184 protein-coding genes and 2 pseudogenes (2 of these 186 running past the window's edge) are annotated in these 230,686 nt (G+C 64.1%); 97 read left to right on the top strand and 89 right to left on the bottom strand.

Going from position 1 to position 230,686, the window contains the following annotated elements; all coding sequences use genetic code 11:
• The 3 genes in view from NX775_RS01915 to NX775_RS01905 are tightly spaced (at most 13 nt apart) and all read right to left on the bottom strand, a layout consistent with a single transcriptional unit that may run on beyond the window.
• A protein-coding gene (locus NX775_RS01915) for an exo-rhamnogalacturonan lyase family protein (RefSeq protein WP_258834457.1) crosses the window boundary here: on the bottom strand, window positions 1-615 show its start. 2,076 nt of this gene lie to the left of the window's left edge; only the first 615 of its 2,691 coding nucleotides appear in the window; its start codon is at window positions 613-615; its stop codon lies off the left edge, out of view.
• A 2-nt stretch (window positions 616-617) separates the two neighbouring features.
• Window positions 618-1,838, bottom strand: coding sequence for a DUF4861 family protein (locus NX775_RS01910; RefSeq protein ID WP_258834456.1), 1,221 nt, complete (start codon window positions 1,836-1,838; stop codon window positions 618-620).
• A 13-nt stretch (window positions 1,839-1,851) separates the two neighbouring features.
• The gene (locus NX775_RS01905) at window positions 1,852-3,720 is read right to left on the bottom strand and encodes a rhamnogalacturonan lyase (protein WP_258834455.1); all 1,869 of its coding nucleotides are present in this window, start codon (window positions 3,718-3,720) and stop codon (window positions 1,852-1,854) included.
• A 211-nt stretch (window positions 3,721-3,931) separates the two neighbouring features.
• Here NX775_RS01905 and lldD point away from each other — a divergent pair, with 211 nt between their 5' ends.
• Window positions 3,932-5,077 (top strand): FMN-dependent L-lactate dehydrogenase LldD, encoded by a 1,146-nt coding sequence (gene lldD / locus NX775_RS01900; RefSeq protein ID WP_258834454.1) that lies wholly within the window; start codon window positions 3,932-3,934, stop codon window positions 5,075-5,077.
• Window positions 5,078-5,097: 20 nt separating this feature from the next.
• Here lldD and ppsR read toward each other — a convergent pair whose 3' ends face one another.
• Complete coding sequence (gene ppsR / locus NX775_RS01895) at window positions 5,098-5,955, bottom strand: posphoenolpyruvate synthetase regulatory kinase/phosphorylase PpsR (RefSeq protein WP_183552950.1); 858 nt, start codon at window positions 5,953-5,955, stop codon at window positions 5,098-5,100.
• Between the two features lie 197 nt (window positions 5,956-6,152).
• Between ppsR and ppsA the strand changes: the two genes are divergently transcribed.
• From ppsA to NX775_RS01880, 3 genes and pseudogenes are all read left to right on the top strand, one after another.
• Window positions 6,153-8,585 carry a phosphoenolpyruvate synthase gene (ppsA, locus tag NX775_RS01890; RefSeq protein ID WP_258834453.1) on the top strand — a complete coding sequence of 811 codons (2,433 nt, stop codon included), beginning with the start codon at window positions 6,153-6,155 and terminating at the stop codon, window positions 8,583-8,585.
• A gap of 90 nt (window positions 8,586-8,675) precedes the next feature.
• Window positions 8,676-9,098, top strand: a complete 423-nt coding sequence (locus NX775_RS01885) for an NfeD family protein (RefSeq protein ID WP_258834452.1) — start codon at window positions 8,676-8,678, stop codon at window positions 9,096-9,098.
• Window positions 9,099-9,150: 52 nt separating this feature from the next.
• Window positions 9,151-10,070, top strand: a pseudogene (locus NX775_RS01880) (SPFH domain-containing protein).
• Window positions 10,071-10,083: 13 nt separating this feature from the next.
• Here NX775_RS01880 and NX775_RS01875 read toward each other — a convergent pair.
• Window positions 10,084-12,273, bottom strand: a complete 2,190-nt coding sequence (locus NX775_RS01875; RefSeq protein ID WP_258834451.1) for a TonB-dependent receptor — start codon at window positions 12,271-12,273, stop codon at window positions 10,084-10,086.
• A gap of 120 nt (window positions 12,274-12,393) precedes the next feature.
• Here NX775_RS01875 and NX775_RS01870 point away from each other — a divergent pair, with 120 nt between their 5' ends.
• From NX775_RS01870 to NX775_RS01860, 3 genes are all read left to right on the top strand, one after another.
• The gene (locus tag NX775_RS01870) at window positions 12,394-13,560 is read left to right on the top strand and encodes a PepSY-associated TM helix domain-containing protein (RefSeq protein ID WP_258834450.1); all 1,167 of its coding nucleotides are present in this window, start codon (window positions 12,394-12,396) and stop codon (window positions 13,558-13,560) included.
• The gene (locus tag NX775_RS01865) at window positions 13,557-13,748 is read left to right on the top strand and encodes a hypothetical protein (protein ID WP_183552938.1); all 192 of its coding nucleotides are present in this window, start codon (window positions 13,557-13,559) and stop codon (window positions 13,746-13,748) included. Before NX775_RS01870 ends, NX775_RS01865 begins: the two co-directional genes overlap by 4 nt.
• Window positions 13,749-13,842: 94 nt before the next feature.
• Window positions 13,843-15,297: a Ppx/GppA phosphatase family protein gene (locus NX775_RS01860; protein ID WP_258834449.1), complete on the top strand. Its 1,455-nt coding sequence runs from the start codon at window positions 13,843-13,845 to the stop codon at window positions 15,295-15,297.
• On the opposite strand, the gene NX775_RS01855 is transcribed toward NX775_RS01860, so the two are convergent.
• Both NX775_RS01855 and ppk1 read right to left on the bottom strand, forming a co-directional pair.
• The gene (locus NX775_RS01855; protein WP_258834448.1) at window positions 15,294-15,761 is read right to left on the bottom strand and encodes a SixA phosphatase family protein; all 468 of its coding nucleotides are present in this window, start codon (window positions 15,759-15,761) and stop codon (window positions 15,294-15,296) included. The genes NX775_RS01860 and NX775_RS01855 overlap by 4 nt on opposite strands.
• Entirely contained in the window at window positions 15,733-17,883 is a 2,151-nt protein-coding gene (gene ppk1 / locus NX775_RS01850; protein WP_258834447.1) for a polyphosphate kinase 1, read from the bottom strand. The genes NX775_RS01855 and ppk1 overlap by 29 nt, the downstream gene beginning before the upstream one ends.
• A gap of 156 nt (window positions 17,884-18,039) precedes the next feature.
• Between ppk1 and lepB the strand changes: the two genes are divergently transcribed.
• From lepB to NX775_RS01835, 3 genes are all read left to right on the top strand, one after another.
• Window positions 18,040-18,711: a signal peptidase I gene (lepB, locus tag NX775_RS01845; RefSeq protein WP_258834446.1), complete on the top strand. Its 672-nt coding sequence runs from the start codon at window positions 18,040-18,042 to the stop codon at window positions 18,709-18,711.
• A gap of 124 nt (window positions 18,712-18,835) precedes the next feature.
• A complete protein-coding gene (locus NX775_RS01840; protein ID WP_258834445.1) occupies window positions 18,836-20,029 on the top strand; it encodes a multidrug effflux MFS transporter in 1,194 nt (397 codons plus the stop codon).
• A 108-nt stretch (window positions 20,030-20,137) separates the two neighbouring features.
• Window positions 20,138-20,266, top strand: a complete 129-nt coding sequence (locus NX775_RS01835) for a hypothetical protein (protein ID WP_258834444.1) — start codon at window positions 20,138-20,140, stop codon at window positions 20,264-20,266.
• Window positions 20,267-20,272: 6 nt separating this feature from the next.
• Here the strand turns inward: NX775_RS01835 and smpB are convergent, their stop codons facing one another.
• Complete coding sequence (smpB, locus tag NX775_RS01830; RefSeq protein ID WP_258834443.1) at window positions 20,273-20,722, bottom strand: SsrA-binding protein SmpB; 450 nt, start codon at window positions 20,720-20,722, stop codon at window positions 20,273-20,275.
• 96 nt (window positions 20,723-20,818) lie between these two features.
• On the opposite strand from smpB, the gene NX775_RS01825 reads away from it, so the two are divergent.
• On the top strand, window positions 20,819-21,250 hold the full coding sequence (locus NX775_RS01825; protein WP_258834442.1) for a type II toxin-antitoxin system RatA family toxin: 432 nt from the start codon (window positions 20,819-20,821) through the stop codon (window positions 21,248-21,250).
• A complete protein-coding gene (locus tag NX775_RS01820; protein WP_258834441.1) occupies window positions 21,243-21,575 on the top strand; it encodes an RnfH family protein in 333 nt (110 codons plus the stop codon). Before NX775_RS01825 ends, NX775_RS01820 begins: the two co-directional genes overlap by 8 nt.
• Here the strand turns inward: NX775_RS01820 and NX775_RS01815 are convergent.
• Window positions 21,547-22,071, bottom strand: coding sequence for a DUF4124 domain-containing protein (locus NX775_RS01815; RefSeq protein ID WP_258834440.1), 525 nt, complete (start codon window positions 22,069-22,071; stop codon window positions 21,547-21,549). The two genes, NX775_RS01820 and NX775_RS01815, sit on opposite strands and share 29 nt — an antisense overlap.
• 149 nt (window positions 22,072-22,220) lie before the next feature.
• Here NX775_RS01815 and guaB point away from each other — a divergent pair, with 149 nt between their 5' ends.
• Both guaB and guaA read left to right on the top strand, forming a co-directional pair.
• Entirely contained in the window at window positions 22,221-23,681 is a 1,461-nt protein-coding gene (gene guaB / locus NX775_RS01810; protein WP_183552919.1) for an IMP dehydrogenase, read from the top strand.
• A gap of 171 nt (window positions 23,682-23,852) precedes the next feature.
• Window positions 23,853-25,463 (top strand): glutamine-hydrolyzing GMP synthase, encoded by a 1,611-nt coding sequence (gene guaA / locus NX775_RS01805; protein ID WP_258834439.1) that lies wholly within the window; start codon window positions 23,853-23,855, stop codon window positions 25,461-25,463.
• A 136-nt stretch (window positions 25,464-25,599) separates the two neighbouring features.
• Here guaA and NX775_RS01800 read toward each other — a convergent pair whose 3' ends face one another.
• From NX775_RS01800 to NX775_RS01730, 15 genes are all read right to left on the bottom strand, one after another.
• Window positions 25,600-25,866: a PAAR domain-containing protein gene (locus NX775_RS01800; RefSeq protein WP_258834438.1), complete on the bottom strand. Its 267-nt coding sequence runs from the start codon at window positions 25,864-25,866 to the stop codon at window positions 25,600-25,602.
• 49 nt (window positions 25,867-25,915) lie between these two features.
• Complete coding sequence (locus NX775_RS01795; RefSeq protein ID WP_258834437.1) at window positions 25,916-27,292, bottom strand: T6SS immunity protein Tli4 family protein; 1,377 nt, start codon at window positions 27,290-27,292, stop codon at window positions 25,916-25,918.
• On the bottom strand, window positions 27,289-27,867 hold the full coding sequence (locus NX775_RS01790) for an MDR/zinc-dependent alcohol dehydrogenase-like family protein (RefSeq protein ID WP_258834436.1): 579 nt from the start codon (window positions 27,865-27,867) through the stop codon (window positions 27,289-27,291). Before NX775_RS01790 ends, NX775_RS01795 begins: the two co-directional genes overlap by 4 nt.
• A gap of 107 nt (window positions 27,868-27,974) precedes the next feature.
• A complete protein-coding gene (locus NX775_RS01785; RefSeq protein WP_258834435.1) occupies window positions 27,975-28,253 on the bottom strand; it encodes a PAAR domain-containing protein in 279 nt (92 codons plus the stop codon).
• Between the two features lie 46 nt (window positions 28,254-28,299).
• Entirely contained in the window at window positions 28,300-30,120 is a 1,821-nt protein-coding gene (locus tag NX775_RS01780) for a type VI lipase adapter Tla3 domain-containing protein (RefSeq protein WP_258834434.1), read from the bottom strand.
• The gene (locus NX775_RS01775; protein WP_258834433.1) at window positions 30,117-32,456 is read right to left on the bottom strand and encodes a T6SS effector phospholipase Tle3 domain-containing protein; all 2,340 of its coding nucleotides are present in this window, start codon (window positions 32,454-32,456) and stop codon (window positions 30,117-30,119) included. Before NX775_RS01775 ends, NX775_RS01780 begins: the two co-directional genes overlap by 4 nt.
• Window positions 32,457-32,466: 10 nt before the next feature.
• The gene (locus NX775_RS01770; protein WP_258834432.1) at window positions 32,467-35,295 is read right to left on the bottom strand and encodes a type VI secretion system Vgr family protein; all 2,829 of its coding nucleotides are present in this window, start codon (window positions 35,293-35,295) and stop codon (window positions 32,467-32,469) included.
• A gap of 23 nt (window positions 35,296-35,318) precedes the next feature.
• Entirely contained in the window at window positions 35,319-36,392 is a 1,074-nt protein-coding gene (tssG, locus tag NX775_RS01765) for a type VI secretion system baseplate subunit TssG (RefSeq protein ID WP_258834431.1), read from the bottom strand.
• Entirely contained in the window at window positions 36,356-38,200 is a 1,845-nt protein-coding gene (tssF, locus tag NX775_RS01760; protein WP_258834430.1) for a type VI secretion system baseplate subunit TssF, read from the bottom strand. The genes tssG and tssF overlap by 37 nt, the downstream gene beginning before the upstream one ends.
• A gap of 15 nt (window positions 38,201-38,215) precedes the next feature.
• On the bottom strand, window positions 38,216-38,677 hold the full coding sequence (gene tssE / locus NX775_RS01755; RefSeq protein WP_258834429.1) for a type VI secretion system baseplate subunit TssE: 462 nt from the start codon (window positions 38,675-38,677) through the stop codon (window positions 38,216-38,218).
• 1,020 nt (window positions 38,678-39,697) lie between these two features.
• Window positions 39,698-40,702, bottom strand: coding sequence for a glycine betaine/L-proline ABC transporter substrate-binding protein ProX (gene proX, locus NX775_RS01750; protein WP_370660559.1), 1,005 nt, complete (start codon window positions 40,700-40,702; stop codon window positions 39,698-39,700).
• Window positions 40,703-40,759: 57 nt separating this feature from the next.
• Window positions 40,760-41,818, bottom strand: a complete 1,059-nt coding sequence (gene proW / locus NX775_RS01745) for a glycine betaine/L-proline ABC transporter permease ProW (RefSeq protein WP_258834427.1) — start codon at window positions 41,816-41,818, stop codon at window positions 40,760-40,762.
• Window positions 41,815-43,050 (bottom strand): glycine betaine/L-proline ABC transporter ATP-binding protein ProV, encoded by a 1,236-nt coding sequence (gene proV / locus NX775_RS01740; protein ID WP_258834426.1) that lies wholly within the window; start codon window positions 43,048-43,050, stop codon window positions 41,815-41,817. The genes proW and proV overlap by 4 nt, the downstream gene beginning before the upstream one ends.
• 510 nt (window positions 43,051-43,560) lie before the next feature.
• Window positions 43,561-45,231 carry a sodium:solute symporter family transporter gene (locus NX775_RS01735; RefSeq protein ID WP_258834425.1) on the bottom strand — a complete coding sequence of 557 codons (1,671 nt, stop codon included), beginning with the start codon at window positions 45,229-45,231 and terminating at the stop codon, window positions 43,561-43,563.
• Between the two features lie 18 nt (window positions 45,232-45,249).
• On the bottom strand, window positions 45,250-47,250 hold the full coding sequence (locus tag NX775_RS01730; protein ID WP_258834424.1) for an NPCBM/NEW2 domain-containing protein: 2,001 nt from the start codon (window positions 47,248-47,250) through the stop codon (window positions 45,250-45,252).
• Between the two features lie 301 nt (window positions 47,251-47,551).
• Between NX775_RS01730 and NX775_RS01725 the strand changes: the two genes are divergently transcribed.
• The 5 genes from NX775_RS01725 (at window position 47,552) to agaR (ending at window position 52,804) form a co-directional block, all read left to right on the top strand.
• On the top strand, window positions 47,552-48,514 hold the full coding sequence (locus NX775_RS01725) for an EamA family transporter (RefSeq protein WP_258834423.1): 963 nt from the start codon (window positions 47,552-47,554) through the stop codon (window positions 48,512-48,514).
• Window positions 48,515-48,517: 3 nt separating this feature from the next.
• The gene (locus tag NX775_RS01720; RefSeq protein WP_258834422.1) at window positions 48,518-49,828 is read left to right on the top strand and encodes a D-tagatose-bisphosphate aldolase, class II, non-catalytic subunit; all 1,311 of its coding nucleotides are present in this window, start codon (window positions 48,518-48,520) and stop codon (window positions 49,826-49,828) included.
• Complete coding sequence (locus NX775_RS01715) at window positions 49,822-51,006, top strand: SIS domain-containing protein (protein ID WP_258834421.1); 1,185 nt, start codon at window positions 49,822-49,824, stop codon at window positions 51,004-51,006. The genes NX775_RS01720 and NX775_RS01715 overlap by 7 nt, the downstream gene beginning before the upstream one ends.
• Window positions 50,990-51,958: an N-acetylglucosamine kinase gene (locus NX775_RS01710; RefSeq protein ID WP_258834420.1), complete on the top strand. Its 969-nt coding sequence runs from the start codon at window positions 50,990-50,992 to the stop codon at window positions 51,956-51,958. The genes NX775_RS01715 and NX775_RS01710 overlap by 17 nt, the downstream gene beginning before the upstream one ends.
• A 78-nt stretch (window positions 51,959-52,036) precedes the next feature.
• Window positions 52,037-52,804: a transcriptional repressor AgaR gene (agaR, locus tag NX775_RS01705; protein WP_183552891.1), complete on the top strand. Its 768-nt coding sequence runs from the start codon at window positions 52,037-52,039 to the stop codon at window positions 52,802-52,804.
• Between the two features lie 31 nt (window positions 52,805-52,835).
• Here the strand turns inward: agaR and NX775_RS01700 are convergent, their stop codons facing one another.
• The 5 genes from NX775_RS01700 to NX775_RS01680 all read right to left on the bottom strand — a co-directional run bounded on the left by NX775_RS01700 (window position 52,836) and on the right by NX775_RS01680 (window position 62,144).
• Complete coding sequence (locus tag NX775_RS01700; RefSeq protein ID WP_258834419.1) at window positions 52,836-54,245, bottom strand: DUF4832 domain-containing protein; 1,410 nt, start codon at window positions 54,243-54,245, stop codon at window positions 52,836-52,838.
• Entirely contained in the window at window positions 54,242-56,947 is a 2,706-nt protein-coding gene (locus NX775_RS01695) for an alpha-galactosidase (RefSeq protein WP_258834418.1), read from the bottom strand. Before NX775_RS01695 ends, NX775_RS01700 begins: the two co-directional genes overlap by 4 nt.
• The gene (locus NX775_RS01690; RefSeq protein WP_258834417.1) at window positions 56,944-58,041 is read right to left on the bottom strand and encodes an amidohydrolase family protein; all 1,098 of its coding nucleotides are present in this window, start codon (window positions 58,039-58,041) and stop codon (window positions 56,944-56,946) included. Before NX775_RS01690 ends, NX775_RS01695 begins: the two co-directional genes overlap by 4 nt.
• A gap of 101 nt (window positions 58,042-58,142) precedes the next feature.
• Window positions 58,143-60,986: a TonB-dependent receptor gene (locus NX775_RS01685; RefSeq protein WP_258834416.1), complete on the bottom strand. Its 2,844-nt coding sequence runs from the start codon at window positions 60,984-60,986 to the stop codon at window positions 58,143-58,145.
• Between the two features lie 609 nt (window positions 60,987-61,595).
• Entirely contained in the window at window positions 61,596-62,144 is a 549-nt protein-coding gene (locus tag NX775_RS01680) for a cysteine hydrolase family protein (RefSeq protein WP_258834415.1), read from the bottom strand.
• Between the two features lie 137 nt (window positions 62,145-62,281).
• Between NX775_RS01680 and NX775_RS01675 the strand changes: the two genes are divergently transcribed.
• Both NX775_RS01675 and NX775_RS01670 read left to right on the top strand, forming a co-directional pair.
• The gene (locus tag NX775_RS01675) at window positions 62,282-63,280 is read left to right on the top strand and encodes a GlxA family transcriptional regulator (protein WP_258834414.1); all 999 of its coding nucleotides are present in this window, start codon (window positions 62,282-62,284) and stop codon (window positions 63,278-63,280) included.
• A gap of 335 nt (window positions 63,281-63,615) precedes the next feature.
• Entirely contained in the window at window positions 63,616-65,814 is a 2,199-nt protein-coding gene (locus NX775_RS01670; protein WP_258834413.1) for an OsmC domain/YcaO domain-containing protein, read from the top strand.
• 378 nt (window positions 65,815-66,192) lie between these two features.
• On the opposite strand, the gene NX775_RS01665 is transcribed toward NX775_RS01670, so the two are convergent.
• The 4 genes from NX775_RS01665 to NX775_RS01650 form a co-directional block, all read right to left on the bottom strand.
• Window positions 66,193-67,257 (bottom strand): OmpA family protein, encoded by a 1,065-nt coding sequence (locus tag NX775_RS01665; protein ID WP_258834412.1) that lies wholly within the window; start codon window positions 67,255-67,257, stop codon window positions 66,193-66,195.
• A gap of 896 nt (window positions 67,258-68,153) precedes the next feature.
• A complete protein-coding gene (locus NX775_RS01660) occupies window positions 68,154-68,666 on the bottom strand; it encodes a hypothetical protein (protein WP_258834411.1) in 513 nt (170 codons plus the stop codon).
• 1,010 nt (window positions 68,667-69,676) lie between these two features.
• On the bottom strand, window positions 69,677-70,492 hold the full coding sequence (gene eutC, locus NX775_RS01655) for an ethanolamine ammonia-lyase subunit EutC (RefSeq protein WP_258834410.1): 816 nt from the start codon (window positions 70,490-70,492) through the stop codon (window positions 69,677-69,679).
• Between the two features lie 10 nt (window positions 70,493-70,502).
• On the bottom strand, window positions 70,503-71,894 hold the full coding sequence (locus NX775_RS01650; RefSeq protein ID WP_258834409.1) for an ethanolamine ammonia-lyase subunit EutB: 1,392 nt from the start codon (window positions 71,892-71,894) through the stop codon (window positions 70,503-70,505).
• Window positions 71,895-72,128: 234 nt separating this feature from the next.
• Here NX775_RS01650 and NX775_RS01645 point away from each other — a divergent pair, with 234 nt between their 5' ends.
• Both NX775_RS01645 and NX775_RS01640 read left to right on the top strand, forming a co-directional pair.
• Window positions 72,129-73,472, top strand: coding sequence for a TonB C-terminal domain-containing protein (locus NX775_RS01645; protein ID WP_258834408.1), 1,344 nt, complete (start codon window positions 72,129-72,131; stop codon window positions 73,470-73,472).
• A gap of 54 nt (window positions 73,473-73,526) precedes the next feature.
• Window positions 73,527-73,886 carry an H-NS histone family protein gene (locus NX775_RS01640; RefSeq protein WP_258834407.1) on the top strand — a complete coding sequence of 120 codons (360 nt, stop codon included), beginning with the start codon at window positions 73,527-73,529 and terminating at the stop codon, window positions 73,884-73,886.
• A gap of 18 nt (window positions 73,887-73,904) precedes the next feature.
• Here the strand turns inward: NX775_RS01640 and NX775_RS01635 are convergent, their stop codons facing one another.
• Window positions 73,905-74,585 (bottom strand): hypothetical protein, encoded by a 681-nt coding sequence (locus NX775_RS01635; RefSeq protein WP_258834406.1) that lies wholly within the window; start codon window positions 74,583-74,585, stop codon window positions 73,905-73,907.
• Between the two features lie 236 nt (window positions 74,586-74,821).
• On the opposite strand from NX775_RS01635, the gene NX775_RS01630 reads away from it, so the two are divergent.
• The 9 genes from NX775_RS01630 (at window position 74,822) to NX775_RS01590 (ending at window position 85,209) form a co-directional block, all read left to right on the top strand.
• The gene (locus NX775_RS01630) at window positions 74,822-77,623 is read left to right on the top strand and encodes a TonB-dependent receptor (RefSeq protein WP_258834405.1); all 2,802 of its coding nucleotides are present in this window, start codon (window positions 74,822-74,824) and stop codon (window positions 77,621-77,623) included.
• A gap of 84 nt (window positions 77,624-77,707) precedes the next feature.
• Complete coding sequence (locus NX775_RS01625) at window positions 77,708-78,817, top strand: esterase-like activity of phytase family protein (protein WP_258834404.1); 1,110 nt, start codon at window positions 77,708-77,710, stop codon at window positions 78,815-78,817.
• Window positions 78,818-78,927: 110 nt separating this feature from the next.
• Complete coding sequence (locus NX775_RS01620) at window positions 78,928-79,548, top strand: thermostable hemolysin (protein WP_258834403.1); 621 nt, start codon at window positions 78,928-78,930, stop codon at window positions 79,546-79,548.
• Window positions 79,529-80,995: an AMP-binding protein gene (locus NX775_RS01615; protein ID WP_258834402.1), complete on the top strand. Its 1,467-nt coding sequence runs from the start codon at window positions 79,529-79,531 to the stop codon at window positions 80,993-80,995. The genes NX775_RS01620 and NX775_RS01615 overlap by 20 nt, the downstream gene beginning before the upstream one ends.
• 11 nt (window positions 80,996-81,006) lie before the next feature.
• Window positions 81,007-81,678 (top strand): iron-containing redox enzyme family protein, encoded by a 672-nt coding sequence (locus NX775_RS01610; RefSeq protein ID WP_258834401.1) that lies wholly within the window; start codon window positions 81,007-81,009, stop codon window positions 81,676-81,678.
• Window position 81,679: 1 nt separating this feature from the next.
• Complete coding sequence (locus NX775_RS01605; RefSeq protein WP_258834400.1) at window positions 81,680-82,498, top strand: SDR family oxidoreductase; 819 nt, start codon at window positions 81,680-81,682, stop codon at window positions 82,496-82,498.
• A complete protein-coding gene (locus NX775_RS01600) occupies window positions 82,495-83,145 on the top strand; it encodes a tetratricopeptide repeat protein (RefSeq protein WP_258834399.1) in 651 nt (216 codons plus the stop codon). The genes NX775_RS01605 and NX775_RS01600 overlap by 4 nt, the downstream gene beginning before the upstream one ends.
• Before the next feature lie 22 nt (window positions 83,146-83,167).
• Window positions 83,168-83,833 (top strand): response regulator, encoded by a 666-nt coding sequence (locus NX775_RS01595; RefSeq protein ID WP_258834398.1) that lies wholly within the window; start codon window positions 83,168-83,170, stop codon window positions 83,831-83,833.
• Complete coding sequence (locus NX775_RS01590; protein ID WP_258834397.1) at window positions 83,830-85,209, top strand: sensor histidine kinase; 1,380 nt, start codon at window positions 83,830-83,832, stop codon at window positions 85,207-85,209. Before NX775_RS01595 ends, NX775_RS01590 begins: the two co-directional genes overlap by 4 nt.
• A 5-nt stretch (window positions 85,210-85,214) precedes the next feature.
• On the opposite strand, the gene NX775_RS01585 is transcribed toward NX775_RS01590, so the two are convergent.
• Genes NX775_RS01585 through NX775_RS01560 form a run of 6 tightly spaced genes read right to left on the bottom strand, consistent with a single transcriptional unit; the run spans window position 85,215 to window position 92,544 of the window.
• On the bottom strand, window positions 85,215-85,946 hold the full coding sequence (locus tag NX775_RS01585; protein ID WP_258834396.1) for a transporter substrate-binding domain-containing protein: 732 nt from the start codon (window positions 85,944-85,946) through the stop codon (window positions 85,215-85,217).
• A gap of 9 nt (window positions 85,947-85,955) precedes the next feature.
• Window positions 85,956-86,879, bottom strand: coding sequence for a GntR family transcriptional regulator (locus NX775_RS01580; RefSeq protein WP_258834395.1), 924 nt, complete (start codon window positions 86,877-86,879; stop codon window positions 85,956-85,958).
• A gap of 40 nt (window positions 86,880-86,919) precedes the next feature.
• Window positions 86,920-89,559 carry an aconitate hydratase AcnA gene (gene acnA / locus NX775_RS01575; RefSeq protein ID WP_258834394.1) on the bottom strand — a complete coding sequence of 880 codons (2,640 nt, stop codon included), beginning with the start codon at window positions 89,557-89,559 and terminating at the stop codon, window positions 86,920-86,922.
• 4 nt (window positions 89,560-89,563) lie between these two features.
• The gene (locus tag NX775_RS01570) at window positions 89,564-91,063 is read right to left on the bottom strand and encodes a tripartite tricarboxylate transporter permease (protein WP_258834393.1); all 1,500 of its coding nucleotides are present in this window, start codon (window positions 91,061-91,063) and stop codon (window positions 89,564-89,566) included.
• A gap of 6 nt (window positions 91,064-91,069) precedes the next feature.
• Complete coding sequence (locus tag NX775_RS01565; RefSeq protein WP_258834392.1) at window positions 91,070-91,567, bottom strand: tripartite tricarboxylate transporter TctB family protein; 498 nt, start codon at window positions 91,565-91,567, stop codon at window positions 91,070-91,072.
• Window positions 91,564-92,544, bottom strand: coding sequence for a Bug family tripartite tricarboxylate transporter substrate binding protein (locus tag NX775_RS01560; RefSeq protein WP_258834391.1), 981 nt, complete (start codon window positions 92,542-92,544; stop codon window positions 91,564-91,566). Before NX775_RS01560 ends, NX775_RS01565 begins: the two co-directional genes overlap by 4 nt.
• A gap of 282 nt (window positions 92,545-92,826) precedes the next feature.
• Here NX775_RS01560 and NX775_RS01555 point away from each other — a divergent pair, with 282 nt between their 5' ends.
• Complete coding sequence (locus NX775_RS01555; protein WP_258834390.1) at window positions 92,827-93,903, top strand: porin; 1,077 nt, start codon at window positions 92,827-92,829, stop codon at window positions 93,901-93,903.
• On the opposite strand, the gene NX775_RS01550 is transcribed toward NX775_RS01555, so the two are convergent.
• Entirely contained in the window at window positions 93,875-98,410 is a 4,536-nt protein-coding gene (locus tag NX775_RS01550; protein ID WP_258834389.1) for a PDDEXK-like endonuclease domain-containing protein, read from the bottom strand. The genes NX775_RS01555 and NX775_RS01550 overlap by 29 nt on opposite strands.
• A gap of 132 nt (window positions 98,411-98,542) precedes the next feature.
• On the opposite strand from NX775_RS01550, the gene NX775_RS01545 reads away from it, so the two are divergent.
• Together NX775_RS01545 and NX775_RS01540 are read left to right on the top strand one after the other, a co-directional pair.
• Complete coding sequence (locus NX775_RS01545) at window positions 98,543-98,908, top strand: hypothetical protein (RefSeq protein ID WP_258834388.1); 366 nt, start codon at window positions 98,543-98,545, stop codon at window positions 98,906-98,908.
• A gap of 96 nt (window positions 98,909-99,004) precedes the next feature.
• Window positions 99,005-100,576 (top strand): TerC family protein, encoded by a 1,572-nt coding sequence (locus NX775_RS01540; RefSeq protein WP_258834387.1) that lies wholly within the window; start codon window positions 99,005-99,007, stop codon window positions 100,574-100,576.
• Window positions 100,577-100,579: 3 nt separating this feature from the next.
• On the opposite strand, the gene NX775_RS01535 is transcribed toward NX775_RS01540, so the two are convergent.
• From NX775_RS01535 to NX775_RS01520, 4 genes are all read right to left on the bottom strand, one after another.
• Entirely contained in the window at window positions 100,580-101,164 is a 585-nt protein-coding gene (locus NX775_RS01535; protein WP_258834386.1) for a TadE/TadG family type IV pilus assembly protein, read from the bottom strand.
• Between the two features lie 14 nt (window positions 101,165-101,178).
• Window positions 101,179-102,666, bottom strand: a complete 1,488-nt coding sequence (locus tag NX775_RS01530; RefSeq protein WP_258834385.1) for a Tad domain-containing protein — start codon at window positions 102,664-102,666, stop codon at window positions 101,179-101,181.
• Entirely contained in the window at window positions 102,653-103,156 is a 504-nt protein-coding gene (locus tag NX775_RS01525) for a TadE/TadG family type IV pilus assembly protein (protein ID WP_258834384.1), read from the bottom strand. Before NX775_RS01525 ends, NX775_RS01530 begins: the two co-directional genes overlap by 14 nt.
• Window positions 103,157-103,229: 73 nt before the next feature.
• A complete protein-coding gene (locus NX775_RS01520) occupies window positions 103,230-104,237 on the bottom strand; it encodes an Lnb N-terminal periplasmic domain-containing protein (protein ID WP_370660555.1) in 1,008 nt (335 codons plus the stop codon).
• 108 nt (window positions 104,238-104,345) lie between these two features.
• Here NX775_RS01520 and NX775_RS01515 point away from each other — a divergent pair, with 108 nt between their 5' ends.
• Window positions 104,346-105,695 carry an MBL fold metallo-hydrolase gene (locus tag NX775_RS01515; RefSeq protein WP_258834382.1) on the top strand — a complete coding sequence of 450 codons (1,350 nt, stop codon included), beginning with the start codon at window positions 104,346-104,348 and terminating at the stop codon, window positions 105,693-105,695.
• Window positions 105,696-105,701: 6 nt separating this feature from the next.
• On the opposite strand, the gene NX775_RS01510 is transcribed toward NX775_RS01515, so the two are convergent.
• The 5 genes from NX775_RS01510 to NX775_RS01490 all read right to left on the bottom strand — a co-directional run bounded on the left by NX775_RS01510 (window position 105,702) and on the right by NX775_RS01490 (window position 109,771).
• Complete coding sequence (locus NX775_RS01510) at window positions 105,702-106,433, bottom strand: hypothetical protein (protein ID WP_258834381.1); 732 nt, start codon at window positions 106,431-106,433, stop codon at window positions 105,702-105,704.
• Window positions 106,434-106,494: 61 nt separating this feature from the next.
• On the bottom strand, window positions 106,495-107,181 hold the full coding sequence (locus NX775_RS01505; RefSeq protein ID WP_258834380.1) for a trimeric intracellular cation channel family protein: 687 nt from the start codon (window positions 107,179-107,181) through the stop codon (window positions 106,495-106,497).
• Between the two features lie 103 nt (window positions 107,182-107,284).
• Window positions 107,285-108,673, bottom strand: coding sequence for a TadE/TadG family type IV pilus assembly protein (locus tag NX775_RS01500; RefSeq protein ID WP_258834379.1), 1,389 nt, complete (start codon window positions 108,671-108,673; stop codon window positions 107,285-107,287).
• A 1-nt stretch (window position 108,674) separates the two neighbouring features.
• Window positions 108,675-109,307 (bottom strand): TadE/TadG family type IV pilus assembly protein, encoded by a 633-nt coding sequence (locus tag NX775_RS01495; protein ID WP_258834378.1) that lies wholly within the window; start codon window positions 109,305-109,307, stop codon window positions 108,675-108,677.
• Entirely contained in the window at window positions 109,307-109,771 is a 465-nt protein-coding gene (locus tag NX775_RS01490; RefSeq protein ID WP_258834377.1) for a TadE/TadG family type IV pilus assembly protein, read from the bottom strand. The genes NX775_RS01495 and NX775_RS01490 overlap by 1 nt, the downstream gene beginning before the upstream one ends.
• 124 nt (window positions 109,772-109,895) lie before the next feature.
• Here NX775_RS01490 and NX775_RS01485 point away from each other — a divergent pair, with 124 nt between their 5' ends.
• The 16 genes from NX775_RS01485 (at window position 109,896) to NX775_RS01410 (ending at window position 125,616) form a co-directional block, all read left to right on the top strand.
• The gene (locus tag NX775_RS01485) at window positions 109,896-111,605 is read left to right on the top strand and encodes a sensor histidine kinase (RefSeq protein WP_258834376.1); all 1,710 of its coding nucleotides are present in this window, start codon (window positions 109,896-109,898) and stop codon (window positions 111,603-111,605) included.
• Window positions 111,606-111,634: 29 nt separating this feature from the next.
• Entirely contained in the window at window positions 111,635-112,288 is a 654-nt protein-coding gene (locus tag NX775_RS01480) for a response regulator (RefSeq protein ID WP_258834375.1), read from the top strand.
• Between the two features lie 195 nt (window positions 112,289-112,483).
• Window positions 112,484-112,618: a hypothetical protein gene (locus NX775_RS01475; RefSeq protein ID WP_258834374.1), complete on the top strand. Its 135-nt coding sequence runs from the start codon at window positions 112,484-112,486 to the stop codon at window positions 112,616-112,618.
• A gap of 46 nt (window positions 112,619-112,664) precedes the next feature.
• Window positions 112,665-112,835, top strand: coding sequence for a Flp family type IVb pilin (locus tag NX775_RS01470; RefSeq protein ID WP_258834373.1), 171 nt, complete (start codon window positions 112,665-112,667; stop codon window positions 112,833-112,835).
• An 82-nt stretch (window positions 112,836-112,917) separates the two neighbouring features.
• Window positions 112,918-113,493, top strand: coding sequence for an A24 family peptidase (locus NX775_RS01465; protein WP_258834372.1), 576 nt, complete (start codon window positions 112,918-112,920; stop codon window positions 113,491-113,493).
• On the top strand, window positions 113,490-114,857 hold the full coding sequence (locus NX775_RS01460; protein ID WP_258834371.1) for a DUF8689 domain-containing protein: 1,368 nt from the start codon (window positions 113,490-113,492) through the stop codon (window positions 114,855-114,857). The genes NX775_RS01465 and NX775_RS01460 overlap by 4 nt, the downstream gene beginning before the upstream one ends.
• Window positions 114,850-115,692, top strand: coding sequence for a Flp pilus assembly protein CpaB (cpaB, locus tag NX775_RS01455; RefSeq protein WP_258834370.1), 843 nt, complete (start codon window positions 114,850-114,852; stop codon window positions 115,690-115,692). Before NX775_RS01460 ends, cpaB begins: the two co-directional genes overlap by 8 nt.
• 14 nt (window positions 115,693-115,706) lie before the next feature.
• Window positions 115,707-117,182: a type II and III secretion system protein family protein gene (locus NX775_RS01450; RefSeq protein WP_258834369.1), complete on the top strand. Its 1,476-nt coding sequence runs from the start codon at window positions 115,707-115,709 to the stop codon at window positions 117,180-117,182.
• Window positions 117,183-117,184: 2 nt separating this feature from the next.
• Window positions 117,185-117,439, top strand: a complete 255-nt coding sequence (locus NX775_RS01445; RefSeq protein WP_258834368.1) for a YgdI/YgdR family lipoprotein — start codon at window positions 117,185-117,187, stop codon at window positions 117,437-117,439.
• Window positions 117,440-117,448: 9 nt separating this feature from the next.
• Window positions 117,449-118,627 (top strand): CpaE/TadZ family protein, encoded by a 1,179-nt coding sequence (locus NX775_RS01440; protein WP_258834367.1) that lies wholly within the window; start codon window positions 117,449-117,451, stop codon window positions 118,625-118,627.
• A gap of 29 nt (window positions 118,628-118,656) precedes the next feature.
• A complete protein-coding gene (locus NX775_RS01435; RefSeq protein WP_258834366.1) occupies window positions 118,657-120,069 on the top strand; it encodes a TadA family conjugal transfer-associated ATPase in 1,413 nt (470 codons plus the stop codon).
• A 10-nt stretch (window positions 120,070-120,079) separates the two neighbouring features.
• On the top strand, window positions 120,080-121,054 hold the full coding sequence (locus NX775_RS01430) for a type II secretion system F family protein (protein WP_258834365.1): 975 nt from the start codon (window positions 120,080-120,082) through the stop codon (window positions 121,052-121,054).
• 15 nt (window positions 121,055-121,069) lie between these two features.
• Window positions 121,070-122,002, top strand: a complete 933-nt coding sequence (locus NX775_RS01425; RefSeq protein ID WP_258834364.1) for a type II secretion system F family protein — start codon at window positions 121,070-121,072, stop codon at window positions 122,000-122,002.
• A gap of 239 nt (window positions 122,003-122,241) precedes the next feature.
• Window positions 122,242-123,870, top strand: coding sequence for a methyl-accepting chemotaxis protein (locus NX775_RS01420; RefSeq protein ID WP_258834363.1), 1,629 nt, complete (start codon window positions 122,242-122,244; stop codon window positions 123,868-123,870).
• A 192-nt stretch (window positions 123,871-124,062) separates the two neighbouring features.
• Window positions 124,063-124,281, top strand: coding sequence for a hypothetical protein (locus NX775_RS01415; protein WP_258834362.1), 219 nt, complete (start codon window positions 124,063-124,065; stop codon window positions 124,279-124,281).
• Window positions 124,282-124,470: 189 nt separating this feature from the next.
• A complete protein-coding gene (locus NX775_RS01410) occupies window positions 124,471-125,616 on the top strand; it encodes a PAS domain-containing sensor histidine kinase (RefSeq protein WP_258834361.1) in 1,146 nt (381 codons plus the stop codon).
• 51 nt (window positions 125,617-125,667) lie between these two features.
• Here the strand turns inward: NX775_RS01410 and NX775_RS01405 are convergent, their stop codons facing one another.
• Both NX775_RS01405 and NX775_RS01400 read right to left on the bottom strand, forming a co-directional pair.
• A complete protein-coding gene (locus NX775_RS01405; protein WP_258834360.1) occupies window positions 125,668-126,321 on the bottom strand; it encodes a VTT domain-containing protein in 654 nt (217 codons plus the stop codon).
• 96 nt (window positions 126,322-126,417) lie between these two features.
• On the bottom strand, window positions 126,418-127,476 hold the full coding sequence (locus tag NX775_RS01400) for an AI-2E family transporter (RefSeq protein ID WP_258834359.1): 1,059 nt from the start codon (window positions 127,474-127,476) through the stop codon (window positions 126,418-126,420).
• A gap of 256 nt (window positions 127,477-127,732) precedes the next feature.
• On the opposite strand from NX775_RS01400, the gene NX775_RS01395 reads away from it, so the two are divergent.
• From NX775_RS01395 to NX775_RS01380, 4 genes are all read left to right on the top strand, one after another.
• A complete protein-coding gene (locus NX775_RS01395) occupies window positions 127,733-128,590 on the top strand; it encodes a hypothetical protein (RefSeq protein ID WP_258834358.1) in 858 nt (285 codons plus the stop codon).
• An 85-nt stretch (window positions 128,591-128,675) separates the two neighbouring features.
• The gene (locus tag NX775_RS01390; RefSeq protein ID WP_258834357.1) at window positions 128,676-129,959 is read left to right on the top strand and encodes a paraquat-inducible protein A; all 1,284 of its coding nucleotides are present in this window, start codon (window positions 128,676-128,678) and stop codon (window positions 129,957-129,959) included.
• The gene (locus NX775_RS01385; protein ID WP_370660554.1) at window positions 129,952-131,610 is read left to right on the top strand and encodes a PqiB family protein; all 1,659 of its coding nucleotides are present in this window, start codon (window positions 129,952-129,954) and stop codon (window positions 131,608-131,610) included. The genes NX775_RS01390 and NX775_RS01385 overlap by 8 nt, the downstream gene beginning before the upstream one ends.
• Complete coding sequence (locus NX775_RS01380; RefSeq protein ID WP_258834355.1) at window positions 131,607-132,239, top strand: PqiC family protein; 633 nt, start codon at window positions 131,607-131,609, stop codon at window positions 132,237-132,239. Before NX775_RS01385 ends, NX775_RS01380 begins: the two co-directional genes overlap by 4 nt.
• A 43-nt stretch (window positions 132,240-132,282) precedes the next feature.
• Here NX775_RS01380 and NX775_RS01375 read toward each other — a convergent pair whose 3' ends face one another.
• A complete protein-coding gene (locus NX775_RS01375) occupies window positions 132,283-133,416 on the bottom strand; it encodes a PQQ-dependent sugar dehydrogenase (protein WP_258834354.1) in 1,134 nt (377 codons plus the stop codon).
• 351 nt (window positions 133,417-133,767) lie between these two features.
• Entirely contained in the window at window positions 133,768-134,814 is a 1,047-nt protein-coding gene (locus NX775_RS01370) for an SDR family oxidoreductase (protein WP_258834353.1), read from the bottom strand.
• A 348-nt stretch (window positions 134,815-135,162) separates the two neighbouring features.
• Between NX775_RS01370 and NX775_RS01365 the strand changes: the two genes are divergently transcribed.
• A complete protein-coding gene (locus tag NX775_RS01365) occupies window positions 135,163-136,083 on the top strand; it encodes an isoaspartyl peptidase/L-asparaginase (protein WP_258834352.1) in 921 nt (306 codons plus the stop codon).
• Between the two features lie 123 nt (window positions 136,084-136,206).
• Here the strand turns inward: NX775_RS01365 and NX775_RS01360 are convergent, their stop codons facing one another.
• Window positions 136,207-138,528, bottom strand: coding sequence for a putative bifunctional diguanylate cyclase/phosphodiesterase (locus NX775_RS01360; RefSeq protein WP_258834351.1), 2,322 nt, complete (start codon window positions 138,526-138,528; stop codon window positions 136,207-136,209).
• 216 nt (window positions 138,529-138,744) lie between these two features.
• Here NX775_RS01360 and NX775_RS01355 point away from each other — a divergent pair, with 216 nt between their 5' ends.
• Window positions 138,745-140,448, top strand: a complete 1,704-nt coding sequence (locus NX775_RS01355) for a methyl-accepting chemotaxis protein (protein WP_307732031.1) — start codon at window positions 138,745-138,747, stop codon at window positions 140,446-140,448.
• Between the two features lie 54 nt (window positions 140,449-140,502).
• Here NX775_RS01355 and NX775_RS01350 read toward each other — a convergent pair whose 3' ends face one another.
• A complete protein-coding gene (locus tag NX775_RS01350; protein ID WP_258834350.1) occupies window positions 140,503-141,570 on the bottom strand; it encodes an SDR family oxidoreductase in 1,068 nt (355 codons plus the stop codon).
• Window positions 141,571-141,689: 119 nt separating this feature from the next.
• Here NX775_RS01350 and NX775_RS01345 point away from each other — a divergent pair, with 119 nt between their 5' ends.
• Window positions 141,690-142,232, top strand: a complete 543-nt coding sequence (locus NX775_RS01345; RefSeq protein ID WP_258834349.1) for a hypothetical protein — start codon at window positions 141,690-141,692, stop codon at window positions 142,230-142,232.
• Window positions 142,233-142,303: 71 nt separating this feature from the next.
• Here NX775_RS01345 and NX775_RS01340 read toward each other — a convergent pair whose 3' ends face one another.
• The 3 genes from NX775_RS01340 to NX775_RS01330 form a co-directional block, all read right to left on the bottom strand.
• A complete protein-coding gene (locus NX775_RS01340; protein WP_258834348.1) occupies window positions 142,304-144,463 on the bottom strand; it encodes a TonB-dependent siderophore receptor in 2,160 nt (719 codons plus the stop codon).
• Between the two features lie 302 nt (window positions 144,464-144,765).
• Window positions 144,766-145,860, bottom strand: a complete 1,095-nt coding sequence (locus NX775_RS01335; RefSeq protein ID WP_258834347.1) for an alpha/beta fold hydrolase — start codon at window positions 145,858-145,860, stop codon at window positions 144,766-144,768.
• 147 nt (window positions 145,861-146,007) lie between these two features.
• A complete protein-coding gene (locus tag NX775_RS01330) occupies window positions 146,008-147,153 on the bottom strand; it encodes an acetyltransferase domain-containing protein (protein ID WP_258834346.1) in 1,146 nt (381 codons plus the stop codon).
• A 114-nt stretch (window positions 147,154-147,267) separates the two neighbouring features.
• Here NX775_RS01330 and NX775_RS01325 point away from each other — a divergent pair, with 114 nt between their 5' ends.
• Both NX775_RS01325 and NX775_RS01320 read left to right on the top strand, forming a co-directional pair.
• A complete protein-coding gene (locus tag NX775_RS01325; protein WP_258834345.1) occupies window positions 147,268-148,218 on the top strand; it encodes a 2-hydroxyacid dehydrogenase in 951 nt (316 codons plus the stop codon).
• Between the two features lie 70 nt (window positions 148,219-148,288).
• Window positions 148,289-148,924, top strand: coding sequence for a class I SAM-dependent rRNA methyltransferase (locus NX775_RS01320; protein ID WP_258834344.1), 636 nt, complete (start codon window positions 148,289-148,291; stop codon window positions 148,922-148,924).
• A 12-nt stretch (window positions 148,925-148,936) separates the two neighbouring features.
• On the opposite strand, the gene NX775_RS01315 is transcribed toward NX775_RS01320, so the two are convergent.
• Window positions 148,937-149,665 (bottom strand): siderophore-interacting protein, encoded by a 729-nt coding sequence (locus tag NX775_RS01315; protein WP_258834343.1) that lies wholly within the window; start codon window positions 149,663-149,665, stop codon window positions 148,937-148,939.
• 37 nt (window positions 149,666-149,702) lie between these two features.
• On the opposite strand from NX775_RS01315, the gene NX775_RS01310 reads away from it, so the two are divergent.
• Window positions 149,703-150,179 carry a MarR family winged helix-turn-helix transcriptional regulator gene (locus NX775_RS01310; RefSeq protein ID WP_258834342.1) on the top strand — a complete coding sequence of 159 codons (477 nt, stop codon included), beginning with the start codon at window positions 149,703-149,705 and terminating at the stop codon, window positions 150,177-150,179.
• A gap of 27 nt (window positions 150,180-150,206) precedes the next feature.
• On the opposite strand, the gene zwf is transcribed toward NX775_RS01310, so the two are convergent.
• The 5 genes from zwf to NX775_RS01285 form a co-directional block, all read right to left on the bottom strand.
• Window positions 150,207-151,673 carry a glucose-6-phosphate dehydrogenase gene (zwf, locus tag NX775_RS01305; protein WP_258834341.1) on the bottom strand — a complete coding sequence of 489 codons (1,467 nt, stop codon included), beginning with the start codon at window positions 151,671-151,673 and terminating at the stop codon, window positions 150,207-150,209.
• Window positions 151,674-151,982: 309 nt separating this feature from the next.
• The gene (locus NX775_RS01300; protein WP_258834340.1) at window positions 151,983-154,928 is read right to left on the bottom strand and encodes a TonB-dependent receptor; all 2,946 of its coding nucleotides are present in this window, start codon (window positions 154,926-154,928) and stop codon (window positions 151,983-151,985) included.
• 156 nt (window positions 154,929-155,084) lie between these two features.
• Window positions 155,085-156,926, bottom strand: coding sequence for a glycoside hydrolase family 28 protein (locus NX775_RS01295; RefSeq protein ID WP_258834339.1), 1,842 nt, complete (start codon window positions 156,924-156,926; stop codon window positions 155,085-155,087).
• A 2-nt stretch (window positions 156,927-156,928) separates the two neighbouring features.
• A complete protein-coding gene (locus tag NX775_RS01290) occupies window positions 156,929-158,149 on the bottom strand; it encodes a DUF4861 family protein (RefSeq protein WP_258834338.1) in 1,221 nt (406 codons plus the stop codon).
• A gap of 15 nt (window positions 158,150-158,164) precedes the next feature.
• Window positions 158,165-159,562 carry a glycoside hydrolase family 88/105 protein gene (locus NX775_RS01285; RefSeq protein WP_258834337.1) on the bottom strand — a complete coding sequence of 466 codons (1,398 nt, stop codon included), beginning with the start codon at window positions 159,560-159,562 and terminating at the stop codon, window positions 158,165-158,167.
• A 199-nt stretch (window positions 159,563-159,761) separates the two neighbouring features.
• Between NX775_RS01285 and NX775_RS01280 the strand changes: the two genes are divergently transcribed.
• From NX775_RS01280 to NX775_RS01270, 3 genes are all read left to right on the top strand, one after another.
• Entirely contained in the window at window positions 159,762-160,586 is an 825-nt protein-coding gene (locus NX775_RS01280; RefSeq protein ID WP_258834336.1) for an NAD-dependent epimerase/dehydratase family protein, read from the top strand.
• A gap of 17 nt (window positions 160,587-160,603) precedes the next feature.
• On the top strand, window positions 160,604-161,479 hold the full coding sequence (locus NX775_RS01275) for an aldose 1-epimerase (protein ID WP_258834335.1): 876 nt from the start codon (window positions 160,604-160,606) through the stop codon (window positions 161,477-161,479).
• A gap of 526 nt (window positions 161,480-162,005) precedes the next feature.
• Entirely contained in the window at window positions 162,006-162,578 is a 573-nt protein-coding gene (locus NX775_RS01270) for a porin family protein (protein WP_258834334.1), read from the top strand.
• A gap of 342 nt (window positions 162,579-162,920) precedes the next feature.
• On the opposite strand, the pseudogene NX775_RS01265 reads toward NX775_RS01270, so the two are convergent.
• Window positions 162,921-163,226, bottom strand: a pseudogene (locus NX775_RS01265) (IS66 family transposase); the annotation flags it as partial.
• 162 nt (window positions 163,227-163,388) lie between these two features.
• Between NX775_RS01265 and NX775_RS01260 the strand changes: the two are divergent.
• The 4 genes from NX775_RS01260 (at window position 163,389) to NX775_RS01245 (ending at window position 165,507) form a co-directional block, all read left to right on the top strand.
• On the top strand, window positions 163,389-163,922 hold the full coding sequence (locus tag NX775_RS01260) for a hypothetical protein (protein ID WP_258834333.1): 534 nt from the start codon (window positions 163,389-163,391) through the stop codon (window positions 163,920-163,922).
• Window positions 163,923-164,118: 196 nt separating this feature from the next.
• Window positions 164,119-164,703, top strand: a complete 585-nt coding sequence (locus NX775_RS01255) for a CDP-alcohol phosphatidyltransferase family protein (protein WP_258834332.1) — start codon at window positions 164,119-164,121, stop codon at window positions 164,701-164,703.
• A gap of 115 nt (window positions 164,704-164,818) precedes the next feature.
• The gene (locus NX775_RS01250) at window positions 164,819-165,085 is read left to right on the top strand and encodes a hypothetical protein (RefSeq protein WP_258834331.1); all 267 of its coding nucleotides are present in this window, start codon (window positions 164,819-164,821) and stop codon (window positions 165,083-165,085) included.
• 203 nt (window positions 165,086-165,288) lie between these two features.
• Window positions 165,289-165,507: a DUF7684 family protein gene (locus NX775_RS01245; RefSeq protein ID WP_258834330.1), complete on the top strand. Its 219-nt coding sequence runs from the start codon at window positions 165,289-165,291 to the stop codon at window positions 165,505-165,507.
• Between the two features lie 245 nt (window positions 165,508-165,752).
• On the opposite strand, the gene NX775_RS01240 is transcribed toward NX775_RS01245, so the two are convergent.
• Window positions 165,753-166,895, bottom strand: coding sequence for a GGDEF domain-containing protein (locus NX775_RS01240; RefSeq protein WP_258834329.1), 1,143 nt, complete (start codon window positions 166,893-166,895; stop codon window positions 165,753-165,755).
• Between the two features lie 234 nt (window positions 166,896-167,129).
• Between NX775_RS01240 and NX775_RS01235 the strand changes: the two genes are divergently transcribed.
• The 7 genes from NX775_RS01235 (at window position 167,130) to NX775_RS01205 (ending at window position 177,562) form a co-directional block, all read left to right on the top strand.
• A complete protein-coding gene (locus tag NX775_RS01235) occupies window positions 167,130-167,459 on the top strand; it encodes a hypothetical protein (RefSeq protein WP_258834328.1) in 330 nt (109 codons plus the stop codon).
• A gap of 81 nt (window positions 167,460-167,540) precedes the next feature.
• A complete protein-coding gene (locus tag NX775_RS01230; protein WP_258834327.1) occupies window positions 167,541-169,529 on the top strand; it encodes a TonB-dependent receptor in 1,989 nt (662 codons plus the stop codon).
• 368 nt (window positions 169,530-169,897) lie between these two features.
• On the top strand, window positions 169,898-171,136 hold the full coding sequence (locus NX775_RS01225; protein WP_258834326.1) for a porin: 1,239 nt from the start codon (window positions 169,898-169,900) through the stop codon (window positions 171,134-171,136).
• 10 nt (window positions 171,137-171,146) lie between these two features.
• Window positions 171,147-171,554 (top strand): type 2 periplasmic-binding domain-containing protein, encoded by a 408-nt coding sequence (locus NX775_RS01220; RefSeq protein ID WP_258834325.1) that lies wholly within the window; start codon window positions 171,147-171,149, stop codon window positions 171,552-171,554.
• 57 nt (window positions 171,555-171,611) lie between these two features.
• Window positions 171,612-173,189 (top strand): methyl-accepting chemotaxis protein, encoded by a 1,578-nt coding sequence (locus tag NX775_RS24010; RefSeq protein ID WP_307732029.1) that lies wholly within the window; start codon window positions 171,612-171,614, stop codon window positions 173,187-173,189.
• 359 nt (window positions 173,190-173,548) lie between these two features.
• A complete protein-coding gene (gene garD / locus NX775_RS01210) occupies window positions 173,549-175,090 on the top strand; it encodes a galactarate dehydratase (protein WP_258834324.1) in 1,542 nt (513 codons plus the stop codon).
• Between the two features lie 3 nt (window positions 175,091-175,093).
• Complete coding sequence (locus NX775_RS01205; RefSeq protein WP_258834323.1) at window positions 175,094-177,562, top strand: family 43 glycosylhydrolase; 2,469 nt, start codon at window positions 175,094-175,096, stop codon at window positions 177,560-177,562.
• Window positions 177,563-177,785: 223 nt separating this feature from the next.
• On the opposite strand, the gene NX775_RS01200 is transcribed toward NX775_RS01205, so the two are convergent.
• The 6 genes from NX775_RS01200 to NX775_RS01175 form a co-directional block, all read right to left on the bottom strand.
• Window positions 177,786-179,780: a hypothetical protein gene (locus NX775_RS01200; protein ID WP_258834322.1), complete on the bottom strand. Its 1,995-nt coding sequence runs from the start codon at window positions 179,778-179,780 to the stop codon at window positions 177,786-177,788.
• A gap of 419 nt (window positions 179,781-180,199) precedes the next feature.
• Window positions 180,200-180,835 carry a hypothetical protein gene (locus tag NX775_RS01195; protein ID WP_258834321.1) on the bottom strand — a complete coding sequence of 212 codons (636 nt, stop codon included), beginning with the start codon at window positions 180,833-180,835 and terminating at the stop codon, window positions 180,200-180,202.
• Window positions 180,835-183,645 carry a TonB-dependent receptor plug domain-containing protein gene (locus NX775_RS01190; protein ID WP_258834320.1) on the bottom strand — a complete coding sequence of 937 codons (2,811 nt, stop codon included), beginning with the start codon at window positions 183,643-183,645 and terminating at the stop codon, window positions 180,835-180,837. Before NX775_RS01190 ends, NX775_RS01195 begins: the two co-directional genes overlap by 1 nt.
• Before the next feature lie 306 nt (window positions 183,646-183,951).
• Window positions 183,952-184,650, bottom strand: a complete 699-nt coding sequence (locus tag NX775_RS01185; RefSeq protein ID WP_183552730.1) for a FadR/GntR family transcriptional regulator — start codon at window positions 184,648-184,650, stop codon at window positions 183,952-183,954.
• 113 nt (window positions 184,651-184,763) lie between these two features.
• The gene (locus NX775_RS01180; protein ID WP_258834319.1) at window positions 184,764-187,913 is read right to left on the bottom strand and encodes a pectinesterase family protein; all 3,150 of its coding nucleotides are present in this window, start codon (window positions 187,911-187,913) and stop codon (window positions 184,764-184,766) included.
• Window positions 187,910-188,653: a rhamnogalacturonan acetylesterase gene (locus NX775_RS01175; RefSeq protein WP_258834318.1), complete on the bottom strand. Its 744-nt coding sequence runs from the start codon at window positions 188,651-188,653 to the stop codon at window positions 187,910-187,912. Before NX775_RS01175 ends, NX775_RS01180 begins: the two co-directional genes overlap by 4 nt.
• 164 nt (window positions 188,654-188,817) lie before the next feature.
• Here NX775_RS01175 and NX775_RS01170 point away from each other — a divergent pair, with 164 nt between their 5' ends.
• From NX775_RS01170 to NX775_RS01150, 5 genes are all read left to right on the top strand, one after another.
• Window positions 188,818-189,546, top strand: coding sequence for a FadR/GntR family transcriptional regulator (locus NX775_RS01170; protein ID WP_258834317.1), 729 nt, complete (start codon window positions 188,818-188,820; stop codon window positions 189,544-189,546).
• Window positions 189,547-189,653: 107 nt separating this feature from the next.
• Window positions 189,654-190,565: a 5-dehydro-4-deoxyglucarate dehydratase gene (gene kdgD, locus NX775_RS01165; RefSeq protein WP_258834316.1), complete on the top strand. Its 912-nt coding sequence runs from the start codon at window positions 189,654-189,656 to the stop codon at window positions 190,563-190,565.
• Between the two features lie 2 nt (window positions 190,566-190,567).
• Window positions 190,568-192,154, top strand: a complete 1,587-nt coding sequence (locus tag NX775_RS01160; RefSeq protein WP_258834315.1) for an aldehyde dehydrogenase (NADP(+)) — start codon at window positions 190,568-190,570, stop codon at window positions 192,152-192,154.
• A 73-nt stretch (window positions 192,155-192,227) separates the two neighbouring features.
• Window positions 192,228-193,616 (top strand): MFS transporter, encoded by a 1,389-nt coding sequence (locus NX775_RS01155; protein ID WP_183552719.1) that lies wholly within the window; start codon window positions 192,228-192,230, stop codon window positions 193,614-193,616.
• A 3-nt stretch (window positions 193,617-193,619) separates the two neighbouring features.
• Window positions 193,620-194,516 (top strand): SMP-30/gluconolactonase/LRE family protein, encoded by an 897-nt coding sequence (locus tag NX775_RS01150; protein ID WP_258834314.1) that lies wholly within the window; start codon window positions 193,620-193,622, stop codon window positions 194,514-194,516.
• A gap of 111 nt (window positions 194,517-194,627) precedes the next feature.
• On the opposite strand, the gene NX775_RS01145 is transcribed toward NX775_RS01150, so the two are convergent.
• The 8 genes from NX775_RS01145 to NX775_RS01110 form a co-directional block, all read right to left on the bottom strand.
• On the bottom strand, window positions 194,628-195,806 hold the full coding sequence (locus NX775_RS01145; protein ID WP_258834313.1) for an acyl-CoA dehydrogenase: 1,179 nt from the start codon (window positions 195,804-195,806) through the stop codon (window positions 194,628-194,630).
• A gap of 25 nt (window positions 195,807-195,831) precedes the next feature.
• On the bottom strand, window positions 195,832-197,460 hold the full coding sequence (locus tag NX775_RS01140) for an electron transfer flavoprotein-ubiquinone oxidoreductase (protein ID WP_258835089.1): 1,629 nt from the start codon (window positions 197,458-197,460) through the stop codon (window positions 195,832-195,834).
• Window positions 197,461-197,492: 32 nt separating this feature from the next.
• Window positions 197,493-198,212, bottom strand: coding sequence for an ABC transporter ATP-binding protein (locus NX775_RS01135; protein ID WP_258834312.1), 720 nt, complete (start codon window positions 198,210-198,212; stop codon window positions 197,493-197,495).
• Window positions 198,205-198,924, bottom strand: a complete 720-nt coding sequence (locus NX775_RS01130) for an ABC transporter ATP-binding protein (protein ID WP_258834311.1) — start codon at window positions 198,922-198,924, stop codon at window positions 198,205-198,207. Before NX775_RS01130 ends, NX775_RS01135 begins: the two co-directional genes overlap by 8 nt.
• A complete protein-coding gene (locus tag NX775_RS01125) occupies window positions 198,911-199,864 on the bottom strand; it encodes a branched-chain amino acid ABC transporter permease (protein ID WP_258834310.1) in 954 nt (317 codons plus the stop codon). Before NX775_RS01125 ends, NX775_RS01130 begins: the two co-directional genes overlap by 14 nt.
• Window positions 199,861-200,733: a branched-chain amino acid ABC transporter permease gene (locus tag NX775_RS01120; RefSeq protein ID WP_183552711.1), complete on the bottom strand. Its 873-nt coding sequence runs from the start codon at window positions 200,731-200,733 to the stop codon at window positions 199,861-199,863. Before NX775_RS01120 ends, NX775_RS01125 begins: the two co-directional genes overlap by 4 nt.
• Window positions 200,734-200,801: 68 nt before the next feature.
• Window positions 200,802-201,971, bottom strand: coding sequence for an ABC transporter substrate-binding protein (locus NX775_RS01115; RefSeq protein WP_370660553.1), 1,170 nt, complete (start codon window positions 201,969-201,971; stop codon window positions 200,802-200,804).
• A 108-nt stretch (window positions 201,972-202,079) separates the two neighbouring features.
• On the bottom strand, window positions 202,080-202,964 hold the full coding sequence (locus tag NX775_RS01110; protein ID WP_258834309.1) for an IclR family transcriptional regulator: 885 nt from the start codon (window positions 202,962-202,964) through the stop codon (window positions 202,080-202,082).
• Window positions 202,965-203,276: 312 nt separating this feature from the next.
• On the opposite strand from NX775_RS01110, the gene NX775_RS01105 reads away from it, so the two are divergent.
• The 7 genes from NX775_RS01105 (at window position 203,277) to NX775_RS01075 (ending at window position 211,996) form a co-directional block, all read left to right on the top strand.
• Window positions 203,277-205,406, top strand: a complete 2,130-nt coding sequence (locus NX775_RS01105) for a 3-hydroxyacyl-CoA dehydrogenase NAD-binding domain-containing protein (RefSeq protein ID WP_258834308.1) — start codon at window positions 203,277-203,279, stop codon at window positions 205,404-205,406.
• Between the two features lie 34 nt (window positions 205,407-205,440).
• The gene (locus NX775_RS01100) at window positions 205,441-206,622 is read left to right on the top strand and encodes an acetyl-CoA C-acyltransferase (RefSeq protein WP_258834307.1); all 1,182 of its coding nucleotides are present in this window, start codon (window positions 205,441-205,443) and stop codon (window positions 206,620-206,622) included.
• Window positions 206,623-206,631: 9 nt separating this feature from the next.
• The gene (locus tag NX775_RS01095) at window positions 206,632-207,840 is read left to right on the top strand and encodes an acyl-CoA dehydrogenase family protein (RefSeq protein ID WP_258834306.1); all 1,209 of its coding nucleotides are present in this window, start codon (window positions 206,632-206,634) and stop codon (window positions 207,838-207,840) included.
• A gap of 11 nt (window positions 207,841-207,851) precedes the next feature.
• Complete coding sequence (locus tag NX775_RS01090) at window positions 207,852-209,015, top strand: acyl-CoA dehydrogenase family protein (protein ID WP_258834305.1); 1,164 nt, start codon at window positions 207,852-207,854, stop codon at window positions 209,013-209,015.
• Window positions 209,012-209,833 (top strand): oxepin-CoA hydrolase, alternative type, encoded by an 822-nt coding sequence (locus NX775_RS01085; protein ID WP_258834304.1) that lies wholly within the window; start codon window positions 209,012-209,014, stop codon window positions 209,831-209,833. Before NX775_RS01090 ends, NX775_RS01085 begins: the two co-directional genes overlap by 4 nt.
• 43 nt (window positions 209,834-209,876) lie before the next feature.
• Window positions 209,877-211,085 (top strand): CaiB/BaiF CoA transferase family protein, encoded by a 1,209-nt coding sequence (locus tag NX775_RS01080; protein ID WP_258834303.1) that lies wholly within the window; start codon window positions 209,877-209,879, stop codon window positions 211,083-211,085.
• Between the two features lie 98 nt (window positions 211,086-211,183).
• A complete protein-coding gene (locus NX775_RS01075) occupies window positions 211,184-211,996 on the top strand; it encodes an IclR family transcriptional regulator (protein WP_258834302.1) in 813 nt (270 codons plus the stop codon).
• 11 nt (window positions 211,997-212,007) lie between these two features.
• On the opposite strand, the gene NX775_RS01070 is transcribed toward NX775_RS01075, so the two are convergent.
• From NX775_RS01070 to NX775_RS01045, 6 genes are all read right to left on the bottom strand, one after another.
• Window positions 212,008-212,487 carry a PaaI family thioesterase gene (locus NX775_RS01070; protein ID WP_258834301.1) on the bottom strand — a complete coding sequence of 160 codons (480 nt, stop codon included), beginning with the start codon at window positions 212,485-212,487 and terminating at the stop codon, window positions 212,008-212,010.
• Window positions 212,487-213,581 (bottom strand): porin, encoded by a 1,095-nt coding sequence (locus NX775_RS01065; protein ID WP_258834300.1) that lies wholly within the window; start codon window positions 213,579-213,581, stop codon window positions 212,487-212,489. Before NX775_RS01065 ends, NX775_RS01070 begins: the two co-directional genes overlap by 1 nt.
• 360 nt (window positions 213,582-213,941) lie before the next feature.
• Complete coding sequence (locus tag NX775_RS01060) at window positions 213,942-214,361, bottom strand: hypothetical protein (RefSeq protein WP_183552687.1); 420 nt, start codon at window positions 214,359-214,361, stop codon at window positions 213,942-213,944.
• 136 nt (window positions 214,362-214,497) lie between these two features.
• Window positions 214,498-215,202 carry an MOSC domain-containing protein gene (locus tag NX775_RS01055; protein WP_258834299.1) on the bottom strand — a complete coding sequence of 235 codons (705 nt, stop codon included), beginning with the start codon at window positions 215,200-215,202 and terminating at the stop codon, window positions 214,498-214,500.
• 10 nt (window positions 215,203-215,212) lie between these two features.
• A complete protein-coding gene (locus NX775_RS01050; protein ID WP_258834298.1) occupies window positions 215,213-216,676 on the bottom strand; it encodes a M28 family peptidase in 1,464 nt (487 codons plus the stop codon).
• A 128-nt stretch (window positions 216,677-216,804) separates the two neighbouring features.
• Window positions 216,805-217,938, bottom strand: a complete 1,134-nt coding sequence (locus NX775_RS01045; RefSeq protein ID WP_258834297.1) for an alkene reductase — start codon at window positions 217,936-217,938, stop codon at window positions 216,805-216,807.
• A 218-nt stretch (window positions 217,939-218,156) separates the two neighbouring features.
• On the opposite strand from NX775_RS01045, the gene NX775_RS01040 reads away from it, so the two are divergent.
• Together NX775_RS01040 and NX775_RS01035 are read left to right on the top strand one after the other, a co-directional pair.
• The gene (locus NX775_RS01040; protein ID WP_258834296.1) at window positions 218,157-219,260 is read left to right on the top strand and encodes a sensor histidine kinase; all 1,104 of its coding nucleotides are present in this window, start codon (window positions 218,157-218,159) and stop codon (window positions 219,258-219,260) included.
• The gene (locus tag NX775_RS01035) at window positions 219,257-220,042 is read left to right on the top strand and encodes a LytR/AlgR family response regulator transcription factor (RefSeq protein ID WP_258834295.1); all 786 of its coding nucleotides are present in this window, start codon (window positions 219,257-219,259) and stop codon (window positions 220,040-220,042) included. Before NX775_RS01040 ends, NX775_RS01035 begins: the two co-directional genes overlap by 4 nt.
• Before the next feature lie 19 nt (window positions 220,043-220,061).
• On the opposite strand, the gene NX775_RS01030 is transcribed toward NX775_RS01035, so the two are convergent.
• Window positions 220,062-220,436, bottom strand: a complete 375-nt coding sequence (locus NX775_RS01030) for a hypothetical protein (protein WP_258834294.1) — start codon at window positions 220,434-220,436, stop codon at window positions 220,062-220,064.
• 124 nt (window positions 220,437-220,560) lie between these two features.
• On the opposite strand from NX775_RS01030, the gene NX775_RS01025 reads away from it, so the two are divergent.
• Window positions 220,561-221,349, top strand: a complete 789-nt coding sequence (locus NX775_RS01025) for a ferritin-like domain-containing protein (RefSeq protein WP_258834293.1) — start codon at window positions 220,561-220,563, stop codon at window positions 221,347-221,349.
• A gap of 1 nt (window position 221,350) precedes the next feature.
• Window positions 221,351-223,762: a DNA polymerase II gene (locus NX775_RS01020; protein WP_258834292.1), complete on the top strand. Its 2,412-nt coding sequence runs from the start codon at window positions 221,351-221,353 to the stop codon at window positions 223,760-223,762.
• Between the two features lie 149 nt (window positions 223,763-223,911).
• Here the strand turns inward: NX775_RS01020 and NX775_RS01015 are convergent, their stop codons facing one another.
• Window positions 223,912-224,478: an FAD-dependent oxidoreductase gene (locus NX775_RS01015; protein WP_258834291.1), complete on the bottom strand. Its 567-nt coding sequence runs from the start codon at window positions 224,476-224,478 to the stop codon at window positions 223,912-223,914.
• A 332-nt stretch (window positions 224,479-224,810) separates the two neighbouring features.
• On the opposite strand from NX775_RS01015, the gene NX775_RS01010 reads away from it, so the two are divergent.
• The 5 genes from NX775_RS01010 to NX775_RS00990 all read left to right on the top strand — a co-directional run.
• Entirely contained in the window at window positions 224,811-225,770 is a 960-nt protein-coding gene (locus NX775_RS01010) for a chemotaxis protein (RefSeq protein ID WP_258834290.1), read from the top strand.
• 50 nt (window positions 225,771-225,820) lie between these two features.
• Window positions 225,821-226,750 (top strand): LysR family transcriptional regulator, encoded by a 930-nt coding sequence (locus NX775_RS01005; RefSeq protein ID WP_258834289.1) that lies wholly within the window; start codon window positions 225,821-225,823, stop codon window positions 226,748-226,750.
• Between the two features lie 118 nt (window positions 226,751-226,868).
• Complete coding sequence (locus tag NX775_RS01000) at window positions 226,869-228,329, top strand: efflux transporter outer membrane subunit (RefSeq protein ID WP_258834288.1); 1,461 nt, start codon at window positions 226,869-226,871, stop codon at window positions 228,327-228,329.
• A gap of 18 nt (window positions 228,330-228,347) precedes the next feature.
• Complete coding sequence (locus tag NX775_RS00995; protein WP_258834287.1) at window positions 228,348-229,517, top strand: HlyD family secretion protein; 1,170 nt, start codon at window positions 228,348-228,350, stop codon at window positions 229,515-229,517.
• Window positions 229,514-230,686 carry the 5' portion of an MFS transporter gene (locus NX775_RS00990; protein ID WP_258834286.1) on the top strand. 294 nt of this gene lie beyond the right edge of the window, so only the first 1,173 of its 1,467 coding nucleotides appear in the window; its start codon is at window positions 229,514-229,516; its stop codon lies beyond the right edge, outside the window. The genes NX775_RS00995 and NX775_RS00990 overlap by 4 nt, the downstream gene beginning before the upstream one ends.

The following is a 230,686-nucleotide window of genomic DNA, read 5'->3' as shown; positions in this document are numbered from 1 at the left end:
GCGCAGCACCCCGTTCTGCTCGAGCGTCACGCGATCGAGCCGGCTTTCGTAGGTGCGCTGGCGCGCGCTGCCTTCGGGGCTGTCGTCGCACAGGGCCACCAGCTTGCCGGCGCGTGCGATCTCGCGCCCGCCGCGGCTGATGCTTTGCACAAGCTCGGCGCCGTGGCGCGGGATCGTGCATTCGATGACGCCGGTGTTGACGATGATCGCGTCCGCGCGTTGGGTGATCGCCAGCCGCGTGCCTGTGGGTGCGGCCGCGCTCGCGGCGCGAAGGTGCAGGCGTCCGGGCACCCGGGACTGCGGCGGCAGCGCATGCGCCGTCCACTTGAGCGAGCCATCCGGCCAGTAGGCGGTCGGCCAGCTCTGGCTGGCGATGTCGCCATCATCGCCGGACAGGATAAACGCCTGGTCCTTGCGGCAGGCGCCGCGCGGCCATGGCACGCCGAACGTGGTGCCGGTCATGAGAGCGGGCGTGCCTTCCAGCCAGGCCAGGTCCACCGTGCCCGGGGCGGCGACGGCAGCCGGTGCGGCGGCCTGGCCGGCGCGCACGCCCAGCGGCAGCGCCGCCGCCAGCGCGCCGGACTTGAAGAACGCGCGTCGTGACAGCGGCGCCATCGTCAGCGTCCCGCCGTCACGTTCACGTTCACTCGCACCGGCGCGCGCAGGCGCGCCGCTTCGTCCGTCACGTGCTTCCTGTAGTCGGCCTGGGTGGCAAACGGGCTGCCACGGGTCCAGGCGGCGCCGACGTGGTAGCTGATCGGCTGGCCGGACGTAACCGGCGCCGTTACCAGCGCATTGCGCTCGTCGGCGGCAAAGCCCGACGCCGGCGGCACGATCAGGGCCACGCCGAAGTCGCCCAGGCTGCGCTGCGTCACCCACTGCACCAGGCTGCCGTCGGCCTTGTTCTCGCTGAACTCGACCTTCACTTCCTGGCCCTTGTCGCTCGGGCGCTTGTTCAGACCGACGGCGGCAGTCAGCGTCGACGGGCCGGTGAACGTGAAGGTGCTGTCGATGCGGTCGAAGTAGCGGCCGGCGTCGACCGTGAAGCGCTTGACCTCCGTGACCTTGACGCCGGCGGCGTCCCAGGCGTCGTAGCGCAGTTCGAACACGGTGCGGATCGGGCCATTGGCCAGGATGGTCCAGTCGGTGTAGTTGGCGCCGACGTGCAGCGTCTTGCCGTCCCAGATGCCGGTGCCGCCGGCGCCGCGGGTGGTGCCGACGTTGTACATGTCGATGCCTTCGCCCAGGTCGACGTGGTAGTGGTCGTGGCCGATGTTGTACCAGCGGTCGACAATCGGATACGGCACGCGCTTGAACCAGATGTCCATGCCGCTTGTGGCCAGTACTTCCTTGTCGCTGCCGGCCGGCGCTGGCGCTTTGAGCGCCGGGCCATAAGCGCGGTGCGCCAGCTTGTCGTTTTCCCAGCCGAAGTCGTCGAGGCGCTCCTTGACGAAGCGTGCGTAGGTCTTGGGCGGGAACGGCGCCACGACGGCCGTAGCCTTCTCGATGGTGAAGGTGGCGCTCTTCTCGCCCGCCTTGAAGTCGTGCTGGAACAGCAGTTCACCGTAGGCCACGCCGACCATCTGCGGGTCCTTGGCTGTGGCATTGAGGTTGGTGACCTGGTAGGCCAGGCTGCGCCCAGCCGCGTCCTTGATGACCAGCTGCTGCGAGCGCGCCTGCGGCAGCGCCTCGTTGACGCGGGTCCAGGGAATCGCGATGGTTTCGGCCAGCCGTGCGATGTCGAGCGCGTGGCTGGCGGTGACGGACAGGCGTTCGGCGGCGGCCGCGTCGAACGCAAAGAAGCAAGCGAAGGCGGCAAGGGAAAGTCGCAGGATCATGGCGGGAGCGTTTTCAAGGCTGTTGGGAAGCGGGCGGCGGCGTCATGCCTTCGCCAAGGAAGAAGCTGGGATGCGGTGGCTGGTTGTAGGCCGCGTTCTGCGCCGCCACCTGCACCCGGTACTGCGAATCGTGCATCAGCGTCGGAATCCGGTAACGCGTCGGCGCGGTGGTGGAGAACACGAGGAGCGCGTCGTCGTTGACGCTGCGCCAGACGACTTCTTCGCGCCAGTCGCCGAACAGGTCGGCCGACAGCACGGGATTGGCCTTGGTGCCGTTGATCGACGCGGCGCCATAAAGCGCAGCGTCGATCAACGGCTCGAGGCGCTGCGCCTGCGGGTTCCACTTGTCGATCCTGGTGCCGTCGAGCGACTCGCGCAGCAGGTCGCCGTCCCACCACAGGCCGAAATTGAGCGAGCGCGGCCGCACGGCCGAGATCTGCACGCCGGCCGCGTTGTAGAGACCACCCACGGGATTGGTGATGCCGCCAGTGCTGGCCCAGCACTCGTTGCCCGGGTGAGCGGGGTCGATGTCCATGCAGATGCCGCGGCCCACATCAATGGTGCCCGGGATGTGCCACAGGACTTCGCCGGTGGCGGCATCGTGCATCTCGGCGCCATGGCCGCGGTAGCACGCGGGCGACTCGTGGACCATGAACACCTGCAGGCCGGGGCGGTTCGGCATGTGCTTGCCGACGTGCAGCGCGTCGCCGTGGCACAGGCCCGTGCTGTACATCAGCGTGCCGTCGCTCCTGATGGTCGCCGCGCCATACACGATGTCGTCGCGGCCGTCGCCATCGGCGTCGGCCACTGCCAGCCAGTGCGCGCCCTGGCCGGCGGCGCTCTTGTTGGCCGGGACGTCGCTGTCGAACACCCAGCGCTGCGTCAGCTGTCCGCCGCGCCAGTCCCAGGCCGCCACCACGGCGCGCGTGTAGTAGCCGCGCGCGAAGATCGCGCTCGGGCGCGCACCATCGAGGTAGGCGACGCCGCCGAGGAAGCGGTCGACCCGGTTGCCGCTCGTATCGCCCCAGGCCGCGACGTCGCCGCGTGGCGGCGTGTACGGGCTGCTGGCCAGCGCTGCGCCGGTACGGCCGTCGAACACGGTCAGGAACTCCGGGCCTTCCAGGATAAAACCATCCTTGTTGCGGTAGTCGGCGCTGGCGTCGCCGATCACTTTGCCCGCGCCGTCCACGGTGCTATCGGCCGTCTTGGCCATCAGCTCGGCGCGCCCGTCGCCGTCAAAGTCGAAGGCCAGGTAGGTCGTATAGTGCGCGCCGGCGCGGATATTGCGCCCCAGGTCGATGCGCCACATGAACGTGCCGTCGAGCCGGTAGGCGTCGATCAGGGTCGCCCCGGTATGGCCCCGGTGGGCATTGTCGTGCGCATTGGTCGGCTGCCACTTGACCAGCAGTTCGTAGGCGCCATCGCCGTCGAGATCAGCGGCCGAGCCATCGTTGACCACATAGGTAAACGGCGTGCCGTCGGGCTCCACGCCGCCCGCGGGCTTGCGCAGTGGGATGGTCTTGAACGGTTGGGGCCAGGTGGCGACGGCGCGGGCGCCGTCGTTGCGCTCGGCCCCTCGCACCACTGCGCGCACGCTGTAGGTGGCGCTGCTCGCGCTGCCGGTGTCGACGAGATTGGTGGCGCCGAGCGGCGTGGCGTTCACGCGCACGCCGTCGCGGTACAGGTTGAAGGCGGTGGACGGGTCGTCGGTACCGAGTGCGCGCCAGCTGACGAAGTTGCCGGCCTGGGTATGGATCGCGACGACGCCGCGATCGAGCGCCTCGCGTTGCCGCCCTGGGGTGGTGCAGGCGGTACAGGTCAGCACCAGCAGGCCGAGGGCTGCGCCGCGCTGCAGCAGATCGAGGTGGGGTAGGGGTGTCATCTGGCCGAGTATTCATTTTCCGTTTGGAACGTGTCAACCGGTTGGCGCCCGGGCGGTCCATTTAATCAGGCGCTTGAGCGTTTACCCTTGCCGTCAATACGGCCTGTGCGCTCACGGCGCTGATTATCCGCACCCGGCAATGGACGGGCGCGGGCAGGCCGGCATACACTGCCGGTTCGATCCGCTCACAGCGCCGCCTCGCACACCGTCCATGATCATTTCGTCCGCCACCGATTTTCGCCAGGCAGCGCGCCGGCGCTTGCCGCCGTTCCTGTTCCACTATCTCGACGGCGGCGCTGGCGCCGAGCAGACCCTGCGCAGCAACGTCGACGACCTGCAGGCGATCGGCCTGCGCCAGCGCGTGCTGCGCGGCTCCGAAACGCAGGACCTGGGTGTGCAGTGGTTTGGCGAAGACTATGCGCTGCCGATCGCGCTGGCGCCGGTCGGCCTGACCGGCATGTATGCGCGGCGCGGCGAGGTGCAGGCCGTGCGCGCCGCCTGCCGCCGCAACATTCCGTTCATCCAGTCGACCGTCTCGGTATGTCCGCTGGCCGAGGTGGCGGCGCAAGCCTCGCACCCGATCTGGTTCCAGCTGTACGTGCTGAAGGACCGTGGTTTCATGCGCGACGTGATGCGCCGCGCGTGGGAGCTGGGTTCGAGGACGCTCGTATTCACCGTGGACATGCCGGTGCCGGGTGCGCGCTACCGCGACGCCCACAGTGGCATGAGCGGCCCGAACGCCCCGCTGCGACGCGTGCTGCAATCGGCGCTGCACCCGCGCTGGGCCTGGGACGTCGGCCTGTTCGGGCGCCCGCATGACCTGGGCAATATCTCGGCCTACCGCGGTAGCGTCACTGGCCTGGCCGACTACATCGGCTGGCTAGGCGCCAATTTCGACCCGGGCATCGCCTGGCCCGACCTGCAGTGGATTCGCGACGAGTGGCAGGGTAAGCTCATCATCAAGGGCATTCTCGACCCGGACGACGCGCGCGACGCGCTGGCCTTCGGCGCCGACGGCATGGTGGTCTCGAACCACGGCGGGCGCCAGCTCGACGGCGCGCCATCGAGCGCAGCGGCGCTGCCGGCCATCGCGGCCGCAGTCAAGGGACAGATGACGATCTTCGCCGATGGCGGCGTGCGCACCGGCACCGATGTATTTCGCATGCTGGCGCTGGGCGCCGATGGCGTGCTGCTTGGCCGCGCCTTCGTGTATGCGCTGGCGACCCAGGGCCAGGCCGGGGTCGAGCGCCTGTTGCAGATCATGGAAAAGGACTTGCGCACCACGATGGTCCTCACCGGCGTGCAGTCGGTGCGCGAGATCGGGCCGCACCTGCTGGCGCCCCGCGCCGGACCGTAACGCAGAGCGGCCCTGATGGTTCAGTACTCGCGGCGGTCGGGGGCGATCTCCTGCAGGATCGTCGTCGCGATTTCTTCGATGGATTTCGTTGTTGACGAGAGCCAGCGGATGCCTTCGCGGCGCATCAGCAGTTCGGCTTCGTTGACTTCGTAGCGGCAGTTTTCGATGGACGCGTATTTACTGCCGGCGCGGCGTTCGTTGCGGATTTGCGAGAGGCGCTCGGGCGTGATTGTCAGGCCGAACAGCTTGGCCTTGTACGGCGGCAGGTTGCTCGGCAGGCGGCCGCGTTCGAAATCGTCCGGGATCAACGGGTAGTTTGCGGCTTTCAGACCGTATTGCATTGCCAGGTACAGGCTGGTTGGCGTCTTGCCCGAGCGCGACACCCCGACCAGAATGACATCGGCATCGGCCAGGTTCTTGTGCGACTGGCCGTCGTCGTGCGCCAGCGAGAAATTGATGGCTTCGATGCGGTTCTTGTATTCTTCACTGTCGACCGCGTTGTGAATGCGGCCGATCGTGTGCGTCGACTTGACGTCCAGTTCCTGTTCGAGCGGGGCCACGAAGGTCTGGAACAGGTCCATGTGCATGCCCTTGGCCGAGCGGATCACGCTCGACAGGTCGTGCTTGACCAGGGTCGAGAACACGATTGGGCGCTGGCCATGCAGCGCGAAGCTGTCATTGATGCGGCGCGCGGCGTCGTGCGCCTTTTCGATGGAGTCAATGAAGGGCAGGCGAATCTGCCGGAAGCGCATCTCGAACTGGCTCAGGACCGCGTGACCGAACGTCTCCGCGGTGATGCCGGTGCCGTCGGAGACGAAGAACACGGTGCGGGAAGGGGCCGGCGCCAGTGCGGGCAGGGACTGGGGATCGTCGATCATGGTCTGTTTGTTAAGCTTTGCTGACAGAGTTGCATGTAAAGTGCGCTGCACATCCCCGACTTGCGGGGTAGAATGCTCGGCAACGGATTTTGCATTGTGCTGCACGCGGGCGAGAATAACAAGAATACGCGAATCGCGCCCCGCCTTGCACCGATGCGCCAACAGGTTTCCATCATCAAAGTAAGGTGTTTTTTATCATGACCAATCCAGCTACTGCAGCGATCCAACCGGGGCAGGCCGACAGCGTCTACGTCGCGTCGTTCGAAGACTTGCGCATGACCGACGTCGAGTCGGTCGGCGGCAAGAACGCGTCCCTCGGCGAAATGATCAGCCAACTGGCCGGCGCCGGCGTGCGCGTGCCAACCGGCTTTGCCACCACGGCCGATGCCTTCCGCGACTTCCTCGATCACAGCATCGACGGCGGCGCGTCGCTGGGCGAGCGCATCGCGCGTCGCCTCGACAATCTCGACATCGACGACGTGCGCTCGCTGGCCGTCGCCGGCGCCGAGATCCGCGAATGGATCGTCGCCACGCCATTCCAGCCGCGCCTCGAACAAGAGATCCGCAACTTCTACGAGCGCCTGTTCGCCGACTCGGAAACCGAAGTCTCGTTCGCCGTGCGTTCGTCGGCCACCGCCGAAGACTTGCCGGATGCATCGTTCGCGGGCCAGCAGGAATCGTTCCTGAACGTCGTCGGCATCGACAACGTGCTCGAGGCGATGAAGCACGTGTTCGCGTCGCTGTACAACGACCGCGCGATCTCGTACCGCGTGCACAAGGGCTTCACCCACGCCGAAGTCGCGCTGTCGGCCGGCGTGCAACGCATGGTGCGCTCGGACACCGGCGCGGCCGGCGTCATGTTCACCATCGATACCGAATCGGGCTTCAAGGACGTCGTGTTCATCACGTCGAGCTACGGCCTGGGCGAGACCGTCGTGCAGGGCGCGGTGAACCCGGACGAATTCTATGTCCACAAGCCGATGCTCGAAATGGGCAAGTCGGCCGTCATCCGCCGCAATATCGGCTCCAAGCTGATCAAGATGGAATTCACCGCCGAAGCCAAGGCCGGCCGCTCGGTCAAGACCGTCGACGTGCCGATCGAAATGCGCAACCGCTACTCGCTGGTCGAAGAAGAAATCATCGAGCTGGCCAAGTACGCCGTCATCATCGAAAACCACTACGGCCGTCCGATGGACATCGAGTGGGGCAAGGATGGCCGCGACGGCAAGCTGTACATCCTGCAGGCGCGTCCCGAGACCGTCAAATCGCAGCAGAAGTCGACCGATGCGCAGCAGCGCTTCCACCTCAAGGGCACCGGCACCGTGCTGACCCACGGCCGCGCGATCGGCCAGAAGATCGGCGCCGGCCGCGTGCGCGTGATCACCGACCCGTCCGAAATGGACCGCGTCCAGCCGGGCGACGTGCTGGTGGCCGACATGACCGATCCGAACTGGGAGCCGGTCATGAAGCGCGCCGCAGCGATCGTCACCAACCGTGGTGGCCGCACCTGCCACGCGGCGATCATCGCGCGTGAGCTGGGCGTGCCGGCCGTCGTCGGCTGTGGCGATGCGACCGACGTCCTCAAGGACGGCACCCTGGTCACCGTCTCGTGCGCCGAAGGCGACGAAGGCATGATCTACGACGGCCTGCTGGAAACCGAAGTGACCGAAGTCGCGCGTGGCGAACTGCCACCGATCAAAACCAAGATCATGCTCAACGTCGGCAACCCGCAGCTGGCCTTCGACTTCCAGTCGGTGCCGAACAGCGGCGTGGGCCTGGCGCGCGTCGAGTTCATCATCAACAACAATATCGGCGTGCACCCGAAGGCGATCCTCGAGTACCCGAACATCGACGCCGACCTCAAAAAAGCCGTCGAATCGGTCGCCCGTGGCCACGCATCGCCACGCGCGTTCTATGTCGACAAGCTGGTCGAAGGCGTCTCGACGATCGCTGCCGCGTTCTGGCCAAAGCCGGTCATCGTACGCCTGTCCGACTTCAAGTCGAACGAGTACAAGAAGCTGATCGGCGGTTCGCGCTACGAGCCGGACGAAGAAAACCCGATGCTGGGCTTCCGCGGCGCGGCGCGTTACCTGGCCGACGATTTCGCCGAATCGTTCGCGATGGAGTGCACGGCCATGAAGCGCGTGCGTAACGAGATGGGCTTGACCAACGTCGAGCTGATGATCCCGTTCGTGCGTACGCTCGGCCAGGCCGAGGCAGTCGTGAACCTGCTGGCCAAGAATGGCCTGGTGCGCGGCGAGAACGGCCTGCGCCTGATCATGATGTGCGAAGTGCCATCCAACGCCATCCTGGCCGAGCAGTTCCTCGAGTTCTTCGACGGCTTCTCGATCGGTTCGAACGATCTGACCCAGCTCACGCTGGGCCTGGACCGCGATTCGGGCATGGAGCTGCTGGCCAAGGACTTCGACGAGCGCGATCCGGCCGTCAAGGCGCTGCTGTCGATGGCGATCAAGGCCTGCCGCGCCAAGGGCAAGTACATCGGCATCTGCGGCCAGGGTCCATCGGACAATCCTGATTTCGCGCAGTGGCTGGTGGAAGAGGGCATCGAGTCGATGTCGCTCAATCCTGACTCGGTGATCGACACCTGGCAGAAGCTGGCGAAAATGTAAGCAAGGGCGGGCATCCGGTGCTCGCGAGGCCCTCGCTATCCATTCCGGGTAGCGAGGGTTTTTTTTCACCACAATAAAAAGGAGACACACATGGCCGACTGGACCTACTGGCTGATCGGAGCCGGCATATTGATTGTGGCGGAGCTGTTCATTGGCACGTTCTACCTCTTGATGATCGCGCTGGGCCTCGTGTTCGGCGCACTGGCTGCGTGGCTGGGCGCGAGCGGCGCGCTGCAGACGCTCGTCGCGGCGGCGATTGGCATTGCCGCCACGCTGGTTCTGCGCCGCACGCGCTTTGCCCGCAGCGGGCGGCGCCCGGCTGCGAATGACCCGAGCATCAACCTCGACATCGGCCAGCGCGTGAGTGTGCCGCAGTGGCATGGCGGGCGTGCCCGCGTGATGTACCGCGGCGCCTTGTGGGACGTCGAACTGCAGAGCGGCCAGGACGCGCAGCCGGGCGAGCACGAGATCGTCGAAGTGCAGGGTAATCGCCTCATCGTGGCGCGCCAGTAGGCCAGCCACGTTTCAGCCAATCCGGATTCACACCAACATCACAGGGAACCCCATGGAATCGACCCTCAGCATCGTCGCACTGATCATCTTCGTCATCGCGCTGGTCTTCGTCTTCAAGACCATCAACGTCGTGCCGCAGCAGAACGCCTGGGTCGTCGAGCGCCTCGGCAAATACCACGCCACGCTGGCGCCGGGCCTGAACATCGTGGTGCCGTTCGTCGACCGCGTGGCCTACAAGCATAGCCTCAAGGAAATCCCGCTCGACGTGCCGCCGCAGGTCTGTATCACGCGCGACAACACGCAGTTGCAGGTCGACGGCATCCTGTATTTCCAGGTGACCGATGCGATGCGCGCGTCGTACGGCTCATCGAACTATCTGCAGGCGATCACGCAACTGGCCCAGACCACGCTGCGCTCGGTGATCGGCAAGATGGAACTCGATAAAACGTTCGAAGAGCGTGACCATATCAACACCCACATCGTCAATGCGATCGATGAATCGGCCGCCAACTGGGGCGTGAAGGTGCTGCGTTACGAGATCAAGGACCTGACCCCGCCGGCCGAGATCCTGCTGCGATGCAGGCCCAGATTACGGCCGAACGCGAAAAGCGGGCGCTGATCGCGGCGTCGGAAGGCCGGCGCCAGGAGCAGATCAATATTGCCAGCGGTGAGCGCGAGGCGTCGATTGCGCGCTCGGAAGGGGAGAAGCAGGCCGCCATCAACCGCGCGATGGGCGAGGCGACCGCGATTGTCGCGCTGGCCGAAGCCAGCGCGTCGGCGCTGCGCCAGGTGGGCGACGCCATCCAGTCACCGGGCGGAATGGACGCCGTCAGCCTGCGCGTGGCCGAGCATTACGTGGACGCCTTCGCCAACCTGGCCAAGACCAACAACACGCTGATCGTGCCCGCGAATATGGGCGACATCAGCACCGCCATCGCCAGCGCCCTGCAGATCGTCAAGGCGCAGCGATGAGCAAAACAGCTGCTTAGAACCCGACGGTTGCCGACACCGCCACGGTGCGCGGCGCCGCCAGCACCAGGTAGCCCGAACCCGGATAGCCACCGGCCGAGGCCCAGTAGTTCTTGTCGGCGACGTTGTCCACGCGGGCGCGCAGCGTCAGGTCACGGTCCATGAACGTCGTGCGGTAGGTTGCGCCCAGGTCGACGCGGGTCCACGACGGCAGCTTCTGCGTGTTGGCGCCATCGGCGTACTGGGTCGCCGTGTAGACAGTGCGGGCATTCAGTGCCAGGCCCTGCACGCCCGGCACGTCCCAATCGGCGCCGATGTTCAGCTGTGTTTTTGGCACGCCGATTGCATCCTTGCCCTGGTTCCTGCCGCCTTCCGTCACGCGCTGCTCGGCGTCGATCAATGTCAGGCCACCCAGCACGCGCAGACCGCGCACCGGATTGCCGAACATCGACAGCTCCAGGCCACGGTTGCGCTGTTCGCCGAACACGCCGAACACGCGATCCTGCACATAGCCGCTCGGCTGGCTGGTCGAGAACACGGCAGCGCTCAAGCCATAGCGGCCGCTGTCGTACTTGACGCCCGCTTCACGCTGGCGCGATACATACGGCGCAAAGATCGCGCCCTGGTTGTCGATGTTGACGCCGGATGCGACGGCGCCGCGCTGCAGGCCTTCACTGTAGTTGGCATACACCGACAGGTCCTTGCGCGGGCGGTAGACGACAGCGGCGAACGGGGTGTTCTCGCTGGCCTCGTAGGCTGCGTCTTTCAGGCCGGCACCGGTGGTGTAGTCGTAGCCGTAGTCCTTGAGACGCTGGTGGCGCAGGCCCAGATTGACCAGCACCTTGTCGTCCAGCAGCGACAGCGTGTCGGCGATCGCCAGGCTCGACAAAATTGCCTTGGACGTCACGCTCGGGTTGGCCATGTCACCGGCAGTGAAGAACGACGCCGACGGCGGGGCCACGTCGCGCGGCGTGTAGACGTTCGATGCAAAGCCGGCGAAGTCGCTGAAGCCGTAGGCGTTGCGCGACTCGCTGTGGAAGCCCGAGGCCGAGGCGCTGAGCATGTGCTTGATGAAGCCGGTACGCAGTGCGCCGCGCATGCCCACCTCGCCGGTGCGGACCTGGTCCTTGCGGATATTGTCGAAGCGGGTCATGGTGCCGTCGCCATTGGCGTTGTTGACCGTGATCGAGGACAGGATGTTGTATTCCTGGCCGCTGCGCGCGCCCAGTGCGGCCCAGGCGACGGCGCCGCCGGCCAGGTCGACTTCAGCGCGCACGGTGCCGAAGGTGTGGCGTTCTTCAGAAATGGTCCAAGGCTGCGCGAAGTTGCGGTCGGCGCTTGGCGCGGCAATCATCGGGGTGGTGGCGCCCAGTGTCACGCTCGGGCGTGCATTGGTCAGTTCGTGGTCCTGCGCCCCGATGTCGGCCGACAGGCGGAAGCCCCGGCCGCGGTAATCGACGCCCAGCGAATACACGCTCAGTTCACGGCCTTCACGATCGACCGAGGTGTCGCCCTTGCGGTGCGCAACGTTGACGCGCACGCCGGCGCGGCCTTCCGGTCCGAAGCGGCGACCCAAGTCGATGGCGCCGTAACCCTGGCCACCCGTCTCGACGCCGAGCGTGACTTCGCTCAGGTCCTGGTTGGGGGCGCGCTTGGGCAGCAGGTTGATCGAGCCGCCGATGCTGCCGCCGGCAGGGGCCGCGCCGTTGATGAAGCTGTGGGCGCCGCGCAGCACTTCAACGCGTTCGACCAGTTCGGTCGCGACGAACTGGCGCGGCAGCAGGCCATACAGGCCGTTGTACGCGGTGTCGTCCGAGCCGACCGCGAAGCCGCGGATCATGTACAGCTCCTGGTAGTTACCGAAGCCACGCGCCACGCGTACCGACGGATCGTTCTGGACGACGTCGGCGACGCTGCGTGCCTGCTGGTCCTGGATCAGCGCATGCGTGTAGTTGGTGCTGTTGAACGGCGTGTCCATGATGTCGACGTTGCCCAGCAGGCCCAGACGCCCGCCGCGCGCGACCTGGCCGCCAGCGTAGGCGGCCGGCAGGCCCTGGGCCGATGCGTCGGCCGACGCGCTGATGACGACGGTCGGGACGGCGCTGTCGTCCGTGGCCGGCGCGCCGTCCTGAGCGAATGCGGTACCTGCAACGAGGAGGGCGGCGGCGAATGCGGCCGGGGTCAGGACGAAACGGCGAGTGGTCATGTGATGCAGTCTGGATAAATGGTGGGTAGCGCGCATTCTATCTCCACGTCTTGCTAATGTAAATGAGAACGATTATTATTCTGGACTCATTGAATCTTGCCATAGGCACGCGCAACCATCATGTCACCCGTCTCCCTGCGCCGCTGGGGCTGGATCCACAAGTGGAGCAGCCTGATCTGCACCATCTTCATGCTGCTGCTGTGCCTGACCGGTCTGCCGCTGATCTACCACCACGAAATCGGCCACCTGCTGGGCACCGAGGTCGAGCCGCCCGTGCTGTCCACTCCAATGCCGCAGGGGAACGTCGACGCCGTGATCGCGTCGGCCAAGGAGCTGTACCCGGCCAAGAAGCCGATGTTCATCTCGCAGGAGGCGGACGTGCCCGAGATCTGGAACGTCACGCTGGCCGACCATATGCACGACCCGAACTACAAGCCGATCGCCGTCGATGCCCGCACCACGAAGGTGATCACCGAACCGGCCTTCGAGGGCGGCGTGTTCATGTCGACGATGCTGGCGCTGCACGTCGACCTGTTCATGGGCCTGCCCGGGATGCTGTTCCTGGGCTTCATGGCCTTGCTGCTGCTGGTGGCCATCGTCAGCGGCGTCGTGCTGTATGCGCCGTTCATGCGCAAGCTCGATTTCGGCACCGTGCGCAAGGAGCGCAGCGCGCGCCTGAAGTGGCTCGACATGCACAATATGCTGGGCATCGTCACGCTGGTCTGGCTGTTCGTCGTCGGTGGCACCGGGATGATCAATACCTGGGCCGACCTGATGTACAAGTACTACCAGAAGAACGAACTGGCGCAGATCCTCAAGCAGTACGAAGGCAAGAAGCCGCTGCCGCACACCGCGTCGGTGCACGATGCGATCGAGACGGCCAAGGCGGCGCTGCCGGGCATGCGCGTGGCGTTCGTCGCGTTCCCGGGCACCGATTTCAGCAGCGAGCATCACTACGGCATCTACATGAACGGCAACGAGGCGTTCAGCTCGCGCATGTACCGGCCCGTGCTGATTGATGCGAACACGGGCCAGCTGACGGACGCCCCGGTACTGCCGTGGTATCTGAAAGCCCTGCTGGTCTCGCAGCCGCTGCACTTCGGCGACTACGGCGGGCAGGCGATGAAGCTGCTGTGGGCGCTACTCGACATCGCCACCATCATCCTGCTGGGCACGGGCCTGTACCTGTGGCTCAAGCGGGGCAAGACGGGCAACGCTTCCACCAAGGTGGCCGCGCATGCGCACCCGCTACCGGCAACGCCAACACTCACCGGAGAACGACCATGATCCGCACACCATCACAAATCTGGGGCGCGCCGATCGTGCTCGGCATCCTCACCACCATTGGCCTGATCTCGGCGCTGCTGGGCGACGGCATCTGGGACGCTGTCTCCGCCGTCGCCCTCGGCATCCCGTGCCTGCTGGGCTTCTGGTTCGGCATGCGCCGTACGCCGGCGCAGCGCAGCGCGCTCTAGGCGCACACCGGCCCAGGCTGTATACTCGGTCCCATGAAGATACCTGGGCGGCACCTTGCCCGCCCAGGTATCCGGTCATCATCGAAAGGGCCTCATGTTTGCAGCAGTCGACCTCGGGTCCAACAGCTTCCGCCTTCACATCGGCGAGCCGGCCGGTGGCCGCATCCACATCGTGCGCACCGCGCGCAATCCCATTCGCCTGGCGGCCGGTCTCGATGCTGACAATATGCTCAGCGAAGCGGCAATGCGCAGCGCGATCCACTGCCTGCAAGAGTTCCGCAAGATCCTCGACGAATACCAGCTTGACGCCATGCGCGTGGTCGCCACCAACACGATGCGCGTGGCGAAGAACGCCGACCTGCTGCTGCCGCTGGCCGAGAACGCGATCGGGCACCCGATCGACATCATCTCGGGCGAAGAAGAAGGGCGTCTGATCTACATGGGCGTGGCGCGCGCGATCGAGCGCCACGACGAGCGGCGCCTGGTGATCGACATCGGTGGCGGCTCGACCGAAGTCATCGCCGGCACCGGGGGCGACATCGGGTTGGTCGAATCCTTCGGCATCGGCACCCAGCCGCAAACGCTGGCGTATTTCCCGGATGGCCGCATCACCGCGCACAATTTCGACGCCGCCGTCACGGCCGCGCGCGCGCGCTTCGAAGACGCCGCCTCGCTGTACCACGCCAAGGGCTGGGACACCGCGTATGGCTCGTCGGGCACGATGCGGGCGATTTCCGAAGTCATCTCGCGCAACGCCATCGGCGATGGCACGGTCTCGCAGCACAGCCTGCAGGCCCTGCGCGCGATCCTGCTCGACCTGGGTCACGTGGATGCGTTCGTGCTACCGGGCGTCAAGCGCGAGCGCGTGCCCGTGATGGTCGGCGGCCTGACGGTGCTGATCGGCGCGATGCAGGAGCTGAAGGTCGAGCGGCTCACCGCCATCAATGCGGGCCTGCGTCTGGGCGTGCTGTCGGATCTCGAACTGCGCGCGAACCGGCGCGACCGGCGCGACGCCGCGATCCGCGCCTGCATGGGGCGCTTCCGCGTCGACAGCGGCCGCGCGCTGCGCACCGTGGGCATCGCGACGCAGCTGTTCGAACGCCTGCAGCCGCAGGGCGAGACGCACCGGCCGTATCTGGCCTGGGCCGCGATGCTGCACGAAATCGGCCTGGCGATCTCGATGAGCGGCGCGCACAAGCATGGCGCCTACATCGTCGAACACGCCGATCTGGGCGGCTTCACGACGCGCGAGCAGCGCATGCTGTCCACGCTGGTGCTGGGCCAGAAGGGCAATCTGCGCAAGATCCGCGAAACGCTGGTGGAGGCCGACCTGGCCAAGGCCGTGCTGGCGCTGCGCCTGGCGATCGTGCTGATGCATGCACGCGCCGACGACGATATTGCCGGCCTGCGCCTGCGCATGCGTTCACGCATCGACCTGGATCTGCCGGCGGAGCTGATGCGCAAGCACCCGACGCTCGCGCCGTGGCTCGAGAAGGAAGTGCAGGCCTGGAGTGAGGTCGGGGTGCCGTTCCAGGTACGCCAGATTTAACGCAGCTTGCCGATCACATCCGGTCCGGCGACGAGCCGGATGTATGGCATGCCGTCGCTGGCCTTGTGCTCGATCCAGAACACGCCGCCCTTGCGGATGCGCCAGTCCTGCTTTTGGCCGCACAATAACAGCGACGCCACGTCACCCAGCAGCGGCTGGTGACCGACCACCAGCACCGGCTGCCGGTGCGTTGGCCAGCCGCAGGCCTCGATGATCGCTTCCGCGCTCGACGCCGTGCTCAATGCCTCGGCCACCTTGTAGCGCCGACCCAGGGCGTCGGCCGTCTGCACGCAGCGCGTGGCGGGGCTGACCAGGATGCGGCAGTCGGCCGGCAGTTTGCGCTCCAGCCACGCGCCCATGCGGGCGGCGTGGCGCTGGCCTTTGGGCGTGAGCGCGCGGTGTTCGTCGGCCAGTTCAAGCGAGCCTGGCTCGGCTTCAGCGTGGCGCCAGAGGATCAGTTCCATTGTCGATTTCCTTGTTGGGGGCGCTCTCGGCGCCGAGCATGTCCATAAGCGCCTGCTGCGCGCTGAAGCCAACCTGTTTGCCGCGCGGCCGGCGGCGGCGGTAGCGGCCATCGCTGCCCAGTTCCCACGCATTCACGTTGTCCTTCAGGTAGGGCAGCAAGCCTTCGCGCATGATGCGGCGCTTGAGCAGCGGCGCGCGGATCGGGAAGGCCACCTCGACCCGGCGGAACAGATTGCGGTTCATCCAGTCGGCGCTGCTCAGGTACGTATCGTGTTTCAGGTCGTTGCGGAAGTAATAGATCCGCGTGTGCTCCAAAAAGCGCCCAACGATCGAGCGCACCTTGATATTCTCGGACAGGCCTTCAACGCCCGGGCGCAGCGCGCAGGCGCCGCGGATGATCAGGTCGATCTTCACGCCCACGCACGAGGCGTCGTACAGCGCCTTGATCACCGATTCGTCGGTCAGGGAATTCATCTTGGCGATGATGCGCCCTGGTTTACCCTGTTTCGCCAGCTCGGTCTCGTTGCGGATCGCGCGCACGATTTCCTTGTGCAGCGAGAACGGCGCCAGCCAGATGCTGGCCAGCTGCTTGGGCCGCGTCATGCTGGTCAGGTGGATGAACACTTCATTCGCATCCGACGTCAGGTCGTCGTCGGAGGTGAGGATGCCGAAGTCGGTGTAGAACCTGGCGGTGGTGGGGTTGTAGTTGCCGGTGCCGAGGTGCGCGTAACGGCGCAGGCCACTCGGTTCGCGCCGCAGCACGAGTGCCATCTTGGCGTGCGTTTTCAATCCGACGACGCCATACACGACCTGGGCGCCTGCCTTCTCGAGCTTCTCCGCCCAGTTGATATTGGCCTCTTCGTCGAAGCGCGCCATCAGTTCGACGATGACGGTGACTTCCTTGCCTCGCTCCGCAGCCGTGATCAGCGCCTCGACCAGTTCGGAATTACTGCCCGCCCGGTAGATGGTCTGCTTGATCGCCACCACGTTGGGATCGGCCGCTGCGCACTGGATGAAGTTGATCACCGGCTGGAACGATTCGAACGGGTGGTGCAGCAGCACGTCTTGCTTCCTCAGCGCGGCGAACATGTCGGCGCCTGACAGCTTGCCCGGATAGCCCGACACATACGACGGGAATTTCAGGTCTGGCTGGTCGTGCTGGTTGACGATTTCGAGCAGGCGCCCCAGGTTCACCGGGCCATCGACGGTGAACAGGCGGCTGCGGTCGATGTGGAACTGGTTCAGCAAAAAATCGGCCAGGTGCGCCGGACACGAACGGCCCACCTCGAGGCGCACGGCAAAGCCGTACTGGCGACCGTGCAGCTCGCTCTGGAGCGCCTGGCGCAGGTTTTTCACTTCCTCTTCATCCACCCACAGGTCGCTGTTGCGCGTGACGCGGAACTGGGAGTACGACACCACTTCGCGGCCCGTGAATAGGTCGGCCATATGCGACTGGATCACCGACGACAGCAGGCAGTACGACGTGCCAGGCTTGTCGGACAGGTCGTCCGGCAGACGGATCACGCGCGGCAGCACGCGCGGCGCCTTCATGATGGCAATACCCGAGCCGCGCCCGAACGCATCCTTGCCACTGAGTTCAACGATGAAGTTCAGGCTCTTGTTGATCACGCGCGGGAACGGGTGGGCCGGATCGAGGCCAATGGGCGTCAGGAGCGGGCGCACTTCGCGGTCGAAATATTGCTTGACCCACGCGCGCTGGGCCGGATTGCGCTCGCTGCGGTGCAGGAGGTGGATGCCTTGCTCGGACAACTGCGGCAGGATCTCCTGATTGAACAGCGCGTACTGGCGCGCTATCAGGTGGCGGCACTCGGCGCTTGCGCGTTCGAGGTCGGCGGCCAGGGTCTCGGGCAGTTCGCTGTCGTTGCGGTCGATCTGGTAGGTGGCGAGCAGGCTGGCCACGCGCACTTCGAAGAATTCGTCCAGATTGCTCGCGACGATGCACAGAAAGCGCAGCCGCTCGAGCAGCGGCACGGTGGGGTCTTCCGCCTGTGCCAGTACGCGGCGGTTGAATTCGAGCAGCGACAGCTCGCGATTCAAATAGGCGCTGCCGTCGGAAAATTGTTTCAGGTCAGCCTCGGTGGCCTTTTTTTTCATATCCATGGTCTGCGGTCGTAGTCGTCCCGCAATCAGTCTAGTTGTCGAATATGACAGCGTGGTGACACTGCTGTCAGGATTGCGTTGTTAACGAAAGGCTAAGCATCGACCGTTGATCGACATTTACCATCGATGGCTCCATCACCCAATCAGGAGCAGTCCGTGACCAAATTCATCCGCGCCAACAAGGGTTTTCTGCTGTTTCTGCTGCTGTTCGGCGTATTTCGCACCGCGGTCGCTGACTGGAGCCCGATTCCATCCGGGTCGATGCGGCCCAATCTGCTCGAGGGCGACGTTGTCTTCATCAACCGGCTGGCATACGACCTCAAGATACCACTGACTGAACGGCAAGTGGCGCACCTCGGCGATCCTGTGCGCGGCGACGTGGTCGTGTTTTATTCACCGCGCGACGGCACGCGCCTGATCAAGCGTGTGCTGGCGCTGCCGGGCGACGAGGTCGAGATGCGCGATGACCGCATGACGATCAACGGGGAAGAGGCGGCCTACGCGTTGGTTGGGACCGCACGCGAGCAGGCCGGCGGCCGCGAAGCCGACGCCGTCCGCCTCAGCGAATCCGTGGGCGGCGCGCACCAGCGCGTACAACTGCTTCCGCGCGTGCCCGCGCTGCGTGACATCGCGCCGCTGCGCATACCGCCCGGCCAGTACCTGATGCTTGGCGATAACCGCAATAACAGCGCCGACTCGCGCGTGATCGGCCTGGTGCCGCGTGCAAAGCTGCTTGGCCGCGCCGAACGCATCCTCGTTTCTGCCGACTACCAGCACGACTGGATGCCACGGTTCGAGCGTTTCGGCATGGCGCTACGCACCCGCTGAAAACAGGGCGGCGGCAGATCGGGAAGGCCGAAATCGATTACAATCGCAGCCCTCCAATGCCCGTCATCCGGCCCCATGCATCGTGCATCGTACGGCGCCGGCAGGTTTTCCGAAAGCGCCGTCCATGCAAAAACTCCTCACCGTCATCCTCGCCTGTCTCGGCATGGTCGGGGCCCTGGCCATCGACACCTACCTGCCGTCGATGCCGGCCATCGGCGCCGAGTTCGCGGTCGGCCCGGTCGCGGTGCAGCAGACGCTGAGCGTGTTCCTGTTCACGTTTGCCTTCATGATGCTGTTCTACGGGACGCTGTCCGATTCGTTCGGCCGCCGTCCCGTGATCCTGACCGCGCTGACCGTCTACACGTTGGCCTCGATTGGCGCGGCGTGGGCGCCCAGCTTCGGCTGGCTGCTCGTGTTTCGCGCGCTGCAGGGCCTGTCGGCCGGCGCCGGCTCGGTGATCGGCCAGGCCATCGTGCAGGACCGCTTCGCGGGCGCGCAGGCGCAGCGCATGATGTCGCACATCATGATGGTGTTCGGCCTCGCGCCGGCGATCGCCCCGATCCTGGGCGGCTGGCTGCACGTGACCTTCGGCTGGCGTTCGTCGTTCGTGTTCCTGGCGGTGTTCGGCGCGCTGCTGATCCTCGTGTGCCTGAAGTTCCTGCCGGAGAGCCTGCCGCGTGAAAAGCGCCAGGTCTTTCATCCGGGGACCATCGGCCGCAACTACGTCAAGGTGCTGCGCCATCCGCAGTTCGTGCTGCTGTCCCTCGCGCTGGGCCTCGCGTTTTCGGGTCTGTCGCTGTATATCGGCTCGGCCTCGAACTTCGTCATGGTGATCCTTGGCCTGCCCGAGACGGCGTTTGCCTGGATGTTCATCCCGCTCGTCGGCGGCATGGTGATCGGCTCGGCCTGGGGCGGCAAGCACGCACACAAAAGCACGCCGACCCGGATGATGTGGCTGGGCTTTGGCGTGATGGTGCTGGGCGCGGCCTTCAATGTCGGCTACAACGCGTTGTTCACCGCCGCCGTGCCGTGGGCCGTGCTGCCACTGTTCGTCTACACGTTCGGCCTGTCGGTCGCGATGCCGGCGATCCAGATCACCGCGCTGGGCCTGTTCCCGGACAACCGCGGGCTGGCGTCGTCGATGATCGGCTTCATCCAGATGATGTCGTTCGCACTGGTTTCGGGCCTGGTGGCGCCGCTGCTGTTCCACAGCGCGCTGCACCTGGCGCTGGGCGTGGCGGCCGGGCTGGCGCTGAGCTTTGGCGCCTGGCGCCTGTCGGTGCTCATGGCGGTCAAGCCTGCCGTCGTTGCTGCCTGAGTGATAGCGGTGCGGCGCACGCTGTTGTCCGCGCCGATCCTGCCCTTCCGGCGTGATCCCGCGATCGGCATGGCGGCTTGACGGGGGAGGCGCAGGTCGTGCTGGTGGATGAGCAGAGCAGCAGAGCAGGTGAGGGCGCGGGCGCACGAACACCTGGTGCTGTTCTCGACCCACGACCGCGACCTGATCGCGCTGACCGGCGCCCGCGTGCTGGCGTTGCTGGCACGGGACGCCTAGAACGGCTTAGCGCCGGTTGGTCTTCATCGCCGCATTGACCTCGCGCTTGGCGTCGCGGTCTTTCTCGGTCGAGCGCTTGTCGTGCTGCTTCTTGCCCTTGGCCAGGCCGATCTCGCACTTCACGTTGCCCTTCTTGAAGTGCAGGTTCAGCGGCACCAGTGTGTAGCCGGAACGCTCCACCTTGCCGATCAGCTTATCGATCTCGGCGCGGTGCAGCAGCAGCTTGCGCGAGCGCAGCGCCTCGGGGTGGCTGAAGCTCGACGTGGTCGTCAATGCACTGACGTGCGCACCGAACAGGTACAGCTCGTTGTCACGGACGAGCACGTAGGCTTCCTTGATCTGCACCCGCCCTTCGCGGATGGCCTTGACTTCCCAACCCTCCAGCACGAGACCTGCCTCGTAGCGGTCTTCGATGAAGTAGTCAAAAAATGCTTTTTTATTGTCAGCGATGCTCATGAAAAGGCGAAAATTCGCGTGTCGGTTAAACTACTGCTATTGCGCCAACGGTGGCGCCACTTGCAAACGACCCCCATCATAACAAACGGTTGACCAATGGCAGTAGTGCACAAATCAGTTTTCCTTGGCTATAGCGCAGAACAGATGTTCGACCTCGTTGCCAAAGTCGAAGATTATCCCAAGTTTCTTCCCTGGTGCAGTGGCGTGAACATCGTCGAACGCACCGATGACAAGCTCGTCGCGGCCCTGCAAATTAATTTTCATGGCGTCAAGCAGAGCTTCACGACCTCGAACCACAACCAGCGCCCGACCCAGATGAAGATGCACCTGGTCGACGGCCCGTTCAAGCTGCTCGAGGCCACCTGGAGCTTCAAGTCGCTGCGCGCCGATGCCTGCAAGATCGAGTTCGACATGCAGTATGAGTTCTCCAGCATGATCCTGGCGCAGATCGTCGGCCCCGTGTTCGGCATGATCGCCAACAGCATGGTCGACTCGTTCTGCAAGCGCGCCGAGGTCGTGTATGGCTGACGTCGCGGCCGCGCCGGCATCGCTGGGCATCTCGGTCTGCTACGCCAGCGACAAGGTCGAATGGCTGCGCGAGCTGCAGGTAGAACCCGGCACGACGATCGGCATCGCCATCGAGCGCAGCGGCGTGCTGGAAGCCTTTCCGGATATCAATCTGACGACGCAGCCCGTGGGCATCTACGCCAAGAAGAAGACGCTCGACACGGTGCTGCGCGAGCGCGACCGCATCGAGATCTACCGGCCACTCGTGGCCGACCCGAAAGAGTCGCGCCGCAAGCGTGCGGCCAAGCGGGAAGGCGCTAGCGGCAGTCCTGCAGCGCCTGATTGACCTGCGCGGCCCGCGTGGCCCGCTCGGCATCCGTCATATAACTTTTCTGGCCATCCTGGTCGTAGCGCGCGATGCGTGTGCCGGACGCGAGCTGCGCCTGCGTCTCGCGCGCGGCGTTGCAGCGCTCGGCCAGCTGGCGTGCACGCTGCGCTTCTTCCTGCGCTTTCAGATTGGCTTCGTCACGCGCCTTGGTGCGCGCGCGGTAGGCGGCTTCCTGCTCGGCCAGCGTGGGCGGGCCTTTTGGTGGCAGCGGCTTGGTGGCTGGATCGGCGGCTGACCCTTCCGCTGGCGTGGCGGCAGGGGGCGCCGGCGCCAGTTCGTGAGCGGCGCGGCCCGGCGCCTTGACGATCTTGCTGGCCGGCGTGCCGGGCGGCGGCGGGCGATCGGAATACTGGCGCGTGCCGCCGGGGCCGATCCAGACATACTGGGCTTGCGCGGCCGTGGCGGCAAGGAAGAGCAGGGTGGCGCCGAGGGCGCGGTACGGCATCTGCGACATAGAAATTGCTCCTGAGAATTGACAGATTTCGCCATGCTTCGGTCTGGCTGTCAATCGCAAACCGTACCGCACCAACTAAATTTGGGTCAGGCCGGCGACGGAAATCACGGGTTTCTGTATAATTCGCTTTTGCGCCTATAGGAAATACTATGCGTCTCCTCCAAAAAGCACTCACCTTCGATGACGTGCTGCTCGTCCCGGCCTACTCCAACGTTCTTCCGGCCCAAACTTCCCTGCGCACCAAGCTCACCCGCAATATCACGCTGAACATTCCGCTGCTGTCCGCCGCGATGGACACCGTGACCGAAGCGAACCTGGCGATCGCCATGGCGCAAGAGGGCGGTATCGGTATCATCCACAAGAATCTCCGTCCAGCCGACCAGGCGCGCGAAGTTGCGCGGGTCAAGCGCTTCGAAGCGGGCGTGCTGCGCGATCCGATTACGATTCCACCGACCATGAAGATCCGCGAAGTGCTGGCGCTGTCGCAACAGCACGGCATCAGCGGCTTCCCGGTGGTCGAGGGCAACCAGGTGGTCGGCATCATCACCAACCGCGACCTGCGTTTCGAGGAAGACCTGGAAGCCGAAGCGCGCGCCAAGATGACGCCGCGCGACAAGCTCGTCACCGTCAAGGAAGACGCGGACACGGCCGAAGCCAAGCGCCTGATGAACAAGCACCGCCTCGAGCGCGTGGTCGTCATCAACGACAACTTCGAGCTGCGCGGCCTGATTACCGTCAAGGATATCCAAAAGTCGCACGAACACCCGCTGGCCTCGAAAGATTCGCAGGGCAAGCTGCTCGTGGGCGCCGCTGTCGGCGTCGGCGAGCGTGACGAAGAGCGCATCGAACTGCTGGTCGCCGCCGGCGTGGACGTGCTGGTGGTCGACACCGCCCACGGTCACTCGCAGGGTATCCTTGACCGCGTGCGCTGGATCAAGGACCGTTACCCGCACGTGGATGTCATCGGCGGCAATATCGCTACCGCATCGGCTGCGCTGGCGCTGGTCGAAGCGGGCGCTGACGCCGTCAAGGTCGGCATCGGCCCTGGCTCGATCTGCACCACCCGCATCGTCGCCGGCGTGGGCGTGCCGCAGATCACCGCGATCTCCAATGTCTCCGAAGCGCTTGAAGGCACAGGCGTGCCGTGCATCGCCGACGGCGGCATCCGCTTCTCGGGCGACATCTCGAAAGCACTGGCTGCAGGCGCGCACACCGTGATGATGGGCAGCATGTTCGCCGGTACCGAAGAAGCGCCGGGCGAAGTGATCCTGTACCAGGGCCGTAGCTACAAATCGTACCGTGGCATGGGCAGCCTGGGCGCGATGGCCGACGGTTCGGCCGACCGCTATTTCCAGGAAGCGTCGAGCAAGGCCGACAAGTTCGTCCCTGAAGGTATCGAAGGCCGCGTGGCCTACAAGGGCAGCGTGCTGGCGATCATCTTCCAGCTGATCGGCGGCGTGCGCCAGTCGATGGGTTACTGCGGTTGCAGCACCATCGAAGAGCTGCGCTCGAAAGCCGAATTCGTCGAGATCACGTCGGCCGGCATGCGCGAATCGCACGTGCACGATGTGCAGATCACGAAAGAAGCGCCGAACTACCGTTCGGAATAAACGATCCCGACGCGGCCGATACTGGCCGCGTTTTCGTAGGGTGGGCGGCTTCGCCGTCCACGCGGTGATCGTTGGCATCACGTTCATCCGGCGCGAAATTGGCGCCGTCAACCATCACCGCGTGGACGGCCGAGCCGTCCACCCTACCCAGACTACTCAGACTCTTCTCTCATGCATTCGAAAATCCTCATCCTCGATTTCGGTTCCCAGGTCACCCAGCTGATCGCCCGCCGCGTGCGCGATGCCGGCGTCTTCTCCGAAGTCTTCCCCTACGACGTCAGCGACGAATTCGTTCGCAACTACGGCGCCTCGGGCATCATCCTGTCGGGCAGCCACAATTCGACGCTCGAAGGCGATTCGCCACGCGCGCCGCAAGCCGTGTTCGAAGCCGGCGTGCCGGTGCTGGGCATCTGCTACGGCATGCAGACCATGGCGGCCCAGCTGGGCGGCAAGGTCGAAAACGGCCTGAAGCGCGAATTCGGCTACGCCGAAGTGCGCGCCCGTGGACATACGGCGCTCCTCAACGGCATCAACGACTTCGTCACCGACGAAGGCCACGGCATGCTCAAGGTCTGGATGAGCCACGGCGACAAGGTTCTGGACATGCCGGAAGGCTTCAAGCTGATGGGTTCGACCGACAGCTGCCCGATCGCCGCGATGGCCGACGAAGAGCGCCGTTTCTACGCGCTGCAATTCCACCCGGAAGTCACGCACACCACGCAGGGCGAAGCCATCATCGGCCGCTTCGTGCACGAGATCTGCGGTTGCAAGTCGGACTGGAACATGCCGGATTACATCGGCGAAGCCGTCGAGAAGATCCGCGCACAGGTCGGTACCGACGACGTGATCCTGGGCCTGTCGGGCGGCGTCGACTCGAGCGTGGCTGCTGCACTGATCCACCGCGCGATCGGCGACCAGCTCACCTGCGTGTTCGTCGACCACGGCCTGCTCCGCAAGGACGAAGGCAAGATGGTCATGAGCATGTTCGAAAAGAACCTGGGCGTGAAAGTGATCCGCATTGATGCCGAAGACCAGTTCATGGGTCACCTGGCCGGCGTGAACGATCCCGAGCAAAAGCGCAAGATCATCGGCCGCGAGTTCGTCGAAGTGTTCCAGGTCGAAGCGGGCAAGCTGACCAATGCCAAGTGGCTGGCACAAGGCACGATCTACCCGGACGTCATCGAATCGGCCGGTAAAGGTAAAAAAGGCCAGACGATCAAGAGCCACCACAACGTGGGCGGCCTGCCAGAGACGCTGAACCTGAAACTGCTCGAGCCGCTGCGCGAGCTGTTCAAGGATGAAGTCCGTAAGCTCGGCGTCGCGCTGGGCCTGCCGCATGACATGGTCTACCGTCACCCGTTTCCGGGCCCGGGCCTGGGCGTGCGCATCCTTGGCGAAGTCAAGAAAGAGTTCGCCGACCTGCTGCGTGAAGCCGATGCGATCTTCATCGAAGAGCTGCGCAATACGCCATTCGAAGTGCCAATGGTGCCGGGCATCGATGCGGGCAAGGCGCCGCTGAACTGGTATGAAGCGACCAGCCAGGCGTTTGCCGTGTTCCTGCCGGTGAAATCGGTGGGCGTGATGGGCGATGGCCGCACGTATGAGTATGTCGTTGCGCTGCGCGCGGTGCAGACGCTGGACTTCATGACGGCGCAGTGGGCGCATCTGCCGCATGCGTTGATGGGCAAGGTGTCGAACCGCATCATCAATGAGGTGCGGGGGATTAACCGCGTTGTGTATGATATTTCGGGGAAGCCGCCGGCGACGATCGAGTGGGAGTGATTCCCGGCTGGGCGTGAGCTGTCAACCACCCGGAGTTGAAGTGGATGAAGCCCCTGATTTCAGGGGCTTTTTTCTGTTTGGATGGCCGCCTCAGCCTTCTATTGCATTCACTGATGCTCGCGCTGAGCAGGTCCGATCATCCGATTTCGTAGTTGCCGATTGTCGAGATCAACTGCGCGCCACAACCAGTCTTGTGTCCCGCAAGCGCAACCGGTTTGCCCTCGACGATGTAATCAGCATCGCCTTCAATCACCTTGGTTACGCCATGTCCCGGAATTGGACAACTACATTGGTCGTCCACGCGCACAACGGCAATGCCGTCCACGAGGTAGTCGCTGGCACTGGCGGAGATGACCTTGCCGCCGTGGGAGGTTGGATCGCCGAGTCGGATGACGTTGGGCATGGTGGTCCTTTGATGTTGGTGGCGGGGATACGGGATGTCGTGGTGCCTGTTACGCCGGTTTGTCAGCGCTGCCACGCCCAAGCGCTTGTCCCGGACTGTCTTTCGCACCGTCGTCAATCCGGACGAATTCCCAGACGGTCGGTTTGCTTATTAGGTCTGGCATGCCTTTGAGTCGGTCCAGGAGTGACTGTTGTTTTTGCACGGACGTCTTCGGCAATATCTGGCCGTGTTGGAAACTGCGCATACTGTCCTGTGCAAGTGCGTCCATGCAGCGCCACCAGCCGCTGGCCGGACAGGGCGTGCCGCTGTCAGCCCGCGTGCCGAGAGCCACGTGTGCATGCGCGACCGGTTTGGCAGCTACAACCGGGCGCACACGCAAAGAGGACAGCATCTTGTCCCAGAGTGCCAGCGCTTGGGCGTCCGTTAGACTAGAATCGACAGTGGTACCGGATTCACTATGGCCGGTGCTCAGTTCGAATGACATCTGAGGCGTGAAAACGGAGTCAGTTTTATTGTGGATGAGCTCCCACATGAACGAGTGGCAATAGTTCCCATTGAACTCGTGGACGCGGTCGAGAATCTCTTCTCCGGGTTCGCCGTTTAGCGCCCGCGCCCCGCGCCGCAAGGTATGGAAACGTGAACGATTTGCGTTGATAGTTGGTGCGTCCGCATCGCGTTGAAGCAAGGTTTTTGGTGTGGTGATACCGGCTATCATGCTGAGCGCTATTGACACATCGGGGTGCCCATTGAGACTGACAAACATGGTTGTGCGTTCGCTCTGCTCGACCTTTAATGGCTCTGTGATAAATCCGCCGTCGAAACAGAAGCCAGCCTCGGCTGGAATCTCGTTTTCCTCGCGTGATCTGAGCTGAGTAACCAGTTTGGTAAGTTCTTTGAGATCGTTGTCATTGACATATTTCATACTCAGATTAAAACTGTGCTTTTGCACACGAATCATAGCCTCTGCCTTGACGGCTTCAGTGATTGGCTCATGTGGCAGGCCGGGAATCCACTGCCTGTCGAAAACGCGGACTTTTCCGTACACTCCATGTCCATCAAATTGACGCGTGCTTTCAAGGCTGGGCATCCCTCGTTCATTTTTCTGACCCGATAGCTGATTTTCCCTTTCCTCCAGTCTCGCGGTGAAGTGTTCATCCGTCTCTTCGTAGGTCACGATGCTCCAGCCAGCGACCATCGCGCCCCGGTATGACACTTCGGCGTCGGCAGGTAGGTCGATCACGAAGCGGCCGACGCACGTTGGTTTCATCTTGAGGTCCTGCATTTCATCGGTCATGTTCGTCACCTGGTAGTTGAGAAAGGCTGCTTGCACCTTGCGCGTAAACGCGATGCAGACCAGGAGCAGGCAAGCAGAGATGATCAGTCTGGCGAGCCACCTGCTGTGCTTGCGCGGAAGTGCTTTGGTCACTTGGCCTCCCAGGCAATTCTGACAATTAGTTGCATGGTAAGGGCCAGCATCGATTCATTCGAGTAGCTGCCCTGGTGGTCGTAGCCCCTGGTGCGAAAGAGTTGCTTGACGCCTCGCGCCGGTCCCATACCCGATTGCTGTGGCACCGTACCGTCGCCGGGGCCATCCTGGACCGAATGCGTAAACTGCAGGGTGCTGCCATTCGAAAATTTCACCATGCGGCCGCCGGTCTCGGGGGTACGGCTGATAAGCATCCCTGAAGCAAGCACGCTCTTCTCGGGCACAGACGCTGTCTTGACCGCATGCCAGCGGCAGGTGCCGAACGATAGATGGCCAGGGTCGTCGCCGTAGAAGGCGTAGCTGTTGGGATGGTAGTAATCACCGAGCAACGTTGTATGAAAGCGTTCAGCCTGCGCAATTGCATTTTTGATTTCAGTAGTAACTTTTTCAGCGCCTAAGAATTTGTTCGCGGGATCAGCAAGCGCAGGATCAATCATGCGATACCACGAGGCCATGTCGCGGTACATATCATAGACATTGCCGCTAGGGAGGCTCCTTAGTGAGGCGTTTTCCATTACCAGTTTGGATGGTCGCGTACAGCCACGGTTTTTGATATGAACGATGTATTGGATGACTTGGGCATCGCCAACGTTCCAATCTCATTGCTGAAGAGCCCGGCCTCCTAATTCTGGCCGGCAGAATGAAAGTTCGTAAGGCTCGATTTAAGTTGCGCGCCGCAACTCGTGACATCGCTGTCGTAGGCGACGGGAATGCCATCGATACGGTGGTGTGCCGAGCCGGAGGCAATAGTGCAGCCGTTGTGACCCGGAATCGGACAGCTACATAGGTCGCCAACACACGCAACCGGGATCTGGCCGACCTGGAAGTGACGGGCGCGCACATCGATGACCTTGCCGCCGTGCGACGTAGCATCGCCAAGCCGGATGACATTTTTTTTCATCTCAATGCTCCTTCTGGTGGTTGTTCAGGCGAGATAAGGCGTCAGCTCATGGCGGGGTAGGCGCGGTTGCCGCAGTCGCTCCGGGAGGCGCGTAATTGGCCGGGTCGATGGAATGGCTGTGGATGTGCCTGAAGACGTCACCGCCATTAGCGTGATACTGGGTCTTGCGTTTTTCGTCGGATGGCGGTGTGATGAAAACGATGCTCGCTTCCTTCGGGTCGCGCAAATTAATCGCCGCGCTGGCGCCGCCCGCGCGGTAACTGCCCATGACACCGATCGCCATCTGCATGAACAGGGTGTTGGCCCCGGTATTGCCCAGGCGGTGGTCGGTATTGATGAACTGATCGACTCTGCCCGTATCGATTTCAGGACCGCCCGCGTGGGCATAACGGCTCAGCACGCCGTGCAAGGCAAGCAACTGCTCTTTCTGGTGACCAGTGGCGGCGATGATGCGGGCCGGTCCCTTGGCGCGCTGAGCCTCTGGCAGCGTCATGAGCGCTGTGTGCCAACCGTCCAGCAAGGCCTTTTCTCGCAGATCGCGCCGGCTCAAGGGTTTGCCATGTTCGTCGCTCATGTTGACAAACACCGGTCGGTGGACAAACCCGAGGGTCGGCATGCTGTCAAATTCCTTCAATTGCAGATTGTTCCAAGGGACCGGGAACCAGGGCGTCGGCTTCCAGTCCAGCGGCGGGCGATGTTTGGCGTTGAATGCCCCGTCGAGGAAACTGGTCGGACCGGTGCCGCGAATGTCGTGACGCACTGCGAACTTTGCGGCGGCGGGGAGCCACTCATCAATCAGAGGTTGGCGCGGGGTGTCGAAAGGATGGTCTGCCGTCTTGGGCTTTTTAGGCACTGCGTTCATCAGATCCAGGTACGCCAGGAACAACCGACGTCCGATGCCATCCCGATTCAGGATCTCCACGCTTTGTTCTTCGTCGACATCTTCGAAAGCAAAGGGTCGGATCGCGTCCACCCGTTCGCGCCGCGCAAGTAAAAAAAGCGTGGAAGCATCGGGCATTTCGGGGACGTAATATCCTTCCTTGACCAATTTCGGGCTTCCATCGGGCCTGGACATATTCCTGATGTCCATGCCATCGTCGGAGTTGAAGATGACGTAGGGGATATCGAGGTTCTTGTCAAAAAAATCAAAAATATCTTCAAGAATGTGGTCGGGCCGGTCCTCGAACCGTCGTGGGCCGACGACGAACAGGTGCGTTAGTAAGCCTGACGAATTGGCGCCGGCGACCAGACCCGAATCGGCAGTGAGCGGCGTATCCGCATTTTCCAGGCTATGACAAGCCGGTCTTGCGTTAAACACCGGCACTCCCCAGTCCATTACGGTGTAGCCGGCACCGTTTTCCAGCGTATCGCCACCGCGGCCACCCATCATTTGTAGCTTGTCGGTCTCGCCCCACGGATACTTCTTCGGATCTTTTTCGCGAATTGATGTGTAGGCATTGCCTGATTGAAGTGCATCCCAAAGTCTGCCTTGCCGGTACTTGTCAAGTGTGACGCCCATGCTAATCACCTCGAGCACATATTCGCGTCGACCCTGCTCCGCGCGGCCTTCCGCCAGCACGCGCTCGGCTTTCTCCGTTTCCAGTCTGAATTGCGTCTGGCGCACCTGCGCCTGTTGTGATGCCATGACCCAACGCCCCCCGAACAAGGCGGCCACCAGCATAACGGGTGCACCAAACCACCACAGTTTTTTCATCGTTATCTCCGGTTGATCGATGGAATCAGGGTGAAGCACAGTGAGATCGAGTGCCATCCATAGCGGGACGACGATAAAGAGTGCCGATACCGCGCCCAGCAGATATTTCCAGACCACCGGTCCTTTGGCTGCATGCTGCGCTGATGCATTCATCGTTGGTTCCCCTTGACGCCGATTGCGCCCTCGCTGAAGTTTTGAAGAACGATGGCGGATGGCAAACCTTCCGGTGGTAACGGCAAGCTGCTGGGAAGGATGCCACTTGAGTAGTAAGCAACATTCGCACTGATAAGATGCCTGCGCCACGCTGGCTCGTCATTCCAGTAGATTGCGAAATCGTTCTTGAACTTGCTCCATCCAAGGATGCCTGGCCGCAGCGGTTCCTTGTTCACGGGGTCTTTGAGCCGCCAATCCGCTACCGCACACAGGTAGGCGTAAAACACGGGATGGGTCGTCGCTTTTCCACTGCCAATCGACACATCGTATGCAGTTACGTACTGATGATTCTTGCTGCCACCGTAAATGGCCCCATGAAACGAGCGCGCCATCGACGCGTGCTGCCAGCGATCGCGCGCCTCGTCTGCCGTCTCTGTGCGCTGGATGATCAGCCTGGGCGGGTTAGTGGGGTGCCGGGCGACGGTGTCGCCGACGCAGACGAACACATCCAGTACCTTGCAGCGCGCCTGGGCTTGCTTGCCCTGGTTGATTGCCTGTTCCACCGCGGCGCTGGCCGGCGCGGCGTTGGCGATCACGCCTCGATAGAGAGCGCGATCGATGCTGCCGATGAGCGGGCTCCCGCCCGGGATGGTGACGCCGACCGGGTCGTCGATGCATTCGATGCGCTGGGCGATACCGTAGTTGCTGGTCACGGCGATGGCCGCATCGATCTGGTCAACCCGCTCCATGGCGCCGAAGCGGCCTCTGGCATCGGCAAACGCACCTTCGCCCATGCTGGCGGGCACCGGCGTTGGCAATGGTTCTCCGGTAATCTTGCGCAGTCCGAAGCGTGCTTTTTCCTCAACCGACCCGGTCCGCGGCGCCTGGCCCGGCTCATCGAGGCGGGCGCGCACGGCATGGCGGCTGACGGCGGAATCGCTGATGTCGGTATGCGCCTGATCGTCCTCGCCTTCAACGTGCAGGGCGAAATCGTAGGGCGACGTTTTTTGACCAATCAGCACCTGTGCACCGGTGCGGAAGTCGGGGCGCCGTTTGATCGTGAACACCCGCTGAAAAAAGCCTGGCCCCAGTTCGGCGAGCGGTTTGCGAACTACCTTCTCGGCTCGGGTGATGGTGGCATTGATGTTGAGGGGTTCGCCATCGTCATCGGCGATTGAATAGGGTTTGGCCGAAACCTGGGTGCCGCGCAGGTATTCGGGCACGCCCTGCCAGCCGATACCCTGCACGTTGGCCAGTGCGACCGTCATGTCTTCGGGCGAAAAGTACAGATAGACCTTGCCGCGGTTGTCGCGGTCCTCGCTGGCCACCCATTTGGCGCCCACCACACCCCGGTGCTTCGACGTATCGGGCAATTCGGCAAGGGGCGGGATCGTATGTTTTTTCTTTTGCACGCCGCCAACGATATTTGCCAGTGTCGTCAGGCGCGCGTGCAGGGTTTGGCCCCCACTGAGCCTAGGGTAGCGCTGTGCCATCGCTGCATCGAGGCCGGAATAATAATCGACCGCACTGGCCAGCATCGGTGTCTCGTCGACCAGGCTATAGGGCGGGTTGCAGAGGATTAGCGTGTCGGCCGGCCGGGTATCGGGTTGCAACGCCCTGCCGCCGGTTTCAAGGAGGAATGCCTGGGCCAGGAGACTGAGCAGGCAACCCTGGCTGTGCGCGACGATGCTGACGGTTTCGTCCGCATCGTAATCGCGGAGCATCGTAATGACGGCGGCCAGGCGCTGCGCGGCCAAGACCATGTAGAGCCGGCCGGGATTGTCGAGCACTGGATGGGTCGCGTCACGCTGCGCAGCATCCAGCAGGCCAAGCGCTTTCGACTTGCCGCGGTTCCACATTTCCGGCAAGGAGTTCGTGGCGTTGGCGAACGGGCCGCCACCTTTAGAGAAATCCTTGTCGAGGCGGTTGCCATAACGGTCCAGTGCCTGACCATGCGACGTTCTGAAACCCGGCTTGACCGAGTCGTTTTCCTCCCGAAAGCCCCAATAAAACGGTATGACCGGGCTGTGCATTTCCTTCGTGACGCTGCGCTTGTAATAAACTGCATCGGGATCGTCCTTCAGCACCTCGGCGTCACCAGCCCTGGGATTGCTGTAGATTGCCGGACGCAGGTCGCCGCGCAGGCGCTGGGTCAGCCCTGCGCACAATCCGTTCTCGACCGCCTCATACGCAGTGCCTACATCGTTGACCCCATGCACCAGAATGACAGCGCCAGGCAAGTTGTGACGCACGGCGACGACCTTGTCCCTAATCCGCCCCGAGGTGTAGATGCCAGTGGCGGTTCCACGTGAAAAAGATGTTTTTTGATAGCCCATCTCGATTCTCCTATTGGTTCGGCGGTGGGTCGCTGATGTCGATGTCGGCGGTGTGCATCGCGTCGCTCATGAGCAAGGAGGTTTTACCCGCGATGTCAGTTGTTTCTTCCAAGGTTTCGCCTGCGGTGGTGGCAATCTTGTGGGTGAGGTCGGCAGCCGGCAAACCACCATCTTGATGTGGGTAATATTTGGCGACAAATTTCAGGTCGGTAGCGCCGTTGCCAAACGACGGGAACGCCGTTGCTATCGTCGCGGGACCGTCGAAATCGAAGTCGGGCCCGCGGAATTTGAGCGGCATCTTGCTTCCAAACGTCAGGCCGTCCTTGCCGAGCTTGATGAACGAACCGTTGTCGACAATGAATTCGATCTCCTGTGCCATGATCGTGACTTTGCCTTCTGTTGCCGTCACCTTGCAGTTTTTCGCAGCATTGACTTCTGTGTCGTCATGCTGGCTTTGCAGCAGTAGCTTGCCGTGGTGGGCGATGGCCGCGATGCCGTCATGATGCGCAAACAGCGAAATCCCCTTGCCGGCATTGATGCTATAGCGCTGCCCGGCAGTCATTTGCATATGCCGCTGGGCGACACTGTCAATGTTGACGGCGGCGTAACTGACGATGGTTTTGGCGCTGGCAAAGCTGATGCCGTCCGGCGCCGTGACGCCGATCGCCGCCGCGCCGCCGCCAGTGCCTGTCGGCGCCGTGTTGCTGCCGTTATTCCACTGCCTGATCGATTCCTGCAGCTCGCCTTGCGGCTTGTCATCAACGGGCAGCGCCTGGTTTTGCGCCGCAAACTGGCCCAGCGAGCGAAACAGATCGACGCAGTCCTGCATCAGCGCCAGGTAGTCGGCACGGTCGAGCTGCTTGCCGCCGTCGTTCAGGCGCGACCAGGCCGACAGCAACATGCCCTTGCCGGCGCGTAGCGCCAGTTGCGCGTCGGTGGTCAGTTCGGCGCCTTCGCCGCGCGGCGCGCCGTGCCCCTCGCTGCGTGGCTGTGTCAGCCAGCCGAGGTTCAGTTCACTACGGCCATGGTCGCTCGCCATCTGCGCGTTGATCTGCCCGGTCGTATCATCAAACCGCAGCTGGTTGCCCCGACTCCCTTTGATTTCCAGGCTTCTGATGCCGGACAAATATTTATTGCCGGGCAAGGCGCCGACGCCAAGGTAAGGCGGGCGGGCCAGCATGTTGTAGAGCTGACCGATGATGATGGGCTTGTCGGGGTCGCCGCCCAGAAAACCGATCAACACCTCGGTGCCGGGGCGGGGCAGCGTCAGGGTGCCAAAATGCATGCCGCTGCCAGTGCCGGCCCAGCTGCTGGCCACGCGCACCCAGGCCGAGTCGCGGTCAGTGCCCGAGGCGCCGGCGCCCTCGGCGTGCGCATGGTCGGCTGCGCGCATCGCAGTAAACTGCACCTTGACGCGGCCCTGGGCGTCGCAGTGGACGGCCTCTCCCGGGGCGCCGACGACGATGGCGCTTTGCAATTGCGCCTGCGGCACATCGACGCGCGCGTCCCAGGCTGGCACGAAGGTGATGTCGCGCCGCACGCAGGTGAGGCGGCACTGGAAGCGGAACTGGCTTGAATCGAACCAGTTCTGCGCCGCCAGGGGCAGGTCGGCGGCATCGGTGTGCCAGCGGTTGCGCGCAAACAGGCGCGCGACGCGTGCATCGTATTCCTTGGGCAGGTTGTTCTGCGCGGTGATATGCGAGGACAGCACGATGAACTCGCGCTCGGCGTCCGGGTGGCGGTCGATCTCGGGGTGGCCGGCCAGGATGAAATATTCGCCGGCGGTGCAGTCACGCACGCCGCCCTCGGCGTGGAAGCACCTGGCCTCGAAATTCGAGCGCTCCAGCGCCTGGCGGGCCAGCGACTCGAGGTCTTCGTAGGTGTCGCGCACGTGCGGCGCCTCGGTGAGATAGTGGTCCAGCGTGGCTGCCAGCTTGTTTCCCTTGACGCCCTGATCGTCGGCGCTGGCGAAGCTGGCGCGCATGAAGTCGGTGCCGCGAGGATTGGCGTAATCCCAGCTGTGACGGCTCACCCGGCCCGGGCGCAAGGCGCGCACTGCGCCGAACGCGGTGATCGAGTCGCGCTCTTCGGTGGCGCTGTCGCGATGAAAGCGGATGGTGCCGGCGCTACTTGGTTTGAGCCGCCTGGCGTCCTGGAACAGCACCATGGTGTGCGCTGGCGCCAAGACCGATCCGTCGGCCGCCGCAGGTTCGCTTGCTTCCCCGGCGCGACCTGGACGGAAAAACCACGAAACACCGCGGCGCCGGAGCAGGCGGCGCACGAAAGCGCCCGTGCCTTCGTTGTATTGCACGATCTGGCGGCGCACTGGAAAGTCGCGCAGCGCCAGCGCCGTTTCGAGTTCGATGTCGAACATCGCGGCCAGGCCCGGATTGACACGGCGCGCCTCGCCGAGCACGGTTTTGACGACATCGAGCTCGGTCTGGTCGAGGAACACGCGGGTGCCGACATCGAGGTCGAGGATGGCCAGCGCATCGCGCATCAGTAGTTGGTAGCTGGCCAGGCCACCATCGCTTTCGCCGGCACTGGCTGTGGCGACGATGCCGCAAATGCTGCGCAGCTGTCCCTGGTCAGTCACAATCTGCACTTGCGCGGGTAGCCCGATCAGGGTGTCAAGTTGCAGGTGCGCGTCGAGCGCCAGGCAGTCAATGCGCATCTCGATGCCGTCGCAGATCGCCTCAACCCCTTCGATCCGCTGCGGCAGCAGCACGTCGCTGGCCACGCCGTCAGGAAAACCCAGCTGCATGCGCAGCGGGCGGTTGCTGGCGGTGAGGATTTTGTTGAGTTCGTCGGCAACGTCAAAATCGTTGTCATGGTCCACGGGTATCTCCATCCTGGCTGCAATTAAAAGGCGATCAGGTAGCGGGTGTCGGCATGGTCTTTCGTTCGCGGCGCGGTGAGCATGACCGAGGCTCGACCCAGCCGGGCACGGTTGTCGAGGGCGATCGGGCGGACATCGGCGGCCCGTAGAATGAGGCGCACCTCAAATGCGACGGCAGGCATGGCGAACAGGGCCAGCATTTCCCTGAGCGCCGGGCCGGCGCCGCCTCCGGCAATAAAACGGTCAAAGTCGAGGCGCGTGAGCGGGCCAACCCACAGGCGCACCAGGGCGTCGCGGCGCCAGTAGCGGGGGCCGAGCATATTGCCAAAGCCGAGCACATGGTTTTGCACACCGAGGACAGTGCGATTGTCTTGACCAGCATCGACCCAGCAACCCACCAGCGGCTCGGTGCGAAAGGGCACGCCAAAAAAGTCGGTGAGCACGCCGGCGATCATTTCGCCCTGCACGGGACGATGACGAATCAACGCAGCATAGCGGGCCAGGACTTCAGCGGGGATGACGGTGGTGGTCTTGCCTGCTCGCTCTGTCTTTGGGCGCCGGGGCCTGCCTGCCAGGGCCAGTTGCGCCTCCATAAAACGGTCGCGACCGTCGGCGTCGGCGCCGGATTCAATGTGGCAGGCGGCCCAGGCCCGGTAGAACAAGACCATCATGCGGTGCGAAAAGGTATCAAAGAAAGCGCGGCCGGCGTGGTTTTTTTCAAAGGCAACCTGCGCAGCGATCGTGGCGGTGTAATCGTAGGGCAGCACGCCGTGCACGCCCAGAAAACCCATGAAGGCGGGCGTGAGGCGGACGTGGCGCAGGCGGCCCACCGGCGCTGCAACCGGACCGTCTGGTGTCGCCGGAATCTCGGGGGCGTCGGCGTCAATGGCAAGTGCCTCGATCTGACTGGACGGAAAGCCCAGTGCGACGCTGTTTTTGCAACGCAGTACCGTCTCGAGTTTTTTGCCGTGCGAAGCAGCGTCGCGCTGCAGCCATAGCTCGATCAGGTGCACGGCCTGGAAAAAATGAAACCGGCATGGATGCGTGATCAACCGGTCGATCAGACCAGCTTGCGCGCGCCGTTGCGTGGGTGGCATCGGATCAGCTCCTTTCCGCTAGCATGCGAAAAAACCGTCAACTGGGTGAAGCTCTGGCAATGCACGTAGAGGCCAAAAAAATGGTCGAGCACCGAGACGAACAAGTCGATGCTGCTGCCAGCGAAGGCGTCCTCATCGAGCGTAACGCGCACCGCAAGACCCCGCACCAGGGCGCTATGACCGTCGTCGCGCAGCCAGAGGCTTGTCTCACGCTGTTCCAGCGCAACGATGCCGGCGATCTGCCGTTGTGATACCGACGACTGTGGCAAGTCGTACAGCGTCAGCGTTTCTTGAAGAAGATGCAGGCCGTCGGCAGAGAGCGCGCAATGACTGAGCGACAGGTGGGCAATCAGGCGCCAATGGTCCTGCGCATTGAAGCGGTACTGGGGAGTTGGCCGGCGCAGGAAACGCAGCGGATAGCCATCAGTCGCCTGCTCAAGCTTGAGGTCGCCGCCCGCGGTGTCGTAGCAGAGCCGACTGGGCAAATCGCGGTTGGTGCAGGTGAGTTCTATCGATACGCTGGCATCGGCCATATCCAGTGGATCAAGGTCCAGGTCAACAAGCGCGATGCGCGTGGCGTGACCGGGGTGGCGCAGCGCTGCCAGCTCGTCGCGGCGCACCACGTAGTAGCGGCCCTGGCGCCCACCAGCCTCGCCATGGCGCAGCGAGTAATACGGCCGGAATTCTGTCATGGACTGGCCGTGGCGCGATTTCTGCACTGTGGTCACCTTGTCGACGCTATAAATGTCGCAGACGTCGGCGTAGGCGCCATCGGCGAGCAATGCATAATCAGGCGTCATGTGCGTCAGTTCAATCGGGCAGGCCGCGTGCCTGAACAGATTCACCACCGGCGTGCAGCCGGGTACGAAGTTCTCGCTCGAGAGCTGGCTCAGTGCGCGGCCAGTGTGCGTATCGGCAGCTACGCCAGCCAACCCCAGGTGCAGGGTGAGGCGCCGGCATGTGGCCGGCAGGTGGGGCGCCAGCACCTGCCAGTCAATGTCGAAAAAATTGAATTTCTCAGGATTGACAAAGTACTCGCTCAGCAACAGATAGGCGGGATGCGACAAGTTGCTGCGCGGAAGAACTGCGTCGTGCGGATCGAATCCCACCGCTTTGAGCGGCACGGTGCGCAGAGCCAGCCAATTGCCGTCGATCTCCAGGTATGCCGCCTTGGCATGCATGAACAGCAGGTCGCGTGTGGTCGCGCACAGAGACGGTTCGGCATCGATGAACAGGCGTAGCCTGTCCAACTGCACCAGCCCCAGGCTCAGGGTGGCCGCTTTTGATTCGATGTCGATGGAAAGCATCGTGGTGACAGCGGCCGGTCGCGGCATCGCCGGCGGCAAGTTGAAGTACGGCTGAAAGGCCACCTTTGCCACAACCAGGGGGGTGATGTGCACGTCGAACACGGTGCGCAGCCGGCACGAGGGTCCGTCGGCCGAGCGTGCCACCAGCGTGGCGCCACGGGGAATCAGCCCTGGCGCCGTCATGGTCGCAAGACCGGCGCTGGGATCGACGCGCACGATGGCGGTGGATGGAAAAGGTTGCAAGTAATGAGGGTAATTGAGCTGCAGCAGTGCCTCACTCACCTTGTAATCATTGTCATCGATCAGCTTGGCGATACGAGCGTTCGACAATGCCGTGGCCTGGATAAAACGTTCGATATGGGGATCGTTGCGTTGCCCGCCTTCCATACCAAGCTGACCGGCCTGGGCAGGAAATTCGGCGGCGAACTCGGCGTTGAAGGACTGCATGGTGGAGAGTTCGCGCTCGTAATACAGGCGAATTGCTTTCAGGAGTCTCTTCATCTGGCAGTCCTTGGATCAGCGAATGGCGTACTGCAGACTCGAGGGTTCGAGCATGATGTCGAACTGCACGCGGTCGTCATTGGCCAGCGTGCGCAGCTGGCCGGAGATGGCGAAACTGAGTCGGTTTACCCTTCCGGATTCTTCGACCAGCCGGGCCCGTACCTGTGCCAGCCGCGGTTCGTTGCGCACGATGGCCGCGGTGAGCAGATCGCAAATTTTCTTGCGGTCGGTACTACTGGTGAGGCACAGCTGAGCGAAGTCGGCCAGGCCGAAATTGACGATGGATTCTCTGCAGGCAGGGTATGTTGCCAGCTCGTCTGGGGAAATGGCAACGCGGGTGTTGAGCAGGGCTTCAAGGTCGCGCGCAATGGCAAGCTTGTATTGCGCCAGCGTTAACTGAAGCGGTCGCCGCTCGGCGGCGCATACGGGGATTGGCGCGATCAGCCGGTCCCACACACTGGAGGTGTACGTCACCATCTTTAAGCGCTCCCGTTATTCGTTCCCAGAACAGGGCAGGGCGGCATGGGCGTGGCATGCATGACCCCAGCGGGCAAGTCCGGATTGGATTTTTACGAAGGGAAATTATTGCGCCGACACGCGTCGCGAGTATGCGGTAACGCAAACGATTTGGATGTCGTGCGTCTGACTGGCACGACACAAGTGAAACGCCGCATTGGTCTTACATGCTTGAAGCTACCTTGGCGGGTACAGGAGAGGCCGGGATCCGTGGTGACATGGCGCTTTCTGTCGGGCCGCAATTGGAGAAGTTATCGTCTACAACCCGGTGCTCCTCGAAACTTTCCGCCCCCGTAAATCAGGAAATCGGGAATAAATGTAACTAACCAACAAAAGTGAACGAAAAACCCGAAAACTTGAGCGCCAACGATTACAGTAACAGGTCAACTGATCAACCAAGCTTGCAGGGAAGGGGGAGCCGCCGATGACCAACATCGCAGGACGCTGGCGCTGTGCAGCGCGCCGTCAGAAATGGATGAGTTGTCCAGAGATTAACCTTCGTGGACAGCACTAGCACGCGCGACGTCGCGAACACTTGGTAACCGGTCTTCGGATAGCCTCCCGCCGCCTGTCGGCTTCGGCCCGTTACGTTGTCAACACGTGCGGGCCGCGTGACCACGCGATCCATGCTGCGCATCGCGTCGTTGGTACCTCTCTCGAACCGGGTCAGGGCGGACACATCGCTAGCATTTGGAACATCGGCGAACTGGGTGGTCGTGCAGGTTGCCCGGGCATTGAGGCTGAGCCTCGCGACGTTTGAAATGTCCCGTTCGCCGCTCAGTCGTGCGGTAGGTGTTGCAGCCGCTGCACGTCAGCAACCATGATGGCCAAGCTCTGAACTGCAGTGAACCTGTCTCCACATTGCCACCAGCCTAGTCTTGACCACGGGTCTCTACAGATGGTTCAAACACGGCCTAGTAGCCACTGCCGGGCAGATCGCAATGACTGCATCCTGACGGCGCTGCCGCGACTACAGCAAGATCACGGCGCCGCTGCCGCCCGCGCCTGCGCAATCCAGCCATCAAATTCCTTCTGATGAAACTTGATCCACCCCGACACATGGCGCGCGATATCCGCCTGGGCATTTTCACCGCTGCGCATGCGCGCATTCTGCGCGTCGATATCGGCAATCGGCAGCCGCATCACCTGAAACAGCTTCACGGCTGCCGGGTTCTTCTCGGCCCAGGCACGGTTCACGACAAAGCGCGTCGTGTTGATGGCAAAGCCGTAGTCGCTGCCATCGGGCAGGCGTGTATCGGGCTTGCCCGGATACGCCGTCTTCGGCGCCTGCAGCCACACGACATCCTTGCCCGGAATCAGGACGCCATTGACCCAGTAGGGCGTCCAGGCGTAATACAGGATCGGAGAGCCGCGCTTGAAGCGGCCGATGGTATCGGCGATCAGGGCGGAGTAATTACCCTGCACATGCGTTACCGTGCCGCGCAGCTTGAAGCCGTCCATGTGCTGCTCGATCATCGCTTCGCAGCCCCAGCCCGGATTGCAACCGGCCATGTCCGCCTTGCCATCGCCATCGTTGTCAAACAGCTTGGCCAGGCGCGGCTCGCGCAGTTGGCCGATATTGGTGATGCCGTACTTGTCGGCGGTGGCCTTGTCGATCAGGTAGCCCTGTGCTGCCGGCCCCGCGTACTCGCCCATGCGCAGCAGTTTGGCGTCGCCGCCGGCGTTGTCATAGAAATCCTTGTGCAAGGGATCCCAGTGCACCGCCAGGAACGTGGCGTCGCCGTTGGCAATGGCGATGTGGGCCGTGGGGTATTCCACTTCCTTGATGGGTTGCGGTGCGTAGCCCAGCGCCGCCAGAGCACGGTCGACCAGCATGGTCTGGAACGTTTCTTCGGCAACCGGGCTTTGCAGCGCTTGCACCTTGATCCCCTTGCCGGGAAGGGTGTCTGCCGGCGTTTGCGCCATGGCCAGGTGGGTAGTCAGCGCCAGTGCGCCAAGCGCGATGGTGGCGATCCAGCGAAACATGCGTCGTGACTGGTGTTTGATCGTAAATTTTTTCATGCGATGCATTCGTGGTCCTTTTTATGATTGTGGCTTGCCGCGCGTCAGGCGCAGGATGAGGCCGGCCGGGCCGGTCTGGTACCAGTGGCGTACGCCACGGCGTGGCTGTCCCATCGATTGCGTCAAGCGGTCCAGCGTGATTGCCAGCAGCACGATGCCCAGGCCACCCACGGTTGCCAGACCCATGTCCAGGCGGCCGATGCCGCGCAGGACCATCTGGCCCAGACCGCCGACGGCGATCATCGAGGCGATCACGACCATCGACAGCGACAGCATCAGCGATTGGTTGATGCCGGCCATGATCGACGGCATCGCCAGCGGAAACTGGACGCGGGTCAGCAACTGCCACGGCGAGGCGCCATAAGCGCGCGCTGCCTCGATCAGGTCGGGCCGCACCTGGCGAATGCCGAGATTGGTCAGGCGCACCAGCGGCGGCAGGGCAAAGATGATGGTCACGATCACGCCCGGCGCGTTACCGATACCAAACAGCATCACCACCGGCACCAGATAGACAAAGGCCGGCGTGGTCTGCATGGCGTCGAGCAGCGGACGCAGGAGGTTCTGGGCACGGTCGCTGCTGGCCAGGAAAATCCCCAGCGGCAGACCGATCACCATGCAGAACGCGAGCGACGTCAGCACCAGCGACAGCGTGATCATGGCGTCGGACCAGATGCCCAGCATCGACACGATCAGCAGTGCCACCACGGTGCCAATGGCGAGCGTCCGGGTGGTGAATTGCCAGGCCAGCACGCCGATGACGGCGATTACCGCGAGCGCTGGCGCAGCCAGCAGCAACGCGCTGACGGCGTCGAGCGTGGCATCGATGGGCGCGCGCACGATCTGGAAGAATGGACGGAAGTGCTCGACCACCCAGCCCAGCGCGTCGTTGATCCCGGACTGAAGCGACAGCGAGCCGTTTAGCAGGTCGGACAGCCCAGCGCTGGCCTGATCGGGCGAGGCGGCCGGCGCGGCGTCGAGCCAGGAGGTATCGCGCGGCGGCGTCGGCAGCCATGGATTGATCTGCTCAGCTTGTGGGGCGACCGGTTGGGTCGCGGTCGCAATAGCGGTGCCGGGATTCATGCTTGTCCTTTCGGGTTGTTTGGTGCGGCGATGGGCGGCGTATCGCGGTCAAGGAACTTCAGCAGGGTGGTCTTGCTGATGGCCCCGCGGTATTTGCCATCGTTCGTCACCACAGGCACGCCATACGGCATCTGCGCGACCTGGCCAAACAGGCCGGCGACCGGTTCATCGGCGTCGATGGTGGTGACGTCGGGCAGGTAGGCATGCGCCAGGCCCAGCGGGCCGACGTGGCCGTCGAGCGCGCTGCGCAGGGAGTCGGCCGAGACCACGCCCAGGAATTTTTGCTGCGGGTCGACGACGTAGGCGTAGGCCCGATCCTGTTCTTCCAGCATCGACAGTGCTGCGCGCGAACCGCGCGCGGGCGACTCCGCCACCACGATCTGGCTTTTACGGGCGATATCGCCGGCCTTGAACACGGCCGCGGCATCGACGCCGCGCACGAAGTTGCGCACGTAGTCGTTGGCAGGCTGGCGCAGGATGTCTTCGGGCGTGCCCACTTGCACGACATGCCCGTCCTTCATGATGGCAACCCGGTCGCCGATGCGCATCGCTTCGTCGAGATCGTGCGAGATGAAGACGATGGTGCGGCGCTTGATCTGCTGCAGGCGCAGCAGCTCCGATTGCATCTCGGTACGCATGATTGGATCGAGCGCCGAAAACGCCTCGTCCATCAGCAGGATGGCGGGATCGCATGCCAGCGCGCGGGCCAGGCCCACGCGTTGCTGCATGCCGCCCGATAATTCGTCCGGATAGCTGGCGCCATACCCGGCCAGGCCCACCTGGTCCAGCGCCTGCAAGGCCAGCGCATGGCGCTCGGCCTTCGGCGTGCCGGCCAGCTCCATGCCAAACGCTGTGTTGTCGAGCACGGTCAGTTGCGGCAGCAGCGCGAACGACTGGAACACCATGCTGATGTCCTTGCGGCGCAGCGCGCGCAACTGGGCGTCGGGCAGGGTGTTGATGTCATTGCCGTCGATAAGGATGCGCCCAGCGGTCGGCTCGATCAGGCGATTGAGCATGCGCACCATGGTCGATTTTCCCGACCCGGACAATCCCATGATGACGAAAATTTCGCCGGCTTCAATCGTGAAGCTGGCGTCAAACACGCCGATGGTGCAGGCGGTCTGGGCTAGGATGTCCTGCTTGCTGGCGCCCTGGCGAACCAGGTCCAGTGCGGCTTCCGGCTTGTCGCCGAAAACTTTGAAGACCTGGTCGATGATGATTTGTTTTGCCACGGTGTGGTTCTCCCTCGATCTGTCGAATGAAATGAAATCGCCGCAGGCATCGAGGCCCGCGGCGGAGATCGCGACATGGTCGTGATGCAGACAGCGCGTGCCTGGCCTGTCGACGTGGCGACAATGCCAAAGGCGTGCCGGCGCTTGCGATGTGCGCAATACGTGCCGGGTGCTGTGTGCGTGTTAATGACGCTGAGTGTCGTTCAACCGCCATGCGGCGAACGTTGCTTGATGCGGGCGGTAGGCCCAAGGTTCGGTCCCCATGCACGGCATGGAAAGCGATCGATAGCAGATGTGCTACCGGGGGTTTTGTTGTAAAAGGGCCGCAATTATAGCAGCAATCATGTCAAAGGACAATTGCTTTTTGCGATGAAACATGGTTGCTATAACAGATGCAAGCCGGGGTCAGGTCTGACATTCGGACACGGACCCGGCTGTGAACAGGAGCGCGCTGCTGATTTCAATCCCTTCGAACCACAAATCGAACTGGCGCGACAAGGTGCCTTCAAATTACCAACCGCCGTAAATCGCCACCAACACGGCAAAAATCACCACCGACCCAACCGCAAATCCGCGATCAACGCGGAACATCGACCGGTCGATCACCATGCGCTTGTGGCTGCCGTCACGCTGCGCCGTCGTGCTCAACAAAACCATGCCAATGACCACCATGACGAACACGATCAGCATCCGGTCAAGAAACGGGATTTCGTAACTACCGGCGCCGTTATTGACCGCAAACCCAATCGGCGCCAGAAACCCCAGGTCCATCACCAGCGGCAAGAACTTGAGAAACACCGAGAACACCAGCCCGCCAATCGTCGCGAACATGGCCGCCGCAGCGGTGGTCTTGCGCCAGTAAAAGCCCAGCAAGAACATCGCCAGGATGCCGGGCGACACAAAGCCGGTGTATTCCTGGATGTACTGGAAGCCACCTTTCTTGTCGATCCCCAGCAAGGGCGCGAGCAGCACGGCAATGGCCATCGCCGCCACCACCGAAATCCGGCCGATCCAGACCATGCGCTGCTCGCTGGCCCCGCAGTTGACGTTCTTGTTGTAGACGTCGAGCGTGAAGATCGTCGCCACGCTATTGGCCTTGCCGGCCAGCGACGCGACGACCGCCGCAACGAGCGCGGCGAACGCAAGCCCCTTGAGCCCGGCCGGCAGCAACGCCAGCAGGGTAGGGTAAGCGCGGTCCGGATTGAGTTCGCCACCGGGCCGCATCGCGTCGCCAAGTGTGCCGGACTTGTCGAGCGCGTAGGCCGCAATGCCGGGCAAGACCACGATCACCGGCATCAGGAGCTTGAGGAAGGCTGCGAACAGCAGGCCCTTGCGCGCCGTGTGCAGGTTGGCGCCCAGCGCGCGCTGGACGATGTACTGGTTGCAGCCCCAATAGTTGAGGTTCACGATCAGCATGCCACCGATGATGGTCGACATGCCGGGCAGGTCCATGTAGTTGGGATCGTCGCGCGTGAGCACCATATTGAAATGCTCGCCGGCGCGCAGGTACAGCTCGCTCAGACCCCGCACCGCACCCTGGCCGCCGGCCAGCGCCGCCACCAGATCGAGCGCGATCCAGGTCGTGACGAGCCCGCCGATCACCAGGCACAGCACCTGGATCACATCGGTATAGCCGATCACCTTCATGCCGCCCAGCGTGATCACCGTGGCGAACACGGCCAGGAACAGCATGCAGGCCAGCACGTTCAGACCGGCGATGCTGCTGATCGCCAGCGCGCCCAGGTACAGGATGGCGGTGAGGTTGACCACCACGTACAGGCCAAGCCAGAACACCGCCATCGTGGCCGCCACCGCCGGCCCATAGCGCTGCTCGAGAAATTGCGGCATCGTATAGATGCGGTTCTTCAGGTAGATCGGCATGAAGAACACGGCGACGATGACCAGGGTGGCTGCGGACATCAGCTCATACACCGCGATCGCCATCCCGATGCGAAAGCCCGCTCCGCTCATGCCGATGAACTGCTCGGCCGAGATGTTCGATGCGATCAGCGAGGCGCCGATGGCCCACCACGTGAGCGACCCTTCGGCCAGGAAGAAGTCGTGGGTGGCCTTGCCGGACGAGCGTTTTTTGCTCCAGTAGATCCACAAGCCGTAAGCCGAAATGACCACGAAGTAGATGAGGAAGACGAGGGTGTCGAGGCTGGTGAATGAGGTCATCATTGTGTCGTGTCGCGGCACTCAGGTGCGGTCGCCGCTCGACGTTCGCGGACCAGGCACAGCGGCACCAGCCTGCGTCAGCTGCACATCGCCCCAGGTCGCCACGACAGGTACCGCGTTGCCGGTTTTGGCATCCCGCACCACCAGTTCAACGATTTTCACGCCACGCACATCGGCCGTCAGTGCCTGGACTTTCGATCCGAACCGTGCCGGCGCGCTTTCCGCCAGCAGTTTTCCATCGCCATACACGTAAAAGCGCACCAGCTCCCTGGTGTTTTCCGTCGAATCGTCCACGCCGACCGACGCGGTCAATCGCGCGTAGCCAACATCGTTCTTCACCTGAAGGCGCGAATTGGACAGCACGCCAAGTCCCGACGTAAACACCTGGCCGGCCACCTGCAGGCTCTGGCCAAACGGCGTTGCATCCGGCTGCGCGCCACCCCAGCCGGCGTACTGGGGCCGCGAGCCGCCGGAGCGGGTGCTCGACCACGGGTCGATCATCCGATGGACGGTCGGATCGAGTTGCGGCTGCCGGGTCCCGTCAACGGCAACGTTGATCGACCCCGGGATCTCCGACAGATACACACCGTTTTCCAGCTGGCGCTTGCCGTGCGCTTCGAACACGAGCGTCTCGTGCGGCGCGAGCGTGAAGGCCTTCTCGCCGGTGAAGGTCAAGGTTTCCTTCGTCCACAGGTTGCGCAGCGTGACCGGCGCGCCATCCGCCAGTTTCAGGTGCATCGCCAGCAGCGTCACCGGTGCGGGCGATGCGCCACGGTTGAACAGCGCCACTGCCTTGCGCTGCCCGTCACCCAGCGTCTTGACGATGATCTGCGCATCGTCCGAATCGTAGGCGACGATGCCCTGGTGGCCGGCCTTGTCCTGGTTCAGACGAATCACGTCCGCATTGCCCAACACGGCGAGCAGCGACGCCGGACCATGCTGCAAGTCATAGCTGATCAGCAAGGGCGCATTGATCATCGCCCACAGCGAAAAATGCGAGCGCACTTCGACCGGGTTGTTGGCATCGAATTCGCCATGGCCGATGTGCAGGATATCGGGATCGTTCCAGTGGCCGGGACCTGCGTACAACGCACGTTTGGCCGCGCTGTCGAAGTTGTGCAGCATGCTGGTCCAGCTCGGCGTAATGTCGGCGCTGGTGCGCCACAGGTTGCCGACATCCTTGCCCCAGCTACGCACATTGGCCATGCCCCAGGCGCAGATCGACATCACATAATCACCCAGCGGGCGCGCAGCCTTGATTGCCGCAGCAACGGTCTCGTAGCGGGCACGTACGGCGCCGATATCCGTGCGGTTGATCGACCCGCGTTCGATCAGCGGCGCCATGCCGCGGTAGCTCTGCTTCTTGACTAGGTCCGAGCCCGGGATGAAATCGGCCAGTCCGCAGGCGTCGATCTTCAGGTAGTCAAAGCCCCATTCCTTGAAATACAGATTGATGTCCTGCGTGACGTGGCCGTCCAGGCCCACTTCGCGTTCCGCGGTCGTGCCTTGTGGCAGGTTGGGCGAATGCAGGTCGTAGGCTTGCGAGCACGCATTGCGGCCGACGTCCGTGTAGATGCCGGCCTTGAAGCCCATCGCGTGCAGCTTGTCGGTGAACGGCTTGAAGCTGGTGCCGTCCGGTCCACCGGTGGCGGCCGACGGGAAGATGCCGGTGCGGATCTGCAGGCGGCCATCGCTGGCGCGGCGCTTCATCCACCAGCCATCGTCGAGGATGACATGGTTGTAGCCGAGCTTTGCCAGACCGCTGTCGGCAAGCACCTTCGCCGCGCCCATGACCTTGCCTTCGTCAACTTCCGTGCGAAATGCATTCCAGCTGTTCCAGCCCATTGGTGGCGTGCTGGCGCTGCCACTCGTGTTGCCTTCCCAGCGGCCGGCCGGAGCCAGTGGATCACCGGGAGATGTTGCATGAACCTGCGTCATCGTCAGGGCCAGAACAGCAGCCGCGCTGCCGCACACGACGGCCCAGGGTTTGGTTTTACTTGCCTTAGTCCAGCGGTGGTTCATGCAAATCTCCTGACGATGAATTTTTCTGCGGGCGGAAAAGGTCGGACGGCACATACATCCGTTGTCCAGATGGTAATCGAAAGTATTCGAAAATAAAAGGCGCGATTTTGTCACCAAAAACACGCCATATCGAAAATATTTGGAAAGACTTTGCTTTTCGTTTGTCACTTCTTTACTATCACATCGATGGCAACGAAAACGTTTGAAACAAACGCACCTGGCGGAGGAAGATACGGATGAAAAGCACATCGAGCGATGGCGTTGCGTACTGCATGAACGGGCTGGCAGCATGGGTGGCCCTGTGAATCCCGCAGACACCCTCGAAAAGAGAATTCTGCCTGAACAAGCCGCCACCGGTGCTGCCAGGCCGCGCTGGCTCGGCTATGCGCTGGCAACGGCGCTGCTGTGGGGCGTATGGGGCGCTTTCGCTGGCCTGCCCACCCAGAACGGTTTTCCTGAAACCCTCGTATATGTGGTGTGGGCGCTGACGATGGTGCCGCCCGCGCTGTTCGTGCTGGCGCGCTCCGGCTGGCGCGTACGCCGCGACCGCACTGCGGTCGGCTACGGGCTGGCCATTGGCCTGTTGGGTGCGGGTGGCCAGATGGTGCTGTTCTATGCAGTCAAGGCCGGCCCGGCTTACCTGATTTTCCCGCTGATTTCGCTCTCACCCGTCATCACGATCGTGCTCTCGCTGCTGTTTCTGCATGAGCGTACGGGCCGCATGGGCGTGGCCGGGATCGTGCTGGCCGTGTGCGCGTTGCCGCTGTTCGACTTCAACCCGGGCGGCGCGCCGCAGCAGTACGGGCTGTGGTTCGTGCTGGCGATCGGCGTGCTGGTCGCATGGGGCCTGCAGGCGTACTTCATCAAGCTGGCCAATACGCGCATGGATGCCGAAAGCATCTTCTTTTACATGACCGCCAGTGCGCTGCTGTGCATTCCGATGGCGCTGGCGATGACCGATTTCTCGCAGCCGATCAATTACGGGCCATCCGGGCCGCTGCTGGCCGCTGCCACCCAGGTGCTCAATGCCATCGGCGCGCTGACGCTGGTGTATGCGTTCCGGCACGGTAAGGCGCTGACGGTGTCGCCGCTGGTCAATGCCGGCGCGCCGCTGTTGACCACCGTGATCGCGATGGCGCTGGCCGGCGCCGTGCCGGGATGCTACCGGCTGGCCGGCATCGGCCTGGCGCTGGCGGCTGCGCTGTTTCTTGCGCTGCAGGCGGACGACGGCGTCGCGCCTGCCGAATCAACCGAAGGAGCCTGACAAATGGACTACATGTTGAATCTGGTGCGCCGGCACAAGGCCGGCGAAGCCGTCGGGATCCACGCGGTGTGCTCGGCGCATCCGATCGTGCTCGAGGCGGCGATGGAAGTGACGCTGGCGGCGGGGCCGGCGCAGCCGGTGCTGATCGAAGCCACGTCGAATCAGGTGAACCAGGATGGCGGCTACACCGGCATGACCCCAAGCGCATTTCGCGATTTCGTGTACGCCATCGCCGACCGCGTCGGCCTGGCACGCGAGCGTGTGCTGCTGGGTGGCGACCATCTGGGCCCCAATGCCTGGCAAGGCGAGCACGCGGATGCGGCCATGGCGAAAGCCGAGGTGCTGATCGAACAATACGTCACGGCGGGCTTTCGCAAGATACACCTGGATTGCTCGATGTCGTGCGTTGGCGATCCGGTGCCGCTGCAGGATGACGTGGTGGCCGCGCGGGCTGCGCGGCTGTGCGCTGTCGCCGAGCGGGCCTGGCAGGCGGCTGGAGGCGAAGCGCCCGTGTACGTGGTGGGCACCGAAGTGCCGGTACCCGGCGGCGCGCACGAAGACCTGGCCGAACTGAGCGTCACCACGCCCGCCGCGGCGACGCAGACGATCGCTGCGCACCGCGCCGCATTCGCTGCTGCCGGACTGGATGCGGCTTGGCCGCGCGTGGTTGGCCTTGTGGTGCAGCCGGGCGTCGAATTCGACCACCACAAGGTGATCGACTTCCTGCCCGAGCGCGCCGTGGAGCTCGGCCGCATGATCGAAGACGTGCCCACGCTGGTCTACGAGGCCCATTCGACCGACTACCAGACGGCGGCCAATCTGGCGGCGCTCGTCGCCGGCCATTTCGCCATTCTCAAGGTGGGTCCGGGCGCGACGTTTGCGCTGCGCGAAACGCTGTGGGCGCTGGCCGATATCGAGGCCGCGATGGCCGGTGATGGCAAGGGCTCCGGGTTCAAGGACACGGTGCTGGACGTAATGCGTGCCGAGCCGGCGCAGTGGCAAAAGTACTACGACAACGAGCCGCGCCGCGCCCGCTTCGACCAGCAATACAGCCTGAGTGACCGGATCCGCTACTACTGGCCGCATCCGGCCATCCAGGCCGCGCAGGCGTGTCTGCTGGCCAACCTGGAACGTACGCCGCCGCCGCTCACGCTGCTGAGCCAGTACCTGCCGTTTCAATATGACGCCGTGCGCGAAGGGCGGCTGAACAACCGGCCGGTCGATCTGCTCAAAGAAGGCGTGGCCAGGGTGCTGCGCCAATACATGGCGGCCTGCATGGCAGGCGCCGCAACGAAGGAGTTGGAAGCATGTTAGTCGCTGACAGGAATATTCTGGGCATTGGTACGGAGCGGCTCGATGCCGCCGGCGCCGGCGCTACCGCGCGCGAAATCGCGCAGCAACCGGCCGTCTGGCCCGAGATCGAGGCACTGGTCACCGATCAGCGCAGCGCGCTCGACGCGTTTCTCGGGCCCTTGCTCGCGAAGCCCGACCTGCGCATCGTGCTGACGGGCGCCGGCACCTCGGCCTTCATCGGCGAATGCCTGGCGCCGGCGTTGCTGGGCGGCGGCTGGCGGGCAGACGCCGTGCCGACCACCGACCTGGTCTCGGGCCCGCGCCAGTTCCTGCAGCCGAAGGTGCCGACGCTGCTCGTGTCGTTCGGCCGCTCGGGCAACAGCCCGGAAAGCGTGGCTGCCGTCGATCTGGCCGACGGGGTCGTGGACGAGATCTACCACCTGGTCATCACCTGCAACGCCGACGGCGCTCTGTGCCGGATGGCGCAGGGCCGCGCCAATGCGTATGCAATCCTGCTGCCCGACGCCACGCACGACCGTGGGTTCGCCATGACCACCAGTTTCACCTCGATGCTGCTGGCTGCGGCGGGCGCGTTCGGCGTGCTGGCGCCGGGCGCCACCGCCGGCCCTTCGGCGGCGGCCGCGCAGGTACTGGCGTCGATGCTGCCGCTGCTGGACGGGTTGGTGGCGCAGAATTTTAGCCGTGTGGTCTACCTTGGCAGCAATGCGCTGCGCGGGCTGGCGCGTGAAGCCTCGCTCAAGCTGCTGGAGCTGACCGATGGCCAGGTCGTTGCGCTGTTCGACTCGCCGCTGGGCTTTCGCCATGGCCCGAAGACGGTCGTCAACGCCGACACGCTGGTTGTCGTACTGTTGTCGAACGACGCCCGTGCCCGCCGCTATGACCTCGACCTGCTGGGCGAGCTGCGCAATGATCGTCGTGCCGGCCGCGTGCTGGCGCTGAGCGGCCGTGACGAACCGGCGTTGGGTGACGCCTGCATCACGCTGGATGGCGTCGGGCAGGCACCGGACCTGGCCCTCGCACTGCCGTACATCGTGTTCTGCCAGGCCTTCGCACTGCTGCAGTCGCTGGCACTGGGCTTGCGTCCGGATACGCCGAGCGTGTCGGGCACCGTCAATCGCGTGGTGCAGGGCGTCACCATTTATCCACTGGCGGAGGACAGCGATGTTTCTCGGGGTTGACGGCGGCGGCACCAAGACGGCGTTCGCGCTGATCGACCGGCAGGGGCGGGTCCTGGCGCGCAATGAACAGAGCAGCGCGTATTACCTCGAAGTCGGCATGGAAGGTGCGGCTGACGTGCTGGCGCGCGGCTGCGCCGGGTTGTTCGCGGCCGCCGGCGTCACCGCGAGCGACGTCGCATTCGCGTTCTTCGGCTTGCCGGCGTACGGCGAAGACCGCGCCGTGCAGGCGCAACTGGATGCGCTGCCGCGCGCCGTGCTGGGCCACGCGCGCTACCTGTGCGACAACGACATGGTGTGCAGCTGGGCCGGTTCGCTGGCCTGCGCCGATGGCATCAGCGTCATCGCCGGCACCGGCTCGATGGCCTATGGGCGCATCGGCGGGCAGGGCGCGCGTGCCGGCGGGTGGGGCGAATTGTTCAGCGACGAAGGCTCGGCCTACTGGATCGCCCGCGCCGGTCTCGCTTTATTCTCGCGCATGAGCGACGGCCGTGCGCCGCGCGGGCCGCTGCATGCGTTGCTGCGTACGCGCCTGGCGCTGCAGGATGACCTCGACCTCTGCCAGGTCGTCTATGGCGAGCTGAAAGGCGAGCGCAGCAAGGTCGCCGCGCTGTCGCGTCTCGTGTCCGAAGCGGCGGCGCTGGGCGATGCGCAGGCAGCAGCGATCCTCGAGTCGGCTGCGCTGGAGGTGGCTGCGCTGGTCGATGCGGTGCGGGGCCAGCTCGGGGTCGATCCAGGCACCGAGGTCACGGTCTCGTATTCGGGCGGGCTGTTCGGCGAGGATGGGCCGTTACGCGCGCCGTTTGCCCGCGTGCTTGCGGCCAGCAGCGCCGGCGCTTACCGCTTGATGGCGCCGCGCCTGCCGCCCGTGCTCGGCGCTGCCGTATACGCAGCGCACCAGGTGGGCATACCGCTGAACCCTGCAGCGCTCGACCGCCTGGCAGGCACGCAATGATGCGCCGGCAAGCAGATGGCGTGCCGGCGGTGCGCCAATCTGGTAAGCTGTTTTTTTATTAAATCTGCGTATCCAATCATGGGTCAAACCGGTCAGCGCCGCGACACCATTCTTAAAGCTCTTACCGAACAAGCCTCGGTCCAGGTCAGCGAACTCGTCAAGCAACTCAACGTCTCGGCGGTCACGATCCGCAGCGATCTGAGTGCGCTCGAGGCGCAGGGCCTGGCCATCCGCAGCCACGGCGGCGCCACGCTGGCACGCATGCCGCCGACCGAACACACGGTGTCGCAAAAAGACGCGCTCAACCACGAGCAGAAAGAGCGCATCGGCGCCTTGGCGGCGCGCCTGGTCAAGCCGGGCGAAAACATCATCATCGATTCGGGCACGACGACGCTGTCGCTGGCGCGCCACCTGCGCGACGTGCAGAACGTGACGGTGCTGACCAATGGCCTGAATATCGCGTGGGAGCTGGTCAACGCCGCCGGCGTCGACCTTATCCTGACGGGTGGCCTGCTGCGCAAGCAGGCGCTGTCGATCCAGGGATTGCAGGCCGAAGCCTGCCTGCAGGCCTACAGTTTCGACAAGCTGTTCCTGGGTGTCGATGGCCTCGACCTGCAGTTCGGCGTGACGACCCACCACGAGGCGGAAGCAAGCCTGAACCACAAGATGGTCGAGCGCGCGAGGAAAGTCATCGTGCTCGCCGATTCCTCCAAATTCGGTTTCATCAGCCTGCACCGTATCGTGCAGCTCGACCGCGTTCACACCGTCATCACCGACGGCGATATCAGTCCGCAGTACCGGGATGGCCTGCGCGAGGCGGGCATCGAACTCCTGATCGCCGAGTAAGCCGGCCACGCGCGCATGGCGTGGCAACACGTCAGAGAATATTCAGCGTCGTCCCTGTACGAAACGCGCCCAGCGAGGCATCCCATCCCTGCGCTTTGGCGGCATCGTCGGTGTTGGCAGGCCGCACGCTGTAGCGCACATCGGCGGCCAGGGATGCTGCGCCATCCGGCAATGCCAGCAGCATGTCGTAAGCGCCAATGGGCGTGCCGCCCGGGATCGCAACCCGCGCGGTTGCGGTGCTGGTCTGCCCCGGCAGCCAGGCGCGCGGATCGATCGAGGCCAGGGCCAAGCGTACGACCCGGCCGGTAGCGCGATGCCTGAGCACCATCTGTACCCCACGCGGGTTGAAAGCGCGCGCCCAGCCGGCGTTGCGCACGGTCAGCACCAGCTCGCCCGACTGGCCAGCCACGATGCGTGAACTGTGCCGTAACTTCGATAGTTCGAACCGGTAGCCCATGCTGCGCTTGACCTGCGCGAGACAACCCTGCGTCTGCCAGCGCTGGTGAAACAGGTCGCGGTAATAGCTGTCGTTCAGGTACGTCAGGCCGAAGCGCCGGCCTTCGCGCAGGATGTCGTCGCAGGTCGTGCGTGGCGTTGGATTGACCGCATCGGCCGGATTGCAGGTCTCGGCGCCAAATGGCGCTGCTGTCGACAGCGCGGCCACGTAATCACGCTCGCGCTGCCGGCTCGCCGGGTTTTCACTGTAGGTGCCGACATCCGTGCTTGAGGCCAGAAAGCAGTCGTTGTGCACGCCGATGCGTGCCGCGGCCGAACCGTCGCGCCAGCGCGGCGCCTGCGGCGCCCACGCCATCAGATAAGGTGGGTAACGCACTTGCAGGAAGCGGTCCGGGGGCAGCGCGGCCAGCAGCGCATCGCGGATGCGCGTGCGTCGCGCCGGCAGGGTCAGGTTGTTCGACGAGGTATGCCATTCGCCCCAGGCGCCGACAAAGCCCGCCTGCAGATAGGCGATGACATCCGCATTGGCCGCCAGGACCGGCTTGAGCTGCCCGATATGTTCCAGCACGCGATCTATGGGGGCATCCTGCGCCGCCCGGTAAGCGGTTTCGCCTGCCGGGAAGTTGTACATGAAACGCGGTATGACTTTCAGGCCCGCGCGACGCGCAACGGCAAACCCTTCCGTCAAGTCGGCAAGCAGCGTCGCGGGCAGCGCGTGGCCGGCATGCGCATCCAGCCGTACCGGCGCATAGACGATCCGGTAGCCGGCCGCAAACTGCGCATCGGCTTGCGCCTGCGTCCACGCCGCCAGGTTGTCGGCCGCCCAGACGTACATGCCGCGCTCGGGGTTGGCGATCTCGTCGGCCGACGCCTGGAACGTTGTTTCGACGGGACTGCCTGACGGGCGGTCTGTCGACTGCCCGGCATGGGCATGCGCCGACAATATGACGAGCAGCGTGAGTGGACGCAGGCGCTGCAGCATCATGCGTCGATCAGCAGCCGGCCGAACGCGCCTGGCACGTGGAAGTCGGGCGCCGCAGTGCGGGTCGGACTCCACGCTGAATGCACGCGGTTGTCACCGGCAGCTTCGGGGCCTTCGATGCGGAACAGGTTCAGGCGCCAGCCATCCCCTGCACCGTCTCCACCGCGCATCGGTATGGCCAGCTCGGCCGTCCAGACCTTGTTGCCCGTATCGACGTGCGCCCTGGCGCGGCTGCCGCTATCGATACGCCGCTTGCCCGACACCTCGATCGCGATTTCCTGCAGCAGTCCGTTGGGCGCGACCTGAATTTCGCGATAGCTTTTCAGTCCGGCGCGATCCGGCGCCTGCAGGAACACTTCGACGACGTCGCGCTCCCACAGTGGCCAGATGGTTCTCGCCGGGCCGGCCTGGTCGAAGGTGGTGAGCGTCTCGTACTTGCAGATGAAGCGCAGGTACAGGTGGCCCGCGCCGCGCAGCAACTGAACGCGCGTCGATTGTGGGCCAGGGAGCGGCTTGCCTTGCCAGTCGTGGCGAAAGAACGTCGTGGGCGCATCGGCCCATTGCGATGCGTGGGGGAACCCGTCCGCGCCCACGGCCTTGACGTTGCTGGCAAACGCCACAGGCAGCTCGTCGGGGACGTCGGGCCGCGCTTCGATCAGCAGGCTGTGCGTAAAGCGCAGAGGCAGCGTTGGCTTGTCAGCCGACACCTTGCCCAATACGCTGCCGCTGAGCGAGTCGCGCACCGTCCAGGCGCCCGGGCCGAGGCCACGCAATGCGACGACGCCATCCCAGCGATCGGCGTAGAACGCGTAGTGCAACGCGCCGGCCTGCTCCACGACGTGGGTTTCCGGCTTGTCGAAACCCAGGTCGTACAGCTCGCCCCGGTAACGGCCTTCGGCCAGGCGCCCCTTGTTGTACAGGTCCACCCACTGGCGCCAGTGCGCTTCGCGCTCGGGTGTCAGCAGGAACGAGTCCTTGGGTTTCGGGTCGACCGGCCACGTGAACTTGGTGGCGACGACTGCGCCGATCCCGACGCTGGAAGCGAAATCCTGTCCGCCCGTGCTCAGCTCCACATGGTCGCCTGCGTAGGCGGACCACGGACCCATCAGCGCCTTGAGCGTTTTGCCCTTGTGGCGCACCTGCCAGCTCGACAGCGGGTCGGATGACGGCGCCTGGTCCATGTACGGCATATTGTGGAAGGCGTAGCTGGTGCCGCACGGGCACACTTCCAGTACCGCTTCCGGATTGGCCGCATGCACCACGTCGTGCATGACCTTGTAGAAGTCGGCGACTGCCTCGACCGATTCCTCAGGGCGCTTGTGCTGGTGCTTCGGATTGAAGCACGGCGCCACGCCATTGAGGTGCTGGCCGTCGACCTTGAGGCCGTCGAAGCCCCAGTCCGCAATAATCATGCGCAGCGTCGCGGCCAGGCGCGATTGCGTCTTTTCGTAGGCGGGGCACAGGTAGAAGCAGTTCCACCAGGTCACGTCCTGGGCTGCGCCGGTCTCGTCGAGCAGCAGCAGGTCGGTATGCTCGTGCAGCTCGTCGCTGCCGGGGGCCACGGCCAGCGGTGCGATCCAGAGTCGCGCCTTCATGCCGCGTGCGTGGATGTCGGCCACCAGCGCCTTCATGTCGTCGCCGCCGCGCGGGAATTTGGCGAGGTCGGGCGTCCAGTCGCCAGTCTTGACCTGCCAGCCGTCATCCAGCACGGCCCACTTGAAGCCCAGTTCCTGCACCTTGGGCAGCGTGGCGCGCACATAGTCGAGCGAAAAATCGCGTTCGTAGCCCCACGCGCACCACTGCGCATCGTAGGCGCTTTGCGGCGGCTCCGGGGCGGCGAGGCCCTGCGCGGCCATCAGGCGGCGATAGCGCTCCAGTGGCACATAGAAGTCGCCACGGTGCACGACGATGAACGTGGGCGGGGTGGCCAGCGTAGCGCCCGGGGCCAACGTCTGCGGGACGTCGCCGCGCAGCGCGATGTCGACCGCATTGCCGGCCGCCTTGACGGGCAGTGACACCAGCAGCGGCTGCAGCGCCAGGTGGCCAACGGCCAGGCCGGCGTCGCGACGCCAGACATCCGCGACCGGCGTGCCGCCGCCGTAGTCCGACGCGTTCATGCCCAAAAAGTTGCCTTGCTCGAAACCGCGCTTGACAGGCTGGACCCAGTCGCGCCGGTCAGCGTGGCTGGCGCCGGAATAGGTCCAGTAGCCGCCCGCATGGCGCGGCGCGGCGGTCAGGCGGTGCGCGCCATTTACCCAGGCATCGATCGTCAGCGGCCTGGCGCCGGTATTCACGTAGTGCACGTCCAGCAAGGCGACGCCCGGATGCTCGTCGAGCAGGGTCACGGTGACGCGCTTCTCGATGCCCTCGGCAGAGCGGCCGACGAGGTGCAGCGCCTGTCCTGCGCCAAATGGCGTCGTGGCCGGGGCCGGCTCGGCCTTCTGCAACGTGAAGTGACCGAGCGGCTTGCCGCCCACGACCAGGTGCTCGCTGGTGTCGAAGCCCGTCAGCGCGATGGGCTGCTTGCCCAGCAGGCTGACGACGCGGCAACGCAGCTGCTCGTCGAACTGGAGCGACACGGCGGCGTCCTGCACGCGCACATGGCCCTTGCCGGCCACGGCGGCAGGTGCCGCCCTGGCCAGCGGGATCTGCGTGGCCAGCGGCGCCGCGCCAAGCCACCCGAGAAATGCACGGCGCGCGGTCATGGCTGGCCTTTCCAGGCGCCGGGGAAGGCGCGCTCGGCATTCGTGCGGTAAATTTTGTCGATGACGTCGCGCGGCAGTGCCAGACCCTGGACTGGCTGGTCGAGATCGGCGACCTTGAACGACTCTGCCGTATTGAAGTAGCGCCAGTGCATGCGCCACACGCCTTCGGCTTCGCGGCCCAGTGCGGCGCCGTCCTGGCCAGGTTCTTGCGCCATGTCGCTGCCGTAGAGGATGCGGTCCTGGTACTTGATGAAGAAGTTGCGCACTTTCTCGCGGTCGCGCTGGCTCTGGTACTGCAGCTGGCCGATGCGCGCCGATGCGTCCACGACGGCGTTCGGGAACCGGTCCAGGAAGGCGGCCAGTTCATCCACATTGCGCTCCAGCGACGCCAGGTGCACGCCGACGAAATGCAGCGTCGGGTGCGCCGCCACCATGCGGTCGCGCGCGGCCATCTGCGCTTCCCAGCTTGGCATCTCGGGGTGCAGATACATATGGTATTGCGGGTGATTCTTGAAGTAGGTGCGGTCGTTGTTGACGGTCATGCGTTTTAACGGCAGCCAGCAATTGTGCGGCTCACCCTGGTGGCCCAGCAGCGGGATGCCCTGACGGGCCAGGTCGTCAAACAACGGCGCAAAGCGCGCATCGTCGATCATCACCAGTTCTTTGTCGGCGCCGCGCAGGCTCATGCCGATGTTCTTCCAGACCTTCACGCCCACGGCGCCGGCCTCCATCGACGCGGCGACGCGGTGGCGGGTGGCGGCGAGCCACGCAGGTTGGGCGGAACCATCGACGGAGAAGCTCGCTGCCCATGCCACGTCCTGCGGGAATTGCTTTTTCAGTGCGATGGCGACGCGCTGCTGGTCATCAAGTGGTGGGAAATCAGGGTAGTCGACATTGATCGACAGGATCTTGAAGTTCTGGCGCCGGGCCGCTTCCATGAACGCCGGCGCCGCGTTATGCAGGTGAAGGTGCGCGTCGATCTTGGCAACGCTGGCGTAGTCCGCCATCGTGTAGCTGGACCCGTCCGCAGCGTACGCGGAAAAAGGGATGGCCCCGGCAAGCAGGACGGCAAGGGAAAAGACAGAAGTGTGCATCAGGATTCCAGTTCTCGGTGTTGCGGGCCGGTGAACTGCCAGACCGGCCCGCGCTGGCGATGGGCTGTGCGGCGCCACGTACCATGGCGCCGCTTGTTTCATCAGAATCGCAGGCTGGCGCCCAGGGTCACGGAGCGGCCGTAACGGTAATAGCCGTTGGGCAGACTGACGGTGCCGTTGGTCAGGCGGGGCGCCTGCTCGGCATCGGTGAGGTTGTTGCCTTCGATGCTGATGCGCAGCGATTTGTTCACATCATAGGCCAGCTGGGCCGTGACCCAGGTCACCGAGTTGGTCACTTCGTTGAAGCCGGAACCGATCACGTTGGAGGCAGTGACGAAGGAATCGGTGAAGTCAGCCGTGGTACTCATGCTCCAGGGGCCGCGCTCGTACAGAACGCCCAGCGACGCGCTCGCTGGCGCAACGCCTTCGAGCGGGCGTTCGACGCCGGCGACCCAACTGCTCGACAGGTTGCGCGTGTATTGCGCGCGCACGCCAAAGCCGTTGGCGAACAGGTGCTGCATGCCGATCTCCATGCCACGCGCCTTGGCGCTGTCGCCATTGATCGGGCGCTGCACGTTGAACAGGCGTCCGCCCGGCGCACCGATGTCCTGGCCAGTCAGCCAGAGGTTGGTGATCTGGTTCTTGATGTTCTTCTGGTAGACGGCGAAGGTCATCGCGGAGCCTTTGGCGTAATACCATTCCAGCGACACATCGGCCTGGTGCGCCGTGTATGGCTTCAAATCGGCATTGCCGCCGTAGATCTGCGTGAAGTCGCCCCACGAGATGCTGGCCGTGGTGCTCGACGGCGCGAGCTTGTCGACCGACGGGCGTGCCATCGTCTTGGCCGCGCCAACGCGCAGTTGCAGCTTGTCCGTGAGCGAGTAGGTGAAGTTACCCGACGGCAGGGCGAAGCTGTAGGTGGCATCCTGGCGCACGACCGACGGGTCGGCGTAGATGGGCGTGAAGTTGAATGCGCCGTTCTGCACGATCTCGTTGATCTTGGCATCCCACGCTTGCGCGCTGGTCTTGGTGCGCACGAAGCGCACGCCGACGTCGGCAAACCAGCGTTCGCCCGCCAGGTCGGCCTGCACGAATGCGGTCGAGGTCTTTTCTTCGACGCGGTAGCTTTCCAGCGGGTTGAAGGCGGGCGCCGACAAGGTCGAGCTGTAGACGCCGCCGCCCGGCCGTGGCTTGCCGTCGTAGCCGGCCAGTGCCTGCGCGTAGCTGTCGACGTCAAAGCCGAGGAAACTGCGCGGGAAGTTGCCGTTGACGCCTGACAGGAAGCCTTTCGGGCTCAAGGTCTGGTTGATCACGTTGCCGCCCAGAGCGCCCACGTTGATCGCGTTTTCGCCGGCATAGTGATCCTGGCCCGAGTTGAACGCGTTGTTGATCATGTCGCGTGACTTCTTGCGGTTGGTCTGGCTCAGACCGAACTTGAGGTAGTCGATGCTGTAGCGGTCCACCTTCCAGTCGGCATTGACGGTCGCGCCACCGATGCGGTCGTCGATATTGTCGCCGGCCCGGCTGTAGAAGTGGGTATTGAAGTCCTTGCCGCTGAACAGGCCCTGGGCCAGGCCGCTCTGCAGGTCGCGGCCATCGGCCAGTGTGGTCGTCACATCGGGCACGGCGCCGCCGTTGAGCCGGATGCGCGTCGTGTTCGGCTGGTTCATGCGCAGCACGACATAGCTGTCCTTGCCGCCGGAGTCACGCTTCGACGTCGACAGATAGACGTCGCCGGCCACGTTCAGCGTCGGGGAAATGCGCCATTCGGCCCGCGTACCGTACATCGCGGTATCGACGACCCGGTATTCGGTCCGGTTCAGCACTTCGGGATTGAGGCGCAGCTCGGGGTCGCTGCTGTTCAAGGTCAGGTCGGTCACGACATTGTTGGTGACCTTGACGTCGGACCAGCGGCCCGGCGCATACAGCGGGTAGTACGACAGCTGGTAGCCCACCTGCGGCGAGTCGAGCCTGGTCTTGAACCCATCGAAGATGACCTTGACGTCGCTGCTGGGCCGCCACTCCACCTTGCCCGAGAGCGCGATGCGCTCCTTTTTCTCCATGATCGAGCCGAAGCGGAACTGGCCAGGCCCGATCAGGCCTTCTTCGTTGGGATCGAGCACGCCGTTGCCGTTCGGATCGATGGGGCCGCCCCAGGTATTGCCGGATTCCCAGAACTGGCTCGGGTCGCTCGGGATGGGGTTGCGCGACCAGCCGCCGTCGTTGCCGGCGGTGTCGGTGCGTACGTCGCGCTTGGCATAGACGAGGCCAAGCAGCACGCCGACCTTGTTGTCGAACGTGTTGCTGTAGGTGGCGGACAGCTTCTTGCCGTTCAGGCTGCTCATATCGTTGTGGTCAGCCTCGGCGCGCACCAGGCCACGCTGGCCTTTCTGATCGAACGGGCTGGCCGAACGCAGATTCACCAGGCCGCCGATGGCGCCTTCGACCAGCTGCGCCTGGGTCGATTTGACGACGTCGGCGCCGCTGATCACATCAGCCGGCAGCACATCGAACGCGAAATAGCGGCCCGCGCTGTCGGTGCCCAGCAGGCGACCGTTGAAGGTGGTGAGCGTGTAGTCAGGACCCAGGCCGCGGATGCTGACCCGCTGGCCTTCACCGCCGGCCGTGCGGGAAATCGAGACACCGGTGATATGGCTGAGCGAGTCGGCCACGTTGTTGTCGGGGAAGCGCCCGAGTTCCGTCGAGCTGATGCTGTCCTGTACGACAGCGGCGTTGCGCTTGAGTTCCAGCGATTGCTGCAGGCTGGCACGGGTGCCGGTCACGACCACTTGCTCCAGCTTGCCGGCATCGGGCGCGATGACATCCTGAGCGCGGGCCGGTGTCGCAAGTGTGGCAAGCGCGAGCAGACAGGCAGACGTGAGCGGATTGAGCACAAACCGATCCTGACGATTGGCGCGCGAGCGGCACTGTGAAGGAGAATTCATGAAACGCTTCCTTTATAAGTTGTTGGAGCAGCGTGGTGATGGCTGGCAAACGGAAAGGCTGTTGAGTTGCGATCACTGCCTTCACGAGCCGGAATGCAGACCAGCTGATGCGACTTGTCTCTATCTTTCGTTTTATTTCGTATTGCGTGAATCCTCAGCGTACAGGTTTCGGTTAAGAGATATCGAAAGTCTTTGACATTGCTCGAACCGTCGCTGTGACACCAAGTCTATAGCGAAATTCCGTGTAATACAAAACATCTTTCGTTTTTTCGAATTTCCGTTGTGTTAACGTATTTCACGAAAATTCTTTCATTCGAAAGTCAGTTCTCTGCCGATTTTTGTTTCGTGAGGTGCGCCTGTGCACAGGCAGGCCGGTGGCGCGATCGAACGGTGCCGAACCGGTTGGATGCGCGAGGGGAGGCGTGTGAGAGAACTGACCAGGGGCGATGAGTTATCCCTGGTGTGGCTTCGGGACGAGGCCGTGGTCAGTGGGGATGCGGATGGGCGGGAACGAATGCGAGAGTGCCAGGGACGAGCAGGCCGCTGCGCACGGCATCGGGCTACCAACAGCCCAATGCCCGCGTCAGCCTGTCCGGGGTCAGCGGCTTGTCAGCCTGCCAGGTAGTCGTCGGTGGGCAGCACCGACGCGTAGGCAAATGCGAGCGCCGACATGAACGCCGTGTGCACCTGCGCGGCCGGCACGGTCTGTCCGCCGAACTCGAGGTCGCGCGTGGCGCATGCATCGTGCACGACCGTGGTCTTGTACCCGAAGTCGCACGCTGCACGGGTCGTCGCATCGATGCACATATGACTCATGGCGCCAATGACCGTCACCCGGTCTACGCCGTGGTCGTCCAGCAGTGCCTTGAGATGGGTCTTGAGAAATGCATTCGGGAAGTTCTTGACGATGACCGGTTCGCCCTGCGCCGGCGCCGCGGTGTCATGGATATGGACGGCATCCGTTCCCGGCGTGAAAAGGGGCGCGTCCGGGTCCGTGGACTCGTGGCGAATATGAATGACCAGGTCGCCTTTGGTGCGCGCGTCGGCGATCACGCGCGCCGCATTGTCCAATGCGTCATGGATGCCGGCCAGGGCCAGCTTGCCGGTAGGGAGATACTCGTTCTGGAGGTCGACGACGACGACGGCACGTTTGTTCATGGTGATGATCCTTTTATTGAAATGAGGCGCCCAACGACAATATCCTGCACGCGTCGGGCAGGCCGGAAGACCGATTGTGCTCGAAACGGTCACCACCGAACATTGGCCCGAAGGCTAACTTTCGATATAATCGGGCCATGCCTGCTATCGCGCCCGCCTTACTCCACAAAAAAGTCGCCGTCATCGCCTTCGAGGGCATTACGCCGTTTCACCTGTCGGTGCCTTGTCTGGTGTTCGGTAGCCGCGTGGTCGACACCGATGCGATGTCGTTCGCGATCACTGTCTGCGCGCCGCAGGCGGGCACATTGTCGACCTCTGCCGGATTCGCGATCGCAATCGATGCCGATCTCTCGGCAGTCGACGAGGCTGACATCATCGTCATGCCGTCCTGGCACGCAGACGGGCGCAGCGCACCGGACAACCTGCTTGACAGTGTGCGCCGCGGCCATGCGCGCGGCGCCACGGTTGTCGGCTTGTGCCTGGGCGCCTTTCCGCTGGCACAGGCCGGCCTGCTCGATGGGCGAACGGTGGCAACGCACTGGGAGGCGGCAGACATGCTCGCGCAGCACTATCCCCGACTTGCCGTGGATCGGCATGTGCTGTACGTGGATGATGGCGACATACTGACGTCGGCGGGCGTTGCCGCCGGCCTCGATTGCTGCCTCCATCTGCTGCGGCGGTTGTGTGGTGCCGAGGTCGCCAATCGTGTCGCAAAGCACATCCTGGTTGCGCCGCACCGTGACGGCGGACAGGCGCAGTTCATCGAGCAACCGTTGCCGGACGACGCTGCGGCAGGGCGTTTCGCCCAGTTGCTCGAGTGGGTCGGTCAACATCTGCACGAGGAGCACAGCATTGACATGCTGGCCGAGCGTGCTGCCATGAGCCGGCGCAATTTCACACGTCATTTTCGCCTTGCTACCGGAACCTCCTTCAAGCAGTGGTTGCAGAACCAGAGACTGATCCATGCGCAGCGGCTGCTTGAGGCAGGGGACTTGTCAATCGAGCGCGTCGCGCACGCAGCCGGATTCGGCACGGCGCTGTCGCTTCGGCAGCACTTCAAGGCAGCCCTGCGCATATCGCCTTCCGACTACCGCAAGCGCTTTCGGGCAAGTAGCGTTGAGCAGGCTGAAACCTGATCACGTCAATCGCTGGAAAGGTTGTCGCAGGATCGCTTGGAGAGGGTCAGCTCTTTTTCGGTAAAATGTAACTAACCAACATTTAAGTAGAGGAAAACATACACCCCACGTTAGCAGCGGGGCAGACTTTGGGGCACATGGAACTGTGACCAGATCACGTGATTATCACGCCCGCCAGCGACGATCTGGCACTGCAATAATGCTAAAATGGCGCGCTGTGTGCCTGGCGCCAGTGACTGGCAGCTGACATGCAAGTGTCTGCATAATAATAAAGCCCTGTTTTTACAGGGCTTTATGTTTTTGAACGATTTTGAGCATTACTGAGGAAATCTGCGATGGAAATTAAGGTCAACTTTCTCGACAAACTTCGTCTTGAGGCGAAGTTCGATGACTTCACGGTGATTGCCGACCAACCCATCCGCTACAAGGGTGACGGTTCGGCGCCGGGCCCGTTCGATTATTTCCTGGCTTCGTCGGCCCTGTGCGCGGCGTACTTCGTCAAGCTGTACTGCGATACGCGCAACATCCCGACCGAAAATATCCGTCTGTCGCAGAACAATATCGTCGACCCGGAAAACCGTTACCAGCAGATTTTCAAGATCCAGATCGAGCTGCCTGCCGATATCTCGGACAAGGACCGCCAGGGCATCCTGCGCTCGATCGACCGCTGCACGGTCAAGAAAGTGGTGCAGGCCGGCCCCGAGTTCGTCATCGAAGAAGTCGAGAATCTCGACGCCGATGCGCAGGCCTTGCTCACGCTGCAGCCATCGACCGATTCGCGCACCTATATCACCGGCAAGGACCTGCCGCTCGAGCAGACCATCGCCAATATGTCCGGCATGCTGGCCGACTGGGGCATCAAGATCGAGATCGCCTCGTGGCGCAATATCGTTCCGAACGTGTGGTCGCTGCATATCCGCGACGCCCATTCGCCAATGTGCTTCACCAATGGCAAGGGCGCGACGAAGGAAAGCGCACTGGCGTCGGCACTGGGCGAATACATCGAACGCCTCAATTGCAATCACTTCTACGCCGGTGCGTTCTGGGGCGAAGACATCGCCAACGCACCGTTCGTCCATTACCCGAACGAGCGCTGGTTCAAGCCAGGCCCAAACGATGCGCTCCCGGCGGAGATTCTCGATGCCTACAGCCTCGAGATCTACAACCCGGACGATGAACTGCGTGGCTCGCACCTGATCGACACCAATTCGGGCAATGCCGCGCGCGGCATCTGCGCACTGCCGTATGTGCGCCAGTCGGACAATGAGGTCGTGTACTTCCCGACCAATCTGATCGAGAACCTGTACGTCAGCAATGGCATGAGCGCCGGTAACACACTGGCCGAAGCCCAGGTGCAGTGCCTGTCCGAGATTTTCGAGCGCGCCGTCAAGCGCGAAATCCTCGAAGGCGAATTGGCGCTGCCGGACGTGCCGCAAGAAGTGCTGGCGAAATATCCTGGCATCGTGGCCGGCATCGCGGCGCTGGAAGAGCAGGGCTTCCCGGTGCTGGTGAAGGACGCATCGATGGGCGGCACGTACCCGGTCATGTGCGTGACGCTGATGAACCGCAAGACCGGCGGCGTGTTCGCCTCGTTTGGTGCGCACCCGAGTTTCGAAGTGGCGCTGGAGCGCAGCCTGACCGAACTTCTGCAAGGCCGCAGCTTCGAAGGCTTGAACGATTTACCGCAGCCGACGTTCGCCAGCAATGCCGTCACCGAGCCGAACAACTTCGTCGAACACTTCATCGATTCGAGCGGCATCGTCTCGTGGCGCTTCTTCAGCGCCAAAGCCGATTTTGACTTCGTGGAATGGGATTTCTCGAGCCAGGGCGAGCACGCCAATACCGAAGAAGCGGCGACGCTGCTGGCGATCCTGGCCGATATGGGCAAGGAAGTCTATACCGCCGTGTACGACCAGCTTGGCGCGACCGCGTGCCGTATCCTGGTCCCGGGTTATTCCGAAATCTATCCGGTCGAAGACCTGATCTGGGATAACACCAACAAGTCGCTGCTGTTCCGCAGCGATATCCTGAATCTGCATCGCCTGGACGACGACAGCCTCGAAGCGCTGATCGATCGCCTGGAAAACAGTGAGCTCGACGAGTACTCGGATATCGCCACGCTGATCGGCATCGAGTTTGACGAGAATACCGAGTGGGGCCAGCTGACCGTGCTCGAACTCAAGTTGCTGATTCATCTGGCGCTCGGCCAGCTGGAGGATGCGCATGAACTGGTCGGTGCGTTCTTGCAGTACAACGACAACACCGTCGAACGCCGCCTGTTCTATCAGGCGATGAATGTGGTGCTGGAAGTCTCGCTCGACGACGATCTGGAACTGGATGATTATGTCGCCAATTTCCGCCGCATGTATGGTGACGAGCGCATGGACGCGGTGCTCGGCTCGGTGGACGGCAGCGTGCGCTTCCATGGCCTGGCCCCGACGAGCATGGCGCTGGAGGGACTCGAGCGTCATCACCGCCTGATCGACAGCTACAAGAAGCTGCACGCAGCGCGGGCGAAAGCGGCAGCCCGCTGAGCTGGTGACGGGGCGGTTCGCGTTGCTGTCTACCGTAAGTGGGACTTGCGGAAATAGACGTGACGCGGGGTGCTGCGGTGCCTCGCTAAGCCCTGCTGATTTTGCCAATCGCTGCAACTGGCCCTGGGATCAGGATCGTGACCGGCAGTTTTCAACCTTGGGCGAGCCTCAGCCCAAAAACTGATGGCCGCCTCTGATTGCGCGGTTCCGTAGCTCGATTTCCCAATCGCTGTCTAGAAGGACCGCTGTCGACCGGTTGAATCCAAGACCCTAAGCAGACGTTCAGAAGGTTGGGTCTAGCACTTTATTGAGGGCCGAATCTTTCAAGGGCATTCGTGATGGCAGCTTGCAAGCGGATCTATAGATTCTTATCCATGATTACGTACGCTTGACCAGCTCGACGCGCCGATTCTTTGCACGTCCCGTATCGTCGTTGTTATCCGCCACCGGCTTGGTATCACCTAGGCCTAGAGTACTGAGGCGCTCCTTAGCGATGCCTGTAGCAATCAGTGAGCCCATTACGGCGTCCGCACGCTGCTGCGACAATGTCTTGTTGTGAGCCGGATCACCAACATTATCCGTATGGCCCTCAATAGTCAGATTCAAGGAGGGGTTCTTATCCAACAGTTTTGCAATCTCATCCACTGCAAGTTTGCCATCCGGCCGGATACCCGCTTTGTCGGTATCGAAGTTGATATACAACGCAACGTGCCCGTCCTTCCCCAGCGCGTTCCACATCTCGTCGGCCTTGATGAAACTGACTCGCTGCTGCATAGGTTTTTCTTCCAGTGTCGTGACGCTGACATTCAAGCCATCGTCAAACACAGAGAAACTGAGCCAGATGTTCCTGTCAGGCGCACGCAGCAGGTATTGCGCATATACCGGAACGTCTCCCGGTAAATCTCCCGGAAGGTTGGGTAGGCGCAATCGCTGGAGGATGGATTTGGTATCGCCATTGCGCGCGACGAATACTGGATCGGCAGGGCCCACTGCGTCTACGCGGAGTGCGCCGAGCGCTCGAAACGCGCTGTCGTAGTTGCGGTAGGCCTCCAACAATGACATTTTTACTACACTTAGCGGGAACCAGCGCTGCTGGTATCGGCCCTCGACAGAACGCAGTTCATTGCCCGAAATCACATAAATCTGGTCGAATTGCTGTTCCTCGTTATGATAGCCCTCCGTTCCCGCTGGCCTGTCAACGTAGGGAAACGCTGGTAGTTTGGTCGACGTTATAGGCACGCTTTGCAAATCAAACGGTGTGACGGCACTGCTGCTGGCTGGGTTGCCAATCGGTGTCGCTTGCGAACGTGCGCGTGTTGAATCTGCTGTCGAGGTCGTAGACGCCGCCGTTGTCTCTGCAGTAGTGGCGTCATCGCGCTTACAGGCGTTTAAAGAGATAAGTGCAGCGAGAGCCGCTGTCGTAATCTTAGTGACGTTAGACATTAATATTTTCTTGGAAAGTTTCAGAGTTATTGTATGCACTAGTAGTTAAGATAATTGAATGGCCAACACAGCTTGATATACAACGCCGTTCAACTTTTGAATCTGGAGGAAAAGTCTACCTAACTAGTGCCACGATAAAAGCACACATACTTGCTGTCTAGTAACAAGTCGCATTAAATAGGATACGAATTGGAGACGACGTACAAATGGCTGCACGGTTAATCAAGGGCCGCTTTTAGCGGAAATAGGCCAGCTGACCAAGCTTAGCAGAATGACAGGATGAATCCAATAGCCGCCGCGACAGACCGGAAACGACCCAAAGCAGCCGTTGCCTAAGCGGTGACGAGTTAACCGGGCATCATCAAATCCAATTGCTGAAATCCCACTCTTTTGGAAGTCGGCTTAGGATCTCTTCTTTCGGGATCGGAAGGCGATTTGCGTCGATGGCAAGCCGAATGAATCGCTTAAGAAGATACTCAACGGGAAGATGTGATGAGTTCGACAAAAAAACAGTCCTTAGTTTTGTCGCGCACTTCACAATCCCATCAACGTCGTTGCAGTCAAGAAGAGATATGGAGAAAGGCGCATCAAAATCAGAACGGATTCCTCCATTCACTATACGAAACTTGGCATCGAGTGTATCCAACCATGCTTCGTACTCGTCCAATCCACCTCTGCCCATAACAAATGCCTCACTTTTTGCGCACGCGAACTGCGCCTACTGTTTCCAATCTATCTTTACGCATTAGCTGAAGCGATGCAATTGCAGCTTGCGTCCAAGGTCTGCTTCTGGCCGAACCCGGCCGTTCGGCCGAGCATAGCAGGTTGCCAAGTTGAAAATCCAGCAATGGCCCCGACAGGCAGCTGTCGACCCAAAGCGGACCTAGCGGCGTCGCTCAGGAGCGCGCGGTTGCCAACGGCTTGGCGTCTGGATATCGGTTCACGAACGAATCGATAGCCTGGGCGGGTAGGTTGATTAGAATCGTTCCACTGCTGTCCCAGCAGACGATTTCGAACAAAGCGCCTTCCAACTGCGGTTCCGGCTCCGTACCATCCCAATACCGTGGATTGTCCTCGACGTACGGTGCCTGAGCTGGTATCGGGCGAAGCCCCTTCGGTACCGCACTAAATACTGCCCAGATAAATTGAATTTCATGGGCATACAGGAATGCCGCGAGTTTGTCGCCCGTGAACCATTGATCATCCGGCCGAAACCCCGGTGGCCTCCAATTCGTTTCGATGTCGCTGACGTACCAGTCATAGTCCTGCGGCGCAATGTTGGCGGCCTCGAAAATGTCGCGCATGTTGGTATACATCCGGACCTGATCGGTTTTTTCTAAGATAAGATTTGTCATTTTTCTCTTTAACTCTTGACCGCTGAGGAACCGCTTCTGGCCGAACTTGGCCATTCGCGTCAGCTTAGCAGGTTGCCGGCTGGAAAACTCACCGACTGTCTGGACAGGTAGCTGTCGGCCCGAAGCAGACATGCCTTGCATATGGCCGTTTGTTAACCCTACGGCGATATCAAGTGTGCCGCCTTAAGCACACGACGATCATTGTCTAACGCTACGAACCAGGCCTCGTCTACGATTGACAGCTGATTTTCGAACCACAGTCGCTCCACGCATCGGTCGATACAAGCGTCGTTAACGTACCGACGATACCCCTTGCCTTGATGCTCACGTGTATTGGGCGGACCGAAGAGAGCGACCACCTTTTCTTCGCTGTCGCCTTTTTGTACTTGGGCCATAGCTGCTTCGCCACGATGCGACTCGTACGAACAGGTAGTCATATATCCGACGGTAACCAACGCAACCGCAGCTCCAAAGGACCATGTTTTCATTTTTGATCGATTTATCGAAATGTCTAAATCTGCTAGCAGCGCTGCGATGTTAACGTCCGCTCTTGGCCGAATCCGGCCGGTCGAGCCAGCATCGCAGGTTGGCAAGTTGAAAATCCAGTGGTAGCCGCCACAGGCCGGTACCGACCCATAACGGAACTACCTTGGTTGAGAGAATAGGGCCTTATTCCGGGCAGATTAGAAACTGATCGGTACTCGTCAACTGCTCCAAGAGGTACGCACACGCCTCGTCTTTAGTTGAGAGCGATGCCAGCAAGAAGGCGTCCGTCGTTCGATGTAAATCACCTGAAACACTCCGTTGCCTTCTTCGAGCGAAAACGAGTCGTCGGAAAATCCGTGCCCATATGGACCGAATCGATACTAACGCGACGAGACACCATGATTGTTCAAGGCCTGCGCAAGCTCCGCTTTGTCCATGATCCCTTGTTCGTGCGTTGGTCCGCTCTTGGCCGAAATAGGAAGCTCATCAGGCTAATTAGCTCAGCAAGGATTAGTGGCCTCCGCAATTCACAGCCGTGGTTGCGGCAATTCCCAAAACGTCACATTTATTCTAGAAAGTCACAGCAGGAACACCTGCCTGCCGCCACCCGGCAGCACGTCATCCTGCGTCGTTTCGTCCTTGAGTGCCACGCCGCTCAACTGCCGCAGTTGCGCCTGCTCCAGCAGATAATGCAGCCTGGCAGCGGCTTGGATATAACCCAACCCCGCCGGCCTGACGTTCGAGATGCAGTTACGGCGCTCGTCCGTCAGGCCGACGCGTGGCGCCCAAGTCATGTAGATGCCCATGCTGTCCGGTGCGCTCAGGCCCGGGCGTTCACCAATCAGCACAATGACGATCTTCGCCCCCAGCAATTCACCGACTTCATCACCCACGGCGACGCGGCCTTGCTGGACGATCGCCAGCGGCGCCAGCGCCCACGCTTCGGCGGCAAGCTGCAGATGCAGCGCTGCGAGGAAGGGCGCGGCATTCTGCGCGCTCGCGTGTGACGACAAACCATCCGCCACGACGATGGCCAGGTCGCAGCGGCGGTTGCCATCGTCACTATCGGTCAGAAGCGCGCGTGATGGCGCATCGAGCCGCCGCCCCAGATCCGGCCGCTGCAGATAAACGTTGCGATTCGCAGCCGCGCTGTGGAGCAGGAGCGGCGGGCCCGCGCGCGGCCACGCTGCCTGCAGAGCTGGCATAAGCACGTCGGTATCGAGCGGGAGATGCACGGCGTCACGCGCCCGCGCATGCGCGAGCTGAAAGTCCAGCTGTGCGCCTGTCGGCTGGCTGATGCCGGCGGCGCCCAGCGCAATGCGGGCATCGGTGAACTGGCGCAACGCCTGCCACGGTGCGGCGCCGGCAATGGGGTCATCAATCGAATCGGACATGGGAGCAACCTCAGGATGACTGCAGCAGTGCGCGCTGGAATGCCGGGGGTACGGTCCGCCCCAGCTCGAACTGATCATCGCCCTTGAATATACCCATTGCGCGCAACCACGCATCGAATTCAGGCGCCGGCTGCAGCCCGAGCGCGCGGCGCGCATACAGGGCGTCGTGGAAGGACGTCGTCTGATAATTGAGCATGATGTCGTCCCCGCCCGGAATACCCATCACGAAGGTGCAGCCGGCCGTGCCCAGCATCGTCAGTAGCACGTCCATGTCGTCCTGGTCGGCTTCGGCGTGGTTGGTATAGCAGACGTCGCACCCCATCGGCAGGCCGAGCAGCTTGGTGCAGAAATGGTCTTCCAGGCCGGCGCGGATGATCTGCTTGCCGTCGTACAGGTATTCCGGCCCCATGAAGCCCACCACGGTGTTGACCAGCAGCGGCTCGAACGCGCGTGCCACGGCATACGCGCGCGCCTCGCAGGTTTGTTGATCGACGCCATGGTTGGCATTGGCCGACAGCGCGCTGCCCTGGCCGGTCTCGAAATACATGACGTTGTTGCCCACCGTGCCACGGCCCAGCGACAGGGCGGCGGCGCGGGCTTCGCCGAGCAGCGCCAGGTCGATGCCGAAGCTGGCGTTGGCCGCTTGCGTGCCGGCGATCGACTGGAATACCAGGTCAACCGGCGCGCCGCGCCCGATCGCCTCGATCGTATTGGTCACATGCGTCAGCACGCATGACTGGGTGGGAATGTCGTAGCGGCTGATGATATCGTCCAGCATCGTGACGAGCTTGACCACCTGCGCGACATTGTCGGTGGCCGGATTGATGCCGATGACCGCGTCGCCACTGCCATGCATCAGACCGTCGAACAGACTGGCCGCGATGCCTGACAGGTCGTCGAGCGGGTGGTTCGGCTGCAGTCGCGTCGACAGCGTGCCGGCCAGGCCGATCGTATTGCGAAAGTGCGTGACGACGCGGCACTTGCGCGCCACCAGCACCAGGTCCTGGATGCGCATGATTTTCGAGACGGCTGCCGCCATCTCGGGTGTGATGCCAGGGGCGACGCGCGCCAGCACAGGCCCGTCGACTGCGTCGCCCAGCAGCCACTCCCGGAAACTCCCCACGGTCAGGTGGCGTATCGGCGCGAACGCGGCATCGTCGTGGCTGTCGATGATCAGGCGCGTGACTTCATCGGTTTCGTACGGCACGACGGCGTCGTTCAGAAAGGTGCGCAAGGGCAGGTCGGCCAGTGCCATTTGCGCGGCAACGCGTTCTTCGGCGCTGCCTGCGGCAACACCGGCGAGATGGTCGCCCGAGCGCGCGGGTGTGGCCTTGGCCAGCAGGTCGCGCAGATCGGCGAACCAATACGTTTTGGTGCCGACGACGTGGGATATCCGGGGCATGAAGCTGGTCCTTCGCTTGTAGGGGGCGATGCCGGGCGATTGCGGTGCACGACGGTGGCATTAGCAGCGATAGTGCCACAGGTCGGTCGTGTTCAGGGCGCGTGGCGACGGCGTCAGCGGTGTGATAGCATCGCCGCTGATCTTGCACCATTGGCAACTCGCCTCCATCACACCGACCCCGACCGATCCGACAATGTGAGAACCCCTTCCGACACGCCTGCTTTTTCCTGGCGAATGCGCCTGGCACTGCTGTTATCCCTGGTGATCCACGCTCTGCTGCTGAGCATTCCGCTCGAGGGCGATGTGTTCGGGCTCCCGGGATTGCGCATGCCGTGGGAAGAGCGGCGCCTGGCCGCGACTGAATTGAATGTCAGGCTGGCGCCGGCGCCAGCCGCAGCACCAGCCGCAGCACCAGCGCCGCCGCCCGCATCCGTGGCGAAGGCTGAAGCACCGGTCGCCGCGAGCCAGCAGACCCCGCCAGCCGTTCCAGCAGCAACCGCGCCTGCGCCCTCGGTACCGCAAGCGCCGGTCACCAGGATCCAGCCAGCGCCAGCGCCGACACTACAGAACGACGACGCGGCGGGTGCACGCATCATCGCGCTCGATGACGACAAGCGGGAGACGGCGATCGAGGAAGAACACGTGCGCCAGCAGGTTGTTCAGCGCGAGGCCGCGCGCGCAGCGGCAGCCGTAGCGGCTGAACAGCAGCGGACTGCCGAGCTGGCAGCACAGGCACAAGCACAGGCACAGGCACAGGCACAGGCACAGGCACAGGCACAGGCACGCGAGCAAGCTGCGCGGGACGCGCTGGCCAGCGCCGAGGCGGCGCAACGCGACGCCGAACGTGCCGATGCAAAGCGCCTCGAGGAAGCGAACCGCAATGCGGCGGCCCAGCGTGAGGCTGCCCGCGCAGAAATCGCCCGTCAGGAACAGGCCAAACGGGAAGCGGCGCGTCAGGAACAAGCCCGTCTTGACGCCGCCCGTGCTGAAGCAGCCCGTGCTGAAGCAGGCCGCCAGGAGCAGGCGAGAATGGCGCAACAGGAAGCAGCACGCCAGGAAGCAGCCCGCCAGGATGCGGTCAGGCAGGAAGCGGCACGCCTCGCACAGTTGCCGCAAACGCCGGCGGCGCCCGTGCAAACCGCACAGGAAGCGCAGCGTGAAGAGCGCCTGCGCGCGATCGGCCGGCAGTTGAACCAGGAGGCCGCGCAGCGTGACGCCGCCGGCGGGCAGCGTCGCGGCTGGCTACTGGGCCGCGCCGACGCGAATGCGGACCTCGTGGCGTACGCCGAAGCCATGGGCCGCAAGATCGAGTTGAACATGAGCCTGAATGCCGTACGCGATATCGTCAAGCAGCCGCACCGGCAGCCGCTCGTGACTGTGGCCGTGCGCAGCGACGGTTCGGTGGAGCGGGTGACGTTCGTGACATCGAGCGGCGTGCCTGCGGTCGACGAGGCAATTCGCCAGATCATTGCCAGTCACGCGCCCTATGGACCGTTCCCGCCGGCGCTGGCGCGCCAGTACGATGTGGTGGAAATTCGCAGGACGTGGCTGTTCGATGTGGCGGTTCGCCTCCAGTAAGAGCACACAAACAGCATTCGATCGGGTCGCCAACAGGTGGTCCGGCATGTTAGGGTGCTGTTTTCATTCACCTTAAAGCAACCTGCAACCATGCAAGACCTCTCCAAATATTCGCTGGCCAAACTTCGCGCACTTGAAGAACAGGTCAACGATGCACTCAAAACCCACCATTTTCTCAGCATCAGCAAGGCGCGCGAACAGATCCTTCACATCGCCCGCAATGCCGGCCTGACCGAGAAACAGGTACTGGCGATCAAAGCGCCGGTGCCAGGAAAGCCGGCCGCTACTGCCGTCAGCTACACCAATCCCGACGATCCTGCCCAGCAATGGAGCGGTCGCGGCCGTCAACCGGCTTGGGTCAAGGCATGGCTTGCCGCCGGCAAGTCGCTCGAGGATATCAAGACGCCGGCTTGACCCGCGGCACGGTCAGCGTCAATCGCGCGCGGTACGCCATTCCTGGGCATTGACAGGCTGCTCGTGTTCATGCCCGCAGTTCGTGATTCTCTGCTTGCCGAATTTTTCGATCATGTCGATGCTCGTGGCCGGGGAGCGCTCGGTGATGCAATAGATACCGCCAGCCGTGACAACGCGCGTGCGTCGCGCGCCGTCGCCGCCGTCATTGACGAGTTCAACGATCTTGGGCGCTTCGTACCAGCGGCCCGGTGCGACTGCCGCCGCTTCTGCAAACCCACGGGCCATGCGGATCTGCGGGCTGTCTGGTGGCGCGACGATATATGCCTTGTTGCTCTTGCGCAGCGTGCGCTCGATGGCGCCCGCTTCGCGCAGGGCTTGCTCGACGCTCAGTCGTGCGCCACCTTCAACAGGCGTCACGTCACGACCATCGCCTGAAAGAGCAACGTCCGGCCCGGCGGTTGGCTGTTCGATGCCCGACGCTACCGCTTGGCCAGTCCGGGCGGCTGGTGCAGCGACCGTTGCGCGCCTGCGTTCCGCGGGAGCGGGGACATCGCGTGTGGCAGGCTGCGGCCTGCTGTCAGGCACCTGGACCCACTGGGTGAAGACCGCCTGTCGCTCGTCGTCAGGCGCTTGTTGGCGGCTCGCCTGCCATGCGGCCAGCAGGGCGGCGTGCAGCAGCATGGCGACGCCGATGCCCAAGACGCGATTCTCGGAAGATGACAATGATGGCGGTCGTGAGTACATATCCGCCAAGTATAGTCAGCGCGGTACGTCAATTATTCGCACATTCTCACATTTCACGGACGAGTCAATCCGAGGGAAAATTTTTCTGGTGTATTTATGTCAACTGGATGGCATCATGCTGCGTTATGAAGACACATTTCAGGCGCCGCCGGTCGCGGCGCGCCCGATCCATGCAGACTCCAGGAGAACGAATGCGCCGTTTGAACCTCACGCCGGTATGTGCCGCCATCATGCTGTTGTCCTCGTATGGCGCCCCAGCCTTCGCGCAGGCCGTCACCGACTCGCCGGCTCCGGCACCACAGACGCCGGCCCCGCAAGCGCCGGAAGCACCTGCTGATGCAGCCCAGGCAGCGCCGGCCGCACCTACCGTCATCAAGGTCACTGGACTGCGCCAGAGCCTGCGCTCGGCCGAAGACATCAAGCGCGATGCGGCGCAGGTGGTCGATGCGATCAACGCCGACGATATCGGCAAGTTCCCCGACCGTCATGCGGGCGATGCGCTGCAGCGCGTGGCGGGCGTGCAGGTCGGGCGCGATCGCGGCGAGACCAGCAACGTCACCATCCGCGGCTTGCCCGACGTCGCCACGACCCTGGACGGCAACGAGATCTTTACCGCCGCCGGTCGCCGCCTGGCGTACCAGGATTTGCCGGTGCAGTCGATCGGCGGCATGGAAGTCTACAAATCGGCCACCGCGAACCAGTTCGAAGGCGGCATCGCCGGCGCCGTGAATATCCGCCTGCGCGCACCGTTCGACGCCAAGGGCTTCGTGGCCACCGGCTATGTCGAAGACCGCGTCAACCAGATCAACGGCAGCGGCAATACGGCCGACAAGCACAGCCCGGGCGGCGGCTTTTTGGTCAGCAACCGCTGGGACACCGATGTCGGCGAGATGGGCGCGCTGTTCGACGTCGCCGTCAACCGCGACAACTGGGCCTATCCGGTGCAGTACAACGACCGCCCGTCGAACGTCTTCTCGGTGCGCCCTGACGGCAGCGCCACGCGCCTGGGCGAATCGGCGCCGTTTGCACCGCTCGCCCCTGGCGAGGTGCTGGGCCAGCTGCCGCATATCGGCGGCACCTACAACGAAGGCGCGCGTGAACGCCAGAGCGTGCACGGCGCCTTCCAGTGGAAAATCAATCCGCGCACGACGGCCACCGCGCAATACCTGGGCATGGGGTACCAGGGTCGCAACGCCGTCAACTACGCGTTCTCGAATGTCGGTTCGGCCCCGCGCCTGAGCGGCGTGACGCTGGGCCAGCAGTCCAATGGCTGCGCGACGTCGCTGGGCGTCATCTGCCCGATCCTGTCGGCGACCGCGCCGGCCGCGCAGTTCGGCGGCGCCAACGACTGGGAGCCATACACGGCCACCAGCACCTGGGGCCAGAACGAACGTACCGCCACGCACTACCTGAACCTGGGCCTGAAGTACCTCGAGGGCCCGCTGTCGGTCGAGTCGCAGGTGGGCTACACGCGCTCGAAATTCGTCAACGACACGCTGATCGTCGACCAGCAGGCGCCTGGCGTGAGCGCCAATGTGTACGCGTATGGCGCCGACGGCCATGGCGGCTTCAATGCGATCACCAAGGGCGGCAACGCCAACGTGCTGCAAGACCCGAATGCCTATGTGCTGCGCGGGATGGTGCAGAACTGGAACGAGCAGGCCGGCACCCAGCTCCAGTGGCGTACCGACGCGGTGTACCGCGTGCCCGGCGACGGCGCCTTCAAGGCTCTGCTGGGCGGCGTGCGGCTGTCGTCGCGCAAGGCGAGCTACCATGGCGCCGAAGGTCATGCCGACTTTACCGGCGCGCGCCCGACGCCGATCGGCGCCTTCGGCCCGGCCTTCCAGCACCTGGTGCCGGGACTAGACCGGCTGGGTGGCGCCTGGAGCGCGCCGTCGGCGGACTTCCTGATCGACCAGGCCGACGCGGTGCGCAATGGCTATAGCCTGGCCAGCGGGCGCATTGCCGAAGACCCGGCGCGTGCGTTCGACCAGAAAGAGCAGAACGTCACGCTGTATGCGGCGGGGCGCTGGGACCATGAGATCGCCGGCGTTGGCATCAAGAGCGAAGCCGGCGTGCGCGTCGTGCGCGTGAACCGCGACCTGCGCGGCCAGAGCCGCATTGGCGACGTGATCACCGACATCGACCAGTCGACGTCGGAAACCAATGTGCTGCCAAGCGCCACGGCGACGATCGGCTGGCGCGAGAACCTGCAGTCGCATCTGTCGGTCGGCAAGACGATCACGCGGCCCGAGTTCGGCGCGCTCAATCCGTCGCTGTCCTTGATTGCGCCGACGGTCAACGTGGCGGGCAGCGGCGGGGCCGGCAATCCATTGCTGGAGCCGACCAAATCGACCAATCTCGACGCCACGCTGGAGTACTACTTCAAGAAGAACGGCTACGCGCAGATCGCGCTGTTCCACCGCGATATCGATGGCTACCAGCAAAGCTTCACGCAGGATGAAACGATCGACGGCCAGCTGTATCGCGTGACGCGCCCGCAAAATTCGGGCAAGGGCCGTCTGCGCGGCGCCGAATTCGGCATCCAGAAATTCGCCGACTTTTTGCCGGGCGCCTGGAGCGGCCTGGGTGCGCAGTTCAACGCCACCTACATCGATGGCGACAACCAGTCGCGCACGGCGTTCGACAGCGACCAGTTCACGACAACGGCGCTCACCGGCGTCTCGCGCCAGAGCTACAACTTTGCGCTGCTGTACGAAGGCAGCGGCTTCACCGGCCGCCTGGCCGCCACGCGCCGGGGCGATTATGTCGAGCAGATCGCCGAAGCGCCGTTTGGCCAGGACCGCGTGGTCAAGGCCGCAACCTTCGTCGACCTGAGCATCGGCTACGAGATCAACGACAACGTGTCGCTGCAATTTGACGCCATCAACCTGACGCGCACGAAGTATGAAAGCGCGCTGGGCCAGTACCAGCCGCGCGATATCCGCTACAACCCGACGACATATGGCGTGAGCCTGCGTTTCAGGATGTAAGGCAGGGCGGGCTGGCGGCAGGGCCGGCGCTTGAGGGATAATGGCCGTTTGCCGGCGGGTGCGCCGGGATTCACGCAGACTGCCATGACCTTCATTCGCCGGCTTTTCGCCATTTCTGCTGCGCTGCTGCTCACTGCCTGCAGCACGCCTTCTCCCAACCTGCGCCTGATCGGCACCGCGCAACTGGCGGGTGACATGCGCGTCGGCGAGACGCGCGTCGGTGGTTTGTCCGGCATCGATTACGACAGCGTGACCAGGCAATGGCTCATCATCAGCGACGATCGGGGCGTGCATGGTCCGACGCGTTTCTACCGCGCCCGCATCGATTACGACGCGCAACGCGTTGCGGGCGTGCAGATCACCGGCATGCAGCCGCTGGTGCAGGCTGGCGGCGCGCCGTATGCGCGGCGCGGCGAGCCCGGGCAGGTGGCCGACCTGGAGACGCTGCGCATCGATCCACTTGAGCGCAGTCTCTGGTTTGCCGGCGAAGGCGATCGCGCCGCGCGCTCGCCGATGCTGTTGGCCCGCACCGGCATGGATGGCACGCCTCTCAGCGCGCCGCCATTTCCCGCAGCGCTGCAGATCCAGCCCGATGCGCCAGCCGGTGGGCGCAGCAATGCGGGGCCGGAGGGCCTGAGTTTCAGTGCCGATGGCCAGCACCTGTGGCTGGCGATGGAAGGTGCGTTGATCCAGGACGGCCAGGCGTCGGCGCCGGGCGAGGGCGCGCTCGCGCGCTTGAGTCTGCTCGACCGGCAGGGCCGCATCCTGGCGCAATACGCGTACCCGCTCGAGCCGGTATTGCCGCCGGGCCGCCCGGGCGGTTACAGCGAAAACGGCATTGCCGAGATCCTGGCCATCGGGCCGCACCGCCTGCTGGTGATCGAGCGCGCCGGCCGCCAGACAGCGCAGGATTTTATGTTCGATGTGCGCGTGTACGACGTCGACCTGCAGGGCGCCACCGCGCTCGACCCGGACGCGCCGATTGCCGCTGGCGTGCGGCCGGCCGTCAAACGCCAGTTGCTGGGCAATGCGCAGCTGCCGGCCGGGTGGTCCGACAATTACGAGGCGATGGCATGGGGGCCCAGGCTGGCCAACGGCCACCGTTCACTGGTGATTGCCTCGGATAATAATTTCAGGGACGGGCCGTCGCGCTTTCTCGTCTTCGATGCCGGGGCCGACAGTGCCTGGCGCTAAGCACCGGCCACGGGCTGTCCCGCTGACCCTCCGCACTGCCGGCGTCGATTAATCTGGCCTTAATGTTGCCCCCATAAGTTTCACCATGGGAACAACAAAAGGAGTGACCAGTGTCGACCACCATGCCATGCGCGACCCGCGCCAGCGCCACGCCACCCGCCGCAGCCGGGGCCGGGCGCACTCTTGAACTCGTGGCGCCGGACCATCCGGAACGCGCATCGCTCGAAGCCTTCATCGCCGCCGAGTTTGCCCGCGTCTACGGCGCCACCCTGCAGCATTTCTGCCATACGCTCGCCGGCCGTCGCGACAGCGCCGGGCGCTGGGTAGCGGCGCTCGGTTATTCGCTGGCAGGCGAAGGCCGGCTGTTTCTCGAACATTATCTGGACGGCCCGGTCGAGAGCGAAATCGGCGCGCGCACCGGCCGGCCGGTCGCACGCGGCAGCATCGTCGAAGTGGGCAATCTGGCCAGTACCGATGCGGGCGCCGCGCGTGCCCTGATCGTGGCCATGACGCACCAGCTGCATTGCCAGGGCCTGGTCTGGGTCACGTTCACCGCAACGCGCGCACTGCTCAATTCATTCGCACGGCTGCGGCTGGCACCGTCGGTGCTGGCGGACGCCGATCCGGCGCGCCTGGGGCAGGCGCAGGGGGCATGGGGCAGCTATTACGCGACCCATCCGCAAGTCATGTTCGGCAACATTGGATTCGGTCATGATCAACTGGCGCGCTAATCTCCCCCCAAGCGGCGCCGTGCTGGAAGGCGCGCACGGCAGCTGGAGCGCGAGCATGCTCATCGAGCGTGTCGAGGCGCTGGCACAACTGCTGCGGGCGACATTCCGCCCGGGCGCTGCGCTGGCGATCCTGGCCGACAACGGACCCGAATGGATTGCCATCGACCTTGCCGTGCACGAGGCAGGCATGACGCTGGTGCCGCTGCCATCGTTCTTCACGCCGCCCCAGTGGCGCCATGCGCTGACACAGGCCGCCGTCGATGGCCTGTTCTGCGCCGATGTGGCGCTGGCGGGCGCGCTCGGTTACACCACGGCAGTCGCCACGCCCGGCGCATTAGCGTTGCATGCGGGCCCCAGGCTGCCTTGCACCGTGCCGCACGGCGTGCAGAAAGTGACGTTCACGTCGGGCACCACCGCCCAGCCAAAAGGCGTGTGCCTGGGTTCCAGCCAGCAGTGGGCGCTGGCGCAGGTGCTGGCCGATGCCCTGGCCGGCCTGGAGATCCGGCGCCATCTGAACCTGCTGCCGTTGTCGGTCCTGCTTGAAAACATCGCCGGTACCTACACGGCCATGCTGTCGGGCGCGCTCAATATCAGCCTGCCGCTGGCCATGACCGGTCTGCGCGGCGCGGCGTCGTTCGATCCCGGTATCTGTCTTGCCGCCATTGCAGCCACGCGCGCCGAGAGCGTGATCCTGTTGCCGCAGATGCTGCAGGCGCTGGTGGCCGCGGTCCGGCCGGACGATCCACGCATTGCCAGTCTCAAGTTCATCGCCGTCGGCGGGGCAAGAACGCCCAAGGCGCTGATCGAAGCGGCGCAGGCCAGGGGTTTCCCCGTGTACGAAGGCTACGGCCTCTCGGAGTGCGGCTCGGTCGTGTCGCTCAATCTGCCGGGGCGGGCGCGGATCGGCAGCGCCGGCAAACCACTATCGAATCGCAGCGTGCGCATCGCGCCGGACGGCGAGATTGAAGTCGGCGGCGGCGTCATGGCGGGCTATTTGGGCCAGGCTTCGGGAGACCACGCGCCTGGCCAGGACACCTGGCTGGGCACCGGCGACATCGGCCATCTCGATGCCGACGGCTACCTGTACATCGACGGGCGCAAGAACAATGTGCTGGTCACCGCCTACGGGCGCAACGTGTCGCCCGAGTGGCCCGAGTCGCTGTTGCTCGGCACGGGCGTCATGGCCCAGGCGATGGTGGTCGGCGACGCCCGCGCTTACCTGGCGGCGGCCATCGTGCCGCTGCAGGCGGATGCGCCGGATGCGGTGATCGACGCCGCCGTCGAACGGGTCAACCAGGAGTTGCCCGATTATGCGCGCATCGGCGCGTGGTTCCGTACCGCGCCGTTCAGCGAAGCCGATGGCACCGCGACCGTCAACGGACGCCTGCGGCGCGACACGGCGCGCTTGCGCTGCGCGGCGCACATCGAACAAATTTACCAGTCCTGAAGGAGCAATGTATGCAGTTCTACGACATCCTGTGCCAGCACACCGAACCCCAGCGCCAGCAACTGCTTGGCACGCCGCTGATACAGCAGGCACTGACGGGCGACATCGACCTGGCCCAGTACGTGGCCTTCCTGACGCAGGCCTATCACCACGTCAAGCACACGGTCCCTTTGATGATGGCATGCGGCAGCCGGCTGGGTGACGAGCAAGGGTGGCTGCGCCAGGCCATCGCCGAATACATCGAAGAAGAAATCGGCCACGAGGAGTGGATTCTGTCCGATATCGCCGCCTGTGGCGGCGACCCGAAGCTGGCGCGCGATTCACGGCCGCTGCCGGCGACCGAACTGATGGTGGCCTACGCCTACCACGGGATCGACCGCGGCAACCCGCTTGGCTTCTTCGGCATGGTGCACGTGCTGGAAGGCACCAGCACCGCGCTGGCGACGCAGGCCGCGCAGACCATCCAGCTGCGCCTGGATCTGCCGGATGCCGCGTTCAGCTACCTGACGTCGCACGGCAGTCTCGACCTGGCCCATGTCGCGTTCTTCGTGAGCCTGATGAACCGGGTCGAGCGGGCCGCCGACCGCGAGGCGATCATCCACAGCGCGCGCATGATGTATCGCCTGTACGGCGACATCTTCCGCAGCCTGCCGCAGCGCAGCGCCAGCCTGGCCGGGGTCTAGCATGGCGCACATGAAATGGCGGCTGGTCCTGACCGGCGCGAGCGGAGGCATCGGCCAGGCGCTTGCGGTGGCCCTGGCGCCGTACTGCGCGTCGATGGTGCTCGTCGGCCGCAATCGCGGGGTGCTCGAGACGCTGCGTGCACGGCTTGGACCGCATCTGGTGCGGATCGTCGTGGGCGACGCCACGCAGGCGGCCACGCTTGACGCCGTGGTCGCGGCGGCGAGCGAGCTGGGTGGCGTCAATCTGTTGATCAACAACGCCGGCATCAATGACTTTCATGCGTTCCAGAGCCAGGATCCGGCGGCGCTGCGCAATCTGCTCGAGGTCAACCTGCTGGCGCCGATGCTGCTCACGCAGCGTCTGCTGCCCCAGCTGCGCAGCGCAACGAGCGCGCAGGTCATCAATGTCGGCTCGCTGTTCGGCTATCTGGGCTACCCCGGGTTTGCCGGCTACTGCGCCAGCAAGGCTGGCCTGCGCGGTTTCACGCAGGCGCTGCGGCGCGAGCTGGCCGATACCGGGGTCGAGGTGCGGCACTTCATCCCGCGCGCGACCCGCACGCCGATCAATGCCGGCCCGGTCGAGGCGATGAACGCCGAGATGGGCGTGGCGCTGGACGAGCCGGCCGATGTGGCGCGCCAGCTATGCGCGTTCATCGAAGGCTCGGCGTGGGAGCACAAGCCGGGGCTGAAGGAAGCGCTGCTGGTCCTGCTCAACCACCTGCTGCCGGGCTTGCCCGACCGGGCCATCCGCGGCCAGTTGCCTGTCATTCGCAAACACATGCCGGCGCCTGTCCGGCGCGCACAACCGAGGTCATCATGAAATTATCGCATCGCACACTCACCACATTCGTATTGGGCATGGCAGCCTTCAACGTTGCCCTGGCCGCACCCGCCGACGACGCCGTCAGTACGCTGCAACAACGCTGGGAACAAGTGAAGTACGGCGCGCCCGCCGGTGGGCAGGAGCGCGCATTCGAGGCGCTGAGCGCCGAAGCGGACACGGTGCTGTCGCGCTATCCCGACAGCGCCGGCGTGCTGATCTGGCATGGCATCGTCGTGGCCAGCCACGCCGGCGCCAAGGGCGGCCTGGGCGCGCTGGGCCTGGCCAAAACAGCGAAGAAGGATTTCGAAGCGGCGCTGCAGGCCGACCCGAAGGCGTTGGGCGGTTCGGCTTACACGAGCCTCGGGAGCCTGTATTATCAGGTGCCGGGGTGGCCGATCGGCTTTGGCGACAAGGACAAGGCGCGCGAGTACCTGCAGCAGGGGCTGGCGCTGAACCCGGACGGCATCGACGCCAACTACTTCCTGGGCGACTTTTTGTATCGTCAGGGTGACTTTGCCGGCGCCGAGCGCTGCCTGCGCAAGGCGCTGCAGGCGCCGGCGCGGCCTGGCCGCAAGCTGGCCGATGCAGGGCGGCGTGCCGAAGCCGAAGCGTTGCTGGCGCAGGTCGCGGCCAAGCGCAAATAACAACCTGCTGGAGACGCGCGGGATGCGAATACTACTTGTCGAAGATGACGAATCGCTGGCTTCGGGCCTGAAGCTCGCCCTCGGGCGGGCCTGTTACACGGTCGAGCACGTGGGCGACGGCGTGGCGGCGGTCGCCGCGCTGGAACACAATGCGTTCGACCTGGCCATCCTCGACCTCGGCCTGCCGCGCCTGGACGGCATCGATGTGCTGGCCCGGGTGCGGCGCGCTGGCAACGCCGTGCCGGTGCTGGTGCTGTCGGCGCGCGATGCGGTGCGCGACCGGATCGTCGCACTCGACCTGGGCGCCGACGATTACCTGATCAAGCCGTTCGATGTCGATGAATTGCTGGCGCGGGTGCGGGTACTGGAACGGCGCCGCGCCGGCCTGTCGGTCAACCAGCTGCGTTTTGGCGATCTGGCGCTGGATCTCGCGGGCATGGCGGTCAGCTGGAAAAACCAGCCGATCGATCTGCAGCACCGCGAATTCATGCTGCTTCGGCGGCTCGTCGAGCAGCCCAACAAGGTGTTTACCCGCAGCGAACTCGAAGCGTCGTTGTACGGCTGGGGCGAGGGCGTGGCCAGCAATGCCATCGACGTCTACGTGCACCATGTGCGGCGCAAGACTGACCCTGACCTTATCAAGACGGTGCGCGGGCTTGGCTACCGCATCGGGAATCCAGCTGCATGAGCGGGCGTCGCTATTCGATCCGCAGGCGCCTGATCGTGCGCACGATGGCGTGCATGCTCCTGATTCTCGGGGGTATCTCGCTGGCAGCCCACTGGTTTGCCCGCTACGAGTCCGAAGAATTCTTCAGCGCGCGCCTGGCCAGTTCGGCGCGCGTGCTCGAAACGCTGGTCGCCCACCAGCTCGAGACGGCCACCATCGGCGCGCCCATCGTGGTCCCGATTCCGCAGGGGCTCGGCTACTCGGGCGGCGCAACGCCGTATGGCCACCCGTACGAACACAAGATCGCCTTCCAGGTCTGGAACGCCGACGGGCGCCTGCTGGCCCGCTCGGCGTCGGCGCCGGAAGCGCCGCTCGGGCCCCTGGCGGCAGGCTATACCAGCAAGCTGCTGGGCGAGACCCTGTGGCAGGTGTTTGCCCTCAAATCGGGCCATGTGTGGGTGGTCGTGGCCGAGAAGGACGAGGTGCGCGAAGAGATGGTCGAGCAGCTCGGCGCGTCGGTGCTGGCGCCCGTCATCATCGGCGGCATCCTGCTGGTGCTGGCGGTCAACCTGGTGCTGGCGACGAACCTGGCGCCGCTGCGCACGCTGGCCGATGCGATAGCCCGGCGCGAGCCGGAGTCGCTCGAGCCCGTCGAGCTACCCGACCTGCCACGCGAGCTGGCGCCGGTGGTCGATGAACTCAACAGCCTGTTGCAGCGGGTCGCTGCGGCGTTCGAGCGTGAGCAGCAATTCATCGATGCGGCGGCGCACGAGATCCGCACGCCGATTGCGGCGGTGCAGCTGCATGTGCAGAATGCGCTGCGCGCGGCCAATCAGGCCGAGTGCGATGCGTCGCTTGGCGAGGCGGTGGGGGCGCTCGAACGCACGACGCAGCTGGCCGAGCAGCTGCTGACGTTCAGCCGGCTCGCGTCCGGCACCGACATGCAGTTGCAGCGCCAGGTTTCGCTGGCCGAAGTCTGCCGCGACGTGATGGCGCTGCAGGAACCCTTGCTCGACCGGCGCGGCCAGTCACTCGGCTTGTCCGCCACGCACGATTGCAGCGTGCAGGGCGACCCGTACCGCCTGCAGCAGCTGCTGCGCAACCTGATCGAAAACGCGTCCCGGCATGGCCTGGCGCGCGGCGACATCGACGTGGCCATCGATTGCAGCGAGGGCCAATGCCTGCTGCGTGTGTCCAACGATGGCGACCCGGTGCCGGACGAGGAAACGGAAAACGTGTTCCGTCCCTATTACCGGCTACGGCCCGGTGGCAAGTCGGGCGCCGGCCTGGGGCTGAGCATCGTGCGCCAGATCGCCGACCAGCACGGGGCCACGGTCATGATTGCCCGGAAGGCAGATGGTCAAGGCTGTGTGGTGACGGTGGCGTTTCCTCAGTAAGCATCTCAACGCGCTGGTGCAACCGATGCACCTTCGATGCCATGGCGCGCCAGCGCCTCGGCCACAAAACCGCTGGCTTTCATGGTGTCGATGAAATGCGCCAGAAATGCTGCGGCATCCTCGCCCCGGCTCTTTGGTGTGCCCATCGCCTGCTGGATGACCATGAAGCGTTCGCCGAGCAAACGCAGGCCGCCCAGGCGCCGCGCATCGGCTTCGAGTTGCTGGCGTACGCCGGCCGCCACGTCGGCGCCTTGCTCGATGAACGTGTCGACCACGGTCGGCGACGTTGGCGAGCGCACGATCTGCGCGTGCTCCAGGGTACGTGTGAGGTACAAATCATAGGCGCTGCCCTTGCCGACCACGACGCGGTGGCCGGCGGCATCGACCTCGTCGTTGGCGCCCAACGGTGAATCGTTGCGCACCAGGTAGTAGCCTTCGATCAGCACGTAAGGGGCGGTGAAGGCGATATGCTCGCCACGCAGCGGATCGATGGCGAAGAAGCCGATGTCGGCCTGTTCCGCCAGCACCACGTCCACCGATTTGCCGGCAGCATCGACCACGACCAGTTCCAGCTCCGCGCCAAGCAGCGCGGCAAAGCGTGTGGCCAGATCGACTGAAACGCCGCGCACGGCGCCGTCGGCGTCGCGGCGGGCGAGAATCGGATTGCCCAGATTGATCGCGGCACGCAGCGTGCCGGTGGGGGTGAAGGCCGAACGGAGGGAAGCGGTCAGTTTCATGGTCGGGGCTCAGGGTGAGGGAAGATTGCCGGTCTGGAGGATATTCTCGATCTTCGCCATCGAGTCGAGCGTGTGCACAAGATGCTCGCGCATGAAATTCGATGCGTCCTCGTTTTTCTCCTGCGCGAGCAGGTCAAGGATGTACAGGTGCTGCCGGCAGTGTTCCGGATAACGGTCACGCTGCTTCATCGAGCGGTACGACATCAGGCGGCGCACGCGGTTGACGCGTTTGATCGTGTCGATGAAAAACGGGTTGCCGGATGCTTCGACCAGGCTTTCGTGAAAACGCACGCCCCGGATGTGCAATTCGTCCGTCGTGGCGGTGTCGATGCCGCCGGCGAGCAGGTGGCGTTCGGTGGCGCGGCACTGTTCGAGCACCTTCCGTTCGAGTCTGAAGCCCGGTTCCAGCAGCGCGGCCGGTTCGAGCGCCAGTCGCAGCCGGTACGACTGCAGCAGGCTGTCGGGCGTGGTCAGCATCGTCGAGAACGTCCAGCCATAGCCGAATTTGCGTTCGCCCCAGCCTTCGCTGACGATGCGAGCCAGCACGGCATTGGCTTGCGCCGCCGTCAGACCATAGCGCGAGCGGATCAGTTGTTCGGGGCAGGCGAGCGGTAATTCGTGCTTGAGCAGGTCGTCGGCGATCTGGAAGTAGACGCTCGTGACGATGTCGGATTCGGCCAGGCCCAGCCCGGCCACGATATCGTCGAGTGGTGCGAGGAGTTCCTGCGCCACGAAGTAACCGCGGTTGCGCTCGTGCATCAAGACGCCTTTTTCGTGCAGCAGCGCCAGAGCGCTGTTGACGGGCTGGCGCGATACGCGCAGGCGGTCGGCCAGCATCTGCGCCGGCAAATGGCTGCCGACGGGCCATGCTTCGCTCTTGATCAGGGCGATGATCTGCCTGGGAATGGAGGTGTCCACGTTTATATTCACCATCGGTTGGGGCTTGTGACCCATGCCGGCGACATGGCCGCTGTCAGGATCGGTCCTTCTGCATGATCGTTTGCTCGAGAATGTAGGGAATGACCCCGCCCTGGCGCAGCAACTCGGTCTCGAGCCGCGTTTCCACGGCCGCCATGGCAGTGAACGAGTCGACACCGCCGGCCGCACGGTGAATGCGCACGGCGATGGCAATGCGCGGCTGCAGCGTATCGGGCGCGGCGTCCACCTCGATCCGGTCGCCCGGCGCGATCTGCAGCAGCGCCGGTGACCGGTCAGCCGGCAGGCGCAGCGGCAGGATGCCCATGCCGATCAGGTTCGAGCGGTGGATGCGTTCAAAGCTCGATGCCAGCACCGCGCGCACGCCCAGCAGACGCTGGCCTTTGGCGGCCCAGTCGCGCGATGAACCGGTGCCGTAGCGTTCACCGGCCACCAGCACCACCGGGTCGCCCGCTTTGCGATAACGATCGGCCACCTCGAAGATCGGCGCCACGTCGCCGCTCGGGACGTGCAGGGTCTGGCCCACCGGCGCCGATGGCAGCAGCAGATTGCGCAGCGATTTGCTGTAGAACGCGGCGCGCACCATCACTTCCCAGTTGCCGCGGCGCGAGGCGAACACGTTCAGGTCATCGCGGTCGTCGCCTTGCGCCACCAGAAAGTCGGCGACGAAGCTGTCTTTGGGGATCGCGCTGGCCGGTGAAATATGGTCGGTCGTGATGTCGTCGCCCAGCACCATCAGCGGATACGCCGTGTAGTGACCGAGCAGGCTGCGCTCGGTGAACGACGCGAACGGCGGACGGCGCAGGGCGGTCGATGCCGGGTCCCACGGATACAGGGCGGTTGCCGGAACTTTGAGCGCATGCCAGACCGGGTTCAGGCTGGCGCGGGCGAAGGCGCGCGGGAAGTCGTCGGCCTGCAAACCCTCGCGGACCAGACTTTCGACTTCAGCGCGGCTCGGCCACAGATCCTTCAGGTAGACCGGCTGGCCAGCCTGCGTGATCTGTACCGGCTCGCGCCCGAGGTCGATCTCGGCATTGCCTGCCAGCGCAAAGGCGATCACCAGGGGCGGTGACATCAAAAAGCCCAGGTCCAGGTCGGGATGCACGCGGCCCGGGAAATTGCGGTTGCCCGACAAGACGGCGACCGGCTTGATCTCGCCGCGCGCCTGCGCCTGTTGCACTGCGTCTGGCAGTGCGCCGGAATTGCCGATGCAGGTTGTGCAGCCGTAGCCGACGATGTCGAAGCCGACAAACGACAGGTCATCGAGCAGGCCGGCCCGTTCAAGATAGGTGGCAGCGGCAGGGGAGCCGGGGCCGAGCGAGGTCTTGACCCAGGCTGGCACCTTCAGGCCCAGCGCCCGCGCGCGGCGCGCCACCAGGCCGGCAGCGACCAGCAGACCCGGATCGGATGTGTTGGTGCAGCTGGTGATGGCAGCGATGACCACCGGATGGCGCGGCATGCCGGCGCCTGCGCCAGTGACCGGGGTTGCGGGCGTGAAGCCGAGCGCCGCCAGCGCGGCGGCAGTCTCTGTATACGCCAGCAGGTCTTGCGGCCGTTTGGGCCCGGCGACGTGGATCGCGACCTGGTCCAGGTCGATCTCGATCGTCCGGGTGTAGACCGGCTGCGCGTCGGGATCGAACCACAAGCCATTGCGGCGGCAGTAGGCGTCGACCAATGCACATTGCTCTGGCGAGCGATTCGTTTGCGCGAGATAGGTCAGCGTCTGGGTATCGACCGGGAAGAAGCCTGTCGTGGCGCCGTACTCGGGCGCCATATTGGCGAGCACGGCGCGTTCGCCTGCGCTCAGTGTCGATACGCCGGGCCCGAAGAACTCGACGAATTCGCCCGACACGCCGATCTGGCGCAGGCGCTGCGTGACGGTCAGCGCCAGGTCGGTGGCCATGGCGCCGGCGCCGAGTCGTCCGCTCAGGCGCACGCCGATCACATCCGGCACCCGCAACATCGTTGGCATGCCGAACATGACCGTCTGCGCTTCCAGGCCGCCGACGCCCCAGCCCAGCACCCCGATCCCGTTGATCATCGGTGTGTGGCTGTCGGTGCCGATCATCACGTCCGGCACCACCCAGCGCTCACCGCCACGTTCTTCGGTCGTGACGACGGTGGCCAGTTGTTCGAGATTGATCGTGTGCATGATGCCGGTGCCGGGCGGGTGGATGCGCACGCCCTTCATGACGTTCGAGGCCCAGCGCAGGAAGGTATAGCGCTCGCGGTTGCGGCGCATTTCCAGTTGCAGATTGCGCTCGACGGCGTCGCGCTGGCCAAAGAATTCAACGGCCAGCGAGTGGTCCACCGAGATATCGACGGGGAGTCCGGGATTGAGCAGCGCCGGATGCCAGCCCGCTTCGTCGAGCGCGTTGCGCATGGCGGCGATGTCCACCAGCGCCGGGGTGCTAGTGGTGTCGTGCATCAGGACGCGCCCGGGCTGGAACGCGATCTCGGCCTGGCTCGTGCGGTGTTCGAGCCAGCCGAAAATGGCGTCGATACCGGCCTGGCGTTCGTCCCCGGCGCTGTTGCGCAGGATGTTTTCCAGCAGCAGCCGTAGTACGACGGGCAGCTGGTAAAGACGCTCACCGAACCCGCCGGGCAGGTCGACCATGCGCAGCCGCTCGCCGGCGTGATCGAGATACGCCGGGGAAGTGGCAGCGGGTGTCGTCATGGTCTCAATCCTCGCTGGCCCGGAATTTGCGCAGGCTCTTGAACAGCAGCGGCGCCAGCAGGGCAATCACGGCAATGGCCAGCAGCGTGGCCGAACCGGGATGCTTGAAGAAGACCCAGTAGTCGCCCATGCTCACCTGCAGCGCACGGCGGAACTGGTTCTCTGCCATCGGGCCCAGGATCAGGCCCACCACCATTGGCGCGACGGGATAATCCAGGCAGCGCATCAGGTAGCCGGTCAGGCCAAACACGACCAGCATCGTCAGCTCTGTCGTCGACGGATTGGCGGCCAGCGTGCCCATCGCGGCAAAGACGAGGATGCCGCCGTACAGCCAAGCTTGCGGAATCGTCAGCAGCTTGACCCACAGGCCCACCAGCGGCAGATTGAGCACCAGCAGCATCAGGTTACCGATCAGGAAACTGGCGATCAGGCCCCAGACCATTTCGGGGTTGGTTGTAAACAGCAGCGGGCCGGGCGTCAGGCCATATTGTTGAAAACCGGCCAGCATCATCGCGGCCGTGGCCGACGTGGGCAGGCCGAGGGCCAGCAGCGGCACCAGCGTGCCGGTGGCCGACGCGTTGTTGGCCGCTTCCGGGCCTGCCACACCTTCGATCGCACCCTTGCCGAATTGTTCCGGGTTTTTCGAGAATTTGCGTTCCAGTGTGTACGACAGGAGCGTTGGCACTTCAGCGCCGCCGGCCGGCAGCGCGCCGATCGGGAAGCCCAGCAGCGTGCCACGCAGCCACGGCTTCCACGACGCTTTCCAGTCGGCGCGCGACATCCACAACGAGCCGCGCAGTGCCTGGATCTTCTCCGCCGCGCCCGTGTAGCGTGATGCGACGAACAGTGCCTCGCCCATCGCGAACAGGCCGACGGCCAGCGTGGTGACCGAGACCCCGTCCATCAGCGTCGGCGTATCGAACGTGAGGCGGGCCTGGCCGGTGAGCTTGTCGATACCGACCAGTCCGAGGAACAGGCCAAGGCCAAGACTCGTCAAGCCGCGCAGCACCGAGCTGCCGAAGGTGGCCGACACCGTCACGAATGCGACGACCATCAGGCCGAAATAATCCCATGGCCCGAACTGCACGGCCAGGTCGACGATGCCTGGCGCCAGCAGCGCCAGGCAGATGGTGGCGATGGTGCCGGCAACGAACGAGCCGATGGCGGCCGTGGCCAGTGCCGGACCGGCGCGGCCGGCCAGGGCCATCTTGTGGCCTTCGATCGCGGTGGCAATCGATGCTGCTTCGCCCGGCGTGTTGATCAGGATGGCGGTGGTCGAACTGCCATACATGCCGCCAAAGTAAATGCCGGCGAACATGATGATCGAGCCGGTCGGGTCAAGCTTGAACGTCACGGGCAACAGCAGTGCAACGGTGAGCGCTGGTCCGATGCCAGGCAGGATGCCCACGAGCGTGCCGAGCAGTACGCCAACGGCGGCGAACAGCAGGTTGCCGGGTTGCATTGCCACCCAGATGCCATCGGCGAGAAGTGAAAGTGTATCCATGAATGTTTATCCCAGCAGTTGCTCTAATGGACCCATCGGTAGCGACAGCGACAACGCTTTCGTAAAGAACAGGTAGACGATGCTGCTCATGAGCAGGCCATACACCGGTCCCCACGACTTGAGCGAACGGCCAAAGCCGCAGGCGGTCGCGGTAAACAGGATGGCCGACGACAGGATGAACCCGCCGCCGATCGCAAGCGTGACGATTTGCAGCACCAGGCCACCAAGTACCCAGGCCAGCGAACGCAGATTGGCCGTACCTTCGATTTCACGCACGGCAGCGGTGCGCTTGGCGCGCATCGCCTGGACCAGGTGCGCCACGCCCAGGGCGCCCAGCATCAGGGCGATCAGCTGCATCGCGGCGGATGGGCCGACACCCGGGCCAACGCCGGATGCTACGCGCATCGCGTCGAACATGGTCAGGCTGGCCAGGCCCAGCAAGCCGACGCCTACCAGCAGCGGCGCGCGCCAGGCGGCGACCTTGCGAGGAGCGCCCGGATTCATTTGGCCAGGCCGATCGAGACCAGGATGCCCTTGACGTGCGCCTGTTCGGTTTTCATGAATGCCGCAAACTGGTCAGGTGGCAGGTACGCAGCTTCCCAGCCACGCATCTTGAGGATCTTGCTCCACTCAGGCGACTTGAGGGTTTTCTCGACCGCAGCGGAGAGTACCTGGCGCTGCTGCGGCGTGATGCCGGGGCCGGCAACGATGCCGCGCCAGTTGACGAGTTCCGCGTCAATGCCTTGTTCCTTGAGCGTCGGCACGTTCATGCCAGGGACGCGCTGGCCGGAAGCGACAGCCAGTATGCGCAGCTTGCCCGCCTTGATCATGCTTTCGAACTCGTTGTAGCCCGAGACGCCAGCAGTGACGCGGCCGCCCAGCATCTCGGCCAGCGCTTCGCCGCCGCCCGAGAATGGCACGTAGTTCAGCTTGCGCACATCGCCGCCCACGGTGCGCGCGACCAGGCCGGCCAGGATGTGGTCGGCGCCGCCGGCAGAACCGCCGGCCCAGACGACACGCGACGTGTCGGCCTTGATGGCCGCGGCCAGGTCTTTCATGGTCTTGTGCGGCGAGTTGGCCGGCACCACGATGACGAGCGGATCGGCGGTAATGCGCGCGATCGGCGTCACGGTGTCGAGGCCGACTGGCGAGCGGTTAGTGAGCACGGCGCCGAGCATCGTGATGCCCATCGTCATGACCTGCTTGCCGTCGCCCTTGGCGCCGTTGACGAACTGTGCGAGGCCAACTGTGCCGCCGGCGCCAGGCACATTGATCACCTGGACGTTCTTCGCCGCGCCGGACGACAGCATGACTTGCTGCAGCGAGCGCGACGCCGTGTCCCAACCACCGCCCGGACCGGCCGGGGCAATGATCTTCAGTTCCAGCGGGGCTTGTGCCATGGCTGGCGCGGTGCAGGCGAGCAGGGCGCCGATGGCGAGCGCGCGGGCGCTCATCAGCAAAGGTTGCTTGAAGGGGTGCATGTCTTGTGTCTCCGGTGTTGGGCCCGCCACCAAGGGCGCGCGTTTTTGTCGATTGCATCTCTATATTGCATTTGGATGCGTCTTTATGCAATCGGATTCGTGCAGATTTTTCTATTTCAATGTTTTTTAGGAATCCTTTGCGTATCTGATGCATTGTCGCCACTACAAGTAAATTCCAGCGTTAAATTCCGTCCGGCGTGTTGACGTTGGAAACTTCTAACTGCATTATTGGGCGCCGATATGCAAAATATCGGACGCATACCAAAAATAGTGGAGACGAGAATGAACAAGACAATGCTCGCAGCGGCCATCGCCGCAGCGGTGAGTGGCAGCGCCATGGCCCAGACCAGTGTGCAGGTCTACGGCCTGCTCGATACCGGCATCGAATACGTGACGAATGCAAAGGAATCGGGCGGCAACTCGCTGCGCGTCTCCTCGGGCGGCTCGAACAATTCGCGCTTCGGTTTTCGCGGCAGCGAAGACCTGGGCGGGGGGCTGAAAGCCGTGTTCCAGTTCGAGTCACCTGTGCTGTCGGACACCGGGGAAATCGATGGCCCGCTGTTTCGCCGCCAGGCCAACGTCGGTCTTGAAGGCAAGTTCGGCCGTGTGATCATCGGCCGCTCGTTTACGACTGTGTATGACTTCATCAGCCCGTTCGACCCGATGGGCTACGCACCGCGCTACTCGTGGGCGTCGACGGGCGGCGGCACACTGGGCAGCAAATACGGCATGACGACCGCGTTCGACAATATGGTGAAATACCAGGGCGAGTTCGGTGGCGTGAAGATCGGCGCATCGTTCGGCGCCGGCGAATCGCAGGAAAGCAATGCCGATGGCCGCAAACTCGCGGTTGGCGCCGCGCACCAGGTTGGCGGCCTGCGCTACGTGCTCACAGCAGAGCGCGTAAACGGCGTGACTGGCACGGCAATCGCCCGCTCCATCTCAAGGGTGTATCACGCAGGCCTGGCCTACGAGCTATCGAAAGGCGCCGACCTCAAACTGGGCCTGCGCAATTACAGGCTCGAGCGGCCGGTTGGCAGCCAGGTGCGCGCCGACACGTGGTGGGCCGGCGCGAACGTCGACCTCACGCCAATGGTCGACGTGACCGGCGTGGTCTACTACATCAACGTCAAGAACGGCGTCAACGCCAGCGACACCGAGGCCGATCCGTTGATGTTCGTGGTCCGTACCCGGTACACGCTGACCAAGCGCACCAACCTGTATGCCACCGTGTCCTATGCAAAGGCAGATGGCGGCGTGCCGATCGGCGTGACGCGCGACTCGACCGAAGATGGCGGCGTGACCGGCGTGTCGGACAACCAGACCGGCATCATGCTGGGGATGCAGCATCGGTTCTGATGTCCGGATCGATGCTGGTCACCGCATCACGCCCCCATTCGCGGTATTCGACCAGCAGCGGCGTGCGCGCCATGGCCCCGAGCGGCTCGATGCCCATCGCCGCCAGGCGCGCCAGCAGCTCGGCCAGGATCGTCGCGCGCTGCAGCGACCAGGTCGACGCGAAGCAGCGCCAGAACGTCCAGCCGGCGCGTTCGAGCACGCGCTGGCGGCCCATGTCGGCCTGCCACCGGTCCGGCCCATGGAAGTCGTCGCCATCAAGCTCGATCGCCAGACGCCGGTCGTGCGCGCCTTCCACCACCATATCGATGCGGTAGCCGGCCGCCGGCACTTGCGGAATGACGCGGTAGCCGCGCTCGAACAACTCCGTGTACACATCGCGCTCGAAACCAGATTCGCACAGTTCGATCAGGCTTGTTGCTTCCTCATTGGCTTCGAGCGGCTTGGCGAAGTGTTCGACCAGCGTGCGGCGCAAATCGAGCGTGGACAGTTCTTCGAGCTTCACCGAGCGCACGAGGTACATGCGGTCGCGCGCGCGCGAGGCGGCGACATTGAAGCGCTGGTCGAACTGCACGCCGGACAGCGCGTGGTGCTGCTTGCTGTCGGCGACCATTGACAGGAACATGATATCGCGCTCGCTGCCCTGGAACAGACGCGCGTCGCCGCAGGCGAAGTTGCGCTTGACCAGTTCGGCCATGTCGCAGCGTGACCTTACCATCTTGTCGATGAGCTGCGCCTGTTCGGGCCCCAGCAGCGACACCACGCCCAGCGTGCGCCCGGCATAGGCCGGATCGCGCAGGATGGCGTCGATTTCGGCCACGATGAATTCGGCCTCGGGGCGGTTCAGGCCCTTGTTTTCGCGGTAGCCGTTGGCCACGAACACGTCAATCAGCGGCGGATCGAGCCGCTCGGACGCCTTGGGAATGCGCAGCGGCTGGATGAAACCCTTGTAGAACACCCGGTTGCTGTAGGCGATGATGGGCGCGACGCTGCGGAAGTGCTCGCGCAGCATGACCTTCGAGGCGGCAAACACGGTCGAGGCGATATCGTACAGCGACATGTCGGCCGTGAGCACCGCTTCGAATGGCTGGCCCGCCAGAAAGCGCCGGCGCAGGTCGGTGATCTTGGCGGCCGAGACAAAGCCCGCTTCGGGCGAAACCTGGCGGTCGTCGCCAACCACCAGGAGCTGCTTGCCGCGCAGGACCGCCGGCAGCGCCCACAGGTCGGACTGGCTGGCCTCGTCGACGATGACGAGGTCGAACGCCCCAAGGTTGGCCGGCAGTGTTTCGGACACGCGGGCGTGGCTCATGATCCAGCATGGCACGGCGGCCTGCGCATTGACCATCGCTTCCTGTGCGTCGCGCCGGTAGCGGCCTGCATTCACGCCGGTGCCCTTGCCCAGTTTGCGCATCGACGTGCGGTAGGTTTCCAGCGCGCTCAGCACGTTCTGGCCGGCCAGGCGGCGCGTGGCCAGCCAGGACGATTTCGACACCAGTTGTTCGTACAGGCGCGCCAGGCCCCGTTCGAGTTCGTGCCGGCGCTCGGCCAGGCCCAGCATCTCGTCGCGGGCATCGATGCCGTCGAGGTAACTCGTGAGGCGCGCCCAGGTCCAGGCATCGCGCCAGCGCACCGGGAATACGGCGTCGTCGCCGTGGGCGTCGACCGGGATGGTCATCAAGCGTGTTGCCAGCCGCGCCGCGCCATGCTGCGCCACCTGTTCGGCAAACTCGCGCACGGCGGCCAGGTCGGGCGCCAGCGCAGCTATGCGGCGCAGCTCCGCGAGCAGGGCCGCATAGTCGGCGCTGACCGTGTCGGCCGCCAGGCCAGGTGTGCCCAGCGTCTGCCCGGCGAAGTCACGCAGACGCACGCCGACCGGGCCATCGGCGCCGGCCAGCAAGCCATGCAGCGCGGCCATGGCGGTGCGGGCCTGTTCGAGATTGGCGCGCGCCAGGTGCCGCGCCAGGTAGTCGCGCACGCGCAGCAGATCGGCCTCGCGGCCCAGCAGGTCGTTCGTCGGCGGCTGACTGAACACGGCCTTGGCCAGGCTCGGCAACTGCACGTCGTGCGTCGTTGCCTGGGCATGCGCAGCGCGGGCGGTGGTCAGGATCTGCTCGATGGCGCGCAGTTGCGCCACGTCGGCCACCAGGACCGGCAGCGACAGGTCGGGCGCAAACGCATTCCAGCGCACGGCGAACGAGTGCAGGCGGTTCTGCAGCGCGGCGTAACGCTGCACGTGGGCCCAGTCGTCGCTGGAGGTTGGCGCCAGGCCGGCCACGCGGATCGCGGCAATTAGCTGTTTGACGTCGCCGCCGCCGAATGACAGCAGGCCAAACGGCTTGCCCGTCTCGACCGCGCGGTTGATGGCGTCGACGGCTTTTGGATTGCCGAGTGCTTCGGTCGGCGCCGTGACGGGGCGCTGCATGAATTCGGCGCGTGCGCGCAGCAGCGCATCCATCTCGGGGAGCAGCGCCTCGAACGCGCCGCGCTCGGTGACGAACTGTGACTGGCGGGATTTAAGGCGCACGGCGTGCGCCCAGTCGACGCCCGAGGCTTCGACCTCGGCAGCGGTGGCAATCGCACCGGCCAGCGCCGTCTGCAACGCCTGTGCCGCGGCAAACACGTCGGGCGTGGTCGCGCGCAGCGGCGGCAGCGCGCCGCTGGCTTCGTCGCGCTCGATGTCGCGCATGGCCAGCAGCGTGTCGTGCAGACGGCCAATGGCCTGCGCCGATGGCAGGGCGTCGGCCGCTGGCAGCCGCGCATTGCAGTACACCAGATCTGCGCCGAGCCGGCGCCGCGCCTCGCGCAATCCCATCGCCTGTTCGTCGCCGAATGGCGGCGCGTGGTGCGGGGCCAGCGACAGGTCGTCGTCGAACCAGCCGAAACGCTCCCTGCCGTCGATGACCAGTTCGGCCATCTTCTGCGCGCGCATCTCGACGCCATCGACACTGACGGCGGCCAGTTGCGCATGCGCGATCTCGTCGATGCGGGTGTCGATGGCGGCGGTTTCGGCGTGCGCGCGGTCGAGCGCGACGCGGCACGCGGCAATCGCCTCGGTCTCGAGCTGCGGGTTCAGATGCGACAGCGTGTGGATGATCGCTTCGATCGACGCCTGGAACTGGCGCATGCCTTCCTTGTCGCCCGAGAGCAGGGCAACGGTCAGCGGCCGGATCGATTCGGGAATCTTCTCCTGCAGGACCTTCAGCGCCGGCTCGCCCTTGGACGTGACCAGGATGCGTTTGCCCGAGGCCAGGTAATGGCTGATGATGTTGGCGATCGTGTGCGTCTTGCCGGTGCCGGGCGGACCCTGGACCGTGACGCCGGGCGAACGTTCCAGTTGCTGGACGATGGTTTCCTGCTCGCGGTTGTACGGCAGCGGGAAGTACAGCTCGCGCGGTTCGCCGGCATTGACCGCGCCGCCGGACAGGCCGCGAAACGCGATCGGCTCGTGCTCGAGCACCGCGCTGCCGGGCGGCGTGACAAGGCTCAGCGGCCCGTCCGGCAGCGCTTCGGCGTCGTCCACACGGTCTTTCAGGCGCGCGATGTCGTCGATCAGGAAGTGCGTCGCGCGCGGCCGGGCGAAGATCACCCAGCCGTGCGTGACGACGAGGCGCTCGCCAGGGGGCGGCGCCTGTGTGGCGGCCATGTCGTAGCGCGCATCGGCGCTGATCTGGCCGGCGATCAGCTTGAGGATCGGCTCGATCATCTCGGGTGCGAACGGCGAGAGCGTGCTGTCGCCGCGCGCGGCCAGCAGGCTGCGTGCCGCACGTTCGACGTCGCCGATGCCAGGTACGCCGCAGGCCGCGAACGCATCGAGTTCCAGGTGCGCGTCGAGCTGGCGGGGCCGCAGGCCGATGGCGTGTGAGGTCGGGTCGATGTCGATTTCCAGCGCCTGCGTGATGAGCGGGTAATGGAAGTCGACAGGCGCGGGGGTGCGCATCTGCCACGACGACAGGCCCATGCCCCAGACCAGTTCCAGCGGGCGCGCCGCTTCTTCGGATTCGAGCCTGGCCTTCAGAGCGAACAGGTCCGCATACAGCGTGATCACCTGGCGGCGCGGGCGCTCGCGCGCCGCCCACTCCTGCCACGGCGGCAGGTAGGCAGCCAGCCCCTGCGCGACGCGGGCGCGGCGCTCTGCATCGCGTTCTTCAACGCGCTGCTTCGCCTGGTCGTCGGTGGCATGGGCGGCGTCTTCATGGCGGGCGTCTGCCAGCGTGGCGTCATTGAGCGCCGGCGGATTGCCCGACGGGTCCCCGCCGATCAGCAGGTATGGCGCCAGCGCCGGATCGGCCAGCAACGGCGGCGATGTGGACTCGAGCCGGTGCACGCGCAGCCACAGGTCATCCTGCTCGGTCTCGACGTTGAACTCGATCCACGGCAGCGTCGCCAGGTCGGTAAAGGTTTTCTTGAATTCGGTGACTTTCGCGAGCGTGAACGCGGAAGGGTCTATGTCTTTGGCCTGCTCGACGAGATAGTCGAGCAGCGCGCTCATGCGCTGGGCAGATGTGTGCATCGGGTGCTTCCCGGCAGGGCCGGTGGGTAAGGTGGCGGCCATTGTACAAGAGGGCTGCCGTGCGTGTGGCGCGCACGAATGGCGTGCGCGGGCCATGCTAGAATGAGCGGGTCATTGACTTCCCCGCTGTATATGAGACGAGTATTCGTCATCTGCCTGATCTTGCTGCTCCCCCTGAACATGTTTGCCCTGGCCATGGCCGCATCCGCGATGCTGCCGCCCGCGCCATCGCAGCGCGCTGCCGACGCCGCGCCGATGGTGCAACTGGCATCCGCACCCGTCTTCGCCGACGCCTACCTGCCCGATAATTACGACTGCCAGTCCAGCTGCGACATCGATCCCGATGAACCGCCGGCCGGCGCCGACGTGCACGACACCATCAACGAAGAGCTCTCGCTGCGCCTGGCCGATGTGCGCGGCGGCGCGCTCGCACCCCCATTCCTGTCCCATGCCAGCCGGTCCTGGCACCCCTTGTTCAAGCCACCGCGCGCGGTGTGACGCCTGCCTGTGCCGCTTTTGCGACATGTCCCTGCTGCGCGCCTTTGCGGCGTGATGCAACTGCACGTTCACACTGATTCAAACAAGAGGTAATACATGGAATGGCTATTCGACCCCACCATCTGGGCGGGTCTGCTCACGCTCGTTGTCCTGGAAATCGTCCTGGGCATCGACAACCTGATTTTCATCGCCATCCTGGCGGACAAATTGCCGCCGCACCAGCGCGACAAGGCGCGCCTGATCGGCCTGTCTCTCGCCATGCTGATGCGTCTTGGCCTGCTCACGATCGTCTCGTGGCTCGTCACGCTGACGACGCCGCTGTTTGCGCTCGGCTCAATGGCGTTTTCCGGCCGCGACCTGATCCTGCTGCTGGGTGGCGTATTTTTGCTGTTCAAGGCCACCGTCGAACTGCATGAACGCATGGAAGGCGTTACGCACGTGCAGACGAAGTCGCGGGTGTACGCGGGCTTTGGCGCCGTGGTCGCGCAGATCGTCGTGCTCGACGCCGTGTTCTCGCTCGATGCGGTCATCACCGCCGTCGGCATGGTCGACAACCTGTACGTGATGATGGCCGCGGTGATCATCTCGATCGGCGTCATGATCCTGGCTTCCAAGCCACTGACGCGCTTCGTCAATGCGCATCCGACCGTCGTCGTGCTGTGCCTGAGCTTCCTCTTGATGATCGGCCTGTCGCTGGTTGCCGAAGGCCTGGGCTTTCATATCCCGAAAGGCTATCTGTACGCCGCCATCGGTTTCTCGATCCTGATCGAGGCGCTGAACCAGTTCGCACGCCGCAATTTTTTGAAGCAGGAAGCGCGCGTGCCACTGCGCGACCGCACCGCCGATTCGGTGCTGCGCCTGATGGGCGGCAAGAAGCGCGCGCACGTCGATGCCGATGCCGAACCGCAGGACGAACCGGTCACCGAGCCGGAAGCGTTCGGCGCCGAAGAACGCAATATGGTCAGCGGCGTGCTGGCGCTGGCCGACCGGTCGATCCGCTCGGTCATGACGCCGCGCTCGGAACTCACTTGGGTCGACCTGGACGACGATGCCGATACCATCCTGCGCCAGTTGCAGGCGTCGCCCCATAGCGGCATGCCGGTCGCTCGCGGCCAGCTGGACCAGCTGGTGGGCATTGCGCGCACCAAGGACCTGGTCAGTGCGCTGATGCTGCACGGGCGCATCGACGCCGCGCCCGACAGCGGCATCGTGCGCGCGCCGATCCTGCTGCCCGACACGGCTGGTGTGCTGGGTGCGATGGAGACGCTCAAGCGCGCACACGGCCAGCCGGTGCTGGTGACGGATGAATTCGGGATCGTCCAGGGCCTGCTGACACCGGTGGACATCCTGGAGGCGATTGCCGGTGAGTTCCCGGACGAGGACGAACAACTGGCGATCCGGCCGCAGGGCCCTGACCTGTGGGAAGCCGACGGCGCAGCCGATCTGCACCAGCTGGAACAAGTGCTCGAGACCGATTCTCTGGTGGGCGATGACGATTACACGTCGCTGGCCGGCTTCCTGCTGGCGCGCTTCGCGTCGATGCCCGAACCGGGCCAGGCCATCGAGCTCGATGGCTGGCGCTACGAGGTCGTCGCGGTCGAGGAGCGCCGCATCGCGCGGGTCGCGATTTCGCGTGTGGCTGGCGCCACAGCGGCCGACGGCGTGTAAGCGCTACCCGCCTCCGGCCGGCACGGGCACGCCGGGCGGCATGCCCAGGGTCTCGGCCCGGGCGATGGTGGTTGCGCTGGGAAGGCCGAATGAAAACGGGACGAACGACGCCAGGGGCTGGTACGGCACCGGGTCGCAGACATCGCTCGCGCCCCCAGGCAGGCAGATCCGCACCCGGACCAGCTGGATGCAGTTGGCCGCGTTGGGATTGGACGTGCAATTGATCCGGTTTTGCTGGGGACTTGCCGGCAATCCTGTCCCGATCGGGACGGGATTGGCCGTCGCCGGGATCTGCAGATAATCGATCCTGACGTGGTCGTCGGAGATGGGATCGGCAAATGCAAGCACGCCGGGTGTCGTGCGGAACACGGCCTGCATGCGCACCCTTGCCATCGCCGCCGCGTCGGTGAAGTCGGTGTTGACGGCCAGCGCTGTCGCGCGACGCGTCACCTCCTGCAGGATATTGCAGATATAGAGTGCCCGGAGAATGTCGACGATGCCGAAGAAGAGCATGAAAAAGATCACCGCCACCACGGCGAATTCGACTGCGGCGACACCACGTTGCCGCTCTGGCGTTTGGCGGGTCATGTCAGGTCCATCCGTCAGGGGTACAGGACGATGCGGGTGCCCAGGGACTGCTCGATCGCCAGGCCTGCGAACTCGCCGTACAGAGAGGTCTGCGTGGCGGGAACGGTCATGAAGAATTTGCCGATGCCACGCACCGTGGCGTCGCTCCCGGTGATCGGGCAGGCGAGCAAGGGCAGGTTCAGGACGCGGCGGTTGGCGAGACTCTTGTTACTCGCCGATGGTCCTTTGTAAAATTGGGTACCGGTCGTGTAGGAGTAGGGCGTCGGTGTCTCGGCGCTGTCGGGATAGGGCGTGGTCAGTGAGGTGGTCGGCTGACCCGGTGCGTACAGGGTGCTCCATTTGGTCACGTCATAGGTTGCATAACCGGTTGCCGGTTCCGGCGCACCCGCGCTCGCATACGATGCATACGGGACCGCCTTTGCGTACGACCAGAGCGGACCGAACTGCGCGGCCAGGGTGCCGGCGGGCGCCGTATCGGGGCCTGCAATCGTCCACCGGCGCTCTGTTGTCGCCAGCAGCGCAGCTGACTGCCCCGCGGGCGTTGCGCCCATCCAGGAGGCGCCGCTGTTGAAGGTGAATTCCTTGATATTGATGTCGGCGGGCGCCGTGCGCGCATCGCATGCGGTAGCACCCGTCCCGTAGGTACCAAAGCGGGAATTGAGCTGCTGCCAGAGCTTGTCGATCGGGAACGATGCCGAGACCTTGACCGTGCCACCGGACAGCCGTGACATGGCCAGCGTGCCGGTGCAGACGAACGGCGCCAGCGTCGCGACGTCGGTAATGGGCATGGCCTGCGCAACCGGATTGACGATGAAGGTCTGACCGGTGGTGGCGCCGGGCAGGTTCAGGTCCAGCAGGTTGTAGCTCACGCCCCGGCGAAACCCGAATTCCTCCAGTTCGCCTCCATGGTTGCGGTGTGCTTCGTCACGCATGGCGCAGATGCCAAGCGGGGTGACCTTGATGGCAGAACGACCGGCGACGGCGCGGGCGCTGGTGAAGGCGTCACGGATGTCCGTGAAGGTCGAGAGGAACAGGGTGGCGACCGTCCCGTACTCGGTATCCAGCCCTGCCGTATCGACTCGCAGGTACAGCAGATCCTCAGGGTTGGTCATGGCCTCGCCGACCGGTCGCCACGGGCCGGACGGGCTGCGGGCGAATTCGACGGCAGCATCCGACCAGGCCATCGTGGCCTTGCCGTAGTGGTAGGTGAATCTGTCGCTCCCTTGCAAAAAGCGCTGCGAGGCGATTTCCAGCGCGTCGGTGATGCCGGTCGCAGTCCCGTCAAGTTCATGCGCGGCCGACAACGCAACGGTGTCGGCAACATTCTGGAGTTCCATCTTGCGGTGGGTGACGAGGGACAGGTCAAGGGCCAGGGCGAGAAACCCAAGGATGACGAACATGGCAGACACGAACATCCAGCTGATGACGCCGGTCTGCTTTGCAAGATGTGGCGCGTCTTGCAGACGCGGGCGCGCCGGGCAGGCATTGTTACTGGGCGACATAGCGCATCGTGACGTCGCTGTTCATTGTCATATCGGCAGAACCCAGATAGTCCATCGTCAGGCCGCCGAACAGATTGTCGTGCAACGTGATTTGCACGCCGGTGCGGACCCGGGTGGGCGTCAGCGCACTGCACACGTCACCGTCGCATAGGATCGTGATGGCAATGCCATCGGTAAGCGGCACGAGTTCGCCCAGCTCCTGTTGGGCGATCCAGCGGGCGATCGCGGGAACACGTGCTTCGTTGAAGCCGCCGCCAGGGGTGCGCAGTTCGGCTTGCGTCGCAGTCGCGATATAACGCGTCGCGTCGTGGGCCGCTTTCTGCCCCACGCTGTAGAACCACGCGGCACGTGCCATGTAGAGTGGCCCGGCCAGCAGGATCAGAAACAGGGGCAGAATCAGCGCCATTTCGACCGCGACGCTCCCGTTCACCGACCTGCGAAATTGCTTGTAGCGTACACCCATGGCTTCCTCCTTCCAGCGTTCGACCATTGCCGATACTAGAGGAAGCCTTTGGTCCTGATTTGACTTGCGGCAACTATCGCGAGAGGTGGCGTGATCGTCCTCAGCGAATGCCGGGGACGCCGACGCGGATCGCGCGCGAAAAATCGCTGCCGTCGATATCGGCCTGGCGCGCCCGTGCGTTGATGTGGCCGCGCTGCTGCAGCACCGCGTACGGCACGCCCGGCGTCAGTGCGTCCTGGTCGTACGCATATTCGGCAAAGTGGCCGGATGCGAGCAGCCGGTAGTCGAGCGGCAGGTCGGGCGCAATGCGGTGCGCCAGTTCGTACAGGATCGTCGTGCAGTTGCTGGTGAGCGTGTTGTAGAACTCGGGCTGGCCGCGCAGCGCCTCGGCGCGTTCCAGGTACGCCAGCAGCACGGCGCGCAGCTGCGCCGGTGTGGCGCGCAGGCGGTACAGGTAGACCTGCTCGCCGCGCGCATTGCTGCGCGTGCGGATCAGGTCGCGCTCGTCCGAGGCGATGATCACCTGCTCGAACTGGCGAAAAAAGCCGCCGACCGCCGAGAACGTCTCGGTGCGCTCCTTGCGGATCTCGAGCGAGAACACGAGCTGTTTGCCATCCCTGAACCCGAACGTTACCAGCGTGTGGGCGATGTGTGGCCCCATCCAGTAGGACAGGATCAGGTCGGCCGATACGATGCCAGCGAGGTCGTAGTCACGCGTTTCCCAGCGCGGCGTGTAATCCGTTTCGGTGCGCCAGTCAAAATTGCGCACGTTCTGCAGCACGAGGCGATCGCCGTCGACACGCGAGACGAGCATGCGCGACACGTCGTCGGCCCACACGCGGTCGTGCGATGGCGTGAGCGAACACCACCAGCCGAGCAGCACGGCCAGCGCCACGGCGCCGGTGACCAGCGCCCTGGCGCCAGGCCACTTGCCCGGTCCGCGCGCGATGGCGATGGTGGCGGCCAGGCCGGCGAGCGACCAGAGCGCGACTGCGGCGTAGCCGCCGGGCCTGGACAGCTGGAAGCACAGCGCCAGCGCGCCCCATGCGGTGACCAGCAACGCGCACACGGCAAGGAGGGCGCGGGGAACGGGGCGGCTCATAATCATCTGCTAACTTTCGAAATGCTGGGGTGGTGCAGTGTAGCGGTTCGGTTTGGGCACAACAAGCGCCGGCCCGAAGCGCGCCCTGTAAAATGCCGCCTCCAAGGGGGACCAATGACGACGCCAAGCTTGACCATTTCGCGCATCCTGCATGCGGGGTACGTATTCGCGTGCGAGGGCGCGACGATCGCCTTCGACACCATCTTCGAGAACCCGTTCAGCCGCAACTGCCATGCGTTTCCGGACGTGCGCTTCGATGTCGCGGCGATTCGCCGCCAGCGTTTCGACGCGGTCTTCATCTCGCATTTCCATGACGATCACTGCTCGCTCGACAGCCTCGATCTGCTCGACCGCGCGACGCCCCTGTATATCTACTGCATCTTCGACGCGTTGTTCGACATGGTGCGCCAGCTCGGCTTCACGCACGTGCACCCGCTGCGCCTGAACGCGCCCGTCACGGTCGGCCCGTTTACCGTCACCCCGCGCGAGGCAATGGACGTCGATGTCGACTCGATGTTCCAGGTGCAGGCGGCCGGGCAGAACGTGCTCAATGTCGTCGATTCATGGATCGACGACGACACGCTGGCGCAGCTGGTCGAACTGGGGCCGTGGGACATGGTGCTGTGGCCGTTCCAGACAATGCGCGAAATCGAAGTGCTCACGCCATCGCGCGCCGTGGCCGCGCCGCCCGAGCTGCCGCCCGAGTGGATCGCGCAGCTGCAGGCGCTGCAGCCGCGCTACGTGGTGCCCAGTTCGTGCCAGTTCGTGCAGGAGCCGTGGTCGTGGTACAACCGCGCGTTCTTCCCGATCACTTATGCGCAGTTTGCGCGCGAGGTCGGCGCGGCGCTGCCGGCGGCATCGATCGTGCGGCTCGATCCCGGCACGTCCGTGCGGCTGGACGGCGCGCTGCTGGAGCCGGCAGCGCCGCTGGCGTGGCTGATGCCCGTGGGCCCGCAGGATGTCGATTACGTTTATGAAGGCAATGCGGCGCCGCCTTCGACCGCGTCCATCGCACTGCATTTTACGGCCCTGAGCGAAGCGCAGATGGCGCGCGTGGTGGATTACTGCCGCGCCGGTGTGCCTGCCAAATACGGCGAGGTGGAGGCAGCCTCAAGCTACTTCGACGGCCCGCGCTACTGGCGGCTGTCGGTGTATGACCACCAGGGCCAGGCGAGCGTGTTCGATTACCTGCTCGTTGGTGACGTCGCCACGCTCGTGACCGGGGCCGGCCCGCTTGGCTGGACGACGGAGATCCCGGCCGCCAGGCTGTATGGCGCGCTTGAACAGGGCGAGTCGCTCACCACGATGTACATGCGCATCAACGACGCCCGTTTCGATGCCGATGCCGAGCGTGATCTGCTGGACGTCGACGTCGTTGACGACCCGCTGATCCGCTGCCTGTTCAGCGATACCTTCGGCGCGTACCAGGCGGCGCAGCTGCGGCGCCTGCTGGCGCGCGCATGACCTGATTTACTTGCCCAGCAGGCGCAGCGACTGTTCCCAGTCGTCTTCCCAGTCCAGCAGGAAGTCGTGGGCCTGGAACGCGCGCCGTAACGGGCCCAGTGGTACGCGGTGGAGATCATGCAGGCCGAGTGCCAGCGTCACCGGGTTCCAGACTGCGTTGCGTTTGGACTTGCGCACGCTGGCCTTCACGCGCGCGCCATCGTCACCAAAGATGCCGATGGCATTGTCGAGCGCCGCGCCCAGATCCATGCGCGCATGGGCGGCAAACGCTTCCAATACCTGCGCCTTGTTGATGCCGAAGGCCGATTCGGTCGGCGCTTTCGGTTCCGGTGGCGGCGCGGCCGCTGCAGCGATGGCCGCCTGCGCCTCGCGTTCCAGCCTGGCCACCAGCTGCGTCAGGTCCTTCTTCTGGAACCGCAGCGCATCGAGTGGGCGTCTGAAACCCGGCGGCGGCAGGTGCGCTACGATCTTGTAGGCGTCCTTGGTCATCGTCATCAAAACGTCGTCGCTGCCGGCGATCAGGCGCGCGATGTCGTCCTGGAAGAAGATTGGCGCTGCATAACCGCCATTCGCGTCGCCAAACAACTCGGCGTGGGCCGGGTCGTAGTCGAGCCAGACATACGGCGTGACCGCGTGTTCCAGCAGGCGTGCCAGGGTCCAGGGCGATGCGGTCTGTTGTTCGAGCCAGGTGCAGGCTTCGAGCAGGGTGGCACGGTAGGGCAGTTCGGTGGCGCTCATGGTCATTCAATGGGGGGCGTGGCTGGCCCCCATTGTAGTGCATGCATTTGCCCGTTTGGGTTCAGCGGCCGTCGCGGTTGTGGTCACTGGCGTCGGGCGGCTCGATCCCGCGCGCCGTTGGCAGGTGCCAGCCGTAGCGGATCGCGGCCAGGCGCAAGCCGAAGCACAGCGCCGCGCCGACGCAGGCGGTGGGCGTCGTGGGCCACTGCAGGGCGTCGCCGATCACCACCACCGAGGCGCCGGCCAGCGCCGCGACGGCGTAGATATCCGAACGGAACACGGCCGGCACGTTTGACAGCAGCACATCGCGCGCGACGCCACCGCCGATACCGGTCAGCATGCCCAGCAGCGCGGCCATTACGGGTTCCAGCCCGAACACGAGCGCTTTCTGCGCGCCCGCCACGCAAAACAGCGCGAGGCCCGCGCCGTCGAACAGCAGCACCGGATTGCGCGCGCGGTGGATGAACGGATGCCAGAAGAAGATCGTCACGCCGGCCAGCAGCGACACGCCGAGGTAGCGCCAGTCCGAAAACGCAGCCGGCGGCGTGGCGCCGATCAGGACGTCACGCACGATACCGCCCGAGTTGGCAGCCACGAACGACAGCACGAGCACGCCGAACAGGTCGAGATGACGCCGCACGCCGGCGGTGGCGCCGGACAGCGCAAAAACAAAGGTGCCCACCAGGTCGAGCGTGAGCACCAGCGTTTTCATGGCCGCCCCCATGTCGAGGGCAAGAACGGCAAACACGTGAATCCACCTTGCAAAGACTGGTGCGCGCGGCACCGAAGAGGGCGATTCTAGCGCATGGCTGCGCCTGCCCCCGAATGAATGTCGGCAAATCGGCGTTGACTTATTTGGTGATGCGCAAAATCGCCGAGGCAAGCCGCGAGAAGCAGGGCGTCAAATCGTTGTCGGTCGCGGCGTAGCAATACATGCCGACCGGCTGATTCGGGGTTTGGCAGCGCAGCGGCGCATCTACCGTATTAGCCATGCACTTCAAGATCATCTCGCCCGTGTCGCTATCAAATTCACCCCGGGTTTTCAGGGCAGCGCCCAGACCGAGTGTGAACACAACGATGCCTTGATCACGCGCGCTGCTGGCGATGGATTCCGCGAGGTTACGTGATGCGCGTTCGATATTGCGTCGATAAGTCTCGCTCCTGTTGCCGGAACCGCTGCCGATGTCGGCTGTCACTGTACGTGGCCAGCTCCCCACAATGGGAAATTCGCGTTTCGACGTGTCATTGGGGGCTCGCGCGTCGTTGTGCGCGTTGTACCAATCGGGCAAGCGGCGGGCAGTATAGGTGTTATTGCGGTATATCCGACAGCTTTCCTTGATGATCACATTGTCGCTGTCGTCGATCTTGCTCAGGCCATATGTCGCATCAGAGGAATCGAGCGTGCCTGCAATGTCGCGCCCGAGCAAGTCCTTGCAGTCGTTGTTGTTAGAAAATGACATATACGAACCGAAGGCGGTCGGGGCTCCGTCCGAGAAGAACACGATCACGCGCGTTGTTGACCGGCTGGCGAGGGGAACCAGATTGAGCTGATCGCGAGCGTTCCACATGCCTTCTACTGACGCCGTTCCGCCGCCGAATACATAGCTGTTTATCCTGCTTGTCATCGTCGTGCGGTTAAAGCCGCGCGCCGTCGGGTTGATCGCCACATCGGTTTCGGCGCCCGACGCAAAATGGATGAGTGCGACGCGGTCCTGCGTCACGTTGAATTTATTCAGGAAGCTTTTTGCCGAAGCTTGCACCGTCGTTGCTGAATTCCTCAGCGAGCCCGACGTGTCGACCACCAGCGCCATATCCAGGTCATTCCGAACCGTCTGCGCCGCCGCCACCGGTGTCAACGTCGTGAAATTCATGATCTGCATGATCGACACCGGCATTGGCGCTTCGGCCTTGACATCGATCGTCGCCTGGCCGCCGTTGAAGGTCACGTTGGTGCTCGTGATCCGTGGCGACGACAACAGGTAATTGTTCGGAATATTGGCGGCGAAGAAATCGGCGGCAGCGGCGCGCGCGCTGGCAATCTGCTCGGTCTGGTTATTGCCGGTCGTGACTGCCCGTGCACCGGCCAGCGCCGCCGAATCCACCGCTGCATTCAGGCGCGCTTTCACCAGATACGCCAGTCCGGCATCGACACACAGGCCCACGACGGCAAGCAGCACGAGCATCGACACGGCCACCATGATCGCGACCGCACCGCGCTGGCGGGAAAGATTCGGATTCATCTCAGAACACACTCATGGAATACAGGTCGGGCCCGAAGGTGGGCAGGGTGCTGGGGCCGGTGGTGAAACCGCTGACCAGCATGTCGAAGCGATAGAACGTCTCGACCACGAAGATGACCTCCCCATCGTCGAGCTTGCCGTTCATGATCGTGGTCGCGGGCCGGGTAACACTGCTGACACTCGAACATTTACCGGTGCCACTCCAGGCGCTGCAGCCATAGACCTTGCTCTGCGGCGCGTAGCCGCTCTGGCGAAACCCCTGCAGCCGCTCCGCGTCGTCCCAGCGGTACTGGTCCAGCACGACGCTGCGCGAGACGCCATTGGTCATCACGCCCATGACGCGGGTGATGTACATCATCCCCAGCTGGTTGACGTTCAGCGGCGGGGCGCTGGCCATCAGCGCATTGATCGTGTCCTGGCTGCTGTCGTTCAGATCCACGCCGCTGCGCGACAGGATGTTCGCGCCTTCACGCGCGATATTGGTGATGATGATATTGGCTTGCAAGGCACGCGCGCCGTCGATGGCACACAGCAGCAGGACCACCAGCATCGGCAGCAGCAGGGCCAGCTCGACGGCGGCAACGCCACGCTGGCGGCGTGCATGGCGGACGACATCATACGCTATGGGCCGCATCAGAAATACTCGTTTCGCATGGTGGCGCCGACGGCGAAACTGTTCTGGCCGTCAGTGAAGAATGCCGAGAGCAGCGGCGTCGTCACCGGCCAGGCGCAGTCGAGCTGCAGCACCACCATGTCGCCCGCGCCGCCAAACATTGCGTTGCTGTAGCTGGTGCTCGCGTAGCTCTTGCCATTGACCGACACGATGCAATTCATGCGCTCGTACATGCCGAGCGAGTTGTCGCGGATCTTCGCGATCACTGTGGCGTAGCGCTGCTGGGTGCTGGTCCCGCCGTCGTTTGCGCGGCCGGTAATGGCAAAGCGCGCGCCTTCACGCACCGCGTACTGCATCGTCAGCGTGGCGAAGAACATCATGCTCATTTCGATGATCGCCACGAGCACGAGCATGAACACGGGCGCGATGATGGCCATCTCGACGAGTGTGGCGCCAGATTGACGCTGGGGTCTCTTAAACAACATATTCGGGCAACTGTGAGGGGGTTCGGGCGTCGTATGCGATAAACTTCAAGGATTCTACAGGGCAACAATCACCGCCTGTAACCGTTTTAGCGAGGAGTCAGCGCGTTTGTCGGCGCGCAACAACATGAGTTGGAACCCTGATATCCGTCGTTTGATCGCCGCCGCACGGCGCACGCCCGGCGCCGCCGCGCCATCGGCCGCCGCGCCCGAGGCAGAAGCCTGGATGGTGTTCGGCATGCGCGTGCTGCTGTCGATTTCGGCGCTGCTGACCCTGTACATCGGCCCAGGCGGCGTCGTCGCCTCCAGCCCGTGGACCTGGATCGTGCTCGGCGGCTATGTGCTGCACAGCCTGACGCTGCTGGTCATCGCGAGCTACCGGGCAGGCTTCTGGCACGGTCCGAACATCTACTGGGTCGACATCGTCTGGTACGGGGCGATCGTGCTTGCCACCGGTGGCGGCACCAGTCCGTTCTTTTCGTTCTTCCTGTTTGCGATCCTGGCCACGTCGTTTCGCCACGGGTTCGATGCCGGCGCCAGGCTCACCCTGGGCGCGGTCGGTATCGTGACCCTGTCGGTGATGCTGGTGCAGGGCTTCCAGTCGTTTCACATCCTGCTGCTGCGGGCGACGTTCCTGCTCGCGCTGGGCTACATGATCGCGTTCTGGGGCGGCCTGTCGGTCGACCAGCGGCGCCGGCTGGCGCTGCTGCGCGATGTCAGCCGCCTGTCCAATCCGCGCTTCGGCGTGCAGCACACGCTCGACTCGCTGATGGACAAGATCCTGCGTTACTACGGCGCCACCACCTGCACCTTGCTGATGCAGGACAGCCACCAGCGCTGGATCCTCAATACGGCCCATCATCCCCGGGCTGGCCGCGCGATCAGTCGCAGCCGGCCCGACGCCGCCGACGTGCAGCCGTTACTGGCGCTGGCACCAGGCGCGATCCTGTACCGCGGCCCCGGCGCCGGTTTGCTGCGCCTGCTGCCGGGCGGGGTGTGCGCGGTGCGCCTGGCCACCGGCGAAAAAGAGTGGTGCAAGACGGACATGGACGCCTGTGGGCACGTGGCCGACCTGCTCGATACGGACGGTTTTGTCAGCGCATCGCTCCCGCTGCGCAAGGGCAGTGGGCGTATCTTCATCACCGGCAGCCGCCTGCGCCGTGGCGACGCCACGTTCTTGAAGCACATCGTGCAGCAGGCGTTTCCCGTCATCGAAACCATCGATCTGCTCGACCGGCTGGCGTCCGAAGCGGCGTTTCGCGAACGCCAGACCATCGCGCGCGACCTGCATGACAGTACGATCCAGCCGTATATCGGGCTGCGCCATGCGGTGGCGGCAATCCGCAACAGTGCCGGTGAAGACAGCGCGGTCGCGCCTGAACTCGACCGCCTGCTGGCGATGTGCTCGGACGTGATCGGCGACATGCGCGACTTCGCCCAGCGTTTTCGCAGCGGGCGCCAGGAAGAGCCCGAACTGCTGGTGGCGCTGCGGCGCCAGTTGCGCCAGGTGCAAACCTTCTATGGCCTGGACGTGATGCTCGAGGTGCAGGGCGAGGGCGTGGCCAACGACCGCATGGCTGCCGAGGTGTTCCAGATCGTCACCGAAGGCATCAGCAATATCTGCAAGCACACGCGGGCGCGCACGGCCGGCGTCGTGATCGAAGATGCCGCCGGCCAGCTGGCGATCGATATCTTCAACCCGGTGTCCGATGGCGCGCAGGCGCCGAAACCTTTCGTGCCGCGCTCGATCGCCGAGCGCGTGGCCGCGGTGGGTGGCACGCTCGACGTCAAGGCCGACGGACGCCAGACGCTGCTGCGCGTCCGCATCCCGGTCTGACCGCCACCGACCAACGTAATGGAGAAACCATGACCATCCGCATCCTGCTCGTGGATGACCACAAGACCATGCTGTGGGGGCTCGAGCGCCTGATCCAGGCTGAAGGCCCGTCGTTCACACTGGTGGGCAGCGCCAGCGATGGCGCTGAAGCGACGGCCCTGTGCGCTGCACTGCATCCGGACATCGTGCTGCTCGACCTGGATCTGAAAGGCAGCAGTTCGATCGACTTCTTGCCGGCGCTGGTGGCCAACGGCAGCACACGCGTCGTGATCCTGAGTGCGAACCGCGACCAGGGCACGCTGGCCGCCGCCGTCAAGGCCGGTGCGCGCGGCGTGGTCAGCAAGGAAGCGCCGACCGACGACGTGCTGCTGGCCGTGCGCAAGGTGCATGGCGGCGAGCTGTGGCTCGACCAGTCGCTGATGCAGGCGCTCCTGGGCCAGCTGGTCGCACCGGCGCCGAAGGCCGATCCGGAGGCCGAACGCATTGCCACGCTGACTGCGCGCGAGCGGGACGTCATCGGCATGATCGTGCAGGGCAAGGGCGCGCTTAACAAGGATCTGGCGGAACGCGCGTTCATCTCGGAGCGCACGCTGCGCAATCACCTCACCACCATCTACCAGAAGCTGGACGTGGCCAACCGCCTCGAGTTGTACGTCTACGCCATCAAGCACGGCCTCTCCTGAGGCATCGCCTTTTTTCGCTCCGTCAGAATGCGCCGCAGGGTGACCCAGGACAAATGTACCGGGTTGCCATGGCGCAACGTACCTTTCAAAAAGGTAGTTTTGACGGATGGCAACAAAGTTGCGGGTCCGTAAGATTCAACTCATGCGCTGCGTATCGTGACATGCGGTACGGCGGCAAGCGAACAGGAGCGAACGGTGCACGACAGCGAAGACAACCCGGAACAGCAGTATGAAAGCAGCAGCAATCCGGCCATGTCGTATGTCGTTCTCTCGGTTCTGCTCGCAGTCGTCTGCTTCATCGCGGCAATGGCTGCATGGACGAGCGCATAAAGCCAACCTGCTAATGCTTGAATACCGACCCTTGAAAGGCTCCACCATGAACTTCATCAAAAACCTGATCAAAGAAGAAGACGGCGTCACCGCCATCGAATATGCACTGATCGCATCGCTGATCGCCGGCGTCATCATCACCGCCGTGACCCTGCTGGGTGGCAACATCAGTACGCTGTTCGACAATCTGGCGAAAAAGATCAAGCAGCCAGCGTAATCGATCGCACGTCCGCCAGACGGCGGATCCAGGTCCGGCACGGTTCGTCCCGCTGCCGGATTTTTTTTACCCGGAGAATTCCTTGTCAACTCTGCCACTCCTGCTGCTGTTCGCTTTGCTTGGCGCCGCCGTCATCACCGACGTGCGCGCGCGTCGCATTCCGAATGCCGTCGTGTTTCCGGGCATGCTGGCGGCGTTCGCGCTGCACGCGCTGCTGCCGGCGGGAGCAGGGTTGTTTACCACACCGGCCGGCGGGCTTGGCCTGCTGTCTGCGCTGGGCGGTTTCGCCCTGGGCCTGGGGATGCTGCTGCCGATGTACGCACTGCGCCTCATGGGCGCCGGCGACGTCAAGCTGCTGGCCATGGTGGGCGCCTTTGTCGGGGCAGGCCAGATACTCACCGTCGGCCTGGTCACGCTGGTTGCGGGTGGCGTGCTGGCGCTCGTGTTTGCGGCCTGGCAGCGCAATCTGCGCCGCCTGGTCGGCAACGCGTATCACATGGCGCTGCACACGACGTATTCGGCGCTGGCCGGCGCGGTCACCGCGCCGACCGTCCCGCCCGAAGCGGCCAGCGGCCGCCTGCCGTATGCGATCGCGATTGCGACTGCCACCGCGGGCTGCGTGCTGTGGCTGCGCGTGCATGGGGAGCTGCCGCTGTGAGCCAGGTCCTGCCTGCACCGGCGAGCGCTCCGGCCGACGCCAGGGCGCCGCGCACGGTCGACGAGACCGGCCTGCCGTTCCTGTTCCTGGCCGAATTGCTGGGCAAGGTGCTGGCCCAGCGCGGTCAACTCCGCCTGGCCGAACTGGCCGCGCATACCAAACTCAATGTCAGTGTCATCGATCCTTTGATCGCGTTTTTGCGCAGCGAAAAACTGTGCGAAGTTGCGCGCATCGGCAACAGCGGCACCGACGCCGACCTGTGCTACATCCTCACCGAGGCCGGCCGCGCGCGCGCCCACGCTGCGCTTGGCCGCAACGCCTATGCCGGTCCCGCGCCCGTCACGCTGGCGGCCTACGTTGCCCAGGTCAAGGCGCACAGCGTGGCCAATATGCAGGTGACGCGCGGTGCAATGGCCGCCACCTTCGATGGCGTCGTCGTCAACCCGGTCGTGCTCGACCAGATCGGCGCCGGCATGAACTCGGGCCGCGCGCTGTTTTTGCACGGCGCTGCCGGCAGCGGCAAGACCTACCTGGCAGAGCGCCTGCGCGACCTGCTGGTCGGCACGATCGCCGTGCCGCACGCGCTGATGGTCGATGGCGAAGTGATTCCGTTCTTCGACAACGTGCAGCACTGCGTGACCGAAGCGGCGGTGATGGAAGCGCCGAGCCTGGACCGCGGCAGCGCGCCCGACATGCGCTGGATTCGCGGCGTGCGTCGCCCGGCCGCGCTGGCCGGCGGGGAACTCACGCTCGACATGCTCGACCTGCGGTTCGATCCGCACACCCGGCTGTACCAGGCGCCGCCGCACCTCAAGTCGAACAACGGCATCTTCATCATCGACGACCTGGGGCGCCAGCGCTGCACGCCGGAAGCATTGATGAACCGCTGGATCGTGCCGATGGACCGCAACGTCGATTACCTGACGCTGCACACGGGCCACACCTTCCAGGTGCCGTTCGACGTGATCATCGTGTTCTCGTCCAATTTCGTGCCGCAGCGCCTGTCCGATGGCGCCTTCCTGCGCCGTCTCGGCTACAAGATCGAGGTGCCGGCCGCGTCGACCGACGAATACGCGCGCCTGTTCCGCCAGGCGTGCGAGTCCGTCGGCGTGGCGTTCGACGCCGCGTCGTTCGACTACCTGCTGGCCTGTCACCGCGAGCGCGGCGTGCCGCTGCTGGCCTGCTACCCGCGCGACCTGATGCGCCAGCTGCGCGATCTGGCGCGCTACGAAGACCGCGCGCCCGAATTGTCGCGCCGCACCCTGGACTGGGCCTGGGATAACTATTTTGCCGCGGGCGCCCCAGGCCGGCCCGCATCACAAGAACGCCGCGAACGCGGCACGACGGAGTATGAGCATGCGTAATTCGAGAGCGATCCTGATCATCGGCGTGGCCCTGCTGCTGGCGCTGGGCGCCGTGGTACTGGCAGCCAAGTGGATGGGCGAGCAGGGCCCGGCCGGCACCCGCGTGGTGGTGGCCGCCGCCGACATCGGGCAGGGCGCGCGCATCCTGCCGGCCAGCCTGCAACTGGCCGACTGGCCGGCCGGCGCGCTGCCGCCCGGCGCGATCACCGACATGAAGCTGCTCCAGGGGCGCATCGCGCGCGGCGACATCGCACGCGGCGAGCCAGTGCTCGAATCGAAGCTGGCGCCGGCCGGTACGCTGGGCGGCCTGTCGGCGGTGGTGGCCAGTGGCAAGCGCGCCATGACCGTGCGCGTCAACGACGTCGTCGGCGTGGCCGGCTTTGCGCTGCCCGGCAACTATGTCGACATCCTCGTCAACCTGGCCCCGACCAACAGCGACCTGGCGCAGAACGCCGGCTCGATTTCGAAGATCGTGCTCGAACGGATCCTGGTGCTGGCCGTGGCGCAGGAATCGGCCGTCGACGACAGCAAGCCGCGCGTCGTCAACGCCGTCACGCTGGAACTGACCCCGAATGAAGTCGAAAAGCTCGATCTGGCCCGTTCGATCGGCTCCCTGTCGCTGGTGCTGCGCAACCAGGTCGAAGCGCAACCTGCCAACACCACCGGCGCCACGCGCGAATCGGTGCTCGGCCTGCCGGCACTGTCGGCCAAGGCGCCGGCCCCAGTGCGTGATCCGGCGCCGCACATTGCTCCTCCTGCACCACGTCAGCCAGGCGCGCCGCGCGATGGTGTCCTGGTGATCCGCGGCCTGGACGCCGCTTCGCAAAGCTTTTGATTGAAGAATCCGTCATGACCACATTGACTCACAAGACCCTGCTGGCCTGCGCCGTCGCGCTGACACTGGATGCTCATGCAGCCCCCGCCAGCAAGGCGGAGGCCGTCGACACGAACGCCGCAGCGGCCGACTGCATCGACCTGCGTGGCGGTGCCAATGGGCGGCTCCAGCTGATGCGCGGCAAATCCGTCCTCAAGCGCTTCTGCACGCCGGCCGGGGCGGTCATGGTGGGCGACCCGAAAGTGGCCAACGTCGTGGTCCCGGGCGCCAGCGAAGTCGTGATCGTCGCACGCAGCGTCGGCAGCACCAACCTGATCGTCTCCGGCCGCGACAAGCGCTCGACCGTGATCGACCTGGACGTGGCGCTCGACACGTCGGCCCTGCGCGCGCAGTTCGACGCGCTGTTCCCGCTCGAGCGCGATATCCGCATCGGCGCCAGTGGCAACGCCGTGGTGTTGTCGGGGATGGTCAGCGATGTCGGCGTGGCCAGCCAGCTGGTGGACCTGGCCACGGCGTTCCAGGAAAGCGCCGCGCCCGCAGCAGGCGGCCAGGCCGACAGCGGCGCCGGTAGCCCGTCGCCCCTGTCCGTCGGCGCCCCGGCGGCGCCTGCCGCAGGCTCTGGCGGCGCCGCGAAAGTATTGAACATGCTGTCGATCGCCGCGCCCCAGCAGGTCATGCTGGAAGTGAAGATCGCCGAAATCTCGAAGTCGCTCGTTGACCAGCTGGGCGCCAAGACGGGGTTTGCCAAGACCAACGGCAGCTGGACCTACGCCGCGGTATCGAGTCTGCTCAGTGGCGGCGCGAGCACCGTCACCGCTGTGGGCACCGGCATCAAGGAGCTCACCATCGACGGCGAAAAGCGCGATGGTCTGGTGAAGATCCTGGCCGAGCCGAACGTCATGGCCATCAGCGGGCAGGAGGCGAGTTTTCTTGCCGGCGGCAAGATCTTCATCCCCGTCGCGCAGAATTCGGCCAGCGGCGCGGCCCTGATCACGCTCGAAGAAAAGGAGTATGGCGTGGCGGTGAAATTTACGCCGACCGTGCTGGCGGGCGGGCGCATCAACCTGCGCGTGGCGCCGGAAGTGTCGGAGCTCAATCGCGAGGGCATCGGCATTACCACGCCCGGTTCGACCAACAACAGCGCGACCGCGATCCTGCCATCGTTTACGACGCGCCGCGCGGCCACCACGGTACAGCTGCAGGATGGCCAGAGTTTCGCGATCGGCGGCCTGATCCGCAATAACGTGACCAGCACCATCAAGCGCTTCCCGCTCCTGGGCGACGTTCCGGTGCTCGGCGCGCTGTTCCGCAGCAGCGACTTCCAGAACGACCGCAGCGAACTGGTGTTCATTGTGACGCCGCGCCTGGCCAAGCCGATGCAGTCGCAGCCCGGGTTGCCGACCGACGAGTACGTGCAGCCGACCCGCGCCGAATTCCTGCTTGGCGGCCAGCTCGAAGGCCGCGCCGCCCCTGCCGTACCGGAGAAATGATCATGAAGACGACCACCACCGCCATTCTCGCCGCAGTCTGCACGCTCATGCTGGCCGGCTGCGCGACCGACACGCCCACCGGCACCGGCCACACCGTGCGCAGCATCATGGCCAGCCAGATCATCGCGCCGCAGGCCACGCCGTCGGCGCCGGGCAGCAACGCCGCCACCGCGATCCTCGCCTACAAGAATTACCAGGGCTCGTTTGCCGCGCCCGCGCCGCAGGTCGAGATCACGCTGTTCGGCGGGAACAAGTAAGAGGCCATCATGAAAATCGCAGTCCTTTCGCGCGACGAGCGCCACCTGATCGAGCTGTCGCGCCAACTGCGCGCCCGCCCGGGCAGCGACGAAGTCGACATGATCGCCGGCACCCCGGCGCGCCTGTCGACGATGAGCGACGACGCTATCCCCGACCTGCTGGTGGTCGACCAGCCGCGCGCCGACGAGGGTGACCTCGACCAGCTCGAGCGGCTCGGCCACCTGTTCCCACGCATGGCGTTCATCGTGCTGTCGGGCGACTTGTCGCAGGATTTTTTGCTGCGCGCGATGCGCGCCGGCGTGCGCGAAGTGCTGCCGGCCACAGCCGGTGCGGCCGAACTGGCCAAGGCCGTCGATCACATCGCCGAGAAGTTCGGCAGCCAGGGCGCTGCGCAGGGCAGGGTGCTGGCCTTCATTTCGTGCAAGGGTGGCAGCGGCGCGACCTTCCTGGCCACCAATCTGGCGTATGCGTTGTCAGCCGGGGGCACCAAGCGCGTGGCGATGATCGACATGAATCTGCAGTTCGGTGACGCGTCGCTGTTTGTCTCGGACAGCAAGCCGCTGGCCACGCTGTCGGATGTCGCGACCCAGATCCACCGGCTCGACCCGTCGTTTCTGTCGTCGAGCATGGTCGCCGTGACGCCGAACTTCAGCGTGCTGGCCGCGCCATCCGATCCGGCGCACGCCAGCGACGTCAAGCCCGAGCACATCGACGCGATCATCAAGCTGGCGCGCCGCCAGTACGATTTCATCGTGCTCGATGTCGCGCGCAGCCTGGATCCGGTGACGATCCGCGCGCTCGACCATGCCGACACGATCTACCCGGTGCTGCAAACGACGCTGCCGTACATCCGCGACGGCAAGCGCCTGCTGGACGTGTTCCGCAATCTGGAATACGGCAGCGACAAGGTCGAAATCGTGGTGAACCGCCACGACAACAACAGCGACATCAAGCTCAAGGACCTCGAGCAGGCGTTCGACACGACGCACCTGCGCACGATGCCGAACCACTACGATGCGGCGGCCAAGTCGGTCAATCAGGGCGTGCCGATCACGCGCCTGGCGCCCGACAGCCCGCTGAGCGCGGCCTTGATGACGATGGCGCGCAGCCAGACAGGCGAGGCGGCGCCGCAAGCGGCGGCCGGCGTGATGGCGCGTTTGTTCAAGCGCCGCAAAACTGACGCATGAACCGCGAATTGTCCAAGGAGTCCAACGACATGAACATGATCCCTTCCGCGTCGCTGCGCGAACGCCTCGGCAGCGCCGCGCTTGGCAGCAGCACCAGCAAGACAGCGAGCGCGCCGACGCGCGTGACCACCGGCGCCCCGGCGCCACGCGCCGCCGCCGTGCGCGGCGGGCCGATCGACAACCGCGCGTATCACCAGCTCAAGGCCCGCATCCACGAAGCGCTCCTTGATCGCATCGACCTGGAAAGCATGCAGCGCCTGAACGGTGACCAGATCCGGCAAGAGCTGCGCCTGCTCGTTGAGCGCCTGCTCGAAGAAGAGATGGTCGTCATCAACGACGCCGAGCGCAAGATGCTCACGCGCGACATCCAGAACGAGATGCTGGGCTTCGGCCCGCTCGAGCCGTTGCTGGAAGACCCGACCGTCTCGGACATCCTGGTTAACACGCACAAGCAGGTGTATGTCGAACGGCGCGGCAAGCTCGAACTGACCGACGTGACCTTCAACGACGAAGCCCACCTGATGAAGATCATCGACAAGATCGTCTCGCGCGTAGGCCGCCGCATCGACGAATCGAGCCCGATGGTCGATGCGCGCCTGCCGGACGGCTCGCGCGTGAACGCGATCATCCCGCCGCTGGCGATCGATGGCGCCGTGATGTCGATCCGGCGCTTTTCGGCCGATCCGCTGCGTCTGGCCGACCTGGTCGCGTATGGCAGCATGACGGCCGACATGGCCGAGGTGCTGCAGGGCCTGGGCAAGGCCAAGGTCAATATCGTGATCTCGGGCGGTACGGGGTCGGGCAAGACGACGATGCTCAATGTGATCTCGGGCTTCATCAACCATAACGAACGTATCGTGACGGTCGAAGACGCGGCCGAACTGCAGCTGCAGCAGCCGCACGTGGTACGCCTGGAAACGCGTCCTGCGAACATTGAAGGCAAGGGCGAAGTGACCCAGCGCGCGCTGGTCAAGAACGCGCTGCGCATGCGCCCCGACCGCATCATCCTGGGCGAGGTGCGCGGCGAAGAAGCGATGGACATGCTGGGCGCGATGAACACCGGGCACGAAGGCTCGATGGCGACCCTGCACGCGAACACGCCGCGCGAAGCGCTCACGCGCCTGGAAAACATGATCAGCATGGCGGCGCCGAACCTGCCGCCCAAAGCGATGCGCCAGCAGATCGCGTCGGCCGTGGGTGTCGTGGTGCAGGTCTCGCGCCTGACCGACGGCAAGCGCAAGGTGCTGTCGATTACCGAAGTGACGGGCATGGAAGGTGACGTCATCACGATGCAGGAGATCTTCACCTTCCGGCAGACCGGCGTGGCCGACGACGGCACGGTGCTGGGCCAGGCCACCGCCACTGGCGTGCGGCCGCACTTCGCCGAGCGCCTGCGCACGTTCGGCGTGAATCTGGCGCCGCACATCTTCGAGCCCCGTTAGGCCCTCTGGCATGGATACCACCTTCCTCCTGTTCATCCTGCTGGTGTTTGCCGCCGTCCTGCTGCTGGTATGGGGCGTGTACACGGCCTGGCAGGCGAACAACAACCCGGAAGCCGAGCGCATCGCGCGCCGGCTGCGCAGCGTGATCGGGCGCGAGACGCGCGAGCTCGACGTCACGATCGTCAAGGAACGGCGCCTGTCCGACAACCCGGAGCTCGAGCCGCTGCTACAGCGTGTGCCCGGCGTGTACCGGCTGGACCGCATGCTGCTGCAGGCGGGCAGTGCGCAGAACGTGGCGTCGCTGCTGGCCGTATGCCTGGCAGTGATGGCTGGCGGGATCGTGGCGGCAGTGCTGTTGCGTTTGCCGCTGTTGGGTCTCGTTGCCTGCATGCTCATTGCCGGCTGGCTGCCGCTGCTGCGCCTGACGCGCGCGCGCGCTGCGCGCATGGTGCGCTTCGAACGCCAGTTGCCCGAAGCGCTCGACATGATGAGCCGCGCGATGCGCGCCGGCCACGCGTTTCCGACAGCGCTGAAACTGGTGGCCGACGAAGTCACTGCGCCGCTGGGCGATGAGTTCAGGATCGCGTTCGACGAAGTCAATTTCGGCGTCTCGATGGGCGACGCGCTGAGCAACCTGGCGCAGCGCGTGCCAAGCATGGACTTGCAGTATTTTGTCGTGGCGGTGCTGATCCAGCGCGAGAGCGGCGGCAACCTGACCGAGCTGCTCACGTCGATTTCCACTGTCATCCGCGACCGCCACAAGCTGGCCGGGCAGGTGCGCGTGCTGTCGGCCGAGGGCCGTATCTCGGCCTGGGTACTGTGCCTGCTGCCGTTTGGCGCCGGCGGCATGATGGCGCTGGCCAATCCCGAGACAATGGGCGTGCTCGTGAACGATCCGATCGGGCGCCAGTTGAGCGGCGCGGCGCTGGGCATGATGGGCTTCGGCGTGCTGGCGATTCGCAAGATCGTCCGCATCCGGATGTAAGGAAAGAATGACACGATGACCATGGCAAACATTTTCATGCTGGCAGCGATGTTCCTGCTGGTGTTCGGCATCGCGGTGGCAGCCTTGCTGCTGCTGACGCGCGACCCCGTCAAGGCGCGCCTGGTGGCGCTGGACGAACGCGTCAAGCCCACGACCAGGCGCGGGGACGGCTGGCGTGAGCGCCTGGCCGATTTCGCCGAGCCACTGGCCAAGCTGTCGGTGCCAACCGACGGGTGGGAATCCTCCCCCTTGCGGCTGCGCTTCATCAATGCCGGCTGGCGCGCACCCTCGGCCCCGGGGCTGTACCACGCCGGCAAGTCGGTGCTGACGATCGGCCTGCCGCTGGTAGTCTGGATCGCGCTGCCGCACCACGCCAACCGGCCGCTGGCGTTGACGTTCCTGCTGCTCGTCAGCGCAGCCAGCATCGGCTATTACCTGCCGGACTTCCTCCTCAAGCGCCGCGTTGCCAGACGCCAGCGCGACATCTTCGAAGGCTTTCCCGACGCGCTCGACCTGATGACCGTCTGCGTCGAAGCAGGTCTGGCGATGGATGCGGCGCTCGCCCGCGTGGGCAGCGAGATCGGCCTGAAATGCCCGGTGCTGGCCGACGAACTGCAACTGGTGACGCTGGAACTGCGCGCCGGCAGCGCCAAGGAAAAGGCGCTGCGCAACCTGGCGCTGCGCACCGGCGTGGAAGATGTCGATGCGCTCGTCAAGATGCTGATTCAGGCAGAGCGCTTCGGCACCAGTGTCGGTACGGCGCTGCGGGTGCAGTCCGAACAACTGCGTACGCGCCGGCGGCAACTGGTGGAAGAGAAGGCAGGGCAGATTGCAACCAAGCTGCTGTTTCCGCTGATCTTCTGTATTTTCCCGGCGTTGCTGGTGGTGCTGCTGGGACCGGCGGTGATCCAGATTTTCCGCGCGCTCAAGCCAGCGGCAGGTAGCTGAACCGCCACGTCAGGATCCGGTCTGATGCATGCATGGCATGCCGAATCGACCATGTTTGACGATGTAAGCATTTGTACGTACTAAGGGGCAATTCATGCTTTTTGGCTGCAAATGTTGGTCGTGTGCAACACAGTAATATGGAACATGTGCGATCATGTTTCTTTTGGGCACCTCCATAGCCTGCGTCTGCCGACGTGCAGGGCGTGCCGATTCCTCACAAACTTCTCTCATTCTCTTTTATGAAAAACTTGAAAATAGGCACGCGCCTGGCGTTGAGCTATGCCGCTGTGCTGATCCTCATGGCAATCGTGATCGTCATAACCTTGGGGCGCATGGGTGATATGAACGATGCGACCGATCGCGTGGTCAACACCAGCATGAAAAACCAGCGCAACGTGGCCGAGTGGGCCAGGATCATCGAAGTCAACCGCGCCCTGGTCGAGATGGCCTACCGTACGCCGGAGCCTGAGCAGGTCAAGTTGATCGGCGAGCGCATCGCCGCGGGTTCCGTACGCTCCACCGAATTGCAGCAGACGATCAAGGCCGGCTTGCGCAACCCGAAGTCGCAGGCGCAGCTCGAAGAAGTGGTGGCGGCCCGTGTGCCGTACGCGGCTGCACGCAAGGCGCTGATTGCGGCCAAGATGGCCGGTGATAACGAGGGCGCGCAGCGCATCTTCGAGAGCCAGATGCTCCCGACCAGCGTGGTGTACGTCGAATCGATCAGCAAACTCGCTGCTGCGCAGCAAAAGTCGGCAGAAAAATTCGTGGCCGACGCGAGCGCAGCGTATGACACGGCGCGCACGACCCTGATCGGCCTGGGGATCCTCGCCATTGGCTTGGGCGTGACCTTCGGCATCTTCATCACCCGCTCGATCGTGCGGCCGATCCAGGATGCAGTTGCCGTCGCCGACCGCGTGTCGTCGGGCGACCTGAGCAGCCAGTTCACGGTCACGACCCGCGACGAAACCGGCCAGCTGATGACGGCCCTGCAGAAAATGAACGACAACCTGCTGGGCATCGTGACCCGGGTCCGGGCCGGCACCGAAACGATCGCGACGGCCTCGGCGGAAATCGCGGCCGGCAATCTCGATCTGTCGAGCCGAACTGAACAACAGGCCGGCTCGCTGGAAGAAACGGCTTCGTCGATGGAAGAACTCACGTCGACCGTCCGCCAGAATGCCGATAACGCCCGCCGCGCCAACACGATGGCTTCCGAAGCTGCCAGCATTGCCGGGCAGGGCGGCGCCGTGATTGCGCAAGTGGTTGGCACGATGAGCGAAATCAATGCGTCGTCGCGCAAGATCGTCGACATCACCAGTGTCATCGACAGCATCGCGTTCCAGACCAATATCCTGGCCCTGAACGCTGCCGTGGAAGCGGCGCGTGCGGGTGAACAGGGCCGTGGCTTTGCCGTGGTCGCAAGCGAAGTGCGCAACCTGGCGCACCGCTCCGCTGCAGCGGCCAAAGAAATCAAGAGCCTGATCGACGACTCGGTTCAAAAGGTCGAAGCCGGCACCAGCCTGGTGGACAGTGCGGGTACCACGATGACCAGTATCGTGCAAAGCATTTCCCTCGTGACCGGCATCATGAGCGAAATCTCGCACGCCAGCGACGAGCAGAGCGCGGGCATCGAGCAGGTCAACGCCGCCATCACCGAGATGGACCAGGCGACGCAACAGAACGCCGCACTGGTCGAGCAAGCCGCCGCCGCTGCCGGCTCGATGCAGGAGCAGGCTGCGCACCTGGCCGATGTGGTCAGCGTGTTCAAGACTGATATCGCCCCTGGTCCAGGCAGCGCCGCCGCCCGTCCCGCACCGGCGCGCAGCCACGACGCAACCGCCGGGCGCCTGGCATTGGCCGGTGCCTGACACGAAGTGGAGTAACTGATCATGAACGGTGCCGGCAGTACGCGGCGCCGTTTGCATTTCTGTTGCTGATCAAATATTGAATGCAGAAGATAGTTGATTTGTGAATGACGACTATCATGGATCGCAATTTGATTTCTATCTGATAGAGCGCATACTAGCTTCATACCAGATCAAACACACAGGAAGAAAATCATGACCACCTTGTCCCTTCGCCCATCGTTCGCCGCCCAACTGGCCGCCGTGTTCAGCACCGCATTCGATTTCGTGCGTGAAGTCAAGGCAGCGCCAACCGCCGCAGCCCGTACCACCGGCAGTGCCGACGTCTGGGCGCTGTACCGCATGACCCGCGGCGCCGATGCCGTGTCGCCAGCAGTCGCGCGCCGCCTGGCTGCGCATGCCAAGTCGAACTGATTTCCGGGTCGGGCGCTCGCCCAACCCATGTTGAACGCCTCGCGGAATGCGGGGCGTTTTTCGTTTACGACCCGCCTGCACGTCAACCTCCCACAAGCCCGGTAGTCGCTCTCCTACGCTGTGCAAATGTTGCAACCTCGATAATGTCGATTGAGACTTTGATAGCGGTGCTCTTTCCGCATTTGCACCATGAACAATGAGAACATGCCGCTCGACGGCGAATTTAGCGAGCTGGACAATGGGTGGCCTGCATCCTACGCATGGGCCATCGAGCAGATGCCATGCCCGGCGTATTGCTGCTCTCCCAACGGCGTGCTGGTCCACGTCAACGCCGCAGCAAAGCGGATATGGGGCGATGCCTGTCCGCTGCTGAAAGACATGCGGTGGGATGGGTTCGAGACGCTTCGGTCCCTGGATGGCGAATTACTGGACAAGACGGCAAGTCCTGCGGCGCAGGCAGCCGCCGGGGCCTCGCCGTGTCCTACTGAATTGCTCGCCGTGTGCCGTGATGGTCAGCCCCGCCGCATCGTCGTGCATGCCAAGCCGGTATTCCACGCCGATGGCGCCGTGGTGGGCGCTTTGTGCTGCCTGACCGACATCAGCGAGCAGCGCCGATTGCAAGAGCGGGAGCGCGACGCCGCCCACGCGCGTGAAGAATTCCTGAGCATGCTCGCCCACGAATTGCGCAATCCGCTGGCACCCATCATGAGCATCGCGGGCCTCCTGCAGCGCGCGAACAAGGATCCTGGCGTGGCAAAAATGGCCGGCGTCGTCCAGCGCCAGACCAGGCAGCTGGCGCGCTTCATTGCCGATCTGCTGGATGCGTCACGTGTTGACTGCGTCCACACGCTGCCCGTCGAGCCACGCAGTTGCACAAAGCACGAGATCGTGGACCTGTCGCTCGATGCGGTGGAAACGCTGGTGCGCTCACGCAACCAGCGCTTGATTGTCGAAGTCGACAATCCTGACGCCGAGTTACGTTGCGATCCGGAACGCGTGGCGCAGGCACTGGGTAACGTGCTGTGCAATGCCAGCGCATTCACGCCGGACGGCGAGGAAATCTGTCTGCGGGTTTATATCGAAGGCAATGTGCTGCGCGCCGAGGTCATCGACTGCGGGGCCGGCATTGCGGCGGAAGATTTGCAGCATATTTTCGAGCCATTCGAGCGCCGTGCGCTGGCGCCGGGCCGTGCCCCCGTCGGTGCGGGCCTGGGCTTGACGATTGCCAAGGGCGTGTGCGAAGCCCATGGCGGATCGATCTTCGTGCGCAGCGCGGGGCCGGGGATGGGCACCACCGTGTCGATGGCCTTGCCGGTTGCCGTCTGCGCTGCCTGACGTTCTGTCCCTAGATAAGCCCCGGCTCCGGTTGGGGCAAACGCAGTCAGGTCAGACCTGGCCGCCCGCACGGCGCGCGCGGTGACGCTCCATCAACCAGGCCACGATGCCCGGCACCAGCGACAGCACGATGATGCCCATGATGACGGCCGTCAGGTTGTCGTTGACCCACTTGATATTGCCAAAAATGTAGCCGGCAACCGTCAGCGACACGACCCACAAGGTTCCGCCAGCGATGTTGTACCCGAGGAAGGTGGCATAGCGCATGCTGCCCAGCGCCGCCACGAATGGTGCGAGCGTACGCACGATCGGCACATAGCGCGCCATCACGATGGTCTTGGGGCCATGGCGCTCGAAGAAGCGCTCGGTGTGCGCAATGTGCTCGTCCTTGATCAGCCGGAACCGGTAGCCACGCTTCACGCGTTCACGGAACGCACTGCCAATGGCAAAGTTGAGGATATCGCCCGTCACCGCAGCGACGATCAGCAGCGGAATCAATATTTCCAGTGACAGCATGCCTTTGGCGGCCAGTGCGCCGGTGACGAACAGCAGCGAGTCGCCAGGCAGGAACGGCATCACGACCACCCCCGTCTCGACGAAGATCACGGCAAACAACAGCACGTAGACGAGCAACTGGTATTCGGCGGCCAGTACGGCGAGGTGGCGGTCCAGGTGAAGGAACCAGTCGAGCAGGGTAGTCAGCATTGAATTTCTCGTTGAATCAGGTTGCGGCAGGACCCCGGCGGGCGTCATGCTGGCCGGGGCAAAGCGCGTATCTTACCTTTAGTCTAACCCTTGCTGTTACTCTTCCTGGAACTCGTCCGAGCGGCAGAACAGATCCCACGCTGCAATGAACAGGGCGGCAATCACCGGCCCGATCACGAAACCGTTCAGGCCAAACAGCGCCATACCGCCCAATGTCGAGAGCAGGATCACGTAGTCGGGCAGCTTGGTATCTTTGCCGACCAGGATCGGGCGCAGGATATTGTCGACCAGACCGATGACCATAACGCCATACGCGGCCAGCACCACACCCTGCCAGATATGGCCCGTTACCAGGAAATAGATCGCCACCGGCCCCCACACCAGTGCCGCGCCGATGGCTGGCAGCAGCGACAGGAAGGCCATCACCACGCCCCACAGCAGTGGGCCGGACACGTCCAGCATCCAGAAGATCAGGCCGCCCAGCGCGCCTTGCGCAACGGCCACCAGCACATTGCCTTTGACGGTGGCGCGGATGACCGTCGTGAAGTTCTGGAACAGGCGGCTCTTGTATTCGACGCTCAGTGGCACGGCGCGCTGGATGCGCGCTGCCAGGATGCGGCCGTCGCGCAGCAGGAAGAACAGCAGGTACAGCATGATCGTCATGCTGACGACGAAGTCGAGCGTATTGCGACCGATATTGAGCGCATACGTGGCGGCTGCCTGGCTGATCTGCGCGGCAAATTCGGTGATCTTGGTCTGCAGCGAGGCCAGGTTGGTCAGTTCGAAGCGTTCGAGGATCGAAATCGCCCAGTTCGGCAAAGCGCGCATCACGACCTCGAAGTAGTGAGCGAAATCGATCTGCCCGCTACTGACCATCGTGTAGATACCGGCGACCTGATCGACCAGTGACGCTGTGATCATGGCCAGCGGCAGCAGCACCATCAGCACGATGACCAGCAGCGAGAGCAGGGCGGCAACGGTCGGCTTGCCCTTGGTCGCCCGCAGCAGTTTCGATTGCAGCGGCGCGAAGATGATGGCGAACACGACGCCCCAGAACACGGCCCCGGAGTACGGCAGCAGAATCCAGAGGAAAGCGATGGTGACGATCGTCAGCAGGAGCAGAAAGGAATTCTGCGGAAGGGTAAATTGCTTCATTGGCTGCGTTTGCGAAAAGGTTAATGTTTCTGGATGATAAACCATGAGGCGCGAAGCACCGGGTGCGTTCGTGTAATGACGCGGGGCGGTGTGCCAAGTATGCAACTTGCATGATGCAAGATCGGGCTGTGGCTTAATGACCACAGAGTCAGTTCAATCGTGTGGGTTGGCAAACTAACATCTTGCGATAATTAATCGTGCCGCGTCGAGACAGGGTCTGGCGGGCACTTCTATTAATCGATTATCCGGAGAACCCATGTCCCGCCCTGCACCACGCACTGCTGCCCCGTCCGTCCACACCACCCTCGTCCGCGCAATCAAGGGTGCCATTCTGCTGGGCGCCGCCGCAGCAGGCATGGCGCAGGCGCAGCAGTCGCCAGCGCTCGATCGCGTCAGCATCTCGGCCGGCGCGTTCTACGCCGAGCCTGAAATTCACCTGGGCGGCGACACGCGCTATGGCCGCATCGATACGCCGGATGAAGAGATCAGCGACGTCACGCTGCCACGCGTCAAGGGCGAAGTCCTGATTGGCGACAGCCACGGCATCTCGTTCGACTACTTCCGCTTCGACGAAGGCTATGGCGCCGATCTGAACGGTGACACCGTGTATGAAGGCCGTCCGGTGAGCGGTTCGATCCGCGCCGACGCCAACCTGCGCATCGAACTGGCGCGTCTGTCGTACAAAATGTGGTTCGGCAAGGAAAAGAATGTCTTTGGCGTTGGCCTGGGCGCAGCCCACCTGCGCGCCAAGATTTCCGCTTCGGCGTCGGCCAATGTCAGCGCGACGGCGCCGGTGGAAAGCTATTCCTGGAGCGGTTCGGCGTCGGCCAGCGAAAGCGTCTGGGCCCCGACCGTCGAACTGGCATGGCGCCATGCCCTGAACGACCAGGTCCGCTTCTATGCCGAAGCGTCGGGCGTGAAGAAAAATGGCGGCAATGTCGAAGGTCATATCTACAACGGTGCCGTCGGCGTGGAATATTTCCCGCACAAGAACATTGGCCTGGTGCTGGACTACGGCATCCAGAAAATCGACCTGCACCGCAATGGCGAGCGCACCGCCGACATCGACCTCAAGCTGACCGGCCCGTCGGCCTACGTCAAGGTCCGCTTCTGATCGGGCTGCGCTCACGTTTGAACTGCACGATCAGTTGCTCTCGGTCATAATACCTAGTGTGAAAGCACTGGTGTAAGGGGAGTGGGTGAAAACGGATCAACTGGTCGCGTGTCATGACTGTGGCAGCCTGTATCACTGGCGGCCGCTGGCCGCCTGCGAGCGTGCCAGCTGCAGCCGCTGCCAGCACGAGTTGTACCGCTGGCATAAGGACAGCCCGGCGCGCCAGGCCGAGGTGCTGGCCGCGCTGACGCTGGGCGCCGTGTTCGTGTTTTTGCTGGCGCAGTGGTTCCCCATCGTCACGCTCGAAATGGGCGGCATGCTCTCGGGCGCCACGCTATACCAGGCAGTGGCCGTGCTGTGGGGTGCGGGAGACCAGGTCATTGCGGCCATGGTCTTTTTTTGCGCCATCATCTTTCCCGGCATCGAACTCGGTTCCCTGTTTTATGTGGCGCTCGGTCTGACCCGGGGCGTGCGCGTTCCCGGTTTCAACCTCGTGCTGCGCACCGTGCAGGGCGCACGCCACTGGGCGATGACCGAGGTACTGATGATCGGCATCCTGATCACCGTGATCAAGATGACCAGCCTGGCGCGCGTGGAGCCGCATCCGGCCCTGTTTGCCTTTGGCGTGCTCACGATCCTGTGCGCGCTCGTCATGCGCTATGAACCAAAAGCCTTGTGGGCCCTGGCCGACCGCCTCGCGCCGCTGCGCAAATCCGACCCGGCGCGCCAGACCACGACGATTCCCGAAGCCGATTCGGCGCTGGTCTCGTGCAGCGCCTGCGGCCTCGTGAATCACACCTGCCCGTCGCGCGACGGCACCGATCGCTGCGCCCGTTGCAGCGCCGCACTGCATCGCCGGATTCCCCACAGCGTCGGCTGGACCTGGGCCATGCTCCTGGCTGCCACGCTGCTCTATATTCCCGCCAATATGTTGCCTGTGATGTACACCCGCTCGATCGGGGGCACGGAGGGCGACACGATCATGAGCGGCGTCGTGCTGTTCTGGAACACCGGCTCGAAGGGCCTGGCGATCATTATTTTCATTGCCAGCATCGTGGTGCCGGTCTCGAAGCTCGCCGCGCTGGCATGGCTGAATGCGACCGCCCAGGCACGCTCGCGCACGGCGCCGATGGCACGCACACGTGCGTATCGCGCCATTGAATTTGTCGGCCGCTGGTCGATGCTGGATATTTTCGTGGTTGCCCTGACCGTCGCGCTGGTGCGCTTCGATGCGCTGGTGGTGATCACGGCCGGACCGGGCGCGATCGCGTTTGGCTGCGTGGTGATCGTGACGATGGTCGCATCCCACCAGTTCGACCCGCGCCTGATCTGGGACCCTATTGAATCGAACGGAGAACCCCATGTCTGAACCGGACAGCGCGCACGCACCTGCCAACCCGCCGGCCCCGCCGGAACCACCCGTGGGCCCATCGGCGCCACTGGCCGCTTCACCCGCCGTCGACCGCCCCAGCCGCTGGCTGCCGTCGCTGATCTGGATGATTCCCGTGCTCGCGGCGCTGATCGGCGCCTGGCAGGTGGTCAGCTGGGTCACCAACAAGGGTGCGACCGTCTACGTGTATTTCTCCAGCGGTGAAGGGCTCGAGGCGGGCCAGACCAAGGTCAAGTACAAGGACGTCGACATCGGCCGCGTCGTCTCGGTTACGTTGGGCGAGGACGGCAACCGGGTCGTTGCCAAGATCGAGATGGCCAAGGAGGCCGACCGCTTCACCGCCATCGACTCGCGCTTCTGGGTGGTGAAGCCGCAGATCGGCGCCAGCGGCGTCTCGGGCCTGAATACGCTGCTGTCCGGCCCCTACATCGGGGCAGCGCCCGGCGTGAAGGAAGACACGACCAACAGTTTTACGGGCCTGGAAACGGCGCCCCCGATCCCGATTGGCCTGAAGGGCCGCGAATACAAGCTGCATGCGGAGACGCTCGGTTCCGTGGCGCCCGGTTCGCCCGTCTACTTCAAGCGCGTGCGCGTGGGGCAGGTGGCGTCGGTGGCGCTGGACAAGGCCGGGCACGGCATCGACATGTCGGTGTTCGTCGAGCAGCCCTACATCGGCCTCGTGGGCCCGGATTCGCGCTGGTGGCATGCCAGCGGCGTCGATCTGCGCCTCGATGCAAGCGGTCTGAAACTCAACACCCAGTCGCTGGCGGCGCTGGCGACCGGCGGCATCGCCTTCGAGTCGGCCGACGACCGTAAGCCGGTCACGCCCGCACCGGCCGGCACCCGTTTCCTGCTGTCGGAAGACCGCAGCGCGGCGCTGCGCCCGCCCGACGGGCCGGCGGTGACGGCCGTGCTGTATTTCGATCAGTCGCTGCGCGGGCTGTCGCCGGGCGCCGTGGTTGATTTCCGCGGCGTGGCGCTGGGCGAGGTGCGTGCTGTCGGCATCGAGTTCGACCGTGAACGCCAGAAATTCACGATGCCGATCACGGTCGACCTGTATCCGGGGCGTCTGGGCAAAGGCTTCATGGCGGCGATGGAGCGCGAAGACGGTGGCCGGCGCGCGTTGACGGCGATGGTGGGTCGCGGCCTGCGCGCGCAGCTGCGCAATGGCAATCTGCTGACGGGCCAGCTGTACATCGCGCTGGACTTCTTCCCGAATGCGCGCAAGGCGACGCTTGCGGCACAGGGGGACATGCTGGTCTTGCCGACGGTGCCGGGTCAGCTGGATGAACTGCAAAGCCAGATCTCGCGCATCGCGGGCAAACTCGACAAGATTCCATTCGACGAGATCGGCGTGAACCTGAACCGCACGCTGGTGCAGGCCAATGCAACGCTGGCGCGGATCGATGGCAAGGTGCTGCCCGAGATGCAGCAGACGCTCAATGCCGCCAAGGCCACCTTCGCCAGCGCCGAAAGCGTACTGGCGCAGGATGCGCCGCTGCAGTCCGATCTGCGCAAGGCGCTGCAGTCGGTGACCGACACCATGGCCAAGATCGATGCGCTGGCCGATTATCTCGAACGCAATCCGCAGTCGCTCATTCGCGGCAAACCTCAGGAGAAAAAAGAATGACGCTGTTTATCCAGGCGCGCCGCGCACTGACCGGCGCGGCGCTGGCAGCCCCGCTGCTGCTGGCGGGCTGCTCCAGCACGCCGACCGACCAGTTCTATACGCTCAGCGGCGGCGCCGCCACGGTCGTGCCGCCGGCAGCGGCCAGCGCGCCGCTGTTTTTTGAAATGCGCCCCGTGACGATTCCCGCGCAGGTACGCCGTCCGCAACTGATGGTAGCGGGCGAGGCCGGCAAGATCGAATTGATGGAGCACCATCGCTGGGCTGGCCCGCTGGCCGATGAAATCACCACCGGGCTCTCACTGGGGATCGCGGCCGATCTGGGCGGTGTGGATGTGTACCGCAACCCGGCCCCGGCCGGCAGCACGCTGTACCGCATTGGCGCGAACATCCAGCGTTTCGAGTCAAAGGAGGGCGGCTACGCCCTGATCGACGCCGTCTGGAACGTGCGCAAGGTCGATGGCGGCTCGGTGCAGACGTGCCGCAGCGTGTTCGAGGAAAACGTGGGGCCGGGTTACGAGGCACTGGTGGCCGGGCACCGCGCCGCGCTGGCCAAGCTCGCTGCGGCGATCTCGGCCGGCGTGCGCAGCCAGGTTGCTGGCGACACGCTGGCCTGCGTGAATAACCCATAAGGCAACAGCAGGGCAGGCCCGCTGCACGCTGTTCCCGCTGGGCTTATTTTTTCGGTGTCAGCATCAGAAGCTTGCCGCGCGGACCGTCCTCCAGCAGCCACACTGCGCCGTCCGGCCCGGTGCGAACGGCGCGGATGCGTTCGCCCATGTCCCAATGGTCCACCTTCTTCGCGTTCTCGCCGTCGAGCGCGATGCGGTCCAGCGACTTGCCCGACAGGCCCGTGATGAAGAGAGAATCTTTCCACTTCGGGAACAGGTCCGCGTCGTAATAGGCGAGGCCGCCCGGCGAAATGGCCGGATCCCAGAACACTTTCGGCGCTTCGAAGCCGTCGCCAGGCTTGTGGTCAGGGATGTCGCGGCCGTCATAGTGGCTGCCATTCGATGCTTTCGGCCAGCCATAGTTCAGGCCTGGCTTGATCAGGTTGATCTCGTCGCCATGGCGCGGTCCCATCTCCATTTCCCACAAGCGCCCCTGCTTGTCAAAAGCCACGCCCAGCAGATTGCGGTGGCCGTACGACCAGACCGCTGGATGGAAGCCTTTCGCCGCGAGCGGGTTGCCAGATGCCGGCGTGCCGTCGAGGTTCAGGCGCAGCACCTTGCCGAGCGTCGACTTCGGGTCTTGCGCCGGGTCGAACAGCTGGCGGTCGCCGCTGGTAAAGAACAGGTACTTGCCATCCGGTGAGAAGCCAATACGGCCCGAATAGTGCCCGCCCGTCGACGCATCCTGGCCGCGGAAAATGACCTTGGTATTCTTGAGTGCGCCACCTGCCTGATCCAGCGTCGCCGTAGCGAGCATCACCCGGGTGTCGGCGCCGCTACCCGCTTCCGAGTAGCTGAAGTAGAGCGTCTTGCTGGCCGCGAAGTCGGGGGCGGGCACGATGTCCATGAGCGCGCCCTGGCCCTTGCTGCTGACGGTGGGTGTGCCGGACACGGTCCGCTTGGTACCGGTTGCAGGATCGAACAGGATCAGCGTCCCTTCCTTCTGCGTCACCAGCACTTTGCCATCAGGCAGAAATGCCATGGCCCATGGGTTGTTGAACGTGCCGACCGGCTTGACCTCGAAAGGCAGGCTGCTGGTCGCGGTTGCGCTGGCCTGCGCGTTTGCGGCCGCCGGGGCGGCGAACGCGAGCAGGGTGAGCGAGAAAGTGGTGGCAAGGCCGAGCATGCTTGAATTCATGTTTTCCAGATCTCCATTCGCGGATTAATGCCAGGTTGTTGATGCGGTGCGCGCCTGTTGCTTACGCGCGCGAAGCAGGCGTCCGCGCTGTTGGTGCAAAAGGCCAGTTGGAAGTGTAGAGCAAAACGCCCATTGCAGACGCTGCGCTGGTCGCTGCACCCGGTTTTTCAACACACGGGGTACGGCAATTTCTCAATGTCGGGAATGTTAAAACGGCCCACGGAAACGCGTCGAGCAAGCGTTTCTACGCAGAATGAACCGGTTGCGACCTTTCGAGACAGCCGGCGTTCAGCGCCGCCACATTATTGGCTGGAATGGTCTGCTTGTATAACGCCTGGCAAAATTTCCAGTTCAGGGGATGATTTTTTTCTGCCTCAACTGGTGCAGTGCTGTTTGAATCCAGCGCTCATTATCAGATGGCTCGACAAAGCCTGCACGACGGATTTTCCCCATATCGGAAATGACGTCGAATTCGCAATTGAAAATAAAGTCGCCGAACCCCCAGCTGACCAGCTTCTGGAATGCAGGCCCTTGCAGGGCATGGCGCGTGACCAGATTCTCCCATTCGCCTGCAAGCGACGGCATCTGTCGCGCCAGCGACATCGGCTGCGGCGCTGACACTTCCATACCGAAGTTGTCAGCGACGTGCTGCCAGATGCGTTCCCAGCGAAATGGTTCTCCAACGAGATTGAACGCCTCGTTGCGCGCAGCTGGGGCCAGCGCTGCCCACAGGCTCGCACGCGCCAGCCAGCTTGCATCCGTTACTTGCGCCAGTACATCGCGATAGGTCACCGATGTGCCTGGAAACCGCAGCGGCAACCTGCGTGCCTGGCTCAAGGCGGCATACACCGCCATCGTGACGGTGATATTCATTGGATTGCCGGCCGTACTGCCAACGACCACGTCCGGGCGCAATATGGACCAGTCGAAGCCATCGCGTTCAGCGCGGCTACACAGCAAGTCTTCCTGGGCATAATAGAAATTGGGGCCAAGATAACGCGGATCGTTTTCGTAAAATGGCGCGTGGACCTTGCCCAAGTGGACCCCGTACACCTTGGCGCCCTGGTAAAGCACTACCCGCTGTACCGGTGCGCCTGCTGCCTTGAGGCCATCGAGAAGATTTTCCAGCATGGCGAGGTTGACGACTTCCTCGTGACCCAGGTCAGAATGAGGCGCCAGCGCGGCATAAAATACATGCGTCGTGTCACTGGCATCACGCAGGGCTGCAGCAGTGGCAGCGGCGTCGTGCAAATCGGCATCGATCGTCGCGACACCCTGTACTTCAGTGTGTCGCAAGGCCCGCACCGACCAGTCGGGATGGGCAGCCAATGTTTCTACCAGCGCATTGCCGATAATTCCGCTTGCACCGACAACCAACGCGACATTTCCATTACTCATGCTTTATTCCTTATTTCGTAATCACGCTCTGCCATTGAACAGGGTTTGTAAGTGATAACCGCACATATTAATCGTTATCTGCCATCACATCGTTGGATGTCATTTTATTTTACCAGCATGCCAGAACACCAATGTTCGATACGCCGGTTGTACTACTGGCTTCGGCGTCGATAGTGGCCCGCCGGCGTTCCATTCCGAATATCACAATAAGCTGCAAATCTTTGTAAGGACAATCTTACATACCTGCTGCAGCACTTCCGATAGGTTTTATCTGCCTGGATTTGCATAATGCGCTCAATGGATTGACTGCATTCGCTTATATAGCAACTAAAACAAAGGACTGATGTAATGACGGGAGAGTTAGACGACTTCGCCATCGTTACGCACGGCGGTGCAGGCGAGCCGCTGGAATTTACTGACGGCTGCGAGGCCGCTGCCAGGCGCGGCCGCGAGTGCATGCTTGAAACCGGCGACGCGCTTGAGGCGGCGATCGCTGCGGTGGTCGTCCTCGAAGAAGACGAGCGCTTTAATGCGGGCACCGGTGCTGTACTGTGCCTGGACGGTACCACCATCGAGATGGATGCGTCCGTCATGGATACACGCGGTCGCCTCGCTGCCATCGCCGGCGTGCGTGACGTGCGCAATCCTGTCTTGCTGGCACGCGCGGTGGCTGATACGCCGCACGTTTTCCTGATTGGTGAAGGCGCCGACCGATTAGCCCGCGCGCTGGGTCACGAAAGAGCGCAGCCGATTCGCAACAGTCAGCACGAAAAGCACGCCAGGCTCCTGAGCGAACTTGCTGGTTCCACGCCAGTGATGCCAGGCATTGAGAACCGGCTGTTTGAGCAATTCTGGAACTACAAGATGCCTTTGGCGCTGCCGTCTAGCCAGTCGCACGATACCGTGGGCGCAGTGGTACGTGGTCCCGATGGCCACTTCGCCGTAGCCGGGTCGACAGGCGGTTCGGCCCCTTCGCTCCTCGGCCGCGTTGGCGATACGGCCCTTGTCGGTAGCGGCTTTTATGCGGGTCCATTGGGTGCAATCGCTGCCACTGGAGTAGGTGAGCACATCATACGTCACATGCTTGCCCGCACTGTCTATGGCTGGATCGAGCAAGGCATGCCATTGCAGGAGGCCCTTCAGCGTGGTATTGACTTGATCGACAACGATGTCGATACAGGCTTGATTGCCGTAACCAAAACCGAAGCAGCATCCTGCAGCAACACGCATATGCCAGTTGGGAAAATCTGCATTACAAAGGATTCGTAGTACGTCCAGAAGTCAGCAGGTAATCCCGGTTGTTGAATCACGCTGATACAGAGTTTAACTGGCAGGTGTTGCCTATCCAGACGCAGGCGCTCATCTACATCCCGTGGCGATCTCCTGGCCGCGTTAGCCGGCTACGACTTCCAGCCTCGTGAGGTCCGGCCGGGAAGCCGTCATGCGCTCAAGCAGATCGCACAGCGCCATTGGCCGGCAGAACAGGTAGCCTTGCATGCAGGGGCCGCCATGCTCGGTCAAAAAGTGCGCCTGTTCAGCGGTTTCGATGCCTTCGGCAACGACGCGCAGCTTCAGATGGCCCGCCATGGCCAGGATTGACTGGACAATGGCGGTGCCGTTGATGTCGTGCGGCATATCGCGCATGAAACTCTTGTCGATCTTGAGTTCATACAGCGGCATGCGCCGCAGATAGGCCAGGTTCGAGTAACCGGTGCCGAAATCGTCGATTGAAAAGCGGATGCCGAACTGGGCCAGTTCGTCCATGCGCGCAATCGTCAGGTCCAGGTCGTCGACCAGCAGGCCTTCGGTCACTTCAAAGATCAGTTGCTGTGGCGGCACACCGGAGGCGCCGATGATCGCCTTGGCCTGTGACACAAAATCCGGCTCGCGGAACTGGCGCGGGCTGATGTTAATCGACAGCGGCAGTGCGTGGCCTACCCGATCAAGCTCGCACCAGGTCAGGCAGGCCTGGCGCAACACCCAGGCGCCGAGCGCCACGATCTGACCGGATGCTTCGGCCACCGGGATGAACACGTCCGGCGGCACCAGCACGCCATCTGCCCGGCGCCAGCGCAGCAGGGCTTCGGCCCCGATGGGCGTGCCATCGTGGTCCACCTGCAGTTGCAGATGCAATGCCAGTTCATCGTTGGCGATGGCATGGGCGAGGTCGCGCTCCAGGATCAGTTTGTTCTCGGCTTCGGCCAGCATGCCAGGTTCGAACAGCGCCACGCCATTGCGCCCGTTGTCCTTGGCGTGATACATCGCCGTGTCCGCTTCGCGCAGCAGGTCCGGCACCGTATGCCCTGGCCGCGTTGGCAGGGCGATACCGATACTGCCGGTGAGTTGATACAACTGGCCGTCGATGTGAACGCCTTCGGTCATGGCCGCGCGCACCCTGCCGGCAAGCGCCAGCGCGGCATGGGTGGCGCTGCCGGCCGCGCAGTCGAGATGCTCGACCAGCACGACGAATTCGTCGCCGCCGAGGCGCGCCACCGTATCCTTGGGATGCACGGCGCGTGACAGACATGCGGCGATATGGCGCAGAACGGCGTCGCCGGTCGCATGGCCGCGGGCGTCATTGACGTGCTTGAAATTGTCCAGGTCAATGTAGAGCACCGCGCCCATGCTGTCGCCCGCATGCGTGCGCGCGACCATCAGGTCCAGCCGTTCCATCAGCAGGCGCCGGTTCGGTAAACCGGTCAGCACGTCAAAAAATGCCAGCTGGTGGATGGCATCGGCCGAGCGGCGCCGTTCGGTAATGTCGCGACCCACGGCGACCCAGTGGGTGACCTCGCGGCTCTGATTGGCGAACGGCACCATCTCCACTTCGATCCAGCACGGTTCGCCGAACTTGGTGTAGTGGATGAGTTCGCCCGAGACCGGCTCTTGCCGGGCCATCGCCAGCGCGATCTTGTCGACGACCGCCGCTTCCGAATCGCGACCGTGCAGTACGCGCATGCTGCGTCCGATGATTTCATCAGCACGGTAACCACTGCGGTGCTCGAACGCTGCGTTGGCAAAAATGACCGGGTGCTTCGGGCTTCCCTCGGGGGCAACCTTGGCGATCAACACCATATCGTTCAGTCCGGCCAGTGCTGCCGAGGTCAGGCGCAAATCATCGTTCGAGGCACTCAAGGCTGCCTGGCGTTCGGCCAGGGCTTCGGCCACGAAGCGCTGGCCGTCCAGCGATGCGGACAATCCCTTTAATAGCTTGCCGCAGGTGAGTGTGATGAAGGCGCCGACGCAGGCGTAGTTTAATGTGAAGATCGCAACGGTGCCGAACGAATTGGCATCAGCGTTGTCTATCGGGAAATGGCTTAATTCGGTGAGGCCAAGCACCATCATGGATGCCGCACCAAGGGCCACCATGACCAGCCCTGCGCGCACGCCCAATAAAATGACCGACATGACCGGCGCTGCCAGCAGGTACAACAACCCCAGGGGGCCGACGGTCATCATCGTGCATACGGCGGCGCTGAACAGCATGACCAGGTAATTCAGGGCACGCCACTTGTAGTCGAGTTTTTTGATGCGGCAGATAACAAGTATCCAGGCCAGTGCGACTGCATCCATCAGTGCAACGGCGAGCGCGCCCCGATACACAGCCAGCGCCGCGCTGGGCACTACGCCGATGATTGCCAGTATCCGCAAGGTCGACATGAGGGAGGCAAAAATACGGACGCGCCATTGGGCGATATCGGCGAGATCGGTCATGAAAAGTAGAGATCAAAAATATTATTCTTTGATCATCTTTATTGTGCAAGGGAAATATTTTATCACTTTGGGCGAGTCTGGGTTTTATCTTGCGAATCCTGTTGTCGCGAAATCGATGTTCTCCATACGGAGATGCGGAATAAAGCACCATGGCGCATCCAAACTCGGTGTTGTTTAGTGGCAACGATCATTTCCTGATGCAATATATATCGCGTTATGAGGGGAGTTTTTGCTTACACTGAAGCCCGTCCTGACACCATAGTGCGGCGAATAGCAGGAACCCTTACAAGGCAAACAATGTACTCGTTCAAGAACATGAAAATCGGCACCCAACTGACATTGGGGTTTGGCCTGGTCACCGCGCTGATGCTGCTACTCGGCGCATTTTCCATCGCCGGCTTGACGGCCATTCGCGGTGCAACGAACGACCTGCATCGTGTCAACGAACAGCACCTCAAGCCGCTGTATATCGCGCGTGAAGCGTTAGCCCAGACGGGGCTGGCAGCACGCAATGCCTATATTTTTACCAGCGAGGAACAGGCCAGGAACGAGCTCAATCTGGTCGATCAGCAAAAGACGGCGTATCTCGCTGCACTCGAGGCCATGACACCGGCGTTTGCCGGCGATGCCCAGTTCGACAAAGTACGCGCAGGATTGCTGGCAATGGCCAGTGCGCTGGAAAAACCACGCCGGTTCCGCGAAGCGGGCCAAATGGAGGCATTTGGAAAATTCCTGGTCGAGGAGTGCAGCCCGCTGCGCCACCAGATCGTGAAAGACATCGCGGTGCTGGTTGCTAATGCCGAGCGGGAGGCCGCTGAAGCTGAAACATCTGCCGAGCATGCCGAGGCTGCCGCCCGTAACTGGGCGATCGGGCTGACCATCGCCGCGTTCGTGCTCAGTGTCGTGATATCGGGCGCCATCAAGCGTCTGCTCCTGAAACAGCTCGGTGGCGAGCCTGCCTATACTGCCCAGATTGCAAACCTGATCGCCTCGGGTGACCTTGCCACGAATGTGGAGGTTCGCAGCGGTGACAGTACGAGCCTGCTGTTCTCGGTAAAAACCATGCGCGACAGCCTCGCGTCGATCGTCGGCAAGGTGCGCCATGGAACCGATGCGATTGCAAGCGCCTCGTCCGAAATCGCCGAGGGCAGCTATGATCTGGCCGCACGCACCGAGGTGCAGGCGTCGTCACTGGAACGCATTGCATCTGCCATGGAAGAGCTGACCACGACCGTCGAGCAGAACGCGAACAATGCACGGCAGGCCAACACGTTCGCACAGTCTGCGTCCTCGGTCTCGCAGGAAAGCGGCGCGGTCATGCTTCAGGTGACGGATACGATGGCGTCGATCAATATGTCATCCAAGCGCATCGTCGACATCATTTCGGTGATTGACGGCATCGCGTTCCAGACAAACATCCTGGCGCTCAACGCAGCCGTGGAAGCAGCCCGCGCAGGCGAACAAGGGCGCGGGTTTGCCGTTGTGGCCAGTGAAGTGCGCAACCTGGCGCAGCGTTCGGCAAGCGCTGCCAAGGAAATCAAGGTCCTGATCGAAGACTCGGTCGGCAAAGTGGACACGGGTTCCGAACTGGTCCAGCGCGCAGGCAGTACCATGCAGAACCTGATGGAAAGCGTGCAGCGCGTGACCGAAATCATGGGCGATATTTCGACTGCCAGCGCCGAGCAGAGCGTCGGCCTGGGCGAAGTGAGCACCGCGATCGGCGAAATGGATGGCATGACGCAGCAGAACACCGCGCTCGTTGAAGAAGCCTCGGCCGCCGCGCAGGAACTTCAGGCACAGGCGTCGGGCCTGGCCAGCCTGGTGGGCCAGTTCCGGCTCTCAAGCGCCGCTGGTGGGGCAAGCGGGCAAGATCGCCCCGCGCTTGCCGCTGCGCAGCTGCGTCTTGCCGTTGATGCGTAAGCCGGTCGTGAATGCGTGATCGCATCACGACCGGCAGCATCCCGGCTTCGTTGCTTACGGGATCAGACGTTCAGCGCGCAGGCGCGCAAACAGGTCGAAGAATGATGCATCCGTCGCCTGGTAAGCCGTAAAGCCAAGGCGGCGGCTGTTGCTCATGTCAGTCATGACTTCAAGCGGCCGGCCCAGATCGAGGTCGGTATGCCAGGCCGAGGCCAGGCGATCCAGATCGGCTTCCACCAGGCCGTGGCGCGCCGCGATGTCGCGCCACAGCGGCGCATCGTTTGCCATTGCCGCCTCGAGTGGCTGCACGGTGCCATTGAAGCCGGCCGCCTCGACGCCGAAAAACGCGGCCAGCTTCGGCCACAACCAGCTCCAGCGGAACACGTCGCCATTGACGATATTGAAGGCTTCGTTGCGCGACGCGTCGGTATCGGCGGCCCAGACCAGCTGCTTGGCCAGCATGCGGGCATCGGTCACATCGGACATGCCATTCCACTGCGCGGCTGAACCGGGGAACTGGAACGGGCGGCCCGTCTCCTTGCAGATTGTTGCATACACGGCCAGCGTGGTGCCCAGGTTCATCGCATTGCCAACTGCCAGGCCGATGACGGTGTGCGGCCGGTGGATGGTCCAGGTAAAGCGGTCGCGCTCGGCAGCAGCATAGACTTCATCTTCCTGCGCGTAATAGAAATTCTCGAGCGCCAGGCGCGGCTGCGATTCGCGCAGCGGCGTATCGGGCAGCGTCCCAGAACTGGCATAGGCTTCGAACGGCCCCAGGTAATGCTTCAGGCCCGTGACCAGGGCGACATGGCGCACGCTCTTGTGCGACGACAGCGCGTCCAGCAGATTGCGTACCAGCGCGGCGTTGACGCGGATATTCTCGGCTTCGGTATCCTGGCGCATCCAGGTGGTGATGAAGACGTGGGTCGGGGCAACGTCCTTCAGTGCAGCGCTCAGCGCGGCAGGGTCGAGCAGGTCGGCGGCGATGTGGCGTACCTGGGGCAGGTCGCGCGGTGCGCGGCGCGACAGGCCAATGACATCCCAGCCCTGCGCCAGCAGTTCACGGGCGGTGTGGTTGCCGCCAATACCGGTAACACCAACGACGAGTGCGGTTCGTTTCATGTGTGACTCCTGATTTGACAATTGTCGTTCATTTTACTGCGCACGATTGATGTGCGTGCTGGCGGGCTGCGCTGTACTCGGTAGAGTTGAATTCCTTTCCTCTCAGAAATAGTCCAGCCATGACCGCGCATCGTAGGTGCTTCCACTGCAAGTTTGCCGCCACTGCCACGCCGGTCTTGTTGATCGTGCTGGCCGGTTGCGCGTCGTCGACCGCGACCCGGATTGGGACGGCGGCGACCGTGCCACTGACCGATCTGAACGTCGCGCAAGAAGATATTCCAGCCGTTCTGCTGACCGCCCGGGAGCACCCGTACCAGGTGCCGGCCAGCCAGAACTGCGTGGCGATTTCGCTGGAAATCCGCGAGCTCGATGAGGTGCTTGGCGCCGACCTCGACGCGCCGGTGTCGTCTGTCGATCCTTCCCTCGCGCGCCGCGCTTCGTCGCTGGTGCAGGACCAGGCGGTGGGCGCGCTGCAGCGCACGACCGAGGGGCTGATCCCGTTTCGCGGGTGGGTGCGCAAGTTGAGCGGGGCCGAACGCCATTCGAAGCACGTTTCGGCCTGCATCGCGGCAGGCTCGGCGCGCCGTGCTTTCCTGAAAGGATACGCCGCCTCGGAACATTGCGCCTGGCTCAATGCGGTCGGGGCCGTGGCGACGCGCTGACTGGCCGTCGCCATAGAAAAGGCGTGCTGCATTGCTGCAGCACCCCTTTTATTCATGACCGCGTCACCCCATCAGAAGCGGTAGCGCAGCGTCAGCGATGTATTGCGCGGTGCGCCGTACGTGAACTGGTTGTAGGCGGCGAACATGGCGAACGTTTTCTTGTCGGTCGCATTGTTGACGTTGAGCTGGGCCGACAACTGCTTGTTGAACTCGTAGCGCGCCATCAGGTTGACCAGCGCGTACGATGCCTGCTCCATGCGGCCGTCAATCCCAGGGGCGACGGTACCGTCGACCGTGTAGGTGCTGCCTTCCCAGTTCACGCCGCCGCCGACGGTCAGCTTGTTCCACTGGCCCGGCAGGCGGTAGCTGGCAAACGCACGCAGCGTCTTGCGTGGGTAGATCGAGTTGAAGTCGACACCGGTCGCATCCTTGGCGCGGAAAATCGCATAGCCGACGCTGGCGTTCAGGCCCGAGACGATCTCGCCCGACACGTCCAGCTCGATCCCCTTGCTGGTGGCGCCTTGGGCGGCGCGGTAGTAGCTCTCTTCAAGTAGCGGCCCGGCCGCACCATCGCGGTCGATGCGGCCCGCGGCCTGGCCCAGGTTGTCCTGCTTCAAGTGGAACACCGCCAGCGAGGCGTTCACGCGGCGGTCGAAGAATTCGCCCTTGATGCCGGCTTCGTTGGCCTTGCCCTCGATCGGGTCGAGCATATTGCCCGCGAAGTCCTTCAGGTTCTGCGGCTCGAAGATGCTGGTGTGGCTGGCGTACAGCGAGTAGGTGTCGTTGAGGTCGAACACGAGGCCGGCATAAGGCGTGATCTCGTTGTCGTACTTGAGCAAGTAAGGCGCAGCGCCAAAGCCTTCTTTTTCATACTTGGTCACGCGTGCGCCGACGACGGCTTTCAGGCGGTCGGTCAATGTGAAGCGCGCCATGCCGTACAGGCCTTGCTGGGTGGTTTCGCTGCCTTCATAGAACGCTTGCGGGCCGAAGGTCGGCGTCGGATACGAAGCCGGGTTCCAGTTGTTGATGTCGCTCACCACCTGGCTGGCGTTATCGTAGTTGGCAAGCCGGTTGTTCGAATTGAAATCGGTTTTTGCATGCAGGTAGCCGAAGGCAGCTTCGTGCTGACGCTCGCCCAGCGTGAACTTGCCGCTCGTGTGCACGCCGAAATCCTTCTGCTTGGTCTGGATCACGTATGAACCCGTGAAGGCGTTCAGGCCCGAACCCGTCACGCGATCCGGCACGCCCGACAGATACAGCAGGTGCGAGTCGCCGTCGCGGGTGGCGTCGGTGTAGGTCAGGCGCAGCTTCCAGCCGTTGGCGAAGCGGTGCTCGTAGTCGGCGAAGAAGTTGTCGTACTGGTTTTCGTAGCCGGCCCATGGGGCGGCGGTGGTTTTTGAGCGGTCCCAGTCGATGATCGAGCCGTCGCTGTAGCGGTACGGCAGGCCACCCCACATCGAGCCGCGCGGGCTCATTTTCTGGCGCGAGAAGCCGGTCGAGAAGGTACCGTCACGGCCGATGTCGGCTTCGACGGTGGCGTAGATGGTGCGATCCTTGTTTTCCAGATACTGCACCCAGCTGTCGCCGGCGCTGTACTCGGCCACGGCGCGGCCACGGATGCTGCCTGATGCGTTCAGCGGCGTCGAGACATCGGCCATGATGCGGCGCTTGTCCCAGCGGCCGACGGTGGCCTCGATCGTGCCGTCCAGCTTCTTGCTGAAGGCGCGCTTGCGCACCAGGTTCAGCGCGGCCGATGGCGTGCCGGCGCCGGTCATCAGGCCGGTGGCGCCGCGCACGACTTCGACGCGGTCGTACAGGGCCAGGCTGCCCAGCACTTCGCCGGCGCTCCAGGCGGCATCCCAGGTGGTCGGGATATTGTCGATCTGCAGATTGGTCACTTCGAAGCCACGCGCGGTGAAGCTGGCGCGGTGGGTTTCGTACTGGTTGACCGAGACGCCGGTGACGTTGTTGGCGACGTCGGTGATGGTGAGCAGGCCCTGATCTTCGATGCGCTGTTGGGTGATGACGGACACCGATTGCGGCGTGTCGCGCAGCGACATGTCCAGTGGCGTGGCGGTGCGGGTGCGGCCGATGGTGTACGAGCCGACAGCGTCGCCCAACTTCTGGGCTTGCACCTGCACTTGCGGCATCGACGTGGTGCCCGCGTCGGTGGACTGGGCCTGGGCAACGAACGGGAGCGCGAGGCTCACGCACAGTGTCAGTGTTTTCACGTGAAGACGCCCACTAGGGCAGACCAGCTTATGCATCGTTTTTTCCTGTTGTTCGTGATTGGTACGTAAGGCGACTACCCGGGATCCGGATGATCTGCGCCAGCCATGGCCACATGACCGATTGCCCGGAATGATAACCATTCTCATCTAAGGGTGTCAACTTGTTATTGAACAACGGATAGGCAGGCCAGGTGGGCGGCAGCTCGAGGGATGACCGATGGCGTCACTGGAACAGGTGCCAGCGATATTCGTGGAGGTAGACAGGAAGCGGCCGCGGCGCAGAGCGCGCCGCGGCCCGCGGATCAGGCGCCTGACGCTGAGGGCGTGCCGAGCCAGTCAAAGATGGTGGGCCACAGCGTCGCATGCGCGTTGCGCCCGGCGAGAACGCCGACGTGCTGCAGATTCACGCCGATGTCGCCATGGTATTGCAGCACTTGCTTGCGCGCGCTCGAGGTCGCCTCGTGGAATGGCACCATGGCGGCCGGCGGAATCACCTTGCTGCGAAAATCGACGACGCTGATCGATGGCGCGCGCAGGTCGGCCGGGCCAATGGTGCGGCCGTTAATAACAAGCCGGCCGCCCATGAAGTCGTCGTTGCGGTACAGCGACTCGACGATGTCGACGAACAGCTTGCCGGGCAGGGGGAATTCGTCATGGCTCCAGCGCTCGACCTGCATGTGCGTGGCCAGCGCTTTTGGGTCGAACAGCGACAGCCAGCGGTCGGTTGCGCGTTCCCAGCCGAAGGCCTGCGGCTCGGCCATCGCGCTCATCAGGTTGAGGAAGGCGCCCGGCACGTGACGGAAGGTGTCGGCAATCTGGCGCGCATCGGGCGTGGCCTTGACCAGTGGCGCGAAGCACGAGGCGCCGTGCCCGAAGCGCAGCGGCGATTCGAGCAGCACGGTGGCCGTCACGTGCTCGGGATGCATGGCGCTGTAGATCGCGGCGAGGATGCCGCCGAGCGAGTGGCCCACTACCGTCAGATTGGCTTCGCCGCTATCGGCCTGGATGGCGCGCTGGCAGCTCGACAGCATGCGGTCGCCATAGTCGGCCAGGCCGACGGCCGGGTCGCCGTCGGGCATCGGCAGCCACTCGGCCAGATAGACACGGTAGCCGCGCTCCTGCCAGCGCTGCACCACGCTGATGGCGGGCGCCAGGTCCCAGATATAGGCGCGCTTGATCGGCGCCGGCACCAGCAGCACCGCCGGCCCGCCCGCGGCGGCGGGCTCGTAGCGGCGCAGTTGCAGGCCCGTCTCGGCCAGGATGACCGTGAACGGCGTTTCCTGCGGACCGTGACCGGCCTGCTCGAGTTGCCGGCCGCGTTCCTGGCGGCTGCGGTCCATATTTCTGAGGGCTTGTACCTGCTGCGGCCCCAGGGTAGTCCAGTTACTGGCGTACATGGCAATCCCATCGAAGTGGCGACCATGGCACTGTACCTGCTCTGGCGATCTGCGCCAATCGGGGCGTTCAGGAATCGCCATGGGGTTTGCGCTCGCTACCACCCGTGCCGCGACGGCAATGGCCATGCCGACATTGCGGCGCAAGCCTTACAGGTACTTGACCCAGGCCTTGCCGCTCTCGCGCTTGTAGCGGCCAAAACGCTGCGTTGGCCAGTACAGCAGCAGCGCCAGCAGGACCGAGCAGAGCCATACCTGCCAGACGTGGTCGACATCGACGCGCGGCACGTCCAGCACGGCCGCGGCCACGCGCTGCGCCACCAGCAACAGATACAGGTGCGCGATATAGAAGAACAGCGGCGCGCCGCCGAACACGGCCGCAACCCGTACCCAGCCAGCGTCGATGCGCTCGATCCAGGCCAGCACCAGCACGCCCACGCCGAGCGTAAGCAGCAGGAAGTCCAGCGATGGCGGGTACTTCGTGAAATTCAGCCACGACATCGCGCTGCGCAGTAGCGTCTCGTGCGGCGCCCACGGCAGCGGCTCGCCATACACGTTCCAAGTGCGCAGCAGCGCGAGCAGCAGCAGGCTGGTCACGCCGGCCACCATCAGCCAGCGCCGGCGCTGTACGGCGGGCATGCTACGCGCATACAGCGGGCCGCAGGCGTAACCGAGCAGGATCACGCCGATCCACGCCAGCAGCGGATAGCTGATGCGCACCCGCACCGGGTCGTACATCAGGTTGCCGCGCTGTTCGAGAATCGTCCAGGCACTGGTGGCCCATGTATCCGGCGCGAACGCCACGCCAGCCAGTGCATTGTGGCCGGCCACGATCGCCGCGCCGATGGCCGCCAGCAGTAGCAGCGGCAGGCGGTGCAGCAGGGCCAGCGCCAGCATCGACAGGCCGATCGCCCACATCACCTGCAGATACACGGTGTGCGGCGTGAAGGTGCCAGTCCAGGCGAAGTTGATGACGACGATTTCGAGCAGAATCAAGAAGGCGCCGCGTTTGGCCAGAAAACCCGTGGCGCTCCTCGTGCCGCTCGCCGGATTGGCGTACAGCCAGGCCGACAGGCCGGTCAGGAACACGAACATCGGCGCGCAGAAGTGCGCGGCCAGGCGCGAAAAGAACAGAGCCGGGTCGGTGCCCGCGACATCCATCGGGTCGCTGACCTGGTGCTGCAGGTAGAAGGTTTCACGGACGTGGTCGAGCGTCATGATCAGCATGACGAGGCCGCGCACGACGTCGATCGAGGCGATGCGCGGATTTGGCGGGGTGACTGGGGGGCTGTGCACGGCGGCGTTCATGCAGTGGCAAAGCCCGGCATTCTACCCTGCGCCGCGCCCGGCAAGCCGCGCCTCTGGCATACTCGGGCCATCTTCCACGACGAAACGGCAGGGTGTTGAACGATGAAACCGAGCATTCTCGTATTGGGCAGCGTCTGGTCGGACGACGTGCGCGAACAGGTGGCGCAAGCCTTCGATTGTCACTTCATGAAGGCGATCCCGCAATCGGGCGACGCCGCGTTCGACGCGATCGCCGGCACTATCCGCGGCGTGCTTACCACCGGCACGGTCGGCGTCACGCCCGCGCTGGTGGCGCAGCTGCCGCGGCTTGAAATCGTGACGGTGCACGGCGTGGGCGTCGATGCCGTGCCGCTGTCGCTGCTGGCCGAAAAGGGCATCCACGTGACCAATACGCCTGACGTGCTGACCGACGACGTGGCCGATTTCGCCGTGTTGCTGCTGCTCGCCACGGTGCGTCGTCTGCCGGTGCTCGATCGCTACGTGCGCGCCGGCGACTGGCTGGCCAAGGCGCCGCTGGGGCACGTGCAGGCGCGCGCACTGAAGGGCAAGGTCGCGGGCATCGTCGGCTTCGGGCGCATCGGCCAGGCCGTTGCCGCGCGCCTGCAGGGCTTCGGCCTGCAGATCCGCTACTACCAGCGCAGCCCCGGTCCCGCGCCCGCGCAGCGCAGTGCGACGCTCCTCGCGCTGGCACAGGAGAGCGACATGCTCGTGCTGTGCATGCCAGGCGGCGCCGATACGCAGGGCATGATCGACCGCGCCATCATCGAGGCGCTGGGCCCGCAAGGCACCCTGATCAACATCGCGCGCGGCACCGTGGTCGACGAAGCGGCGCTGGTTGCAGCGCTGCAGGACGGCCGGCTGGGCGCCGCGGGCCTGGACGTGTTCGAGAACGAACCGCAGGTGCCGCAGGCGCTGCTGGCGCTGGACAATGTCGTGCTGACGCCGCACGTGGGCAGCTTCACGGTCGAAGCGCGGCGCGCGATGGGCGCGCTGGCGGTGGCCAATCTGCGGGCGCACTTCAACGGCGAGCCGCTGCCCACGCCCGTGGACTGAGGTCGTTATTCAAGGGCAGTGAGGGGGCGCGATTGCTGTATCATCCCCGTCCTGCAAACGAAAGTCACACATGCTCATCATCACCATCAAGCAGGGCAAGGAAAAAGCCCTGCTCGCCGGCGACCCGTGGATCTACCTGTCGGCCGTCGAAAAAGTCGACGGCAAGGGCCACGAACGCAACAAGCCGGGTATCACCGCCATCGTGCAAACGTCGACGCGCCAGTTCATCGGCCGCGCTGCCTACAACGCCAAGTCGCAAATCGTCGGTCGCATGTGGTCGTTGCGCGAAGACGAGCCGGTCGATCATGCAATGATCAAGCGCCGCGTGCAGGCGGCCATCGACAAGCGCGCCGCCACGCTGCGCACTGCCGATCCGCAGGCGCTGATCGCCTTGATCGATGGTGAGAAGGATGGCTTGCCAGGTCTGCAGGTGCACCAGTATGGTGGCGCCGAGGGCTATCTGATCTGCCAGTTCAACGCTGCCGGTGTCGACATGTGGAAGGTGCCGGTCGTGCAGGCGCTACTCAAGGCCACGGGTTGCCGCAACGTCTACGAACGCAGCGATCCGCTCGTGCGCCAGGGCGAAGGCCTGTTGAATACGCCGGGTGCACTGGCCGGCGACGAGCCGCCCGACCGCCTGATGGTACGCGATGGAAAACGCCTGGTGCCGATGGATATCGCCACCGGGTTCACCTATCCGCGCTGAGCGGCTGCCCTGTCAGTCCAGGCGCTCGTGATGGTCGGCCACGCCGCGTTTCCAGTAGGCCGATACTTTGGCGGCCTGGCGTGGCATGCCCGTCTCGACCAGCACCTGGCGCACACGTGCCATCAGCGCCGCTTCGCCGCCACCCCAGGCCAGCCCGGCGCCCGGCTGCAACGGCAAATCCTTCAGCACCTGCAACAGCGCATCGTCGCTGTCGACCCAGTGGATGTGGGCATCGGCTCGGGTCACAAACGCGCGGCGGTCCGCTGCATCCACCAGCAGTACCGCGACGACGCGCTCGCCTGCCGGCAATTCTTCAAGTCTGCGCGTCACGGCCGGCAGCGCGCTGTCGTCGCCGATCAAGAGGTGCCAGTCCATCGCCAGCGGCAGGATCATCGAGCCGCGCGGCCCGCCGATGATCGCGCTATGACCGATAGTTGCATTGCGCGCCCATTCGGCAGCACCGCCATGGCCGTGCAGCGCAAATTCGATGTCGATCTCGCGGGCGTCGGTGTCGACCCGGCGCGGCGTGTAATCGCGCCGTACCTGCTCGCCATTGGCGTCGTTGAACATGAACTTGACGTGGTCGTCGAACGACCGCGACGTGAAGTCCGCCAGCGCCTCGCCCTGGAAGGTGATGCTGGCAAAGCCGGGGCTGACGCGGTTGATGCGCGCGACGGTGACCTCGCGCAGTTTCAGGTCGTGGCGCACGCGCTCGATCGTGGGGATGTCGGTTTCACTCATGCTACACTCCATCAATTAGTTGATAACGTCCACCATTATGCAAAAAGAAGTTGATAGAGTCAACCAAAAAAGCGGCGAAGATGCGCTCGAGGTGATGCACGCGATCGTGCACCTGTATCGTTCGCACCAGATGCGCGGGCTGCGCAACGGCATACAGGCCGGCTCGCACGAACTGGCGCACATGGAAATCAAGGTGCTGCGGTTTTTCGGCCGTCATCCCGGCGCGACGCAGAGCGATCTGGTCGCGCACTCGGGCCGCGACAAGGCGCAGGTTGCGCGTCTGATCAAGGGCTTGCGCGATGCGGGGATGCTCGATGCGGCAGCCGACGAAGCGGACCGGCGCAGTATCCGGCTGACACTGAGCAGTGCAGGGCAGGCGGTGTGTGAGGAACTGCACCGGCAAAGCGGCGCATTAGGAAAGATTGCCCTGGCAGGGCTGGACAAGGACGAGCAGGCGCGCTTGATGGCGTTGCTGGCGCGCGTGCGCGCCAACCTGGAAGCCAGCGCGGCCTGAGGCCGCGCCAGCGGTCGGTCGAGTCGCTTACTCGACCCAGCCGAAGCCGTCGCGCGCCAGCAGCGCGAACGATTCCGGCGGCCCCCACGAGCCGGCCGCATACGCGTGCGGCTTTTCGCCCAGCGTTTCCCAGCCATTGATGATCGGCTCGACCCATTCCCACGCTGCCTCGAGTTCGTCGCGGCGCATGAAGTGCGTCAGGCGACCACGCACGACGTCGATCAACAGGCGTTCGTAGGCTTCGGCGCGGCGCTGCGCGAATGCCGATTGCAGATCGAGGTTCAGGGCGACCTGCTGCATCAGCATGCCGCTGCCCGGCTGCTTGGCGAAGATCTGCAGCTTGATCGCTTCTTCGGGCTGCAGCTCGATGACGAGGCGGTTGGCCACACCGCCTGGGGTCTCGGGGAACAGCGGGAACGGCGGATTGGCGAACTCGATGACGATCTTCGACGAGCGGCGCGCCATGCGCTTGCCGGTACGCAGATAGAACGGCACCTTCGACCAGCGCCAGGTATCGATGTGGGCGCGCAGGGCGACGAAGGTCTCGGTGTGGCTGTCGGCCGGCACGTTGCTTTCTTCGTGATAGCCCTTGGCTTCCTGGTTGCCACTGACGCCACGCGAATACTGGCCACGCACGGTGTCGCGCGCGATATCGGCCAGGCCCATGCGGCGCAGCGAGCGCAGCACCTTGAGCTTTTCGTCGCGTACCGCGTCGGGCGACAGCGAGGTTGGCGGTTCCATCGCCACGATGCACAGCAGCTGCATCAGGTGGTTCTGCACCATGTCGCGCATCGCGCCGGCGCTGTCGTAGAAGCCCGCGCGGCTGCCCACGCCGACTTCCTCGGCCACCGTGATCTGCACGCTGGCGATGTTCGGCGCGCGCCACAGCGGTTCCAGGATCGAGTTCCCGAAGCGCAGCACCATCAGGTTCTGCACGGTTTCTTTACCGAGGTAGTGGTCGATGCGGTAGATCTGCGATTCAGCGAAATGCTTGCCGACCGCCTCGTTGATCTCGACGGCCGAGGCCAGGTCGCGGCCCAGCGGTTTTTCGAGCACGACGCGCGCGTTGGCGTCGACCAGGCCGGTGGCGGCGAGCTTGTCGCAGATCATCGTAAACAGCGATGGCGCCGTGGCGAGATAGAACACGCGCTGGGCGCCGTCGCGCGAGACGTCGCGCAGCGTGTCGAAGACCGGCGCCTCAGCGACGTCGACCTTCACGTAGACCAGCAGATCCAGGAAACCGGCCCAGCTTTTCTCGTTGAAGTTATCGCCGCTGATGAACGAGCGCGAATGCTCTTCGATGAAGGCGAGATACGCTGCGCGGTCATAGTCCTGGCGGCCGGTCGACAGGATGCGGGTCGATGCCGGCAGGTTGCCGTGCAGGTAGGCCATGTACAGGGCGGGCAGCAGCTTGCGCATGGCAAGGTCGCCCATCCCGCCGAAGATGGTCATGTCGAGGGGGAGGCCGTTGTCAATCTCGGTCGAGGTGCTCATGGGTCTTTCGCTGGCAGGTTGGAGAAAATCGCGTGCGTCGCGGGCCGTAGATTGTAGCGTACCTGAGGCCCGACGGATGCCTGGACTGTCCCGCGGAATAGCAGTAGGGTGGGCGGCTATGCCGCCCACGCGTTCAACGAAACGTAGCATGCCACGGTGCGACGTTGATTTGGACGCGTGGGCGGGAAACCCGCCCACCCTACGGCATGGGCGGCGACATCCCACGGAGCGACGTTGCGTTGCACGGGTGGACGCGGGCGAAAAAAAGCCCGCGCAAGCGCGGGCCCAAGGACGCGAGGACGCGTTCGGTCAGAACTTGTAACGCAGGCCGAACAGATATTCGCGGCCCGTGACGTTGTTGACGACGACGCTGTTGCGCGCCCGGCTGATGAACTGGTCGCTTTCTTCGTTGGTCAGGTTGACGCCTTCGAGCGTGAACTCGAGCTTGTCGTTGACCTTGTACGAGAACGACAGGTCGACGTTGAGGGTTTCGTTCTTGCCTTCGACGTCGTTGTTGTTCTGGCCCGGCACGCGGGTCACGAAGCCCGAGCGCTGGGCCGCCGAGACACGCGCGCTGAACTTGCCGTCGTCATAGAACAGCGTGGCGTTCCATGCTTTCGGCGACAGGTTCAGCAGGTCGTCCGTGATGCGCGCGTCGCTGGTCGGCGAGACCAGGTATTCGATCTTCGACGAGACCCGGGTGTAGTTCAGCAGCGTGCCGAAGTTCTTGCCCCAGCCAGGCAGGAACGTGAACGGCTGCTGGTAGTTGATCTCGAAGCCTTTCAGCTTGCCGCCGTCGGTATTGACCGGGGTGGTCAGCGCGAACACTTCTTCGCCCGTGAAGTTCGCCGGCAGCAGCGACAGCGGCAGGCCCGAATCGCGGAACGCCACGTTGGTGCGCAGGCTCTGGATATAGGTATCGATGTTCTTCTGGAACAGGCCCACGCCGACGAACGCCTTGTTCTTGAAGTAGTACTCGAAGCTGGTGTCAAAGGTCTTGGCGCGGAACGGCTTGAGGAACGGGTTGCCCGTGTTGATCGACAGGTTGCCCGTGGTGGCGATGCTGCCGCCCGGCGACAGGAAACCCAGTTGTGGGCGCGTCATGACCTTGGCGGCGCCGATGCGCACGATGAATTCGTCGGTGATGTTTGCAGCGAGGTTGAACGACGGCAGCGTGTCCTTGTAGTCGTGATCGACCGTGACCGCGGTGCCACCACCGGCGGCCTGGTAGCCGGTCGTCGACAGGTCGGTCTTCACGTGGCGTACGCCGACGTTGCCGCGCACCGGGATGTTCCACAGGTCGTAGCGGAACTCGCCCATCAGGTACAGGCCATCGCTCTTTTCGGTGACCGAACGGTTGTTGCCGCGCGCATTGCCGTTCTCGATCGACGACAGCCGGAAGTCGCCCGGCCCGCCGGCAGGGCCGCTCTTGATGCAGTTGCAGTAGATGTCATACGCCGCGGCGATCGCCTGCAGATTCGGCACCGCCCAGCCGGTCGGATTCCCGGCTGGCAGGCCCAGGTTGCTGCCGAAGCCCGTCAGGTTGGTCGTCAATCCGGTAGCGCCTGCGGGCGGCGCGAAGATCGTGTCGTTCTGGTTCACGCGCCGGAATTCGTAAGTGTCCGAGCTGTACTTCTTGCTGTTGACGCCGCCCTTGATCGTGAAGATGTCACTGGCTTCCCACGCCAGGTCGAACTGGCCGACGTTGTTGACGTTGTCGGTGCCTTGCGGACGGGTGCGGATCTCGCTGGTCGTGGTGTTGGGGACCGTGGACGGCTGCGTGCCGCTGGCCACCTGCGGCACACCGACCAGGCCCAGACGGTTGCCCATCGGGTCGAATGGATAGCCGATGACCGGACGGCGGTCGTCGTTGCGCAAGTCGAGCGTGTAGCCATCGACGTTCAGCGCGTCGAGCGTGACCGTGGTTTGCACCGGATTGCGGAACTTCGAATTGGCGCGGCCATAGCGGGCGCTCATGCTCAGCGTGTCGGTGAGCTTGTGTTCGAGTGTCAGCGTCGGCTGCGTGAAAGTCGTCTTGAGTTCGTCGAAGCGCTGCTCGGAGCGGATATCGACGCCGTTGTATTTGCCGTACAGCAGAGCGCCGTTCGGCGCGTACTCGGCCTGCACCACGCTCATTTGCGGCTTGCCGCCCTGGCTGGCGCTGCGGCTGAACGAGGTCGCTTCCAGGAAGTCTTCCTGGCGCGTCGCGTCGAGCTTCGAGTACAGCATGTCGAAGGTGAGCAGGGTGCCGCGCTGCGGACGCCATTGCACCGATGCCGTCAGACCCAGGCGGTCCTGATCGTGGGTCAAGCGGCCATAACGTGGCAGGCGCGGATGGAAGTTGTCCGGGCTGCTGGCGGCGTTGTAGGTAGCCAGGTTTTCCGGGGTGTTCGGCAGGCGCGCGACGCCTTGCGCGGCGGGGCCGCAGGTGGTCGCGGTCGAGTTGGTTGGATTGGCGGCGGCGCCGCGCGGGGCGCACCAGCCGCCCGACGACGGGCCGTTATCCCAGCGCACCGTGCTGAAACCGTCTTCCAGCACACGGCGTTTCGAGAACGCACCCGAGACCAGCACGCCGACCTTGCGGTCGAAGAACGTATCCGAAATCATGAAGGCTGCGCGCGGATCGGTCTTCTCCGAGCCGTCGTTGTACTTGCCCTTGAGGGCGACGGTAGCGTTGAAGCCTTTCAGGTCGAACGGGCGCAGTGTCTGCAGATCGACGGTGGCGCCGAGCGAGCCTTCGTCGACGTCGGCCGAGGAGCTCTTGCGCACCGTCAGGGCGCTGAACAGTTCAGACGCAAACACGTTGAAGTCGAACCCGCGGCCGCGGTTGGTGCCGCCCGAACTGTCGGTGCCGCCCGTCGTTGCCAGACCCTCGATGCCGTTGATGCGCACACGCGTAAAGTCCTGGCCCAGACCGCGCACCGTGATCGAACGGCCTTCGCCGGCATCGCGGTCGATGACGACGCCCGGCACCCGCTGCAGCGACTCGGCCAGGTTCGTGTCGGGGAACTTGCCCATGTCTTCCGACTTGATGACGTCGACGATGCCGTTTTCCTGGCGCTTGGCGTTCAGGGCGCTTTCGAGCGAGGCGCGCAGGCCCGTGACGACCACCGTTTGCGCTGCGCCTGTGCCCGTCGGCGATGCGGCCACTTCCTGCGCGAACGCGGGGCCCAGCGACATGGCGGATACCGAGGCCGTGCCGAGCAGGCACAGGGTGAGTTTGCGCAGCGATGCGCGGTGCGGGTGTTGGTTCATGCTGTCTCCATGCGTTTTTATCGGGGTGGACACGGAAGGTCCACCGGCGCTGCATTTATTTATCTGGTCAGGCCAGTTTTTAGATTCTATGACACAACTTGCAATTTTGGTCAGGCCAATTAAAAAATATTTAAATTTGGCCTGACCTGTTGCGAGTCAGGTCTTTTTATGCAGGATCTGCTTGTAGCGCTTGCCGCCGATGGTGACGTTGTCGAGCGTGATGTCCACAGCGTTGTGGACGAACCACGGTTGCGAGGTGTTGACGGGTGTGCCGAAGTCCGAGTCGCTGATGCGCACGCGCGCGATCGGCGGGATCGCCGTGCCTGGCTTGCCGTTGAAGCTTGACGCCACGGGGCCGAGCAGCACGAACGCCTGGTAGCACGAGAACTGGCCCTTGCCCGTATCGACATTCTTCGTGCGGACGTTGCGGATGTCGATGTCCGACACCTGCGGCGGGCGATTGCGTATCGCGTCGTCGCCCGGCACGTAATCGCAATCGATCGTGACGATGGCGCCCGCGCCAGAGGCGACCGGCTGCCTGATGTCGCGCGCGCCGGCCAGTGGCTTGTACAGCCCGGGTTCAAGCGCCACGCCATTGGGCAGCGTCACGTCGCGCACGTACAGGTGACGCAGAAAACCACCACGGTTCATGTTCGTCTTGAGCCGGATCGCGGTGTTCAGCGGATCGTCCTTCCAGTGCGTGTTACGAAAATCGAGCTGCTGCGCGTAGACGTATTCGATCCCGCCGGCCATCTCGCTGCCAAGCGTGACGCCGCCATGGCCGCTGTTCATCACACAATTCTGGATGACGATATTGCGCGTCGGGCCATGCTGCGTGTCGCTGTTCTTGCCGGCCTTGATCGCGATGCAGTCGTCGCCATTATTGAACTGGCACTCGTCGACCAGCACGCCGTCGCAGGCTTCCGGATCGAAGCCGTCGCTGTTCGGACCCAGGCTTTCCATGTTCACGCGGCGGATGAGCAGGTCCTTGCAATCGACCGGGTGGTGCAACCAGAACGGCGCCGCATTGACTTGGTAACCCTGCAGCAGCACCTTGCTGCAGCCAATCAGCTCGATCATGCACGGACGCAGGTAGTGGCCGTGGCCGAAGACGCGCCGTTCGACCGGCACGCCGGCCTCGGACAGCGCCGGCAGATAGCGCGAGTCGGTCTGCCAGCGGTTTCCCTCGCTCTGGATGCTCGCCTGCAGCCCCGCGTCGATGCCGGGAACGACGCGGTCGAGCGGGGCGTTGGCCGGGTTGGCGGCGACCTCGGTGCGGGTGCGCTTGGGTTGGCCGGGCTGGGCGCGGCCCTTCCAGTCCCACCAACATTCGGCTTGTTGCGCAAAGCCCGGCTCGAACGGCACGCCGCCCTGGCCATTGAGGATGCTGGTCCAGTCCTCGCCCGTCAGCGCGATATTCTGCTGGTCGATCGCGTACACCATCGGCGAATAGTTCAGGCAATCGTTGCCTTGCCAGCGCGAGAGCACCAGTTTGCCGTTGGCGCCGCAGTCATGCGCGCCGTGGCGCGCGTAGTGATCAGGGTTGGCCGAAAAGTGCACCCGTGCGCCGGCAGCCAGGTGCACGTGGACGTTCGAGCGCAGCACGATCGGGCCGGCGCAGTACCAGTCGCCTTTCGGGATCACGACGCGCCCGCCCCCCTTGGCGTGGCAGGCGGCGATGGCGGCCGCGATGGCCGGATAGCTGTCGGGCGAGCCGGGCGCCGGCGTGTCAAGCACGCCATCGACGAGCGAAGCGACCTGGCCCCGCACCTGCACCATCGATGCCGGCTTGGCGCCATAGGCGGTGACGTCAAAGTCTTCCTTGCGAAACACCAGTGGCGTGGCAAAGCGGGCGATGATGTCGTTGGCGCGCTGCCACGGGTCAGGTGGCGTTACCGCTTTGCGGGCGGCGGGGGCGGCCGCAGTGACGCCGGAGAAGAGCAGCGAGGCTGCCGGCACGGTGCGCAGCAGGGCGCGGCGTTTCGGGTGAAATGGCATGGTCAGTTTCCTTTGGTCGGTGCGATGGTCACGCGCACCGGGCTGGCGTCGCGTGCTGCGACGGTTGCCGCCTCGCGTTGCCACAGTTCGCGGCTGGTGATCTCGCCCGCGCGGCGCCAGGCGCCGCCGGCGTAGTAGCGCAGTGGCGTGCCCGGCGTTGACTTGGCCACGATCAGGTCGTTGAGCGCATCCTGCGCGAAACCTTCGGCCGCTGGCAGCACGACTGCGGTACCAAAGGCGTCGTTGGTAGATTGCTCAACCCACTGCAGCAGCACCTTGCCGTCGCGGGTGGTGGCGATTTTTGGCGACTGGCCTTTGTCGGCCGGCGTCTTGTTCAGACCCACGGCTACCGTCAGCGGTCCGTCGCCGCTGGCGGTAAAGGTGCTGTCGATGCGGTCGAACCATTGGCCGGCGTCGACCGTGAAGCGTTTGACTTCGCTGACCTGGCGCCCGTTCGCATCCCACGGTGCGTAGTGCAGTTCGAACACGGTGCGGATCGGGCCATTGGCCAGGATCTTGAAGTTCGCGTAGTTCACGCCCGGATACAAGGTCTCGCCGCTCCAGACGCCGATACCGCCGGCGCCGCGCGACTTGCCGACGTTGTACATGTCCATGCCTTCGCCCTCGTCCTTGTGATAATGGTCGTGGCCCTTGTTGTACCAGCGGTCGACGATCGGATACTCGACGCGCTTGAACCAGATATCCAGGCCGCTCGTCACCAGGACTTCCTTGACGACGCCGGGCGGCGCGGGCGCTGCCAGCGCCGGCCCGTAGGTGCGGTGAGCGATCTTGTCGTTTTCCCACGCGAAGTCGTCCAGTCGCTCGGGCACCTGACGCGCGAAGGTCTTGATCGGGAATGGCGGCGCGACGCCGTCGATGCGTTCGATGGTGAACCCCGCGCTTTTCTCGCCAGCGGCAAAGCTGTGCTGGAACAGCAGTTCACCGTAAGCGACGCCCTCATTTTTCGGGTCCTTCGCCTGTGGCGCGATATTCGTCACCTGGTGCGGCAGCACGCGGCCACGCGCATCCTTCACCGCGATTTTCTGCACCATCGCGCCGGGCAGCGCGGCATTCACGTCCTTCCACGGGATCGAGATGGTTTCGGAGGGGCGGGCGATTGCCAGGTCCTGCTGGACGGTCACGCGGATGCCGTCCGCATGGGCGTGCGTGAGCGGCGCGGCCACTGCAGGGATGAGCAGCGCGGCGAGTACGAGTCGGTTCATGATGTCACTCCAGGGTCAGTGGTGTTCGCGGTAGTCGGTCTGCCCACCCTTGGGCATGTAGTGGTAGGTGCGCACCTTGTGCTGCACCTCGAACGCGGGGTTCGTCACCAGGCGAATGATCTCGGCGCCGGCCAGCAGCATCGGCCCATAGCCGTGCAGTGCGTCCACGCTGGTCGGGCGGTTGTAGTAATAGACCATGTCGCCGGCCAGCGTCGTGCCGACGCACGTGCCTTCGACCTGGCCCAGCGCCGTGATGCGGGTCGACAGCGCGTTCCAGCCGGTTTGCGCGATCGAGCCGTAGGTCGTCGGGCTGACCCAGCCCTCGTTGACTGCATGCGCGATCACATACGTGAAGATGGCGCTGGCGGACGTCTCGAGATACGAGTCGTTGCGGTCGATCATCTGGTGCCACAGGCCGCTACCGCTTTGGAGTTCGGCGATACCCTTGAGCGATGCGCGCAGCTGCGCCAATACTTTCGGGTAGCCAGGATGATCCTTCGGCAGCACGTCGAGCAGGTCGGACATTGCCAGCACCGCCCAGCCATTGGCGCGCGCCCAGTAGAAGCGCGGCGCGTCCGGGTGGTTCGCGTGCCAGCCGTGCGTGTACAGGCCAAGCTGCGGATTGAACATGCGGCTCGACATGCCCATCACGTTAGCGACCGCATCGTCGAAGTACGCGCGCTCGCCCGTCAGGCGGCCCATCTCGGCCAGCGCCGGGATGCTCATGTACATGTCGTCGGCCCACAGCGAGACTTCCTGCGGGCGCTTGCGGGCCATCGTGCCGTCGTCCAGCCGGAACTGGCGCTTGGCGACCCAGTCGCTGCAGGTATCGATCATGGGTTTCAGGTCTGGCCCAACCTTGGCGGCGCGCGCACGCATCAGCGCCGCGCACATCGAGCCGGCGTCGTCGAGCGAGCGCGGATCGAGAAAGCGCGAGAAGCTGTTGGCGCGTTCGAGCTTGAACTGCTGTTCCTGCGCCCGGAAATACGGTAGCGTCTCGGCAAAGAAGGCGAAGTGGCGCCTCGTCATTGCGGTAAAGCCTGGATCCTTGGTGACTTGGGCCGCCTTGAGCAGGCCCGAATGCACGACGCCCATCTCGTACACCTGGATGCCATAATCACCGGCGCTCTTTTCAAAGACGGCGTCCGCACTCGGCTTTTTCAGGTCCGTGATCGGCTGGCCGGTGCGCTTGCTGACGATGCGGGTCGGGGTCGCGCGGTCCATGAAGGCGCGGATCGCCTGCAACTGGGCGGTGACTTCGGCCACCACCGGCTTTTTATAGGGGATCGGGTAGGTGCCTTCGCCGGCGTCGCCCAGGTTCGTGTTGTCGGTATTGCGGTATTGACCTTGGGCCAGCGCGGGCGAGGCTACCAATGCGCAGCCCAGTAGGGCGGCAACGAAGTGCAGTTTCATTTGTCTCCAATCGGCATCGTGATATTCACTGTTGTATTACCTGTGTTGCTCAAGTGCAGGTAACGCTCTTTTGGTCGGCTCATTCTAATTTGGTCTGACCAAAATCGCAAGCTGGACTAGCCACTTTTCGATGTTGTATGGCATACTTTCCCCGAACAAGATTGCGGCAGAATTTAATAGAACACATAAGGAGACGGGCATGACCCAAGCAGTACAGAAAGTCGGCAAGCCATTCAAACGCATCTTGCTGACCGGCGCCGCCGGCGGTCTGGGCAAGGTGCTGCGCGATCGCATCAAGCCGTGGGCCGACGTGGTGCGGCTGTCGGATGTCGTCGACATGGGCGAGGCCCGTGAGGGTGAAGAGATCGTCCAGTGCGACCTGGCCGACAAGGAAGCAGTCATCAAGCTGCTCGAGGGCGTGGACGCTGTGCTGCACTTCGGGGGTGTGTCCACCGAAAAGCCGTTCGAGCCGATCATGCAGGCCAATATCCTCGGCGTGGCCAACCTGTACGAGGCGCTGCACAAGGCCGGCACGAAGCGCGTGATCTTCGCCAGCTCGAATCACGCGATCGGCTACCACCGCACGACCGAGATGCTCGATGCGAATTCGCCGACGCGCCCGGACAGCTACTACGGTTTGTCGAAGGTGTTCGGCGAACAGATGTCGCGCTATTACTATGACCGCTTCGGTATCGAGACCGTCTGCGTGCGGATCGGCTCGAGCTTCCCGGAGCCGGCCAACAAGCGCATGATGAGCACCTATCTGTCGTATGACGATCTGACCGAGCTGCTGCGCTGCGCGCTGTTTGCGCCGCGCGTGGGCCACACGATCGTCTACGGCATGTCGGACAACGACAGCGTCTGGTGGGATAACCGCCTGGTCGCGCACTTGGGCTTCAAGCCGAAGGACAGCTCGCGCACGTTCGCGCACCTGTTCCCGGATTCGTCCGAATTCCCGGCGCCGGATGATGTGACGACAATCTACCAGGGCGGCAAGTTCCTGCTCGACGGCCCGCAATACTGATGCCGGCGGCGCGCCCCATGCTGCAACGCCTCGTCCTGCAGAACCGCAGCCTGGCTGCCGTTATCGTGCCGCAGATCGGCGGCGGCCTCGCGCGCCTGGACTGGCTGGGCGGAGCGCAACCGGCGCCGCTGCTGCGTGGCCTGCCGCCCGACTTTACGGACGTGCCGCAACCCGGCCAGCTGGCCTGCTTCCCGCTGGTGCCGTGGTCGAACCGGATCGCACCAGCCGGCTTCGAGTACGACGGCCAGCGGTATGTGCCGACGCCGAACCGCCCGGGCGAAAAGGTCGCCATTCATGGCGATGGCTGGCAGCAGGCGTGGGACGTGCAGTCGCTGACGTTCGACTCCATCCTGCTGCGCCTGACGCGGCACGCGTTTGCGCCGCTCGCGTATGACGCCACGCTGCGCTACACGCTCGATGGCGACGCGTTGATCGTCGAACTCACGGTGCGCAATGCCGGTGCTGTGGCGCTGCCATTCGGATTGGGGTTGCATCCGTGGTTGCCCGACCCGGGCGGCGCGCAGCTGCAGGCGCGCGCCGATGCGGTCTGGCTGTCGGGGCCCGACAAGCTGCCGTCGAGCCGGCGCGCTGTGCCACCTGCCTGGGACTACCGCACGTTTGCGCCGCTGCCGAAGGAGGCGGTCGACAACGCATTTTCCGGTTGGGACGGCGTGGCGCGTGTGCGCTGGCCAGGGCGGGGCGTGGGTCTCTCGATCGAGGCGGCGATGGATTATTTCATCCTCTATGCGCCACCGGGCCGTGACTTCTTCTGTTTCGAGCCGGTCGACCATCCGATCAATGCCCACAATATGCCGGGCTATCCCGGCTTGACCGTGCTGGCGCCTGGGGCCAGTGTGAGCCGTTCGGTGATCTTCCGGGGCGAATCGCTGTGACGCGCTGACCGCTGGCGATCTGGTTGTTGTGGGCGGTCGGCGGCGACGCAACATCGCGATCGCCCAGCGGTACAACGCCAGGCGCACGTACCGCAACCTTGTCTCCTGCGATCCCGATATCCGTATTGCCAGCAGCACGGCGCCGGGCGCGGTCCGGGTGCGCGAGGACGCCGTCTATGCGCGCCCGGGCGGATTGTCGCGGGCGATCGGCCTGTATTCTCCGGGGCCGCACGCCCGACCGGCCTCTTGTCGCAGTCCCTTTGTCGTTAGCTCCCGGTTTGCCAAGGCGATCTTGTATCCAGGCGTAACAAAATGCATATAGTGCATCTCGCGCGAATTGTTGGCTTACTGTGCGCATCGGTACGGCAACGCCTGAATGTGCGACATGCAGCACGCCGACGGGCCGTGGACCGTGGCGTTTCGTTACAAGTGCTTACGCATGCGCTGTTTGGACCAGAGCCGCCGCGATGTATCTTTTCGCTACGCAATTCATTGGGAACTGCGAACCAGACCAAGGAACAAGACCATGAACAAACTCCTGATCGCGCTCGCGGTCGGCTTGACCGCCATCGCCTCCGCCCAAGCCCAGACCACGACCAATGGGCTCGGCCCCGACTGGGCATCGCGCACCTACCTGGGCGTGGCAGTGGCGGGTGCCGAGAACCGCGCCGCAGATGACGACTGGAAGGCCGGGGGCAAGGTATTCGCAGGCTATAACGTCGACCAGAACTGGGCCCTGGAAGCCGGCTACACCCGCTTCGGCAACGAAGATGTCAATGTCTTCTCGACGTCAGGTTTCGGGCAGGGAGAAGTCAAGAGTTCCAGCAGCTATGTCGCTGCCAAGTATGCGGTGCCGCTGAACGAGCGCCTTTCGGCCTATGGCAAGCTGGGCGTGGCCCGTAACGAGCGCAAGGTCAATCTGGCGTCCAACGGCGCCAGCTATTCGGACAACGACAATGGCGTGTACGGCGCGGTCGGCCTGCAGTATGCGCTGGGCCAGAACCTGTCGCTGGTCGGCGAATATGAGCGCTATGGCAAGCAGCCGGAGATCGGCGCCAAGGCCGACGTGGTGTCGGTCGGCCTGAAGGTCGGCTTCTAACAGGCCGAGCCCCGCGCGGGTCAGCCGCTCGCTCAAGCGGGCGGCTATCCCGTCCGCCCATCACGGTCGACAGCTCGACCTGGCCGGTGCGCCAGGCGAGTACCAGGTTCTGTTCGATCGCATCCAGGCTATCCAGCTGGTCATCGGCGAAGCCGCGCACGCCATATGCCCGGTTGCGGCCGTACGATTTGGCCATGTAGAGCGCCATGTCGACCAGGTTCACCACGCGTTCCCACGTCATGTGCTGCTTGCCGACCGCCAGCGGGAAGGGCGCAAAGCCGATCGAGACATGGATGCTCAGGGCCATGCGTAAGCGTTCAGCCGCCCACCTTCACAGCCGAATCAAGCTAGCTCAGAGTCCGCAAATGGCAGCAGCGAATCGATCTTGCTGTTTCGGCAGGTCGGGAGTTTGTCGAAGGTGTTGGCTAGCCAGCGGGCCGGATCCAGTCCATTGAGCTTGGCCATCGCAAACAGGCTCTGGATGGCTGCGGCGCGGCGGCCAGCACGCTCCGAGCCGGCAAACAGCCAGTTCTTCTTGCCGATGGCGATTGGACGGATCGCGTTCTAGACTGGATTGTTGTCTATCGGGAGAGTGCCGGCGCTGGCGTAGCGCTGCAGAGCCGACCAGCGCTTGAGGGCATGCTCGATGTCCTTCCCGTGCCGCTGCCGACGGCGACGCTGCGCGTCGTGACAGTCCGCGACCTTTTCGCCTTAGTGACCTGATATGCTCAGCTGAATGGCCGGGTACGGCTAGAAGCGGACGGTTAACTCCTACTAAACCAGGTCTGATCTTAAGAAAATCTAAATCTAATGAGTATCGACTACTATGTTTTCACCAAGAGTGGCCAGCGCGTAACGAGGGATCAGCTTGTGGCCGCCCTCATGAAGTACGCAATTAATTCGGAAATATACTGCGATATAGATACGTCAAAGACAATTGAAAGCGAGATTACCGAACACTGCACAGTCCTATGCTGGCCGAACGAATCAATCAGCAGAGCCGAGTTGATCGAGGTTCTTCAACAACAAAATTGTGTCGAGCGGGATAAGCTTTTCGAAGATGGATTGCTTGGATATTGCAACATTTCAGCGAGTGCGGCTCAGGATTTTTTCGAAAATTTTGACAGTGATTATTTCGAGCGATCGTTAGATAAAATTAATTCGCAGGCACTAGCTGAAGCAAAATGTGCCGAGGTGGTGTACGAAGTTTCGACGTCGTCGGGACGATCCGACCGTTCTTCATTCCTTCAAACAGCAGTGTGCAAAGCGATTGCTGAACTTTCGATGGGAGTTATTGAGGACCCGCAGGAAGGTCAATTCTTTTGGCCAAGTGAATGGGGTTGACCTCGACAACGAACGACAGCTTCGGGTCGAAAACGGTCTTCGTGACAGTCAGAGGTTTTTAAGCCTCGGCGGCCTGCTATGCTGAGCCCATCGCTAGGTTCGGCCATGAGTGGACGCGACAAAGGTATACGAGCCACCTGAGAGAGTTCCTGTTCACAGTTACCGAGGGCGCGGCTAACCGCCGCAGAGATTACTGATGTATCCGCTTACACGACTCATACCTTGGTTATTGGTCATTGCTCGAGCACTACTCGCCCCAGTCGCAATATGGATCGCAGTTGCAGGGCTACCTGCAGCGCTGTGGATGGGGCAGTTCGTCATGGCTGCGATGTCTGATTGGTTTGACGGGAAGCTGGCACGCCGCTGGGGAACTGCAACACCAGGTTTGCGCCAGGCTGACAGCATAGCGGACACAATCTACGCCTTTGGGATCGCAATCAGTCTTTGGGTGAGTCATCCTGAAATTATCTATGCGCATCGCTGGGGTATCGGCATCGTCATCACATTGGAGCTACTTCGTTATCCATTAGATTGGTGGCGTTTTGGGCGCGGTGCGAGCTACCATGCGCTGAGCGCAAAGCTTTTTGGGGGTTCACTGCTGGTCGCAGTCAGTATGATTGTGATGTTCGATTACGCGGGGCCCTTCCTCTGGATCTCCTTGTTCGTAGGCCTTCTGTCGGAACTGGAAGGTATTTTAATTTCACTAGTCCTTCCGAAATGGACCCACGACGTCAGGAGCCTAAAAAGTGCGATTGAAATTCGTGCCGGCAAAGCGCAGTAACAGGCAACGATGCTTGGCCCTGCGTCTGCATTGGGTAGCATCTGGCCAGTTTCGACAGGCAGGAATCGGCCAATAGCGGACATACGTTTTCACCAAACTGCTTTTTCGCAATACTATGAGCAAACTCTCCGCATTAATTGATGATGCAAAAGTGGGGCTCTCGATCCAGGAACGTATTCCAGAAGCTAGGTGGAATGCTATCGCAGCGCACTGTGGCGCTCCTGAAGTCGCAGAAATCAAAGCGAGGATAGCTGCATTGAAGGCAGAGCTGGCGACCATCCAAGAGTGGGATGGCGACACTCAAGACGACATCCACTTATCGATTTCGCGCTTCTCTTGCTTACTCGTGCTGACTGGCACACCCCTCGACGTAGTCGGGTGACCTTCCCGTGAAGGTCCGCTTCGGGTCGGTACCGGCCTATCGCGGCAACCGCTGAATTGCCGATCTGGGAGCCTGCTATGCTGAAACGAATAGCCGGATTCGGACAGAAGCAGACCGTTAAAAGGCAAGGATGACCTACCCTGGAAAAATCGTATTGGTGTCTGCGTCTCGATACAGGCCAGAGCGAGACAATGCATTCTTGCGTGACCTGCTTGCAGCTCGCATTGCGCTTTTCTGCCGTTGGCGTGGACGCGGAGAAATGGGAAGACGCTCTCGATTGGACGGGTATCGAAGAAGACGGACTTGGCGGACACGTTATCGTCACGACATCGCATAAAGACGAATCTCTTGCCGAAGTTGTCGCGTTCGCCGAGGTCTTCGAAACGCAAGTGCCTCATCCTGTCCAAGTCGAGTATCGCTAACCCGCCACCTTCAATAAAGAGCCGCTCCGGGTCGTATTGCGCCTGTCGCGCCAGCAGCGGACCGGTCCTGCAGCAGCACGCAGAGCAGTCCCAGCGACCAGGTTGAGCCATCAGCAGTCACGAGTTATCGCAAAAAACTGGTGTGCATTCGTTAGCAGTTATTCTTGCGCTGTAAGGTCACGACGGCCTGATCGCCCGCGCTGGCCATCAGCTGCTCAGTGTCGCATGCCGCCGAGCCTGCACGCTTACGCCAACTCGCTGCGATCGCGACCGGCCGCCTTTGCGCGGTAGAGGGCAGTATCAGCGCGCGCCATCAGGGCTTCCAGGCTTTCGTCTGAGGTCTGTTGGCTGGCGATGCCGATGCTAACCGTGTAGTCTGGCACGTTGCCGCCGCGCGCCGCAAACAGCGACGCCTGGATGCGTTGCGCCATCGCCTTCGCCCGCTCGGGCGTGGTTCCCGATAGCAGCACGATGAATTCCTCACCGCCGAAGCGCGCCACGTGGTCGATCTCGCGCAGGGCCGAGATGGTGGTGCGCGCCGCATGCACCAGGACCTGGTCGCCGACGGCGTGGCCGTGCTGGTCGTTGATGGCTTTGAAGTAGTCGAGGTCGATGCTCAGCAGAGAGATAGGCGCGCCGTGGCGTTTCATGCGCGCGGCCTCGCGCCGGTAGGCGGCGGCGAAACCGCGTCGGTTCAGTACCCCGGTCAGCGGGTCCGTGCAGGAACGGTGCTCCATCACGACCTGCAGGCGCCGGGTGGCGACGGTCATGAAACCGACTGCCATCATCAGCGTCATGAAGTTGGCGCTCAACAGAAAAATGCCCTGTACCGCGCTGTTGCTGGCGTTGCTGGTGCCAACCGCGCCATTGAGCGCCGCGACCAAGCGCAATAGCAGCACCAGTGACTGCACCAGCAACAGGGAGCCGAAGAACCAGCTGGAGAAGTGGCGTTCACCATGGCGCACCAGCAGCACCAGTTGCGCCGCGTAGAACGACAGCGTCAACAATGAAAACACTGCGACCCGCAACGCGTAGTCCTGGGTGATCACATACCAGCCGACCAGACAGACCATGCCGGCCACCCACGTCAGCGCCAGCCACCACCAGCTCGGCTTGCGGCCATAGAATAACTGGGTGCCAATCAGCATCAGCCCGGCGGCGCCCAGCATGGTGCTATTGGCCACGAACAGCAACAGCCCTTCAGGAATCAGTGGCCCCGCGCAGAACAGCACCCCGCTGGCCGTCAGCGACAACATGCCGAGCGCCTGGTGGCCCAATCCCCGCACTTCGGCAGGGAAGCTACGGTACGCGGAAAACAACACGACGGTCATCGCCGCCGCCATCATGGTCGACGTGAGAATGACGGTGGCAGGATCGAGCAGTGGCACAGTGGTAAATCGGGAGAGGTGGTGATCCGCGAGGATACCAGCAACCTCTACCGTACCGTAAGGACAGTCGCTTTTCCGGTCGTTTCTCCACAACACTGCTGGTTTTGCCCCTGTGTATAGAGCGCTCACTACCGCCACGCCGGCTCAATGCAACAAAATTGCAATTGCTGATGGTTGCTGTCGCAATCGGCTCCCATCACGTAGAATGCGCCGGTCAACCGTCATTCGCCGCGCATGCCACGCTCGATCCTTCATTGCCTGCTATCGCTGTTATTGCTCGTCTCGCAGCAGATGGCGCTGGCGCATGGGCTGTCGCACTGGCATAGCGCGCAACAACGCCAGATTGTGCAGCAAGCGGGCAGCCAGCCGGATGCACCTGCGCTGCAGGAATTCTGCGCCGAATGCGCAGCCGGCGCCCAGCTTGATGTCGCGATGCCGCTGCCGCAATACATTGGCCATCTACCGCAAGCGGCTACGGCCGGGCCACTGGCGCTAGGCACCGAATGCGCGCGCGTACAGCCGGTACGCGCGTGCCTCCCACGCGGCCCCCCTCGGGCGAACTGATTCGATCTGCAGTCATCGATGCACTGCCGCGGCGCCGCCGTGGCAATGCCGTTCGCACCCATTTTGCTCGAGGTTATATTCATGAATATTCAACGTACGCTGCTCGCCAGCGCCATCCTGCTCGCCTGGAATCTGCCCGCCCACGCCCAATCGGCACTCGGGGGCGACACCCCGCAGGTCATCGTCACCGCGTCGCCGTTCCGTAACGGCGAAAACGACCAGATCCTGACCCCGGCAAAAGTGCTGGCCGGGGACGAATTGCGCGACAAGGCCGGCAGTTCGCTTGGCGAGACGCTGTCCCAGGAGCTGGGCGTTTCCGCCTCGGCCTTCGGCGCCGGCGCATCGCGTCCCATCATTCGCGGCCTGGAAGGTTCGCGCGTAAAAATGCTGGAAAACGGCATGTCCGTATCCGACGTATCGGGTCTGTCGAACGACCATGCGGTATCAGCCGAGGGCGCGGTCGCGCGCCAGATCGAAATCCTGCGCGGACCGGCTGCCTTGCTGTACGGCTCGGGCGCGATCGGCGGCCTGGTCAATATCGTCAACGAGCGCATTCCGACCCACCTCGAAGCCACGCCGACCGGCCAGATCGAGACGCGCTACAGTACGGGCGACAACGGCAAGAACGTGTCTGGCACCGCGGACGCTGCCAGCGGCAAGATCGCCCTGCACGTCGACGGCAACTGGCGCGATACCGACGATTACCGCATTCCGGATCGCCGGGTCCTGCAGGACCCCGACTCGGCGATGCGCCGCCTGCCGCACTCGGACACGCGTGAAAAGAACCTTGGCGCCGGTGCCTCGTGGGTCGACGACTGGGGCTACGCCGGCGTGTCGGCGTCGCACCTGAGTAACCTGTACGGCATTCCCAGTGACGAGGGTTCGCGCATCGACCAGAAGCAGGATCGCTACGACTTCGACAGCATGCTCAGGCAGCCGGTCCGTGGCATCGAATCGCTGCGTTTCAAGGCCGGTTATACCGACTACGAGCACGCCGAGCTGGGCGAGGACGGTCCCGAGGTGATCTTCAATAACCGCTCGCTGGAAACGCGGCTGGAACTCACGCACGAGGCCATTGCCGGTCTGCGCGGCACGCTGGGCGCCCAGACCGAGAATACGCACTTCTCGGCGCTCAGCGCTGAGGGCGGGCCGGATACGGTGCCGCTGACGCACTCGAAGACCACGGCCTTGTTCATGGTGGAAGAGGGCGATGCTGGCCCGCTGCGCCTGAGCGCTGGCGCGCGCTACGAAAACGTCAAGCGCGAACCGGTGGGCGGCAGAGAGCGCACCTTCGACCTCGGTTCCGGTTCGATCGGCGCGGCTTGGCCGTTCATGCCGGGCTACAGCGTCGGGGCGACGCTGTCGTATGCGCAGCGTGCACCTGCAATCGAAGAGCTGTACTCGGCCGGGCCGCACGACGCGACCGCCACGTTCGACATCGGCAATCCCGACTTCGACAAGGAAACCTCGCGCAACATCGAGCTGACGCTGCAAAAGAACACGGGCCTGGTGCGCTGGAAAACCAACCTGTTTCGCAACAACATCGACAACTACATCTTCGGCCGCATCGGCAGCGATCTGGTCGACGAGGAAGGCAATCCGGGTGACGAGTTGCGCACCCGGACCTTCGAGCAGCGTCGTGCCCGCATTCATGGTGCGGAAGCCGAGCTGACCTACAACCAAACCGGCGCCGGCTGGTCGGGCCGGCTGTTCGGCGATATGTCGCGCGGCGAACTCGGCGACGGTGGGGGCAACCTGCCGCTGCAGCCGGCGGACCGCATTGGCGCCAGCGTCGGTTACCGCGAGGGCGCGTGGCGCGGTGGCCTGTCACTGGTGCATGCGCGCGGGCAGGATCGCCTGGCTGCCAACGAACTGCAGGACACACCGGCCTACAACCAGCTTGATGCCAATCTGTCCTACACGCAGCGCGTGCAGGGCGTCGATCTGACGTGGTTCGCACTGGCAAAAAATCTGCTGAATGACGATATCCGCCTGTCGACTTCGGTGCTCAAGGACATCGCGCCGCTGCCTGGCAGGCGTTTCGTGGTGGGTGTCAGAACGAAGTTCTGACAGACTGTCAGTACATAGAGGTGCCGCGCTGCGTGTGATCCGTTGCAATCCGGCGGCACCTTGATTCGACCGCTTCAGATCGTATCAACTGGCCACGTTCACGCTACATACAAGCGCGCTGCCTGTCCACGCTGGATATCAGCGTGGACATCTACCTGTCGTAAATACTTGGGTATTGAATTGCAATAATGCGTTAGAAGTTCACAACAAAATCACACATATTGAACAGGAAAAGTGACTTTTCGTGAATTTTCGTTGCGGCAACAGTTTCCTGATGGATACAATTGCCTCAGCAAATGCGATGCGGCGCAGGCCATGTCGCCGTTTTTGCATTCAATAAACTACTTCACCGTAATCCCCAGGAATTTATGAAAACACGTAACATCGTGGTGGCACTCGCTTTGCCATTCGCCGTCGCATCTGCCTTTGCCCAGGATAGTAGCGCCGTTCGTATCAGCGGTTTCGGCACCGGCGCCCTCACGTTCTCTGACACCGACAAGGCCGAGTTCGCACGTTCGAACCAGTCGTCGGGTGTCAAGAAGGATCCGCGCACTGGCGTCGATTCGAACCTCGGCCTGCAGGCCGATTACACCGTCAACTCGTGGTTGTCGGTCACCGGCCAGGGCCTGGTGCGCAAGGATGGCGAAGACAGCTTCGGCGCCGAACTGTCGTGGGCCTTCGTCAAGGCCAAGCTGTCGGACAACCTGAGCGTGCGCGTTGGTCGCATGGCCATGCCAGCGTTCATGATCTCGGAATACCGCAACGTCGGCTACGCCAACACCTTCCTGCGTCCGCCGCAGGAACTGTATTCGCAGATGCCAATCAATAACATCGACGGCGCCGACGTCACCTGGCAACAGCAGTATGGCGACACGACCGTCACGGCGCTGGCTGCCTATGGCCGCAGCGATTTCAAGACCGCGGGTGGTCCTACCGCCGAATCCCGCGACCAGTACGCGCTGAACCTGACGGCCGAACATGGCCCGTTCATCGTGCGCGTGGGTCGCAGCGGCACCAAGCTGTCGTCGGAAAGCGCGCAGCTGGACGCCGCCGTGATCACGTTCAACAACACGGCTGCCGCGTTCAATGTCCCGCAAGTGGCGGACATGGGCGTGCTGCTCAACACCAAGGATCGCAAGTACACGTTCACGTCGGCTGGCCTGTCCATGGACTGGAACAATATCGTCGTCCTGACCGAATACGCCAAGCGCAAGATGCCGGATTCATTCCTGGGTTCGTCCAAGTCATGGTACGTGATGGGTGGTTACCGCTTCGGCAAGTTCCTGCCGTACTACACCCGCGCCAAGATCATTTCGAAGGGCGTGACCAACACCATTCCTGCTAACTGCCCGGCTGGTGCCTCGTTCGCATGCGCGCCAACACTGGCGGCGCTGTCGGGCCTGATGAACACGCTGACCACGGCCATCGATGGCACGAGCCAGACCACCGACAGCATCGGTGTGCGCTGGGACTTCACGACCTCGGCCGCGCTCAAGGTCCAGGTCGATCGCATCAAGCCGCAAACCAACGGCCAGTTCATCAACGTCCAGCCTGGCTTCAAGGGCCCGGTGACCGTCGGCGCCGTCGCGCTTGACTTCGTGTTCTAAGGATTTACCAATGAATCAATTGTTTAAAGCAAGCGCGATCCTGAGCGTCCTGTTGCTCGCGCTGCCAGCTGCTGCCGAAGTCGTCGTTGTCGTCAATGCGAAAGCCGCTGAATCGTCGCTGACCAAGGACCAGGTGTCCCAGTTCTTCCTGGGTAAATCGACCGCCATGACCCCGGTCGACCAAGCGGAAAATGCGCCGGCGCGCGCCGAGTTCTACAAGAAGGTCACGGACAAGGATCCGTCGCAGATCAAGGCCCTGTGGTCGAAGCTGGTCTTCACCGGCAAGGCCACGATGCCGAAGGAAGTCGGCGACAACGCCGGTGTCAAGAAAGCGGTCGCGGCTGACCCGAAAGCAATCGGCTATATCGACAAGAGCGCGGTCGACGCGTCGGTCAAAGTGGTCTATTCCGGTTCCTGATCATTTATCGGTACCCCGCCGCGCGTGCGGCGGGTTTTGACTTCAGGAGCAGGCAGCATGAGTATCAAACGCAGGATCTGGGCACTGCCGATCATCTCGGCCATCATTTTTACCCTCGGGGTCGCCGTCAGTGCCGGCATCGCCAACAAGGCACTCACGTCGATCCACACGACTGAAAGCGTCGATTACCCGGCGCTCGACATCAGCAAGGAACTGGCGGGCGACATCGAGTCGGTCACCAATGGCCTGCGCGACGCCGTCAGCGAAGGCGACAAGGCGCGCCTGACGCAGGTTGGCGAGCAGGCCAACAAGGTGCGGGCCAAGCTGGCCAGCTTCGGCAAAATCGACGGCATGGGGCCAACCGGTGAGCGCCTCAGCAAAGAATTCGAACAGTATTACGCACCGGCCGTTTCGGCGGCCAGGATCATGCTCGAGATGGAGCAGGGCGATCCGCAGGCGGTCGTGACGCGCATGCAATCGACGCTTGCGACACTCAATACCGACGTCGCCAAGGTCAATGAACAAGCGCAGAAGCAATTCAAGGCCGGCATCACGCGCAGCGAAACCAGCGTGACGAATGTCGTGACGGTCACCATCGTCACCGGCCTGATCGTGATTGCCGTGCTGATCGCCGTCTCCTGGTTCATGGTGCGCACGATCTGGCAGCAACTGGGTGGCGAACCCGAATATGCGCGCGATATCGCCCGCATGGTCGCCGACGGCAATCTGTCGATGGCCATCCGCATCGAGCCGGGCGACAACAGCAGCCTGCTGGCTGCGCTGTCCGACATGCGCGATCGCCTGGCCAATATGGTCGCCGGCATCAAGACCTCGGCCGATACTATCGCGTCGGCCAGTGGCGATATCGCCAGCGGCAATGCCGACCTGGCCAGCCGCACCGAGCTGCAGGCCGGTCGCCTGGAAAACACGACCCGTGCGATGGAAGCCTTGACCGACACCGTGCGTACCAATGCCGCCAACGCCAACCAGGCGAAAGACCTGGTGGTGACGGCCAGCGACATCGCCACGCGCGGTGGCGAAGTGGTGGGCAACGTCGTGTTGACGATGAGCGCCATTAATACGTCGGCCACCAAGATCGTCGAGATCATTTCGGTGATCGATGGCATCGCTTTCCAGACCAATATCCTGGCGCTGAACGCCGCAGTCGAGGCAGCGCGTGCCGGCGAGCAGGGCCGCGGTTTTGCGGTCGTGGCGTCCGAAGTGCGCAATCTGGCGCAGCGCAGCGCCACCGCCGCCAAGGAAATCAAGGAACTGATTGGCGACTCGGTCTCGAAGGTCGACGCCGGCAGCGCGCTGGTGGACCAGGCAGGCAGCACGATGGAACAGATCGTGGCCGCAGTGCGCCGTGTGCAGACGATCATGGGCGACATCAGCGACGCCGGTCAGCGCCAGAGCGAAGGCATCGAGCAGATCGGCCTGGCAATCAGCGACATGGACCAGATGACGCAGCAGAACTCGGCACTGGTCGAGGAAGCGTCGGCAGCGGCTACATCGCTGACGGACCAGACCGCGCAATTGTCGGAAGCCCTGGCGGTGTTCAAGCTGGACCACACCCAGGCGCTGACGGCGCTGGGCAACGGCCGTCCGGCCCCGTTGTCGCTGGCGCATCACTGACGCTGTCGGCACTGGGGACGTGGCTGCGCGCTGCATCCCCAGTGCCTGATTCGCCGTCAGGCAAAAGATGTCTCGGCCGCTGTAACAGGCCATACCCCCTCCAATATCCTGCCTGACTTCCGGTCTGCGCAAGCCGCACCCATCGCTGTCACCCCCATGATTCCCCTGATTGTTCGACCGCTCAACAGGTAGGGTAACGCGCCTGTGACGCTGTCACAGCGTTGCGCTTTTGTGTCACTTTGGTCAGGCCATTCATATTTGGTCCGGCCAAAATGGAGATGTGGACTAGCCGCATTGGAGCGTTTTATGGCATACTTAAAGCGATCCTCCCAACTTCAGCCGTCAGGCAGACACGACACATGAACCACGACCTTCCGCGCACGATCCGCATGCAGCCAGGCGACAATGTTGCCATCGTCGTCAACGATGGCGGCCTGCCCGCCGGCACCGTGCTGCCCGGCGGGCTGGTGCTGCTCGAAGGCGTTCCTCAGGGCCACAAGGTCGCGCTGAGCGACCTGGCCGACGGCGAACCGGTGATCCGCTATGGCGTGACGATCGGCTATGCCAGCGGTCCGATCGCACGCGGCAGCTGGGTGTCCGAGCGCGTGCTGCGCATGCCGGCGGCGCGCTCGCTCGACGACCTGCCAGTTGGCACCCACGCCGTCGCTGCCGGCCCGCTGTTGGACGGGTACACGTTCGAGGGCTACCGCAACAAGGACGGCTCGGTCGGCACCCGCAATCTGCTGGCCATCACCAGCACCGTGCAGTGCGTGTCGGGCGTGATCGAGTACGCCGTGCGGCGGATCCGGGACGAACTGCTGCCGCGCTACCCGAACGTCGAAGACGTGGTCTCGCTTGAGCACGTGTATGGCTGCGGCGTGGCGATCGACGCACCCGGCGCCGACATTCCGATCCGGACCATCCGCAACCTGTCGAAGAATCCGAATTTCGGGGACAACGTGATGGTGGTGAGCCTGGGCTGCGAAAAGCTGCCGCCGGCGCGCCTGTTCCCGGCCGGCTCGATCCCGATCGGCAATGGCACGCCGTCGGTGGTCACGCTGCAGGACCAGCAGCATGTGGGCTTCATGTCGATGATCGACGCGCTGATGGTCACCGCCGAACGGCACCTGCAGGAACTGAACGCACGCCGTCGCGAAACCTGCCCGGCGTCCGACCTCGTGGTGGGCGTGCAGTGCGGCGGCAGCGATGCGTTTTCTGGCGTGACGGCCAATCCGGCCGTGGGCTACGCGACCGATCTGCTGGTGCGCGCCGGCGGCACCGTGATGTTTTCCGAAGTGACCGAGGTGCGTGACGGCATCGACCAGTTGACCGCGCGCGCCGCGACGCCGGAAGTAGCGGCAGCCATGGTGCGCGAGATGCAGTGGTACGACGATTACCTGGTGCGCGGCAGCGTCGATCGCAGCGCCAACACTACGCCCGGCAACAAGAAGGGTGGACTGTCGAACATCGTCGAAAAGGCGATGGGCTCGATCGTCAAGTCGGGCAGCACGGCGATTACCGGCGTGCTCTCGCCGGGCGACAAGCTGACGCAGAAAGGCCTGATCTACGCAGCCACCCCGGCCAGCGACTTCATTTGCGGCACGCTGCAGATGGCCGCCGGGATGAACGTGCACATCTTCACCACTGGGCGCGGCACCCCGTACGGCCTGGCCGCGGTCCCCGTCATCAAGGTGGCTACCCGCACCGAGCTGGCGCGCCGCTGGCATGACCTGATGGACCTGGACGCCGGCACCATCGCCAGCGGCGAAGCGAGCATCGAGGACGTCGGCTGGCAACTGTTCCGGCTGATCCTCGATGTGGCGAGCGGTCGCAAGACCTGGGCCGAGCACTGGAAGCTGCATAACTCGCTGGCGCTGTTCAATCCCGCACCCGTGACCTGACCGATGGCTGCGGCTGCAAAGAGCGCAGCGTGCAAACGCATCGTGCTGGCCTGCCTTGCGCTGGGCACGCTCGCGGTCATGGCGCCGGCAGCGGCGCAGGCACGCTACGACGCCGACACCACCTATAAGAAGCTGGTACGCGACTACCCGTTCATCCGGATTGCCAGCGCCGACGCACCGGCGCCGGTGCAGGTGCGCAAGGACATCGTGTACGCGAAACGTGACGCACTGGCCCTGGCACTCGATCTGTACCTGCCGGCAGCGGGCGACGCCCCGGCGCCGCTGGTGGTGCTGGTGCATGGCGGCGGCTGGGCCAGCGGTGAGCGCTCGAACATGGCCCCGCTGGCAGCGCGCCTGGCAGCGCGCGGTTACGCTGCGGCCACCGTCAGCTACCGCCTATCGGGCCAGGCGCGCTATCCGGCGGCAATCGATGACGTGAAGGATGCGCTGGACTGGCTGCGCGCGCAGGCACCCGGCCTGGGTCTGGATGCGGCGCGCGTCGCCATCGCGGGCGGCTCGGCCGGCGGGCAGATCGCCGCGCTGGTGGGCATGACTCGGCCCGACGCAGTGCGGGCCGTGATCAATATCGACGGCCTGTCCGATTTCACCTCCGAACTGGCGCTGCGCTTTGAAGACGACCCGGCCAAGCGCCCGTCGGCAGCAGGCGCCTGGTTTGGCGGGCGCTATGCCGAGCAGCCGGCACTGTGGCGCGACGCCTCGCCGCTGACCCATGCCGGCAAGGACAGCCCGCCGGTGCAATTCATCGTCGGCGCCGCGCCGCGCTTTTCGAGCGGACGCGAGGCGCTGGCGGCCACGCTGGCCAGCCATGGCATCCTGACCGATACCGTGGCGCTGGACGGGGCGCCGCATTCCTTCTGGCTGTTCGATCCCTGGCTGGCGCCGACCGTCGATGCGATGGACCGGTTTCTGGGCAAGACGCTCGGGCCGGTGCCCGCACGCGCGCCGTGGTCGCCGGATCTCGGCAACGGCCGCTATCGCAACCCGATCCTGCACGCCGATTATTCCGACCCCGACGCGATCCGCGTCGGTGAGCGCTACTACATGGTGTCATCGAGCTTTGCCAACGCGCCTGGCCTGCCGCTGCTCGCGTCAAGCGACATGGTGAACTGGGAGCTGGTGGGCCACGCGCTGCCACAACTCACGCCGCCGGCCGCCTTCGCCGCGCCCCAGCCCGGCAAGGGCGTGTGGGCGCCCAGCCTGCGCCATCACGACGGGCGCTTCTGGATTTTTTATCCCGATCCGGATCACGGTATTTACGTCACCACGGCCACCGACTTTGCTGGCCCGTGGAGCGCGCCGCACCTGCTGTTGCCGGGCAAGGGAATCATCGATCCAGCGCCGCTGTGGGACGACGATGGCCGGGCCTGGCTAATCCACGCGTGGGCCAAGAGCCGCGCCGGTATCAACAACGTGCTTACCCTGCGCCGGATGGCGCCCGACGGGCGCAGCCTGCTGGACGAAGGCCGCGTGGTCATCGATGGCAACCGTTTGCCCGGTTACCGGACCCTGGAAGGGCCCAAGCTGTACAAGCGCAATGGCTGGTATTACGTGTTCGCGCCAGCTGGCGGGGTCGAGCACGGCTGGCAATCGGTGTTTCGCTCGCGCCGGATCGAGGGCCCCTACGAAGACCGGATCGTCATGGCGCAGGGCGCAACGGGAACCAACGGCCCGCACCAGGGTGCCTGGGTCACCACGCCGCAGGGCGGGGACTGGTTCTTTCACTTTCAAGACCTGCGCGCTTATGGCCGCGTGGTGCATCTGCAGCCGCTGCGCTGGTTAGAAGACTGGCCGCTGATCGGTGAACCGTCCGCCACGCCGGGCGTGGGTCAGCCGGTCACCGAGCATGCCAAGCCGGTGCCGGGCGTGTTTGCTCGCCGCGAGCCGGCGACGGGCGACGAATTCGATGGGGCTGTGCTGGGCCGCCAGTGGCAATGGACGGCCAACCCGCAGCGTGGCTGGTATGCGCTTGATGCCCGTCCCGGCATGCTGCGCCTGTTCGCGCAACCGACTGCGCCGCTGCGCACGCTGGGGTCGGTGCTGACGCAAAAATTCCCGGCGCCGGCCTTTGGCTTGACGGCCAGCGCGGAACTGCGCACGGTGCGCGACGGTGATCAGGTTGGACTGGGCGTGCTGGGACTGACCAGCCAGTGGTTCGGGCTGCGCCGGGTTGACGGAAAGCCTCGCATGGTAGCGGCGCGCTGCGAGGGGGCGGGCGAGTGCATCGAAACGCTTGGGCCGGCGCTGGACTCCTACAAGGTGCTGCTGCGTGCGCAGGTGACGCATGGCGCGCGTGTAGCGTTTTCGTACAGCCAGGATGGCTACGTATTCATCCCATTGGGCGAGCCATTCGACGCCATGATGGGGCGCTGGGTTGGCGCCCAGGTCGGCCTGCTCGCGACTGGCGCGCCGGGTGCCTGGGCAGACGTAGACTACGCGCGCATTACGCCTTGAGGGGCGGGGAAGAGTACTGTGTCGAACATCTTGTCGTTAGTGCGCACGTGATTCAGGCGCATTGCGCGCATATTGTAGCGATACCACGGCTGGGCTGTAGGGCGGCGGGAGTGCCTATTCGATGCCGATGCTGGATCGCCACCGCCACCGCCACCGCCACCGCCACCGCCACCGCCACCGCCATCGTCGGCGCCGGAGAAATTTGCAGACTCATGTGCAGCGTTCAACCGCGTGGCGCCTGGAATTCGATTGTTATCTCAAAAACCGCTCGGGGTCTGTGTACTTGATTTCCTTTGACAAAAGACAGCGCTCTTTTTGAGTTAGTTCCTATCCACTGTCCAATCAATAAGTCAACCAAGTACTGCTCCAGGGGAATCGCAGCGGATCGGATCATGTGGTAGCCGATGGTACGCGTTTTGTTCGCTTCCGACCCTGCCTTGACACCGACAAAACCCAGTAAGAAACGCGCGGGAACCACGAGCGTGCCGCCGTTCGCGCACAGTAGGAAGTACACCGCGGAAGCCGAATATAACAAGATTTTTCTTAATTGCCTTATGTCGATTTCCCAGCTATCGGCTGTGTTCGATTTCGCCTCCGAATTTGACATGACCAAAGATTTCTTTACTTGAACGATGTCCGTCCATTCCATCTTGTACACTTCGGGTGCTTGTGCCCTGATGAGGAACGCGAGGTCGCAACCATAGATCGGCTCTTCTTTAGTTTTTGAAAAATCGCGCTGAGCCAACCTCAAGGTGGGGGCGTCCGACGACTGCGGCTTCACTGTTGATAAAATTTTTAGCGAGTCCCGGAACTGCACCACCAACTCGTTCATTAGTGTACCGGTTAACGATTCTTCCGGGCTGGTATGGCTCTCGGCTACGTGATGATCGAAGTATGCAGTTGCCCGTTTAACTCCATCGCGAAAATACTGCTCAAGTTCGTTAGAGCAAATCCACGTCGCCGAGCGAAGACTAAGAGGTGAAGGAAATTTGAGTGTGCCGTCGTGATAATGCGCGAGCGAATCCGCCAGATAGGCGATATTCGCATTTGCAGGGTCGTTTGTTCCAGTCAGTAGTGCCAGAATGCCCCTCGCCAATGTCGCCACCACACCGTCGTTGTCTGCGAGGAGATTTTCCAAACGCGGCGTAGCAATCTGATTCAGCTGGCACGTTATGGCGACGGTATCCGACTTCACGTCCCGGACTTCGGCATGTAGAAAGATCCAGTGCAACGACGTGATCCAGCTCTGGGGGTGTCGGGTAACATTGTCAAGTAGAGCCTTGCGCAGCCCTAATAACTCTGTTTCATGGTCGTTACCACGACGCATTCGATAGTCGCTGATCTTGCTGAGGAAATGCCATGTCTGGGCGACAGGTAAGAATACGGCACTGTTGGAGACCACGCCATATTTTTTGAGTTCTGAGTCGATATCCCCCGTCACTGCCGCAGCTACTCCGGAAAGATAGCCGATCGGTAGCGCCAGGAAATCTCCACCATGTTCCGCGAGGAAGGCAATGGACGCGGGCGTGGAGGTGTACCTTGTCTCCAGAAAGTCACTCCACGGCTTGTCGTATTCTCTAATCAAACAACGGTCCCGCTGCGGCTCCCACCATATCGACAATGCTCGGTACAAGGCGTCGGCATTCAACAATTTCAGGTCAAGGAGAGGATGTTGATCCGCCCCCGACATGTCAAGTCCTGCAAGCGTATCCAGATATTTCAGTCGTGACGGCGACGGCGCGGCGGTCACGATCCAGTGCGACAGATCCGCCACGGCGCTCGCATCGGCCTTGACTAGAATTTCTTTCAGCGCCAACGCACTGACCCTGTCGAAAGGCTCGGATAGCCTCTCATTTCGGCTTATTGTGGCCAGACGACTCCACTCCTTGAACCATGTAATGTATCGCCCCGGATCGTTTTCGATCAACGCTTTACTCAAGCGAAGAAAATGGGTTCCGCCGTAAGGAAAGGCCAAGTTAAAGAGAGATTGAATAAAAACTCCTTCCCCTATAGATTCCGAGTATCCCAACTCCCCTGCGGCTGTCCAGATTTTTTCAATTTCCTCTCCATCCATGACATCGATGAAATTTTCAACATGGTCGTCAGTCATGTGAGCGAGCAGTTGCAGAGCGTGTTCGTGCGCCAACAACCCGGAAAGGGTGGCGTGATGCTTGATTACCTTCGCGGCTTCTTCATCGGAGTAAACGGCGTTTGTCATTGTAGGATCGAGTGCGTGAATAGAATGTAAATATTAACCGTTTCAGGCACTGACGATCCATAAAAACAGCATTAACCCTCAGCGCATAATTCAGCCACACTGATCGCGTGGATTGGCAATGGCTGCTGCGTAACCAGGATCCCCACGACCAAGGGCGTTGGCACCATGCATCGCAGCGGCACCAGTTGAGGTGAGTCCTGTGGGAAACTGTAAGGGGGCTTGGATCATCCTCACGCGTGCTTGGTAAAATCATAAGCAGTCCATTAAGAATTGTGCCCGGTCTACTAACTCTGCCATGGTTGAGTGCACGGCTCTCGAACGTATCCTCATACTTCAACCCAAAGGCCAGCTTCCGTATGAGGTGCAGGCGGAGGCCATTGCCGCCCCCGTGTTCAGCTTCCCGCTCACCGACAATCCATCTATCCATCTAGCCATCGACTTCTACATGACATCGAGCTGGCCAACGCAATCGGTGGGCATCCGCTTTTCCAGCGCGCGCGCAGGATGGCATCCCATTGCTGTTCCATCGGACCGGTGCCGTCCAATAGTCGTGCCGTCCGGGGCGATGCACAGGTTGCAGCGGCTGCGCCGCAGTCGAGTGCCGGTGTGAAGTCAGGCTGTGCGCCTTGCCGGATCAGGTCGTAGAACGCATCGATGCGCGCAAAAGCGCTACCTTGACCCTGGCGTGTAGCCACTGAGTACACGTAGACTGGCAGGCCGCAGGCAATGTCGAGACGGTTGGCGCTGTTCGTGCGCGCTGATAGCACGCGCCAGCTTTGGCCATCGGCGTCGAGCATGCAGGAAGCCAAGGCCTGTTCCCGGTTAGACGCGTAATCGCGCTCGGCCGTGATGATGATCCCGGCGCAGGACGGCAGGGATTCTGGTGCCATCGGCGAGCCTGGCGGTGGCGTGTACAGAATGACGGCTCGAAGTTCACGCCATAGAGAAGCGTCACCTTGCGACATGGAAGCGGCGCAGAAATGCGCTCCGTTGACTCGTTGCCCTGCCAGCGCGACGGCATCAGCTTGCCGTTTGCGCCGCAGGTTGCCAACCATCAGAACGTGTAATCAGCCCTTACCGTGAACGCTCGGCCAATCGGCTTGGCGATGTTCTGCGCAAACACCACACGCGAGGACAGGCGCTGGTTCGACAGCGGCGGATCGGTGTCGAACAGGTTGTTCACGCCGGCGCCGATCTTGAGCTGCTTCGAGACCTTGTAGGTCGTCGACAGGTTATAGACGCGGTACGGCTCGATCACGTTGTAGAACGGCTGCCCTGGCTGCTGGGTCGGCAGCGCATTGGTGTCTTCGTAGCTCGAGCTGTACTGCTGCGTGAGCTGGGCGAAGAACGCACCGTACTGCCAGTTCACGCGCGCCTGGTGCTTCCACTTGAAGATGTAGGTGTTGGCCGAGGTCGAGCCGGTCGCAAGCGCGCCGATGCGTCCGACGCTGTCGACCCATGGGCTGGCCGCATCGTTCTGGCCTTCGTAGCGGTCGGTGTAGGTGCCGTCCATCGAGAAGCCGAAGCGTCCCCAGCGCGCCGTCGGCAGCATGTAGTTCAGGCTCAGGTCGATGCCCTGGGTCTTGAGCCCGCCCATGTTCAGCCGCGTCTTCGTGATGTACTGCAGCGTGCCGTCCGGGTTGCGCACGAACAGGTCCTGGTAGCGGTCCAGGTTATCGAAGATCGAATCCTCGTTGATCTGTGCGATCGTGCGCTTCATGTCGATCTTCCAGAAGTCGATCGTGGCAACGAAGTTCTTGACCGGCTCGACCACGAAGCCGACCGTATAGGTCTTCGATTTTTCCGGCTCCAGGTCCGGGTTGGCGCCGACGAGCGTGGTCAGGCGCGTGTTGCAGACGCGTTCGGCGTCCAGGCCCAGGCCGGCAAAGCGCGGGTCGGTGGTCAGGGTACCGGAACCGGCCACGTTCGGGGTCGGGCCGGGGCACAGCAGCGGATCGTCCCAGCTCGACGTCGATGGGGTCAATGTGCGCGGCACGCCGTACAGTTCGGGCAGGGTCGGCGCGCGGAAGCCCGTGCTGACCGTGCCGCGCACCATCAGTTCCTTGATCGGCTGGTAGCGGAAGCTGGCCTTCGGGTTGAAGGTCGAGCCGAAGTCGCTGAAACGGTCGCCGCGCACGGCGAAGTTCAGGTTCAGGTCCTTCGTCACCGGTGCGTCGAGCTCGGCATAGAGACCCGCCACGCTGCGCCGGCCGCTCGGGCTGTTGCCGGGCGCGCCGCTGACGCGCCAGACCACCTCGTTGCCGATCATTGGCACATTCTCGGCATAGGTTTCACGGTGCCAGTCGCCGCCCACGGCAATCCCGAGGTCGCCGCCGGGCAGCGTCATCAGCGTGCGGCTCAGGTTGAAGTCGACGCCGTAGTAGCGCACGTCGGCCTCGCGAAACAGCTCGCCGTCGGCCGAGATGCTCTCGAGGTAGGCGCGGCCCGCTTCATCCTGCGCGCCGAACGGATTGAGGATGCCGTTGGCCACACCGGCATACACGGCCGGGGTGCGCACGAAGTTTTCCTTGAAGCCGGAGTCGCGGTGGCTGTAGCCGTACGAGCCGCCGACGCGGTAGTCCCAGCCCTTGAACTCGCCTTCGTCGGCGACCACCAGCCGGTGGTTGGTCTGCACGTCGTGCAACTTGGCCGCGCCAAGTTCATCCAGGCTCCAGGTCAGGGCCAGGTCTTCGCCGTTCAGGCCGGCCACGGCCGGCACGCCGCCGCGACCACCCGGGTAATACGGGCTGGCCCTGGTAATCATCAGGGGCCGGCGCGACGCGGTGAGGCGGTCGTAGTCGGTGTTGTTGCCGAACGGCTGGGGCGGGCTGATCGCGTCGATGTACGAGCGCGACAGATTCAGTTCCACGGTCAGCATCTTGCCGTCGCCGTGCGCCAGGCTGCCCTTGGTGAACAAGGTCACCTGCTGGTTTTCCGGCAGCAGTTCCGGATAGATGCCCGGGTCGGTGATGCAGGTCCGGGCGCCATTGGCAGCGGTGCGGGTGGACGGCACCGTGGTCTGGGCCAGGCGCGGGGCTACGCAACCGGCGGCGAAATACGGGTTGCCGGTGATATTGGCCGGGCGCCCGTTGCGGTAGATCGTGAAATTGGCGGGCGACGCCGAGCCGCCCGAGGTGTTGGCCGTGAACGGCGTGCCACCCAGCGACGCGAGTTTATCGGCGTCCCAGATCTGTGGCCGGTCGCGTTGCAGCAGCGAGCTGCGGCGCTGGGCGCTGAACGCGGTGTAGACGTTCCAGCCGTCGGTGGCGATATCGCCCTTGCCGGCCAGGATCGTCACGCGCTTCTGTTCGCCGCCGCCGGACTGCTGCGGCTGCACTGTGCTGGCGTGGATCGTGACCTCTTGCACCGTGCGCTTGGTGATGAAGTTGACGACGCCCGCGATCGCATCGGTGCCGTACAGGGCCGATGCGCCGTCGCGCAACACTTCGACGCGCTCGATGGCGGCCATCGGAATGACGTCGACGTTGACCGAGCTCGCGCCCAGCGCTTCATTGGCCAGGCGGCGGCCGTTGAGCAGCACCAGCGTGCGGTTGGTGTTCAGGCCGCGCATATTGATCATGGTGCCGCCGCCACCGCCGCCGACTGGTTCGTTGGTCGCGGCCACGGTCAGGGCCACGGCCACTTCCGACATCGTGGTCAGGCCCTGGTTGACCAGTTCCTCGGCCTTGTAGGTGGTCAGGGGCAGGGCGTTTTCGGTCGCCAGGCGCTTGATGGATGAGCCCGTCACTTCGACGCGCTGAGGCTGCGCTTCCTGCGCTGCCGCACCGTTGGCGAGGGTCATGGCGGCCAGTGCGACGGCCGAGAGCAGAAAGCCCGGGAATGGGGTTGTACGGTTGATCTTCACTGAGTGTCTCCTGCCTGTCATCGTGAGAGTGCGTCCGGATGTCTCTCGGGATCGCGTGCATGTCGGGCGGTTCGTGATTTCTGTGAATCGTGCGCAACCGGCGACTGGTATGTTCAATTTTACTTTGGTAAGACCACTTAGGCAATCTGGACGTGCCGAAATATGTTCTGGTCTATACAGATGTTGTCTTATTTATGTCGGATGAGGCAGAAGGCGGCAGGGCGCAGGGGCGCGGAAGAGCAGGCGTCGGGCAGCGCTGGCCCGTGAAGCGGGCGCTGGCGCGGCCCGCTGTTGTGACGAGGCTGGTCAGCCGCGCGAGAAGGTGCGCGTGACGCGGTCGAGGTGGGCGCGCATCGCCTGGCGTGCGCCGGCGACATCGTGCGATGCGATGGCGGCGAAGATATTGCGGTGGTCGATCAGCGTTTGCTGGCGCAGTTCCTCGGTCTGGAAGTGCTCCTTGAGCTTGTGCCACAGCGAGCCGCGCTGGCTCCACAGGTATTCAATCACGCCGACCATGGCGCTGTTGCCGGTCGCGCGCGCGATGGCCAGGTGAAAATTGCGGTCGGCCATTTCATTGGCGCTGCGGTCCTCGTGGTGCTGTTCCATCTCCTCGACAGCGAGCAGGATGGCGTCGATGGCCGAATCATTGGCGTGCTTCGCCGCCAGCGCGGCGACTTCGACCTCGATCATGCGGCGCGCAGCCAGCACTTCGAACGGGCCCGGCCCGGCCGTCGGCACCACCGCCTGCGGCGCTGCCTGTTCGCTGACATAGACACCGGACCCGCCACGCACTTCAACTTTGCCACCCAGTTCGAGCGCGATCAGGCCTTCGCGCAGCGACGTGCGGCTGACCCCGAGCTTGGCCGCCAGCTCCCGCTCGGCAGGCAGGCGCTCGCCACCGCGGATGTTCTCGGCACGGATCAGTTCTTCGATCCTGGCCGCCACGACCCGGTACAGCCGCGGCTCGGTGGTGCCTGGTTCATTCGGCGCTGGAGTAATCTTCATCGGTCGGTTCGTCCTGGATAATTGGCAGCTCTGCCAAAACTAGCGAATCTTAGTTTGGCCGGCCTGATGTGGCAAGGGCGCGCAGCAAATAGTTATCGTGGTAGCTAAGCCGCTCATGGCTGCGGGTCCCAGCCGCTGCCGGCAAAGACAGCGGCGCGGGTGCGATAGCGCGCTGCCTGCGTGGCGTCCAGCACCGCGCCGCCGTAGTGGCGCGGCTGGCCGTCCGGCGCGCGGTTCCCGTATTCGCGCCAGCCGCCCTGCAGCGGATTGGGCACCGGACGGCGCAGCCAGCCGTCGGCTGCGATGTGCGGGCCGATGGTGCACTCGATGAAGGCGACGTGGTCCCAGGTGTTCGCCGTTCCCGGCGAGCGCGCCAGGTAGGCGCTGCCATCCGGGGGCAGATTGCCCGCCGGCCCGGGGCCGCGGGTCAGGCGCGAGCGCAGGAAGACGAATCCCGGCTCGTTCGCGCCGATGGTGCGTGCCTGGACGATGTAGCCGCCGCTGTCGGGATTCGCACTGTCGCCGACCGTCCGGACTTCGCTGTCTTCGAACAGCGTCGCACGGTTGTTCCCCCAGATGAAGTCGACATTGCCTTCGACGAGCGATTTGTAGATCCACGCGTAGCCCTTCAGTTGCAGCGTGTCCTGCTCGCTCGAAAAATGCGCATTGCGCACCGAAAGGTGCCCGTCCGGGCTGTTGAAGAACAGCGTCTCGGCCTGCGGCGAATGGCCGTCGCTGCGCAGTGTGGTGTTGTGCAGAGCGATGTCGCGGAGTTCGAGCAGGTCGCTGTCCTGGACCAGGAACAGCGCGCGCCCGCCCAGCAGCCCAGGCTCCTGCGGCGTCTGGCCGCTGCCGGAGCCGGGATTGAGCGTGTCGCTGTTGGTGGCGCGGATGATCGTCGCTTCACGGCTGGCGCCGCGCAGCGTCAGCCGGTCCTTGTCGCGCAGGTACAGCAGTTCGGAATAGACGCCATCGCGCACATTCACGGTCAGCGGCAGGGCGCGGGGCAGGCTCATCGCGTAGTCGAGCGCGCCCTGTACGGTGCGGAAGTGGGCGCGGCCCGTGGCGGCCACCGTCACGCTGTCGCCGACCGGGCGGTGCGGGGTCGTGCGAAACGCCCAGCGTGCGCCGGCAAAGTCCGCGCCGCGCACCAGGCGTGCTTCTGCAGTCGCGACATACTCGGTATCGTAGTCAAGCGCTTGCGGCAACTGGGCGCGCAACTGGCCGTCGACCAGCCGCAGCCGGTGCTCGCGCACCAGGCGCTGGCGGGGCGCCAGACCGATCCTGCTCACGGTCTCGCCGGGCCGAATCACGCCGACCAGCGCGCCATCGCGCTTGCGCCAGATCCGGATGCTACCTTCACCGGTCAGTTGCGCGCCGGGTGCCAGCGTCAGGCGCAGCAGCGTGTCCGGCGGCACGCCGCGTGCGCCGCGCGCGGGGTCGAGGCCGGCGCTGGCCGGTGCGCCGGTTGGTTCGGCAAAGCGCGGGCCAACGACCACGGCCAGATTCGCCCCGGCCCACGGGTCGCTCGCGCTGGTCAGTGCAACCGTGGTCTGGCCAGGCGTCAGCGGCGTAATCCGCAGCGCGCCATCGACCACGGCAGCCGTCGCGATGCGCGCATCGGCTACTACGGCAACCAGGTCGGCCGCGCCGCCGATGCCGACCGTCTCGGCCGGATCGCCGGCCTGCAGCGCGATCCGGTTGTCAGCGACCTGCGGCGTCACGCGTGCCGGCACCGTACCTTCCTGCCCGGTGCGCACATCGAGCACCGTGTGCGCGCCTGCTTCCCAGTCGAGTGGAAGGGTTGCCGGCAGCGGCGTCTCCAGCGCACTCGTGACGCGTTCGCCATCGATCAGCGCAAACAGGACGCCGCCCTCGAATGTCAGGCCGACGGTCAGCGGCGTGCGGGATGCCACGAAAGCTGGTGGAAGACGGCGCCGCACCTGCTTGAGGCGTTCCACCTTGCCGCTGCGCGACGCCAGCAGTTCGACCTGCAGGGTTTTTCCTTCGTCCACCAGTTGCACGCTCACGCCCTGCCAGTCACCATTCGCCTGACGCCGCGCGCGCAGCACGAACGGCGCGCCCGGCGCCAGCGACAGGCGCGCTTCGGCAATGCCGTCTGCGCCCTTGGCCGGCCGCGGGCCGGCGTTGGTGCGCACGTGTTCAGGCACCAGCTGCGCCGGCAGCGCCGTATGGGCGTAGGGCAGAGGCGCCATCGCAGGCCCGCCGAACGGACAGGCGCCAAGCGGCTGGCCATTGAGCAGCGAGCCGCTGTCGGCAAACACGCCGTGGCTCGACCCCGGGTCGCGCACCAGGTCCGCGCAGCCGCGGGCGCCGGTCACATCGAAGGCATTGGCGTCGGAGCGCACCAGTGCCTGGTGTCCCACGCCGATGCTGTAGCTATGACGGTAGACGGCTCGCTTGCGCTCGCCCACATAATAGTTATTGAAAAGGTGCACCTGGCCGTAGCGTACGCGCGGCGCACGCTCGGCGACGTGTTCGAACAGATTGCCCTTGAGCGTGATGCGCAGCCGGTCAGTGTCACCGGTGGCGCGGTCGCTGGCGCCGATCAGCATGTTCTTTTCGTGATCGGCGAAATGGTTGTAGGTGACGCTGACCAGGTCCGCGCCCTGCGAGATATCCAGTGCCCCGTCGTGGCATTGCTTGATCTTGCCATTCTCGACCGGCGCCCGGTCGTCCGTGTCGGGCGCATCGGTGAAGCTGTTATGGTCGATCCAGACGTGGCGCGCGGCCTGCACCGTGATGCCATCGTAGTCCGAATTCCAGTTGCCTTGCGGGCCGTCGTGCGGGTCCCATTCCGGCTGGATGTCGCACGGATTGCGGATCGCCAGGTGACGCACGATGACCTGTTCGACCCCGTCGATCGTCAAGCTGGCGTTGATGAAGCCGGCACCGGGCGTCACGCCCAGTAGCGTGGTATTGGAAGGAATGGTCACGGCGCCGCGCCGCGCCTGGTCGGCACTGTCGGTGAACGGCCGGCCTTCGGTCATGTCGATCGTTTCCGTCACACGTACGATACGCGAAGGCGCAGATGCCATAAGCGCCGCGACCAGTTCCGCGCGGTTGCGCACCGTGAATACGTGGGCAGGCAGCGCCAGTGCGCCACCGCGCGTGCCGCCTTCTTGCGCGGCCCAGCCGTCGGCCGGTGCGTGCTGGCGCTCGGCGCTTGCCGGCGCCATGGACTGCGCCTGGACGGGTTGCAGCGCCAATGCGATTGCGACTGCCGCGAGCGCGGCGTTCATTGCGTGCCCCCGGCGCCGTCTTCCGCAACCAGGTCGTTAGCCAGCTGCGGCACCTTGCGTACGATTTCGCGCGCGACGATGTCTGCAAAGCGCCGGGCGCCCAGCGGTCCCACGTGCGTGCGGTCGAAGTTCTCGCCGACGCGCGCCAGTTTGTCGGCCTCGTCCGGCCCCATGGCCTGCACGGCGGCCAGCGACAGCGCGTTCAGTTCGATCAGCGGGGTGGCCGTGGCCGCAGCAATGTTGCGCACGGTGGCCGCCCATGGTGCCAGGTCATCCTGTACATAGCCTCCCTTGAAGCTGCGCCGCGTGAGTGGCGTGACCAGCACCGGTACTGCACCCAGTGCGCGGGCTTCTTCGACGTAACGCTGCATATTGGCGGGGAATTCGGTCACGTAGTCCGTCGAGCGACCGGGCTTGCCCGGCTGGTCGTTGTGGCCGAACTGGATCAGCACGAAGGTGCGCCGGTAGCCGCCGGCGCGCAGCAGGCCGGTCACCTCGTCCCAGCGGCCCTCGGCCCGGAAGCTGCCCGAACTGCGCCCGCCGCGCGCCAGGTTCAGGCAGGCCGTCTCGGGCGTGAATCGTTCGCACAGCGCGTCGCCGTAGCCGGTGGTGCTGGCCATGGTGGAGTCGCCCACCAGGATCACGCGGTCGTGGACGGGTGGCGTGGCCGTGGCGGCACCGCCCAGGAACCATAACGGCAGGCATAGCAGGGTCAGGGCAAAAGGGCGGATGTTGGCCACGGTGTCTCCATATTCTTATGATCATCTGATTCTAGGTTGGTCGGACCAATTTTGCAACGTGGCTATACCGCAAATGTTGCCCAGATCTTGTCTAGTTATGGGATGTCGTACAACTGAATCGTCGCGTATAATCTGGGCCATCCCATTCATCGCGATTTCCCATCATGACGCTCCCGCAACGCAAGCACCGCAGTCTGTCCCAGGGAGTGGTCGAGCAGATCAGCGACACGATCCGGCAGGGCACGCTCAAGCCGGGCGACAAATTGCCCACGGAGTCGTCGTTGATGGCCCAGCACGGGGTGAGTCGCACCGTGGTGCGTGAAGCGATCACACATCTACAGGCAGCCGGGCTGGTCCAGACCCGCCACGGCATCGGCACCTTCGTGATCGAACGCGTGCAGGCGGGGCTGGGCCTTGAGTCCGAAAACATTGTGACGCTGCGCGATGTGCTGGCCGTGCTGGAATTGCGCATCGGCGTCGAGACCGAGACAGCAGGCCTGGCGGCCAGCCGTCGCAGCCAGGAGCAGGCCGACGAGCTGGCCGCCGCGCTGCGCGAGATGCAGGAGGCGATGGCCGAGGGCAGGCCAGCGGTCGAGGCGGATAAACGTTTCCACTTGCTGATTGCGCAATCGACTGGCAACCGGTATTTCGTCGATATCCTGACCCGCCTGGGCAATGCTTTCATTCCGCGCGCGCGGCTCAACACGCCCGTGCTCGACCAGGACAAGCCCGCCGGTTTCCTCGAGCGCGTCAGCCGCGAACACGACGATATTTACCGCGCCATCGAGCGACGCGACCCGGAAGCCGCGCGCGCCGCGATGCGTACCCATCTGTCCAACAGCCGCGAACGTCTGGTGGAAGCGCAGCGCCGCCTGGAAAGCACGATGAACTGAATTTCCGCATTTTCTGCTTGCGGATGACTGCAGTCAGTTGTACGATGACTTACAACCTGCTCGATGGCAGGTATTTCGTCCAACAACCAGATAGCGGAGACAGCACGATGCAACCAAACGAACTCAAGCAAGTCCTTTCCCACGGCTTGCTGTCGTTCCCGATCACCGATTTCGATGCGCAGGGTGACTTCGATCCAAAAGGCTATGCCGCGCGCCTGGAGTGGCTCGCCCCGTTCGGCGCCACCGCGCTGTTCGCCGCCGGCGGCACCGGCGAGTACTTCTCGCTGCACGGTGAAGAATACGGCCAGATCATCAAGACGGCAGTCGACACCTGCGCCGGCGTCGTGCCGATCCTGGCCGGTTGCGGTGGCCCGACCCGCACCGCCATCGCGCACGCCCAGGAAGCCGAGCGCCAGGGCGCCAAGGGCCTGCTGCTGCTGCCGCACTATCTGACCGAAGCCAGCCAGGACGGCCTGATCGCCCACGTTGAAGCGGTGTGCCGCTCGGTGAAGATTGGCGTCGTGGTCTATAACCGCGCGAACTGCCGCCTGACCCCGGATTCGCTGGAAAAGCTGGCCGATCGCTGCCCGAACCTGATCGGCTTCAAGGACGGTAACGGCGACATCGAACTGATGGTGTCGATCTGGCGCCGCATGGGCGACCGCTTCAGCTACCTGGGCGGCCTGCCAACCGCCGAAGTCTACGCCGGCGCCTACAAGGCGCTGGGCACCCCGGTGTATTCGTCGGCCGTGTTCAACTTCGTGCCGCAACTGGCGATGGACTTCTATCACGCCACCGTCGCCGACGATTTCGCCACCACCAACCGCCTGATCGACGATTTCTTCCTGCCGTACCTGGAGATCCGCAACCGCAAGGCCGGTTACGCCGTCAGCATCGTCAAGGCCGGCGCCCGACTGGTCGGCCATGGTGCAGGCCCGGTGCGTCCGCCGTTGACCGACCTGACGGCTGAAGAAGACGCGATGCTGCTGGCTCTGCTGAAGAAGAACGGGGTAATTTGATCATGGCGATTCTCGGTGAAATGATCATTGGCGCGCACAGCGTGCGCGGCGCCGGCACGGAAGTCTTCGGCTTCAACCCGGCCACGCGGGAAGACCTGCAGCCCGGCTTCGGCCAGGCCACGGGTGACGACGTCGAGCGCGCCTGCGCGCTGGCCAGCGAAGCGTTCGATCCGTATCGCGCGCTGCCGCTTGAGCAGCGCGCCGCGTTCCTCGAGATGGTGGCGGAAGAAATTCTGGCGATCGGCCCCGAGCTGATCGAGCGCGCCCAGCTCGAGACCGGCCTGCCGCAGGCGCGCCTGGAAGGTGAGCGCATGCGCACCGTGACCCAGCTGCGCCTGTTTGCCAAGGTCGTGCGCGACGGGTACTTCATGGACGCGACCATCGACAGCGCCTTGCCCGAGCGCGCGCCACCGCGGCCCGACCTGCGCCTGCGCAAGATCGGCCTCGGTCCGGTTGTCGTGTTCGGCGCCAGTAACTTCCCGCTCGCGTTCTCGGTCGCGGGCGGCGACACGGCGTCGGCCCTGGCCGCCGGTTGCCCGGTCGTGGTCAAGGCGCACAGCGCCCATCCCGGCACGTCGGAACTGGTCGGACGCGCAGTGCAGCGCGCCGTCAAGGCGAGCGGCCTGCCGGAAGGCGTGTTCTCGATGCTGTTCGGCGATGGCCGCACCGTTGGCCAGCAACTGGTGTCGCATCCGGCGATCAAGGCCGTGGGCTTTACCGGTTCGCGCCAGGGTGGCCTGGCGCTGCTGCGCACGGCAGCTGCGCGCCCTGAGCCGATTCCCGTGTACGCCGAAATGAGTAGCGTGAACCCCGTGTTCCTGCTGCCTGCTGCAGTGCAGACCGGTGGCGCGACGCTGGCGCAGGGCTTCGTCGATTCGCTGACGCTGGGCGTCGGCCAGTTCTGCACGAACCCGGGCCTGGTGTTCGCCCTGGCTGGCGCCGAGCTCGACGCCTTCGTCACCGCGAGCGCGCAGGCACTGCGCGCGAAGGGCGCCGGCACGATGCTCACCGCCGGCATCCACGACGCCTACACGAAGGGCGTGACGGCGTTCAACGCCGTCGACGGCCTGCAACTGGTCGCGCAAGGCACCACCGAAGGCAACGGCTGCGCTGCGCAGGCTGCGCTGTACGTGTGCGACGCCGCCACCTACATGGGCAACCCGGCACTCGAAGATGAAGTGTTCGGCCCGTGCGCGGTGCTGGTACGCTTTACCGACGCCGCCCAGCTGTTGCAGGCAGCCGAGCACCTGCACGGGCAACTGACCGTCACGGTCCACGCGCGCGAAGGTGACCTCGACCTGGCGGCCAAGCTGTTGCCGATCGTCGAGCGCAAGGCGGGCCGCGTGCTGTTCAACGGCTTCCCGACCGGCGTGGAAGTGGCGCATGCGATGGTGCACGGCGGCCCGTTCCCGGCCACCAGCGACAGCCGCACGACATCGGTTGGCGCCAGCGCGATCGACCGTTTCCTCCGCCCGGTCTGCTACCAGAACGTGCCGGGCAGCCTGCTGCAGGAGGCACTGCGTGACGACAATCCGCTGGGCCTGTCGCGCCTGCAGGATGGCACGTTGCAAGTGGGCGGAGGGAAGTAACACACGACGCTTGAACGCAGTACCAGCCGGAGGAGACGCCGGCTGTCACCCAACTTGAAAAGAACTGATCACCATGAATCAGCAAGTCATCGACGTAACACCGGCGCAGTCGGTGGTGGGCAGGTATCGCTGGACGATCTGCGCGCTACTGTTTTTTGCCACCACCATCAATTACCTGGACCGCCAGGTCTTGAGCCTGCTCGCACCGGTGCTCACCGAGCAGTTCAACTGGACCAATACCGATTACGCCAATATCACGGCGACCTTCCAGTTCGTCTATGCGATCTCGATGCTGTTTGCCGGCCGCGTGATCGACCGCATGGGCACCAAGCGTGCCTACGTGCTGGCCATCGTCATCTGGTCGCTGGGCGCCATCGGCCATGCCTACGCGATCGGTATCGGCGAAGCGGTCAACACGGTGTTTACCAGTATCGGCCTGGCCGTCGTGCCGGTGTCCGTGGCCGGCTTCATGATCGGCCGCGCGGTACTGGCTGTCGGTGAAGCAGGTAACTTCCCGGCGGCGATCAAGGCGACTGCCGAATACTTCCCGAAACGCGAGCGCTCGTTCGCCACTGGCATCTTCAACTCGGGTGCCAACGTCGGCGCGATCCTGGCGCCACTGACCGTGCCGCTGATCGCTGCACACTGGGGCTGGCAGTCGGCGTTCATCGTCATCGGCGGCATCGGCTTCTTGTGGATGGGCCTGTGGATCTGGCTGTACGATGCGCCGGAACAGCAGCCGCGCCTGAAGGCGGCCGAATTGGCCTACATCAACAGCGACGCCGGTGTCACGGTGGCGCCCACCGGCACGCCCGTCAAAGGTTCGTGGTTCAAGCTGCTGGGCTACCGCCAGACCTGGGCCTTCGCCTTCGGCAAATTCATGACCGATGGCGTCTGGTGGTTCTTCCTGTTCTGGCTGCCCAAGTACATGTCGGCGCAATACGGCATGTCGGCTACCGACATGATCATTCCGCTCGCTGTTTTGTACAGCATGACGATGGTGGGCAGTATCGGCGGCGGCTGGCTGCCGACCTGGTTCCTGAACCGGGGAGCCGACATCTATCATGGCCGCATGAAGGCCATGCTCGTCATCGCCCTGTGCCCGCTGGTCGTGCTGCTGGCGCAACCGCTTGGCTACCTGGGCTTCTGGGTCCCGGTGATCCTGATCGGCATCGGCGCCTCGGCGCACCAGGCCTGGTCGGCGAACCTGTTCACGACCGTCTCGGACATGTTCCCGAAACACAGCGTGGGTTCGGTCGTCGGCATCGGCGGCATGGCCGGTGGCCTGGGCGGCGTGCTGCTCACCAAGCTCGGTGGCTGGCTGTTTGACCATTACGGCGCGCTGGGCCAGCTGCAGACCGGGTATATGATCATGTTCTCGATCTGCGCCGTGGCCTACCTGGTGGCGTGGACGGTCATGAAAATGCTGGTGCCGCAGCACCGTGAAATCAAGGGGTTGTAATTGATGGTTGCTGACGTTGAACGCATCGCGGGCGTGCACTGCGCCACCGGTGAAAGCCCGCTGTGGCACGCGGGACAAGCCGCCTGGTACTGGGTCGACATCCCTGCGCGCCGCATCTGGCGCAGGGACCACGCCAGCGGCGCGCTGCTGCACTGGACGGCGCCCGAGATGGTGGCCTGCATTGCAGCGAGCAGCGACGGTAGTTTGATCGCCGGGATGGAGACGGGTGTGTTCCGTCTGGCGCTGGGGGCCGATGGCGCGCTGGATGCCTCCCGGCTAGCTGCACCGGTGGCGGCCGAACTGGGCGAGGGCATGCGTTTCAACGACGGGCGCTGCGATCGGCAGGGCCGGTTCTGGAGCGGCACCATGTTCATGGACATGGGCGCTGCACGTTCGGTCGGCGGTCTGTATCGCTACAGCGCCGCCGGCGGGCTGCATGGGCCGGTGGTGCGCAATCTGCTGACGCAGAACGGCCTGGCCTGGTCGCCCGATGGCCGCACGATGTATCTGTCGGATTCGCATCCGCAGCGGCGGCTCGTATGGGCCTACGATTACGATATCGACGCCGGCCTGCCGCACAACGAACGTGTGTTTCTGGACCTGACAGGGCAACTCGGAAGGCCGGACGGTGCGGCAGTCGACGCCGATGGCTGCTACTGGAGCTGCGCCAACGATGGCGGCGTGGTGCAGCGCTTTACGCCGCAAGGCAGGCTCGATCGGGAAATCGCACTGCCGATGGCCAAGCCATCGATGTGCGCGTTTGGCGGGCCTGATCTTGATCTGCTGCTCGTGACGTCGATCGATCCGGCGGGCGCGGGCAATGCTGGCGGTGACGCCGGCTCGGCTGTCATCGTGCGGCCGGGCGTCAAGGGCATCGCAGAGACGCCATTTGGCGTTTAGTCACTGTAGGGTGGACGGCTATGCCGTCCACGCGTTCAAATTCATCTGATGATCGTTGAACGCGTGGACGGGGAACCCGTCCACCCTACGGGGACGCAATAATCGCGATGGTCAGAACGCCGCAATGCCAGTCTGTGCCCGGCCAAGGATCAGCGCATGAATGTCATGCGTGCCTTCATAGGTATTGACCACTTCCAGATTGACCATGTGCCGGATGATGCCGAACTCATCCGAAATACCATTCCCACCCAGCATGTCGCGCGCGACGCGGGCGATGTCGAGCGACTTGCCGCACGAGTTGCGCTTCATGATCGACGTGATTTCGGGCGCCGCCGTGCCTTCGTCCTTCATGCGGCCCAGGCGCAGGCAGCCTTGCAGGCCGAGCGTGATTTCGGTCTGCATGTCGGCCAGCTTCTTTTGCACCAGCTGGTTGGCCGCGAGCGGCTTGCCGAACTGCTGGCGGTCCATCGTGTACTGGCGCGCCGTGTGCCAGCAGTCTTCTGCCGCGCCCAGCGCGCCCCAGGCGATACCGTAGCGGGCCGAGTTCAGGCAGGTGAACGGACCCTTCAGGCCGCGCACGTCCGGAAACGCGTTTTCCTCCGGGCAGAACACATTGTCCATGACGATTTCGCCAGTGACCGACGCGCGCAGACCGAATTTGCCGTGGATTGCTGGGGCCGACAAACCTTTCCAGCCTTTTTCAAGCACGAAGCCGCGGATCGCGCCTTCATCATCCTTCGCCCACACGACGAACACGTCGGCCACGGGCGAGTTGGTGATCCACATCTTGGCGCCGGACAGGCTGTAGCCGCCCTCGACCTTGCGGGCACGTGAAATCATCGAGCCTGGATCCGAGCCGTGGTTCGGCTCGGTCAAACCGAAGCAGCCGATCCATTCGCCAGTGGCCAATTTGGGCAGGTATTTCTGCTTGGTTGCTTCATTGCCGAATTCGAAAATCGGGACCATGACGAGCGACGACTGCACGCTCATCATCGAGCGGTAGCCCGAATCGACGCGCTCGACTTCACGCGCGATCAGGCCGTAGGCGACGTAGTTCAGCGCCGGGCCGCCGTACTCTTCGGGAATGGTCGGGCCGAGCAGGCCCAGTTCGCCCATCTCGCGGAAGATGGAGACATCCATCGACTCGTTACGGAATGCTTCGAGTACGCGCGGACGCAGCTTGTCCTGGCAATAGGCAGCGCTGGCGTCGCGCACCATGCGCTCTTCGTCCGTCAGCTGGCCGTTGATCAGCAGCGGGTCATCCCAGTGGAAAGCGGCTTTGGTTGTCATGTTGGTCTCTTTTATAAAATGGTCGTTACATATTCGGATAATTGGGGCCGCCGCCGCCTTCGGGCGTCACCCAGACGATGTTCTGGGTCGGGTCCTTGATGTCGCAGGTTTTACAATGCACGCAGTTCTGGGCATTGATCTGCAGGCGGTCGCCACCGTCTTCGCGCTTGACGTACTCATACACCCCGGCCGGACAGTAACGCTGCTCAGGCCCGGCATACTTGGCCAGATTGACGTCGACCGGCACGCTCGGATTTTTGAGCGTCAGGTGAATCGGTTCGTCTTCACGGTGGTTCGTGTTCGAGATGAACACCGACGACAGCTTGTCGAATGTCAGCTTGCCATCCGGCTTTGGATAGACGATCGGCTCGAAGTGCGCCGCCGGCTTCAGGCATTCGTGGTCGGCATGCTTGTGGTGCAGCGTCCAGGGCGCCTTGCCACGGAAGACGATCTGGTCGATGCCCGTCATGATGGTGCCCAGAATCAGGCCCTTGCTCATCCAGGGTTTGAAGTTGCGCGCCACGTGCAGCTCCTCGTGCAGCCAGGAGCTTTCAAACGCAGCAGGGAAGCTGGTCAGCTCGTCGCTCGTGCGGCCTTCGCCCAGCGCGGCAAACGCCGCCTCGGCCGCCAGCATGCCGGTCTTGATCGCAGTGTGGCTGCCCTTGATGCGGCTGGTGTTCAGGAAGCCTGCATCGCAACCGATCAGCGCCCCGCCCGGGAATACGGTCTTCGGTAAGGATTGCAGGCCGCCAGCAGTAATCGAACGCGCGCCGTACGAGATGCGCTTGCCGCCTTCGAAGAAGCCGCGAATCGCCGGGTGCGTTTTATAGCGCTGGAATTCTTCGTACGGCGACAGGTACGGATTCTGGTACGACAGGCCGACGACATAGCCGACCGCGACCTGGTTGTTTTCCAGGTGGTACAGGAACGAGCCGCCGTAGGTATCGTTCGGCAGCGGCCAGCCGGCCGTGTGGATCACCAGGCCCGGCTGGTGCTTGGCCGGATCGATTTCCCACAACTCCTTGATGCCGATGCCGTAGGTTTGCGGGTCTTTGCCCTTGTTCAGCTCGTACTTTGACATCAGCTGGCGGCCAAGGTGCCCGCGCGAGCCTTCGGCGAAGAACGTGTACTTCGCATGCAGCTCCATGCCGAGCTGGAAGTCAGGGCCGGGCTCGCCATCGCGTTTTACCCCCATATTGCCAGTCGCAACACCCTTGACCGAGCCGTCTTCGTTGTACAGGATTTCAGCAGCCGGGAAGCCCGGGAAGATTTCCACGCCCAGCGCTTCGGCTTGCTGGCCCAGCCAGCGCGCCACATTGGCCAGCGAAATCACGTAGTTGCCGTGATTGGCCAGCGCCGGCGGGATGGCAAACGCCGGCGTGGCATACGATTTGGTTTCGCTCAGGAACAGGACGCGGTCTTCGGTGACGGCCGTATTGAGCGGCGCGCCTTTTTCTTTCCACTCAGGGATCAGTTCGTTGATCGCGCGCGGGTCCATCACGGCGCCGGACAGGATGTGCGCACCCAGTTCGCCGCCTTTTTCCAGCACGCAAACGGTGACTTCCTGGCCCTTTTCAGCAGCCAGCTGTTTCAGGCGGATCGCCGCCGACAGGCCGGCAGGTCCGCCGCCGACGACCACAACGTCGTATTCCATCGCCTCACGCGGGCCGTATTGTTCGATCAGATTCATGCCGTGGCCCCAGTCTCGCGTGCAAAATACAACCCGTGCAGATGCTCGAGGCTGACTTCGCTCGCCGCTTGCGACAGCACCACTTTACCGCTCTGCATCAGGTAGACGTGATCGGCCACGCCCACCGCACGGTGGGTGTTCTGCTCGACCAGGATCATGGTGCGACCGTCGTCCTTGAGGCGCTTCAGGATCGCAAACAGTTCGTTGACCATCACGGGCGCGAGGCCCAGCGATGGCTCATCGATGATCAGGACCTTCGGGTCGCTCATCAGGCCGCGCGCCATGGCCAGCATCTGCGCCTCGCCACCCGACAGCGAACCGGCCATCTGCCGGCGCCGCTCGCGCAGGCGCGGGAACATCTCGAACGAGCGCTCCAGATTGCGCGCGGCGTGTGCGCGGTGCTGCGGCGCAAACGCGCCCATCATCAGGTTTTCCTCGACCGTCATGTCGCGAAACACCATGCGGCCTTCGGGAATCATCGCCATCGAGACCTTGTGCATGTCCCAGGTCGGGGTGCCGTTGAGCGGCTTGCCGTCGAGCGTGATCGTGCCTTGCGACACGGGGATGAGCCCCATCATGGCACGCAGCAGCGTGGTCTTGCCGGCGCCGTTCTGGCCGATGATCGTGGTCAGCTTGCCCGGTGCGATGCTGAGCGACAAATCCCACAGCACATTGATCGCGCCATAACCGGCGCGCACGTTCTGAATCTCAAGCATGGTCGACCTCGCCTCCGGTATAGCTCTTGATGACGGCCGGGTTGTTGAAGACCTCGGCCGGCGTGCCTTCGGCGATCATGCCGCCGAAGTTCAGCACCGCCACCCGCTGGCACAGATTGCTGATGGTGTCGATGTCGTGCTCGATGATCAGGATGCCGACCGAGAATTTGGCGTGCAGGTCCTTGAGCATGTTCATGAAGTTGCGTTTGCCGCTCGTTTCCAGACCGGCTAGCACTTCGTCGAGCAGCAGCAGTTTCGGGTTGGTGGAGAGCGCCTTGGCCACTTCGAGCGCCTTCAGTTCGGTCAGGGCCAGGCCGCTCGATGCATCACGTCCCGCCTTGGCGGCCAGGTTGGTGAAGTCCAGGATCTCGTCGATGCGGCGTTTGTCCACCGAGCCCGTGCCAAAGCGCTGCGCTACCTCCAGGTTCTGGCGCACCGTCAGCTCGTGCATCGGCTGCGGAATCTGGAAGGTGCGTCCGATGCCCATGCGCGCACGCTGGTACATCGGTGCCTTGAGGACGTCGGCACCATTGAACAGGATGCGGCCCGTGGTCGGGCGCACCAGTCCCGAAATCGCATTGAACAGTGTGGTCTTGCCGGCGCCATTGGCGCCGACCAGGCCCACCAGGTCCCCCGTGCCGACCGCCAGCGTGACATCGTTGACCGCCGTGAGGCCGCCGAAGCGGACGGTGACGTTTTCAAGTTGCAGCATGTTTTTTCCTTAACGCCCGGCGGATCATGCCCAGCAGGCCATCCGGGCTGGCAATGATCATCACGACCAGCACCACGCCGAGAACCAACTGGTGTCCGGTCGGCATGAAGTTCTTGATGAATAACTGGTCGACCAGATACACGACGACGGCGCCGATCAGGGGACCCGTAATGGTACGGTAGCCGCCAAAGATCGCCGCGACGATCGGGATCGTCACCCATACCGCACTGAAGGCGTAGTCCGGTTCGAGGAAGTTGATGTAGTGCGCATTGAAGGCGCCCACGGCGCCGCACATGAAGGCCGACACCAGCAGCATCAGGCCCTTGAGCAGCGTGTTGTTGACGCCCACCACGCGCGTGGCATCCTCGCTGTCGTGCATGGCGCGCAGCGCCAGGCCGTGCGGGCTGCGGCGGATGACGTCATAGGCCCAGGCAAACAGCAGTACCATCGTCAGAATGACGAGGTAATTGCCGGTGTGGCTGCCGAAATTGTAGTCGAACACGGTCGGCAGGGTCGGGATCCTGGCAATGCCGCCAGCGCCGTTCGTGACTGACGTCCATTCGGTAGCGACGATGCGGAAGATGTGCGCATACGCCAGGATCGCCAGCGCAAAGTAGGGACCACGCAGGCGCAGCACGGGCAGCATCAGGACCGCCGACAGCACCGCACCGACGCCGCCAAGCACGAGGCCGATGAAGACCGGCACGTTGTACTGCATCGTCAGCACGGCCGACGTGTAGGCGCCCACGCCAAAGAACGCCGCATGGCCGAAGCTGACCATGCCACCCAGGTTGCCCAGCAGCGCCCACGACAGCGCGACGCCGCCAATGATCAGCGAGGCGATGACCAGGCTCATCACATAGCTGTTGCCACCCAGCGCGAATGGCACCACAAGGTACGTCGCCACCAGCGTGGCGACCAGGAGTTTGTTGAGTTTCATCCGCGCCTCCGTGCCACACCAAACAGGCCATTGGGCATCACGAACAGCACCACCAGGAACAGGCCCATGCCGGCCAACTCTTGCAGCGCCGAACTGGCCAGCGTGATCGTCAGCGATTCGGCCACGCCCAGCAGGATTGCGCCGATCAGCACGCCGGGGATCGAGCCGAGGCCCGCCAGCACGGTGATGATGAAGGCTTTCACGGTCAGTACGCTGCCATAGCCCGGCGTCACAACGCCATAACTGAACAGGGCGACACCGGCGAATGCGGCCAGGATGCCGGCCACGATGAACGACACCAGCTCCGTGCGGCCAGGGTTGATCCCCATCAGCTTGGCCGCGTCGCGGTTGCTCGACACGGCGCGCACGGCGCGGCCATACCAGCTGCGCGACAACCACCACCACAGCGCCACGATCAGCACGAGGCTCACGCCGAAGAACAGCACTTCGCTGCGCATGCTGTAGAGCTCACCGACGATGAAGGCTTCCTGCATCCAGGTCGAGCTCGTGGTGCGCACGTCGGCGCTCCAGATCATCAGGACCAGGTTGGTGAGGATCACGCCGACGCCGAAGGTCAGCGTCAGCGAATTGATTTCGCGGTGCACCGTCACCCGGCTGACCAGGAAATACAGCAGGCTCGAGGTGATGGTCACGATGATCACGGCGGCGGGAATCGCGGCCAGCGGATTCCAGCCGAGTTGCGATTCGACCGTGTAGGCGATGTACGCCGCCAGCAATACCAGTTCACCGTGCGCCAGGTTGATCACGTTCATGGCGCCGAACACGAGCGCCAGTCCCAGTGCAATCAGGGCGTAGGAGCCGCCCTGCAACAACCCGGAATACACGGCTTGTAGAATCAAGTCCGTCATTTCTGCATCCAATCGATTATTCACGCGGGCAGGGGGATCCTGCCCGTCTCGCTCATGCGCTTATAGCCTTACCAGGGCAGGCCCGGATACACCGGCTTGGCGGTGGCCGATTCTTTCGGCCACACCAGTTCGACCTTCTTGCCCTGGTGCTGGCCCATGCGCTGCGTGAAGTTCGGGTTGTCGCCCCTGGCATCGAACTGCACCCGGCCGATCAGGGTCTGGCGATCGGTCTTGCGCATTTCGTCGATCACGCCGCCTTTTTTCAGCGTGCCCTTGTCGGCGGCGCGCGCGATCGCTTCGAACAGCAGCATCGACTGGACGTAGCCGAACTGGCCCAGGTAATCCGGGTCCTTGTTCAGCAGCGCCTTGTAGCCGTCGGCAAAGCGCTTGCCTTCTTCGGTCGAGAACTGCACCGGGAATGGCAGCACGGCGGTGCCGTACACGTTCGGCATCAGGTCAGGGAAATCGGCGGCCATCTTCGGCGTTGCCAGCGACCACACGCCGGCCACGCCCTTGATGCTTGGCTTCAGCACCCGCGCCGCGCGCAGGATGCCGACGTAGTCGTTTTCGTAGCCGACCATGACGATGAATTCGGAGCGGTCGCGCAGCTTCACCTTGTTGATGATCGGCTTGAAGTCGGTGATCAACGGGTCGAACGCGTGCGTGACGACTTTGACGCCCTTGGCTTTCAGGGTTTTCTCGACGTCCGCGGCCAGGCCGTGGGTTGCATCCTTGGTCGAATAGATGATCGAGACCGACTTGACGCTCAGGTCGGTGAGCAGGCCGACCAGCGCCTTCTGGTAACCCTGCGTGTTATTAATGCGGAAGAAATTCTTGCGACCGGCATTGACCAGGCCATCGTCAACGCCGCCCGACGTCACATAGGCCAGCCCCAGTTTGCCGGCGGCATCCGAGGCAGGGGAGATATTGTTGGAAGCGTAGCCACCCGTGATGGCCACCACGTTCTGGCTGGCCAGCTTTTCCACTGCCGCCACTGCTTTGGCCGGCGCCGATTCGTCGTCGACGGTGATCAGTTTGATCGTGTGCTTGCCGTTGGTCTTGTTAAAGACCTCGGCCGCAACGCGGATGCCTTCCTGGGTGCCCAGGCCGACGCGGGCCAGTGGTCCGGTCAGCGGAATCTGCACGCCGACCAGAAATTCTTCGGCACTTGCCAGGTTGATGCTGCCGACGGTGCCGAGCGCCAAAATGGCGAGGACGATCTTGTTTGCCTTCATCATGTCTCCGTTATTTTTTAGTGAATGTAGGAATAGTCAAAAACGACGGCAAGCCGGGGGCCTCACCGCGTGGGGCGGCGTCGCTCCTTGATTGCCGGTACCGCGGCACCGCTAGCCGATATGCCGGCCCATGCTGATTTCCACGTTGCGCACCAGTTGCACCAGGCGCGGACCGAGGTCCTCGACCAGTTTTTCGTAGGGCAGCAAAAAGGCCGGGCCGCCGCAGTTGAATGCCATCGTCCTGGCGATGTCCTGGTCGAGCAGCGGCACGCCCACGGCGCTGATGTTGGCGTCCCACAGGCCGGACGACAGGACAAAGCCGCGGTCCTGGTAATCCTTGAAGCCCTGTTCGATATCGGTCTTGATCTTGGGCCAGTTGGTGTCGGCCGTCAGGCGGATATGGTCCATCAGGAAGTCGCGGTCGGTTTGCGGCAGGCCGCACAGGTACGCCTTGCCCATCGCAGTGGTGGCCAGCGGGATGCGCGAACCGGCATCGCGCCGCAGCGTGACTGCAGCGCTGCCGCGGCAGGCCTCGACATACACCATGTGCAGCCGGTCGCGAATGCCGATCGCCACGCTGCACTGGGCGTATTCGGCCAGTTCCTGCATGGCCGGGCGGGCCAGTTTGCGCACGTCGAGGTTGGCGAGCAGGGTATAACCAAGCGCCAGCACCGGGGCGCCGAGCTGGTAGCGGCCCTGGTCGGCCGAATAGGTCAGGTAGCCGAGTTTGGTCAGCGTATAGGTCAGGCGTGAAATCGTCGGCTTGGGCATGCCGGTGCGCTTGGCCATCTCGCTATTGGTGAGGTATGCCTCGCCCGGGCGGAAGCAGCGCAGGATTTCCAGGCCGCGCGCCAGGGCCGTGACGAACTGGCGGTCCTTGCCGTTGTCTTCGTCGGGTGCGTCGTCCTGCGGCGCTTGTGGTAACCCTTCCGGCAGCGCTTGCGCGGTGGCAGGTGTCGCCAGCAAGGGGTCTTCCAGTGACTGGATCGAGTCCATTCTTGTCTCCTATGCCCGGCATCTCCGGCAGGGCTTGAGTCGGATATTCACATAACAAAAACTAGGGTGTCAACAGTTTTTGTGAAATGGTAGTTCGCACAGCGAAACGCCCTATGTAGGTAATCAGGTCGATTGGGCGCATTTCGCACAGCGAATCGCTGGATCTTCCGGTTTTTCCCGCAAAAGCAGCACCGCGAAGTCGTTTACATTTTCGAGAAAAATCGGTTATCGTTGATCGCAACAAGAAATGCAAAACGCGGTTTCGCACAGCGAACCGACATGGCATCCAATATAAAATCAAGGAGACAGCTCATGCACACCGGCGCAACTGGCCCGGTCGCTCGTGCCATGCACGGCGACATTCTCGTCGTCACCATCGACAATCCTCCCGTCAATGCGCTCGGCGTCGACGTCCGGCGCGGCCTGACTGCGGCAATCGACGCGGCCGTGGCCGATGCTGCGGTCAAGGCCGTGCTGATCGTCGGCAGCGGCAAGACCTTCATCGGCGGCGCCGATATCCGCGAATTCGGCAAGCCACCGATGACGCCGTTCCTGCCCGACGTCTGCAACGGTATCGAGGCCTGCAGCAAGCCAGTCATCGCCGTCATCCACGGCGCTGCGCTCGGTGGCGGACTCGAGATCGCGCTGGCGGCCCATTACCGCCTGGCGCTGCCGGCAGCAAAACTGGGTTTACCCGAAGTGGCGCTTGGCCTGCTGCCGGGCGCCGGCGGCACCCAGCGTACGCCGCGCCTGATCGGCGCCGCCGCAGCGCTCGACATGATGCTGAGCGGTCGCCACGTTGGCGCGGCCGAAGCGGCAAAACTGGGCCTGGTCGACCGGGTGGTGGATGGCGCCGACCCGCTCGCAGCAGGCCTGGCGTATGCGCAGGAGCTGGTGCAGGGCGGTGCGCCGGTGCGGCGCACCCGTGACGCCACGCAGCTCGCCGATACAGCAGCCCAGCGCGCCGCGATCGACAGCGCACGCGCCGAGACGGCCAAAAAATCACGCGGCCTGTTCTCGCCCCTGAAAATCGTCGACGCAGTGCAGGGCGCGCTCGAGCTGCCGTTCGACGAAGGCCAGGCGCTCGAGCGCAAGCTGTTCCTCGAATGCCTCGACAGCCCGCAGCGCGCCGGCTTGGTACACGCCTTCTTCGCCGAGCGCGAAACCGCCAGGGCGCCGGAGACGCGCAATGCCAAACCACGCCCGATCAGTAGCATCGGTGTCGTCGGCGGCGGCACGATGGGCGCCGGCATCGCCGTTGCCGTCCTCGATGCCGGCTTGCCGGTCACGATGATCGAGCGCGACGACGAGGCGCTGGCGCGCGGTCGCAAGCATGTCGAGAGGGTGTATGACGGCCTGATCGCCAAGGGCCGCATCACGCCGGACGCCAAAAACGCCACCATGGCGCGCTTCAATGGCAGTACGTCGTATGACGCGCTGGCCCAGGCCGATCTGGTGATCGAAGCCGTGTTCGAAGACATGGCCGTGAAACACGCCGTGTTTGCCGAACTCGATCGCGTCTGCAAACCCGGCGCGGTGCTGGCCACTAACACGTCCTACCTCGACATCGATGAGATCGCAGCGGCCATCTCGCGCCCGCAGGACGTCGTCGGCCTGCACTTCTTCTCGCCGGCAAACATCATGAAGCTGCTCGAGATCGTCGTGCCGGCCAAGGTGTCCGACGACGTGGTCGCCACCGCCTTCGACCTGGCAAAGAAGCTGCGCAAGGTGCCGGTGCGCGCTGGCGTGTGCGACGGTTTCATCGGCAACCGCATCCTCGCCGTGTATGGTCAGGCCGCGCACGCGATGATGGAAGACGGCGCATCGCCCTACCAGATCGACAAGGCACTGCGCGACTTCGGCTACCCGATGGGCCCGTTCCAGGTCTCCGACCTGGCCGGTGGCGACATCGGCTGGGCCACCCGCAAGCGGCGCGCGCCCACACGTGACCCGCGCGCACGTTACGTGCAGATTGCCGACCGCCTGTGCGAACGGGGCTGGTTTGGCCAGAAGACCGGGCGTGGCTACTACCTGTATCCGGACGGTGCCCGCGTCGGCACGCCCGACCCGGAAGTCGAGGCCATCATCGATGCCGAACGGGCCCGCGCGGGTGCGCTGTCAGGTAAATCACCGCGCAGCTTCAGCGACGCCGAGATCGTGCGCCGCTACCTGGCTGCGATGATCAACGAGGGTGCCAATGTCGTGCACCAGAAGATCGCCCTGCGGCCGCTCGATGTGGACGTGACGTTCGTGCACGGCTACGGCTTCCCGCGCTACCGCGGCGGCCCGATGCACTATGCCGACACGGTCGACCTGCCGACGATCCTGGCCGACATCCGCGAGTTTGCCAAGGAAGACCCGCTGTTCTGGCAGCCGTCGCCGCTGCTGGTCGAGCTGGTCGACAAGGGCGCCAATTTCGCCAGCCTGAATCAATCCGCGTAGACCCCATCGTCATCAATTTGTCAGGAGACTCGCCATGCGCGAAGCTGTCATCGTTTCAACCGCCCGCACCCCGCTGACCAAGGCGCACCGCGGCGAATTCAATATCACGCCCGGCGCCCAGCTGGCTGCCTTCGCAGTACGCGCCGCCGTCGAGCGCGCCGGCATCGATCCGGCCATGATCGAGGATGCGATTCTCGGCTGCGGCTACCCGGAAGGCACCACCGGCCGTAACGTCGCGCGCCAGAGCGTGATCCGCGCCGACCTGCCGATCACCATTGCCGGCACGACTGTGAACCGCTTCTGCGCCTCGGGCCTGCAGGCGATCGCCATTGGCGCCGGCCGCATCATCGTCGACGGCGCGCCGGCCATCATTGCCGGCGGCGTGGAGAGCATCTCGCACATCCGCAGCCGCGACAGCGGCGATCCGGGCATCGACCCGTGGATCCTGGAACACAAGCCGGACCTGTATCTGCCGATGATCGACACCGCCGACATCGTCGCCGCGCGCTACAACATCAGCCGCGAAGCACAGGACCGCTTCTCGTTCGAGTCCCAGCGCAAGACCGAGGCCGCGCAGCTGGCCGGCCGCTACAGCGAGGAAATCGTCGCCTGTACCACGACCATGGCCGTCACCGACAAGGAGACGAAGGAAGTCAGCCACCGCGAAGTCACGATCGCCGAAGACACCTGCAACCGGCGCGGCACGACTTATGAAGGCCTGGCCAAGCTGGCGCCGGTCATGGGCGAGGGCAAATTCGTCACTGCCGGCAATGCGTCGCAGCTGTCCGATGGCGCATCGGCCTGCGTGATGATGGAAGCAAAAGAAGCCGAGCGCCTCGGCTTGACCCCGCTGGGCGCCTTCCGTGGCATGGCGGTGGCCGGCTGCGAGCCGGATGAGATGGGCATCGGCCCCGTGTTCGCGGTGCCCAAGCTCTTGAAGCGCTTTGGCCTGACGGTGGACGATATCGACCTGTGGGAACTGAACGAAGCTTTTGCCTCGCAGGCGATCTACTGCCAGCAGCAACTCGGCATTCCCGACGAGCGCCTGAACGTCGACGGTGGCGCGATTTCGATCGGCCACCCGTTCGGCATGACAGGTGCGCGCCTGGCCGGCCACATTCTGATTGAAGGCCGGCGCCGCGGCGCGAAGTATGCCGTGGTCACGATGTGTATCGCCGGCGGCATGGGCGCTGCGGGCCTGTTCGAGATTTTCTAAAGGATCATCATGGATTTACATTTCACCCCTGAGCAAGAGCGCTTTCGCGACGAGGTACGGGCATTCCTGGCCGAGAAGCTGCCGCAGGACCTGTCGGATAAGGTTGCCAATGGCAAGCATCTGTCGAAGGCCGACATGGAGCGCTGGCACGCGATCCTGAATGAGCGCGGCTGGCTGGCAAATCACTGGCCGGAAGCATACGGCGGCCCGGGCTGGGACGCCATTGAAAAATTCATCTTCGAGACCGAGTGCGCGCTGGCCAATACGCCGCGCATCGTGCCGTTCGGCGTGAACATGCTGGGCCCGGTCCTGATCAAGTACGGCAACGGGGCGCAGAAGGATTACTGGCTGCCGCGCATCCTGGATGGCTCCGACTGGTGGTGCCAGGGCTATTCGGAGCCGGGTGCGGGCTCGGACCTGGCGGCGGTCAAGTGCAGCGCCGTGCGCGGTGTGGACGCCGAGGGCGAGCATTACATCGTCAATGGCCAGAAGACCTGGACCACGCTTGGCCAGCACGCGAACATGATTTTCTGCCTGGTGCGCACCGATTCGGGCGCCAAGAAGCAGGAGGGCATCAGCTTCCTGCTGATCGACATGCAGTCACCGGGCGTCGACGTGCGCCCGATCACGCTGCTCGATGGCGAGCGCGAAGTCAACGAAGTGTTCTTCACCGATGTGCGGGTGCCGGTGCAGAACCTGGTTGGCGAAGAGCATCGCGGCTGGACCTGCGCCAAATATCTGCTTACTTATGAGCGCACGAATATCGCCGGTGTCGGCTTCTCGATGGCGGCGCTGGCGCGCTTGAAGCGCATCGCGCAGGAGCAGACGCGCGGTGGCAAGCCGCTGGCAGACGATCCGGGCTTTGCGCGCCGCCTGGCGCGCGTCGAGATCGACCTGGAAAACATGAAGACCACCAATCTGCGCGTGATCGCGGCGGTGGCTGGTGGCGGCGTGCCGGGCGCGGAGAGCTCGATGCTCAAGATTCGCGGCACCGAGATCCGTCAGGAGATCAATGCGCTGACGCGGCGCGCGATGGGCGTGTATGCACGCCCGTTCACGCAGGACATGCTCGATGCGGCCAATGATGGCCCGGGCTTCGGGCCAGATTTTGCGGCCGCCGCCTCGGCGCAATACTTCAACAACCGCAAGCTGTCGATCTTCGGCGGCTCCAACGAGATCCAGAAAAACATCATCTCCAAGATGATCCTCGGACTGTAAGGGCAAGCGACATGAACTTCGAACATACAGAAGAACGGCGCATGCTGGCCGATAGCCTGAACCGCTTCATCGCCCAGCAATATCACATCGAGGCGCGGCACAAGATCGCCGCCTCGCCAGAAGGCTTTTCCAACGCCATGTGGCAGCAGTTCGCCGAACTGGGCGTGGTAGGCATGCTGCTGCGCGAAGAAGACGGCGGCTTCGGCGGGGCCGGTTTTGACATCGCGGTGGTGTTCGAGGCGCTGGGCCGTGGCCTAGTGCTCGAGCCGCTACTGGGCAGCGCCGTGCTGGCGGCCGAAGCCATTGCGGCAGCTGGCAGCGATGCGCAGAAAGAGGTGTTGGCCAGCATCGCCGATGCATCCGTGATCGCCGCGTTTTCCCACGACGAACCGGACGCGCATTATGAACTGGCGCGGGTTGCGACGAGCGCGCGCCGCGACGACGATGGCTGGGTGATCGACGGCGCCAAGGCCGTGGTGGCCAACGCCGAACACGCGCAGTGGATCGTGGTGTCGGCGCGCACCTCGGGCGCGGTCGATGACGAAGCGGGTATCTCGCTGTTCCTGGTTCCTGCCGATGCGGCCGGCGTGTCGATGGTGGGCTCGCCGACGATGGACGGCGGCCGCGTGGCCGAGCTGACCTTCAGCGGCGTGCGGGTCGGCGCTGACGCGCTGCTCGGTGAGCCGGGCCACGGTTTTGCAGCGATCGAGCGCGCTGTCGGGCGCGGCGTGCTGGCCCTGTGCGCGGAAGCCCTCGGCGCGATGGAAGCGGCCAAGGAGGCAACGCTGGACTACCTGCGCACGCGCAAGCAGTTCGGCGTCGTGATCGGCAGCTTCCAGGCGCTGCAGCATCGCATGGCCGACCTGCTGCTCGAAATCGAGCAGGCCCGCTCGGCGGTGATCAATGCTGCATCCGCCCTGGACGCCGACCGCGTCACGCGTGAGCGCAGCCTGTCGGCCGCCAAGGCCAGCATCGGCCGGATCGGCACGCTGGTGGCGGAAGAATGCATCCAGCTGCACGGCGGTATCGGCATGACCTGGGAGCTGCCGCTGGCGCACTACGCCAAGCGCCTCGTGATGATCGATCATCAGCTGGGCGACGAAGACCATCACCTGGCGCGCTATATCGCCCTCGGGCGCGAGACCAGCGAGACCAGCGAGACCGCAGCAGCATGAATGCACCCGGCCTCGTGATGCGCACTGACGGCGCGGTGCGCATTCTCGTCAACAGCAATCCGGCGGCGAAGAATGCGATCACCCCGGCGCTGTACGACGCGCTGCCGGCCGCGCTCGACCAGGCGGCGCAGGACCCGGCCATTGGCGCCATCGTGCTGGTCGGCGATGGCGACTTTTTCTGCGCCGGTGGCGACCTGCGCCAGTTGGCCACGCGCCGCGTGCTGGCGCCGGATGAGCGACGCAAAAAGGTCGAACGCCTGCACGATCTGGTGCGCGCGCTGCGCGCCTGCCCGAAGCCGGTGATTGCGGCGGTCGAGGGTGGGGCGGCAGGCGCCGGCCTGTCCCTGGCGCTGGCGTGCGATATGGTGGTCGCGGCTGACGATGCCTTCTTTTCGATGGCGTATGTCAAGGTTGGCCTGAGTCCGGATGGCGGCGCGACGGCGTTTCTGGCGCGCTGCATGTCGCGCCAGTTGCTGACCGAGCTATGCCTGCTGGGCGAGCGCCTGCCGGCCGCGCGCCTGCATGCGCTGGGCGCGGTCAACCGCCTGGCCGCGCCAGGGCAGGCACTGGCCGATGCGATTGCGCTGGCTGCACGCGTGGCCGCCGGACCAGCCAATGCCAACGGGCGCATCAAGGTGCTGTGCGAGAATGCCGGGGCCGCAAGCCTGGACGAGCAGCTCGACCTGGAAGCTGCGCTGATGGTGCAGTCGCAGGGCGACGACGAAGCGCAGGAAGGCATTGCCGCCTTCTTCGAAAAACGCGCGCCCGCTTTCGCGGAACTGCGCAGTGCTTCAGCCGCGGGTCGGCGAGAAGAATGATGTTTGCCGGCTCCTTGTGGAGAGGCCGGGTATCTGGAGTGTTATGTTGACTGACAAATCTGCTTTGCCTCTTTCCGGCGTGCGCGTGCTGGATTTCTCGCGCGTGCTGGCCGGGCCGTGGTGTGCGATGGTGCTGGGCGACCTGGGCGCGGAAGTGATCAAGGTGGAGCATCCCGAGCGCGGCGACGACACGCGCGACTGGGGCATGCGCATCGGCGCCACCGAAACCGCGTACTTCAACAGCGTCAACCGCAACAAGCGTTCGGTGTGCCTCGACCTGAAAACACCCGACGGCCAAAAGATCGCCCGGGATCTGATCCGCAAGAGCGACATCGTGATCCAGAATTTCAAGTTCGGCGACATCGAGCGACTCGGCTTGGGCTATGACGACCTGAAGGAAGCCCAGCCGGGCCTGATCTACTGCTCGATCACGGGTTATGACCGCACCGGCCCGGAAGCCGCGCGGCCCGGCTACGACCTGGTCATCCAGGGCGAATCGGGCCTCATGGCACTAAACGGGGAACCGACCCAGCCGCCGTTGAAATTCGGCGTTGCCGCGGTCGACATGATGACGGGAATGTACGCGGCGCAGGGCGTGCTGGCGGCGCTGTACGAGCGCGAAAAGACGGGCAAGGGCCGCCACATCGGCATGGCATTGTTCGACTGCGGCCTGATGATTTCCGCCTATTACGGCCTGGAAGCGCTGCTGCGCGGGAACGACCCGCCGCGCTACGGCAATGCGCATCCATCGATCATGCCCTATGGCGTGTATGAGGCGAAGGATGGTCCACTGGTCGTTGCGGTGGGCAATAACAGCCAGTTCATACGCTTTTGCAATGACGTGATCGAGCGTCCCGACATTGCGCTGGATGAGCGTTTCAAGACCAACCTGGCGCGCACGCAGCACCGCGACGAGCTGATGCCCGAGATCAAACGCGAACTGGCGCAGCGCACGCGCAGCGATCTGCTTGCGTGCATGAGCCGGGTGGGTATCCCGTGTGGCGAGGTCGCCGGGCTGCATGAGGCATTGACGTCGACCCGCGCGCAGCAGGGCGGGTTGGTCAAGGACATGCCGCATCCCGTTGTGGGCAGTGTCCCGGTACTGGCCTCCCCCTATCGCTTCGATGGCGAACGCCTGCCGGTACGCAGTAGCCCGCCGTGCCTGGGCGAGGGGACGGACGACGTGCTGCATGAGTTGCTTGGCCTGTCGGCAGACACGCTGGCTGGCTTGCGGGAGCGCGGTGTCGTTTAACAACGTCAATACGTAGCGTTAATGCCTGCCGGTTTTGCATGGCGAAATGAACTGTATTAGAATGGAATTTGACCACCATTCTTATTCAGGGCCTTCCCATGCCAGTGAGCGACACCCTTCCTGATGATGTGCAAGGTGCCGATGTGGCCGACGCGCCGCGTGGCGCCGAAGAACGCTACTTCATCACGGCGCTGGCGCGTGGCCTCGAGGTCCTGGCCTGCTTTCGCTCAGCCGACAAGGGGCTGAGCAACCAGCAGATCGCCGAGCGCTGCGGCTTGCCCAAGTCCACTGTCACCCGCATCACCTACACGCTGACTACGCTCGGCTACCTGGCACAGGAGCCGGGCGGGCGTTATACGCTCGGCAGCGCCACGCTCGGCCTGGGCAGCGCCATGCTGGCCCGGCTCGACATCCGTCAACTGGCGCGCCCGATGATGCAGGAGCTGGCTGAGTTCTCCGGCACCACCGTGTCGATCGCGATGCGGGACCGGCTGTCGATGATCTATGTGGAAGTGTGCCGCAGCAGCGCGGCACTGGCGCTGGCGCTGCAGGTCGGCTCGCGCATGTCGCTGGCGACATCGGCGATCGGCCGCGCCTACCTGGCCCGGGCCGCCGAGAATGAGCGCCGGGATATCCTGAGCCGCTCGCTGGAGCTGGACGAAACCGCGTTCGAGGCCATGCGCACGGGTCTGGCCAAGGGCTTGAGCGACTATGAGACGTATGGCTGCACGACCTCGTTCGGGGACTGGCAGAAGGACGTCAACGGGATCGCAGTCGGCTTCATGCCGATCGGCGGCAATCAGATCATGTCGATCAATTGCGGCGGCCCCTCGTCGAGCGTATCGACCGCCTTCCTGCTCGATGAAGTGCGCCCGCGCCTGATCGAGGTCGCACGGCGCCTCGAGTCGTAATCAGGCAGGGCTCAATACCCGGCCGCCAGCTGGTCGGGGTTCAAGGCGTTCATCACCGCAAACACGCCGCTGGCGCGCAGGATGCGGCGCGCGCCGACTTGCAGGAAACAGTTGGCGAACGCCATCCGTTTGCCCATTTTCTGCACCTCGACATGCGCTTCGACCCAGTCGCCGGGCCTGGCCGCGTCGATGAAATCGGTGCTCAAGTTGACGGTCACGAACGACTGGCGTCCTTCGCAATACAGCGTCAAGCCGAGACCAAGTGCGGAATCGGCCAGACTGGCCAGCATTCCGCCATGCGCGATGCCGCGCATATTCGTGTGCTTGTCCTCGATGCGCATCGCGAACACGATCTCGCCTTCGCGCTCGGCCTCACCCCGGCGGCAATACAGCTCGCCCAGATTGGCCATATACGGCCCACCGCGGTTCAGGCGTTCGAAGCCGGGCGGGGCGGAAGGTGATACGGAATGCGTGTCGTCGTGGGTCGTCATCAGAACATGTGCATGATGCCCATCGTGAACCGGTTGGCCGAGTCGCTGCCGACCGCCACGAAGTTCTGGGCCAGATTGATCTGGTCAGTCTGGACGATGCTGTCGGTCGCCGCGTGGCCCACCGAGACATAGCCGGTCGTGCGCTTGCTCATCAGGTAGCGGCCGATCAGGATGAATTGCTGTGCATCGTCCTTCAGGTCGCCCGAGCGCTTGACCTGGTAAGCCGCGGCCGTCACCAGGAAGGCCGGCGCCACCGGCACATCGGCGCCGACGCCGAGCACCGCGATCTTGCGGCCAGTGCTGCGCAGTTCATTCCACGAATAGGTCGACTTGAGCGTCACCGCCGGGAACGCGTACTTGATGCCATACGCGTGCGACGTGAGCAGATCGGTGTCGGTGATGTTCTTCATGCGCGCATAGGCGCCGGCCACGGCCAGCTTGCCGGTGTTGTACAGCAGCGCGCCACCCTGGTACGAGCTTTTCTGCGCATTGCCTGCCTGCTCGCCGAAGGCGCGCATCAAGGCAAAACTCAGGCCCTTGAACACGGGTGACGTGTACTTGACCGAGTTGTTCTGGCGCAGGGCCGTGCCGCCATTGTTGGCGCCGTAGGGCGCATACACGGCGGCGTTGTTCATCGCCGAGAACAGCACGTTCGGGCTGCTGGAGGCAAAGCCCAAGCCCAGCGGATCGGCCATGCCGACCGACATGATGCCGACGATATTCTGGCGGCCGATGTCGATGGCGCCGTAGTTGGTAACGATGCCGACCGTGGCTTCGCGGTCGAACAGGCTGGTGCTGGACGGGGTGCCAAACGGGACGCCGGCGCCGCCTGTGTCATTGAGCAGTGTGCCTTCCAGCCCGAAGCGCGCCTTCATGCCGCCGCCCAGGTCTTCCTGGCCCTTGATGCCCCAGCGCGATACCTGCATCTGACCAGTATCGACCTTGGTCATATCGCCTTGCGGGCCGTCGTTGGTCAGGCGGGTCAAGCCGGCGTCGATGATGCCGTACAGGGTAATGGCCGATTGCGCGGAGGCGCTCGGTGCAGCTGACACGCAGGCGCATAGCGCCGCCATTGCGATGATGTGTTTCTTCACTCGGTCTGTCTCCATTATTGTGATGGTGCCGGGTCGTCGCCGGCCACAACGATGGCCGACATCCGATCCATGAAGCGGGTTTCTCTTTGCGGAACCAGATCTTCAATAATGAAACTGTAGGTTTTTCAGTTTGACAGTGTCAACAGGTATTCGAGTTCGGGCCTAGAGTTCGCTCACTAAGGCGAGAAACGTGTCGAAACCGGTACACAAGGTTTTGAGAGGCGAACCAACCAGTTTGCCTGGCGAAATGAGGCGCCCTTGTTGCGTTCTAGAGTGCTAAATGTGAACAAGCCGCGACACCGGTTTCCCGGGTCGCGGCTTGCGCATTACAGAACTGCTGGTCGACCTAATTCGTGCGAATTATTTCGAAGCGTCCTGCATTTTTTCGCCAGCACGCTCGACGCTACGGCCAGCAGCAGCGGTGGCGTTGCTGGTCGCTTCTTTAGCGGCAGCAGCAGCTTCGCGGCTTTCCTGACGCACTTCTGCGCCAGCAGCGTCGATACGTGCACCAGCACGGTCGGTCGCCGCGTCGATACGCTGACCAGCAGCGTCCATATTGGCTTCAGCCTTGTCAGCAGCAACTTCCATCTTGTCGCCAGCGCGTTCAGCAGCAGCATCGACCGAAGCGGCGGCTTCTTTCGATTCTTCGGCAACCTTGGCACCTGCGTTGTCGACAGCAGCGCCGGCTTCTTGTGCAGGGCCCATATTGTCGTTCTTGTTGCAACCGGCCAGCATCGCGACGCTCAGCATCAGGGCGGAAATGGTAATCGTGGTTTTCATGGGGTGCTCCTTAAAATTAAATGTTGTCATTCAGCTTACACCAGCTGCCAATTTTTTGACTCACGCCCCGACCGCAATCGTGCGCGACAGAAGCATTAAAACATTTCCGAAATTCATCGGCTGTGCGCTAGATAACTTAGCAACAATTGAGTTTTCCGTCCGGCCCAGGTCCCTGGTCCAAACGCGCGTCGAACAGGCCGCTGCCATCCCATCGCGCCAGCGGCGACGCAGCGCGTGCCGCAAGCGCTCTGCTCGCATACGCCGGCCCAAGTGACGCCAAAAAGCGCGGGAAGGCGCGGCAATAGGTCGACTGGATCCCGGCCAGGCGCGCCAGCAATGCGTACTCGATCACGGTGTCAGGCGGCATCGCGTCGATCACCTGCGCCACGCGGTCGTGCCAGTCGTCCGACCACGCCGGCAGCAATGGACCCAGGTCGCGTACCGTATCGCCGGTTCGGATTACGCCGCCTTGCACGATGCGCGCCAACACGCCACGTCGGGCGCCAATGCGTGCAGCGACATGCGCGCCATGCAGGTCGAGCCGGCCGCATGCTTCGCATGCGAACATCAGGCGCACCTGCGCGCCGTCGCCGATCTGCAGCACGGTGCCGGAGGGCAGGGCGTCGATGGGCGTATCGAGCAGCAGGTTTTCGCGCAGCGCATGCTGAGCAAGCCCCAGGTCGGCATAGGTCGCGCTGCTCGCCAGCAGCAGCTGGCGGGGCGATGCCGGGTCGCGGTGGCGGTCGCCATCGATCCCCGCATCGGCCACGAGCATGAGCCGCTCGACCGCCTGCGGCGCAGCGCTGCCGGGCGAGCGGAGCGAAAGGCTGGCCAGCTTCATCGGGCTACCCTTACTTCGACGATTGCAGTGCGGCTGCCGCGGCGCGGTACTTGGCGGCGTTGGGCACGTCCGTCCACGCCGGCTTGACCGGATCGTTGGCGATGTCCTGCAACGCCACGGCGATCATGCGGTTCACGCTGGCCAGGTTGTCGTAGTCGACCTTGTCCCAGGTGTCGTCCTTGCCGTGGTAATCGGGGAAGCCGAACGCCACGCACAGCGTGTGAGCCGGCACGCCGGCATCGGCCAGCGCCTGGTTGTCGCTGCGCGCAAAATAACGGTCGCTATTGGTCGGGTGCTTCCAGAAGCGGATGCCGGTCTGCTCGCCGGCGCGTTGCAGCGTCGTGCCAACGGTCGAATAGTCAAAGCCGGTCATCGTGGCCGAACGCAGTTGCGGGCCTTCGCTGTCGTCGGTGCGGCCAAGCTGCTCGAGGTTCAGGTTCATCACGGTGTCCTTCAGCGGGAACACGGGGTTCTTCGCGTAGTAGCGCGAGCCGAGCAGGCCCAGTTCTTCGCCGAACAGCGCGACGAACACGATGCTGCGGCGTGGCCGCTCCTTTTGCGCCGCCATGCTCGCGGCGATCTCGATCACCGACACGGTGCCGCTGCCATCGTCGTTGGCGCCGTTGAAGATCTCGCCGTCGCGGATGCCCAGGTGGTCGTAGTGCGCGCTGAGCATCACATAGGTGCTTTTCAGGGCCGGGTCCGAACCGCGCAGCACGCCGATCACGTTGCGCAGCTTGGTCGGCGCAATTTCGGGTGCGACGATCTTCGCGGCGACGGTGGCGCCGCCCTGTTCGAGCGCGGTCGCGGCATCGGCTGCGTGCACCAGCACGACCGGTGCGCCGCCCTTGGCCACTGCCACGCTCGGGTCGATCAGCCAGCCGCCCTGCGTGCGCGCCTGGCGCCGTTCGCGGTCGATCAGCACGATCAGTGCCGGCTTGCTTTTCAGTTTGGCTTGCAGCGCGGCGCCTGCGCCAGGGATCGCGGCGGCCGGCACGACCAGCACCTTGCCGTTGGCCTTGTCCGGATCGTCCAGCGCCGCCTGCCAGGTCATGAAGACGGCAGGCGTGCGCGCCAGCGTGACCGGATCGACGAAGTTGGCCGATGCGCCCGTGCGGTCGAGGGTCATGGTCTTGCCGCCGGCCGTCACCGTCAATGCGATGTCCTGCGGGCTGCGCTTGGCGTATTGCCAGTTCGCGGTCTGGAAGTAACCGTCATCGCCAGCGGCCTCGAGCCCCGCGCGGCGGAACTGCGCCGCGATGTATTCGGCTGCCAGGTCAACACCGCGTGACGGCGTGCCGCGCCCTTCGAGCAGGTCGGACGACAGGAACGACAGGTGGCCGCGCAGCGAGTCGGCCGAGATGCTGGAGGTCAGCGCATCGCGCCCTGAAGTCTGCGGCCCCTGGGCCGAGGTGGCGCACCCGGTCAGGGCGAGGGCGATGGAAATGGACAGCGCGGAGGCAAGGTGACGCATGCGAGGACTTCCGTGGATTGATGAGGATGGCAATATGACATGGTGGGGTGAAGCGGGTCAACCGGGATATGCGCATCCACCCGGTGGGAGCGCCACGATGGCGCATCCCGGTTCAGCCCACCATACGATCAGGCCTGCGCAGCGTACGGCGGGTAATCGATATAGCCCCTGGCGTCGCCCCCGTAGTAGGTGCTGCGGTCAGGCTCGGCCAGTGGCCAGCCGTTGCGCAGGCGCGCGACCAGGTCGGGGTTCGAGATGAACGGCTGGCCGAACGCGGCCAAATCGATCACGCCATCGTCGATCATCTTGTCGGCGCGCTCGCGCGTCATGCCGCCAGCCAGGATCAGTGCAGTCTCGGGCAGCGTGGTGCGGAAGGCTCGCAGCAAGTCCTGGATCCTGTCGGACACGGTCGGCCCAGACGCCTTGTCGCCCATGCCGTAGCCGGATTGGTCCATGATGTGGACATACGCGATGCGGCGTTCGCCGAGCGCGGCGACCAGCGCCGTGTAGGTCGCGTCGATGTCGTCGTACAGCGGCATGTCGAACAGGCGGCCGTAGGGCGACAGGCGGATGCCCACGCGTTCGCGGCCGATGCGGGCGACGACGGCATCGACGACTTCGAGTGCGAAGCGCAGGCGGTTGTCCATCGCGGCCGCGCCGTATTCGTCATCGCGGTCGTTCACCAGCGGGTTGAGGAACTGCTCCAGCAGATAGCCATTGGCGCCGTGGATCTCGACCCCGTCGAAACCGGCTTCGATGGCATTGGCGGCGGCGTTGGCAAAATCCTGCACCACGCGCGCTACCTCGTCGGTCGCAAGCTGGCGCGGTTTGGTGGTGGCCACCATGCCCGGCGTGCCGTCATCCTTGACACCATAGGCCATGGCGCCTTGCGCGGTTTTCGAACTGGCACTGACCGGATCGATGCCATCGGTCTGGATGCTCGGGTGCGACACGCGGCCCACGTGCCAGAGCTGCGCGAACATCTTCGCGCCGACGGCGTGCACGGATTGGGTGGTCAGGCGCCAGCCGGCGATCTGCGCCGGCGTGTAGATGCCGGGGTTGAACAGGTAACCCTGGCCTTCGCGCGAGATGGGCGTGCCTTCGCTGACGATCAGGCCAGCGGTAGCGCGCTGGGTGTAGTACAGCGCGACGGTTTCAGTGGCGACGTCGTCCGGCGCACGCGCCCGGGTCAGGGGCGCCATCACGATGCGATTGACGAGGGGAAGTGAAGCAAGATTGAATGGCGAGAATAACTGGTGCATGGGGTCCTTGTAGCGTTATGGATGGATGCGGCCAGCATAAATGAATTCGGAGAATTGAATGATGGGCACGCTAGCGAATCGGGCCATTGCGCTCTGCAAGGCCGGGTTCACTCCCGCCTTTTGCCAATTTGTCGCACCGCCTCTTGCCGCTGGGACGCCGGCTCGGCACAATGAATTGTCCCTGTCCTTATTGCCGTGATTTTCTGAAGCGAGTCCACATGGCCAGCATCTCTCCGCCGATTCACCAGCAACGACGTGCGCGCCTGCGGCGCGTGCTGACCGATTTTCCGCTGTCGATCGCCATCAGCGCGCTGCTGGCATGTTTCATCAGCCTGGTCACGGGACGCTTCCTCGAAAACATGCTGGTGTCGGTCCTGATCGGCATCGTGGCCTTCACGATCGTGTATGGCGGGCGACTGTTGTTCATCAAGCGGCCGGTCTGGCGCTTGCGCGAATGGGCGATGTTCGGCGTGCTGGCGGTGCTGGCAGCGCCGGTTGCCCACTTCACCGGCCTGTACACGGCCGGGCTGTTGCTCGGTATTCGTACGCCCACGCTCGCGGAATATCCGTCCGCCGACCGCATCAGCATGATCGTCTTCACCTTCCTGGGCACGACACTGATGGTCGTGCTGATCCGGAACCGCGAACGCATGCGGCGCGCCCAGGAAGAGCAGGCCGAGGCCCACCTGCGCGCGCAGATCATCGAGCGCCAGGCGTTGCAGGCGCAGCTGCGCCTGCTGCAAGCCCAGATCGAGCCGCACATGCTGTTCAATACGCTGGCCAATCTGCAGGGCCTGATCGCGCTCGACCCGGTGCACGCCAGCGATATGCTCGACCAGCTGATCCAGTATCTGCGCGCCACGTTGAGCGTATCGCGCAGCGAGACCACGACGCTGGAGCAGGAATTTGCCGCCATGGGGGCGTATCTGGGCCTGATGGGCGTGCGCATGGGTGAACGGCTGCGCTACCGGCTCGACCTGCCGCCAGGGCTGCGCACCGCGCGCCTGCCCACCATGCTGTTGCAACCGCTGGTCGAGAATGCGATCGTGCACGGCGTGGAGCCGAAGATCGATGGCGGCGAGATCACCATCAGCGCGGCGATCGAAGGCGACAGCCTGGTGCTCGACGTCCGGGATACCGGCCTGGGCCTGGGTCCGGGGCTGGGCCAGGCGCCTGCACGGCGTGGAGGTGGCGTCGGCGTGGCCACGTCGCGTGAACGGCTCAAGGCCCTGTATGGTGAGCGCGCATCGATGACCTTGAATCCAGCGCCGCCGCAAGGCACGCTGGCCCGATTGACACTGCCTCTGGAGTTCGAACAATGACCCGTGCACTAATTGCCGAAGATGAACCGATCCTGGCCGCCACGCTGGCCAGGACACTGCAAGGCCTGTGGCCCGGCCTCGACATCGTCGCGACCGCACCCAACGGCGTGGTCGCTGTGGAGCAGGCCCTGGCGCTGCGACCGGACGTGCTGTTCCTGGACATCCGCATGCCGGGCCAGAGCGGTCTCGAAGTGGCCGAAGAACTGGCCGAGCGCTGGGAGGGCCCGGCGCCGTTTCCGCACATCGTGTTCGTCACCGCGTTTGATGACTACGCGGTGCAGGCATTCGAGCACGCGGCGTTCGACTACGTGCTCAAGCCGGTCAGCAGCGCGCGGCTGGGCAAGACCGTGGAACGGCTGCGTGGGGCGCTGGAGGCGCGCACGGCGCTGGCGCCGGATGCACTGGGCCAGCTGCTCGGGCAGTTGCAGGCGCTGGCGCCACGCGCCGCACCAAGCGAGCGCTTGACGACCATCCGGGCGGCGGTCGGCAACGCGGTGCGCATGATTCCGGTGCCAGACGTCGTCTACTTCCAGGCGATCGACAAGTATGTCAATGTGGTCACGGCGGACGCGGAAGCGCTGATCCGGGTGCCGCTGAAGGAACTGCTGCCGCAGCTCGACAGCGCGCAGTTTCGTCAGGTGAGCCGCAGCACGGTGGTCAATATGGGATGCGTGACCAGCGCGGTGCGGGATGATCTGGGCAAGGTGATGCTGACCTTGCGCGGCCGGCCGGAAAAGCCGCGTGTCAGTCCCGTGTATGCGCATTTGTTCAGGCAAATGTAGCGGGATTGGCGCTGCGACATCACTCGACGTCTGGCACGAAGAATATGCGCTCTACCTTGCCGTTTTCCTTGTCGGTTTCAAACACCAGCAAATAGCCTTTTGTATAAACGCTCTCGACGGTTGTTGGCCCGACGACGTATGCAGGGTTGGTGTCATAGTCGTAGTAGCCGGTAGGGCGGCCAAGCAGCGCTACGATGTCACTGCCGTTCGACCGCTTTAAATCATGTTTCTTTAGCAGCGATGCCGTCATCTCTCCCCGCTGCAAGTCTGAGGCCTTGGCCCAGACAACCGTTGTAAACTCACGGTCACCGAGCTTCTTTGCCTGGTCTTCGACAGAATCGCGACAGCCAGCGAGCAAGGCTGCGATCAGAACAATGTAGAGACAGAAGCGCATATGTTGTAGATGTCCCGGCAATTTCTCGATGTCGAGTATCCCAAGCCATGGTTGCGGATGAATTGGGAACCATCAACGACAGTAGATTGAGTAAAATGCGGCTCTCGATTTGCTAGGCCACACCATGGAACTCCGCGCCACCGCGCTGCACGCACTGCTCGACGCCGACCCCGCCGCCAAAGCCAGGGCGGTCGCCGCGCTGTCTGCTGCGTGCAAGGCCGGTCAGGTCGCCATCGACACCCAGACCGTCATGACGGCGCCGGCCGGCATCCCTGGCCGTCCGGCGCGGCCGGAACTGGTGCCGCCGCTGCAGGTTGGTCGCCGCTCGATGGGCACGCCGGAAGGGCGCGCGATGCTGGTCCACGCGCTGGCGCACATCGAGTTCAATGCCGTCAATCTGGCGCTCGATGCCCTGTGGCGCTTCGACGGGATGCCCGAGCAATACTATCTCGACTGGTTGCTGGTGGCCGATGAAGAGGCGCTGCACTTCACGATGCTCAGTGACCATCTGGGCACGCTCGGGTATGCGTACGGCGACTTCCCGGGCCACGACAGCCTGTGGGAGATGGTCGCCAAGACCAGTGACGACGTGCTGGCGCGCATGGCGCTGGTGCCGCGCACGCTCGAAGCGCGGGGTCTGGACGCGATCCCGCCGCTGCGCAAGAAGATCGCGCAGGCGGGCGACCTGGCTGCGGCGCTGATCCTCGACCGCCTGCTGGTCGACGAAGTGGGGCACGTTGAAATCGGCAACCGCTGGTACCTTGAGCTATGCCTGGCGCGCGGCCTCGAGCCGATCGCCACCTACGACGAACTCACCGTGCGCTACAAGGCGCCCGTGCTCAAGGGGCCATTCAATATCGAAGGGCGCCGCGCGGCCGGCTTTTCCGAGGCCGAGCTGGAACGCTATCGCTGACATGGACGATGCGGCGTCGGACAGCACCGGCTTTCTGCTGACGCGCCACTGGCGCGACACCCCCGCCGGCTGCGAAGTCGAGTTCTGGCTCGCCACCGATGCCGGCCCGCGCTGCGTGCGCATCCCGGTGCAGACCCCGGTCGCCTTCATTCCCGAAGCGCAGCGCGGCACGGTCGAACAACTACTGCAGGATGAACGGGGCTGGGAATTGCGCCCGCTCGACCTGCTCGACTTTCAACACCGGCCCGTCGCCGGCCTGTACTGCCGCAAATACCGCCAGCTGATGCAGATCGAACGGCGCCTGCGCCAGCATGGCCTGGACGTGTTCGAGGCCGACGTGCGTCCGCCCGAGCGCTACCTGATGGAGCGTTTCATTACCGCGCCCGTCGTGTTTGCGGGTCAACCCGTCGAGGGCAATCCGCACCTGCTGGTCGAAGGCGTGATGAAGCCCGCGCCTGGCTACCGGCCGACCATCCGCACCGTGTCGCTCGATATCGAGACGACGTTCCAGGGAGAGCTGCGCTCGATCGCGCTCGAAGGGTGCGGGCAGCGCCAGGTGTACATGCTGGGACCACCCAATGGTGTCGATGGCCCGCGCGATTACGATCTCGAGTATTGCGCCACGCGGCGCGAGCTGCTCGACCGCATGGAAGCGTGGTTCGTGCAGCACGACCCCGACGCGATCATCGGTTGGAACGTGATCCAGTTCGACATGCGCGTGCTGCAGCGGCATGCCGAGGGCATGAAGCGCCCGCTGCTGCTGGGCCGCGACGGCAGCGCGATCGAATGGCGCGAAGCTGGTGGCAAAGGCGGCGGTAAAGGTGGCGGCCAGGAACACTACTTCATCTGCATCGCCGGGCGCCTCGTCATCGACGGTATCGACGCGCTGCATTCGGCCACCTGGACCTTTCCATCGTTCAGTCTCGAAAACGTCTCGCGCACGCTGCTGGGCGTTGGCAAGGCGATCGACAATCCCCATGACCGCATGGCCGAAATCGACCGCATGTTCAACGAGGACAAGCCGGCGCTGGCCTATTACAATGTCATGGATTGCGAGCTGGTTACCCGCATCTTCGACAAGACCCGATTGCTGGACTTCCTGCTCGAGCGGGCCAGCGTGACGGGGCTGGCGGCCGATCGCAGCGGCGGCTCGGTGGCCGCGTTCGAGCACCTGTACATGCCGCTGCTGCACCGCCAGGGCCGGGTGGCGCCGAATATCGGCGACGTCGAGGGCGCCGACAGCCCGGGCGGCTTCGTGATGGATTCACGCTCGGGCCTGTACGACTCGGTGCTGGTGCTGGACTACAAAAGCCTGTATCCGTCGATCATCCGCACCTTCCTGATCGACCCGCTGGGCCTGATCGAGGGCCTGCGCGAGCCTGAAGAAACCACGGTGCCCGGCTACCGGGGCGGGCGCTTTTCGCGCACCCGGCACTGCCTGCCGAACATCGTCACGCAGGTGTGGGCGGGCAGGGAAGCGGCCAAGAAGGCCCAGAATGCGCCGCTGTCGCAGGCCCTCAAGATCATCATGAATGCCTTCTACGGCGTGCTCGGTACGACGGGCTGCCGCTTTTTCGACCCGCGCCTGGCCTCGTCGATCACGATGCGCGGCCACGACATCATGCACCGTACGCGCGCGCTGATCGAAGAGCATGGCTACCAGGTCATCTACGGCGACACCGATTCGACCTTCGTCTGGCTGGGCAGAGCGCATACCGAAGACGATGCGCGCCGCATCGGGAACATATTGGTCAATCATGTGAACGGCTGGTGGAAAACGCATCTGGCAGATGAACTGGGCATCGACAGCGCGCTCGAACTGGAATACGACGTGCACTTCCGGCGCTTCCTGATGCCCACCGTGCGCGGTTCGGACGAAGGCAGCAAGAAGCGCTACGCTGGCCTGGCCACCACGCCTGAAGGTGGTGACGAGATGGTCTACAAGGGCCTGGAGACGGTACGCAGCGACTGGACGCCCCTGGCGCAGCAGTTCCAGCAAGGCCTGTACGAACGGATCTTCAAGGGCGAGCCGTACGAGGACTTCGTGCGCGAGCTGGTGGCGCGGATGCTGCATGGCGAGTGCGATGACGATCTGGTGTACCGCAAGCGCCTGCGGCGGGCGCTGGACGACTACGAACGCAACGTGCCGCCGCACGTACGCGCCGCGCGCATGGCCGACGAACACCACCTGCGCAACGGCCGCCATGCGCTATACCGCAAGGGCGGCTGGATCCGCTACGTAATGACGCACGATGGGCCCGAGCCGCTGGAGCTGCGCCGTTCGCCGATCGATTACGAGCATTACCTGACGCGCCAGCTCGAACCCATCGCCGACGCGATCCTGCCGTTTTTGGGCGACAGTTTTGCCAATCTTACCCGCCACATCACCAGCGGGCAGGGCGCGTTGTTCTAGGCTGCGGCCCAGGCCTGGCGCAGGCAGCGGCGCGGCGCGGCAATGCTGCGGTACGACACGCGCAGCGCGCCGTTCACACGCTCGGTCGGCATGATCCCGTACATGCGCTCGGTGCCGCCGTAGCGCTGCGCCAGCAGGTGCGCATCGGGCTAGTCGTCCAGATCGATCAGGGCCCACAGCGCGCCCCACGTGTGCTGGTGCGAAGCCACCGCCAGGCCGGTGGCCGCCGGCAGCATCGACGAGGCGCCGTTTGCGATCACGACAAGGTCGAAGCGGTGCAACACGCCACCTGCATCGACTGTACCAGCGCCGTTTTCGACGCCGATGGCGCCCACGGCGCAGCCGAAGTGCAGGCGCACGCCCAGCGCGTGGGATTCCCGTTCCAGCACGCCGCCCAGCGCCGATCGGCTGACGGCGCGCGCCTGCAAGCCGGTATAGGGAATGTCGACCAGGGTCCAGCCACGCTCGCACTGGCCGACGAGGCGGTCGATCGGCAGGCTGATGGCGTTGAACGCTGCGCCCACGCCCAGTTCATAGAGCGCCGCCACGCCCTGCGGCTGAATCAGGACACCGGCGCCAAGCGTTGCCGGCGCCGAGTGTTTTTCAAACACGTCGACCGTGTGTCCGGCCCGGGCGAAGGCAATTGCCATGGCCAGGCCGGCAGTACCGGCGCCGATGACGCCGATATGCAGGTGCGTGGCGGGTAACGGACGCATGGGTATCCTTGTGGAAACTTATTAATGAAGTGTAACGTGGCTCCGGATTGTTTCAAAGCGCGGAGCATTAAGTAAAAGCAGCAGTGTCGAACTACCCGCGGCATCGCTCTCATCACCCTTGACCGGGGAGAAAAGCGGTATGCTTTGATGGCGCGATTGACCCCTGCCTGCGGGTGTACGCTGCTGGCGTCTTTTCATGAAAGTGTGACAATCCGTGGTTTTTTTGCACCGGCCGACGCTAAATCTGCGGCGCTTTCGGTCTGTAATGACCCAAGGACCTGCAGCCCGTCTACAATGATTTCCGGACAGCATTATTTTTGACAGGATCAGCCATGAAATCGGTACAACAAGAAGTCGATGAGCGCAGCAATCTGACGGGGACGAACAAATTCGAACTGCTGCTGTTTCGCCTCGGTGGCGACGCAGACGGCAATCACAACGAACTGTTCGGGATCAACGTCTTCAAGATACGCGAGATCGTGGCCATGCCCGAAATCACCGCCGTCGCCGGGGCCCCGCAGCACGTGCTGGGCGTGGTCAATCTGCGTGGTCACATCATCCAGGTGCTCGACCTGCCGGGCATCACCGGTGTCACGCCCAAGACGGGCCTGAACATCATGCTGGTGACCGAATTTGCGCGCACCACGCAGGCGTTTGCCGTCGAGAGCGTCGAAGAAATCGTGCGCCTCGACTGGAGCCAGGTCATGACGGCCGAGAACACTGCCGGCACCGGCATGGTCACCAGTATCGCCCGCCTGCCGGAAGCCGAGGGCCAGCCAGCGCGCCTGGCCCAGGTGCTTGACGTGGAAACCATCCTGCGCCGGCTGAACCCTGAGCAGGACCGCCAGGACCTGTCGCAGGCCGTGGGCAACAAGATCTCGATCAAGCCGGGCACCATTATCCTGGCAGCCGACGATTCGGTCGTCGCCCGCGCACTGATCGAACAGGGTCTGGACGCGATGGGTCTGCCATTCATCATGACCAAGAGCGGCAAGGAAGCCTGGGACCAGTTGGGTGCGATTGCTACCGCTGCCGAAGCCGAAGGCCGCACGGTCTACGACCGCGTCGCGATGGTGCTGACCGACCTCGAGATGCCGGAGATGGATGGCTTCACGCTGACCCGCAACATTAAGTCGAGCCAGCGCTTCGGCAACCTGCCGGTGGTGATCCATTCGTCGCTGTCGGGCACCACCAACGAGGAACACGTCAAGAACGTGCGCGCCGACGCCTACGTTGCCAAGTTTTCGGCCGAAGACCTGTCGCGCACACTGCGCAAGGTGCTGGGCGCGTAAGCCAGCGCAGGGGGGATCACGCCGCGCAGGCCCGGTGCTATGATGCGGCCGTGATTCCCGACCTGTCCCAGTTACTGATCCTCGACAGCCTGCTGCGCGAGGGCAGCCTTACCCGCACCGCCGAACTGCTCGGCATGAGCCAGCCCACGGTCAGCCGCGCGCTGGCCCGCTTGCGGTCCCACTTCGACGACCCGCTGTTCGTGCGTACCGGCCAGCGCATGGTCGCGACCACCCGCGCGCTGGCGCTGGCGGGTCCAATCGCGGCCGTGCTCGACGCGGCGCGTGAACTCGACAGCGGTCCCGCTGTCTTCGATCCGCTCACGGCGCAGCGCTCGTTCGGCCTGTACATGGTCGACGGCGCCGTCGTGAACATCCTGCCGCAGTTGCTGGCCGGGCTGGCGCGCCTGGAAGATGGCGCCAGCGGGTTGCAACTGCGCAGCGTGCACATCGACCCCGGCGCGATCGAGGCGCAGCTCGAGCGCGGTCACATCGACCTGGCCATCGGCCGCTTCCCGCAACTGGTCAACAATATTCGCCGGCGCAAGCTCTGGACCGACGAGTACGCGTGCGTGATGCGGGCCGGGCATCCGTGCGCCGGCCAGCTCGATCGCGATGCCTACCTGACGCACCGGCACGTGCTGATCGAGATGGAGCAGACGAGCCAGCACAACGGGGCCGTCACGCGCAAGCTGGAGACGCTGCTCGCGCCGTCGCGCATCCTGTGTCACGTGCCCAGCTACACGTCGGCGGCCCACATCGCGCTGCATACCGACGCCATTGCCACCATTCCGCTGCGCCTGGCCCGGCCGTTGGCGCGCGACCTGGGTCTCGTGCTGGCGCGCCTGCCGATCGACCTGCCGCCCGTGCATCTGGCGCTGTACTGGCACGAGCGCAGCCATCGCGATCCCGCCAATGTCTGGCTGCGCGCGTTCGTGCGTTCCACGCTGACCGCGTCCGACCCCGTCTCCGTGGATATCTGAGCCATCAAATGCATGCAGGTCATGCAGAATCTGCATGACCTGCATGCGTTTGACGGCATGGCCGGCACGGGCCGCGCCGCGTAAGCCTCGGCCTTCCCGAAAAACGCCGAGGCACACCATGCTTCAACCCACACGCACGCCGGGCCGGGGCGCATGCCGCCTGGCCCTGGGCGCTGCGATCCTGTTACTGACTGGCTGCGTGTCGATGGGGCCGCAGCCCACGCCGGCCCGCCTGAATGTCGATGCGGCGGCGCATTCCACGCGCACGCTCTCTGCACAGGCTCTGCCGGCATCTGCACCTGCTTCCTGGCCGGTGCAGGACTGGTGGCGCGCCTACGGCGACCCGCAGCTCGACCAACTGGTCGACGGGGCGCGCGAGGCCAGCCCCACGATTGCTGCCGCACTGGCGCGCGTGCGCCAGGCGGCCGCCCTTGAAGGCCTGGCGGCCGCCGCACTGGCGCCGCAGGCCAGCGCCACGGCGCATTCGGTGCGCCAGCGCTACAGCGACAACGGCAGCGTACCGAAACCCCTTGCAGGCAGCTGGCAGTGGGCGAACGACCTCGGGGTCAGCCTCGGCTACGAACTGGATTTCTGGGGCAAGAACGCGGCTGGCGTGGCCGCCGCTGCGGGACGCGTGAATGCACGCCAGGCCGAAGCACAGGCGGCGCGCCTGGCCGTGGCCGGCGCCGTCGTGCAAGCCTATTTGCAGCTCGACCACCTGTACACGCGGCGCGACCTGGCCGAACAGGAACTGCGCCAGCGTACCCGCATCGCCGACCTGGTGCGCCAGCGCGTGGCGGCGCAACTGGATAGCAAGGCGGAACTTCGGCAGGCCGAGATTGGCGTGCCGTCGGCGCGCGGCGAGATCGCGGCGCTCGACGAAGCGCTGGCGTTGACGCGCGGCCAGCTCGCGGCCCTGAGCGGGCAGGGGCAGGATGCCGGTGCGACGATCGCGCGGCCACGCCTGGCGCCGGCCCGGCCACCGGGCGTACCGGCGGATATACCCGCCGCGCTGCTCGGGCGCCGGCCGGAGCTGGTGGCGCTGCGCTGGCAGGTTGAAGCCGCCAGCGGCGACATCGACGTGGCCAAGGCGCAGTTCTATCCAACCGTGAACCTGACTGTCTCGGGTGGCCTGGCCAGCCTGGGCTTCGACCGGCTGGTGCAGGGTGGCAGCCGCACGTTTGCCGCCGGTCCGCTCGTGACCTTGCCGCTGCTCGACGGCGGGCGCCTGCGCAGCAATCTGTCGGCGCGCAACGCCGACTACGATCTCGCCGTCGCGCAGTACAACGGCGCCGTACTCGAAGCGCTGCGTGACGTAGGTGCGCAACTGACGTCGCTGCGCTGGCTGGGCGAGCGCCGGCGCGAGCAGGACGCGGCGCTTGGCGCGGCCGAAGAAGCCTATGCGCTGGCCGAGCAGCGCTACCGCGCGGGCCTGGGCAACTTCGTGCAGGTCTTGATTGCCGAAACCCAGGTCGTCGCGCAGCGCCGTGGCCAGGCCGAGCTCGCGGCCCGTGCCTACACGCTGGACGTGCATCTCGTGCGCGCGCTGGGCGGGGGCTTTCAGGCCGCCATTCATTGAGAACGTTGGAATCATCCTATGACTGAACAAACGAATCACGCGCCGCAAAGCCGGCGCAAGCTCGCGCTTGGCCTTTGCGCCGCCGTGCTGGCCGCCGCCGCCGGCATTGCCTGGTCCTCGCCCGGGGTGCTGGGCATCGGCTGGAACAGCCAGCAGACCGAAGACGCTTACGTGGAGGGCAATCTGGTGCACGTCACGCCGCAGGTCGCGGGCACCGTCACGCGCATCGCGGCGGACAACACGGATTTCGTGCGGCCGGGCGAGGTGCTGGTCCAGCTCAATGACGTCGACGCCCGGCTGGCGCTGGACCGCGCCGAAGCGGCGCTGGCCAGGTCGGCGCGCCAGGTGCGCTCGCAACTGGCCGGCGTCGGGCAATTGCGCTCAACTGTCGTGCAGCGTGAGTCCGACCTGGCCAGGGCAGAGAGCGATCTGGCGCGCCGCCGTCAGCTGGCCGATACGGGCGCCGTGTCGGGCGAAGACATCCGCCACGCCGACGATGCCGTGGGCGCCGCCCGCGCCGCGTTGAACGCCGCGCGCCAGCAGGTGGATGCGGCGCGCGCGCTGGTCGACGGCACGACGCTCGAGCAGCACCCGGACGTGCTGTCGTCGATTGCCGGCCTGCGCGATGCGTCACTGGGTCTGGCCCGCACGACGCTGGCCGCGCCGGTGGGCGGCATCGTCGCCCGGCGCAATGTGCAGATCGGCCAGCGCGTGGCGCAGGGGGCGCCGCTGATGGCGATCGTCCCGCTCGACCAGATGTGGGTCACGGCCAACCTGAAAGAGACGCAGCTGAAAGACGTGCGGATCGGCCAGCCGGTGGCCGTGACGTCGGACGTGTACGGCGCCGATGTCGTCTTTCATGGCCGCGTGGCCGGTCAGGAAGCCGGTACCGGCAGCGCGTTTGCCGCCGTGCCGGCGCAGAACGCGACCGGCAACTGGATCAAGGTCGTGCAGCGCGTGCCGGTGCGCATCGCGCTCGATGCGCAGGAGCTGGCGCGCCATCCGCTGCGCCTCGGTCTGTCGATGAAGGTCGCGATCGATACCAGCCGCGCCGATGGTCCGAGCCTGATGCAGGCCGGCGCGGTACGCCAATCGTACGAGACGGTCGTGTTCGAGACGGAGTCGCACGGCGCCGACGCAGCGATCCGCCGCGCGCTCGGCGCGCCCGCAGCCGTGGTGGCGCGGTGAACGCAGCCGCCATCGGCGCGACGCCGCGCCCGGCGCTGCTGGGCGCCATCTTCGTGTTCAACCTGATCGAATTTCTGTCGACGGGAATGACGGTGCTGGCGGCGCCCGCGATCATGGGCCATATCGGCGCCTCGCCCGAAGAGTACGCGACGGTCTCGGCGCTCTACGCCGCAGTGGCGGTGCTGGCGATTTCGCAGATGACCGTGCTGCTGCAGCGCCTTGGCTGGCGCAACTACCTGCTGGGCGCCGTGCTGTTCTACCTGCTCGGCGCGTGGGTGTGCGCCACCAGCGCCAGCGTGGCCGGCTTTGCCGGCGGCCGCCTGCTGATGGCGCTGGGCGGCGGCGTATTCATGACGGTCTCGCGCATGATGGTCAACCTGATTCCACCATCGCCACAGCGCCTGCAGGGCATCGCCGCGTATGGTGCCGCGTTGTCGGGCGGGCTGGCGCTCGGGCCCTGGGTGGCCGCCAAGATGCTGGGCCACGAAGCGTGGGGCGGCATGTTCCTGGTGCTGGCCGCGCTGGCAACGCTTGGCGCGCTGATCGCCGCGCGCTGGATGCCGCAGGACGCCGTTACACTCGATCGCGCCTCCGGCGGGTCGCCGTCGCGCATGCACGCCATCGATGCGATGCTGCTGGCGGCCGGCGCGGCCATCACGCTGTACGCGTTGCAGCACCTGACGTATGACTGGCATGGCGAACGCGGCGCGCTGCTGGCGCATCTGGTGTTGGGACTTGCGCTGCTGACCGCGTTCGGGTTGCTGCATGCGCGCCGCAGCGCGCCGTTCCTGTACCTGGGCGTGCTGCGCAGCCCGCGCTATCGCCTGGGCCCCGTCATCTTCAGCGTCTGTTACGCGATGCTCGGCATGGTCAATACGCTGCTGCCGCAGGTGGTGCAGAAGGGTCTTGGCGTCGGACTGGAACAGGCCGGCGAACTGCAGGGAACGGGGTTACTGGCCACGGTCATCGCCTTTTTCGTGATGCTCGAACTGGTCAAGCGGCGCCCGCATCCGACCAAGTTTTTCGTCACCGGCTTTCTGATGCTGGCCTTGCTCGGCTGGCGCTTCGCGACGCTCGACCCGCGCGCGTATGCGTGGGATGCGGTGATCTTCTGGCTTGGCCTGTTCGGCGGCTTTTTGACGCTGGGGATGGCGACGACGGCGATCCAC

Source organism: Massilia aurea (genome assembly GCF_024753205.1).
GTDB lineage: Bacteria > Pseudomonadota > Gammaproteobacteria > Burkholderiales > Burkholderiaceae_D > Telluria > Telluria aurea.
Note: the sequence above shows the minus strand (reverse complement) of the source record. Positions and strands in the feature narration are given on the sequence as shown.

Bases quoted from the DNA above. Each gene is read 5' to 3' on its own strand.
- NX775_RS01910 (WP_258834456.1), bottom strand. From the start codon at position 1,838: ATGATCCTGCGACTTTCCCTTGCCGCCTTCGCTTGCTTCTTTGCGTTC.
- NX775_RS01905 (WP_258834455.1), bottom strand. From the start codon at position 3,720: ATGACACCCCTACCCCACCTCGATCTGCTGCAGCGCGGCGCAGCCCTC.
- lldD (WP_258834454.1), top strand. From the start codon at position 3,932: ATGATCATTTCGTCCGCCACCGATTTTCGCCAGGCAGCGCGCCGGCGC.
- ppsR (WP_183552950.1), bottom strand. From the start codon at position 5,955: ATGATCGACGATCCCCAGTCCCTGCCCGCACTGGCGCCGGCCCCTTCC.
- ppsA (WP_258834453.1), top strand. From the start codon at position 6,153: ATGACCAATCCAGCTACTGCAGCGATCCAACCGGGGCAGGCCGACAGC.
- NX775_RS01885 (WP_258834452.1), top strand. From the start codon at position 8,676: ATGGCCGACTGGACCTACTGGCTGATCGGAGCCGGCATATTGATTGTG.
- NX775_RS01875 (WP_258834451.1), bottom strand. From the start codon at position 12,273: ATGACCACTCGCCGTTTCGTCCTGACCCCGGCCGCATTCGCCGCCGCC.
- NX775_RS01870 (WP_258834450.1), top strand. From the start codon at position 12,394: ATGTCACCCGTCTCCCTGCGCCGCTGGGGCTGGATCCACAAGTGGAGC.
- NX775_RS01865 (WP_183552938.1), top strand. From the start codon at position 13,557: ATGATCCGCACACCATCACAAATCTGGGGCGCGCCGATCGTGCTCGGC.
- NX775_RS01860 (WP_258834449.1), top strand. From the start codon at position 13,843: ATGTTTGCAGCAGTCGACCTCGGGTCCAACAGCTTCCGCCTTCACATC.
- NX775_RS01855 (WP_258834448.1), bottom strand. From the start codon at position 15,761: ATGGAACTGATCCTCTGGCGCCACGCTGAAGCCGAGCCAGGCTCGCTT.
- ppk1 (WP_258834447.1), bottom strand. From the start codon at position 17,883: ATGGATATGAAAAAAAAGGCCACCGAGGCTGACCTGAAACAATTTTCC.
- NX775_RS01840 (WP_258834445.1), top strand. From the start codon at position 18,836: ATGCAAAAACTCCTCACCGTCATCCTCGCCTGTCTCGGCATGGTCGGG.
- NX775_RS01835 (WP_258834444.1), top strand. From the start codon at position 20,138: ATGAGCAGAGCAGCAGAGCAGGTGAGGGCGCGGGCGCACGAACACCTG.
- smpB (WP_258834443.1), bottom strand. From the start codon at position 20,722: ATGAGCATCGCTGACAATAAAAAAGCATTTTTTGACTACTTCATCGAA.
- NX775_RS01825 (WP_258834442.1), top strand. From the start codon at position 20,819: ATGGCAGTAGTGCACAAATCAGTTTTCCTTGGCTATAGCGCAGAACAG.
- NX775_RS01820 (WP_258834441.1), top strand. From the start codon at position 21,243: ATGGCTGACGTCGCGGCCGCGCCGGCATCGCTGGGCATCTCGGTCTGC.
- NX775_RS01815 (WP_258834440.1), bottom strand. From the start codon at position 22,071: ATGTCGCAGATGCCGTACCGCGCCCTCGGCGCCACCCTGCTCTTCCTT.
- guaB (WP_183552919.1), top strand. From the start codon at position 22,221: ATGCGTCTCCTCCAAAAAGCACTCACCTTCGATGACGTGCTGCTCGTC.
- guaA (WP_258834439.1), top strand. From the start codon at position 23,853: ATGCATTCGAAAATCCTCATCCTCGATTTCGGTTCCCAGGTCACCCAG.
- NX775_RS01800 (WP_258834438.1), bottom strand. From the start codon at position 25,866: ATGCCCAACGTCATCCGACTCGGCGATCCAACCTCCCACGGCGGCAAG.
- NX775_RS01790 (WP_258834436.1), bottom strand. From the start codon at position 27,867: ATGGAAAACGCCTCACTAAGGAGCCTCCCTAGCGGCAATGTCTATGAT.
- NX775_RS01785 (WP_258834435.1), bottom strand. From the start codon at position 28,253: ATGAAAAAAAATGTCATCCGGCTTGGCGATGCTACGTCGCACGGCGGC.
- NX775_RS01780 (WP_258834434.1), bottom strand. From the start codon at position 30,120: ATGAATGCATCAGCGCAGCATGCAGCCAAAGGACCGGTGGTCTGGAAA.
- NX775_RS01775 (WP_258834433.1), bottom strand. From the start codon at position 32,456: ATGGGCTATCAAAAAACATCTTTTTCACGTGGAACCGCCACTGGCATC.
- tssG (WP_258834431.1), bottom strand. From the start codon at position 36,392: ATGCCACCCACGCAACGGCGCGCGCAAGCTGGTCTGATCGACCGGTTG.
- tssF (WP_258834430.1), bottom strand. From the start codon at position 38,200: ATGAAGAGACTCCTGAAAGCAATTCGCCTGTATTACGAGCGCGAACTC.
- tssE (WP_258834429.1), bottom strand. From the start codon at position 38,677: ATGGTGACGTACACCTCCAGTGTGTGGGACCGGCTGATCGCGCCAATC.
- proX (WP_370660559.1), bottom strand. From the start codon at position 40,702: ATGTTTCGCTGGATCGCCACCATCGCGCTTGGCGCACTGGCGCTGACT.
- proW (WP_258834427.1), bottom strand. From the start codon at position 41,818: ATGAATCCCGGCACCGCTATTGCGACCGCGACCCAACCGGTCGCCCCA.
- NX775_RS01735 (WP_258834425.1), bottom strand. From the start codon at position 45,231: ATGATGACCTCATTCACCAGCCTCGACACCCTCGTCTTCCTCATCTAC.
- NX775_RS01730 (WP_258834424.1), bottom strand. From the start codon at position 47,250: ATGAACCACCGCTGGACTAAGGCAAGTAAAACCAAACCCTGGGCCGTC.
- NX775_RS01720 (WP_258834422.1), top strand. From the start codon at position 48,518: ATGGACTACATGTTGAATCTGGTGCGCCGGCACAAGGCCGGCGAAGCC.
- NX775_RS01715 (WP_258834421.1), top strand. From the start codon at position 49,822: ATGTTAGTCGCTGACAGGAATATTCTGGGCATTGGTACGGAGCGGCTC.
- NX775_RS01710 (WP_258834420.1), top strand. From the start codon at position 50,990: ATGTTTCTCGGGGTTGACGGCGGCGGCACCAAGACGGCGTTCGCGCTG.
- agaR (WP_183552891.1), top strand. From the start codon at position 52,037: ATGGGTCAAACCGGTCAGCGCCGCGACACCATTCTTAAAGCTCTTACC.
- NX775_RS01700 (WP_258834419.1), bottom strand. From the start codon at position 54,245: ATGATGCTGCAGCGCCTGCGTCCACTCACGCTGCTCGTCATATTGTCG.
- NX775_RS01695 (WP_258834418.1), bottom strand. From the start codon at position 56,947: ATGACCGCGCGCCGTGCATTTCTCGGGTGGCTTGGCGCGGCGCCGCTG.
- NX775_RS01690 (WP_258834417.1), bottom strand. From the start codon at position 58,041: ATGCACACTTCTGTCTTTTCCCTTGCCGTCCTGCTTGCCGGGGCCATC.
- NX775_RS01685 (WP_258834416.1), bottom strand. From the start codon at position 60,986: ATGAATTCTCCTTCACAGTGCCGCTCGCGCGCCAATCGTCAGGATCGG.
- NX775_RS01680 (WP_258834415.1), bottom strand. From the start codon at position 62,144: ATGAACAAACGTGCCGTCGTCGTCGTCGACCTCCAGAACGAGTATCTC.
- NX775_RS01675 (WP_258834414.1), top strand. From the start codon at position 62,282: ATGCCTGCTATCGCGCCCGCCTTACTCCACAAAAAAGTCGCCGTCATC.
- NX775_RS01670 (WP_258834413.1), top strand. From the start codon at position 63,616: ATGGAAATTAAGGTCAACTTTCTCGACAAACTTCGTCTTGAGGCGAAG.
- NX775_RS01665 (WP_258834412.1), bottom strand. From the start codon at position 67,257: ATGTCTAACGTCACTAAGATTACGACAGCGGCTCTCGCTGCACTTATC.
- NX775_RS01660 (WP_258834411.1), bottom strand. From the start codon at position 68,666: ATGGCCAAGTTCGGCCAGAAGCGGTTCCTCAGCGGTCAAGAGTTAAAG.
- eutC (WP_258834410.1), bottom strand. From the start codon at position 70,492: ATGTCCGATTCGATTGATGACCCCATTGCCGGCGCCGCACCGTGGCAG.
- NX775_RS01650 (WP_258834409.1), bottom strand. From the start codon at position 71,894: ATGCCCCGGATATCCCACGTCGTCGGCACCAAAACGTATTGGTTCGCC.
- NX775_RS01645 (WP_258834408.1), top strand. From the start codon at position 72,129: ATGCGCCTGGCACTGCTGTTATCCCTGGTGATCCACGCTCTGCTGCTG.
- NX775_RS01630 (WP_258834405.1), top strand. From the start codon at position 74,822: ATGCGCCGTTTGAACCTCACGCCGGTATGTGCCGCCATCATGCTGTTG.
- NX775_RS01625 (WP_258834404.1), top strand. From the start codon at position 77,708: ATGACCTTCATTCGCCGGCTTTTCGCCATTTCTGCTGCGCTGCTGCTC.
- NX775_RS01615 (WP_258834402.1), top strand. From the start codon at position 79,529: ATGATCAACTGGCGCGCTAATCTCCCCCCAAGCGGCGCCGTGCTGGAA.
- NX775_RS01610 (WP_258834401.1), top strand. From the start codon at position 81,007: ATGCAGTTCTACGACATCCTGTGCCAGCACACCGAACCCCAGCGCCAG.
- NX775_RS01605 (WP_258834400.1), top strand. From the start codon at position 81,680: ATGGCGCACATGAAATGGCGGCTGGTCCTGACCGGCGCGAGCGGAGGC.
- NX775_RS01600 (WP_258834399.1), top strand. From the start codon at position 82,495: ATGAAATTATCGCATCGCACACTCACCACATTCGTATTGGGCATGGCA.
- NX775_RS01595 (WP_258834398.1), top strand. From the start codon at position 83,168: ATGCGAATACTACTTGTCGAAGATGACGAATCGCTGGCTTCGGGCCTG.
- NX775_RS01590 (WP_258834397.1), top strand. From the start codon at position 83,830: ATGAGCGGGCGTCGCTATTCGATCCGCAGGCGCCTGATCGTGCGCACG.
- NX775_RS01585 (WP_258834396.1), bottom strand. From the start codon at position 85,946: ATGAAACTGACCGCTTCCCTCCGTTCGGCCTTCACCCCCACCGGCACG.
- NX775_RS01580 (WP_258834395.1), bottom strand. From the start codon at position 86,879: ATGGTGAATATAAACGTGGACACCTCCATTCCCAGGCAGATCATCGCC.
- acnA (WP_258834394.1), bottom strand. From the start codon at position 89,559: ATGACGACACCCGCTGCCACTTCCCCGGCGTATCTCGATCACGCCGGC.
- NX775_RS01570 (WP_258834393.1), bottom strand. From the start codon at position 91,063: ATGGATACACTTTCACTTCTCGCCGATGGCATCTGGGTGGCAATGCAA.
- NX775_RS01565 (WP_258834392.1), bottom strand. From the start codon at position 91,567: ATGAATCCGGGCGCTCCTCGCAAGGTCGCCGCCTGGCGCGCGCCGCTG.
- NX775_RS01560 (WP_258834391.1), bottom strand. From the start codon at position 92,544: ATGCACCCCTTCAAGCAACCTTTGCTGATGAGCGCCCGCGCGCTCGCC.
- NX775_RS01555 (WP_258834390.1), top strand. From the start codon at position 92,827: ATGAACAAGACAATGCTCGCAGCGGCCATCGCCGCAGCGGTGAGTGGC.
- NX775_RS01550 (WP_258834389.1), bottom strand. From the start codon at position 98,410: ATGCACACATCTGCCCAGCGCATGAGCGCGCTGCTCGACTATCTCGTC.
- NX775_RS01545 (WP_258834388.1), top strand. From the start codon at position 98,543: ATGAGACGAGTATTCGTCATCTGCCTGATCTTGCTGCTCCCCCTGAAC.
- NX775_RS01540 (WP_258834387.1), top strand. From the start codon at position 99,005: ATGGAATGGCTATTCGACCCCACCATCTGGGCGGGTCTGCTCACGCTC.
- NX775_RS01535 (WP_258834386.1), bottom strand. From the start codon at position 101,164: ATGACCCGCCAAACGCCAGAGCGGCAACGTGGTGTCGCCGCAGTCGAA.
- NX775_RS01530 (WP_258834385.1), bottom strand. From the start codon at position 102,666: ATGTCGCCCAGTAACAATGCCTGCCCGGCGCGCCCGCGTCTGCAAGAC.
- NX775_RS01525 (WP_258834384.1), bottom strand. From the start codon at position 103,156: ATGGTCGAACGCTGGAAGGAGGAAGCCATGGGTGTACGCTACAAGCAA.
- NX775_RS01520 (WP_370660555.1), bottom strand. From the start codon at position 104,237: ATGATTATGAGCCGCCCCGTTCCCCGCGCCCTCCTTGCCGTGTGCGCG.
- NX775_RS01515 (WP_258834382.1), top strand. From the start codon at position 104,346: ATGACGACGCCAAGCTTGACCATTTCGCGCATCCTGCATGCGGGGTAC.
- NX775_RS01510 (WP_258834381.1), bottom strand. From the start codon at position 106,433: ATGAGCGCCACCGAACTGCCCTACCGTGCCACCCTGCTCGAAGCCTGC.
- NX775_RS01500 (WP_258834379.1), bottom strand. From the start codon at position 108,673: ATGAATCCGAATCTTTCCCGCCAGCGCGGTGCGGTCGCGATCATGGTG.
- NX775_RS01495 (WP_258834378.1), bottom strand. From the start codon at position 109,307: ATGCGGCCCATAGCGTATGATGTCGTCCGCCATGCACGCCGCCAGCGT.
- NX775_RS01490 (WP_258834377.1), bottom strand. From the start codon at position 109,771: ATGTTGTTTAAGAGACCCCAGCGTCAATCTGGCGCCACACTCGTCGAG.
- NX775_RS01485 (WP_258834376.1), top strand. From the start codon at position 109,896: ATGAGTTGGAACCCTGATATCCGTCGTTTGATCGCCGCCGCACGGCGC.
- NX775_RS01480 (WP_258834375.1), top strand. From the start codon at position 111,635: ATGACCATCCGCATCCTGCTCGTGGATGACCACAAGACCATGCTGTGG.
- NX775_RS01470 (WP_258834373.1), top strand. From the start codon at position 112,665: ATGAACTTCATCAAAAACCTGATCAAAGAAGAAGACGGCGTCACCGCC.
- cpaB (WP_258834370.1), top strand. From the start codon at position 114,850: ATGCGTAATTCGAGAGCGATCCTGATCATCGGCGTGGCCCTGCTGCTG.
- NX775_RS01450 (WP_258834369.1), top strand. From the start codon at position 115,707: ATGACCACATTGACTCACAAGACCCTGCTGGCCTGCGCCGTCGCGCTG.
- NX775_RS01445 (WP_258834368.1), top strand. From the start codon at position 117,185: ATGAAGACGACCACCACCGCCATTCTCGCCGCAGTCTGCACGCTCATG.
- NX775_RS01440 (WP_258834367.1), top strand. From the start codon at position 117,449: ATGAAAATCGCAGTCCTTTCGCGCGACGAGCGCCACCTGATCGAGCTG.
- NX775_RS01435 (WP_258834366.1), top strand. From the start codon at position 118,657: ATGAACATGATCCCTTCCGCGTCGCTGCGCGAACGCCTCGGCAGCGCC.
- NX775_RS01430 (WP_258834365.1), top strand. From the start codon at position 120,080: ATGGATACCACCTTCCTCCTGTTCATCCTGCTGGTGTTTGCCGCCGTC.
- NX775_RS01425 (WP_258834364.1), top strand. From the start codon at position 121,070: ATGACCATGGCAAACATTTTCATGCTGGCAGCGATGTTCCTGCTGGTG.
- NX775_RS01420 (WP_258834363.1), top strand. From the start codon at position 122,242: ATGAAAAACTTGAAAATAGGCACGCGCCTGGCGTTGAGCTATGCCGCT.
- NX775_RS01415 (WP_258834362.1), top strand. From the start codon at position 124,063: ATGACCACCTTGTCCCTTCGCCCATCGTTCGCCGCCCAACTGGCCGCC.
- NX775_RS01410 (WP_258834361.1), top strand. From the start codon at position 124,471: ATGAACAATGAGAACATGCCGCTCGACGGCGAATTTAGCGAGCTGGAC.
- NX775_RS01405 (WP_258834360.1), bottom strand. From the start codon at position 126,321: ATGCTGACTACCCTGCTCGACTGGTTCCTTCACCTGGACCGCCACCTC.
- NX775_RS01400 (WP_258834359.1), bottom strand. From the start codon at position 127,476: ATGAAGCAATTTACCCTTCCGCAGAATTCCTTTCTGCTCCTGCTGACG.
- NX775_RS01395 (WP_258834358.1), top strand. From the start codon at position 127,733: ATGTCCCGCCCTGCACCACGCACTGCTGCCCCGTCCGTCCACACCACC.
- NX775_RS01385 (WP_370660554.1), top strand. From the start codon at position 129,952: ATGTCTGAACCGGACAGCGCGCACGCACCTGCCAACCCGCCGGCCCCG.
- NX775_RS01380 (WP_258834355.1), top strand. From the start codon at position 131,607: ATGACGCTGTTTATCCAGGCGCGCCGCGCACTGACCGGCGCGGCGCTG.
- NX775_RS01375 (WP_258834354.1), bottom strand. From the start codon at position 133,416: ATGAATTCAAGCATGCTCGGCCTTGCCACCACTTTCTCGCTCACCCTG.
- NX775_RS01370 (WP_258834353.1), bottom strand. From the start codon at position 134,814: ATGAGTAATGGAAATGTCGCGTTGGTTGTCGGTGCAAGCGGAATTATC.
- NX775_RS01365 (WP_258834352.1), top strand. From the start codon at position 135,163: ATGACGGGAGAGTTAGACGACTTCGCCATCGTTACGCACGGCGGTGCA.
- NX775_RS01360 (WP_258834351.1), bottom strand. From the start codon at position 138,528: ATGACCGATCTCGCCGATATCGCCCAATGGCGCGTCCGTATTTTTGCC.
- NX775_RS01355 (WP_307732031.1), top strand. From the start codon at position 138,745: ATGAGGGGAGTTTTTGCTTACACTGAAGCCCGTCCTGACACCATAGTG.
- NX775_RS01350 (WP_258834350.1), bottom strand. From the start codon at position 141,570: ATGAAACGAACCGCACTCGTCGTTGGTGTTACCGGTATTGGCGGCAAC.
- NX775_RS01345 (WP_258834349.1), top strand. From the start codon at position 141,690: ATGACCGCGCATCGTAGGTGCTTCCACTGCAAGTTTGCCGCCACTGCC.
- NX775_RS01335 (WP_258834347.1), bottom strand. From the start codon at position 145,860: ATGTACGCCAGTAACTGGACTACCCTGGGGCCGCAGCAGGTACAAGCC.
- NX775_RS01325 (WP_258834345.1), top strand. From the start codon at position 147,268: ATGAAACCGAGCATTCTCGTATTGGGCAGCGTCTGGTCGGACGACGTG.
- NX775_RS01320 (WP_258834344.1), top strand. From the start codon at position 148,289: ATGCTCATCATCACCATCAAGCAGGGCAAGGAAAAAGCCCTGCTCGCC.
- NX775_RS01315 (WP_258834343.1), bottom strand. From the start codon at position 149,665: ATGAGTGAAACCGACATCCCCACGATCGAGCGCGTGCGCCACGACCTG.
- NX775_RS01310 (WP_258834342.1), top strand. From the start codon at position 149,703: ATGCAAAAAGAAGTTGATAGAGTCAACCAAAAAAGCGGCGAAGATGCG.
- zwf (WP_258834341.1), bottom strand. From the start codon at position 151,673: ATGAGCACCTCGACCGAGATTGACAACGGCCTCCCCCTCGACATGACC.
- NX775_RS01300 (WP_258834340.1), bottom strand. From the start codon at position 154,928: ATGAACCAACACCCGCACCGCGCATCGCTGCGCAAACTCACCCTGTGC.
- NX775_RS01295 (WP_258834339.1), bottom strand. From the start codon at position 156,926: ATGCCATTTCACCCGAAACGCCGCGCCCTGCTGCGCACCGTGCCGGCA.
- NX775_RS01290 (WP_258834338.1), bottom strand. From the start codon at position 158,149: ATGAACCGACTCGTACTCGCCGCGCTGCTCATCCCTGCAGTGGCCGCG.
- NX775_RS01285 (WP_258834337.1), bottom strand. From the start codon at position 159,562: ATGAAACTGCACTTCGTTGCCGCCCTACTGGGCTGCGCATTGGTAGCC.
- NX775_RS01280 (WP_258834336.1), top strand. From the start codon at position 159,762: ATGACCCAAGCAGTACAGAAAGTCGGCAAGCCATTCAAACGCATCTTG.
- NX775_RS01275 (WP_258834335.1), top strand. From the start codon at position 160,604: ATGCTGCAACGCCTCGTCCTGCAGAACCGCAGCCTGGCTGCCGTTATC.
- NX775_RS01270 (WP_258834334.1), top strand. From the start codon at position 162,006: ATGAACAAACTCCTGATCGCGCTCGCGGTCGGCTTGACCGCCATCGCC.
- NX775_RS01260 (WP_258834333.1), top strand. From the start codon at position 163,389: ATGAGTATCGACTACTATGTTTTCACCAAGAGTGGCCAGCGCGTAACG.
- NX775_RS01255 (WP_258834332.1), top strand. From the start codon at position 164,119: ATGTATCCGCTTACACGACTCATACCTTGGTTATTGGTCATTGCTCGA.
- NX775_RS01250 (WP_258834331.1), top strand. From the start codon at position 164,819: ATGAGCAAACTCTCCGCATTAATTGATGATGCAAAAGTGGGGCTCTCG.
- NX775_RS01235 (WP_258834328.1), top strand. From the start codon at position 167,130: ATGCCACGCTCGATCCTTCATTGCCTGCTATCGCTGTTATTGCTCGTC.
- NX775_RS01230 (WP_258834327.1), top strand. From the start codon at position 167,541: ATGAATATTCAACGTACGCTGCTCGCCAGCGCCATCCTGCTCGCCTGG.
- NX775_RS01225 (WP_258834326.1), top strand. From the start codon at position 169,898: ATGAAAACACGTAACATCGTGGTGGCACTCGCTTTGCCATTCGCCGTC.
- NX775_RS01220 (WP_258834325.1), top strand. From the start codon at position 171,147: ATGAATCAATTGTTTAAAGCAAGCGCGATCCTGAGCGTCCTGTTGCTC.
- NX775_RS24010 (WP_307732029.1), top strand. From the start codon at position 171,612: ATGAGTATCAAACGCAGGATCTGGGCACTGCCGATCATCTCGGCCATC.
- garD (WP_258834324.1), top strand. From the start codon at position 173,549: ATGAACCACGACCTTCCGCGCACGATCCGCATGCAGCCAGGCGACAAT.
- NX775_RS01205 (WP_258834323.1), top strand. From the start codon at position 175,094: ATGGCTGCGGCTGCAAAGAGCGCAGCGTGCAAACGCATCGTGCTGGCC.
- NX775_RS01200 (WP_258834322.1), bottom strand. From the start codon at position 179,780: ATGACAAACGCCGTTTACTCCGATGAAGAAGCCGCGAAGGTAATCAAG.
- NX775_RS01195 (WP_258834321.1), bottom strand. From the start codon at position 180,835: ATGGTTGGCAACCTGCGGCGCAAACGGCAAGCTGATGCCGTCGCGCTG.
- NX775_RS01185 (WP_183552730.1), bottom strand. From the start codon at position 184,650: ATGAAGATTACTCCAGCGCCGAATGAACCAGGCACCACCGAGCCGCGG.
- NX775_RS01180 (WP_258834319.1), bottom strand. From the start codon at position 187,913: ATGAACGCCGCGCTCGCGGCAGTCGCAATCGCATTGGCGCTGCAACCC.
- NX775_RS01170 (WP_258834317.1), top strand. From the start codon at position 188,818: ATGACGCTCCCGCAACGCAAGCACCGCAGTCTGTCCCAGGGAGTGGTC.
- kdgD (WP_258834316.1), top strand. From the start codon at position 189,654: ATGCAACCAAACGAACTCAAGCAAGTCCTTTCCCACGGCTTGCTGTCG.
- NX775_RS01160 (WP_258834315.1), top strand. From the start codon at position 190,568: ATGGCGATTCTCGGTGAAATGATCATTGGCGCGCACAGCGTGCGCGGC.
- NX775_RS01155 (WP_183552719.1), top strand. From the start codon at position 192,228: ATGAATCAGCAAGTCATCGACGTAACACCGGCGCAGTCGGTGGTGGGC.
- NX775_RS01150 (WP_258834314.1), top strand. From the start codon at position 193,620: ATGGTTGCTGACGTTGAACGCATCGCGGGCGTGCACTGCGCCACCGGT.
- NX775_RS01145 (WP_258834313.1), bottom strand. From the start codon at position 195,806: ATGACAACCAAAGCCGCTTTCCACTGGGATGACCCGCTGCTGATCAAC.
- NX775_RS01140 (WP_258835089.1), bottom strand. From the start codon at position 197,460: ATGGAATACGACGTTGTGGTCGTCGGCGGCGGACCTGCCGGCCTGTCG.
- NX775_RS01135 (WP_258834312.1), bottom strand. From the start codon at position 198,212: ATGCTTGAGATTCAGAACGTGCGCGCCGGTTATGGCGCGATCAATGTG.
- NX775_RS01130 (WP_258834311.1), bottom strand. From the start codon at position 198,924: ATGCTGCAACTTGAAAACGTCACCGTCCGCTTCGGCGGCCTCACGGCG.
- NX775_RS01125 (WP_258834310.1), bottom strand. From the start codon at position 199,864: ATGAAACTCAACAAACTCCTGGTCGCCACGCTGGTGGCGACGTACCTT.
- NX775_RS01120 (WP_183552711.1), bottom strand. From the start codon at position 200,733: ATGACGGACTTGATTCTACAAGCCGTGTATTCCGGGTTGTTGCAGGGC.
- NX775_RS01115 (WP_370660553.1), bottom strand. From the start codon at position 201,971: ATGATGAAGGCAAACAAGATCGTCCTCGCCATTTTGGCGCTCGGCACC.
- NX775_RS01110 (WP_258834309.1), bottom strand. From the start codon at position 202,964: ATGGACTCGATCCAGTCACTGGAAGACCCCTTGCTGGCGACACCTGCC.
- NX775_RS01105 (WP_258834308.1), top strand. From the start codon at position 203,277: ATGCACACCGGCGCAACTGGCCCGGTCGCTCGTGCCATGCACGGCGAC.
- NX775_RS01100 (WP_258834307.1), top strand. From the start codon at position 205,441: ATGCGCGAAGCTGTCATCGTTTCAACCGCCCGCACCCCGCTGACCAAG.
- NX775_RS01095 (WP_258834306.1), top strand. From the start codon at position 206,632: ATGGATTTACATTTCACCCCTGAGCAAGAGCGCTTTCGCGACGAGGTA.
- NX775_RS01090 (WP_258834305.1), top strand. From the start codon at position 207,852: ATGAACTTCGAACATACAGAAGAACGGCGCATGCTGGCCGATAGCCTG.
- NX775_RS01085 (WP_258834304.1), top strand. From the start codon at position 209,012: ATGAATGCACCCGGCCTCGTGATGCGCACTGACGGCGCGGTGCGCATT.
- NX775_RS01080 (WP_258834303.1), top strand. From the start codon at position 209,877: ATGTTGACTGACAAATCTGCTTTGCCTCTTTCCGGCGTGCGCGTGCTG.
- NX775_RS01075 (WP_258834302.1), top strand. From the start codon at position 211,184: ATGCCAGTGAGCGACACCCTTCCTGATGATGTGCAAGGTGCCGATGTG.
- NX775_RS01070 (WP_258834301.1), bottom strand. From the start codon at position 212,487: ATGACGACCCACGACGACACGCATTCCGTATCACCTTCCGCCCCGCCC.
- NX775_RS01060 (WP_183552687.1), bottom strand. From the start codon at position 214,361: ATGAAAACCACGATTACCATTTCCGCCCTGATGCTGAGCGTCGCGATG.
- NX775_RS01055 (WP_258834299.1), bottom strand. From the start codon at position 215,202: ATGAAGCTGGCCAGCCTTTCGCTCCGCTCGCCCGGCAGCGCTGCGCCG.
- NX775_RS01050 (WP_258834298.1), bottom strand. From the start codon at position 216,676: ATGCGTCACCTTGCCTCCGCGCTGTCCATTTCCATCGCCCTCGCCCTG.
- NX775_RS01045 (WP_258834297.1), bottom strand. From the start codon at position 217,938: ATGCACCAGTTATTCTCGCCATTCAATCTTGCTTCACTTCCCCTCGTC.
- NX775_RS01040 (WP_258834296.1), top strand. From the start codon at position 218,157: ATGGCCAGCATCTCTCCGCCGATTCACCAGCAACGACGTGCGCGCCTG.
- NX775_RS01035 (WP_258834295.1), top strand. From the start codon at position 219,257: ATGACCCGTGCACTAATTGCCGAAGATGAACCGATCCTGGCCGCCACG.
- NX775_RS01030 (WP_258834294.1), bottom strand. From the start codon at position 220,436: ATGCGCTTCTGTCTCTACATTGTTCTGATCGCAGCCTTGCTCGCTGGC.
- NX775_RS01025 (WP_258834293.1), top strand. From the start codon at position 220,561: ATGGAACTCCGCGCCACCGCGCTGCACGCACTGCTCGACGCCGACCCC.
- NX775_RS01020 (WP_258834292.1), top strand. From the start codon at position 221,351: ATGGACGATGCGGCGTCGGACAGCACCGGCTTTCTGCTGACGCGCCAC.
- NX775_RS01015 (WP_258834291.1), bottom strand. From the start codon at position 224,478: ATGCGTCCGTTACCCGCCACGCACCTGCATATCGGCGTCATCGGCGCC.
- NX775_RS01010 (WP_258834290.1), top strand. From the start codon at position 224,811: ATGAAATCGGTACAACAAGAAGTCGATGAGCGCAGCAATCTGACGGGG.
- NX775_RS01000 (WP_258834288.1), top strand. From the start codon at position 226,869: ATGCTTCAACCCACACGCACGCCGGGCCGGGGCGCATGCCGCCTGGCC.
- NX775_RS00995 (WP_258834287.1), top strand. From the start codon at position 228,348: ATGACTGAACAAACGAATCACGCGCCGCAAAGCCGGCGCAAGCTCGCG.